Below are 230686 nucleotides of genomic sequence, written 5' to 3'. Positions count from 1 at the left end.
TGCCGCCGCCGTTGATGTCATCACCTACGAATTCGAGAACATCCCGACCTCCGCGCTCGACCTGCTGGAATCGCAGAAACCGATCCGTCCGGGCCGTGAAGCCTTGCGGATCAGCCAGGACCGGCTGACCGAGAAAACCTTCCTGCAGGAGCTGGGCCTCACAACCGCGCCCTTTGCCGATATCACCGATCAGGCCGGCCTCGACGCCGCCCTGGCCGGGATCGGCGCGCCTTCGATCCTGAAAACCCGCCGCTTCGGCTATGACGGCAAGGGCCAGGCCCGGATCAAGGCCCCTGAAGACGCCGCCGAGGCGCTCACCGCCATGGCTGGCGCGCCTTCGGTTCTGGAAGGATTCGTCACCTTCAGCCACGAGGTCTCGGTCATTGCCGCCCGCGGTGTGAACGGTGAAATCGCCTGTTTCGACCCCGGCGAAAACGTCCACCGCGACGGCATCCTGCACACCACCACCGTGCCTGCGCGCCTCAGCAAAAGCCAGCGCATGGATGCGGTGCTGATGGCCGGCAAGATCCTGAACGCGCTCGATTATGTCGGCGTGCTGGGAGTGGAGCTGTTCGTGACGCCCGCAGGCCTGATCGTCAACGAGATCGCGCCGCGGGTCCACAATTCCGGCCACTGGACCCAGAACGGCTGCACCGTCGACCAGTTCGAACAGCACATCCGCGCGGTGGCCGGCTGGCCGCTGGGCGACGGCCGGCGCCATTCCGATGTGGTGATGGAAAACCTGATCGGCGCTGACGTGGACCGCATCCCGGAGCTGGCGAAAGAACCCGACTGCGCCCTCCACCTCTATGGCAAGGCCGAGGCCAAGCCGGGCCGCAAGATGGGCCATGTGAACCGGGTGGTGAAAGCCCAGGACTGAGCCGGGGCGCCACCCCGGACTCCAGGGTATTCCCGGCAAGACGACGCGGCCGGCCAAAGAAGAAAGACCTGTGAAAGCGGCCCCGCCGGTTTCACGCGCCGCAAAGAGGGCCAGCCGGCCTGATGCGCGGCGCCGCCCCCTAGCCCAGAAAGCGGCCCGCAACCTCCCCCGACATATAGCTGACCCGCCCGGCCGAGATCGTCGCCGCAACCCGCTGGGTTGCCTTGTCCAGCACCAGGATATCGGCGCGCTTGCCTGCCTCCAGCCGTCCGCGGTCCTGCAGCCCCAGCAGTTGCGCCGGCCCCTCCGAGACCAGCCGCCACGCGGCTGCCAGGTCCAGCAAGCCTGAGCGTTCCAGCATCAGCGCCGCCCGGCGCGGGCTGGGATAGTGATAATCCGAGGCCAGCGCGTCGCAATACCCCATGGCGATCAGCTCCACCGCCGAGGCATTGCCCTTATGCGAGCCGCCCCGCACCACATTGGGCGAGCCGAGAATGACCGGATCGCCTGCCGCCCGCGCAGCCTCTGCCGCCTCCAGCGTTTCGGGAAACTCGGAAATCCGCGCACCGCGCGCGCGCCAGACGGCCCGGTCTTCGGCGGATTGATCGTCATGGCTGCCCAGCCGCACATTCTGCGCCGCCAGCTCCCGGCACAGCGCATCCAGCCTGCCGGGCACCTCGTCCTTGCGGGCGTGCATATCCTTCAGCATCTGCCAATGCACCTCCGGATTGCGCCCCGCCTTCAGCGCCTGCCCGGTCAGCCGCGGCGGCTTTTTGCCTGCCGCCAGCCGCTCATGCGGCAGGTGGTCGTTGAACACCACATACGGCACCTGCCACTCTGCCGCCCTGGCGGCCAGGCCGGCATAATCCTCCAGCATATGGACTTCGAACCGCAGCTGCGGCAGCAGCTCTGTCACCAGGCTGCCGCGCACCGCCTTGATGCCCTCAAACACCTGGGCCGCGAACTCCGGGCCGCGCAAACCGCCCTCCCAGGAGTAGAACTGCGCCAGCACCGCCGTGGTGATGCCATTGGCGGCCAGCTCCGCCTCGGCCGCGACGACCCCCTCCGCCATCTGCTTCATCGCGCCGCGGCGCGGCGCCAGATGGCGTTCAAACCCGTCGCCATGGGCGTCCACAATCCCCGGCAGCACCAGATAGCCGGTCAGATCCACCCGGCGCCCCGCGGGTGCCGCCGCCACCAGGCCGCCGCTTATGGCAATCGCGCCGCCATGCTCCACTCCGCCGGGGCGCAGCACATCGCCGCCCTGCAGGGTCAGGTCCAAAGTCATTCTTCCGCCTCTTCACAGCCGCCGTTCAACTGGCAGGCCTCGGTGATGATCTCCTCCGCCGCCGCCAGCCAGGTCAGCGACGGCTCAAACCGCCCTTGCTCCAGGAAATGCAGCGCCTGCGCCATCACCTGCGGATTGTTCATCATATAGGTATGGGTGACCGGCAGGGTGAGATGCGCCGCCATGCCATCCACCTTGGTGCTTTCAACCGAGACCTTGCCATCATCCGCCCCCGGGATAAGAGCCGAGAACAGCGGGTTCAGCGTCTCGCTGCCGGCAATCACCCCCAGCTCGAAATCCACCGGCGGCAACCGCCCCGGCAGGCCGTCCGGGCCGGTGCCCAGCTGCAGCCCAGCCGGGCCGTTCAACAGCCCGAACACCTCCCAATCGCCCAGCTCGTCGACCAGCTCGCTGCCCTGGTTCGGCGGCCCCATCATCACCACCCGCCCCAGGGTGTCCGGGCGGTGATCCTGCAGCCAATAGCGCAGCAGGATGCCGCCCATCGAATGGGTCACCACATGGGTTTCCGCCGCGCCGCAGGCAGCAAAAGCCGCTGGCAGGGTGTCATCCGCCAGCACCCCGACGGTGTCTTCGGTCGAGGCATACCCGGGCCGCACCACATCATAGCCGCGCGACTGCAGCACCTCCTCCATCACCGCGAATGAGGTCCCGGACCGCGCCAGCCCGTGCAGCAGAATCACGCATTCGGCGGCAGCGGGCAGCGGCAGCAGCAGGGCCGCGGCCAGCGCAGCAGCCAGGGCGGCGGGCAGAACGCCAGGCAGGGCGGCGGGTTTCAAACAGGACAACATGCGCCCCAGATAAGCGCATTTGCCAGCCGGTAAAAGCCCCTCACTCGGCCAACGGGGCCCGCGCGGCAGGCGGGCGCAATACCGCCAGGGCAATGCCGCCCAGCACCGCAACCGAGCCGAACACCAGCCGCAGCCCGATGCTCTCGCCCAGCAGTACAGCGCCTGCCAGAATCGCAATCACCGGCACGCTCAGCTGCACCGTGGCCGCCGCCGCCGGCAGCAGCCGCGGCAGCACCCGGTACCACAGCGCATAGCCCAGCCCCGAGGTCACCGCCCCGGACAGCACCGCCAGCAGCACGCCATACCCGCTCAGCACCGTGCCGCCGCCCGCCAGCAGCATGACCGGCAGCATCATCACGCTGGACCAGGCGAAATTCACCGCCGTGGAGACCAGCGGCTGCCGCGCGCCGCGCCCCAGCAGGCTGTAGATGCCCCAGCCCAACCCGCTTGCGGCCATCAGCAGCGAGGCCGCCAGAGGCGCCCCGCCCCCCTCGGCAGGCCAGACCACATAGGCCAGCCCGAAAAACGCCAGGACCGCTCCGGCGGCCTGGGCCGCCCCGGTCCGGCTGCCGCGCACAGCGCCCCACAGGAACATCGAGATCTGCACAACCCCGAACAGCACCAGCGCCCCCAGACCGGCATCAAGATCCTGATACGCCAGTGTGAAACCCGCCATATACAGCGTCAGCGCCGCCCCGCCCCACAGGCTGGCAGGGCGCAGAACGCGCTCCCGGCTCCAGGTTTCCAGCCCCCGCACCCGGCAGAGAAAGGCCAGCATCAGCGCCCCGGACAGCAGCCGCCACAGGCCGAAACCGGTGGCATCCATATAGCCGCCGCCGACCGCGGCGCGGCCCAGGATCGAATTCGCGGCAAAGGCCAGCATGGTGAGGGAGACGAGGAGAAACAGTCGCATGGGGTGCCAGCTACAACGGCCCCGCCTGCCGGGCCAGTGAATTTTCCGTGTCAGGGGGCTGAGAACGCGTGCGGGTAGATCAGTTCCGCCTCCGGCGTGTCATCGCCACGGCGCAGGATCAGCGTGTATTCCAGCGGGTAAGGGCTGGTAAGCTTCTGCGCCCGCTCCAGGCTGAAACCATGACGGCCATAGAAAGACGGATTGCCCAGAACAACGATGGTCTCGGGCAGGCCTTCCGGCACACTGGCGGGAAAGACTTCATAAAAGTTCTGCAAGTGCTGCAGCATCCTGGACCCGAACCGCCAAGGCCCCTGGCACTGCTCATCCTGCGGCCCGCCAACCTGCATGTCCGGGCTGCCCTCGGCCAGCCTGCCGCCCTGCCACTCGGGCCGCACCGCCATCGGCGCCAGGCAGGCCCAGCCCTCCGGCGCCCGCATCCGGCTCAGGGCAAAATAGCCGCCTATCTTCCCCTCCCAAGGCGTCTGGAACTCATACAGCATATCGCCGTCCGCCCGCAGCTGCCGCACCAGCCGCGCCTCGGCATCGGTGGGGAAAGCCGCCTTGAGCAGCGCCTCCACCCCGTCATAGTGCGCGTCCGTGACCCCGGTCAGGACATCCGGCCCAACACCCATTTCCGCGTCTCCCGCATTCACCTTTGCATCAATACCCGCGCCGCAGGCAGGCCCGCAAGGCGGGCCTCATGCCCCCGGAAACGAAAAGGGGCCGCCCTTGCAGGCAGCCCCAAAGTCATCCGGATGGATGGCTGATGCTTACATCATGCCGCCCATGCCGCCCATGCCGCCCATGTCGGGCATGCCGCCGCCGGCGCCTGCGCCTTCTTTGGCGGGCTTGTCGGCAACCATGGCTTCGGTGGTGATCAGCAGACCGGCAACCGATGCTGCATCTTCCAGCGCCGTCCGCACCACTTTGGCCGGGTCGATCACGCCGAAGGAGAACATGTCGCCATATTCTTCGGTCTGCGCGTTGAAGCCAAAGGCCGGGTCGTTGCTTTCGCGGACCTTGCCGGCCACAACAGCACCGTCAACACCAGCGTTTTCAGCGATCTGGCGCAGCGGCGCTTCGATGGCCTTGCGCACGATCACGATGCCTGCGGACTGGTCGGAGTTTGCGCCTTCCAGGGATTCCAGAGCCTTGCCGGCCTGAACCAGGGCAACACCGCCGCCGACGACAACGCCTTCCTGCACAGCTGCGCGGGTCGCGTTCAGCGCGTCGTCCACACGGTCCTTGCGCTCTTTCACTTCCACTTCGGTCATGCCGCCGACGCGGATCACGGCAACACCGCCTGCCAGTTTGGCAACGCGTTCCTGCAGCTTTTCACGGTCGTAGTCGGAGGTGGTTTCTTCGATCTGAGCGCGGATCTGGCCAACGCGGGCTTCGATCTCGGCTTTCTCGCCGGCACCGTCGACGATGGTGGTTTCGTCTTTGGTGATTTCGATCTTCTTGGCCGAACCCAGCATGTCCATGGTCACGGACTCGAGCTTCATGCCCAGATCTTCGGAGATCACCTGGCCGCCGGTCAGGATCGCGATGTCCTGCAGCATGGCCTTGCGGCGGTCGCCGAAGCCCGGTGCCTTGACAGCAGCAATTTTCAGGCCGCCGCGCAGCTTGTTGACAACCAGGGTTGCCAGCGCTTCGCCTTCAACGTCCTCAGCAATGATCAGCAGCGGCTTCTGCGACTGGATCACCTGCTCCAGCAGCGGCACCATGGCCTGCAGCGAGGACAGTTTCTTTTCGTGCAGCAGGATCATGCAGTCTTCGAGCTCTGCAATCATCTTGTCGGCGTTGGTCACGAAATAGGGCGACAGGTAGCCGCGGTCGAACTGCATGCCTTCGACAACAGTGGTCTCGGTTTCCAGACCCTTGTTTTCCTCGACGGTGATCACGCCTTCGTTGCCGACTTTCTGCATCGCGTCAGCAATCTGCTGGCCGATTTCAGCTTCGCCGTTGGCGGAGATGGTGCCGACCTGCGCAACTTCGTGGCTGTCGGTCACTTCGCGCGCCATGGCGCGGATGCCTTCAACAACCTTCGAGGTCGCCAGGTCGATGCCGCGCTTCAGGTCCATCGGGTTCAGACCGGCAGCAACCTGCTTCAGGCCTTCTTTGACGATCGCCTGGGCCAGCACGGTGGCGGTGGTGGTGCCGTCGCCGGCTTCGTCGTTGGTGCGGGAAGCAACTTCCTTCACCATCTGGGCGCCCATGTTCTCGAACTTGTCTTCCAGTTCGATCTCTTTAGCAACCGACACACCGTCTTTGGTGATGCGCGGCGCGCCGAAGGATTTGTCCAGAACCACGTTGCGGCCTTTGGGGCCCAGGGTCACTTTCACGGCGTCAGCCAGAATGTTGACGCCTTTCAGCATACGGTTGCGGGCATCGGTGTCGAATTTGACGTCCTTAGCAGCCATTGTTCACTCTCCTAGAGAAATTCTTGTGTTTCGCGATGGGTGGGATCAGAGCAGCCGCAAGGCTTACTCGATGATGCCCATGATGTCGCTTTCTTTCATCATCAGCAGCTCTTCGCCGTCGACGGTGACCTCGGTGCCGGACCATTTGCCGAACAGGATCTTGTCGCCAGCCGAAACAGCCATTGCGATCAGCTCGCCGCTGTCCTTGCGCGCGCCCTCGCCGGTGGCGACGACAACGCCTTCGCTCGGCTTTTCTTTTGCGCTCTCGGGGATGATCAGGCCGCCCGCGGTTTTTTCTTCGCTTTCGGTGCGACGCACCAGCACGCGGTCATGAAGCGGTTTCAATGCCATCTTTGCAGCTCCTTAAAGGCTCAAAGGTTGTTATCCTTTACCCTGCTCCCTGGCGGGGTAGTTATCACTCACATCAGGTGAGTGATAACGAGGGGAAGCTAGGAATGCGCCCGGAGCTTGTCAACAAGGAATCAGCAAAAAAATGAGGGCGCCTGAGCAGACCGGGTTTTAACCGGCTTCAGTTGCCTGGAGCCCCAGCCCGGACGGCACCCGAAGCTATCCCTGACACCGGGTCTTCACCCGCTCTGCCGGAGGCAGGCGGCTGCCTCCTCCTCCCAGCTCCCGGCCCAATGCACCAGCCCCGCACGCCCCGCATCCGTCAGCTGGTAGATGCCGGTCGCCACCCGCTCGAACCAGCCGTAATGATTGCTGGCCATCAGCTGCGTCGCGCGGGCAACGCCGGTGGCCTTGGCCACAGCAGCGCCCTTGCAGGCGCCCGCTTCGGCCAGATGCGCCGCGCAGGCCAGCGCATCCTGGCGGTAGGCGGTGACAATGCCGTGCCGGGTGGCGCCGCCCGCATTGGGATCGCCGCGCAGGGACTGGAACTCGCGCAGCAGCCGCTGCTGCTTCTTCTTGGATTTGCGCGGGGCGTAGGGGCCGGGATCGCAATGCACCTCTGCCCGGCCGTCTTCCAGCACCGTGATCAGCCCCAGCCCCAGGCGGCGGCACAGGGCCAGATTGTCCTTCATCATCCGCCGCGCCTGCCGCCCTTTCGGCCGCGGCACCGCAATATAGACAAACTCGGTGACTGCCAGCCGGGCCACCGCCTGGTGAAACAGCGACAGCGAGAATTTCAGTTTCAGCTCGACAATCACCATTGGCTCCGCGCCGCGGCAGGCCACCACATCCGCGGCGCCCACCTCGCCCTTCACCTCATAGCCCTGCCCCTGCAGCAGCGCCTTCACCGGCGCATACAGCTGATCTTCGCGTTCCATCGCCCATGACTGGCAGGTCGCCGCGGCCTTGGCAATCCGCCGCCGGGATTTACGCCCCGCTCCGGGGTTTGATGTTGCCGCCCCCCTTGCCCCGCCCTAGGGTCATACCTCCAGGCGATCGCGCCGGAACCGGGAAAGGGCCAATGATGAAACGGATATCACTTGCACGCGCCCTGACCCTTGGCCCGAAACCTGGCCCGGCACTTGGCCTGATACTTGGCCTGACACTTGGCCTGGCCCTGCAGGCCCCTGCCGCCGATGCCGCCTGCCGCGGTATCGACTACCGCGACCATCTGCCCGCCGCCACCGAAGCCCGGCTGGCGCGCGAGATGGCCGCCACCCCGTTTTCCCGCGGCAACCACTGGGTGGCCACCAAGGCCAACCGCACCATTCACGTGATCGGCACCATGCATGGCGGCGATGCCCGCATGGCCAGAGTGATGCGCACCCTGCGCCCGGTGCTGGCGGCCGCGGGGGCCATCTATCTGGAAACCTCCGACACCGGCCTCCAGCGCCTGGACCGGATGCCTGACGCGCTTGCCCGCAGTTTCCTGCTGCCCCAGGGCCAGGAATTGCGGCAGCTGCTGCCCCGCGACGCCTGGGAGCGGTTCCTGCTGACGGCCCGGCTGAGCGGCGTCGATCCCGACACCATGAACCGGATGCAGCCCTGGGCGATTTCGATGTTCGTGGTGCAAAGCGGCTGCCGCCCCTACGGCTTTGGCCTGCGGCGCGGGCTGGATGACCGGATCTCCGATTTCGCCCGGCGCAAGCGGATCCCGCTGGGGGCGCTGGAAACCCCGGAACAGGCGCTGGCCGCAATCGCCGGCCTGCCGCTCAGCGATCAGGCCCGGATGCTGGCGCTGGAACTGGAGCTGGTGCAATCCGGCAAGCCCGAGGATGCCACCCCGGTTGAAGCCTATTTCGACCAAAGCGTCTGGACCTCCTTTGTGCTCGCCCCCTGGATCAGCGCCCAGTACAGCAGCTTCTCCGGCGCCGAGACCGCCCGGCTGTGGCGGCAGTACAACCGCCGCGTGCTGGATCAGCGCAACCAGCGCTGGATGAAACCGATCCTGGCCGCCCGGCAGGACCGGATTGTCGCCGCCGTCGGCGCTGCCCATCTGCCCGGTGAAAACGGCGTGCTGAACCTGCTGAAGGCCAAGGGCTTCAAGCTGACCCGCGCCCCATGGTAAGGTGAGCGCATTCTGGATTTTATTGGCAGCTTCAGGGCAATTTTTTCATGCGTCTTTTCCTCACACTCATATTTCTGCTGCTGCCCGCGTCGCTGTGGGCTGCTTGCACAGGCACCGATCTGCGTACCACTCTGGCTGCGCAGGAGCGCGCCCATATCGAGGCGCGGATCCAAGCCACGCCGTTTGCCAAAGGCAACCACTGGATCGCCCGGCGCGGCAGCCGCACCGTGCATGTGATCGGCACCCTGCACATCAATGATCCGCGGATGGAGGAGATCACCGCGGGGCTGGCGCCGCTTGTGCGCCAGGCTGATCTGCTGCTGATGGAGGCCAGCCCCGCCGACAAGGCCGCCTTGGAATCCAAGCTGGGCCGCGACCCGTCGCTGATGCTGATCACCGAAGGCCCCAGCCTGATCGACCGGCTGCCCGCGGCCGAGTGGGAGGCGCTGGCGGCCAAGGTCCGCAGCCACGGCATGGCGCCCTGGATGGCCGCCAGGATGCGGCCCTGGTTCCTGGCGATGTCGATGTCCTTCCCGCCCTGCCTGCGCCAGGCCAAGGACATCAAGCGGGGCCTTGACGCGCGGCTGGGGGAGCTGGCGCTGGCGGCGGATGTGCCGGTGCAATCGCTGGAAGACCCGATGAGTGTGATCCGGATGATGGACGCCGATCCGCTGGAAGAACAGGTCCGCCAGCTGCGCGCCTTTACAGCAATGATGGGCGGCGGCACCGATGGCTTCATCACCACGGTTGAGGCCTATTTCAGCCAAGACGCGCTGTATTCCCTGTTCTTGAGCGAACGGGACTTTCTGCACAGCGATGGCCTGACCCGGGCCGAGCGCGAGACCCTGTGGGCCGGAATGATGCAAGAGCTGATCGACCGGCGCAACCGCAACTGGATTCCGGTGATCGAGGCGGCAAAGGGCGACCGCATCGCGGTGGCCGCCGGGGCGCTGCATCTGCCCGGGGAGACCGGCGTGCTGAACCTGCTGCAGCAAGAGGGCTACAGCCTGGAGCGCGCCCCGTTCTAGGCACAACGCCGCATTGCAGCACCTGCGGGGTGACAAGCCTGCGCGCCAGCCCTATAAGGCGCGCAAATCTCCCTTTGGACCTCTTGAGTGAACAGGACTGCCCCATGACCATCCAAGTTTTCGGCCATAAATCCCCCGACACCGATTCCACCGGCTCCCCGATCATCTGGGCCTGGTACCTGAACGAAGTTAAGGGCGTTGCCGCCGAGCCCAAGCTGCTGGGCGAACCCAACACCGAAGCGGCCTTTATGCTGCAGCGCTGGGGTTTCGAGAAGCCCGCGATCATTGCTGACGTGGCCGACGATGCCGCCGTGGTGATCGTCGACACCAACAACCCGGCCGAGCTGCCCGCCAACATCAACGGCGCCGATGTGCAGGCGATCATCGACCACCACAAGCTGGTCGGCGGCCTGGAAACCAAAGGCCCGATCGACATCACCATCCGGCCGCTGGCCTGCACCGCCACCATCATGCACGACCTGATGGGCGACGATGCCTCCAAGATGCCCGAGGCGGTCAAGGGCGCGGCGCTGACCTGCATCCTGTCCGACACCCTGGAATTCCGCTCGCCGACCACCACCGCGCATGACAAGGCCGTGGCCGAAAAACTGGCCGCTGATCTGGGCATCAATATTGCCGATTACGCTGCCGAGATGTTTGCCGCCAAATCCGACGTCTCGTCGTTCTCGGACGCGGAACTGCTGCGCATGGACTCCAAGGAATATGCCGTCGAAGGCACCAAATTCCGCGTCTCCGTGCTGGAAACCACGGCGCCGGGCGTGGTGCTGGACCGCAAGGCGTCGCTGATGGAAACCATGACCTCTGTCGCGGCCGAGGACGGTGTGGACCAGGTGCTGCTGTTCGTGGTCGACATCCTGAACGAGGAAGCCACCCTGCTGGTGCCCAATGACCTGGTGAAGACCGTGGCCAGCAAATCCTTTGGCGCCGATGCGGCTGGCGACACCGTGGTGCTGCCGGGCATCATGTCGCGTAAAAAGCAGATCATTCCGAACCTGAAAGTCTGAACGGCTCTGCCGGTTTCAGCTGCAAAAGGCGCCCCTTGGGGCGCCTTTTTTCTTTGCTGCGAAGGGTGCGGCAGCCGCATCCGGATGACTGCAATCAGCCTGCAAGACGCGCGATTTTCCGCCCCGTTCAAAGACAGTATTCCGGGGCCCTGAGAGCCGCTGTTCGCCTTGAAGCCCCTTCCGGCGGCGGGCTTGGAACACATCCTGCGGCAGATCAACGGGGGAACGGCAGCGCAAAACCCGCCGGCAAGGGCTGCAAGCCTGGGTATCCCCGCGGCCATGCCCCGGCCTGCCCGGAACCAAGGAATACCCGCCTGCGGCGCGGCTGCCAGTGCCGCCGCCGCAGCTTGTTTCCATTGGCACTCCCTGGCAACCTGCTAAGCTTGCTGCAGGCTGCAGGCCGCCGTCCGGACCTTGGGTGACTTCGCGTGACAACTTTTGTTCAGCCTTCGAAAAAGACCGCTCTGGTGCTGCAAGGCGGCGGCGCGCGCGGCGCCTATCATGTGGGCGTCATCAAGGCGATTGCAGAGATCACGGCACGCCGCCGCTCGCCTTTTCAGATCGTCTGCGGCGCCTCGGTGGGTGCCATCAATGCAGCATCTGTTGCGGTCGCTTCGAATGATTTCCAGACCGGTGCGCGGCATTTGGAGGCGCTCTGGCGGTCGCTCAGGAGCAGTTCGGTTTACGACACGCGCACGCTGCCCTTGCTGTTGACCAGCCTGCGATGGGCGATGACCCCGGCGTTCCGGTTTCTGGGGTTTCCGATCACCGGCGGCTTGCTGGACTACACGCCGCTGCACCGCCTGCTGCGCCGGGAATTCAACAAGGATCACCTGCAGCATTCCATTCGCAGCGGCGCGCTGCATGCGTTCTGCATTACCGCGTCCAGTTATACCGAGGGCGTATCCGTCACCTATTTCGAAGGCCGCCAGGAAATCCGGGACTGGCACCGCTCCCGCCGCCGCGGGGAGCGTGCCGCCATCGGACCGGAGCATATGCTGGCCTCGGCCGCCCTGCCTTTTGCCTTTGCCCCCGTGCATCTGGACACCGGCTATTTCGGCGACGGGTCGCTTCGGTTGAACTCGCCCTTGTCGCCCGCCATCCATACCGGCGCCGACCGGATCCTGGTCATAACCACCCGCGACAGCAGCCCGCCTCCGGCCGCTGCCGATCTGGCAGCTCCGCCTCCGAGCGTCGGTGACATCGCGGGCCATGCGCTTGATATTCTGTTCAACGACAATCTTGAAGCTGATTACGAGCGCCTGGCCAGGATCAACCGGACGATTTCGCTGCTCGGCCCGGACGCGCAGGAAAAGACGCCGCTGCGGCCAATTGAAGCCGTCCTGCTGACACCGTCCGAGGACATGCGCCCAATTGCTCAGTCCTATGCAGGCAAACTGCCGCGCCCGATCCGGATTCTGACCCGCAGTTTCGGGGCCGTGAACAGCGATGGCCGGATCGAAAGCTACCTCATGTTCGAACCGGACTACATTGGCGCGCTGATTGATCTCGGCTATGGCGACACGATGCAGCGGGCCGGGGAAATCGTGGAATTTTTTGACGGCAGCTGACGCAGCCCTTCCCGGCCCGTTCCCCCGACCGGGGCGCGAAGCTTGCACCCTTCCACTGGCCAATCCCGGCCGTCTCTGCCATAGCTGGCCGCAAGTGAATTACGCGAGAAAGCCCGGCCATGACCCAGATCATCAACTCCCTGTCCGAAGTCTCCGGCCGCTACAAGGCGCTGTTTGTCGACCTCTGGGGCTGCGTGCACAACGGCATCACCGCCTTTCCCGAGGCGGTGGCGGCGCTGCAGGCCTACCGCAAGCAGGGCGGCATCGTGGTCCTGCTGACCAATTCGCCGAAACCGCGTGCCGGGGTGGCGGCGCAGCTGGGGCAGTTCGGCGTGCCGGATGATGCCTATGACACCATCTCGACCTCGGGCGATTCCGCGCGGGCGGCGATGTTCACGGGGGCTGTCGGCACATCGGTCTATTTCATGGGCGAATGGGAGCGCGATGCGGGCTTTTTCGAGCCGCTGCATGTGATCCATGAACCGGTGGAAATCACCCGGGTGCCGCTGAAGGAGGCCGAGGGCATTGTCTGCTGCGGCCCGTTCGATCCGCAGGCCGACCCGGCGGTGAACCGGCCCGAGTTCCTTTATGCCAAGCAGATGGGCATGAAGCTGTTGTGCGCCAACCCGGATATCGTGGTGGACCGCGGCGAAACGCGGGAATGGTGCGCCGGCGCGCTGGCGCGGCTTTACACCGAGATGGGCGGCGAGAGCCTGTATTTCGGCAAGCCGCATCCGCCGATTTATGATCTGGCGCGGCGGCGGCTGATGGAGCTGGGCACGGACATCGCCGACGGCGACATCCTGGCGATCGGCGACGGGCCGCATACCGACATCGCCGGCGCCATGGGCGAAGGCATCGATTCCCTGTTCATCACCGGCGGACTGGCAGCCAGCGAGACAAAAACATCGCTCCAGCCGGAGGCTGCAGCGCTGCAGGCCTATGCGGCGCAGGAGCAGATTGAGCCGACCTATGCCATTGGTTTTCTGAGGTAAACACCCGCCCGCACCCCTGCCGCAAGGGGTGCTGCCCGGCAGTATCGCCCGAACCCTGCCCGTCCCGGGCGGGGTTTTCTTTTGTCAGAAACCTCTTGATTTTCTGCAGTTGCAAAGTAATAAAGTTGCGCAAGCGGGCAATCGGGCGCGCAAATGTTTCATCGACACCTGGCGTCAAACGGGTGAACGGAGGATCGAATGTTGGACAACATGCCGCGCGGAACCATCTGCATCGAAGACATCGAGATGGGAATGGTGCGTTACCTGCGCAAAACCATCACCGATGAGGACATCGAGAAATTCGCCGAGGTTTCGACCGACCGCAATCCGGTGCACCTGGATGATGAATACGCGCAGGACACCATCTTTGAGGGGCGGATTGCCCATGGGATGCTGACCGCGGGGCTGATTTCGGCGGTGATCGGCGAGCAGCTGCCCGGCCATGGCACCATCTACATGAGCCAGTCGCTGAAGTTCCTGGCCCCGGTGCGGCCCGGCGACATGGTGCTGGCAGAGGTCGAGGTGACGGATATCGTGATCGACAAGCGCCGGGTGAAGCTGGAGTGCCGCTGCATGGTGGACGGCAAGAAGGTTCTGGTCGGCGAAGCCATGGTGATGGCACCCTCGCGCAAGTTCGACTGAGGCGGCTGCCGCCTGCACAGCCTGCGATTTTCCAGCAGGTTCAGCCGCCGGGGGCGTTAAGCCTCGGGCGGTTTTGCTTTGCCGGTCTGTTCCGTTTCATGCCTTGAGCGCTGATCCCGTGAAGGGGGGCGGCGCCGCCGGGGGGAGGTGGACAGACCCCGCGGGGCCTGCTCGGTCAGGAGTTCCTGAACGACCCCCTTTTTATCGGGGCCGGTCTCCGGGGGATACGCAGACAGCCACACAGATGCCTGCGCCTTGTATCATGGCCCCGCGCGCGGGGACCATGGCGGGGGATCGCGATCTTTTGGGAGTATGGCAGAGCCAGGTGAGGATTGCGTGAAAGGGGCGTACGGCGGGGGCGCAACATCTTGTGAACGTGCGGCTCAATCTGCAGTCACATACATTGTCAAACCTGGCCGCAGCGTGCGCCCTAAGCACTCAATCTTCCGCCAAACAGAACCTGTTCCCCTGGCAAACCTTATGGTCCAGGTCGAAAAGGCCAATCATTGTATTATTGATTTCATAAGGCGAGCCTGAAAATTCTGATGCAATAGTTACGATGACCCATTCCCGTTTGCCACTGTCATCATTGATATAGGAGTAATTTCGGGACGTTTTCACAGGTCCCATAATACTGCTGTTTGGCACATTGGCAGGCAGTGGTTTTCCGATTCTGGCCCAAGTGTCGGATGCTTGCCGGAAAACCTTTTCGCCAAACGGTACGGTTTCCTGAACGCATTCCTTGACGAGCTGACTTGGCTCCTGTTCGGCAGCAACCAGGAGCATTTTTTGAACTCGTTCCTTGTTCGGAGCCGGGTCGAGGAATTGGAATGGCCCATCCTGAATGAAAAAATCCGTCCGGATCCCTGTGGCTTCTTTCAGAAACCCCCTGAGGCGCCTTGCATTCAGTTCAGGATACTGAGAGCACACGACGATTGCCTTGATTAGGACAAGGTTCTTTGTACCTGCTCCCACAGTGAATTGGGCGGTCAGCTCTGCCCGAGCCTGAGTCAGCAGCGTTGCGTACATTGCCATTGCGGCCAGAATTCTTAGTCGCAAGATTCAAACTCCTAGAACCTGATGTGTTTTTCTGAAATCAGCCTGTTCTAAGCTTTTAAAGCGGTTCCCCTCCAGAGCCCTTGCGACTGCCGGTCTCAGCAGTGCCCCCGCCATTGGCCGCTTGAACCGCCAGCGCGGTGCGGGTACGGATGCGCCATGCGTATCGTCAGAGATTATGAATTCGTCGAAAACCAGGACCGGGGCGCCACCGTCGCCATCGGCAATTTCGACGGCGTGCATCAGGGCCATCAGTCGGTGATCGAGCTGGCCCGCAAGGCAGCCCCCGGCGCGCCCTTGGGGGTGATGACGTTTGAGCCGCATCCGCGCGAGTATTTTGCGCCCGATGCGCCGCCCTTCCGGCTGATGCGGCCGGATACCAGAGCGCACCGGCTGGAGAAGCTGGGGGTGGAGCGGCTTTATGAGCTGAATTTCAACACTGCGCTGTCGAGCCTGACGCCCGAGGAGTTCGCCCGCGACGTGATCGCCAAGGGGCTGGGGCTGGCGCATGTGGTGGTGGGCGCCGATTTCTGTTTCGGCAAGGGCCGTGCGGGCGACGCCGGAGACTTGAAGCGGTTCGGCGAACAGTACGGCTTTGGCGTCACCATTGCGCCGCTGATGGAATATTCCGAGCACGCGGTCTCCTCGACCGCGATCCGCAACGCGCTGAGCGAAGGCCGGCCTGCGGATGCCAAGGAAATGCTGGGCCATTGGCACCGCATCGAAGGCGTGGTGATCGGCGGCGAGCAGCGCGGGCGGGAACTGGGTTTCCCGACGGCGAACATGTCGATCGAAGGGCTGCATCAGCCGCGGTTCGGGGTCTATGCGGTGCTGGTGGATGTGCTGGACGGTCCGCATACCGGCAGCTATCTGGGCGCGGCCTCGGTCGGGGTGCGGCCGATGTTTGACGGCGAGGTGCCCAATATCGAGACTTTTCTGTTTGATTTCTCCGGCGATCTTTATGGCGCGACGCTGTCGGTTGCGCTGGTGGCCTTTTTGCGGCCCGAGCTGAAATTCGACGGGCTGGAGGCGCTGATCGAACAGATGGACGCGGATTGCAGCACCGCCCGCGAAATCCTGGTGGCGCTATGAAGCCGGCCAAGGACGTGATCGACCGCTCGGGTCTGGGCAAGCGCTTCTGGGAGAAGAAGCCGCTGGACAAGCTGAGCCAGAAGGAATGGGAAGCGCTGTGCGACGGCTGCGGCAAATGCTGCCTGAACAAGCTGGAGGACGAGGAGAGCGGCGAAGTGGCGCTGACCCGGGTCGCCTGCCGCCTGCTGGATGACGAGAGCTGCCGCTGCTGCCAGTATCCGATCCGCCACCAGTTCGTGCCGGAATGCATCGTGCTGAAGCCGGACAACCTGGATACCCACGCCTATTGGATGCCGGAAACCTGCGCCTACCGGCTGCTGTGGCAGGGCAACCCGCTGCCGGAATGGCACCCGCTGCTGACCGGCACCCCCGACAGCGTGCATGAAGCCGGAGTGTCGGTGCGCGGCTGGACCGTGTCCGAGTTCGAGATTTCCGAAGACGAGTGGGAAGACCACATTATCGAAGAACCCACCTGATCCCTGATCTGTCCATTCACGCAAGGAGCTTCCGCCATGCATTTCGCCTCTGACAATTCCGGCCCGGTGCCGCCGCAGATCCTGGAGGCCCTGGCCGCGGCCAACCAGGGCTATGCCATGGGCTATGGCGCGGATGCGGAAATGGAGCAGGTCACCGCCCGGATCCGCGAAATATTCGAGGCGCCGGAGGCGGCGGTCTATCTGGTGGCGACCGGCACCGCGGCCAATGTGCTGGCCCTGTCGGTGCTGTGCCAGCCCTGGCAGACGATGTTCTGCACCCGGCAGGCCCATATCAACGTGGATGAATGCAACGGGCCGGAGTTCTTTAGCGGCGGCGCCAAGCTGACCCCTGTCTGCGACGCCGACAAGATGACCGCTCAGGATCTTCGCGCCGCCCTTGAGGGTGAGGAAAACCGCGGCGTGCATGGGCCCAAGCGCGGGCCGGTGTCGCTGTCGCAGGTCACTGAATTCGGCACCGTCTATTCGGTCGAGGAGCTGGCCGGGCTCGGCGCGGTGGCGCGGGACTATGGCCTGCCGGTGCATATGGACGGCGCGCGGTTTGCCAATGCGCTGGTGTCGCTGGGCTGCACGCCGGCCGAGATGACCTGGAAGGCGGGCGTCGACGCGGTGTCCTTTGGCGGCACCAAGAACGGCTGCCTGGGGGTTGAGGCGGTGATCTTCTTTGACCCGGCCCATGCGCAGGAATTCGAATACCGCCGCAAGCGCGGCGCGCATCTGTTTTCCAAGCACCGCTACCTGTCGGCGCAGATGCTGGCCTATCTGACGGACGGTCTGTGGCTGGACAATGCCCGCGCGGCCAACAGCAAATGCGCGATGCTGGCCGAAGGGCTGCAGGCGGCAGGCGCCCGGTTCACCCATCCGCCGCAGGCCAACATGATCTTTGCCGCCCTGCCCCGCAGCACCCACCAGCGGCTGTTTGCGGCGGGTGCCGCCTATCACCTGTGGGAGGGGCAGCTGCAAGGCCCGGAGCATGAGCCGGTCACCGCCCGGTTTGTCTGCGACTGGTCGGTGCCGGAAGAGGATATCCGGGCGTTTCTGTCGCTGCTCTGAGGCTGTTGGGGGCGCTGCCCCCCGGCCCTGACGGGCCTCCGCCGGGGTATTTGCAGCCGGAAAGATGCTGCCCGGATCAGATCAGCTGCGTTCCTGTGCCCAGAGCAGCGCGTCCTCCAGCCGGTCGTCGCCCCAGAAGATTTCGCCGCTGACGGCAAAGCTGGGGGCGCCGAAAATGCCCAGTGCCATCGCCTCCTCTGTTGCCTTTGCCAGCGCCTGCACAACCGGATCCGATTGCGCTTCGGCGACCGCGCGGGCGGGGTCCTGGCCCGCGGCCTCCAGGCTGGCGGTGAGATTCGGGTCCGCCCCGGCCGGCTGGCCGGCCTCGAACCAGCAGCGGTAGGCGGCCTGGGTATAGGCCTGGCCCCAGCCCTCGGCGGCGCCCAGGGCGGCCACCTGATTGGCCAGCACCAGCTCCGCCAGCGGGTAAGGCGCCGGCAGCCTGGGATGAAACCCGTAACGCTGCGCCCGGCGTTCGATGTCGCGCCACATATAGGCGGTCTTTTCCGGCTTGTCCTTGAAGGGGATGTTGTTCTGCACCGTCATCACGTGGCGCACGTTGAACGGGCGCCAGCGCACGGACACGCCGGCCCGGGCGGCCGCATCCGTGATCCGCATCACCGTCAGGTAGCTGTAAGTGCTGCCGATCGAATACCAGAAATCCAGTTCAGGCATGTATCCCTCCTGCCGCTTGTTCCCTGCGCTGCAGTTTAGCGGCAGACGGCGGATATTCCAAAGCGGCAGGCTGCCCGTCTGGCCGCCCCCCGGCTGACCGTCAGGCAGGGCCCCAGAAGCCGCGCAGCAGCTGCGCTGTTTCAGCGGCATGGGTCACCGGCAGCATATGGCCCGCGCCCGGCACGGACAGCGCGCGGGCATTGGCCAGACGGCGGCTGAACCCGCTGACAATGGCGCCGATCACGGCCGGGCTTTCACTGCCGTGAAGCAGCAGCACAGGCATGGCAACAGGATCCAGCGCGCCTGGCGCCAGGGTGCCGTTGGCATCATCGTAAAGCGTCGGGTAGCAGGCCGGAACCACGGGGATTGCGCGCACCATCGCGGCACGAGCCTGTTCGGGCATGTCGGGCCACTTCGGCTCTCCCGCGCCCCACATCCGGTTGAACAGCCGCGCCGTCAGCGCGAGATCCGCCGCCGCCCAGGCCGCTTCGATGGGCCGGCTGGCGGCCTCCAAGGCGGCAAAGGCCGCCGGAGCATCGGATTTGGCGACGGCAAACAGCACCGGTTCGATCAGCGTCAAACTGCGCACCAGATGCGGTCTGGCCATCGCCATCCGCAGGGCCACGGTGGCGCCGAAGGAATGCCCGATCAGATCCGCCGGCCGGTCCAGCAAGGCAAGGCCCGCGTCAGCGTTCAGCAGCTGATAATTGCCGGTGCCGTCCCAGTCCGGGCTGCGCCCGTGGCTGAGCATGTCGAAAGCGGTGAGGGTGATGTCCTCAGCCATCTCCCCGGCCAGGCGGCGCCAGGCGCCGGAATGGGCCAGCGAGCAATGCACCGCCAGCACATTGCGCGGCCCATGGCCGAAGCTGCGCGAGAAGACCCCCCCGGGCCTGTCCGGACCGCCGGCTGTCACGCGGCCTGCCCCGCCAGATGCGCGTCCAGGTCGCCGAGCCGGTCCTGACCCCAGAACCTCGCCCCTTCCGCAGTCACCCAGAACGGTGAGCCGAACACGCCGGCCTTGACCGCATCCTCGAGGTTCTGCGCATAGGTCTCCGCGCCGGCCAGGAGACCGCTGTCAGCCAGCGCCGGGTCGAAGCCGGCGCCGTCGAGGCAGTCGCGGATCACCGCGTCCCCGGCGATGTCCTTGTCCTCGGCCCAGCAGGCGCGCAGGATCGACTGCACCAATTGCCCCATGTTGCCGCCGCCTGCATTTTGCGCGGCGATGATGGCGTAGGAGGAGGGCGCGGGATTGGCGGGCCAATGCGCCGGTTTCAGATTGATGGGCATGCCAAGCCTGGCCGCCTGCCGCTCCAGCTCAATCAGGCGGTATTCCTGGCGCGACGGATGACGCTCGCCCGGAGGCGTGCCGCCGGTGCGCGCAAACAGCGCCAGGATGTCCAAAGGTTTGCAAGTCACCCCTGCGCCGTGGCGGGCGGCAATCTCCCACGGCCGTGTGCCGGCCAGATAGGCAAAGGGCGACAGGGTTGAGAAGTAGTAATCGAACGCTGCCATAGGCTGTATCTCCCGCTTAGAACTTTGCGTGAGGGTAAGTGCATGATAAGCGGGGTTCAATATCACGAATCTGACACATTGCCATTGCTGCCTGGGGATATCAGCCAATGCCGACTTTGAACGAACCCAAGCTTATCGCTGGGAACGCCAACCTTCCTCTTGCCCAAGCCATCAGCCGCCGTATGAGCCTGCACCGCGGTGTCGACCAGGGGCTGGTGGATGCCCGCGTCGAGCGGTTCAATGACGGCGAGATCTTCGTCGAAGTCTATGAGAACGTCCGCGGCGAGGACATGTTCATCATCCAGCCGACCTCGAACCCGGCCAATGACAACCTGATGGAGCTGCTGATCATCGCCGATGCGCTGCGCCGGTCCTCGGCCCAGCGTATTACGGCTGTCATTCCGTACTTCGGCTATGCCCGCCAGGACCGCCGCACCAAGGCGCGCACGCCGATCTCGGCCAAGCTGGTGGCCAATATGCTGACCGGCGCGGGCATTGAGCGGGTGCTGACCATGGACCTGCACGCGGCCCAGATCCAGGGCTTCTTCGATATCCCGGTGGACAACCTTTATGCCTCGCCGATCTTTGCGCTGGATGTGAAAAACCAGTTCAAGGACAACATGGACGAGCTGATGGTGGTGTCGCCCGACGTGGGCGGCGTGGCCCGGGCCCGCGAGCTGGCGAAGCGGATCAACGCGCCGCTGTCGATCGTCGACAAGCGCCGCGAGAAGGCCGGCGAAGTGGCCGAGATGACCGTGATCGGCGATGTGAAGGACAAGATCTGCCTGATCATCGACGACATGTGCGACACCGCCGGCACGCTGTGCAAGGCGGCGCAGGTGCTGCTGGACAACGGCGCCAAGGAGGTGCACGCCTATATCACCCACGGCGTGATGAGCGGCCCGGCGGTGGAGCGGGTGACCAACTCGGTGATGAAGTCGCTGGTGCTGACCGACTCGATCCAGCCGACCGAGGCCGTCGCCGCCGCGCCCAATATCCGCATCCTGCCGACCGCGCCGCTGTTCACCCAGGCGATCCTGAACATCTGGCACGGCACTTCCGTGTCGTCGCTGTTCGAGGACAAGACATTGGTGCCGATCTACGAGAGCCTGACCTTTAACGGCAGCTGAGGCAGCTGTTGCCCGGAATTGATGAAAGCCCCGCGATTGCGGGGCTTTTTGTTTTTGCCGGATCCGTTCCCGCACGCGCCGCGGGGCGGCCGCATGCAGGTGCTACAGCAGTGAAAGGCCGTGCGCCGACACCCAAAGCCCCGCTCCGAAGGTGAGATGCGTTGCCAAGCTTTTCAGCCGGGCCGTGTTCGGGGCCGGTGTCCGCCGCGCAGCGATCCCTGCTCCGATGCCAGGTTGAAGGATCAGGAATGGCGCGCACAAAGTCAGGGCGCCAAACGCCAGTGCCGGCCACAGGCTGGGGTTATTTAGCCACTCCTCGCCGAGGACCGCCAGAAACGCCGCTGCAAACAGGATGCCGGTCAGGTAATGCGCGGCCCAGCCGATCAGCCGCTCGCCGGCAACGGCGCGGCTCGCCGTGATGGGCCGGTGAATGAAGCGCCCCCTGACAGCATGGCAAAGCCACCGGCCGACCATCGCATAGTCCAGAGACTGCAGGGACAGAAGCCGTTTCTGGGCCAGTGCTGCCAAGTCCATGAAAACCGTTGCCCCGGTCCCGGCCAGGACCGCCTTGAAAATAAGTTCATCTACCATAGGACGTTCTGCCTTTTCCTTTGTTCGCACGGTGAGTCCGGAGCTGGCGTACAACTTCAACCCGGCTTCAAGTCAAGACCGGTTTGCAGCCCGGCCGCCGCAATCTGCTGCGGCACCTGCCTTGGCGTTCCGCCGCACCAAGCGCAAAAGCTGCAAGGCGTGTTGCGCGGTTTCAGAGCGCCAGGCCGGCCGGTTGCTCAGGAACCTCCTTGCCCTGCCGGCGCAGGTCTGGCAGCCTGCCTGTTCAATCCGGCTTGAGGTCAAGGATGAAACTTCTGGATATCGGCGAGGTCGCGGAGCGTTCCGGCGTGGCCGCCTCGGCGCTGCGGTACTACGAGAAAATCGGGCTGATCACCTCAATCGGGCGCAACGGGCTGCGGCGGCAGTTCGGGCGAGAGACGCTGCTGCAGCTGTCGCTGATCACACTGGGCAAGGCGGCCGGGTTTTCGCTGCAGGAAATTGCCGGCCTGTTCGGCAAGGACGGCCAGCCGGATCTGCCGCGCGGCCAGCTGCACGCCCGCGCTGATGCGCTGGAGGTGCAGATCCGCGAGCTGTCGGCCCTGCGCGATGCGCTGCGCCATGTGGCGGACTGCCCGGCGCCCAGCCATCTGGAATGCCCCAAGTTTCAAAAGCTGCTGCAGGCCGGAACCCTGACCGCCAAGGTCTAGCGCCGCGCCCTAGTCGACGTCCCAGTCATCGGCATGGGGCAGTTCGCCAATGGCCAGCCAGCCCGCGCGCAGGCGGGCGGCGCGGCTGTCGGCCCAGGTGCGGAAAACGATCTCGAACCCCTCGCAGGTGATGTTTTCCGCCACCAGCTCGGCCCGGATCTCGGTGGAGGTGTCCATATCCCACAGCGAAGGCGACACATGCACGGCCGGCGGGCGGGCAAAGGCCTCGGTGAAGCTCACGGCGCGGCGGCGCTCACGCGGGCCGGAGCCGGTCCACATCTCGCCGCCGTCTTCGAAATCCGAAAACACCTCGGTATCGCCCTGATCGACCCCTGTGCGGGGGTTGCGCAGTCTGTTCATTCCGGTTCCCAAGCGATTGGCGTGCCGTTCAGACTACGCCATACAGCAGGATTATCCAGAAACCAGCCGCAAAGACCCGGCGGCTGTTGCTTTTGCGCAAAGCCCGGCTGGCCTGCCCCTGCCCCTGCCCTGGCTGGGCCGAAACCCTGGCGGCCGCAAGGCCGGTAACGGGAATTTCCCCCCGAAGAGCCGCAGATCCCCGATTGGGGAAAATATCCCTGATTGTCGCAAACGCCGTGCATTCCGGCGCGGTTCCGGCGAGACCCCGGGGCCGATTTCTGCTGTGTGTCCGCATCCGCCTTTGACAGGCGATTTGACTGAACCAAGGAGATATCCGTGTCACCAAATGATCCGAACATCGTGAAGCCCGGCTTGGCGATGGCGCTGCTGCCCATCGTGCTGACACTGGGGGTTCTGGGCATCCAGCTGTTCTATTTCGGCGACTTCACCCCGCATATTCCGCTGGCCATCGGCATCGCCATCACCGCGCTGGTCGGCCTGAAGCTGGGCCACAAGTGGGACAATATCGAAGACGGCGTGTTCCATGTCGTGACCATTTCGCTGCCCTCCCTGGCGATCCTGATCAACGTCGGCATGATTGTCGGCATCTGGATTGCCAGCGGCACGGTGCCGACGCTGATCTACTACGGGCTGAAAATCCTGTCGCCGGAGCTGTTCCTGGCCGCGGGCATGGTGCTGTGCGCGATCGTGTCGGTGTCCTTGGGCACTTCCTGGGGCACGGTGGGCACCGTCGGCCTGGCGCTGATGGGCATCGGCGCGGGCTTTGGCATTCCGATGTACTGGACCGCCGGTGCGGTGGTTTCGGGCGCGTTTTTCGGCGACAAGATCTCGCCGCTGTCGGACACCACCAACCTGGCGCCTGCGGTGACCGGCACCAACCTGTTCGACCACATCCGCAACATGCTGCCGACCACGGTGCCGTCGATGCTGATCGCGCTGGTGATCTATCTGGTTGTCGGCTTCACCCTGATCGACACCTCGCAGGTATCGTTTGAGCGCATCGACGCGATCACCGAGGCGCTGGACGGCGCGTTCTGGATCTCGCCGCTGATGCTGCTGCCTGCGCTGCTGGTCATCGCGCTGGCGGTGAAGAAGCAGCCCCCTATCCCGTCGCTGTTTGCCGGCGCTGTCGCCGGCGGCATCCTGGCGATGGCGTGCCAGGGCGCGGGCCTGCATGAGACCTTCACCTTTGCCAACAGCGGCTATGCGATTGAAACCGGCGTGCCGGAAATCGATCCGCTGCTGAACCGCGGCGGCATCCAGTCGATGATGTGGACCATCTCGCTGGTGCTGCTGGCGCTGGCGTTCGGCGGCGCGCTGGAACGGACCGGCTGTTTGCAGGCGATCATCGAGGTGATCATTGCGCGGGTCAAAAGCTTTGCCGGCATTCAGGCCTCGGCGATCCTGACATCGGTTGCGACCAACACCGTGGCGGGCGACCCCTACCTGTCGATTGCCCTGCCCGGCCGGATGTATGCGCCGGTTTACCGCGGCATGAAGTATTCGCCGCTGAACCTGTCGCGCGCCATCGAGGAAGGCGGCACGCTGGTGTCGCCGCTGATCCCCTGGAATGCGGGCGGCGCCTTTGTGATCTCGGCGCTGGCGCTGGGGATTTCAGATGGCAATTTTGAAAACCTGCTGTACATCCCGCTGGCCTTTGCCTGCTGGCTGTCGCCGCTGATCGGCATCTTCTATGCGATGACCGGGCTGTTTTCGCCCAAGGCAAGCGAAGACGAAATCACCGCCTGGGAAGACAGCGGCGAGCCGGTGGCCTTGCTGACCGCCTGACGGAACAGCGCGCCGCGGGCAGCGGCCTGCGGCGCGCATTTTGCAGGAAACTTCCCTTCAGCCAGGGTCACGCTACGGACCTCGGCAGCTTTGTTCCGAAGGCTGCGGCCGGGTGCCGGGTTGATTGCGGCGGGCCGGTGGCCTGATCCAATGGCATCGCCATCATCACCGGCCTGACGCTGCTGAATGAGACCGGCATGACGGTGGCCGGGATTTCCGCCGCCACCGGTTTCAGCAGCACCGTCCCGCTGCCGGTCCGGTTCAGGAAACGGCACGGGCAGCCGCCTGCCCCGCTCCGCAAAAGCCGGACCGGAACAGCGGCAGAGAAATACCCCGGAGCGCGGGCTATTTCTCCTCGGATGCGAGGGCGGCGCTGAGCTCCGTTATCTTTTCCAGCCGGGCGGAAATCCGGTCCTGGAACCGGCCCAGCTCATCAATGATCGTGTTCAGCGATTCACCGGCACTTCCCAGCCGGGCGCATTCGATCTTGCACAGCACCCGGGTTGTTGTCAGCGCCATGAAGTGGCGGTGCAGGGTCATGCAGGCCTTCATAATGCGGTCGGCCTCGAAGCGGACATCCTGCAGGCTGGCCCTGGCCTTGGTGAACTGGTCTTCGCTCAGCTGTGCCAGGATCGCCTGTTCACGATCGACATCAATGGCTGCGGCGCCGTCTTCCTGATTGAGCTGACGGCCGCATTCGGTGAGGATCCGCGCCAGCCCTTCGACAAAGATCGCCGCCGTGACGGTGCCATTGATGGCGCGGAAATTGCTGTTCTTTCCCCAGACATGGGCCTCGAACCAATTGGACATGTCGCGCGACATCGAGTTGTAGTTCTCGGACAGAACGGTGACCGGCCCGCCGGCCGGTTCGATCCGCGAGGCAATGACCCGCAGGTTATGCGGGATGGTGCGCATCGATTCGAATTCCTGCACCAGCGCCTCGGTCTCCTGCACCAGATCCCCGGCTGCGGAATGCATCGCCCGGCGTTCCGCCAGACGGGCGTCCGCGGGGCGTTTCAGGCCTGCATCGCGGGCCATGAGCTCTTCTGCCAGGGCGTGGCCGGCAAAGTCGTTGTAGGTGGCAAAGCCAAGCTGCTGCAGACGCGCAAGCAGCAGCGCGGCGCTGTCTTCAGGGTCAAGCCCGTCGTCGCGTTCCGCCTGGCGCAGCAGGGCGTATTCCTGCTCCACTGTCCTGAACAGCGGGCTGGTGGGCTTGATCCGCGCCGACAGGTAGCCGTACTCGCAGGGGGTGACGACCGCAAAGACCCAGTAATAGCTGCCATCGCTGGCCCGGTTCTTGACATAGGCGCCAACGGTGCCGCCGTCCTTGATCGTGTCCCACAAGAGCTGGAACACCGCGCGCGGCATGTCCGGATGGCGGATCACCTTGTGCGGCGCGCCCAGCAGATCCTCCAGCGGGTGTTTGGCGACACGGCTGAACACCGCATTGCCGGCCTGGATCACACCGCGCGGGTCGGTACGTGAGAAAAACACCTCGTCGAGGGCAAAAGGCGATTCCCTGCCCGTGGTTCGGGCAGCCAGCATGCGGTCTTCAAAGGACACGAGAGAATTCCTGTCAGTGAGTGTATGGGGCTGTTTCTTTGTAAGCGGCACAGCTTTTTAAATTGCTAATGCGGCGGCGCAAGGGCACGGTTCCCCCCTGCAGACGGGGCCGGCCGGAAGCCGCCCCCGAAAGCTGCGGGATCACGCCGCGGCGCCCCGGGCCTTGTCCGGTGCCGGGATCTGCGCCTGGTCCTGCCGGGTGTCTTCCAGCGTCAGGCCGAGGCTTATGAACAGCGGCAGGCGGCGGGCTGCGAAATTTCCGGCCCTGGCCCCCAGCAGGGCAAGGTTTTCCGCCTCGGTCTCCAGCACCCGGCCGTCGTGCTGCAGCCGCTGGCCCTGCGGCGCCAGAATGCGCCAGGCCAGCGCGGCCCAGCCGGCAGGCGTCTCATGGCCTTCGCTGCGGGCCAGCAGGAACAGCTGTTCGAACCGGTCGGCCGCAACCCCGCCGCCGGTGACCGGGGAAGCCAGGAAGCGCAGTGTGTCGCTGTCCTCGGCCCGTTTGCAGACCGCCAGGTTGAAGGCGCGGCAGGCAGCCGCGCGCTGCGCCAGCCCCTCCTGCGGCAGACAGGGGGTGATGCATCCGGTGCCGGCGAGGGTCATCAGCATCCGGGAGATGCTGCCCCAGTCCATGGCGCCGAACACCCCCTGATCCAGCAGGCTGCGCACTGTTGCCGGCCCCTTGGCCAGCGCCTTCAGCACGGGCGCGTAATGATCCTGCTTCAGCGGCACCTCTTTACCCCGGTGCTGAAATTTCAGCGTGCCGCCGCTGTAGGGGCGGCTGAGGGCAAAGGGCGTCGCGAACCAGGCGCCGACTTCGCCGCGCGGGGTATGCGCCAGCTTGCCCTTCACAAAGATATCGGTGCGGAAATGCTCGTTCAGCAGCAGATCGCGCAGCCCTTCGCGGCGGTCGGGATCGCCCTCGCTGTCCAGCAGGGCCTGTTGGTCCGGCGTGAAGCGGATGCAGTCCAGATTGTCCAGCGGATGCACCGACCCTGCAAAGTTCAATTTGGCCCCGGCCAGTTCCCCCGCCAGATCCTCGAAGTAGAAAGGGGTCCAGTCCTTGTTGAAATATTCATGCGCCAGATAATTGGCCGGCATTGATTTCATATGGTCCAGGCGCCTGGCCGCCGCCGGGTTCTTGGCGAAATACGCCGCACCCGCTGCACCCAGCTGACGGGCAAACGCCATCGCCTCGCCGATCCGGTCTGTGAGCGGCCCGCTGCCCTGCTCTGCCCGGGCGGCAATAAGCCGGCGCAGCGGCATGGCCGCAGCCCAGCCGGGCTGGGCATTATAGCTGACATAGACCAGACCGCCCGGCCGCAGCCGCTGCGAAATGAACCGGGTGATATGCTGGCGGTTTTCCTCCGACACCCAGCTGAAGACACCGTGCAGGGCAATGATGTCGAAGACCTGGGGCAGGCCCGGCGCGGCGTCGAAATCCGCAAAGGAGCGCTCGTGGAAATGAACGTTCTCCAGCGCCGCCTCCTGCGCCAGCTCCCGGGCGCCGGCGATATGCGAGGGGCTGAAGTCCATCGCGTGAAAGTCGATATGCGGGTTGGCCGCCGCCAGAAGATTGGCGGAAAACCCCTGGCCGCAGCCGAGTTCGCAATAGGTGATGCCGCCGCCGTCCAGCGCGTGCCGGTGGCCCTGGCTCATCGCGCCGAAGCCCAGCAAGGCCGGCGTCAGCTGGCTGTGGAAGTCATGGGTATAGTCGATGCCGGCCACATAGCCGGAAGTCCAATCTGTCACGGGGAATCCTGCTGCTTGAGAATTTGTCATGCAGGGCAATTTTTCGAAAATTTGTGAGAATAGCGTTAATGATCCGCAGATCGGAGGCCAATCTTGGAAAGCTGAATGCGGCCTGCTGACATCATGCGCCAGCGGACAGGCCGGCAGTGAGGCCAGCGATGAGGCCGGCGATGAGACCGGTGCCTTTCGCCGCGGTTCCGGAGAGGGGCTGCTTGATGCAGGTTTCTCGGACGCCGCGCGCGACGTTTGAATGATGCGCGGCATTGCCTGGCGTCGGAGAAACGCGCAAGCGGGAAATCGCGGGGTTGGAAGTGGGCGGATCAGCTGGCTCTATGGGGATTTGAAGCGGTTGATTGCCTTGGTACTTGTTCTGCAGGTTGGGCGGACCGCGCGCGGCGCGGCGCATGCCCATCAAGGCTCACAAAAACCATGCCGAAGCTGCCTGCCCCGAGCAGGTCCCTGATCCTGGCGATATTGGCGGCACGGTTGCCATTCCCGAAGACGCCGTAGGGGCGGATGCGTTGCTGCCCCTTGGGCAGGGCATGGATCAGGAACCGGCGAGTTCATCCGCCGCAGCGTCACCCGGAACAGAAACTTCACCCCGGTCATGGTCTGACTGCGGGTACAGATGCTGGTGCCGCTTTCCATCAGTTGCCGCTGGAAGCCCCGCACATCATCGGCTGCCGCGGTCCCGGGGGGATCGTCCGAGCCAGGCTGCAAACCGCTTGCAGGCCCGCAAGTGGCTGGTTTGAAGCGCCGGCCCCGGATTGCGCGTCGGCATATCGGCAATCATCCGGGCGCGAAGGGGGGCCGCCGGTGCGGACTGCTGAAGGGTCATCGGAAAACCCTCTGTCAACCGAGGCAAAATCACCGCGCCCGACAGCACACAGCCGTCATCGAAATCCGCAAAACAAATCCCGGTTTCCCGCACCGCCAGCCACAGGCGCCCATATCGCGGAGCGATTTAGCGCGTGAGCCCACATTGCTGATTTTCTGATAAGTGGCCAAAGTCCCCTTTTAGGATTTATTATTCGGCACCCCAAATCCTTCCAGCTTCTTGCTTGAGATTATTAAGTTCCACTTGGCTGAGGTAAGCGCAGGCAGCAGTCCGGTCGCCTCCGTGTTTTTTTAGTGCAGACCGCCAAACCCGCAGCGCCGAACGAGGTGACCACGGCAGCGCAGCTTGCCTGAGCCATTCGCGGAGATCCGCTGGCAACTGGTCAAAGGCCGCCATCGGATTTCCGCTTTGTTTTGACCGGGGCAAGCTTGTCCGCGCATTGCTGCCGCGCCGTGTCACAAAACCTTTCCGCCTCGCTGCGCTGATCATACAGGCGCGCGCCGCCAATGCGGAAACGGGTCGGGCAAGCTGGCCCAAGCGTCGGGCGTAAATGCGTGCGCATCTTCAACAAGGGCCGCATCCAACGCCGCTGTTATCGCTGCCTTGTCCATGCCCGAACCGATAAACACCAATTCTTGGCGCCGGTCCCCGAAGGGCTCCTGCCAGTGGTGCTCTAAATACTCTGTTGCCTGCGGGCTTGCCGGGCGTCGATCTTCGGGAACGGTTGCCCACCAGATGCCCATAGGTTTGACACTGCTCAATGCGCCTGCAAGCGAAAATTCAGCCACCCAATCGGGCCGCGTCGCTATCCAAAAATGCCCCTTGGCACGTATGACGCCGGGCAAGGGGCCAGACAGGACGTCGCTCACTTTCTGAGGGGCAAAAGGCCGTCTTGCGCAATACACAAACGACGAAATCCCATATTCTTCAGTTTCAGGGATGTGATCCGAAAATCCGTAAAGCTCTTTTGCCCAAAGCGGATTTTCGTGCGCTTTTTCAAAATCAAACAGGCGCGTATCAAATATTCGGCCGTGCGGCACTTTCCCGTAGTCAGCCTCGATTATTTGCGCATCCGGATTCAACGCCACAACGATCATGCGGGCGGCTTCTACGTTGGCAGGCCCGGCATCATTCGCTTTGTTCAGGATCACAACGTCGGCAAACTCAATCTGGTCGACCAGCAAGTTCACCAGCGTGCGGTCATCGTTCTCGCCCATCACCTCGCCACGATCCCTGAGAAAATCGTGGCTGGCGTAGTCTTTCAATAAATTGACTGTATCGACAACGGTCACCATCGTGTCGAGCCGCGCAACATCCGAAAGGCTGACACCATCCTCATCGCGAAAATCAAAGGTCGCCGCAACTGGCAACGGTTCCGAAATGCCGGTGGATTCGATGAGAAGATAATCAAAGCGGCCTTCAGCGGCGAGACGGCTGACCTCTTTCAACAGATCGTCGCGAAGGGTGCAGCAGATGCAGCCGTTTGTCATTTCAACCAGCGTTTCTTCCGTGTGGCTGAGGTTTGCATCGCCGTCGCGAATGATGCCGGCGTCGATGTTGACCTCGGACATATCATTTACAATGACCGCAACGCGGCGGCCATCACGGTTTTGCAAGACTTCATTCAGAAGGGTGGTTTTCCCTGCTCCCAGGAAACCTGAGAGGACAGTGACGGGAAGGCGTGTGTCTGTGTTTATCGCGGGAGTGTTCATTCTGGAGCGGCCTTGGACTGAAGGATTGTCTGGAGCGGAGCGGCAGGCTTGCTTTTGTCGCAGGCCTGCCGCTTTGGCATGGGGAAGCGACCGGATTTAATGCGCGAGCATGTTTGCTGCGATCTCGGCACCAGTCATATTGGCCGGGAAATATGTGGGCCAATTGGTGACTTCCTTCAGCAGTTCTGCGCGGTCGTCGCCCCAGTACAGATGAAAATGCTCCGCCTTTGCCGGCACGGTTATATGGTCGCTGAACTGGATGAACTGCGGTGCTGTTGCGTCACCACCTGACTTTTCAAAGATGTAACGCACACCTTGGCTGCCCGACTCATAGGTTAGAATTTCATAGCCGTCGTTTTCGTATAGCCCCTGAACGGGCAGACCATCCCGGAAGAAAGTCACCTTGGAACCGTCGATCAGAATGCGGCCTACATCGGTCGCGTAGCCTGCGTCATAATAGGCGCGGAATTCCTCGACGGTGCGTTCCGCATCTTCGGCTTTATGCGCCAGCACGGCGTCCAGAGTGCCGTCTTGCAAAAAGGGATAAACCGATTGCCAGTCCGCCTCCCAATCAGACAGCTCGCGGGCTTGAACGTCCGCTTCGTTTACAAGAACCGGTTCATGCGCGTGCCCCTTATGATTTTCGACGCTGGATGTGGCGTGGTTTGCTGTTTGGGCAATGGCCGGAGCCGAAACGGTCATCAACACACTGATTGCGGTGATGGCCGTTCGTTTGAGGGTTTTGCAGGGCATCCAGGGACTCCAGTTTTCCAGTGATTCGAATGTAATAACATAACATACTGCGCATGTAGTTTCATTGGATGCCTTTGGCAAGACACGCTTTCCAACAGGTGATCCTTAGCGCAGGCCGGCAACTGAAAGCGGTCATTGGAGCAACCGCGGCGAATTCAACCTTTGTCCGCAGTGCGGACAGCGGGCCAAACCCTTCTTCAAAGGGCAGCCCGGTGAAAATGCCCTTCCGGCGGGTGATTTGCCGCTCCAGGCAAGCCTCGCCAAACAGCCTTCCCCGACGAAAAAACCGGCCCCCAGAAGGGAGCCGGTTTCAAAATCGTCCAATCCGCGTTTGGATCAGAGGGACATATGGGTGCCCAGGGCTTCCATGTCGGCGAGCAGCTTGGCTGCGTCCTCGACCAGCCCGTGCGGCTGGTCTTCCTCTTTTGCGGTCTTGTACATCTCGCGGGCGTCTTCGATCAGCGCGTCCATCTGGTCGCGGGTCATCTCGGCCATCGGGATCGCGTGCTCGGCCAGAACCGACAGGCTGTCGCCGCCGATTTCAGCAAAGCCGCCGGTGACCACATACTCCGAGTTGCCGTCCGGGCTTTCGACCTTCAGCACGCCGGGGCGCAGGGTGGTGATGGTGGGCGCATGGCTCGGCATCGCCGTCATGTCGCCTTCCGCACCGGGGATCTGGACCGCGCTGGCCTGAAGCGAAGCCAGGCTCCGCTCGGGGCTCACGAGGTCGAATTGCATCGTTTGTGCCATTGGGGCCTCCTTTCAGGGTTCCCCTGCACCGCCGGGGCGCAGGGGAAAATCCAGTCTTAGGCGGCTTCCGCAGCCATCTTCTCGGCTTTTGCCTTCACTTCTTCGATGCCGCCAACCATGTAGAAGGCGCCTTCGGGAAGGTGGTCGTATTCGCCGGCCACAACGGCCTTGAACGACGAGATGGTGTCTTCCAGCGGAACCTGCACACCGTCAGAGCCGGTGAAGACTTTTGCCACGTCGAACGGCTGGCTGAGGAAACGCTGGATCTTACGCGCACGCGCAACGGTCAGCTTGTCCTCTTCCGACAGTTCGTCCATGCCGAGGATCGCGATGATGTCCTGCAGCGACTTGTAGCGCTGGAGGATCTGCTGAACGTCGGACGCCACTTTGTAGTGCTCTTCGCCAACGATCTGCGGGTCCATCAGGCGCGACGAGGAGTCGAGCGGGTCCACAGCGGGGTAGATGCCGAGTTCCGAGATCGCACGGTTCAGAACGGTGGTCGCGTCCAGGTGGGCAAAGGTGGTTGCCGGTGCCGGGTCGGTAAGGTCATCCGCGGGCACGTAGACGGCCTGGATCGAGGTGATCGAGCCGTTCTTGGTGGAGGTGATGCGTTCCTGCATCGCGCCCATGTCGGTTGCCAGCGTCGGCTGGTAGCCCACAGCGGAGGGGATACGGCCCAAGAGAGCGGACACTTCCGAACCGGCCTGGGTGAAGCGGAAGATGTTGTCCACGAAGAACAGAACGTCGGTGCCGGACTGGTCGCGGAACTGTTCGGCCAGGGTCAGGCCGGTCAGCGCAACACGGGCACGGGCTCCCGGAGGCTCGTTCATCTGACCGTAAACCAGGGCCACCTGGGATTCTTCCAGGTTGTCCGGCTTGATCACGTTGGATTCGATCATTTCCCAGTACAGGTCGTTGCCTTCCCGGGTCCGTTCGCCAACACCCGCGAACACCGAGTAGCCGGAGTGCACTTTGGCGATGTTGTTGATCAGTTCCATGATCAGAACGGTCTTGCCCACGCCGGCGCCGCCGAACAGGCCGATCTTGCCGCCTTTGGAGTAAGGCGCCAGCAGGTCGATCACCTTGATGCCGGTCACCAGAACTTCCGACTCGGTCGACTGTTCGTTGAACTCGGGCGCGGGCTGGTGGATGGCGCGGGTCTCGGTCGCGTTGACCGGGCCCTTTTCGTCGACGGGCTCGCCCACGACGTTCAGGATGCGGCCCAGAGTGGCGTTGCCGACCGGGATCGAGATCGGCGCGCCGGTGTCTTCCACCGCCTGACCGCGGACCAGGCCCTCGGTCGCGTCCATCGCGATGCAGCGGACGGTGTTTTCGCCGAGGTGCTGGGATACTTCCAGAACCAGGGTTTTGCCGCCGTTTTCGGTGTTCAGGGCGTTCAGAATTGCGGGCAGGTGGTCGTCAAACTGGACGTCCACAACGGCGCCGATGATCTGGGTCACCTTGCCTTTTGCTTGTGCCATTTGTTGGTCTCCGGTTGTCTCTTAGAGCGCCTCAGCGCCCGAAATGATTTCAATCAGCTCGTTGGTGATCACGGCCTGGCGGGAGCGGTTGTACTGGATCGTCAGCTTGTCGATCATTTCGCCCGCGTTGCGGGTCGCGTTGTCCATCGCGCTCATCCGGGCACCCTGTTCGGATGCTCCGTTTTCCAGCAGCGCCGAGAAGATCTGCGTTGACACGCCGCGCGGCAGCAGGTCCGCAAGGATCTGCTCTTCGCCGGGCTCGTAGTCATAAACCGCAGATGCGCCTTCAGCGTCGCCGCCCTCGTAAGAGGCCGGGATGATCTGCTGCGCGGTCGGGATCTGGGTCACGACGTTGACGAACTCCGCAAAGAAGATCGTGGCAACATCGAATTCGCCAGCATCGAACCGGGTCAGGATGTCCTTGGCGATGCCCTGCGCATTGGCATAGCCGATGCGCTTGAAGTCGCTGAGGTCAACATGGCCGACGAAATCACCGCCGAGGTCGCGTTTCAGGGCGTCACGGCCCTTTTTGCCGACGGTCAGAACCTTGACCGTCTTGCCCGCGGCCTTCAGCTCGGCCGCTTTCTGGCGGGCGAGCTTGGCGATGTTCGAGTTGAAACCGCCGCACAGACCGCGCTCGGCGGTCATCACGACGAGCAGATGGGTCTGGTCGCTGCCGGTGCCGCGAAGCAGCTTGGGGGCTGACTCGCTGCCGCCGACCGAGGCCGCCAGCCCTGCCATCACGGCGTTGAACCGTTTGGTGTAGGGGCGGGAGTCCTCGGCAGCTTCCTGGGCGCGGCGAAGTTTCGCCGCGGCCACCATCTGCATGGCTTTTGTGATCTTGCGGGTCGATTTGACCGACGCGATCCTGGTTTTCAGGTCCTTAAGGTTCGGCATTGCCTGGGATCCCCCTTAAGCGAAGCTAGCGGCGAACTCGTCCAGCGCAGCCTTCACCTTGTCCGCCAGCTCGCCCTTCACCTTACGATCGTTGTTGGTGATGTCCGCCAGCAGGTCAGCATGTTTGCTGCGCAGGTGGTTCAGCAGGCCCTCTTCGTAACGGCCGACGTCCTTGACGTCGACTTTGTCGAGGTAGCCGTTGGTGCCGGCGAAGATCACGCAGACGATTTCGGCGTTGGTCAGCGGCGAGTACTGCGGCTGTTTCATCAGCTCGGTCAGACGGGCGCCACGGGCCAGCAGCTGCTGGGTGGCGGCGTCCAGATCGGAGCCGAACTGCGCGAAGGCAGCCATTTCGCGGTACTGGGCCAGCGACAGCTTAACCGGGCCTGCAACCGAGGACATCGCCTTGGTCTGGGCCGAGGAGCCAACGCGCGACACCGACAGACCGGTGTTCACGGCGGGGCGGATGCCCTGGTAGAACAGTTCGGTTTCCAGGAAGATCTGGCCGTCGGTGATCGAGATCACGTTGGTCGGAATAAACGCCGACACGTCGCCGCCCTGGGTTTCAATGATCGGCAGCGCGGTCAGCGAGCCGGCGCCGAAGTCCTCGTTCAGCTTGGCCGAACGCTCCAGCAGGCGGGAGTGCAGGTAGAACACGTCGCCCGGATAGGCTTCACGGCCCGGCGGACGGCGCAGCAGCAGCGACATCTGGCGGTAAGCCACAGCCTGCTTGGACAGGTCATCATAGATGATCAGCGCGTGGCGGCCGTTGTCGCGGAAGAACTCCGCCATTGCGGTTGCGGCATAAGGCGCCAGGAACTGCAGCGGTGCCGGGTCGGATGCGGTTGCCGCCACAACGATGGAGTAGTCCATCGCGCCGGTTTCTTCCAGCTTCTTCACCAGCTGCGCCACGGTGGAGCGCTTCTGGCCCACAGCGACATAGACGCAGTACAGTTTCTTGGACTCATCGTCGCCGGCGGCGTCGTTGTACGACTTCTGGTTCAGGATGGTGTCCAGGGCGATCGCGGTCTTGCCGGTCTGACGGTCGCCGATGATCAGCTCACGCTGGCCGCGGCCGACGGGGATCATCGCGTCGACGGACTTGAGGCCGGTTGCCATCGGTTCGTGCACCGATTTACGCGGGATGATGCCCGGCGCCTTCACGTCGGCAACGCCGCGGGTGACGTCGGTGATCGGGCCCTTGCCGTCCAGCGGGTTGCCGAGGCCGTCCACAACGCGGCCCAGGAGGCCGTTGCCGACCGGCACGTCCACGATGGAGTTGGTGCGCTTGACGGTGTCGCCTTCTTTGATGTCCCGGTCCGAGCCGAAGATCACGATACCGACGTTGTCGCTTTCCAGGTTCAGCGCCATGCCCATGATGCCGCCCGGGAATTCGACCATTTCACCGGCCTGAACATTGTCGAGGCCGTAAACGCGGGCAATACCGTCACCGACGGACAGCACGCGGCCGATTTCAGCCACTTCTGCTTCTTGACCAAAATTCTTGATCTGGTCTTTCAGGATCGCAGAAATCTCTGCTGCTTGGATACCCATTTATCCGACCTCTTTCATTGCATTCTGTAGGGAGTTGAGCTTGGAGCGGATCGAGCTGTCGATCATCTTCGAGCCCACTTTAACGACAAGTCCGCCGATGATGGAGGCATCGACGGAAGCATTGATGGTAACTTTCTTGCCCACGCGCTCGGCCAGGGTCTTGGCCAGCTTTTCGCTTTGGGTCTTGGTCAGCGCCTTGGCGGACACCACCTCGGCGGTGACTTCGCCGCGGGCTTCGGCCAGACGGGCGCGCAGCGCATCGATCAGCGCGGGCACCACAAACAGGCGGCGCTTGTCGGCCATCAGAGCCAGGGTATTGCGCAGGACGGGATCCAGGCCCATCTTGTCAGCCACCGCAGTGATTGCGGCGCCCTGCTCGTCGCGCGACACCAGCGGCGAGTGGATCAGGTTGTTGAGGTCTTCGCTGTCAGCCAGCGCGGCTGCCAGGTCATTGATGCTGGTTTCAAGGCTGTCGAGCGCCTTGTTTTCTTCCGCGATGTCGAACACCGCCGTGGCATAGCGCGCGGCAATGCCTGCAGAAATCGAAGCTGGTTCGGACACGTCCACCCTTCCGATATGTTATTGGCCCCGGTTGGCGTACCCGGCCACAGGCGGCGTCCGGGGGCGTGAGTCATCCCCCATTGGCAGCGGGGCGTTGAAATCAGCGTGGGTCTAGCAGAGCGGATGCGACCTATCAACTGTCTATAACGGTAACGGGAAGAAGCATGTTTTCAATGTTTTCAAAGCTTTAAGGCAAGTGCGGCCCTTTGACCACAGTCGATAAATAAAAAACAGCGGCTGAACTGCAGGATTTGGCGATTCCGGAACCCGGCAATTGCGACCGAAAACGTCACATATCGGGCCTTGCCCCCGTTTTCGGGCATTCCCGCCGCCGCGAAGGCAGTTTCAGGGAATCGAAATGCAGCACCGGCAGGCCGGATCAGCCCGGGACCGGTCAGGCTGGTTCCGGCATCGGGTTCGACAACCCTTCCAGCACCCGGATGCGGCTGGGGGTTTTGGTGCGGGTCATGTGGCCGCGCTGCGGATGGGTTTGCTTGCTGACCTCAACCATGAACACGCCGCCGGCCAGCATCGCAGGCAGTTTGCGGCCCATTTTTTCCAGCATCGCGCCGGATTTCAGCCAGAACCGCTTGTGGCTGGGCAGCCGGTAGAGGGCGGCGGTATGCTGTTCGATGGCGAACTGGTGCTGGCGCAGCTGGCCTTCGAGCTGGCGCAGCGTGTACGGGCGGCCGAAGCCGAACGGCGTCAGATCCGAACGCGCCCATAGGCCCGCCCGGTTTGGAACCACGAAAATCGCCCTGCCCCCCGGCCCCAGCACCCGCCAGCATTCTTCCAGCAGCTTCGCGGGCCGCTCCGAGGTTTCCAGACCATGCATCACCACCAGCCGGTCCACCCTGCCGGTATCGATGGGCCAGCTGGTTTCCTCGCACAGGACCGAGACATTGGGCATCCCGGCCGGCCATTGCATGACCCCCTGCGGCCCCGGCATCAGCGCCATCACCCGGCGCGCCTCCGGCAGGTAGGGACGCAGCAGCGGCGCGGCAAAACCGAACCCCGCCACCGTCAGCCCCTTGGTCCCGGGCCAGATTTCCAGCAGCCGGCCGCGGATCGACGCCTGCGCCGCCCGCCCCAGGGTGCTGCGGTAATAGAAGTTCCTGAGATCCTGAACATCAAGATGCATTGCGGGTGCCTGCTGCTTCGGCCAATCTGGGCGCAGTTTAGCAATGTAAAGGCGAATGACCATGCCTCTTGAGATCATCACCCTGCCCTGTTTGGCGGACAACTATGCCTTTTTGATCCATAATCCCGCATCAGGCGAAACCGCGCTGGTGGATGCGCCCGAGGCCGCCGCCGTCAAATCGGCGCTGTCGGCGCGCGGCTGGGGGCTGGACTGGATCCTGCTGACCCATCATCACTGGGACCATGTGGACGGGGTTCAGGAGCTGAAGGCGGCATACGGCGCAAAGGTCATCGGCGCTGCGGCCGACGCCCACCGGCTGCCCGCCCTGGATACCGCGGTCGAGGATGGCGGCAGCTTCACCCTGCTGGGCGAAGAGGTGCAGGTGATGGATGTCTCCGGCCACACCGTTGGCCATATTGCCTTTTACCTGCCCGGCTCAAAGGCCGTGTTCACCGCTGACAGCCTGATGGCGCTGGGGTGCGGACGGCTGTTTGAGGGCACGCCGCAGCAAATGTGGAGCAGCCTGACGCGGCTTGCCGCGCTGCCGCCGCACACTATGGTCTATTCCGGACATGAATACACCCAGTCCAACGGTGCCTTTGCAATCACCGCCGACCCCGGCAACCCGGCGTTGCAGGCGCGTATCCGTGATATCGCAAAGGCCCGGAGCGACGGCAGCCCCACGGTGCCGTCGACCTTGCAGCTTGAGCTTGACACCAATCCGTTCCTGCGCGCCGGCGACAGTGCCGTAAGAGCGCACCTTGGCATGGAAGGTGCTGAAGACGCTGAGGTTTTTGCAGAAATCCGTAAGCGGAAAGACAATTTCTGAGCAAATCAAGGGGATCCGGGCGCAACAGGGAGAAAATAATTGTGACCCCAAAATGCAGAAAAGCCCTTGAAGCCGGCGCGCTATCAACCAAACTCTAACAATATAAGCACATGGTTGAACTGAGGGGTTGGTTAATACCGCCCTGCCGGCCAACCCAAGATCAGAGGAGCACGCCCGTGCCTTCATTCTCGAGCACCCTGGAACAGGCCATTCACGCAGCGCTGGCGCTGGCGAATGAACGCCGTCACGAATTCGCAACCCTGGAACATCTGCTTCTGGCTCTGATCGACGAGCCCGACGCCGCCCGGGTGATGCGCGCCTGCAGCGTCGACCTGACCGAATTGCGATCCTCGCTGGTGGAATTCGTGGATGAGGATCTTGCCAATCTGGTCACCGACATCGATGGATCCGAGGCGGTGCCGACCGCCGCCTTCCAGCGGGTCATCCAACGGGCTGCGATCCATGTGCAAAGCTCGGGCCGGACCGAAGTGACAGGCGCCAATGTGCTGGTGGCGATCTTTGCCGAACGCGAAAGCGACGCGGCCTACTTCCTGCAGGATCAGGAAATGACCCGCTATGACGCGGTGAACTTCATTGCCCATGGCGTGGCCAAGGATCCCGCTTTCGGCGAACCCCGGCCGGTCTCCGGCGCAGCCGAGCAGGAAGAAGACAGCATCACGGCCGCCCCTGAGGGCGAAAAGAAGGAAAACGCGCTGGCGAAATACTGCGTCGACCTCAATGCCAAATCCCGCGAAGGCGATATCGACCCGCTGATCGGCCGCGACCACGAGGTTGAGCGCTGCATCCAGGTTCTGTGCCGCCGCCGCAAGAACAACCCGCTGCTGGTCGGCGATCCCGGTGTCGGCAAAACCGCCATCGCCGAAGGTCTGGCCCGCCGCATTGTCTCTGGCGAAACCCCGGAGATTCTGTCGGAAACCACCATATACTCGCTCGACATGGGCGCGCTGCTGGCCGGCACCCGCTACCGCGGCGATTTCGAGGAACGCCTGAAGGCCGTGGTCACCGAGCTGGAAGACCACCCGGACGCGGTGCTGTTCATCGACGAAATCCACACTGTGATCGGTGCCGGTGCGACCTCCGGCGGCGCCATGGATGCCTCCAACCTGCTGAAACCTGCCCTGCAGGGCGGCAAGCTGCGCACCATGGGCTCCACGACATATAAGGAGTTCCGCCAGCATTTCGAAAAGGATCGCGCGCTGGCCCGCCGGTTCCAGAAAATCGACGTGAACGAGCCGTCGGTGGAAGATTCCATCGAGATCCTGAAGGGGCTGAAGCCCTATTTCGAGGAACATCACGGCATCAAGTTCACCGGCGATGCGATCAAGACCGCGGTGGAGCTGTCGGCCCGCTACATCAACGACCGCAAACTGCCGGACAAAGCCATCGACGTCATTGACGAGGCCGGCGCCGCGCAGCATCTGATCATCGAGAGCAAGCGGCGCAAGACCATCGGCGTCAAGGAGATCGAGGCGGTGGTCGCCAAGATCGCCCGCATCCCGCCGAAAAGCGTTTCCAAGGATGATGCCGAGGTGCTGAAGGACCTGGAGAAATCGCTGAAACGCGTGGTGTTCGGCCAGGATGATGCCATCACCGCGCTGTCCAGCGCGATCAAACTGGCCCGCGCCGGCCTGCGCGAGCCCGAGAAACCGATCGGCAACTACCTGTTTGCAGGCCCTACCGGCGTCGGCAAGACCGAGGTGGCCAAACAGCTGGCGGACCAGCTGGGCGTGGAGCTGCTGCGGTTCGACATGTCGGAATACATGGAGAAACACGCGGTCTCCCGGCTGATCGGCGCGCCTCCGGGCTATGTCGGTTTTGACCAGGGCGGTCTTTTGACCGATGGCGTCGACCAGCACCCGCATTGCGTGCTGCTGCTTGACGAGATGGAAAAGGCGCATCCGGACGTTTACAACATCCTGCTGCAGGTGATGGACAACGGCCAGCTGACCGACCACAACGGCCGCACGGTGAATTTCCGCAACGTGGTGCTGATCATGACCTCCAACGCCGGCGCGTCGGAGCAGGCAAAGGCCGCCATCGGCTTTGGCCGCGACCGCCGCGAGGGCGAGGATACCGCCGCGATCGAGCGCACCTTCACGCCGGAATTCCGCAACCGCCTGGATGCGGTGATCTCCTTCGCGCCGCTCGGCAAAGAGGTGATCCTGCAGGTGGTCGAGAAGTTCGTGCTGCAGCTGGAAGCCCAGCTGATGGACCGCAATGTCTCGATCGAACTGACCCGCAAGGCGGCGGAATGGCTTGCCGACAAAGGCTATGACGACCGCATGGGCGCGCGGCCTTTGGGCCGGGTGATCCAGGAGCACATCAAGAAGCCGCTCGCCGAAGAGCTGCTGTTCGGCAAGCTGACCAAGGGCGGCCTTGTCAAGGTCGGCATCAAGGACGGCAAACTGGATCTGCGCCTGGAAGGGCCGAGCAAGCCGCGGATCTCGGGCGACAAGCCGCCGCTGCTGACCGCAGATTGATGCGCCTTGCCGCGCTGGCAATTGCAATCCCGCTCGCCGCGCCCGCCGCGGCGGGCGGTTTTCTTTTGCAGTTCCCGCTGGACTGCACCCTGGGCGACAGCTGCCATATCCAGCAGTTCGCCGACCACGATCCCGGCCCCGGCGCCACGGATTTCACCTGCGGCGCACTGAGTTACGACGGCCACAAGGGCACCGATATCGCCCTGCCCTACCTGTCGGACATGCAGGCAGGCGTATTGGTGCGTGCCGCGGCAGGCGGGGTTGTCCTTGGCACCCGCAACAGCATGGCGGACCAATATGCCACCGACGCCAATGCCGCAGAAATCGACGGCAAGGAATGCGGCAACGGGGTGGTGCTGCGGCACGGCAACGGATGGGAAACCCAGTATTGCCACATGAAGCGCGGCTCGGTCCGGGTGGAAAGCGGCATGACGGTCAAGCCTGGCGATATCCTGGGCGAGGCCGGTCTCTCCGGCAAGACCCAGTTCCCGCATCTGCATCTGTCTGTGCGCAAGGATGGCGCGGTGGTGGACCCCTTCGCGCCGGACAGCCTGGACAGCTGCGGCGGCCCTGCGGCCAGGACTCTCTGGGCGGATCCGCCGGCCTATCAGCCGGGCGGGCTGCTGGGGGCCGGTTTCAGCGCCGCAGTCCCCCGGTACAGTGCGATCAAGGCGGGCAGTGCGGACGCCGCACCGCTGGCTGCGGATGCGCCTGCGTTTGTGTTCTGGGCCTTTGCCTTTGGCGGCCTGGCAGGCGACCAGCTTGACCTGACGGTGACCGGACCTGACGGCGAACTTGTCTCCCACCGCGAAGAGCTGGACAAAAACCAGGCACAGTTTTTCCGCGCCGCCGGACGCCGCCTGCGCGGCGGGCACTGGCCGGAGGGCAGCTATACCGGCACCGCCCGCCTGTTGCGGAATGGCCGGCAGGTTGACAGTTTCACCCGCAGCATGGTGATTGCGCCGCCGGAAAACCCTGCCTCCCAGTAGCCGGCCTCAAATTATCCGGCCTCGCAGCCTCCCGCCTCCCCCGTTTCCCGCCCCGCGGAGGCCGGTCTCAAAGGAGCAGGCCCTGTGCGGTTTTGCCGCCGCAGCGGCCGGGGCGCAAGCTCCGGCCGCTGCCGGGCCCAACGGGCGCGGCTGCCCTTGCAGCGGCCGGCGCCGGGCGGGAGCCGCCGCCTGCGGATCCTCAGCCCGGACCCGTGCCGCATGGTCCGGGTCCGGAATTTGATTAGTCCCGAATTTGCAATAGATTCAAAGGGGCCCTGCTGCCCGGCGGGGCCGCAACCCGTGCGTAGCTAGTAGCTTGTCTCCATTGGTGAAGCGGGTTGCACCCTGCCGGGAGCGGCTTTGCCGGCACAGCCGCGCAGATAACCGGCCGCAGCCGGTGCGGCGCCTGCCGCTCAACCGCAGTCCCGCTTATTTTTCCGTGAACTTCAGCTCAATCCGGCGGTTCTGGGCGCGCGCCTCGGGGGTGTCCGCAGGGTTCACCGGCTGATACTCGCCAAACCCATTGGCCGCCAGGCGCGACGGCGGCACCCCAAGCGCCTCGACCATATAACGCACCACCGACAGCGCCCGGCCCTGGCTGAGCTCCCAGTTGTCGGCAAACTTGGGATGCACGCCCAGCGGCGTGTCATCCGTGTGCCCGTCCACCCGGATGATCCAGTTGATCTCCGGCGGGATCGCGGCCACCACGCTTTGCAGGATCGAGACCACTTTGGCGATCTCCACCTTGCCCGCGGGCGACAGGGTGGCACTGCCGGGCGTGAACAGCACCTCGGAAGCAAAGACAAAGCGGTCGCCCTGGATCTGCACGCCTTCCTGATTGCCCAGCAGATCCCGCAACCGGCCAAAGAACTCCGAGCGGTAGCGTTCCAGATCCTGCGCCTTGCTGGCCAGATCCGCAGCCTCCGCTTCCAGCCTTTTGCGCTCCTGCTCTTCCAGCAATCGCCGCTTGCGCTCCTCCGAGGCAGCACGCGCCAGTGCCGCATTCAGATCCTGGCCCAGGTTTTGCAACTGCACCTGCTGGGCGGTGTCGCGGGACTGATAGTCATCCAGAATGGCCTGCAGCCCGCCGAGCTGTTCGCGCAGCGCCGCAACCTGCTGGTTCAGCAGCGCGGTTTCGCGGCGGGCCTCTTCGGAAATGGCCTGCTCCTGCGACAGGGAGGCCCGCGCCTGCGCCAGCAGGGCCGCGCGTTCTTCGGCAAGGCTCAGCCGCTCGGCGGCGCTGGCCTCGGCGGTTTCCTGTGCCGTCACCGCCGCCAGCAGCCGCTGGCGCAGCACCTCCAGATCGCCTGCCTGGATCTCGGCTGCTGCCAGGGCGGCCCTGGCTTCGGCCAGCTCTGCCGCCAGCTTGCCCGCCTCTGCATCAGATCCGGCGCGGGCGGCCTCCAGCTCGGACAGCTGCGCATCCAGCTGCCTTTTCGCAGCCTCGGTTGCAGCCAGCAGGGTCAGCGTATCCTCCGCCTTCCGGCGCTGCGCCTCCAGGGCCAGTGTCATTGCGGTGAGTTCGGCGTCGGCGTTCTGCAGTTTGTTTCGCAGGGCTTCGGCTGCCGCGGCCTCGGCCAGGCGGGCGGATTCCTCGGCGCTCAGCTGCTCTTGCAGTTCGGAAATCCGGGCGGTCCGTTCGCTGCCTTCCGCCTCCAGACCTGCGATCAGCGCCTCCATTGCTTCGCGCTGTGCCGCCGCAAGCCGGGCGGCCTCCACCTGCAGATCAATCTCGCCGCGGGCTTGCGCCAGAGCGAGAGTCAGGGCCTCCTGTTCGCTCAGCAGTTCGGCGCGCGCGGCCTCCAGGCTTTCGCGTTCGGCGCTCAGATCCGCAACCCGCGTCTCGGCAGCATTGCGGCTGGCGATCAGGGCCGCCACCTGAGCCTCGAAACCGGTGATCCGGCTGGCGGCCTCGGCCAGTTCACCAGCCTGCCGGTCGCGCTCTGCGGTCAATGATGTGATCAGGCTGCGGGCCTGATCCAGATCCTGCTCAGCAGTGTTGAGGGTTGACGTCAGCGCCCCAAGCCGGGCGGTCAGCTGGCTGTTCTCGCGCTCCTCCAGCCCAAGGGCCGAGGCCAGTGCGCTCACCTCTGCCGACAGCTCATCCAGCTGGCTTTCCTGGCCGGTGATCGTCTCGCGCAGTACAAACTGGACCACCATGAAAATGGTCAGCACGAACATCAGCACCAGGAGAAGCCCGGTCATCGCATCGACAAACCCCGGCCATATCGAGGCCTGGAACCGCTGTCCTGTGCGCCGGGAGAGGGCCATTGGTTAATCCTCCGCGTCGCGGCCGGACAGACCGCCGCGGGACAATCCGCGCGGGCGGGCAAAGGCCCTGACCATAAGGTCGATATCCTTGCGCAGCTCGCTCAGGCTTTCCTGGCGGCCGGCCGAGATTTCCTCGAGGATGCGCAGCATCTGCACGTCAATCGAGCGCAGCCGCATCCGGCTTTCGGCGTCGATGCCGCCCTGTTCGCTATGGGCGCGCAGGATCTCGGTCAGGGCTTCCTGCCCGACGGCCACCCGGTCAAGCGCCGCGATGACGCTGCCGGTCCGCTCCTGGCGGCGGTTCATTTCCTGAATGGTTTCCACCAGATCGCCCAGCTTTTGATCCACTGCCGCGCGGCCTTCAGAGGTTTCGGCGAACATTGTCTGCAGCGCGTCCATCTGCTCGGCCATATTGTCGAGCACCTGGGAGACCACGCCGCTGTCGCCGGTGCCATCCTCGCCCGAGGAGAAGCTGACCCGGGTGATCGACGAGAGCCATTCCTCCAGCTCGCGGTAGAACCGGTTCTGGCCGTGGCCCGCAAACAGCTCAAGCAAGCCGACAATCAGCGAGCCGGCCAGGCCAAGGAGCGATGAGGCAAACGCCACGCCCATGCCGCCCAGCTGCGCCTCCAGCCCGGTCATCAGGCGATTAAAGACAGACAGCCCCTCTTCGCCCTCCTGCGGCGCCAGGCTGCGGATGGTGTCGACAACGGCAGGAACGGTGGTAGCCAGGCCATAAAAAGTACCCAGAAGACCAAGGAAAATCAGCAGGTTGACAATATACCGGGTAATTTCACGGTCTTCGTCGATACGGTTGGCGACCGAATCCAGGATGGAGCGGGTGGAAGACGACCCAAGCTGCATCCGCGCCCCGCGTGATCCCAGCAGCGAGGCCAGCGGCGCCAGCATCGACGGCGGCCTGCGGTGATCCTGGCTGTCGCCGAATGCAAACCGTTCGATCCAGCGCACCGAACCGATGAGCTGCACCACCTGCCAGAAACAGGCCAGCACCCCGATCACAAAGACAAAGACGATAAAGCCGTTCAGCCAGGGGTTGGCCTCGAACACCGGCAGCACCCGCGGCAAGGCCACAAAGGCGCCGAAGGCTGACAGCCCCAATGCGATCAGCATCATGATGATCTGCCGCACCGGTTGGGAAAACTGCGGCCGGGTTTTGCGGTCTGGCTGCGCCATATTGCTTGGCTCCTGACACGTTGACTGCTCTTATTGCGTCGCAGCCTATAAGCAAAGTGTCAGAAGCGCCAAGGCTTTATGCGGTGATTTCCCGCACCCGGTTTGCCAGCCAATCCAGATCCTGGTCGTGCAGGCCGATCTCCGCCAGATGGCTGGCGGTGTTATAAAGATATTCGGTATTGGGACCGCGCCCGCCCACCGCATGGGCAATCATCTGCGCCTGTTTCTCCAGGCTGAGGCCGCCGCAATACTGCACATGGTGCGGGTCGATCACATAGGTGACGGCGGTGACAACACTGCCATCCGCCAGTTCCACGTCCAGTTCACGCTCCAGATACGCCGAGGAGATCAGCTCGCGCTCGCGCAGTTCAGCCAGGGTCTGTTCTTCGTGGCCGGCCTCAACCGACAGGGCCAGCCCCTTGCAGTGGGCGCCTTCGGTCTCGTCCAGCGCCAGCACCAGGCCGGGGCGGTCCTCGGTGCCGCGGTGGTGGATCGAGGTCATGCAAAAGGACCGCGCATAGCGATGCAGCACCGCCACCTCGCGGCGAGCCACCGGGAAACCGGGGTTCCAAAGAAGCGATCCGTATCCGAATACCCACATGGTCATGTCGTCTGGCCCTTTCTGCTGCCCCTCTATAAACAGCAATCCTGATCCGGACAAAAGAGGCTAACCGATGCGCCTGGCAAAACTGCTGATTGCCGCTCTGATGGTGTGGAGTCTTTATTGGGCGGCGGCGGCCTGGGGGCTGCGCAGCGGCGTTGCATCCTGGTTTGCCGAACAGGAGCGCCGGGGCTGGCAGGCTGAATTTTCCGCGCTTGAGACCGGCGGCTACCCGTTCCGCCATATGACCCGGATCATCCGGCCGGTGCTGGCCGATCCCGGCACCGGCGCAGCGTGGCGGGCGGACTGGCTGGAACTGGCAAGCCCGGCTGCCTGGCCCGGCAAGCTGGACCTGCACTTTCCGGCCACGGCGCAAAGGCTGTCTTATTTCGACCAGACGGCGGTGATCACGGCCCAGGGCCTGCAAGCCAGCCTGCATCTGGCGCCGGGAGCGGCGCTGGAGCTGCAGGAGCTGTCGCTGGCCTCGGCCCCCTGGCAGATCGTCCGGAGCGGCGAGGCGGTGCTGAGCGGCGCGGCGCTGGATCTGCGCATGGTGCAGTCAGACAAGCCCGAGATCTACCGGGTTACGGCAGGAGCCGCCGAGTTTGCCCCGCGCGCCGCCTGGCGGCGGCTGCTGGCGGCCAGTTCGGCGCTTCCTGGCCGGTTTGACAGGCTGGCGCTGGAGCTGACGGTAGCGTTTGATGCGCCCTGGGACCGGGCCGCGCTGGAGCAGCGGCGGCCGCAGCCGCGCCGGATCGATCTGAAACTGGCCGAGGCCCATTGGGGCGATCTGCGGCTGAAGGCCGCCGGAGCGCTGACGGTGGACGCCCAGGGCCTGCCGGAGGGCGAGATTGCGCTGCAAGCGGAAAACTGGCGCGGGCTGGTGCTGATGGCAGAGCGCAGCGGCGCGCTTGCACCCAGCCTGCGCAGCACGGTGGAGCGGGTGCTGGGCCTTTTGGCCGAAACAAGCGGCAACCCGCAGAACCTGGATATCACGCTGGGGTTTTCCGATGGCTACGTGACGCTTGGCCCCCTGCCCCTGGGCCGCGCCCCGCAGCTGATCATCCACTGAAACGGCCCGCGCGCGCAGCGCGCCCGGCCCAAGGCTGTAATGTGCCCTTGGGCACCTTCAGGCACGGGAGCACGCCCGGGCGTGCCCGCCTTCGTTTTCAGCAAGGTAGTTTTGCGGGGCTTTGCCGCGCGCTGCGGGACAATCTCCGGCCAGACGTAAGAAAGGCGATACCGCATCCGGCTGATGGCTTCAGCGGCAATAAGATCCGCCGCGGTGCCGGGCCACGTCCAGATGGAAGTGGTCCCGGTGATAGCGGTCAGCCTCCGGCCCCAGCACGGTTCCAAAGGGACCGCAGGCTGCGCGCCAGACTTTTTTAAGGGTCCTGCGGGTCTTGCGGGTCTGCCAGCCTTTCAGCACCGTCACTGTCTCGCCGCTGGCCAGGGTGAAACCGGAGATATCGATGGCCCGCCCCTTGCCATGCTCCGAAATCCTGGCACCGGGGCGGTTGTTGCGGGTGCGGCACGCATAATGCGCGGCCACCCGCAGGGAGACCACCCTGTTGCGGCGGCCGAAGGCGGTTTCCACCTCGCGGTTGATCCATGTTTTCAGCGCCCGGGCCGTGTTGCAGGTCATCAGCGCGGCCTGGCTGAGCCGCACCCCGGCAATCTCGCGCACCCGCACCGCATCCTTGGCGCCGCAGCCGGGCAGCCTGCCGGAGACATGGCCAACGCTGTCGCCCTGGATATCAAGATCGCCGCAGACCGATCCCTTGCGCCGCTTGCGGCGCTCGAACAGGGCCCGCTCTGCCAGGCTGTCCGGCCGCGCAAAGGGCAGCAGCGAGGCGTCCGGCCCCAGCAAAGGCAGACCTGAGGGGCGCGCCGCTGCCGCCAGGATCTGTTCGGATTGCGGACGCGCGGCCGGGCGGCTGCCGGGCGCGGGGGCAGTGGCGGAAATCCCGGCGCCGGCCTCCGCCACCGGACGCGCGGCGGGGTGCAGCGATGTTTCCGGTGCTGCCGCCGGCGCGGCCCCCCCCAGCAATATTGCCAGCAGCAGGGCGCCCGCGCGGATCATTTCTTCTGGCCCCGGCCGAAGTCCGGCGCATCGGTGTCCTGGCCGGCCTCGATGATGCCGCGGCGGATGGCGCGGGTGCGGGTGAAGTAATCGTGCAGATGCTCGCCGTCGCCGGTGCGGATGGCGCGCTGCAGGGCAAACAGCTCCTCGGTGAAGCGGCCGAGGATTTCCAGCGTGGCGTCCTTGTTGGTCAGGAACACATCGCGCCACATGGTCGGGTCCGAGGCGGCGATGCGGGTGAAGTCGCGGAAACCGGCGGCGGAATACTTGATCACCTCGCTGTCGGTCACCCGGCGCAGGTCATCGGCGACACCCACCATAGTGTAGGCAATCAGGTGCGGCGTGTGCGAGGTGACGGCCAGCACCAGGTCATGGTGGTCGGCGTCCATCTCGTCGACGTTGGCGCCCATGCCCTCCCACAGCGCGCGCAGGCGGGCGGTGGCATCCGGGTCGGTGCCCTCAACCGGCACCAGCAGCGACCAGCGGTTGTCGAACAGCTCGGAAAAGCCGGATTCCGGCCCGGAATGCTCGGTGCCGGCCAGCGGGTGGGCGGGCACGAAATGCACGCCTTCGGGGATATGCGGCTGCACGGCGTCGATCACATGGCGCTTGACCGAGCCCACGTCCGACACCGTGGCGCCGGGTTTCAGCAACGGCGCGATGTCTTCCATCACCGGGCCCATGGCGCCGACTGGCACGCAGAGCACCACCAGATCGGCGTCCTGCACCGCCTCTTGCGCGCTGTCGCAGACGCGGTCGCACAAGCCGATGCGGCGGGCGGTTGCGCGGGTTTCTGCGCTGCGGGCATAGCCGGTGACCTCGCCTGCCAGCCCTGCGCGTTTCATTGCCCAGAACATCGAGGAGGCAATCAGGCCCAGCCCGATCAGCGCCACGCGGCCATAGACCGGCCCGTGTTTCTGGCCGCTCATGCCTGCCCCGCTTTGAATGCTTTGACCGCTTGCGCCAGGCGGCGGCAGGCGTCTTCGTCACCGATGGTGATGCGCAGTGCGTTCGGCAGGTTGTAGCCCGCCACCCGGCGCACGATCAGCCCCTGCGACTGCAGGTAGCTGTCGCAGGCTTCGGCCTCGGCCTGGCTGGCAAAACGCGCGAGGATGAAATTGGTGCTGGAGACATCCGAAGGCACGCCCAGTTCACCCAGCGCATTGGCCAGCCATGTGCGCCACTTGGCGTTTTCTGCCCGGCACTGTGCGACGTAATCCGTATCCCGCACCGAGGCTTCCGCGCCGGCCAGCGCGGTGCTGGAGACATTGAACGGCCCCCGCACCCGGTTCAGGACGCTGATGATCTTTTTGGGGCCATAGCCCCAGCCGATCCGCGCGCCGCCCAGACCGTAGATCTTGGAAAATGTGCGGGTCATGAAGACGTTGCTGCGCGCGCCTGCCGCTGCAGCGCCGCCATCAAACCCTTCGACATATTCCGCATAAGCGCCATCCAGCACCAAAAGCGCGCCTGCCGGAATGCCTTCGGCCAGCCGGGCCACCTCAGCCTCGCTGATCATGGTGCCGGTGGGGTTGTTCGGATTGGCGATGAAGACCAGCTTGGTCCTGGCGGTGCAGCCTGCCAGCAGGGCGTCCACATCGGTTACCCGCTCGCGTTCTTTGACCTCCACCGGAGTGGCACCGGCCGCCAGAGCGCTGATGCGGTACATGGCAAAGCCGTGTTCTGTATAGAGTACCTCGTCGCCCGGGCCGGCATAGGCCTGGCACAGGAAGGCGATGATCTCGTCACTGCCTGCGCCGCAGATGATCTGCTCCGGATCCAGCCCGTGCACCTCGCCGATTGCCTGCCGCAGTGCCGCGTGATCCGAGCTGGGATAGCGGTGCATGCCGGCCGCCGCGTCCTGCATCGCCTGGATGGCGCGCGGGCTGGGGCCAAGCGGGTTCTCGTTCGAGGAGAGCTTCACAACATTGCTCACCCCTTTCACATGGGCAGCCCCGCCCTGATACAGGGCTATGTCCATGATACCGGGCTGCGGTGTGAGTTGGGTCATAATACGGGCTCCTTAATTCCTGCCCGTTCTAACGGCCCAAAGGCTTGTGGGGAAGCACCAAGATGACGCTTCCCCCGTGCCGCCGCCCCCCCCGAGCAGCAGCCCCCAATGACGGTGCTGCCGGCGTTAATGCGCCGCTGCCGTCTTGGGCATCTTGCGTTTGGCTTCGGCCATGATGATTTGCTGGATCTTCTTGCGCAGATCCATGTCCTTGCGCATCGCCTCATTGGCCTGCTTCTGCATGGTCGAGGCCGATTGCGAGCCGTCCGAGCTGGTCAGCACTTCGCCTGCGTATTTGCTGAATGACTTGCCAGAGATCTGCTTGGCAATCTCGCCATAGATCGCGTCGCCGTGCAGCTTGATGAAATCCTCGGTCGCCTTGGTGCCGTATTTGGCGATCAGATCCTTCTTGACCGCGCCCTCCATGGCAGCAGGGGCCAGTTTGGTCTTGAGGAATTTTTCGGCCGCACCGGTGAAGCCCGAGGAGAATTTGTCCAATGCCTTGCCGGCACCAGCCGACATGATGCCCGCGGTCAGGATCTTGGCAATGCTTTCCTTGATCTCCTTGGTGTTCGGCGGGCGGCCCTTTTCGATCAAGGGCTTGGCCAGGCCGATGGTTTCCTTCAGCGCCTCGGTCACCATGGTTTCGCCGGCTTTGGATTTCAGAAACTTCTCAAAGAAAACCTTTACCGCCTTTTTCGGGAACTCGCGCGAGAGTTTCGAGGCTGCGGCCTTGGCCAGATCGTCAGCGAGTCCTGCCGACAGCTTGGCGGTCAGCTTACCGCCGGCAGCCCCCGCAAGACCGGCGATGAAACTGTCGATGAAGACTTTCTTGGCCGCCCCGTCCCAGGTCACCTTGTTGCCCGCCAGATGCTCGCCCAGCTGGCCGGCGCTGGATTTCAGTCCCTCGGTGCTGGCCGCGGCGATGGCGTGGGCCTTGGCCGGGGACATGCCCTTGGTCGCCACAAGACGGGCCGTCATATAGGTTTCGACGACGGCAAAGGAGACCTCGCGCACCACTTCCAGCTTCCAGACGATGCCGCCGGCCGTGGCGATCCGCTGATCAATGAATTTCTTGAAGGCCTTGCCGCCGGTGTTATAGGCTTTGGATGCTTTAACATCTTGTTTATAGACTTTTTTCCAGTCCGGTTTCTTTTTGCTGACAAATGTTTTCAGCAGGCTGGATTCAGACCGCGCGTTCAGGATCGGCGTCCAGGGCGGGTCGGTCTTGTCGTTGACGACGCTGACCGCGAATTCCGTCAGCGCGTTCAGGAAGGTTTCGTTGCCCTGGCGGGTGCTTTCGACCTCGTTACAGAAATCAACCCAGGATTCCGCCTGGCCGTACATCATGTTGGCCTTGGCCAGCAGCTTGCGCCGCAGCTCCTCCTGCCCGGCTTCGAACTCGGCCACGGTGATCAGCTTGGTCTTGCCGTTCTCGACAACTTCAATCCGCTCCACCTTGGCGTCGGCAGAATGCTGCGCCGCCAGTTTTGGCAGGCCCGCATTCCAAGTGCGCATGCCGGGATCGACAATACCGTCAGGCTTTTTGAAACCCAGCTTCTTTTTCTGAAAATCCTTGATCATACTGATCAGCCCGGCGTCGCATTTGGTGCTGACTTCAATGGAATAGCCGTTTGCCTTAAGCATCAGGCGGACCAGCTCGACATCTGCGGGGGCGTTTTTGACTGGCTTGAATTTGCTCTCGCCGGTCTTGGGGTCTGGTTTGGTGATCCGTTTCTTGTCACCAACCGGGGCAGAAAGCTTAAGGGCCATGACAGTGCTCCAATCAATAAAATACGGTTTCAGCGTGCCACGCATCCCTCCGCGCAGTCGCGGGGGATTTGACCTGCATATTCCCCTTTAATAACCGGGAGTCGATACCTACATATTAACGGCATGCGAGGTGCTTCCCAGGCCCGGGAAAGCACCCCGTTTGCTTGGCTTAGGCGACCAGCGCCGTGAACCGCGCGGTTTCAGGATCGGAATTGTAGCGGGCGGCAAGCGCCCCTGCCCTTCGGGTCAGATCGTTGACGCAATCAATGACGTATTGCGCGGTCTCCTCCTCCATCAGATAGGAAAAGTTGAGCCGGACCCAGCCGGGTTTCTTCATTTCCTCGCCAGCCTTCAGATCAGCAAACAGCCTTTCCGACTCCGGCTGGCCAATGCCCAGCAACCGGTGTGCATAGGGCCCTGCACAGGCGCAGCCGCCGCGGGCCTGGATGCCGTAGACGTCGCTCAGCATCCGGGTGAACAGCTGCTGGTGCACCGGCTTGCCCGCACCGTCCGAAACCAGAAAGGAGAAGATCGGCAGCCGGTGCGCATCGCGGTGGCCCAGGATCTGCAGCTGCGGATTGCCGGACCAGCCCGCCCAGGCCATGTCAGCGAACTTGGCTTCACGGGCTTCGATCTGCTCCTGGCCGACCGCCTCTTTCACCAGAAAGGCCAGCGCTGCGCGGATATCGCCGATTACATTCGGTGTGCCGGCCTCTTCGCGGGCCGCAAGGTCGAGGCTGTATTCATGCTGCCACGGCGACACAAAGCTGACGGTGCCCCCGCCCGGCCAGGACGGGCAGCGGCGGCGCACTGCGCCTGCGTTGACCACCAGCACACCCGAGGCACCGGGGCCGCCCGGAAATTTGTGCGGCGAAACCACAACGGCATCTTTGCGCGCCGCGCCGCCCTGCCCCATGTCGATTGGCAGGTACGGCCCGCCGCCGGCATAGTCCCAGACCGCCAGTGCGCCGTGCGCGTGCAGCAGGCGGCTGATGGGGTCGGGATCGGTCAGGATGCCGGTGACGTTGGAGGCGGCAGAGAAACTGCCGATTTTGAGGTCGCTGCCCGCGTGCTGTTTCAGGACGCGCTCCAGAACTGCCAGGTCAACCCCGCCCCCGGCAGCCTCGGGGATTTCCACCACCTCCGCCTTGCTTTCGCGCCAGGGCAGGATGTTGGAGTGGTGTTCATAGGGGCCGATGAAGACAACCGGGCGGACGGCCTCGTTCACGCCGAACAGGCTGACCAGCCGGTTGAGCCCGGCGGTGGCGCCTGATCCGGTGAAAATCACCGCATCCTCCCCGGTGGCGCCGGTCATGCGGGCAATCTCGCTGCGGGCCTCGCGGCGCAGGCGGGTCATCCGGGTGCCGCAATAAGACGCCTCGGTATGGGAATTGGCATAGAAGGGCAGCACCTGGCCCGCCACATAATCCTCGACCTGGCGCAACGCCCGGCCGGAGGCGACGTAGTCGGCATAGACCAGCGGCACCTCGCCATCGAGGCCAGGGATCATCACCCCGTCGCCGATCACGCTGCGGCCCAGGGCGCCGCTTTGGGCCGCCTGCCGGATGGTGGTTTTGAATGCTGCCAGGGTCATATCGCGCCTCCGTAATCTGTTGAGGAAGAATGAACGGGTTTTAGCGCGATAACTTAATCATTTACTGAGTTGTATGAGAATTTTTGGTGTCATATGATCAACATATGACCAAAAAAGCCGATCATATTGACCGCGCCATCCTGCGGGCACTGCAGCAGGACGCCAGCCTGTCGCAGCGGGAACTGGCCGACCGGGTGGGGCTGTCGCAGAACGCCTGCTGGCGGCGGCTGAAAGCACTGAATGACAGCGGACTGCTGAAGGGGTCCACCGCGCGGCTGGACCGCAAGCAGCTGGGGCTGGATCTGGTGGTCTTCGTGCTGCTGCGCACCCGGCATCATTCGGCGGACTGGCTGCAAAAGTTCCGCCGCCATGTGCTGACGATTCCCGAGGTGGTGGATTTTCACCGCATCGGCGGCGACTACGACTACCAGCTGAAAGTGGTGACCGAGGATATGGCCAGCTATGACAGGGTGTATCAGCAGCTGATTTCAGGGGTCGAGCTGGACAGCGTGACCTCTTATTTTGCGATGGAAGCGATTGCCGAAGGGCGGCCGCTGCCGCTTTAGCCCGCAGGCTGAGGGGGCACTGCCCCGGAGCATTTCAAACCAGAAAGACGCGGCGGCCGGTCAGTGCCCGAAGGCGCTGTCCTTCATCCATTTCGGGCGCTTGCCGTCCGGCCCCATGCGCATATGCAGGCAGGCCGTGCCAAGGCGCTGGAAGTAAAGGATATCAACCGGGTACCAGCCGGCCGAGGGCACCTCCACTTCGGTCAGGATGGTGCTGTCGCAGGACTGGCGGCCATCGAATTCGCCCACCACCTGGCCGCCGACCCTGGCACGCAGCCCGTCATTGGTGAGAAAGTCGATAGTGTGGATGCCGGGCTGGTCGATCTTTACATAGCCGGTGATCCGGGCCACCACGTTCAGCGCCTGTTTGGAGGTGAGCGTTTTCTGCCCCTCTTGCGTGTCGCGGTTGTCGAGGCCCGCAAGGGGCCGGCCCGGCTCGCTGGAGATTTTCAGCGCCGAGGACGCCTCGGCCAACGTTTTCACATCGTTGGGATAGGCATAGACGACGGCCAGCCCTGGCGTGACGCTGGCGGGCTGCGGGTCTGCCGGCGTCAGCTTCAGCGGCGCAGCGCCTGCGGCGGCGGCGGTCAACACGGCAATCGCAGCGGCGGCCTTCAGATAGGTTTTCATCACTCACTCCCTGTCGCTTCACAGGCAGGATAGTGGCCGGCGGCGCGCAGGGCTACCGGGTTTTACCAAGACTGGCGCCGGGCTGAGGGAAACGAAAAAGGGCTGCCCCGCAGGACAGCCCTTCCGCCATGTGCCGTGACGGCAGCAGGCTTAGTTCTTGGCGTAGAATTCGACGACCAGGTTCGGCTCCATCAGAACCGGGTACGGCACGTCGCCCAGGGCGGGGGTGCGCACGAAGGTTGCCTTCAGCTTGGAGTGGTCGGCTTCGATGTAATCGGGAACGTCGCGCTCGGCCAGCTGGGTGGCTTCCAGAACGGCAACCATCTGCTTGGACTTGTCGCGGACTTCGATCACGTCGCCCTCTTTCACGCGGTAGGAGGGGATGTTGACGCGCTTGCCGTTCACGGTCACGTGGCCGTGGTTCACGAACTGGCGGGCCGCAAAGACGGTTGCAACAAACTTGGCACGGTAGACAACGGCGTCCAGGCGGCGCTCGAGCAGGCCGATAAGGTTTTCACCGGTGTCGCCGTTCACACGCACGGCTTCGCCGTAGATGCGGCGGAACTGCTTTTCGGTCAGGTCGCCGTAGTAGCCCTTGAGCTTCTGCTTGGCGCGCAGCTGGATGCCGAAGTCGGACAGTTTACCCTTGCGGCGCTGGCCGTGCTGGCCGGGGCCGTAGTCGCGGCGGTTGACCGGGGACTTCGGACGGCCCCAGATGTTTTCGCCCATGCGGCGGTCGATCTTGTACTTGGCAGACGTGCGTTTGGTCACGGCTGGTCTCCTTCGTTTATCGTTTCGAAGGGCGTTGTCCTCTTGCCTTGCGGCATGACAGGAAACCCCTTGCGGGGTCCACCAACACCAATGAAGACGCGCTTATATAGTGGGAGGGGGCAGAGTCAACACGGCTTGGGCGGGCCAGGCGTGAAAACTTGCACCCAGGGCCGGCTCCAGGCTTGAAATAGCGCTTAATCCCCCTGCGGCCAAGGGCTCAGGCTGCCTCGTGGCCCAGAATCGCAGCTTCGGACGCGCTGAGGTTGCGGCGGGCATAAGCGCCGTAGGCGAGCGGATTGCGTTCCAGCCCGGGGTGCAGATGGAACAGCCGCGCCCGGTCGCTGCCGCTGAGCGCCGTCAGGGATGCATTGGAGGGGTGGAAGCTTTCGGTTTCGACCCCGTTGGCCCAAAGCACCTGGTGGTTCTCCAGCATGATGTGGATATAGGTTGCCTGCCGCACCGAGGCATCGGGCAGGATTGTGCGGCCATTGACCAGATCGCCGGCCGCCACCAGAACTTCGGGCGTGTTGAACAGCGCCCGCACCCGGTCGCCGCGCAAGAGCATCCGGTGATCAGGCGAGACCAGCAGCTCCTGCTCGGGCCGGTCGATGCCCAGGGCGCCGGCATGAATGCGGATCGGGCGCAGCCGCGGCATCACATACAACCGGGCACCGCTGATCCGGCGGGAGCCGATCCACAGGATTTCCTGAGCGCCGTTGTCGCGGGTCTGCACCTTTTCGCCCTCGCGCAGCGCCTCGACCCGTTTCGGGCCGCCAGGCGTTGCGATCAGGGTGCCCGGGGTAAAGCAGACCACACCGGTTTCGCCTTGCGGACGGTCCGCGCCGGCGGTGCACAGCGAATGATGCACCACCCACAGGTCAGTGCCGCGCGGCGGCAAATCATCGACGAACATCAACAGCGGCGGTTGCCCCGGCCCCGTCTCTATCAGTGTCACGGTGAAACTCTGGACGCCGTTGGTCACGGTAAAGCTGCTGTCCATCAGCGGCTCATCCACCTCGACCGCATCGACATCGGTCCGGTTTTGAACCGCCGCACCGACCAGCCGCCGCACCGAGCGCGCTGCCCGGCGGCGCAAATCTGCCTCGCCATCTGCAATCTCCAGCCGCAACAGCTCTGTCGGCCCGTCCACCCGCACAGCATCGCCATGCCAGGACCAAGCTGCCCCTACATCAAGAGCCTCAACCGGTGCCGCCGGAAGGCCGTCAATCTCGGTCTGCGACCAGGAAACGACAAACGTGCCTCGAAAGCCCGTCTTCATCTGCCTGTATGCCTGCTTAAGTTCGTTATTTGTTAACGAGGAGTTAACAATTCATCTTCCGGCCTGAAACAGCAGTGCCGTAAAACGGTTGTGAGCGTGCCCTTTCCGCACCAACCCTCATCCGGTTTCCGCGGATTTGGCGGCGCTCGATCGCTGGAAAACAAGGCGGATGATTGTCCCCGAACACGCAACAAAGCGGTTTCAGATCAGCGGACTATAGCTGGAGCGCAAGGCCTGCGCGGCCTGGCGCACCACCTCTGCCACCTGCAGCAGCTGCCGCGCGAGCGGATTGCTGCGGCGCCAGATCATGCCAATGCTGCGGGCCGGCTGAGGGTCCCGGAAGCGCGCGACCGAGACAACGGCCGAGCGGGTCTCGACCGGGACGGCCATTTCGGGAATCAGCGTAACGCCGATTCCGGCGCTGACCATCTGCACCAATGTCGACAGCGAGCTGCCGTCCAGCAGCTCGCGCGGGGCCGCCGACTGCATGTTGCAGAACGACAGCGCCTGATCCCGGAAGCAATGCCCCTCCTCCAGCAGCAGCAGGCGCATTTCGCGCAAACCCTCGGGGCCGGGAACCGGCTTGCCGCTGTCCTCGCCGGGGCGCACCAGCACAAAGTCCTCCTTAAACAGCGCGACTTCCTCAAAGGCGGGTTCGGAAACCGGCAGCGCCACGATCGCGGTATCCAGCCGCCCCTCGGCCAGTTCCTCGAGCAGTTTCGGTGTCACGGTTTCGCGCACACGGATGTCAGCCTCCGGGTACTGGCGGGCCAGGTTGCCGACGATGGACGGCAGCAGATACGGCGCGATGGTGGGAATCACCCCGATCCGAAGCCGCCCCGCCAGCCCGTCGCGGGACGCCCGCGCCAGCTCGCCCAGCTCATCCACCGAGCGCAGGACACCGCGCACCCGCACCGCCAGATCCTCGCCCAGGCTGGTGAGCCGCACCTGACGGGCGCCGCGCTCGACCAGCTGCACCCCCAGCGCTTCCTCCAATTCCTTGATCTGAACCGACAAAGCGGGCTGCGACACTGCGCAGGCATCTGCCGCGCGGCCGAAATGGCGGTGCTGGGCCAGCGCTTCGAAATAACGCATCTGGCGAAGGGTCACGTTTATCATAGGATTTCATTATCACTGCGATGAATAAATGCAACTTAATCCAATCGAATTTCCCTGCTAGCCTCCTCTGCAGGAAGACAGGGAATCCCGGCAACTGCAGTCTTGGCGCCAAATGCATTTTCAGGCGGCGCGCGTGCTGCTGGAGCGATCCGGGAACGTTACTGCCGCGAGGCAGTTCAACAATTTGAAGCCACGATCGGAGACACAAATGGACGGAAATACACCTGCAGGAAAATGCCCGGTGTTTCACGGCGCTGCCGCAGCCGGCGGCACCACCAACAAACATTGGTGGCCGAACCTGCTGAATCTGAATGTGCTGCACCAGCATGCGCCCAAGTCGAACCCGATGGGGGCTGATTTCAACTACGCCGAGGAATTCAAGAAGCTGGATCTGAAGGCGGTGAAACAGGATCTTTTCGCGCTGATGACCGACAGCCAGGATTGGTGGCCCGCAGATTACGGCCATTACGGGCCGCTGTTCATCCGCATGGCCTGGCACAGCGCGGGAACCTACCGCAGCGCGGATGGCCGCGGCGGCGGCGGCACCGGCAACCAGCGCTTTGCGCCGCTGAACAGCTGGCCGGACAATGGCAACCTGGACAAGGCCCGCCGCCTGCTGTGGCCGGTGAAGCAGAAGTACGGCAACAAGATCTCCTGGGGGGATCTGATGATCCTGGCCGGCAATTGCGCCATTGAATCCATGGGCGGCCCGGTGTTCGGCTTTGGCGGCGGCCGCGAAGACGTTTGGGAGCCGGAGGAAGATGTCTACTGGGGCTCTGAAACCGAATGGCTGGCCACCAGCGATCAGCCGAACAGCCGCTATTCCGGCGAGCGGGATCTGGAAAATCCTCTGGCGGCGGTGCAGATGGGGCTGATCTACGTGAACCCGGAAGGCCCTGACGGCAATCCGGACCCGATCGCCTCGGGCCTGGATGTGCGCGAGACCTTTGCCCGCATGGGGATGAATGACGAGGAAACCGTGGCGCTGGTTGCAGGCGGCCATACCTTCGGCAAGGCGCATGGTGCCGGCGATCCCGAGCTGGTCAGCGTTGAGCCGGAAGGCGCGGATATCGAACACATGGGGCTTGGCTGGTTGAACTCGCACGGCAAGGGCAATGCGGCCGATACCACCACCAGCGGCATCGAAGGCGCCTGGAAGCCGAACCCCACCACCTGGGATATGGGCTATTTCGACGTGCTGTTCGGCTATGAGTGGAAACTGGTCAAAAGCCCGGCGGGCGCCAATCAGTGGCAGGCGCAGGACGTGAAGCCCGAGCATATGGTGGCCGACGCCCATGAGCCGGGCAAGACGCACCCGCCGATGATGACCACCGCCGACATGTCACTGCGCATGGACCCGGTCTATGAAAAGATTTCCCGCGATTTCCACGCCAATCCGGAAAAATTCGCGGACGCCTTTGCCCGTGCCTGGTTCAAGCTGTGCCACCGCGACATGGGGCCGAAATCGCGCTATCTGGGCAGCGAGGTGCCCGCTGAAGACCTGATCTGGCAGGATCCGTTGCCGCCAGTGGATCACGCGCTGGTGGACGAACAGGATGCCGCGCAGCTGAAGGCAAATATCCTGGCGACCGGGCTGTCGGTTGCTGAACTGGTCTCCACCGCCTGGGCCTCGGCCTCGACCTTCCGCAGCTCGGACAAGCGCGGCGGGGCCAATGGCGGCCGCATCCGCCTGGCGCCGCAAAAGGACTGGGAGGTGAACCAGCCGGAGCAGCTGGCCACGGTTCTGAACACCCTGGAAGGCGTCCAGTCCGAGTTCAACGCAAGCGCCGCCGGCGGCAAAAAGATCTCGATGGCGGATCTGATCGTGCTGGCGGGCGGCGCCGGCGTGGAAGAGGCTGCCAAGGCGGCAGGCCACCCGGTTTCGGTGCCGTTCACACCGGGCCGTACAGACGCATCCCAGGAGCAGACCGACGCCGAGGGCTTTGCCGTGCTGGAGCCGGAGGCCGATGGTTTCCGCAACTACCAGAAGGCCGCCTATAGCGTCCCGGCTGAGAAGATGCTGGTGGACCGGGCGCAGCTTCTGACCCTTGGCGCGCCGGAAATGACCGCGCTGATCGGCGGCCTGCGGGTGCTGGGTGCCAATCACGGCGGTTCCGGGCACGGGGTGTTCACCGAGCGGGCCGGCTTGCTCAGCACCGACTTCTTCACCAATATTGTCGATATGGGTGTGGAGTGGAAACCGGCAGAGGACGGCACCTATGAAGGCCGTGATCGCGCCAGCGGGGCGGTGAAATGGACCGCCACCCGCGCCGATCTGGTGTTCGGCTCCAACTCGCAGCTGCGGGCATTGTCCGAGGTTTATGCCCAGGCGGATGGCGAAGCCGCCTTTGTCCAGGACTTTGTTGCGGCCTGGGTCAAGGTGATGAATGCGGACCGGTTTGATCTGGCTGCGTAAGCCGGTTCATGCCCAGGAAATCAGGCGCTCCGGGAAACCGGGGCGCCAATTCCGTTGCAATCTCCTGAACACAGAACGGAGGTCAGGCGCTGCCTGGCCAGTGGCCGGGCGGTTCAATTCTCTTCTGCAGCAGCTACCGCCCCCTGCCCGAATTCGATCACCCGGGTCTGAGCCGTATAGTCCGACTCGATGATCAATATCGCCAGCAGCCCGATCACCGCCAGCGGCGGCAGCAGGATGGCATAGATCAGCGCCAGACGCTCCCAGGCCATATGCATGAAGACGGCAATGATCAGCCCTGCCTTCAGCGTCATGAAGATCAGGATCAGACTCCAGCGCAGCAGCCCCTGCAGCTGGGCATAATCCACCCAGTAGGAGGCGGCGCTGAGGACGAACAGCAGCCCCCAGACAAAGAAGTAGAGTTTGATGGGATGCTGCTGGCCTTCGTCGTGCGCCATCTCTCCGGCCTCAATGGTTTGCGGTGAATGTGTCATGGCTGCCCCCTACCACAGATAGAAGAATGCAAAGATGAAGACCCAGACCAGGTCGACGAAGTGCCAGTAAAGCCCCATGATCTCCACCGCCTCGTAATCGCCGTTGCCTGCCGACATCCAGCTGCGCTGGTCGCGATCGAAATCGCCGCGCCAGACCCGGCGGGCGACGATGATCAGGAAGATCACCCCGATGGTGACATGGGTGCCGTGAAAGCCGGTGATCATGAAGAAACTGGCGCCGAATTGCTCGGCCCCCCAGGGGTTGCCCCAGGGGCGCACGCCTTCGGAAATCAGCTTGGACCATTCAAATGCCTGCATGCCGACAAAGGCCGCGCCCAGCGCGGCGGTGGCCAGCATCAGCACGGCAGTGGCCTTGCGCGCCTTGCGGTAGGCGCAGTTCACCGCCATCGCCATGGTGCCGGAGGAGGAGATCAGCACAAAGGTCATGATGGCAATCAGGATCAGCGGCAGGTTCGCGCCGCCGATATGCAGCGCAAACACCTCGCTGGCGTTGGGCCACTCCACGGTGGTGGAGTTGCGGGCGTTCAGATAGGCGACAAGGAAGCAGGCGAATATGAAAGTGTCGCTGAGCAGCAGGATCCACATCATCGCTTTGCCCCAGGAGACCTTCTTGAAGGCGCGCTGGTCCGACCCCCAATCGGCGGCAAAGCCGCTATGGCCCTGCTGCTGCAGCGTCTGGTCCTGGCCTTGCAATGGGTGTTCCATCGGTCTCCCTCCTCAACTCACAACCGCGCGGCACAGCGCCAGAAACGCATTGCCCCAGCCCTGCAGCAGTGCAAACAGCATCAGCCAGAAGGCCAGCAGCGCGTGCCAGTAAAGCGCGCAAAGCCGGACACCCGGCAGCAGCGCCCTGACGTCACCGGTCCCGGCATGGCGCGCGCAGATCACCGCCAGCGCAATGATACCGCCCAGCATGTGCAGCCCGTGCAAGCCGGTGATCAGATAAAAGAAGCTCGCCGCCGGGGTGCCGTCCAGCGGGTAGCCGCCATCGGTCAAGGTGATCCACACCTGCACCTGCCCCGCCAGAAAGGCGAGTGTGGCGATACTGGCGGCAATCAGGCTGCCGCGCAGCCAGCGCTGCGTGCCTGCCCGCGCGGCAATCACCACAAATTGCAGGAACAGGCTGGCCAGCAGCAGCAGCGCAGTGTTCAGCCAGACCCGGCCCGGCAGCGGTACCAGCTCCCACGGGGTTTCTTCGATCTGCATGACAAAGGCGCTGCCCAGCATGGAAAACAGCCCGCCGATCACCGTTACAAAGACCGCTATGAAGATGATGCCCGGCGCACGGCCCGGACCATGGCCCGCCAAGGGCGCAATTCCGGTTTCCAGCCAGGGCTTGGAGGCCAGGTGCTGCTGCGACAGCCATAGCCCCGCGGCCAGCGCCACCAGCGCCAGGAAGGCCAGGATGACCGTCACAGCCGCCGCCCCGCGCCATCCGGCACCCAGGGATCAGTCTGGGCGACATAATCCTCAGCCGCGCCGGGCACGCTGTAGTCATAGGCCCAGCGGTAGACATTGGGCAGCTCGTCCCAATTGCCATGCCTGGGCGGGGTTTCAGGGGTATGCCATTCCAGCGAGGTCGCCCGCCAGGGATTGCCGCCGGAGACGCGCCCGTGGCGCAGGCTCCACAGGATATTGAACAGGAACAGCAGCTGCACCGCGCCGACAATCAGCGCAGCGGAGGAGATGAAGGCATTCAGCCCGTCCACCGGCGCGGTGAGGAATTCCGGCTCGCCAATCTCAAAATAGCGCCGCGGCACGCCGACCAGCCCCACGTAATGCATCGGAAAGAAGATCGCATAGGCGCCGATGAAGGTGACCCAGAAATGGATCTGCCCCATTGCCTGGTTCAGCAGCCGGCCGGTCATTAGCGGATACCAGTGATAGATCGCGCCGAAGATCACCATGATCGGCGCCACCCCCATCACCATGTGGAAATGGGCGACCACAAACATCGTGTCCGACAGCGGCACATCAACCACCACATTGCCCAGGAACAGCCCCGTCAGCCCGCCGTTCACGAAGGTCACGATAAAGCCCAGCGCAAACAGCATCGGGATGGTCAGGTGGATGTCGCCCTTCCACAGGGTCAGCACCCAGTTGTAGACCTTGATCGCGGTTGGAATGGCGATGATCAGCGTGGTGGTGGCAAAGAAGAAGCCGAACCACGGGTGCATGCCGCTGACATACATATGATGCGCCCAGACGATAAAGCTGAGCGCCCCGATGATCACGATCGCCCAGACCATCATCCGGTAGCCGAACACAGTCTTGCGCGCATGCACGGCAATCAGATCGGAGACGATGCCAAAGGCGGGCAGTGCGACGATGTAGACTTCAGGGTGGCCGAAAAACCAGAACAGATGCTGAAACGCAATCGGGCTGCCGCCGCCGTAGCTGAGCTTTTCGCCCAGCTCCACCAGCGTCGGCATGAAAAACGACGTGCCCAGAAGCCGGTCGAACAGCATCATGACGCAAGCCACAAACAGCGCCGGAAACGCCAGCAATGCCATCACGGTTGCGGTGAAGATCCCCCAGACCGTCAGCGGCAGCCGCATCATCGTCATGCCGCGGGTGCGGGCCTGCAGCACGGTGACGGCATAGTTCAGCCCGCCCATGGTGAAGCCAATGATGAACAGGATCAGCGAGAGCAGCATCAGGATGATGCCGCCCTGCGCGCCGCCCGGGGTGCCGGAAAGCACCGCCTGCGGCGGGTACAGCGTCCAGCCCGCGCCGGTGGGGCCGCCGGGGACAAAGAAGCTGGCCACCAGCACCAGCACCGCCAGCAGGTAAATCCAGTAGCTGAGCATATTGACGAAGGGAAACACCATGTCCCGCGCGCCGACCATCAGGGGGATCAGGTAGTTGCCGAACCCGCCCAGAAAGATCGCGGTCAGCAGATAAACCACCATGATCATCCCGTGCATGGTGACAAACTGGTAATAGGCCTCGGGCGTGATGAAGTCGAAGAGGCCGGGAAAGCCCAGCTGCAGCCGCATCAGCCAGGACAGCACCAGCGCCACCATGCCGATTGCAATGGCGGTGCCGGAGTATTGGAGGGCGATGTATTTGGCATCCTGCGAGAAGACGTACTTGCCGATCCAGCTGTGCGCATGCGGCGGCATCACATCGGCAACTTCGCGCGGCGGCAGATTGCTGTCTGGGTCAGGCAAGTAGTCGGTCATTGCGTTCCTCCCGGGGCGTTCAGGTCAATTCCGTGCAATCCTTGTATCGTTCCGTCCGGCGGCACACCGGGCCGCGCCCGTCAAACCGGAGGCAACCCTCCGGCAAAACGAAGCGGGCGCTTTGCTTCCGCCCGCGGTCTGCCCCCCGCCCCAACCAATCCGGGCCTCTTCGGCCTTGGTATCTATTGGCGTTGCGCAACGCGGGTTGTTTCTTTGCCCTGCGCATCGCTTGCGTACTCTTCAAAAGTCAGCTGCTCCTGCAGCCACTCCTGGTATTCCTCCTCCTCCACAACGCTCACATAGCCGCGCATGAAGGGATGCGCCGTGCCGCAGTATTCGGCGCAAAGCACTTCGAACGCGCCGGTGCGGGTGGGGGTGAGCCAGATGTAGGTGACCATGCCCGGAACCATGTCCATCTTGGCGCGGAACTCGGGCACGTAGAAATTGTGCAGCACATCGATCGAGCGCAGCAGCAGTTTCACCGGTTTACCGACCGGCAGGTAAACCTCGCCGCCCTCGATGATGAGGTCATCCTTGCCAAAGCGGTCATGCGGATTGACGCCCAAGGGGTTTTCCCCGTTCACCCATTCCGCATCGGCGGTGCCCAGCACCCCGTCAGCGCCGGGCAGCCGGTAGGCCCAGTTCCATTGCTGGCCGAAAACTTCAAGTTCAGTGGCGTCGTCGGGCACGGTGACGAACTGCTTCCACACAAACAGCCCGGGCACCAGCATCGCGGCCACGCCCACAGCGGTCACCCCGGTCAGCCACAGCTCCAGCCGCTTGTTTTCCGGGTCGAATTCCGCCTTGTGCCCGGGCCGGTGGCGGAATTTCCAGACGCAATAGGCCATGAACAGGACCACCGCGGCAAACACCGCGCCGGTGATCCAGAAGGTTATAACCAGCGTATCGTCGATATAGTCCCAATTCGACGCGATCGGCGTCCACCACCACGGACTTAACAGGTGGAACGCAACAGACCCCGCCACGATCAGCACAAGCACGACCGCAATCAGCATCCCGCCCCCTTTCCCTGCTGCCCGGACTTTTCCGCACGCCCGGCACACAGGTTCATTTGGCATGAGAGGCCACTATATTACGGTTTCACAAATTAATCCAGAATCTGATAGTTTTACGCCTTTTGCGGCAGGGGAATTCCATTTCCCCGCATTTCCGGCAAGGCCAAACGGGGGCCCGGGCCGGGCGCCCCATCCCCTGCAAGACTGCAGTTCCGAGGCTTATTCCGGCAGGTATTTTTCCGACCACGCCTGCCCCGCGGCACCGCTGGCGATCATCGCATCAGCTTGTTCGGGCGTGTAGCCCGACCGCGCCAGAACGGCCCGGGTGTGCGCGCCGTATTTCGGCGCAGGCCCCGGAATGGTGATCCGGCCTGCTTGCGGGCGCACCGCATTCGGCGCCACCAGATCGCACCAGCGGCGCATCGGATGCCGGTCATGGCGAATCACCCGGAAGGTCGCCAGCTTCAGATCGATGCTGCCGGCGCTTTCCAGCTGCAGCGCCGCGTCGCGGGTCTCGTGCAGCGACGACAGCGGCACTGCGGCGGCAGAGGTTCCGGCAAAGGCTGCGCGCCAGTGGGCCAGCGGCTGAGTGGCAAAGCGTTCGGACAAGGCGCCATGCAGCTGGTCCTCCGGCAGCGCGGCCAAGTCAGCCAGCTCTGCCACCCGCGCCAATGCGCGGCCGCGCTCGCTGGGAGCGGCAAAAAAGAACCAGCCGTCGGCGGCCTGATAGCAGTGGTAGAACGGCCCCCAGCCCAAGGCCTGGCGGCCCGAAGGCTCGTCAAAGGGCGCCCTGCCCGCATGGCTGTACATGAACTGCGCCTGAATCAGGTTGCCGGCCGCTGCCAGCGATGCCCGCGCCACCCCGCCCTTGCCGGTCTCCTTCAGCCGCAGCAGCGCGCCGCCAAGCGCCACACAGGCGCAGAAACCTGTCAGGACATCGATGGTGCCGAAATGGGCGTGTTCCTCGGGCGTGTCCATACCGCCGCCAAAGCGCAGCATCACGCCGGTTGCCGCCTGCGCCAGGTCGTCATAGCCCAGGTGATCCGACTTCGGCCCGCGCATGGGGCCGCCAAAGGCGTCGAGCTGCACCAGGATCAGGCGCGGGTTGAGCCTCGCCAGCCGCTCCGGCGACAGGCCCAGCTTGTCCCGCTGCCCGTCCGTGCCATTCATGGTGATCACATCAGCCCCGGCAATCAGCTTGGCCAGCACCTCCTGCCCCTCATCGGTGCGCAGGTTCAGCAGGATGCTCTCCTTGCCGCGCTGCGCGTGGATGCCGAAGACAACGGTGTTCCAGGGATCCACGGACGGCTCCACCGGCTGCACCAGCGTCACCTCGGCGCCGAACCGCGCAAGCGTCGAGCCGATGGTCGGCCCGGCAATCACGTTGGTGAGGTCCAGCACCCTGAGCCCGTCGAGCCAGCCCTGGCCCGCCTGCCCGCCCGCGCCGCCACGTTCCGGCTCCGCCAGAAGCGCGGCAAGATCGGCTTCAACCGCGCTGGATTTCTGCGCCGCAGCCTTATCGCCTGCCAGCCAGGCCACATTGCCCATCTGTTGCATAAGCCCGTGTTTGGCGTCCTCCACCTGCAGCACAAGCCCCGATGCCAGCGCATGCGGGTCATCCAGCCATTCCCGGGTGAAGCGCTGCGCGGTGGCAGGCGCCTTGGCCGCACCAAACAGCGCTTCCCACTCATGTGACGGTTTGGTCAGGAAGGCGGCTTTCATCGCGGAAGACACCCGTGCCCGATCCGACGGCCCCACCGGGTAATTGCGCATCGACCATTCGGCGGGCCAGTCCCTGGTGTCGAGATAAGCCGGGAAATCCGGCAGCTCGTCCGCAAGGTCCTTGAGCCCCAAGGTCTCCAGCACCCGCCGCGGGTGGGCAGCGACCGAACCTGCCACCACATAAAAGCCGCGGCCGTCGGCACAGGTATAGGTGCGGTAGAAGGGGTCGAGGAACTCTGACAGCTCGCCGAATTTCAGGTTCATCGGCAGCCCTTCGGCTTCGCGGCGGTCCAGCTCCACCTCGCGCGGGGATTTGTAGCGTTCGGGATAGTCCTCGATCTGTTCGCAGTTATAGACCAAGCCTTCCAGCAGGGCGGCGGCCAGCGGCACCTCGATATGGTCGCCGCCGTTGGCCTCGCGGGCGTTCAGGGCAAACAGCACCGACATGGCACCGAAGCTGGCCCCATAGGCCGAGGCCAGCGCCAGCGGTGAAAACGACGGGTTGATGCCCATCAGGCGGCGGTTCAGCCCCATGTCGGTGAACTGGCCGGTATAGGCGGCGATCACCGCCTCCCAGGCCGGCAAATCCGCCAGGTCCGCATCGGTGGAGGCAAAGCCCGGCAGCGACAGATACACCAGCTGATCATTGGCGGCCCTCAGAACCTCCCGCCCCAGGCCGAGGCGGTCCATGACGCCGGGGCGGAAATTCTCGATCACCACATCGGCGCGTTTGGCGAGTTCAATGGCAGTGGCGCGGCCCTCCTGCGATTTCAGATCCAGCTCCAGCGTCCGCTTGCCCCGCGACAGCATGTCAAAGGCCGGGCCGTCAAATCCGGTGCCGCCGGGCGGGGTGATGCGGATCACCTCGGCGCCCATGTCGGCCAGCATCATGCCGGTCAAAGGCCCGGCCAGATAATGGCCGAAGTCGAGAACGCGGATATGGGAAAGGGGGCGCTGCTGCATAGGAGGTCTCTGTCTGTTGCCGGTCAAATCTCAGTCCGCCACAGACTATCTTTGCCTCCCGCAATATCCACTGGCCCAGAAGCTATACTTCCCCTAACAATTTTCTATGGAACGCTCGATACGCCCCACATCCGGATCACTGAATTCCCTGCTGGTTCTGGAGGTGGCCGTGCGCCATGCCAGCCTCTCGCGCGCTGCGGCGGAACTGGGGCTGAGCCAGCCTGCCGTCTCACGCCATATCTCCACGCTGGAGGACCGGCTGCGTCAGCCGTTGTTTGAGCGCAACAACAACCGGATCACGCCCACAGCCAATGCGGACCGGCTGGCGGCTGCCGTAGCGCTGGGGCTGGGCCATGTGGATCAGGCCTGGAGCGAGGTTCTGGCCGCGCCGGAGACAAACGAGGTGACACTGGCCTGCACCTTTGGCTTTGCCGATCAATGGCTGATGCCGCGCTATTCGGACCTGCGCGCTTATTTGGGCGGCGGCCGGGTGCGGGTGGTAACCACCGACCAGCTGGGCGATATCGACCTCAGCCGTTTGGATGCAGCGGTGGTCTGGGACCCGGCGCGGATGCCGGAGCGGCCGTATTTCCCGCTGATCGCGGCAGAAACCTTCCCGGTCTGCAGCCCCCGGTTTCTGGAGGCCCACCCCGAGGCAGCCGCGGATATCACGCAGCTTCCGCCAGAGCTGTTCCTGCACTTCGATACCGGCAGCTCCGGTTTTTTGACCTGGGAGGGCTGGTTTGCCAAGGCCGGCCTGCCGCAGCCCCGGTTAGGCACGGCGGCAGAATTCGACGCCTACCCGTTCCTGCTGCAGTCGGTGCGCCGCGGCGAAGGCATCGGGCTGGGCTGGAGCGGCATCGCCGATCACGCGCTGGCCTGCGGCGAGGTGCTGCGGCTGGGGCCTGCGGTCTCGGACCGGCCGCACAGTTATTTTCTGCAGCACCGTGTGCCCGGTGCCGGCGCCAGCGCGCTGGCGCGGATGCTGGAGTGGTTCAAACACCAAGCGGATCCCCGGCACCTCCCGCCCGGCACGGACTGAAAAGGGCCGAAGGGATTTCTCCCTCCGGCCCCAGCACCACCCTGATGGGCAGCTCTTTTTTTTACTCGGCAGGTGCGCGGTCTCCAGCCTTGTCACGCTGACCGTCACGGAACAGCGCCTTGGCCAGCGACACACACATCAGACCCATCACCATGGTGAACGGCAGCGCGCCGATGATCATCGCGCTTTTCAGCGCTTCCATCGGATCGGCCCCGCCGTTCTGCTTACCTGCAAACAACAGCGTGCCGATCACAGCGGTCAGGATCAGGCCCCAAACGATCTTATGCTTGTTGCCGACGTTCTGGTCGCCGCCGGACATGATGGTGTTCATCACCAGGATGCCGGAGTCAGCCGAGGTGACCAGGAAGGTCATGATCAGCACCACGCACATGATGGTGATGCCCGACAGCAGGCCGCCGTCGATCATGCTCTGCAGGGTCACGAACAGCTTGGCCGTGTTGGAGGCACCGATGATCGCGCCTTCTGCCGCACCGCTCAGTTCCAGATCGATGGCGGTGCCGCCCAGGATTGCCATCCATGCAAAGCAGACCATCGCCGGTGCGAACACGCAGCCGATGATGAACTCACGCACCGAACGGCCGCGGGAAATGCGTGCCAGGAACAGGCCGACAAAGGGCGAGAACGCAATCCACCAGGCCCAGTAGAAGGTGGTCCAGCCAGCCTGCCAGCCGAACTGGCGCTGCGGTTCACCCGCTGCATAGACTGCCGACAGAACGTCATCGGACAGCGCTGCCGCTTCGCCTTCAAGGCCGGACTTGAAGCCGCCGAAAGAGCCCCAGGCGTTGGTCGCACCGCCGCGCAATGCATCCGCATACGGGGCTGCCTCGGCAGGCAATGCCGCCGCAAACTCAGCTGCCGGCTGCGGGCCATAGGGACCAAAGCTCAGCGCCGTGAAGTGCAGGATGTAATCCACAAAGGCCGACGCATAGGTGGTCATGGCAAACATGAACGAGCCGAACACCACAAAGGTCAGCAGCAGGACGATTGACAGAACCAGGTTCAGGTTGGACAGGTATTTCACGCCGCGGCCAACGCCGGAGACAGCCGAGATGATCGACAGGCCCATGATGGCAAAGAGACCTGCCAGCAGGCCGACAGTGCCCGGTGCCGGCGCGTCGCCGCTCATGTCCATCATCCATTCCATGCCGGTCACGGCATAAACGCCGTCAACAAACTGGCTGACGCCGAAGCCGATGGTCACGGAGACACCCAGGATGGTGGCAACCACGCCCAGCACGTCGACGACATGGCCCAGGAAGCCGTTCATCAGCTTGCCGAACAGCGGTGTCAGCGCGGTGCGGATGGTCAGCGGCATGTCACGGGTATAGGCGTAGTAGGCCAGCGACAGGCCGGTCACCACATAGATCGCCCAGGCATGAAAGCCGTAATGCAGGAACGTGTAGCGGAAGCCGGACTGAATGGCTTCTTCGGTGTTCGGCACCACGTTCTGCGCCAGCACTTCCGGGTTCGAGCCCCAAAGGCCAAGCGGCTCGGCGGTGGCGAAAACCATCAGGCCGACACCCAGGCCGGCGCCGAACATCATCGAGAACCAGGAAAAGTCCGAGAACTCCTTGGCCTGACCCGGCGTCCCCATGATCCGCTTACCAGTTTGCGGCAATGCGGCGATCACAAACAGGAAAAAGGCGAAGAAGCCGACGATGACGATGTAGAAGGCGTTGAAGTTTTCCAGAATACGCCAGTTAAGGCTGCCCAGAACGCCCGTGGCGTTTGCCGGCCAGACCAGTGCCCAGAGAACCAGAGCGACCATGATCCCCTTGCTGAGCAAGGCGATCTCAAGGCTGTGCCCCTTATAGAAGCCACCGTCGGAGGTCTTAATCTCCAGATCGGTGAAAGGTTGCTTAATTGACATGCGTTTCCTCCCGTTTCGCACGTGCCGCACCGAAATGCGGATTTTCCGGCGGTTCGCGCAACCGCCGGAGTCTGGCGTCAGCCCAGCAGGGCTTGGATCCTGTTCAGCGTTGCTACGCTGACCGCGACGCCATCTGTCCGGGCCTTGAGCCGCTTGCCGCGGCGCCCGTCGCCCGGCAGATGTGCGCCTGTCTGCGCACGCACTGCTTCCACGATTCCGACCATTCCTGAACGGAAACTGTCATTTGAGGTAGCAACCGGGTCGATTGCGATGAACATTTGGCCGGTTTTGGGCGGTCCGCCTGCGGTGCCGGAAAACGGCGAGGCATTGATACCCAGGGTCGCACCGGTCAGGGCGGCGGCCATGATCTCGGTCAGCAGCGCAACACCGACGCCCTTGTAGCCGCCCGACGGCGCCATCGAGCCCTTCAGGCCCGCGTCCGGGTCGGTGGTCGGGTTGCCATCGGCGTCCAGCGCCCAGCCCAGCGGGATTTCCTTGCCTTCGCGGGCGTGTTTCATCACTTCGCTTTTGGCGATGGTGCTGGCGCTCTGGTCGATCAGCAGCTCAGGCTCGCCGTCTTCACCCTGCACCGCCACCGAAAACGGATTGGTGCCGACAACCGGCCTGGCGCCGCCCGAAGGCGCAATCGAGGCCGGCGCGTTGGTGAAGCCCAGCCCCACCAGCCCGGCGCGGGCCAGACGGGCGGTGTGATAGCCCAGCACGCCGCAGTTATAGCTGTTGCGGATTGCCAGAACCGCCACACCCTGCGCGCGGGCCGCCGGGATCAGCGCTTCAAACCCCAGGTCGATCGCGGAATGGGCAAAACCGGTGGCGGCATCCACCGCCACCACACCGGGACGCGGGCGCGCCAGTGCCGGAATCGCCTGCCCGTCCACCTTGCCGCATTGCACATGCTCGGCATAGATCGGGATATAGGCCAGGCCGTGGCTGGCGACGCCATCCGCTTCGGTTGCCGCGGTGGCAACCGCCAGCGGCCGGGCGTTGGCCTCGGATGTGCCGGCCGCCACCAGGGCGCGGAAGGACAGATCCTCGATCTCGGCAAGGGACAGGGTTTTGGTTTCGGTCATAGCGACGCCTTTTCAGTCGTTGTCGGACAGCCCGGCACCCGCGCCGCGCAATCGCGAAGCTTCGGTGGCGGGCGCATAAGTGCGGTGGGCAAGAACGCCAAGACGGTTCCAGGCCTCGGCCGGGGCGCTGCCGCGCAAGACCGGCTCCCGGCGTTCTGTCATTTCAGCTGGGGCGGTAAAGGCCACCTTCTCCGCCAGCATGGCGGTATAGGCATCCGGGGCGCCCTGCGCGCAGAGCTGGCGGCCATCCGTGGCCAAACGGGCACCGGCCCATTCCACGGCAACCGGCGTTTCCAGCCGCAAAGCGGCACCAGCCGCAAAGGGAACCAGCAGCAGCGGCACGCAAACACGCTCCATTTCGATCCGGCCCGCGTCCATCAGCTGCACCGCGCAATCGCTCAAGGCGGCGCCGGCGATCAGCGGGCTCATCCGTCCCGAAGGCGCGGTCCACACGCCGGCCAGCGCCGAGGGGGCGAAATCGGCAGGCGGCAGCCGGTCGTTCAGCTCCAGAAGCGCCGCCAGCAGCTCCGCCCCCGGAAAGCCGAAGGCAGACAGCCAGCGTGTGCCTTTGGCGGCTTCCTCGGCCAGGCCCCAGGACAGGCCGGCACCGCGGGCAGCGCGTTTGCACATCGCTTCGATTTCATTCAGCGAATGGTTCATTCCGGTGCCCCCTCTTCGAGCCTGGGATAAACCCAGAATTCCGCATTCTCCTGCGAAAGATCCTGCGGATAGGGCGCGTTGCCGTACATGCAGATCCGGACCCAGCGGTCAGAGCGGGGATCAAACTGCGTGGCGCCGAAAAAGGCGAGTTTGCAGCGCAGCATGTCAATCGGCAGCACGTCATGCGAAATTGTGTTGTCGCGGATCTCGGCATAGGGTGCGCGGCCCGCGATCTGGGCGCGGCGCACGGTATGGCGGTACTCAGGGTGGCGCAGCAGAAACTCGGCGACGCGGGTGTCGCCCTGCCAATGCGCCAGCGCGTTGAACAGCGCAGCAGCATCCCGGCCGGGGGCCAATGGCTGCTCGTATTCTTCCACCGGCTCCTCGAACCGTTCGCCCAGGCGCGGTTCCAGCTTTTCTTCCGACACATACCAGGCGCGGGCGCGGTTTTCCCGCTTTTGCCAATCCGTGCCGATGGCCCATTCATATACCCGCGTCAGAAGCCCGCGCAGTTCCTCGATGGTCATCGCCCCCGAGATACGGAACGTCGGCGTGTTGTCCGCCGCCATGCCGCCGCTCAATCCGTCGATCAGGCTGCCATAGGGCTCCAGCATCAGCGACGCGAGCCATTCCTGGCCTTCCAGCGACAGCGTTTCCTCGGCCCAGCGGTGCATCTGATCCCATGGCTGGCTGACAGTCAGCACCTGCGGATCTGAAAGGTAGCTGTCGATCTTGACCAGGTCACTGCGCAAATCGGCAAGCTTGCGCAGCTGAATCTCATGCTCGGACGTCCACAAGGCGACATTCTTCTTGCTGCGCTGCAAAAGCTGCAGGAACAGGGAGATGTCCTCATCAGACGCGCTGTCGAGACTGCGGACAGTCCGGATCGCTTCCTCGCGGGAGGCGATCCAGTTGTTGAACAGGACCGGATGGTTCAGCAGGAACGGCGCCATGCCCAATCCGGTTGAATTGCCGATCCCCAGCGAACGGGCCAGCTCCGGGTCCAGCTGCGCCGCCGTGCGCCCTGCCGCCTTGGCGCGCAGGCCGGCCATATGCTGCACCAGATCGCGCACGAACCAGCGGGTCAGGAAAACCGACAGCATCTCAGCCTGGAAGGGAACCTGGAATTCCGGGCGCGTTGCGATCATCTCGCGGTCGGCGGCGCCCAGCTTGCCCGAGCCATAAACGGCGGTGGTCCGCATCAGATAGCCGACAGCATCAAGCTGGCCGACATCCGGCTGACGGCCTTCGGACAGGGCATTGACCACATGTTCCCACAGGCGCACGGACCGGTTTGCCCGCGATACCGAAATCTCTCGTTCGCTGACCCGGCCGGCTTCCTGATAAGGGACATTTTTCGAAAGGCGTTCGATATCTTCGTCATCCGGGACGCCATCGAACAAGGCAAAAGTGGCATCCCAGGCAGTTGCAATCACACGATCCGACCGCATTTCAGGCGGCAGATCGTGTGCAAAGGCGATCAGGGAATAGGTCCGCGCAGGGCCGGTGGCGGAGAAAACCGCAACGCCGACGCCGTTTTCATCAATATCGAACTTGGGGCGCGAAAAGCTCCAGTTTTCGCGGGCCATGCGCCGTGTCAGAATCCGCATAAAGCTGAGACGGCACTGGTGCAAAGAGCCGAGACGGCTCAGGCGCATGACCTGAGCCGGGTCCCGCAGTGATATTGATGTCTGCGCGGTTGTTTCCATTTAGGTTATCCTTTGGGGCCAAAGTTCTCGGCAAAGAACCGGTACCAGTTCCCGCCCATGATGCCGCTGACCTCATCATCGTTCATGCCCGTCGCGCGAAGGCCCTCTTCGATGTTTCCGAAGTCGCGGTTGTCCTTGAACCAGCCCGGCATTTCCGGGAAGCCCGGAGCGGCGGCTGATCCCTCGCCGTAGTCGATTTCCTTGCTCCAGCGGCCGACACGCATCCACTCAACCACGCTGTCGGGCTGATCCTGGCAGAGGTCGGTGCCGATGCCGAGGTGCTTGACCCCGTATTTGTCGGCGGTGCGTGCAACCATCTCGCAGAAGCTTTGCAGGGTGCAGGCGCCCTTGTCCTTCAGGTGATGCGGATAGACCGAAAAGCCCAGCATGCCGCCGTGGCCGGTGACCGCACGGATCACATCATCCTTTTTGTTGCGCAGGGCGGGCGACCATTCATAGGGGTTGGCATGGGTAATGGCGATGGGCCGGGTGGACAGCTCGGCCGCTTCGATGGTGGAGCGGTCGGCAGAATGGCTCATGTCCACCACCAGGCCGACGCGGTTCATCTCCTTGATCACCTGCTTGCCCATGCGGGTGATGCCGGGATCCTCGGCCTCGTAACAGCCGGTCGCCAGCAGCGATTGGTTGTTATAGGTGAGCTGCATGAAGCGCGCGCCCAGAGTGTGCAGGATCTCCACCAGGCCGATGTCATCCTCCATCGGTGACGGGTTCTGGAAGCCGAAGAAAACCGCGGTGCGGCCGGTCTCGCGCGCCTTGTCGATGTCGCCGGCCCACTGCCCCTTCATGATCAGGTCCGGATACTGCTCGAACCAGCGGTTCCACTTCTCGAAGTTCAGAACCGTTTCGCGGAAGTTCTCGTGATAGGCAATGGTGACTTGGATCGCGTCCACGCCGCCCTCGCGCAGCTGGCGGAAAATCTTCTCCGACCAGTTGGCATACTGCAGGCAATCGATACGGTATCCGGTCATTCAAGCACCTCGAATTTCAAAAACCATCGCCCGGCCGCTTGCGGCGGGCGGTATGCGCCCGCCCCGGAAGGGTCGGAACGGGCGCTTTCATTCTCAGGCAGGCCGGCTGCAAGGCGCTGCCAGGTTCCCGCAATCAGACCGGCTTGCCAGCGCTGATGTAGGCGGTCTTGACGGTGGTATAGAACTCAGCCGCCGCCTTGCCCTGCTCGCGCGGGCCATAAGAGCTGTCGCCGCGGCCGCCGAACGGCACGTGGTAGTCGGTGCCTGCCGTCGGCAGGTTGACGGTGACAACACCGGTGCGCGCGTTGCGGCGGAAATGGGTGGCGCGGGCCAGCGACTGGGTCACGATGCCCGAGGTCAGGCCGAAGTTGGTGTCATTGACCACCGCCAGCGCCTCGTCGTAGCTGCCGACCTTGATCACGCTGGTCAGCGGCGCGAACATTTCCTCGCGGTTGATGCGCATGGCGTTGGTGCTGTTCAGGAACACGCCCGGCGACATGTAGAAGCCCTCGTGCGGCATCTCCAGCCGCTGTCCGCCGCAGGCCAGCTCCGCGCCTTCGGATTTACCCAGGTCGACATAGGCCAGGTTCTCGTTCAGCTGCTGCTCGCTGACCACCGGGCCCATCTGCACGCCCTCTTCCAGCGCGTGGCCGACTTTCATGGCTTTGGCGCCGGCAACCAGCTTTTCGACAAATGCGTCGTGGATGGCGTCATGCACAACCAGCCGCGAGGAGGCGGTGCATTTCTGCCCGGTGCCGCCAAAGGCGCCGCCCAGCGACAAGGCAACAGCCAGATCCAGATCGGCGTCGTCCATCACCGCCAGCGCATTCTTGGAGCCCATCTCCATCTGCACTTTGGTCAGGTTCTGGATCGCCGCCGCCGCAATACCCTTGCCCACCGGCACCGAGCCGGTGAAGGAGATCGCGTTCACCTTGGGGCTTTCGACCAGGCGCTGGCCGATCGAGCGGCCCGAGCCCATCACCAGCGAGAACAGGCCCTTGGGGATGTCCTGACGCTCGATGATCTCGGTCAGCGCAACAGCCGATGCGGGGGTGATGTTGGCGGGCTTCCACACCACCGCGTTGCCATAGCAAAGCGCCGGTGCGATTTTCCAGGACGCGGTTGCGGTCGGGAAGTTCCAGGGAGAGATGATCGCCACCACGCCGACGGCCTCGCGGCGCACATCGACTTCGATATCCGGGCGCACGGAGTCGGCGTTTTCACCGATCTGGCGCAGGCATTCGGCGGCGTAATAGGTGAAGAACTGACCGGCGCGGTAGACTTCGCCCTTGCCCTCGGCCAGCGGCTTGCCCTCTTCGCGGGCCAGCAGCGTGCCCAATTCTTCGGCGCGGGACATCAGCTCGTTGCCGATGTTGTTCAGCACGGTCTGCTTGCGCTCCAGGCCGTAGGCCGCCCACTCGGCTTGCGCAACTTGCGCCTGATCCAGCGTTGCCTCCAGCTGATCGGCGCTGGCCTGGGCAAACATGCCGACCAGATCGCTCAGATCCGAAGGGTTGCGGTTTTCGATTTCGCTTTCGCCAGCCAGCCATTCGCCGGCAATCAGGTTCAGTTTGGTCACGGAGAAGCCCCAGATGCTGATTTTCAGGTTTGCAGCAGGATGGACTTCCGGACCCGCATCAGTCAAACTCAAATAACTGAACGTAACTACAGAAAGTTTGAAGCCCTGGCGCTGAAAATCGAAATGCTGCGCGCCTTTTGCACCGTGGCGCAAACCGGAAACCTGTCAGAGGCGGCCAACCGCCTGGGCCGGACCCAGTCGGCTGTCTCCATGACTCTCAAGCAGATGGAGGATCATCTGGGCAAAAAGCTGTTCGAAGGCGAGCGCAAGAACCAGCTGTCGCCGCTGGGGGAGCAAGTGTTTGACCTGGCCCAGAAACAAGTGCGCCAGTTCGACCAGACCGTGCAAAGTATCGAAATGGCGGCGGAGGCCATACACGGGCTGATCCGCATCGTCTCGGTTCCCTCAGTCGCGGCGCTGGTGTTCCCGCCGGTGCTGGAGCACATGACCGCCCGCTACCCCGGCCTTAAGGTTGAACTGCGCGATACCGACACCCAGCAGGTGCTGGATGCGCTGGCCGAGGGCAAGGCGGATATCGGCATCGCCTCCGGCTATCATCCGCTGAACGGGGTCAAGGCGGTGCCGCTGTTCGAGGACCGCTTCGGCCTGGTCTGCTCAGCCGGGCACCCGTTGTTCCAGCAGGACAGCCCGCCCTCCATTGCGGATGTCACCGGCGCGGGATTTGTCCGCAATGCCCTGTGCGATCTGATCCGCAATGAGCGCTTTGTCGAGGCCAGCAGCGGCGCCGATGTGACAATTCACAACACCCATTCGCTGATCACCATGGTGCGCACCGGCAAATGGGTCACGGTGCTGCCGCAGACCGTGGCCCGCTTCATGCCGGAAACCACGGCCTTCCGCCCGATTGCAGATCTGCCGGACAGGCGCGAGGTCTACCTGTACCAGCGCGACCGCTCCCGCTTTGCGGCGTTGTCCGAGGAATGCTGCGCCTTTATCCGGGCCTGCGACCTGTTCAGCGGCCTTTCCAACGGCCTGCCCGGCTGAGCGAAGCCGCCTGGGCCGGCCCGGTGGTCCCCCTGATGATCTGTTCCAGGTCGCAGCACAGCCTGAACGGCTCCGGCGCATCGGATGTGATGAATCGGGTGAACTGCGCCCCTGCGAGTGTTCCGATGGTTTCGGCCGGGATCCGGACCGTTGACAGGCCGGGTTCAATATCAGCCGAGCCGTTGAAATCGCCGATCCCCATAACCGACAGCTCCTGCGGCACTTTCAGCCCGCGTTTCTGCGCCCCGAACAACGCGCCCTGGGCGATCACGTCATTGCCGCACAACAGCGCCGTCGGGCGGGACGGCCCGGCAAGCAGGTCCAAGGCCGCCTGTTTGGCCTGCGCCACGCTATAGGGCGCTTCGGATTTTCTGGCCTGCGGCACGGTGATTCCTGCAGCTTCTAGTGTTTCCAGAACCGCCGACAGCCGGTGCCGCGCCCGGTCATTGCCATGTGTGTCGGGAAAGATCAGGCCGATGTCGCGGTGCCCCAGCGCCAGCAGATGCTCCGCCGCCATCCGGCCTGCCTGCCTGTTGTCAGCCCCGACACAGGGCCATGCCGCGTCCTCAGCATAATTCCAGATTGCCATCGCCGGAATTTCCTGCTGCGCGATCAGCCGGGCGGTGGCGTCCGAATGCTCGAGCCCGATCAGCGCCACCCCGTCGACCCGGTGCTCCAGAAACTTGCGGACCATCGCGTATTCCCGGTCCAGATCATACCCGTGCGAGGCCAGCAGCAGGCTGAAGCCCTCTTTGCCGATGGAATCCGAGAACGCCTGGATCACCTCGGCAAAAATCGCGTGGTTGATCGTCGGAACAACCAGGCCGATAGTCGCTGAACGCTTTCCGTGCATCGTCTGCGCCGCACGGTTGCGGATATAGCCAAGCTTCTGCACTGCGCGGTTGATCTTCTTGCGAGTCGCCGGGCTGACCAGACCGGGGTGGTTGAAGGTGCGCGAAACCGTGGAGGGAGACACTTTTGCAGCCTTGGCCACGGCGGCGATATCGACGTTACCTTTTTGTTTTGAAGCCATAAATTCCCCTGCCGTGGTGCATTTTATGAAAACGTTTGCATTACTATTTTCATGGCCTAACCTGTTTTGTCAACAAGAGCTATTGGACGATCAGCCGGGTTGGGAGGCCCTGAATGGACTTCATATTTTACTTCGGAGATGTCTTCTCGCCGCTGTCCTTCCTGCTGCTTCTGGGCGGCACGGTCGGCGGGCTGATCCTGGGGGCAACCCCGGGGCTTTCCCCCACGATGGCGGTGGCGCTGCTGATCCCCTTCACCTTCCATCTGGAGGCGGTGCAGGGCCTGATCCTTCTGGGGGCGGCCTATACCTCCACAGTTGCCGGCGGTGCCGTCAGCGCGATCCTGCTGAAGATCCCCGGCGCGCCGGCCAATATCGCCACCACCCTGGACGGCCATCAGATGGCCAAGCAGGGCCAGGGCGCCAAGGCGTTGCAATTGTCCTTCCTCGCCTCCGCCGTGGGCGGCATCTTCGGCGTGCTGCTGCTGATCTTCCTGACCCCGCTGCTGGCAGAATGGGCGCTGGCTTTCGGCCCATCGCACCTGTTCTGGCTGGCTATTCTGGGCGTGACGGTCATCGGCTCGCTGGATTCCGCCTCGGTGGTCAAGGGTCTGCTGTCGGGCTGCATCGGGCTATGGCTGGCCACCATCGGCTTTGACGACATCATGGGTGCCCAGCGCTTCATCTTCCACCCGTCGCTTGGCGGCGGCATCAACATCATCGCGGCCCTCATCGGCCTGTTTGCCATCCCGCAGGTTCTGACCATGTTCGCCAAGGGCCGCCGTTCGGCAGGCGCCGAGGTTATCGAGGTGCAGAAACACTCGGTTCTGGACGCAACCAGGGAACTGCTGCGCCGCCCGCTGGCCCTGGGCATCGGCACCATCACCGGCTCCATCATCGGGCTGATCCCCGGTGTCGGCGGCCAGATCGCCGGGCTGGTCGCCTATGACCAGACCAAGAAGTTCTCCTCCGAGAAGGAGAAATTCGGCAAGGGCCACAGCGAAGGCGTGATCGCCGCTGAAGCCGCCAACAATGCCATGGTCGGCCCGTCGCTGGTGCCGCTTCTCACCCTGTCGATCCCCGGCAGCCCCACCGCCGCGGTGCTGCTTGGCGGGCTGCTGATCCATGGCATCTTCCCCGGCTCCGACCTGTTCGACAACCACCCGGACGTGGCCTGGACCTTCATCAACTCGATGCTGGTGGGCCAGGTCCTGATGTGCCTCTTCGGGCTCTACGTGGCAGGCTTGGCCGCCCGCGTCGCCCAGGTGCCGCAATCGGTGATGGCGGCCATTGTGCTGGCCCTGTCGGTGTTCGGCGCCTACTCGGTGCAAAGCTCGATGGGCGACGTCTATGTCATGGCCTGCCTCGGCATCGGCATGTACTTCCTGGAACGCTTCGGCTTCTCTGCCGCGCCGCTGGTGCTGGGGCTGATCCTGGGCCCGATCGCGGAATCCAATTTCATCCAGGGCGGCATGATCGCCGACGCCACCATCGGCAAGGCCAGCTACTTCCTGTCCGGCGGGCTGAACATCTTCCTGATTTCCGTGGTGGTGGCCTCCATCGCCTATTCGGGCTGGATGGAACTCCGCAGCCGCCGCTACACCACCAAAGAGGAGGCACAGGCATGAACCAGTCTCAGCACATCTTCGGCTCCGGCGTGGTATTTGCAGTCGGCGTCTGGGTCGCCTGGATCAGCTATACCCAAGCCCCTGCCGAGGCCTTCCTGTTCCCGCGCCTGATCGCCTCCGTGTTTGTGGTGCTGGCAGGCTGGACCTTCGGCAAGGCGGTCCTTGGCCTCAGCAAGGTCGGCGCGGGCATTTCCCGCTCGTTGTGCCTGAACATGCTGCCCGGACTGGCGGTGATGCTGATCTATGTGTTCTGGGCCGCCAAAGCGCTGGGGTTCTATACTGCGACCGCCATTGCCTTTTTCATTCTGCTGTCGCTCTACGACCCCGCGCCGCATTCCGAAACCAGGACCTGGGTCAAGCGCGCCCTGATCACCGCCTGCTTTGTTGCGGTGATGTACGGTCTCTTTGCGCTTCTGCTGAGCGTCTACACACCACGTGAAATTCTGTTCTGACCGCTGAAATGCGGACCGGAACCATAAGGGAGGAGAAAAAAGATGAAAAAACTGATTGCAGGCGCTGCCATGGCGCTGATGGGCCTGGGCGGTGCTGCTTTGGCCGAGGATTACCCGGAACGCCCGATCATGATGATGGTCTCTTACGGGGCGGGCGGCGCCACCGATTTCCAGGCCCGGATCGTGACCATGACCGCCGGCAACGAGGATGCCCTGGGAATGCCCATCGCCATCATCAACAAGCCAGGTGCCGGCGGGCGTGTCGGCTGGAACTGGTTTGCCACCCAGGCCGATCCGGATGGCTACACGCTGGCGGCCTATAACGTGCCGCACTTCATCGCCCAGTCGATCAAGGGCGGCGTGCAGTATTCCGCTGACAGTTTTGAACCCATCGCCAATTGGGGCGCAGACCCGGCCGTGTTTGTTGTAGCCGCGGACAGCCCCTTCACCTCGATGGCGGATGTTGTCGCCCATGCCAAGGAGAACCCGGGCAAGCTGACCTTCTCGGGCGCCGGGCTGTTTGTCGGCCACCACATTGCCGCGCTGCAGGTCGAAAAGGCGGCGGGCGTGAAAATGGCCTATATCCCGACCAAAGGCGGCGGTGCCGCTGCGATGAAGGCGGTGATCGCCGGTGAAGTCATGGGCGGGATCAACAATCTGTCCGACGCTTTCCGCGCGCAGGAGGCCGGCAACGTCAGAATTCTGGGCGTGGCCGACCTGCAGCGCTCGGAGTTCGTGCCCGACGTGCCCACCATGCAGGAGCAGGGGCTGGAAGTGGACAATTCCTCGGTCAATTTCCGCGGCGTGATGGTGCCCAAAGGCACCCCCGAGGAGGTGATCGACCAGCTTGCCGCCACCGTGCCGGAGATGTTCGCCAATCCCCGTGTGGCCAAGAAGATGCAGGCCGGCGGCTCGCCCATGCACATCATGACCCGCGACGAGGTCAAAGCGATGTGGGCCGCCCGCGAACAGACACTCAAGGAACTTCTGGCCGGGCTCTGATCCCGCGAGCCCTGGCCGAAACCCTCCGGGGCAGCGCCCCTGCCCCGGACAATCAATCGAGGTAAGACATGACCGCTCAGGACGCACTCGCCTCCGGCATCGCCGAGGTGGAACAGATCGTGGCGCGCGCACGCACCGCTCAGCAGGCATTCGAGGCCTGCGGCAGCCAGGCGCTTTATGACAAGGCCGCCCTGGCGGCAGGCTGGGCCATCATGGAACCCGCCCGCAACCGGTCCCTGGCCGAGCTTGCCGTTGAAACCACCGGCCTGGGCAATGTGCCGGACAAGATCACTAAGAACCACCGCAAAACGCTGGGGCTATTACGTGATATTGCAGGCGTTCAGACCCAGGGTATCATCAGCGACGATCCCGCGACCGGCATCACCGAGATCATCCGCCCGATCGGGGTGATCGGCGCCGTTGTCCCCTCAACCAACCCGGCCGCAACGCCGGCCAACAATATCATCAACGCCCTGAAGGGCGGCAATGCCATCGTAGTGGCCCCCTCGCCCAAGGGCGTGGCCTCTTGCGAATTGCTGCTGTCTTTCATTCACGCCGAATTCGCCAAGCTGGGGCTGGACCCGGATCTGGTTCAGATGATCCCCGCACCCGGTTCCAAAGCCAAAACCCAGGCGCTGATGGAGACCGCCGACCGGGTGATCTGCACCGGCAGCCAAAACAACGTCCACCGCGCCCAGTCCTGCGGCACTCCTGCGGTGGCAGTGGGCGCCGGCAATGTGACCGTGATTGTGGACGAAACCGCAGCCCTGGCGGATGCGGCGGCCAAGATCACCGCCTCCAAGACATTCGACAACGCCACTTCCTGCTCCTCGGAGAACGCGGTTGTGGTGGTGGACGCCGTCTATGACCAGTTCATTGCCGCACTTGCCAGGGAAGGCGGGGCGCTGGTTCCCGAAGCCGGCACAGCGGGCATTATTGCCAAGCTCTGGCCGGACGGCCACCTGAACCGCGAGGTCATCGCGCAGGACGCGGACAAGATGCTGGCCGCGCTGGACATGGGCGGAAAAGTCCCAGCAGACACCGAATTTCTGGCGGTGGAAACCAAGGGGATCGGTCCCGACCACCCGCTGTCCGGCGAAAAGCTGAGCCGCATTCTGGCGGTCTACCGCGCCGCGGATTTCCCGGATGCCAAAGCCATCGCCGCCCGTATCCTGGACCACCAGGGCGCCGGCCATTCCATCGGCATCCACACCCGCCAGGACGCCCGCGCCGTCGAGCTGGGCCGCGAAATGCCCACCTGCCGGGTGATCGTGAACCAGGCGCATACATTTGCCACCGGCGGCGCCTTTACCAATGGCATGCCGTTTTCCCTGTCGATGGGCTGCGGCAGCTGGGGCGGCAATTCGATCGACACAAACCTCAACTGGCGCCACTTTGTGCAAACCACCAAAATCGTGCGCGAAATCCCGCCCCGCGAACCGGCACTGAGCGACATCTTCGCCGCCTACTGGGCGGAGGCAGGTGAATGATGGAACCGCCCAAGGGAACCGTTCGCGACTGGCTGAACAAACGCGCCGGGGACGGCGGCACCGGTTTTGTCTTCCCCGATGGCGCGCCGGACCTTTCGTGGCCCGAGCTGCGCAGCACCGCCGAGGCCATCGCCCGTTCGCTGACCGCGATGGGCATCGCAAAGGGCGAAAGCATCGCCATTCTGCATCCGAACGGGCGCGAAGCCCTCGAATGCCTGTTCGGGGTGCTTTACGGCGGCTTCCGCGCCACGATGATCAACCTGGCCGCGGGCAACAGTGCTGTCGCCTACGCCCTGCAGCACAGCGGCGCCCGCTTTGCATTTGTGCATTCCAGCCAGACCGGATTGTTCGCGCAGACCGCCGACCTGTCCCTCCTTTCCCCATTAGACTGGCAGGCAGCAACTGGCGGTTCGCCGGCAGAGCTGCACCCGCTTTCCGACGGGGACCACGCTTTGCTTATGTACACCTCCGGCACCACAGGGCAGCCCAAGGGGGTGGTGCACAGCCATGCCAGCCTGCTGGCGGGCGGCTGGACCACAGCCATCGCACATGAGCTGGCACCGCAGGACCGAGGTCTGTGCGTGCTGCCGGTCTATCATATCAACGGGTTGTGCGTGACGGTGATGGGCACGCTGATTTCCGGCGGCTCGCTGGCCATGTGCGAGCGCTTCTCGGCCAGCCGTTTCTGGGCCCATGCGGGCTGGTCCAAAGCGACGTGGTTCTCGGTGGTGCCGACCATCATTTCGCATCTGCTGCACTCAGAGCTTGACCCCGTCGACAGCACAAAGGCGCGCCTGCGCTTTGGCCGCTCCGCGTCCTCGGCGCTGGCCCCGGACGTGCAGCGCGCGTTTGAGGACCGGTTCGGCATCCCCATCATTGAGACTATGGGCCTGACGGAAACCGCCGCGCAGATCCTGTCGAACCCGCTGCCCCCCGGCATTCGCAAGATCGGCTCCCCCGGCGTCGGCTATGGCAACGACATCGCAATCCTCGATGCAAAGCAGCAGCCGGTGACCGAGGGCACCGAGGGCGAACTGGCCGTGCGCGGCCCCAACGTGATGTGCGAGTACCTGAACAACCCCGCGGCCACGGCGGGCACTTTCACCCCGGACGGCTGGCTGCGGACCGGCGATCTGGGACGCATCGACGAAGACGGCTATGTCTTTGTCACCGGACGCCTGAAAGAGCTGATCATCAAGGGCGGTGAAAACATCGCCCCGCGCGAGATCGACGAGGCGCTGTATTCGCATCCCGATGTAATTGAGGCCGCCGCTTTTGCCCGCCCCTGCAAAAGCTACGGTGAAACGGTGGAGGCCGCGGTCAAGATCCGCGATGGCTCCAGCCTGACGCCTCTGGAGCTGATCGAAATCTGCCATTCCATGCTGGGCCGGTTCAAATCGCCGGACGAGATCCACATCCTGCCGGACCTGCCCAAGGGACCGTCAGGAAAGATCCAGCGCAACAAGATCCTTGCAGGGCTCCCCGGCAGCTGAGCTTCGTAAGGGCCGTCATCCGCCAGTGCACAAGAAGGTCAGACCATTTGACCCAATGTTTCGCACACGAAACATCCGGTCAGCATTGCTGACTGGTTCGCCGCGCCGCAGCGCGGCGCCGGGCCCAACGGGCGCCGGCCGTCCGTCAGGGCATCCGGCAACGGGCGGGAGTGTCCCTTTGCACAGGTGTCAGCGCAGATGAAAAGACAGAAACGGCTCTGCCTCTTCCGCGTCACGGATCCAGCGGGCTGCGATCCCGAAAATCTGCGTAACCGTCTCCGGGTTCAACGCCTGCTGCGGCGGGCCCAGCGCCACCAGGCGTCCCCCCGACAGCACCGCCACCCGGTCGCATGTCAGCGCTTGGTTCAGATCGTGCAGCGCCACCACGGTGGTCACCTTCAGGTTCCGGATGCAGTTCAGGATCGACAGCTGATGGTGAATATCCAGGTGGTTTGTCGGCTCGTCCAGCAGCAGCAGCCCGGGCCGTTGCGCAAGCGCGCGGGCGATGTGCAGCCGCTGCCGCTCGCCGCCGGACAAGGTGGTCCATTCGCGGCTGGCAAAACCCTCCATTTCCACTGTCTTCAGCGCATTATCCACATGCAGGCTGTCTTCACTGCTCCAGGGTCTCAACGCTGACAGCCAGGGGGTCCGCCCCAGTTCCACCACCGAGCGCGCAGTGATGCGCTCAGCGGTGTCGGCCTGCTGCTCGACAATCGCGGTCCGCTGGGCAACCTCTCTGCGCGTCAGCTGCGCCAAGGGTTTCTCAGCCAGCAGAACCGCACCATGCGAGGGACGCGCCAGCCCCGCCAGCAGCCGCATCAGGGTGGATTTCCCGGACCCGTTCGGCCCGACCAGCGCCAGTGTCTCTCCCGGCTGCACCGTCAATGAGACATCTGACAGCAGTTGCTTGCCGCGGATCGAATAAGACAGGCTGCGGGCTTCGATCTTCATCGCGCAGCCCTTCTTCCGCGCACCAGGATCACCGCAAACGACGGCGCGCCGATCAGCGCCGTAACCACCCCGATGGGCAGCACCTGGCCGGGGATGATGATGCGGGACACGATGTCGGCGCCGATCAGGAACACCGCCCCGGTCAGCGCTGCGGCAGGCATCAGCTTGCGGTGGCCGGGCCCGACCAGGAACCGCGCCGCATGGGGAATGACCAGGCCGACAAAACCGATGGACCCGACAATCGACACCATCACGGCAGTGGTCAGCGCGGTGGCACAGATCAAAATCACCTGCGCCCGCCGCACCGGGATGCCCAGCGACGCCGCGGAGTCGGTGCCAAAGGTGAAGGCATCCAGCGCCCGCGCATGGAACCGGCAGATGACCCAGCCGGCCAATGCCAGCGGCACCGCCAGCCACACATCCGGCCAGCGCACCCCGCTCATATTGCCCATCAGCCAGAACATGATGCCGCGGGCCTGATCCGCATTGGCGGATTTGGCAATGATAAAGGCGGTCAGCGCGTTGAACAGCTGCGATCCGGCGATGCCTGCCAGCACAATCTGCGCCGCCGCCGCGCGGCTGCCGCCTGCGCCGGCGGCCCGGGCCAGAATGGCCACAAAGCCAAACGCCAGCAGCGCCCCGTTGAAGGCGCCAAAGGACAGCGACAGCGCGCCGCCGCCCAGCCCCGCAATTGTGACAGCCACCGCCCCGGTCGAGGCGCCGGCCGAAATGCCAAGTATGTAAGGATCCGCCAGCGCATTGCGCAGCAGCGCCTGCAGCACCACGCCCGCCACCGCCAGCGCCGCGCCGCAGGCCCCCGCCACCAGCGCCCGCGGCAGCCGGTAGCTCCAGATGATGCCCTGGTCCACCGGGTCGACGGGCAGGCCCGCACCGGCCAGCTTGTTGGCCAGAACGGACAGCACCAGGTCCGGCGCAAGCGGGGTTTCCCCGATCATTGCGCCAGCCAGAACCGCCGCAATCAGCACAGGCAAGGCCAGGCAGGCACCCTTGAGGCCCTGCCATGTGATTGCGGCGGCTGCGCTCACTGGCTGCTGCCGATCACGCTGAGTTCGGCAGCCAGATCTTCCAGCGCCGGAATGGCGCGGATGGTGGCATCCATCCCCTGGGCGTCCATCACCACAATACGGTTGTTCCTGACCGCATCCATCTGGCTCGCCACCGGGTCCTGGCGCAGGAACTCCAGCTTCTTCTCGTAGTCATCCGCGGCAAAGCGGCGGCGGTCCATGCGGGCGATGACGATCACCGTGGGGTTGGCCTTGGCGATGGTTTCCCAGCCGACGGTCGGCCATTCCTCGTCGGTTTCGATGACATTGCGCAGGCCAAGCTGCTGCATCATGTAACCCGGCGCGCCTTTCTGACCGGCCACAAAGGGATCGCTTTCCATTTCGGGCGAGGAGAACCAGAACAAAGCGGAGGCATCTTCCAGCGCAACCTCCTGTGCCTTGGCAACCGCGGCGGCCTCGCGGGCCTTGTAATCGGCAACCAGTTCGGCGCCCTTATCTGCTTCACCGAAGATTGCCGCCAGCTCCTCGATGCCCCGATACAGGCTGCCGGTGGTGAACATCCGGGTGCGGGTGCCGTCGCCGCCGGTGGTGTTGTCCTTGCCGGCGCAATCGGCGGGCATCACATAGGTCGGAATGCCCAGATCATGGAACTGCTCACGCTTGGCCACGACGCCTTCGGGGCCGACATGCCATTCATACTGCGCCGCCACCAGCCCGGGGCGCTTGGCCACCACGCTTTCAAAGCTGGGATCGTTGTCGGCCAGCCGCTCGACCTTGGCGTTCAGGTCAGCGTATTCCGGCAGGACGTCGTTGAACCAGACCGAAGTGCCCAGCACCTTGCCGCCCAGCCCCAACGCAAAGAGCACCTCGGTCGCCGCCTGGCCAACCGTCACCGCAGACACCGCCGGCACCTCGAAAGTGACCGACTGGCCGCAGTTTTCAATTGTGAGCGGGAAGGTGTCACCGGCGGCAGCGCTATGTGCCGCAAGGGTGAAGGAAAGGCCGATCAGGCCGGAACGCAGAAACATGAATTTCGATCTCCAAGTGTCAAGGACCGGAGAACGGGTGAAAGGGCATTGACCGGTAAGGCTGAGGGCCTGCCCCCCGCCTGCGGCACCGGAAAGCGGCGGCGCATCTTACCGGCAACCTCCCCGGACAACCCCGCCCGGTGTGTTTCGGTTATCACCGGCAGGTCTCCTGACTGGCGGGTCAATGACTGTGCCGTCTTCCCGGACCGTTTCGGCCCAGTGACGTCCTGGCACAGCACTCGCCGCCTACAGTTGCGGGGGCAGTTCCGTTTGGTGCCGGCAGGCACCGCGGATTCCCTCTTAGCCCTTTCGGGACCGGTCAGGCGCGGGTAGCGCATCACCTCCGTTGCGGCAAGGGAAAGTTTCGCTGCGGCCGCAATTCCTCGCCCTGCGCGCCGCTGCTGCAGGCAGCCTGCGGAGGCGGCTTCCCCAAGGCACCGCCTGGTGGAAAACCCAGCTGCAGCTGTTTCATAGGGGGCACGCCTGTCAGCCGCCTGCCGGAAGAGCGGGGCTGCGTATTGCGCTGATGCGGGCCGGCAGCCCCGGCCTGCCCGGCCGGCCGGCGCTGAAGGCCAAAGGCGTTAAGAAGATGCCCGCCTGCGTCTCCATCGGCCCCGGCCTGAGCGGGGCAAAACCTCCGGTTCATTGCCCCGCCCTACTGCCTCCGGTTTCAGCCCGGCCTTCAGGACCCGAGCGGGCCCGGGCCCTGGATTGGTTCAGACCGCGTGCCAGAGCTGGAACAGCAGCCCAACGGAAAAGGCACCGGTGAGCGATAAGCCGAGGTACAGTGCAAAGACCTGCGGACGGGCCAGCGCCCAGACGGCCATTGCCGCGGGGATCGAGGTCACACCGCCGGCCACCAGAAAGGCGAGGCCCGCCCCCGGCGCCATGCCCTGCTCGATCAGCCCGCCGACCAACGGCAGCGCCGCATAGCCGTTCAGATAGGCAGGGACACCAACCAGTGTTGCTGTGATGATCGGCAGCAAACCCTCACCGCCCAGGGCGGAGGTCACGGTCTCGGCCGGGATCCAGGCCAGCATCAGGCTTTCCAGAATGAAGGCCAGCAGCAGCCACTTGGCCAGAAACAGCGTCGTGGTCCAGGCGGTTCCGGCGAATTTCGCCCGGCGCTCCGCCTCGGTCCAGAATCTCCAGACCACCGGCTTGGGCGCGCGCATTTTCGCCCCGCCGCAGCCGCCGTTTCCGACACCGTCGCGCAACGCGTCCTGCAAGGCGCCGCCCTGGTTCAGCAAATGGACAACCAAGCCGCCGAACAGGCCAAGGCCAACCGCGGCGGCGGTCTTGGCCACCGCGAATTCAATGCCCAGAACGCCGGCAGTCAGAAAGAACATCGAGGGATCCATGATCGGCGACGCCAGCCAGAATGCCATGACGGCGGACAACGGCACCCCCATAGCCAGCAGTGCTGCGATGAGCGGGATCACTCCGCAAGAGCAGAACGGCGACAGCCCGCCCGCCAGGGCGCCAAGCGCAATCATCAGAAGCGGTTTACCGGTGAAAGCCTTGGCAACCAGATTGTCCGCGCCAGTGGCGCCGGCCCAGGCCGCGACGGCAATGGAGAACAGCAAATAGGGGGCCGTATGCGCCAGCGCGGCTGCGGCAAAGACAGCACTTTCTGCGGATTGTGCCGGATCAAAAATGACCAGCAGCAGCAGGATTGCGGCAGAGGCCAGCCAGACCCGCTGCTCTTGAATGAACCGCCAGACGGATGCGCCTGGTCTTGGGGGAACGTTGGTTGCGTTTGTCATTTCTATATCACCAGATTTATAGTTATTTTAAGTCGAAGAAGACAGCTTTTCACCTCACGCGCTTTCCTCTCTGACAGTCAGGGTCACACCTGTGCAGCATTCGGATGTCAGGAAATTCACCACCCCCTGCATGACGGGGTAATCGACCCGGTTGAACACTTCACGCCCGCGCTTTTCCTGCACGACCAGCCCGGCATCCACCAGTGCCGACAGATGATGCGCCAGGGTGGAGGGTGCCAAGCCCAGATGTCCGGCAATCTCGCCGACCCGCAACCCATCCTCCCCGGCTTTCACCAGCAAGCGGAAGATGGCCAAACGGGCATCGTGGCCAAGGGCAGCAAGGGCGCGGGCGTTGTGGCTTGATATCGTCATGACGCTAAAATAACCACAAATCCGGTTATGTCAAGATGTCGCCCGGCATGAGACACCAAGCTAAGCTGCCCGGCCGCAGGGCGCCTTGACCCTAAAGTTTCGGCGCTGTCCGGGAATTCCAGCCGAATGCCGCAAATGGGTGGCAATTACCCACAGCAAACGCAGGTTCCGCCTCCCCCCTGCCCGCCACTGTCCAGCAGCATCAGGCCAGGCCCGAAACCACGGCCTGACGGCTGGTTTGCGCGGCTTAGCTGTTGGGCCGCACGCGGGCTGCGGTTTTGTTGGCAAAGGCCTCCAGCCGTTCGCGCGCCGCTGGCTGGGTGTTGACAACACCGGCCACGACAGCCTCGGCATAGGCGGCATCCATACCCGACATGTTGTTCAAATGGCTGATCGCCGAACAGATGGCGTAGTTGGTCAGCGGCAGGTTCTGCGCGACCTTGTCGGCAAGCTCGACCGCCTTGTCGAAACTGGACCCTTCGGTGATATATTGCGCCAGCCCCAGATCGACGGCTTCCTGCCCCTGATACACCCGGCCTGTCAGGATCATGTCAATCATCCGGTATTTCCCGATCATGTCGGAAACCCGGATGGTGGCACCGCCGCCGGTAAAGATGCCGCGCTGGCCTTCGGGAAGGGCGAAATAAGTGGTCTGATCCATCACCCGGACATGCGCCGCGCTGGCCAGTTCCAGCCCGCCGCCGACAACGGCCCCCTGAAGGGCGGCGATGATCGGCACCCCGCCGTACTCCATCTTGTTGAAGGCTTCGTGCCAGCGCAGGCAGACATGCATGAAGTCGTCCGGGCTGCGGTCTTCCTTCCAGTGCTCCACCAGATCAAGGCCGGCGCAGAAATGGTCGCCTGCGCCTGCCAGCACCACGGCCTTTACGCCATTGCCGCGGGCACCGCTGAAAAAGCGGATAAGCTCTTCGATCGTCGCGGCATCCAGCGCATTGCGCTTGGACGGCCGGTTGAGCGTAACAATGCAGACGCCATTGTCCCGCTGTTCAAGGGCGAGCTTTTCGTAGGAGTGCGAACTGGCTTCTTGCGGCATTGTTCCGACCTTTTCCTTACTGTCCGGCACCGATCCGTGCCATGAATTTCCGTTGTTCAGTTTTCAAACCCTGCATCGAACAGACTTTCGCTGCCGTCGATGACCCGGGCGCTTTCCGTTCCGCATTCCACAAGAATATGCTGCGCGTAAAACACTGCGGTGGCGATTTTCTGCGTCATGAAGGCTGTATCTTCGCCCTGTTCCAGCTTGGCTTCAGCGGCCAGGACAGACCTGCCCAGCTGCCAGCCTGCGGCAAGATTGCCTGCCAGCATCAGAAAGGGAACACTGCCGGCATATGCCGCATTGGGGTCGTCGGGCGCGGTCTCCAGAAGCCAGGCAAGGCTGGCCTCAAATGCGCGGCGCGCCTGCCCCAGGCGGTCCGCAACCAGCTGCGCCTTTGCGCTGCCCTTGCGCAACTCCGCCTCAGCCGCTGAGACCATTCCGGCAAAGCGGCGGGCGGTGCTGCCGCCGTCCCGCAGCACTTTGCGGCCCAGCAGATCATTGGCCTGGATCGCCGTCGTGCCTTCGTAAATCGGCAGGATCCTGGCATCCCGGTAGAACTGCGCCACCCCGGTTTCTTCGATGAACCCCATGCCGCCGTGAACCTGCAGGCCCATTGAGGTGACCTCAACGGACCGTTCCGTGCAGCACCCCTTGACCAGCGGAACCAGGAATTCGGCCATCTCCGCCGCCTCGCGGGCGGTTTCGGCCTCGGCGTGCTGCGCCAGATCAAGCCATCCGGCTGTGGCCATTGCCAAAGCCCGCCCGCCTTCGACCAAGGCCCGCATCCGCAGCAGCAACCGCCGCACATCCGGGTGCTGAAGGATCGGCACTGCTTCTTTGGAACTGCCGTCGACCGGGCGGCTCTGCACCCGCTCCTGCGCGTAGCGCAAGGCGTGCTGATACGCCCGTTCAGATACGGCAACCCCCTGCACGCCCACGGAAAACCGCGCAGCCCGCATCATCACGAACATATATTCAAGGCCCCGGTTCTCCTCTCCCACCAGAAAGCCGGTGGCGCCTTGGAATTCCAGAACCGCGGTCGGGCTCGCCCTGACGCCCAGCTTGTGCTCAATGCTGACACATTGAACGGTGTTGCGGCGGCCAAGCGATCCGTCCTCCTGGACCAGGAATTTGGGCACAATGAACAGGCTCAGCCCCTTTGGGCCAGCCGGGGCGCCAGGGGTTCTTGCCAAGACCAGATGAACGATGTTTTCGGTCAGGCTGTGCGCGCCATAGGTGATGAAGATCTTTGTTCCGCTGATCGAATAGGCACCATCCGCACCGGGTTCCGCCTTGCACCGCACGCGCCCCAAATCGCTGCCGGCCTGAGGTTCCGTCAAGTTCATGGTGCCGGACCATCGGCCTGAAATCATCGGCTCGAGGTATCGCTGTTTCTGCGCGCCGGACCCGGTAAGCAACAGCGCCTCAACCGCCCCGTCGGTCAAAAGCGGGCACAGCCCGAAGCTCATATCCGCTGCGTTCAATATCTCCGTCGCGGCGGCTCCGGCAGCCCGCGGCAGCCCCATCCCGCCGAATTCCTCCGGGTGCGGCAGGCTTTGCCAGCCCATCCCGGCGTATTGCGCATAAGCCTGCAAGTATGGCCCGGGCATCACGACCTTTTCACCGTCGAACCGCGCGCCGGTTGCGTCGCCCTGTGCCGAAAGCGGGGCAATAACCTCCGAACAGAAGCGCCCGAACCCTTCCAGCGCGGCCTGGACATCGCCGGTTTCAACCCCGGAATAGGCCGCCAGCGATGAGACCCCGGGCCAGTCAGACAGATGCTCGATGTTGAACATGATATCGCGAACCGGCGCCTGATAGGTCATTTCGTTGCTCCGAATTTAAGTTCCTTCACGCCAGCTACACCTTGGCCGGCAACCGATCCATGTGCATAGGGGACAAAGTCCTATCCGAAAGTGACAAACGGCGGATCGTGCCCGGGAAATGGTATGACGCTGATCATCGGCCCCGGCTGAACCCCAGTCAACAGGCGGTGAGTGCCGCCGACCCCATGGGGGCAGTGCCGCAGATGGCCGCGGCAATTTCCAGTGCCATGCAGCGCCGCGGGAACGGTCGGGCGGTCCTCCCGGTTGGCGCAGGCCCGTGCATTGCGCATGAAACGGCCCCGGAAGCGCAGGACGGCCTGCCCTCCCGAAGGTTTCGTTAAACGGCACGGCCTGCGTGAAGACCTTCCAGCACCGCCTCTTCGGCTGTCCGCGGTGCAATGCAATCGCCCGCGAGGTGAAACTCGATGCCCAGGTCCCGCACGATGCCCTCGAATGCATTTTCAGGGGTGTGGCCCTGACACAGGACCAGCGTGTCCACCCCTTCGCAAATCACCGGCTCGTCGTTCATGATATGCTGTAGATAGACGCTGTCTTCGTCGGCTCCGAAAAGGCGCATATACGGCAGTGTTTCGACCCCGAGGCTGTGCAAACGCCCGATGCCGGCATCGCGCACATACATCTGAATGGTCTGGCCGGGCATATAGCCGTTGACCGCAAGCCGCACCGAATGGCCATTCTGCGCGAGACGTTCCGCCACCCCGATACCGATCCAATCGGCGCGCCAGTCGGCAACCACAACAGACTTGCCGACCTTCGCTTCGCCCCGCAATACCTGCCAGGCGTCGACAACATGCAAGTCGTCGCGCCCTTCGAAATCAGGCCAGCGGGGTGTGGCACCTGTAGCAAGGATGATCGCGTCCGGCGCTTGTTCCCGGATTAAGTCCGCATCCACGGCCACACCTTTGCGCACCTCAACGCCCGCAAGCTCCAGTTCGCGCGTCAGATTGGTGATGATCCCGCCAAATTCCGCGCGATGCGGAAGCAGCTGAGCAAGCCGCGCCTGCCCGCCCAGCTGGGTGTCGCGTTCAAACAGCGTGACAGCATGGCCCCGCTCCGCGGCTGCCGCTGCAGCCTTCATGCCGGCGGGGCCGCCTCCAATAACCATCACACGGCGCTTGCCTGAGATCCCGGGCGCTTCCCCCAAACGCAGCTCGCGGCCGCTCACTGGGTTCTGAATGCAGGAAATCGGATAGCCCGCGTGAAAATGGCCGATACAGGCCTGGTTGCAGCCGATACAGGCGCGGATATCGTCGGTGCGCCCCGCCTCGGCTTTGCTGGCGATCAGCGGATCGCAGATCATTGCCCGTGTCATGCCGCACATATCCGCCTGACCAGACGAGATGATCTTCTCCGCCTCCTGAGGCTGGTTGATCCGCCCCGTGACAATGGTCGTGATGCCGGTGCGTTCCCGTATGCCCTGCCCCAGCGGTGCCGTGTAACCGGCCTCCTGATACATAGGCGGCGCGATATGAACAGACCCCGCAAGCGTCGCCGAAGATCCCGCGACAACGCTGAAGTAATCGGGCGCGTTGTCTGCCGCGATGCGTTCGCATGCGTCGAGCATCGCCGCCTGACCGGCCCCGTCGTGGCTCATCTCGTCGCCAGAAAGCCGCAGTCCGACGGCAAAACCAGGGCCGGTCTTGCGACGGATATCCTCGATGATCTCGCGGATGAACCGTGTCCGGCCGGCCAACGAGCTGCCACCGTAATGATCCTCGCGTTTGTTGACATGAGGGTTCAGAAACTGGGCGGGCAGGTATCCGTGCGAGCCGACGATTTCCACGCCATCGAGGCCTGCGGCCTGCATCCGGCGCGCCGCATCGCCATAGGATGCAATGACCTCCGCGATCATTTCGAGGGGCATCGGTCGGGGCATGACGTGGAACCGCTCGTTCGGGACGGCCGATGCGCTGTAGGAGACCGGCGCGGTGCCGTCTTCCGAGGCCAGCATCTCCCGGCCGGGGTGGAACAGCTGGGCGATCAAACCGGTATCGTGCCGGTGAATGGCCTCGGCCAGCCGGGTATAGCCGGGGATGCACTCATCGGTATCCACGCGGATCGGATCGGCAACAAAAACCGCGCTTGGATGAACAAGCGCGACCTCGGTCACGATAAGCCCGGCGCCGCCCTTGGCGCGTGCTTCGTGATAGGCAATCAGGGCGTCGCCTATCTTGCCATGTTCACTGAGATGGGTTTCGTGCCCTGTCGAGACAATACGATTGCGGAGGGTCAGATTGCCGATCGTAATCGGCGAGAAGAGGGCGGGGAAACGGGACTGGCTCATGCTGGTTCCTTGCAAATGCACTGTGCTTAAAAACCGGATGGGGCAATCGCCCAGATGACGACGGTTTTCTCATTGGATGGATTGCGGTAACGGTGCGGCGTGGCGCTGTCGAAGCCAAAGCTGTCGCCGGCATTGAGCCGGTACCGGGTGTCCCCCACCCAGAGATCAAGCGTGCCGCTGATCACAACCCCGGCCTCTTCGCCCTGATGGGAATAGACGGTCCCGACACCGCTGCCGGGAGCGAAGGCACAGGAGAGCAGCTCTAATCCGCCACCCAGGGTCGGGGTAAGAAGTTCATCCTTGATACCGTCGCTATACGCGATGGACCTGCGATCGCCTGACCGCACGATTGCCGACTTCCGGTCCCCGCTGGAGGAGGCATTGAAGAACCAGCTGACCGATACGCCCAGTGCCCGGCTTATCTTGAAAAGCGCGGTGACAGAGGGCCGGTTTTGGCCGCGCTCGATCTGGCTGATGAAGCCGGTCGACAGGCCGGTGAGTTCTGCGAGCTTTCCGAGCGTCAGCCCCTTCGACTTACGCAGATCGCGGATATCTTCGCCCAGCCCCGGATTGAGACGCGAACTCTCCACCTCGTCTATGTCGATGGCGTTGCAGACGACGCCGCCTTCGTGATGGTTGGGCATACAAAACTCTCAACTGTAAAATTATGACCGCATAATTATACCTTCATAAAATCTGTCAAGAAGTTTCGAACTCCAGGCACGTCCTCTTCCGGCCGTTAACGTTCCTGAGTGAGCCTGTAAATTGAGGCGCTGCACATACTGTTGGCCGGGCAGTTTCAAACAGTTCATTCTGCTCTCGGCACGGCGCGGGCAGTGTCACCGCACTGCCACCGCCAGATTGCACGGCCCTGGTTACAGTGACACGGGCAATCCATTAGGCTTTGAGCAAGACTGTTCGCCTGATTCCGGAAGAAGACCGGGGCAGAAGAACCGCCCCGGTCTGTACTCACTTGTTCAGCACTTTTGCCAGCAGCAGATAGGCCGCTCCAGCTACAAACAGGCCTACGAACCATGCGTAGGTATAGACCGTGGCGAAGAAGTCCGAGGTGCCGGCAGTGATGCCAACTCCGGCCAGGAAGCCCGGCAGGTTCGGCAGGATGCCGATCACCAGCGCCCAGACACCGGCCCAGTTGGTGCCGTTCTTGCCGGAATAGATGCCGTTCAGCTTGAACAGCTCAGCCACCTCCAGCTTGGTCTTGCGCAGCAGGTAGTAATCCGCCAGCATCACGCCCGCGATCGGCCCCAGCAGCGCCGAATAGGCGATCAGCCAGCCGACGATGTGGTTGACCAGCACCCAGGGGAACATGGCGATCCCGATGCCCGCGGTGATGTAGCCGCCGCGTTTGAGGTTGATCTTGCTGGGCGCGAGGTTGGCAAAACCGTGTGCCGGCGCCACCACATTGGCCGCCAGGTTGGTGGTCAGCGTCGCCACGATCAGCGCGAACAGCGCGATGATCACTGAAAACCCGCCCATCTTCTCGGACAGCTTGATCGGATCCCAGATCGCTTCGCCAAAGATCACCACGGTGGCCGAGGTCACGGCAGAGGCGATAAAGGCAAACAGTGCCATCGGGATCGGCAGGCCCACCAGCTGGCCCAGCAGCTGGTCTTTCTGGCTGCGGGCATGGCGGGTGAAGTCGGGGATGTTCAGCGCCAGGGTTGCCCAGAAACCGATCATGCCGGTCAGGCTGGGCCAGAACACAGACCAGAACTGGCCTTCCTTGGGTTGGCCCGGATCAAAGGCGCTGGGGGTGGAGAGCATCTCGCCGAAGCCGCCGGCGTTGACATAGGCCCAGCCCAGCAGCGCCAGCCCCATCGCCAGCAAAAACGGCGCAGCGTAGGTCTCCAGCCAGCGGATCGACTCGGTGCCGTTCGCGATGAAGTAGAGATGCAGCGCCCAGAAGGCGAGGAAACAGATGAACTCGCCCGCGCTGATACCGAGGATCGGCAGCGCGTCACCGGCCAGCGCACCGCCGGTCAGCGTGTTCAGGATCACGAAGATCGCCGAGCCGCCGACCCAGGTCTGGATGCCGAACCAGCCGCAGGCGACGATGCCGCGGGCCACGGCCGGGATCTTGGCGCCGGTGGGGCCAAAGGAAGAGCGCAGCAGCACTGGAAAAGGGATGCCGTATTTGGTGCCGGCATGGCCCACCAGCACCATCGGGATCAGCACGATGGCATTGGCGGCTAGAATGGTCATCACCGCCTGATCCCAGCTCATCCCCGAGCCGATCAGGTAGGAGGCCAGGAGGTACGTCGGAATGCAGACCACCATGCCGACCCAGAGGGCAGCGATTGCCAGCCAGTCCCAGGTGCGCTGCTCTGCCGTGGTGGGCAGCTGGTCTTCGTTGTACAATTCGGGATCAATCCCGCTCAGGTCTACCTGCTGTGACGCCGTGGCGCCCTGCGCGGTATAACCGCTTGTTATATCAGCCATTATCAGTTTCCTCCCTGTTTATTGGCCAACTGCGATGCCAGTCCTCCTAAACACCGCAGATGAAAAAACACCCCGGCCGAAGCCGGGGAATGCCGTCAGACGCAGGCGGGCATGTTCTCCGCCGAGCGCTGCACCTGACGTGGTGCGGTAAGCTCCTTCCATTTCGACAGCGCTTTGTTCACTTCTGGGAAAGGCGCGCGTTCAACAAAGCGCCCATGCCCAGGCGTGGCGCAGACCGTGCCATCCTCCACCGCCACTTCGCCGCGGCTGAGGGTGTAGCGCGGCAAGCCGGTCACTTCCCGGCCTGCGAAGACGTTGTAATCGACCACCGACTGTTGGGTATCGGGCGAGATCACCTTGGATTTCTTGGGATCCCAGACCACCAGATCAGCATCAGAGCCTTCTACGATCGCACCCTTCTGCGGGTAGATGTTGAGGATCTTGGCAATGTTGGTGGAGGTGACAGCGACAAATTCGTTCGGCGTCAGGCGGCCGGTGCCCACACCCTCGGTCCACAGGACCGGCATCCGGTCTTCCAGACCGCCGGTGCCGTTGGGGATCTTGGTGAAATCATCGATGCCGAAACGTTTCTGCTCCACCGAGAAGGCGCAGTGGTCGGTGGCCACCACCTGCAAGGATCCTGCCTGAAGGCCGGCCCAGAGGCTGTCCTGATGGGATTTGTCGCGGAACGGCGGAGACATCACCCGCTGCGCGGCGTGGTCCCAGTTGGGGTTGCGGTATTCGCTGTCGTCCAGCACCAGATGCTGGATCAGCGGTTCACCAAAGACGCGCATGCCCTTCTGACGCGCCCGGCGGATCGCCTCATGCGCCTGCTCGCAGGAGGTATGCACCACATAGAGCGGCACGCCTGCCATGTCGGCAATCATGATGGCGCGGTTGGTGGCTTCGCCCTCAACCTCTGGCGGGCGGGACAGGCCGTGGCCCTCGGGGCCGCGGATGCCGTCGGCCAGCAGTTTCTGCTGCATGGTGGCGACCACATCGCCGTTTTCCGCATGCACCATCGGCAGCGCGCCAAGGGCGGCGCAGCGGCGGAAACTGTCAAACAGCTCGTCATCGTCCACCATCAGGGCGCCCTTGTAGGCCATGAAATGCTTGAAGGAGTTGATGCCGAGATCCACCACCTGCTGCATTTCATTGAAGACTTGCTCGCTCCACCAGGTCACCGCCATGTGGAAGGAATAGTCGGCGCAGGCGCGTTTGGATTTCGTGTGCCAGGCCTCCAGCGCATCCAGCATCGACTGGCCGGGGCTGGGCAGGCAGAAGTCCACCACCATCGTGGTGCCGCCCGCGAGGCCGGCACGGGTGCCGCTTTCGAAGTCATCGGCGGAATGGGTGCCCATGAAGGGCATTTCCAGATGCACATGCGGGTCGATGCCGCCCGGCATGACATAGCAGCCTTCGGCGTCCAGCACCTTGTCGCCGTTCAGATTGGCGCCGATCTGCACGATTTTGCCGTCCTCGATGGCGACATCGGCAGCATAGCTGCGGTCGGCGGCGACGATTGTGCCGCCCTTGATTACGGTTCTGCTCGTCATTGTCTTCACTCCACGATTTCAGCGGTTTCCAGCACGGCGTGCAACAGCACATCGGTGCCCGCTGCGGCCCATTCGCGGCTGATTTCCTCGTCCTCGTTATGGCTGAGGCCATCAACGCAGGGGCACATCACCATGGCGGTTGGTGCCACCTTGTTGATCCAGCAGGCGTCATGGCCTGCGCCGGAGATGATGTTGCGGTGCGAGTAGCCCAGTTTCTCCGCCGCACGGCGCACAGCAGAGACGCAGTTTTCGTCAAAGGTGACGGGGTCGAAATGGCCGACCTGCTCGATCTCGAGGCCCAGTTCCAGTTCCTCGGCGATTTTGGCAGCCCCCTCGCGCAGGCGGCGCTCCATGTCTTCTTGGGTGTCGAAGCTGGGCGAGCGGAAGTCGATGGTGAAGACCACCTTGCCCGGCACGATGTTGCGGCTGTTCGGGTAGTAGTCGCAGTGACCGACGGCGCCGACGGCGTCGGGCTGATGGCTCATCGCGATTTCATGCACCAGATCGGTGATCCGCGCAGCCCCCAGACCGGCGTTGCGGCGCATCGGCATCGGGGTGGAGCCGGTGTGCGCCTCCTGCCCCGTCAGCGTCACCTGCAGCCAGTTCAGGCCCTGGCCGTGAGTGACCACGCCGATGTCCTTGCCCTCGGCTTCCAGAATCGGGCCCTGCTCAATGTGCAGCTCGAACATTGCGTGCATCTTGCGGCTGCCCACCGATTCGTCGCCCACGTAACCGATGCGGGCCAGTTCTTCGCCGAATGTCTTGCCTTCCGCATCCTCGCGCGCATAGGCCCAGTCCTGCGTATGCACACCGGCAAAGACGCCGGAGGACAGCATGGCGGGCGCAAACCGGGTGCCTTCCTCGTTGGTCCAGTTCACCACCACGATCGGGCGGCGCGGGGTGATCCCCTGATCGCGGATCGAGCGCACGACCTCCAGCCCCGCCAGCACGCCCAGCACGCCGTCGTATTTTCCGCCCGTCGGCTGGGTGTCGAGATGGCTGCCCATCATCACCGGATCCAGATCCGGCTCGGCGCCTTCAAGGCGGGCAAACATATTGCCCATGCTGTCGACGCCGACGGTCATGCCGGCCTCTTCGCACCAGCGCTTGAACAGGTCGCGGCCTTCCTTGTCGGCGTCGGTCAGCGTCTGGCGGTTGCAGCCACCGCGCAGGCCGGGGCCGACCAGTGCCATTTCCATCAGCGAATCCCACAGGCGGCTGCCGTTGATGCGGGCGTTGCTTTGCACGTCTTTCATGTCTTTCTCCCTGTTCTGCCCCTGCCGCGCAGCCCTGGACCGCGTGGCAGGGGCATGTCCTTAGGCGCTGAGCGATTCGGCCAGAATGCCGATCAGCGTGTCGATTTCGGATTTCTCGATGATCAGCGGCGGCGACATGGCGATGATGTCGCCGGTGGTGCGCAGATGCGCCCCCTTATCCCAGGCCCGCAGATAGGTGTCGAAGGCGCGCTTGGTGGGCTGGCCCGCGACCGGCTCCAGCTCTACCGCGCCGACCAGACCGGCACAGCGGATGTCCTTCACATGCGGCAGGCCTTTGAGGCTGAACATCGCCTCGGCCCAATACGCCTCCAGCCCGGCGGCGCGCTCGAACAGCTCCTCCTCGCGGTAGGTGTCGAGTGCTGCCAGCGCCGCGGCGCAGGCCACCGGGTTGCCCGAGTAGGTATAGCCGTGGAACAGCTCGATCATATGCTCGGGGCCGGTCATGAAGGCGTCGTGGATTTCGCTGCTGATCATCACCGCGCCCATCGGGATCACCCCGTTGGTGAGCCCCTTGGCGGTGGTAATCATGTCCGGCTCCACGCCGTAGTAATCGGCCCCGAAGGCACGGCCCAGACGGCCGTAGGCAGTAATCACCTCGTCAAAGATCAACAGGATGCCGTGTTCGCGGGTGATCTCGCGCAGGCGTTTCAGATAGCCCTTGGGCGGCAGGATCACCCCGGCGGAACCCGCCATCGGCTCGACGATCACTGCGGCAATCGTTTCCGCCCCGTGCAGATCGATCAGCCGCACCAGATCCTCGGCCAGCTCGACGCCATGCTCGGCCTCGCCCTGGCTGTAGGCATTGCGCTCGGGATCATGGGTGTGACGCAGATGGTCAACGCCGGTCAGCAGACTGCCGAAATGGCGCCGGTTGTTGACGATGCCGCCCACCGCGATGCCACCGAAGTTGACCCCGTGATAGCCCTTCTCGCGGCCGATCAGCCGGGTGCGGCCCGCCTCGCCCTTGGCCTTGTGGTAGGCCAGCGCGATCTTCAGTGCGGTTTCCACCGATTCCGATCCGGAGTTGGTGAAGAACACGTGGTTCAGATCGCCCGGCGCCAGTTCGGCCAGCCGGCTGGCCAGCTCAAACGCCTTGGGATGCCCCATCTGGAAGGCAGGCGCATAGTCCAGCTCCGCCACCTGTTTCTGCACTGCTTCGGTAATCCGCGGGGCGGCGTGGCCTGCATTGACGCACCACAGGCCGGCGGTGCCGTCCATCACCTTCTGCCCGTCGGTGGTGGTATAATACATGCCCTCCGCCGCGGCGATCATCCGGGGGCTCTGCTTGAACTGCCGGTTGGAGGTGAAGGGCATCCAATAGGCGCCAAGGTCGTTCCTGCGTGCGGGGTCTGAAGTCATGACGTGATTTCCTTTTCCATTGAACTGCAGAGTCAGGCGGCCGAAAGGCTCAGCAGGTTATCGAGGCTTGCCTTTGCGTCGCCATAGAACATGCGGGTGTTTTCCTTGAAGAACAGCGGGTTCTCGATGCCCGAGTAGCCGGTGCCCTGGCCGCGTTTGGAGACGAACACCTGTTTCGCCTTCCAGCATTCCAGAACCGGCATGCCGGCGATCGGAGAATTCGGATCTTCCTGCGCCGCCGGGTTGACGATGTCGTTGGAGCCGATCACGATCGCCACATCGGTCTCCGGGAAGTCCTCGTTGATCTCGTCCATTTCCAGCACGATGTCATAAGGCACCTTGGCCTCGGCCAGGAGCACGTTCATGTGCCCCGGCAGACGGCCGGCCACCGGGTGGATGGCAAAGCGCACGGTCTTCCCCTTGGCGCGCAGGCGGCGGGTGAGTTCGGCCACGTTCTGCTGCGCCTGCGCCACCGCCATGCCGTAGCCGGGGATGATCACCACAGAGTCGGCCTCGTCCAGGGCCGCTGCCACGCCGTCGGCGTCGATGGCGATCTGCTCGCCGTCGATCTCCATCGCCGGACCCGCCGCGCCGCCGAAGCCGCCCAGGATCACGCTGACAAAGGAGCGGTTCATCGCCTTGCACATGATGTAGCTGAGGATCGCACCCGAAGAGCCCACCAGGGCGCCGACCACGATCAGCAGGTCATTGCCAAGCGAGAAGCCGATCGCCGCCGCGGCCCAGCCCGAATAGCTGTTCAGCATCGAGACAACCACCGGCATGTCGGCGCCGCCGATGCCCATGATCAGGTGGTAGCCGATGAACAGCGCCGCCAGGGTCATCAGCACCAGCGGCAGGAAACCGCCGGAATTGAAGTACCAGATCAGGCAGATGAAGGAGAGCGCCGCGGCGCCCGCGTTCAGCATGTGGCCGCCCGGCAGCTTGGTCGCGGCCGAGGTCACCTTGCCCGCCAGCTTGCCGAAGGCAACAACCGAGCCGGTGAAGGTGATGGCGCCGATGAAGATGCCGAGAAACAGCTCAACCCGCAGAAACGCGATCTCGGCCGGGGTCTTCTTGGCAATCAGCTTGGCGAAGGTGCCGAGCTCTTCGGTGCTGCCCGAGGCCGCGGAGGCCGCCACATTGCCGATCTCGAAATGGGCGATGAAGCCGACAAAGACCGCCGCCAGGCCGACCAGCGAGTGCATCGCGGCAACCAGCTGCGGCATCTCGGTCATCTGCACCTTTTTGGCGACATAGGTGCCGATGAGGCCGCCGCCCGCGATCAGCAGGAGCGACAGCAGCCACAGGCCGGAACCGGGACCGATCAGGGTGGCAAAGACCGCCAGGCCCATGCCGGCAATGCCGTACCAGACCGCGCGTTTGGCGCTTTCCTGGTTTGACAGCCCGCCCAGCGACAGGATGAAAAGAACAGCCGCAACAACATAGGCGGCGGTGGTGAAACCGTAATCCATTGAACCTGCCTCGCTTTAAGATTTCTGGAACATGGCGAGCATGCGCCGGGTGACGAGGAAGCCGCCGAAGATGTTGATCCCGGCCATGAAGACCGAAAGCGCCGCCAGCAGGATCACCAGCCAGCTGCCGGAGCCGATCTGCATCAGGGCGCCGAGGATGATGATCGAGGAGATCGCGTTGGTCACCGCCATCAAAGGCGTGTGCAGGCTGTGCGCCACCCCCCAGATCACCTGGAAGCCCACGAAACAGGCCAGCGCAAAGACGATGAAATGCTGCATGAAGCTGACCGGTGCAACGAGCCCGACCAGCAGCAGCAGCGCGCCGCCGCCCGCCAGCAGGGTGACCTGGCTTTTGGTCTGCGCCTTGAAGGCCTCGACCTCCCGGGCGCGTTTTTCCTCCGGCGTCAGCTCCGGCACCGCCTCCTTGGGCTTGGCCGCAATCGCCTGCACTTTCGGCGGCGGCGGCGGGAAGGTGATCTCGCCCTCAAAGGCCACGGTGGCGCCGCGGATCACGTCGTCTTCCATGTCGTGATTGACCTGGCCGTCCTTGCCGGGCGTCAGGTCGGTCATCATGTGGCGGATGTTGGTGGCATAAAGCGTCGAGGCCTGCGCCGCCATCCGGCTGGGGAAGTCGGTATAGCCGATGATCGTCACACCGTTGTCCGTCACGATCTTCTCGTCCGCGACGGTCAGCTTGCAGTTGCCGCCCTTTTCCGCCGCAAGATCGACGATCACCGAGCCCGGCTTCATCGCCGCAACCATGTCCTCGGTCCACAGCTCCGGCGCTTCGCGGTTGGGGATCAGCGCGGTGGTGATCACGATGTCCATCTCCGGCGCCAGCTCGCGGAACTTCGCCAGCTGCGCTTCGCGGAACTCCGGCGAGGAGACCGAGGCATAGCCGCCGGTGGCGGCGCCGTCCTGCTGCTCCTCCTCGAAATCGAGATAAACAAACTCGGCGCCCATCGATTCCACCTGCTCGGCCACTTCGGGCCGCACGTCGAAGGCATAGGTCACCGCGCCGAGCGAGGTCGAGGTGCCGATCGCGGCCAGACCGGCAACGCCGGCGCCGACCACCAGCACTTTTGCGGGCGGCACTTTGCCCGCCGCCGTAATCTGGCCGGTGAAGAAACGGCCGAAGTTGTTGCCCGCCTCGATCACGGCGCGGTAGCCCGCGATATTGGCCATGGAGCTGAGCGCGTCCATCTTCTGGGCACGGGAGATCCGCGGCACCATTTCCATCGCGATGACATTGGCGCCCTTGGCTTTGGCCGCTTGCATGCCCTCTTCATTCCCGGCCGGATTGAAGAAGGAGATCAGCGTCTTGCCCTTGGTCAGCCGTTTAAGCTCGGTCTCGTTCGGCTGGCGCACCTTGGCGACGATGTCAGCGGTTTTCCACAGCTGCGCGGCGGTCTTGACGATCTCGACCCCGGCCGCCTCATAGGCGGCATCGGAAAAGCCCGCAGCAGCCCCGGCCCCGCTCTCGATCGCGCAATCATACCCGAGCTTCTGCAGCTGCCGCGCCGAGTCCGGCGTCAGCGCCACGCGCGCCTCTGCATTCGCCGTTTCCTTCGGCGTTCCAATAAGCACTTTGATGTCCTCCCTTTGCGCAGCCCAGGCCGTTTGAACGGGGGCCGCGATTAGGGGAAAGTATTTTATCTTTTTACTTAGTAGTCAATAATTTTTCCAGCTTATATTTTTTGACGTTTCAAAACAGCCTACTAGATTGGCTATCTTTCGGTTTACGGTATTTTTTTTGATCTAGTGATAAAAAAATATTTGACAGCCGCGCCCCTTCTCCACAGTCTAAGCGGCACAGGGAGGACCCCATGAACACCGAAAAGCTCAGCACAGGCACCGCCTGGGCGGAGACCGGAGATTTGCGCGCTCTGATGATGCGCGCCGCCCGGATCCGCGACACCCACTGGGGCCGCACGGTCACCTATTCGCGCAAGGCCTTTGTGCCGCTGACGAACATGTGCCGCGACACCTGCGGGTATTGCACATTCGTCAAGCACCCCGATTCCTCCGAGGCAAATATCATGACGCCGGAACAGGTGCTTGCCACCGCCCGCCGTGGTGAGCTGGAAGGCTGCAAAGAACTGCTGTTCAGCCTCGGCGAAAAGCCTGAACTGCGTTATGAGAAGGCCCGCAAGGGGCTGGAGCGGCTTGGCTATTCCAGTCTGACTGCCTATCTGGCCGACATGTGCGCGCTGGTGTTGCGGGAGACCTCGCTGCTGCCGCATGTGAATGCGGGCACCCTAACCGATGACGAGATCGACGTGCTGCGGCCGGTCTCTGCCTCGATGGGCATGATGCTGGAAACCGTCAGCCGCCGCCTGACCCGGAAAGGCCAGCCGCACTATGCCTGCCCCGACAAGGTGCCGGTGCAGCGGCTGCGCACGCTGGAACGGGCGGGGCAGAAACAGGTACCCTTCACCACCGGCCTCTTGATCGGCATCGGCGAAAGCTTTGCCGAGCGCATCGAAGCGCTGCACGCGATCAACGAGGCCCACGCCCGCCACGGCCACATCCAGGAGGTCATCATCCAGAATTTCCAGCGCAAGCCGGATATCGAGATGGCCAGCCACCCGGAGCCTTCGCTGGAGGACATGCTGCGCACCATCGCCGCGGCGCGGATCATCCTGGCGCAGGACATCAGCCTGCAGGCGCCGCCAAATCTGAGCGCCCGCCACATCGCCTATCTGGAAGCGGGCATCAACGACTGGGGCGGGATCTCGCCCGTGACCATCGACTTCATCAACCCGCAGCACGAGTGGCCCGAGATCCGCGCGCTGGCACGCTCCAGCACCGAAGCCGGGTTTGAGCTGCGCGAGCGGCTGACCGTCTATCCCCGCTACCTGACCCGCGAGCAGGACTTCATCAACCCCGCCATTCTGGCCCGCGCCGCCGGTATGGCCGGCCCCGGCGGGCTGGCCCGCGATCAACGCCACATCGGAGAGACAGCATGACCCTTCAGCACCCAGCCGAAAAGTTTGCCGCCCCGCCTGCCGCACTGCCCGTAGCCGTTGCCGGTGCCTCTGCCCCTGTGCGCTCCATTCTGGAAATGGCGCTGGAGGGCGGCGAGGTGTCCGAATCGGAAGGCGTCGAACTGTTCCGCGCAACCGGCGCCGATGCCGAGGCGGTTTATGCGGTGGCGGATGAGCTGCGCCGCCGCGCCAACGGCGACCATGTGTCGTTTGTGGTGAACCGCAACATCAACTTTACCAACATCTGCTACATGGGCTGCCGCTTCTGCGGCTTTGCCAAGCGCTCCGAGGACAAGGACGCCGAGTGGCTGGAGCCGGAGCAGATCGTCGAGCGTGCGCAGCAGGCCTGGGACCGCGGCGCGACCGAGGTCTGCATCCAGGGCGGCCTGCACCCCAAAATGGAAGGCACCTATTATAAGGACATCGTCGTGGCCATCAAGGCGGCGCTGCCGGACATGCATATCCACGCGTTCTCGCCGTTTGAGATCTGGTACGGCGCCTCCAAGACCAAGATGTCCTATCACGATTTTCTGGCGGATCTGAAAGAGGCGGGGCTGGGGTCGATGCCCGGCACCGCGGCGGAGATTCTCGATACCGATGTGCGCATGCAGCTGACCAAGAACAAGCTGAGCGCCGAGAAATGGGTGGAGATCATCCGCGCCGCGCATGAGGTCGGCATCCCGACCACCGCGACCATCATGTACGGCCATATCGACGGGCCGGAACACTGGGCCGCCCACATCCGGCTGCTGCGCGACATCCAGAAGGACACCGGCGGGTTCACCGAGCTGGTGCCGCTGTCCTTTGTGCATACCGAATCGCCGCTGTGGGCCAAAAACCCGGACAAGGTGCGCCCCGGCCCCACTGCGCTGGAGGTTGATCTGATGCATGCGGTGGCGCGCATCATGCTGCACGGCTGGATCGACAACATCCAGGTCAGCTGGACCAAGCTGGGCGCGGCGCGGGCGCAGCAGATGCTGTCGCGCGGCGTCAACGACCTCGGCGGCACGCTGATGAACGAGAGCATCTCGCGCGCGGCCGGGTCGGGCCACGGGCAGGAGATCACGGCGCGGGAGCTGGTTCAGATCATCCGGGCTGCGGGCCGGGTGCCGGTGCGCCGCAACACCATCTATGAAATCCGCGACATCTATGATGACCACGACCCGGAAGAACTGGCGCCGCTGGTGGACCGGCAGGGCAGCAACCCCTTGGCATTCCTCGAGATGTTCCCCGAGCGACGCGCGCTGGAGGCCGCGGAATGAGCGCCGCGGTGAAGCACAAGGTCACGCTGCTGGCGGGTGGCGTTGGCGGTGCCAAGATGGCCGAGGGGCTGGCGGCGCTGCCGGATGTCGAGCTGTCGGTGATCGGCAATGTGGCGGATGATGATGAATTCCACGGGCTGTGGGTGTCGCCGGACATCGACACGCTGACCTACAGCCTGGCCGATGTGATCGACCGCAACCAGGGCTGGGGCGTGGCGGATGAAAGCCACCGGGCGCTGGACACGCTGACCAAACTGGGCGCCGGCACCTGGATGTCGCTGGGCGACCGCGACTTTGGCCTGCACATCCACCGCACCATGCGGCGGCTCAAGGGCGAACGCCCGAGCGTGATCGCCCGCGACGTGGCCCGCGCCTTCGGGGTTACGGCAGAGATCCTGCTGCCGACCGATGACCGGGTGCAGACCCGTGTGCGCACCGATGCGGGCTGGCTGAGCTTTCAGGAGTATTTCGTGCGCGAACGCTGCGCGCCCGACGTGCGCGAGCTGGCCTTTGACGGCATCGAACAGGCCCGCCCCACGCCGGAGGCGCTGGCGGCCATCGCCGGGGCGGATCTAATTGTGATCGCGCCGTCGAATCCGCTGGTCAGCATCGCACCGTTGCTGGAAATCCCCGGCATCAAGGCCGCCCTGCGCGCCTCAAGCGCCTTTAAGGTGGCGGTCAGCCCCTTCATCGCGGGCAAGGTGGTCAAGGGACCGGCCGATAGGATGATGGCGGCGCTGGGGCTGCGGGCCGATGCGGCGGGCGTGGCGGAACGCTATGCCGGTATCGCTCAGACGCTGGTGATCGACCATCAGGACGAAGGCCTGGGCGATGACATCCGCGCCTTCGGCATGACGCCGATCTGCGCCCATATCCTGATGCGCGACAAGGCCGACAAGGCCCGGCTGGCGCGCGAGGTGGTCGAGCTTGGCCTCGCCCCCACCGCGGCGGAGGCCGTAGCATGAGCGCTGCGATCCATACCGGCAAGCGGCTCGTGGTGATCCCGATGAAGGATCCCAGCCGCGCCAAGACCCGGCTGGACCCGACGCTGAGCCCCGAGAGGCGCGCAACGCTGGCGCTGACCCTGTTCCGTGCCAACGTCACCCGTCTGCAAGAGGCGCTGGCTCTGTTGCCCGGCGCGGGGGTGGAGATCGCAGTTGTGACCTCCAGTCAAAAAATCTCCCGGCTGGCGCAGGCGATGGGGCTTCTGCTGATTGACGAGGGGTGCCCGAGCGGCCTGTCGGACGCGTTGGAAACCGCCGCTTGCTGGGCCGCAGAGCGCGGCTACACGGCGATCTGCGTCCTGCCCGGCGATCTGGCCGCGCCGAAACCGGCCGAACTGGCCCGGCTGCTGAGCCATGATCTGGCGGGCGGTAAGATGGTGCTGTGCCCGGCGGATGATCTAGGCACCAATGCGCTGCTGGCGCCGCTGCCCTGCCCGTTCCGCTTTGCCTATGGGGTGAAATCCGTGGTCGCCCACCGCCAGGCCGCCGAGGCCGCAGGCCTGTGCCCGGTGATGCTGCCGCTGGCCAGCCTGCGGGCGGATGTGGACACGGCCGACGACCTGCAGCACCTGCTGGCGCATCAGCCGCAGCTCCTGATGCAGGAGGCCGCACGATGAGCCTGTCCGTATCCATCACCGCCGTGCCCGGCATCCCTGACATCCAGAACGGCGACGATCTGGCCAAGGTGCTGGGCGACTGCATGGAACAGGCCGGCCTGTTCCCGCAGGACGGCGACATCCTGTGCATCGCGCAAAAAGTCTTCTCCAAGGCGGAGGGCTGCATCATCCCGCTGTCCACGGTCACCCCTTCGGATGAGGCGATCAAATACGGCGAGGAGCTGAACAAGGATCCCCGCAAGGTCGAGATCGTGTTGCGCGAAAGCACCCGGGTGGTGCGGTCCTTCCGCCGTCCCGATCAGGAAAGCGGGACGATGATCTGCGAACACCGGCTGGGGTTCATTTCGGCCAATGCGGCGGTGGATGAATCGAACTTCGGCGAGGAAGACGCCGCCATGGTGCTGCCCGCCGACCCGGACGCGAGCTGCGCGCGCATTCAGCAGGCCTTTGCCGAGCGCTTTGGCGTGCAGACCGGCGTGGTGATGACCGACACCTTCGGCCGTCCGTGGCGGCTGGGCCAGATCAACGTGGCGATCGGCCTGTCGAAGGTGCCCGCCACCATTCAGGAACAGGGCAACCTCGACGCCTGGGGGCGGCCGCTGATGGTCACCGAACCGGCGCTGGCGGATGAGATCTCCGCCGCTTCCGGGCTGGTGGTGCGCAAGAACGGGAAAACACCGGCGGTGCTGCTGCGGGGGCTGGACTGGCAGCCCGCGGACAGCCGCGGCGCCGACATAATACGGAAAAAACAGGAGGATATGTTCAGATGAAAATCGCAATCATTGGCGGCACCGGGCCGCAAGGCCAAGGGCTGGCCCTGCGCTTTGCCCGCGCCGGGATCGCCGTGGCACTGGGCTCGCGCGACGGTGCGCGCAGTGCCGGCATCGCAGCCGACCTGATGGCAAAACTGCCCGAAGGCACCGCCCAGATCGAAGGGCTGGACAATGAGGCCGCCACTAAGGCCGCCGATGAAATGGTGGTTCTGGCGGTGCCGTTTTCGGCCCACAACGCCACGCTGGAAGCGCTGAAACCGCATCTGGCCGGCAAGATCCTGGTCGACATCGTGGTGCCGCTGAAAGAAGGCGACCCCAAGAAGGTCGAGATGCCGCCGGAAGGTTCCGCTACCGAGGCCGCGCAGGCGCTGCTGGGCGACGGTATCCCGGTGATCGGCGCGCTGCACAACGTCTCGGCCACCACGCTGAACAACCTGGACTGGCCGATCAACTGCGACATTCTGATCTGCGGCGACAGTCTGCCCGCCCGTAAAAAGGTGATTGAGCTGGTCCGCGTGCTGGACGTCGAAGCCTACAACGCCGGCGACGCCGAAGCGGCCCGCTGCATCGAGGCGATCACCCCGATCCTGATCCGCCAGAACATTTCCAAGGCAGTGCCGTTTACCCATGCCGGTATCCGCATCTGCCCGCCCGCACACTAAAATTCCAACGAGGAGGAAAACACACATGGAATTCGGTATTTGCTTCAAAGGGTTCGTTGAACCCGACCGCGCCCGCGCCCTGGTCCGCCAGGCGGAAAACGCAGGTTTCACCTACTGCTGGTTCTACGACAGCCACATCCTGTGGCGCGAAAGCTTCGTCGCCATGGCGATGTGCATGGAACACACCAAGAAGATGCGCTTCGGCCCGCTGGTGACCAACCCCAATTCGCGCGAGTGGTCGGTGGCGGCGTCGCTGTTCGGCTCGCTGGCGAAACAGTCGAACGGCCGCTTCGACATCGGCCTCGGCCGCGGCGACAGCGCGGTGCGGGTGATGGGCAAGAAACCCTCCACCATCAAGCGGATGGAAGAGTTCACCCATGTGGTGAAGGATCTCATCCGTGGCGAGGAAGTCCAGTACGGCGAATGCCCCGAGCCGGTGAAATTCCCCTGGGCCAACGGCTATGAGCTGCCGGTCTGGATCGGCGCATACGGTCCCAAGGCGCTGGCCTCGGCCGGCAAGGTCGGCGACGGTGTGGTGCTGCAAATCGCCGAGCCCAAAATCATCAAATGGCTGGCGGATCAGGCAAAGGCCGGTGGTGAAGCCGCAGGCCGTGACATGTCGAACTATCGCGTGATGGCCGCCGCCCCCGCCCATACCGGTTCGATTGAGGAAGGTATCGAGAAGACCAAATGGTTCCCCGCCATGGTCGGTAACCACGTCGCCGACATCGTCGAGAAATACGGCAGCGACAGCGATCAGGTGCCCTCCAGCCTGACCTCTTATATCGAGAACCGCAAAGGCTACGACTATTCCAAGCATGGCCAGAGCGATAACCCCTATCTCGATTTTATCACCGAGGACATCGTCAAGAGCTTCTGCGTGCTGGGCACCCCGGACGAGCATATCGCCAAGATCCGCGACCTTGAGGCGGCCGGCACCACCCAGTTCAACATCTACCTGGACAGCGGCGACGAGGAAAAAATCATCGCCGATTACGGTGACAAGATCATCCCGGCATTCAGGGAACAGGCTGGTGCGTCTTCCCCGATGCTGGCTGCATCCTGACCCGTCTCTTTTGACGTCATAACCTGCCGGCGGACAGTCCCCTTTGTCCGCCGGCGCCTTGATATGCGCGGCTTCCCGGATTGGAGCCTCAGCCTGCGCCTGCTGGTCTTAGCCTTTGAATTATGACATGACGGCGCCAATTCATATTAGAACGAAGTGGCAATTTCCGTATGGCGCGCATGTCGGCAGAGAAACCAAAAACAAAAATTCAACGGCAAAAGACTGAGCAGATCATGGCTGCCGCGCTTGAGGTCTTCTCCCGGCACGGTTCGTCAGGCGCGTCGATCAATCTGATTGCCAAGACCGCCGGGCTGACCACGCCCAACTTGCTGTATTACTTTGAAAGCAAGGATGCGATCCGCCGGGAACTTCTGGCCCGCACGCTTCAGTTGTGGATGGCGCCGTTGAACATGCTGAGCCCGCGCGGCGAACCGATTGACGAAATCTGCGAGTACATCCGGCGCAAGTTGGAGATGTCGCGGAGTTTCCCCAAGGAAAGCAAGTTCTTCGCAAATGAGGTCCTGAGCGGCCTGCCGCGATCCCGCAGCGAGATTTTCGGACCGTTGAAAGACCTGTTCAACACCAAGATCGTGATGCTTGAAGACTGGATGCACGACGGGAAAATTGCGGCCGTCGACCCGCACCACCTTCTGTTTTCGATTTGGGCGACCACTCAGCATTATGCCGACTTCGACGTTCAAATCGAAGAGATCGCCCCAGCGAAAGCGGAAGACCGTTATGCCGAAGCCGAAGTATTTCTCCTGGAGATGTATAGAAAGCTGCTCACAGTCTGACGTGCCAGCCCCGTTTCTTGTTTCGGCAGGCTTCCTGAAATCCGTGCTTGCTTCGAAACGTCGGCGTGGCGCAGGTGCCCAGGCCGGACAATCGGGGGGACGGGGCGGACAGCAGGGGGAAACTCAAAGTATTGCCGAATTTCCACTTATGCACATGCGAGTTTCATTTCTTGGCTTTCTGCATGGGCAGCCGCTGCTATGGCAGGGGAAACGCGTTTGGGACCTGACCTGATCCGAGGAGGGGCACCATGTCCGAAGCCGGGTCGAGGCACCAATGAACGGCCTGAAGCTCTTCGGCGGAAGGGTCATGTCACGAGACCCCGGCCGCCAAACCGCCGAGATCCAGATCCGCATTGCCATCATGAACCGCTGCCCGGCCCTCTGCAGGGCCCAAATCGAAGCTGCCGCCTGACTTCAGGCGGGAAAGGGCGCAATCAACCTTCAGGCCTCTTTGTGCAACATCGCCATTCTGGAACATGCAAAATTCCGTCCCGCCCTCAACGACCTTGACCTATCGAAAGTCTAATCCACTGTTCCAGGACACATCACCATCTCACAAAACCGGTTCAAGATCAGCATACGCATTGATGGTGTCGACAAGTATTCAAACTCGGATACGCTGTGTGTTTCGCCCGACAGATATCGTCAGAGCAGGCGTTTCTACTTGATAAACACCTATAGGAATCAAACACCGAACTATCTGGCCACTGATAAACAGATGCTCATGGGGGCAGCGAGGCTGGAAACCTTGTAGCAAGGCGGGTCGATGTTCGGAAATCAGAAGAACCGAACGCAAGATAGGACTTCTTCCATCAGCTTCGTCTCGCACCGTGGAGCTAGCTGACAGAAAATGCTGCGCAAAGCGAGAACGGCAGATTTGCCCGGCTGTACCGCAGTATCGAGGTCCGCCGGTGAAAGTTTCCTGTGGCCCGTCACCCATCACCCCTGTCCCAATTAGGGCGACGCGACCTACTGGCTTGTGGCGGCGCTGGGTCGCCCTCACCGACGCGTGCCCAGAACCCTGATTTTCGGGGGTGCGCTGTCTTAAGCTTGGCAAGATAGGCTGCGTGGCCGGCCTGTTCGTTGGGGCGGGTGGTGTCCGTCGCTTCGGCCAGCAGCGCCAGTTTCCCGAGGTATTCCGCGCCGTGCCTATAGGCCTTGGAGCGCGCGCGATCCAGAATGTCGTCCAGAAGTGCGCGGTAGAGTATCGTCGCCGCCAGCGGATAATCGTGTTCCAGAAGGGCCGCGGCTTTCGGCAAGCTGTGCCAATCACCACCGTTCCAGCGGTGCGGATGCATCACAATCAGCTTTGCCGCCAGATCGAGTCGCGGCCAGTCGAGGAAAAATTGCAGTGCCGCCTCGGGCTTTGCCTTTTCCAACGCGAGGGCATGGGCGCGGTCTTCAGTTTCGATATCCTCAAAATCCGGCAGCTGCTTAAGGTGCTCCCGCAGGATATCGGCGGACAGCGTCGCCTCGAAACAACACCAGCGCAGGGCCTGCGCGGCAGGTCTTTCGTCCGTGGCTTCCAGGATACGCGCCTCCAGGCTGACCCGTGCCGGTGACAGGTCACTACCGGTCTCGCCTAACGCGCGCCGCCCCGGTTTGCGCACCCAATCCAGCGCCTCGGCGCTGCGGCCCGCCTCCAGAAGCTGCGCAGCGATCCCCAGATAGTCCTGCATATGCGGCTGCTTTTTCGCCTCAAGCGCGATGAGCAGATCGAGATCCCCCCGCGCCGAGGCTATGGTCTGGCGCATCGCGGCCCATTGCGAGGTCATGGAGTAGAACCAGCCATCCGGTTTGCGCGCCGCTTCCTCGGCCTGCCTCTCAGCGATGGCATCTTGCAGATCGGCATCCCAGCGCGCCAGACTGTCTTGCGGCAGATGCGGCGCAACCGCTTCGGTTACCTCAGCCAGATAGCCGTGAGTGCTTTCGCCAAGGGCGGTCATGATCTTCCCGGGCAGCAGATCCGCTTCGAGTGCAGCCAGGTTCTGCGCCAGATCACCGGTCGCGGTGATTGCCTGATAATAAACGTCCTGAACACGGCCCGAAGAATCGTCGACGCGTTCGAACACCTGTTCATGGGTGGCGATGAAACGCAGCAGCCGGTCTATGGTGAGCCCCGGCGCAGCGGCACCCAGCTCGGAGGTGAGGGTATCAGTCAGACTGCGCAGATCGTCGGCAAAGGCGCGGGCTTTGCCCCACTCGATGAAACTCTTTGCCCGCGCCAGCCCGGACAGCCGCCGGTCGATCAGCTTGGCAATGACCTCGGGGCCGGATTTCCCGGCCAGCGCCGCCTTGACCTGCCGCCGGAACCCCGCATTGCGCTCGGCTTCTTCCAGCACCAGCTGCGCGAGCTTGCCGGCACCGAGGTCTTTCAGCTTGTCAGTGGTGAGGGCAGGTTTGCGGGCCATGGGCAGGTCTCGATTGTGGGCTGTTACCCCAATAGGTGCCTCGACCAGATCGTGGGGGCAAGTATCGGATGTCCGGCCGACAAAATACTGCAGGAAGACCCAATGGCGGCAATGTGAAAGCTGCGATGCCGCATGCGGCTGACAGGGAAAAATCCCGGACTGATAAAGGATTTTCGATGCGGGTCTTGGCGTTAAGGTTGGGCTTGCTGCCCGGCCGGCCCGAATTGGATATCCTCCCAAGGTGGAGACCGCGGAGATCTGGGCGGTGTCCATGGGGATTTGTGTGCCAAGGCCTGTTGCGGTGGTGATAGCCGGATGTCTACCGGGGAGACCATGGCACTTGCCAAGGGCGGCGCGATTGCCCGGGATAATGATGTCCCGGCGCCTGGGGCACCTGCGACGTTCTATTTGAGAGCGGTCCGGATCGTTTAGCACAATGGGAGCGGCCCGGTCTGAGAGCACGCACCGAGGCAATTTCCGTGACGAGGACCGGACACGCCCCGGTGTTCCGTTCACATGGCCCTATCCAGAATAAGCCCTGCTAGTGAGCGGAGGGCCAGCGAACTGGCCCATCGCTGCGGGGGCAGCCCAAGACAACCCGACGCGTCCGCGGGGCGCAGGAACGCGCCATTTGCAAGTCTTGGCCGGGCTGCCGATCAACCGCGCAAATCACCTCCAACATGCTGCGCCGCCACCAAGCCGTTCCGCCTTTATCGCATTGCGCAGTAGCGCGGACCGGTCCCATCGCATCGCGCCGAAGCTGCTCTACGCGGCCTCACCGGCCAGAGACACCAGCAATTCGTCCAGACGTTCGAGTGTTGAGGCCAGGCCGGATTCCATGCCCATGTCGATGACTTTTTGCAGATCCTCAGGAGAATTGTAGGAAACCAGCATTTCCACCATCGTGCGCCCGTCCAGATCGGTAAAGGCCTGATGGATATGCGAGCGCGGCATGTCCGGGTTCACAACGCCGGTTTCGTCGGTGAAGCCGTCATAGGCGGTATAGGCTTCGATCGGAGTGATCGTTTCGTAATCCGTGCGGCTCCAATAATGCGTGCCTTCGGGGTCGATCATGGCGAAATGCCAGTGGCCGCCATCGCGGAAGTCCATGGATTGGGTCTTTGTCGTCAACGGCTTGGGGGCGTACCATTTGTCCAGAAGCTCAGCTTTGGTGTAGCAGTCCCACACCAGTTGCCGCCCGGCGTCGAATTCGCGCCGCACGGTCAGCGTGCTTTTCTGCATGTCGGCAATGAAGTCAAAGCGCAGATCAGGTTTCATTGGTTTCTCCTTTTAGCGTAGTCAGAAGATTGTCGAGATTGTCATAGCGGCTGGCCCATATGGCGCGTTGTTCACCGAACCATTTCTCAGCGGCCTCCAATTGGCCGGGTTTCAGCGTGCAGGTGCGCACGCGGCCCTGTTTCTGCGAGGCAATCAGCCCGGCCGCTTCCAGCACGCTGATATGTTTCATGAAGGAGGGCAGCGCCATCTTGAAAGGGGCCGCCAGCTCCTTGACGGGCGCGGGGCCTTCCACCAGGCGCTGCACCACGGCCCTGCGGGTGGGGTCCGCAAGGGCGTGAAAGACCGAATCGAGATGCGTTACACAGTTATCCATGTGGCTAACTATATGACGCGCCAAACGGTTAGGTCAATGGATAACTATCTTCAATCTGCCGCTGAGCCGCCTTCAAGAATCGACGGCGCTGCAAGGGCAAAGGCACCGCCCGCTCGGGAATTTCCGCGCAGCGCTGCTATTGGTGCAGCACGCAGCATCAACTGTGGCCGCCATAGCTTTCTGAATGCCCGCTTTAAAGAAGATGGCCAACAGCATAGCAGGTCATGGCTTGCCTCCCCTTGCTGAATATTCAAGCGGCGGCGGGATGGTGCTGCGCTGCGCGGCATTCCAGCCCGGTCAGCAGTGCAACCGCAGCAGCCTGGACCAGAAGCAAGGCCCAGCCCAGCCCGTTGGGCGCGATCAGCCCGGCCAGCGGCATTGCAAGGCTGGCCAGCACCCAAAGCGCATTGCCCGCCACAACCGCGATGGCCGCCCAGGCCGGGACGCGGTCTGCCCGGGCGCAGGCTGCCATGAACCCTGCCGCTGGAATGAGCAGAAGACCTGCCCAGAACAGGAATGCTGCGCTGATCTGGGTCAGTTGAGCAACCGGGCCGGAGCCCAGAACAAGCAACCCGCCCATGGCCGCGCAGGCGGCGGCATCAAGCTTCAGGATGGATTGCAGCGGAAATTGCGGAGCGGAATGGCTCATGAGTTTGTTCCTTGGCTCTGGTAATGCCCGCCGGGATGGCCGGGATATGGGCTGATCCTTGCAAAGGGATGTTCTGGCGTCGATTACGTTGGAGGTAATTGCCGGGCAAAAAATGAACGGATAAGTTGCAGCCATGAATGTGATGCAGGAAACCGCCGGCCAATTGCTGCGCCAATGGCGCCAGCATCGGCGGCTGAGCCAGCTTGATCTGTCTGCCGGGGCCGGGATTTCCCAGCGCCACCTGAGCTTTGTGGAATCCGGCCGCTCCCGCCCCAGCCGCGATATGGTGATGCATCTGTCCGAGCATCTGGATGTGCCGCTGCGCGAGCGCAACGCCATCCTGGTGGCGGCCGGACACGCGCCGCACTACCCGCAGCGCCCGCTCGACGCGCCGGAACTCACGGCCGCAAATGCAGTCATCCGGCAGCTCCTGGACGGATACATGCCGCATCCGGCGCTGGCGGTGAACCGGCATTGGGAGCTTCTGGCGGCCAATGCCGCGGTGTATTCCTTGCTGGATGGCGCCGCCCCGCATCTTCTGGAGGGCACGGTGAATGTGCTGCGCCTGAGCCTGCATCCCGACGGGCTGGCGCCCCGCATCCTCAACCTGGCGGAGTGGCGCGGCCATATCCTAACCCGGCTCACCCGCGAGATTGATCATTCCGCCGATCCCAAGCTTGTTGCCCTGCACGGCGAGATTGCCGCCTTTCCGGCCCCCGCGGGTAGCCCGCGCCGCCGCGCCAGTCTGGCTGGTGAATGCCGCATTGCGGTCCCGCTGCGGCTGAAAGGCGGGACCGGGCCGCTGGCCTTCCTCAGCACCACGACGGTATTTGGCACCGCCGTCGATGTGACCCTGTCGGAGGTCACCATCGAAGCCTTCTTCCCGGCAGACCGTGAAACCGCCGCAATGATGGCGAAGATCGCTAAGAAAGGACCTTGAATGACGGTCAAACGTATTGTTGCAAACCTGCCTGCCGCCCGGATTTCCGAGGTGCAGGATTTCTACACCCGCCTGTTTGATCTGGACGTTGTGATGGACCACGGCTGGATCGTGACACTCGCATCGGGCGCCGCCGCCTCTGTCCAGATCAGCATCGCGAGCCACGGCGGGTCCGGGACCCCGGTGCCTGATCTGTCGGTCGAAGTCGATGATGTGGATGCGGTTTTTGCACGGGCCGAAAGCCTCAGTCTCGATATCGTTTACGGCCCCGCGGATGAACCTTGGGGCGTGCGCCGCTTCTATGTCCGCGACCCGGCCGGGAAATTGCTGAATATTCTGGCTCACCCCGGCTGAGGATCTGCCGCATTCCTGCTGCGGTGCAATCAGGAGACGGGAAACCAGATCTCCACGCTGCCGCGCCCGGTTTCAGCCTCAAACCGCGGATCAAAAAGCGCGGGATCCGTCGCTCCCAATAGTTCCAGACCGGCATCAGGCAGGGATATATTCTAGCAGGCCGCTGAATTCGTCAGGCCAGCGGGACGCTGTTCTCCCCGATGGGATGATCCGTCATCGAGCTTCCGGATCGGGCGGCTGGAAGCAGGCCTGTGGCGGCCTTATCCAGCCTCATACCGCCAGAAACCGGGGCAACCGGGCAGGATTTCCAGCGGCGAGTGTCAGGATGCAGCGGGACCGCACCCGCTTGAGGCCGCGATAGACGGTCTGGGACAGGCCGCCGACGGTCTTGGCCCGGCCGAAGGCTTCTTCGATCCGCTTGCGGTGCTTCTGGGGCAGGGCATAGCCTTTGTGCCGGGTTGTGCGCCCGTCGACTGCTGAATGCGCCGCTTTCCTGGCGGCGTGCGGAGTGACGCAGGGCTGGCGGAGATCCGCGACGAATTCGGCCGCATCATATCCCTTGCCGCCCCCCAAGGTCAGCTGCCGGGTAGATCCGGGGAGTGACGGTGCAGCATATCCAGCGCGGCCGGGCGTTCGGCGCGGCCGTCCATTGCCCGGCAGGCGCATGCGCAGCATGCTGCCGGGTGGGCGGGCCGGTGACCGAAGCAAGGGTCGCATGCGAACGCGTCTCGCCCTTGAAGCTGGCCTCGGCATTGCGACTGCGGCGCGTGGAGCGGGGTATTGGAGCGGTCTCGGGTTAATTCTGGGCAGGCTGTGCAGCCGGGGCCATGGATGTCGCGGGCGGGTCATCCGGCCCATCATCGCAGGGCGGCGAGCCCGCCGCCTTCGGCTGGAAACTCTTCATCCGCGCCCAGGCCTTGATGAGCGTGCTATCGGCCGGGAAGCGGCCGTCCCCTCTCGGGACATTGCTGCGCAATGCCCAGCCGGTGACAGATCGGCCGCTCCGGCGCGATCGAGGGGCGGCCGGAATCGGTGTAGAGCGCCTCGAACCCGGCATCCAGGCTGGCCAGAGCGTCATTCACCACCTGCCTGATCTTACGGAGCGGGTGCCGCGCGGGGATGCGCTCTTCCAGACCGGCATAGCTGAAAAGCGATCCGCTCGCTTCGTCCGTCCCGCGCATCATCCCCCCTGCCGAAGTTCTGCTGAGGGTGAATCATGGTCCTCAGACCGCGTCGAGCCCCGACTTCTTCAGCAGCCTGTTAGGGCAAGCGCACAGGCCCGCCGCCGTGCCGCGGGTCTAGGGCCGCGCGGCGGCGGTGCGGCAGCACCGTTCACCCTTGACGCGGAATTCTAAAATACCCTCAGCAAGGCGCTTCAGGGCAGACCCGCCCCTGAAGCGCATCTCAGCATCTTTGTCCGCGCTGCGCAGCAGCGCCCGGCCCAACCGGCCAAGGGCATGTCAATGCCAGCAGGACGGGCGGGAGTTCCCGGCCTTCCCCGCCCTCACCTCAATACGGCATCGGATGCATCCGGTGTGCTGCGTTGATCTCCTCCAGCACCTTCTGGCTCAGCTCCAGCTCCACCGATTTCAGCACATGCTCCAGCTGCGGCAGATGAGTGGCGCCAAAGATTGCCGAGGCCATGAACGGCCGTGTGCGGCACCAGGCCAGCGCCATATGCACCGGGTCCAGCCCATGCCGCTCAGCAATCGCAAGATAGGCCGCCACGGCATCGTAGACCCGCGGCGAATGGCGCCCGCCCAGCTCGGGATTGATCGACTTGCGCGAGCCCTCCGGCACCGCCCCGTCCTGATACTTGCCGGTCAGCAGCCCGGTGCCCAGCGGCGAGAACGCCAGCAGGCCGACGTCCTCGTTAACGCTCAATTCCGCCAGGTCGGTGTCATACATCCGGCACACCAGCGAATATTCGTTCTGGATCGAAGCCACCCGCGGCCCGCCGCGCGCCTCCGCAATCCGCAGCCATTGCGCGGTGCCCCAGGCGCTTTCGTTCGACAGGCCAAAGGCGCGGATGGTGCCGCGCTCCACCTCGCGCTGCAGCGCCTCCAGGCAATCCTCCATATTGGCCAGCGTCTCCGCCCGGTTCTGGGAGGACGGATCATAGCTCCAGTTCTGCCGGAACATGTAGCTGCCCCGGTTCGGCCAGTGGAATTGGTAGAGGTCGATGTAATCGGTCTGCAGCCGCTTCAATGACTCCTCGATGGTTGGTGCGATGGTCCTGGAAGAGATCGGCGCCCCGTCCCGCACATGCCGCATCCCCGCGCCGGAATGCTTGGTGGCCAGAATGTACTCGCCCCGCCGCCCCGTCTGCGCATTCCAGGTGCCGATGATCCGCTCACTGTTGCCCAGGGTTTCGGCACTCACCGGGTTCACCGGATACATCTCGGCGGTATCGACAAAGTTCACGCCGCCCTCCAGCGCGAGGTCGATCTGCGCATGGGCCTCGGCCTCCGCGGTTTGGGTGCCGAATGTCATCGTGCCCAGGCACAGCTCCGACACCATCATGCCGGTGCGTCCCAATGGATTGAGTTTCATGCTGCGTTCCCCTGTCCTGGATTTGGCTGCGACCCTAAGGGCTCATCCGGGAAGTGCAAGCCGCTTGCACATGCACGGCAAACCGGCCAGCCTCTGCTCAGCTTAAGGAAAGGATACCCGATGCCGCAGACCATCACCAAGGGCGTCAAGGCGCTGCTGGCCGAGGCAAACAGCCTCGTCGAAACCATATCTGTCGAGGCGGCCAAACAGAAAGTTCTGGATGAGGAGTACGTCTTCATCGACCTGCGCGACATCCGCGAACTGCAGCGCAGCGGCATGATCCCCGGCGCCTTCTCCTGCCCGCGCGGCATGCTGGAATTCTGGATCGACCCGGACAGCCCCTATCACAAGCCGGTGTTCAATCAGGACAAAACCTACGTGTTCTACTGCGCTAGCGCCTGGCGTTCTGCCCTCAGCGCCAAGGCGGCGCTGGAAATGGGGCTGAAGCCGGTGGTGCATCTGGAGGGCGGGTTTACCGAATGGGCCAAACAGGGCGGCCCGGTTGTCCCCCGCGAGGGCTGAGATCCGCCGCCCGCGCATCGCGCGGCGCCTGTCCAGCGGCGCAGGTCCGCAGCAGTGCGCGGTTGAGAACAAAGAGCGAACATGCTAATCTGACTGCATGCCGACTCACCTGCTCAGCCGCCGCCGCCACAGATCCCGTCCGGCCCTGTCCGTGATGGAGGGGGTTGCGCTGGAGCATGGCCGCGTGCACGAGGCCTGCGGCCCCGCCCGCCACAGTTTTGCGCTGTGGCTGGCCGCCGCCGCGCTGGAGATCGCGCCGGGGCCGGTCCTGTGGCTGTCCCCGGCGCAGGGCGGCAAGCAGCTGAACCCGGACGGGATGGCGGAATTTGCCAGCCCCGCCCGGTTCCTGTTCGTGCAGCCCCCCCGGACCGAGGATCAGCTTTGGGCCATGGAGGAAGCTTTGCGCAGCGGCGCGGCGGCGCTGGTGGTGGCAGAACTGGCTGAGCCGCCCGCCATGACCCCGGTGCGGCGGCTGCATCTGGCGGCAGCGGCCGGCGGACGCTTCGGTCCGGCGCCGCTGGGCCTGCTGCTGACCCCCGGCACAGGCGGCGCCCAGGGCATCGAAAGCCGCTGGCACCTGGCCCCTGCCCATACCCCGTTGCCTGATCCCTTGCCCCATGCCCGGCCGGCACACAGGCCCCCGGCCGGTCCGGCCAGCGATAGCACCGCGAAGACCCGGAACTGCTGGACCTTGAAACGCCTGCGCGCCCGCACCCTGCCGCCTTGCAGCTGGCAGATCACCCGGGCCGCCGGCGGCTGCCCGCACCAATCTGCCCCGCTCCGGCCCGCTCCGCCCTGCCCTGAGCCCCGCGGCATAGCCCCGCCCCCATTCCGGGAGCAGCCGGAACCAGCCCTCCCGTCTTGACGATGCCCTCCCGCGCCCGCAGGCGGACCTGGCTGCGCCGGCACCGCCTTAGCGGCCTTGGGCCCGGCACCGGGCTGCGCCCGGTGCCGGGCCCAACAGGCAGAGGCTTTGCCAAAAGCCGGCGCCTGGCGGGAGCCCGCCGCCGCCTCACAAGCGCCCCCGCGAAAGTGAGCAGCCTGCGGCGGAAAATCCGTCTAAGATCAGGGCGCGGCATCAGAGGCGCCCTGTAAAAGCGCCCTGTAAAACCAGCCTGCGAAACCGCCCTGCAACCGGAGAAGAAGCCCCCCATGAGCGACCACAGGATGCACCGGCGGGCTCTGACCGCCTGCCTTGCCGCCAGCCTGCTGGCCGCGCAGAGGCTGCCCGCAGCGCCCCTGCCTTACCGCCTCATACCGGACGCGACCGAAGTGCGCTTTACCTTCCGCCTCAGCGGCCGGCCGCAGCATGGGCGGATCCCGGTCCGCGCCGCCCGCATCCGCATCGATCCGCAGAACCTGACCCGCAGCCAGGCCGATATCACGCTTGACGCAACCCGGGCCCGGACCGGGCTGATCTTTGCCACCGAGGCGCTGAAAAGCCCCGGCGTGCTCGACACTGCGCGGTTCCCGGAGATCCGCTTCCGTTCCACCCGCGTCCGCCTCGGGCCTGACGGGCGGCTTTCGGGCGGCGCGCGGATTCACGGCGTCCTCACCCTGCGCGGCACCACCCGGCCGCTTACCTTGCATGCCGCGCTCTACCGCCGCCCCGGCACCGCGGCGGATGACCTGCGCGAGCTGGATGTGCATCTCAACGGCAGTCTCAGCCGTGCGGCCTTCGGGGCCGCCGGCTATCCGGATCTGGTTGCCGACCGGGTCACCCTCGCCATCAGGGCCCGCATCCGCCAGGCGGCCTGAACCCCGGGCAAAGCCCCGGGCCGCGCCCGGTGCCGAAAAACACCGCCGCGCAAAAATACGACACAGCCATGACGGAAACCGGCTGGCAATGCCGCCGCAGCCTGTCATGGTCGCAGAATTATGCGCCTGATCATCTCCTTTGCCGCCCTCTTCTTTTCTGTCATCCTGCTGCAGCTCTCGACCGGCGGCGTCGGCCCGCTGGATGCCATTTCGGGCTTGACGCTGAACTTCAGCAAAGAGCAGATCGGCCTCCTCGGCTCGGCGCATTTCTTTGGCTTCTTCATCGGCTGCTGGTGGGCGCCGCGGCTGATGGGCAATGTCGGCCATTCCCGCGCCTTTGCGGTCTGCACCGCGCTGGGGGCGATGGGGCTGTTGGGCCATACGCTGACGGAAAACCCCTATGCCTGGGCGGCGATGCGGATTGCCTCCGGCCTCTGCGTGGCCGGCGCCTATACGGTGATCGAGGCCTGGCTCAACACCAAGGTCACCAATGAAAACCGCGGCCGCGCCATGGGCACTTACCGGATTGCCGATATGAGCGCCTCGCTGGCAGCGCAGCTGATCATCGCGGTGCTGCCGCCGGCCGCCTATGTCTCCTACAACCTGTTGGCGCTGCTGTGCTGTGCGGCGCTGCTGCCGCTGACCCTGACCAAGGCGAGCCAGCCGGAAACCCCGGATGCGCCGCGCCTGCGCCCCAAGCTGGCCTGGCGCTGTTCGCCGCTGGCGGTGGCCGGGGTGATCGTCGCCGCGCTCAGCTCCGCTTCGTTCCGCATGGTCGGCCCGGTCTATGGTCAGGAGGTCGGGCTGGAAATCGGCCAGATCGCCTTTTTCCTTGCCTCCTTCGTGCTGGGCGGGGCGCTGGCGCAATACCCGATGGGCTGGCTGGCCGACAAATACGACCGCCGCTGGGTGCTGATCTGGCTTTCCGTTGCGGCCATCTTCAGCTGCGCTGTCACCATGGCCGCCAGCGGCACCGGCACCCTGGGAGTTATGCTTACGGCGGCGTTCTTCGGCTTCACCACCTTCCCGATCTTCTCGGTCTCCGCTGCGCACGCCAACGACTTTGCAACATCAGAAGAGCGGGTTGAACTGGCAGCAGCGCTGATGTTCTTCTTTGCCCTGGGCGCCATCGCCAGCCCCTATGTCTCCTCAGCGCTGATCAGCTTTTACGGGCCGCCTGCCCTGTTTGCCTATGTGGCCTGCGGCCATGTGCTGCTCATTGCATTTGGTCTCAGCCGGATGAAAGTGCGCCCGACCCCCGAAGAACGCACCAGCTATGTCTATGCGCCGCGCACCTCTTTTACCATCGGCCGCCTTCTGAAACGGTCTCGCGAGAAGCAGTGAAACAGGTCAGTAACCCTGTCCGAATGTTTCGCGCGCGAAACATTCGGACAGCAGATCTGACCCTTTAAGGATCTGTTTACGCTTGCAAAAGCGCTGCGAGCTCCGGCACCGCCAATCCGCCCGCCACGGCAAGGGCGGCGGCGAGGGTGAACGGCGCGCAATCACCATCGGGCAGAAAGCCAAACAGCCATGGCCGGCCCCAGACTGCTTACACCGGCAGGCCATCCGAATGGCAACGCCCCGTGATCTTTCAAAGGCTTACAACAGGTTTCCGCTATCATCGCGCGCGCCAGCCCGCGGTTCAGGTCAAGCCGGGTCCGGCCCTGTATCTCCAATTTTCAGGGAAATCCGCAGCCGGGGTTTCCGCCGCCTGCGCCATGCGGTAGACGGGCCTTTGACACATTACCTGGATGGATAGCATGGCACGCATTCTGATCACTTCCGCGATTCCCTACATCAACGGGATCAAGCATCTGGGCAACCTGGTGGGCTCGCAGCTGCCGGCCGACCTTTACGCCCGGTTCCAGCGCGGACGCGGCAACGAGGTGCTGTTCCTCTGCGCCACCGACGAACACGGCACCCCGGCTGAGCTGGCCGCCGCCAAGGCGGACAAGCCGGTGGCGGAATACTGCGCTGAAATGCACGCCGTCCAGTCGGAAATCGCCAAGGGCTTTGCCCTGTCGTTCGACCATTTCGGCCGGTCCTCCAGCCCGCAGAACCACACGCTGACCCAGCATTTCGCAGGCAAGCTGGCCGAGGCCGGGCTGATCCGCGAAGTGACCGAAAAGCAGGTCTATTCCAATGCCGACGGCCGCTTCCTGCCCGACCGCTATATCGAGGGCACCTGCCCCAACTGCGGCTATGAACGCGCCCGCGGCGACCAATGCGAGGAGTGCACCAAGCAGCTGGACCCGACCGACCTGATCAACCCGCGCTCCGCTGTCTCCGGTTCCACCGACCTGGAAGTGCGCGAGACCAAGCACCTCTACCTGTGCCAGTCGCAGCTGAAAGATGATCTGGACGCCTGGATCGACAGCAAAAAGGACTGGCCGGTCCTGACCACCTCGATCGCCAAGAAGTGGCTGCACGACGGCGACGGGTTGCAGGACCGCGGCATCACCCGCGATCTGGACTGGGGCGTGCCGGTCAAAAAGGGCGGCGCGGACTGGCCCGGCATGGAAGGCAAGGTGTTCTACGTCTGGTTCGACGCGCCGATCGAATACATCGCCTGCGCCGGCGAATGGGCCGAGGCCAATGGCAAGACAGACGCCGACTGGCAGCGCTGGTGGCGCACCGACAAGGGCGCGGAGGACGTCAAATACGTCCAGTTCATGGGCAAGGACAACGTCCCCTTCCACACCCTGTCGTTCCCGGCCACGATTCTGGGTTCGGGCGAGCCGTGGAAAATGGTCGACCACCTGAAGTCGTTCAACTACCTGAACTATGACGGCGGCCAGTTCTCGACCAGCCAGGGCCGCGGCGTGTTCATGGACCAGGCACTGGAAATCCTGCCGGCGGATTACTGGCGCTGGTGGCTGCTGAGCCATGCCCCGGAAAGCAGCGATTCCGAGTTCACCTGGGAGAACTTCCAGCAGTCGGTGAACAAGGATCTGGCGGATGTGCTGGGCAATTTTGTGTCCCGCATCACCAAGTTCTGCCGCTCCAAGTTCGGCGAGGAAGTGCCCGCGGCCGGCGCGTACGGCGAACAGGAACAGGCGCTGATCGCAGAGCTGACCACCCGTATCCGCGCCTATGAGGGCCATATGGAGGCGATGGAGGTCCGCAAATCGGCGCAGGAGCTGCGGGCGATCTGGGTGGCCGGCAATGAATACCTGCAATCCGCCGCGCCCTGGTCGGTGTTCAAGCAGGACCCTGACCGCGCCGCGGCGCAGGTGCGTCTGGGCCTGAACCTGATCCGCCTCTATGCGGTGCTCTCGGCGCCCTTCATCCCGCAGGCCGCGGACACGCTGATGGCGGCGATGAATTCGGACGACCGCAGCTGGCCCGAAGATGCGGCGGCGGCCCTGTCGGCGCTGCCCGCGGGCCACAGCTTCACCGTGCCCGAAGTACTGTTCGCCAAGATCACCGATGAGCAGCGCGAGGACTGGCAGGCGCGTTTCTCCGGCACCCGCGCCTAGGACCGCACACACGGAATTCTGAAAGGCCGCCCATTGGGCGGCCTTTTGCGTTTCACCTAAACTCTGCTGCCACCGTAAAAATTATTCCCTACTAAAAAACTCGGATTGACATAGGTGACTAAATAAATCAGGAATACGGCATTCCAGCCAGCCTGACTCGGATCAGGCGAGCCCGAGCGACCTGTAATCAACCGAGATCGCCCCCATGCCGACCAGAGACAGCCGCCCCCGCGGCCTGCAGACCCAAGAGCTGGAGCCCGAGGACATGCGCCAATTTTGGCCGCAGGTCTTTGCGCCGTCCGGCGCTCTGTCCGGTTTTTGTCTGGAATGGCTTCTGGACAGGGCGGAATTTAGCAATGGGCGAAAGATATGAACCAGATTGCCTCCAAGCCGGTGCCGACCACCGCAACTACCGAAGTTTTCCCCACCTACCACGCCGAGGATCTGACCCGCGGCGGTGCGCAGGCCCGCATTCTGCTGAACGGGCAGATCTATTCGCTGCGCATCACCCGCGCGGGCAAGCTGATCCTGACCAAGTGAGCAGACCGGCATGAGCACTGCGCATTCCTCGCCCCGCGGCGGCGTGACCGTCGGCACCCTCTCCGAACTGCCGCCGCTGGAAGCCGGCGCGGTGATCTACTTGCGGCACTGGTTTTCCGGCGCCGAGACCCGCGAGCAGATGCGCCTGGACTTCGAGGTGAACTTCGGACCGGAAATGGCAGAGGCCGCGTTTGAGGCCTTTGGCTCTCTTTGCAATTTCTGCGCCACCCATGGCCGCCGCCCGCTGGTGCGCCACGGCATGGCCTGCAACTGCCTGGGCGCGGATGAAAACTGCTTTGCCAACCTGCTGGCCTCCGCGGCCGAGGGGCAGCAGGACGATGCGCAGATCCTTGCCGCGCTGATTGTGACGCCGCGCAAAGCCTCCGAGCTGACGCAGCTGGCGTCGGACTGCGGCTTGCTGATGCAACAGGTCATGGGGCCGCGCCCGCCGCTGCAACCGGCCCGGCCCGACACCGCAACGCTTCACTGAATTGAACACAGACCTAAGGACTTAGCTGATGAAATCCCTGTTTCTCACGGGCACTGCCCTTGCCGGTCTCGCCTTTGGCGCCACCGCCGCCGCTGCCTCCGGCAAGACAGACGTGCTGACCAATTACGCCAATATCGCCGAGGCCAAGTACCAGGACAGCCTAGCCACCGCGCAGGTGCTGAAAGCCGCCGTCGATATGCTGATTGCGGATCCGTCGGCTGAAAACCTGGAAGCTGCGCGCACCGCCTGGATCGCCGCCCGGGTGCCCTATCAGCAGTCCGAAGTGTTCCGGTTCGGCAATGCCATCGTGGATGACTGGGAAGGCAAGGTGAACGCCTGGCCGCTGGACGAGGGCCTGATCGATTACGTGGACGCCTCCTATGGCGGGCCGACCGACGAGAACCCCCTGGCGGCGCTGAACGTGATCGCCAACCCCGGTTTTGAACTGTCGGGCAAGGCGGTCGACGCCGCCAAGATCACCCCCGAACTGCTGGAAGGCGCCCTGCACGAGGCTGATGGTGTCGAGGCCAATGTGGCCACCGGTTACCACGCCATCGAATTCCTGCTCTGGGGCCAGGACCTGAACGGCACCGAACATGGCGCCGGCGACCGCCCCTGGACCGACTATGCCGCAGGCGATGCCTGCACCAACGGCAACTGCGGCCGCCGCGGTGAATACCTCCAGGCGGCGACCGGGCTGCTGATCTCCGACCTGGAGTGGATCGCCGCGCAATGGGGGCCCGGGGGCGGCGCCCGCACTGCGCTGCTGGCTGATGAAAACGCCGGCATCACCGCCATGCTGACCGGCATGGGCTCGCTGTCTTATGGCGAACAGGCGGGGGAGCGGATGCGCCTGGGCCTGATGCTGAACGACCCGGAGGAAGAGCATGATTGCTTCTCCGACAACACCCACAACAGCCACTACTATGACGGGCTCGGTGTGCAGAACGTCTATCTGGGCGAATATGTCCGGGTGAACGGCGACCTGGTCTCCGGCGCGTCGCTGTCGGACCTGGTGGCCGCCAAGGACGCCGGTCTGGACGCCGAGATGCGCAGCAAGCTGTCCACCACCATGCGCGCACTTGGCCGCATCAAGACCGCCGCCGAAGCAGGCCTGTCCTATGACCAGATGCTGGCCCAAGGGAACAATGCCGGCGAAGCGCTGGTGATGGGCGGCGTCAACGGGCTGATCGACCAGACCCGCTCGATCGAGCGGGTGGTAACCACCCTGGATCTGGGCGGCGTTGCCATCGAAGGCTCCGACAGCCTCGACAACCCCTCTGCAGTCTTCCAGTAGGAACCACGGTACCTGGCAATGGCGGGCCGCGGTTTCTGCGGCCCCATCTTGCAGGTGTGAGGCTGCCTGACGCCACAATCCCAAGTGTTTTACTCTGGATAACCCTTGAAACCCCAGCAAATCTGTCGGATATATTTCCCAACGGAATCACTTGGCCATTCAGGCCGCCGGGCAAGGACGCGAACCGCATGATCGTTTGCCACTGCACACAGATATCGGACCACGACATCCGCGCCGCCATCAATTGGATGCGAAATGCCGATCCCGAAACGATAATCACTCCGGGCAAGATCTATCACGCCTTGGGGAAAGCCGCCGATTGCGGCGGCTGCATGCCGCTTTTCCTCGACACGATGCGTTCCAGCAGTAAGCTGGAAGTACCTGCGCAGCTTACAAATTTACGCGCAGCATCAATTCGGGAGAAAAGTAATGAAGGGCGACGCCAAGGTCATCGACTATCTCAACAAAGCGCTGCGCCATGAGCTGACCGCGGTCAGCCAGTATTGGCTCCACTACCGGCTGCAGGACGATTGGGGCCTGGGCAGCATGGCCAAAAAAAGCCGCGAGGAAAGCATCGAGGAGATGCAGCACGCGGACAAATTGATCGAAAGGATTCTGTTCCTCGGCGGCCACCCGAACCTGCAGAAGCTTGACCCGCTGCGGATCGGCCAGACGCCGAAAGAAACCCTCGAATGCGACCTTGCCGCCGAAGTGGACGCCCGCGCGCTTTACAAGGAAGCCCGCGAAGCCTGCAACAAAGCGGGGGACTACGTCACGCAAAAGCTGTTTGAAGAGCTGATGGCGGACGAAGAAGGCCATATCGACTTCCTTGAAACCCAGCTTGAACTGCACGACCGGATCGGTGCCGAAAACTATGCCCAGCTCAACGCCACCAAGATGGCCGAGATCGAAGACTAAACTGGCTCTGGCTGCCGCATTTGCGGCGGCCACCCCCGTTGCGGCGCTGGACCTGGCCAGCCAGTACCAGGCCGAGCCGCACCTCTCCCCCCTTCCCCGCACCGACGCCGAACGCACCCGGATAGAGGCCGTGACCGCGCCCGCCGCGGATTTCTCTGCACCCGAACGGTTCGAAGACCTGCCCGCCGGTGCTGCCACCGTGCGTGCGCGGCCGGATGACGAAGCGTTCTCGCAGCATTCCGCCAACCTCAGTTTCGAGCAGGAGCTGGAATTCAAACTGGGTAATGGCCTGTTCAAGAAGATCTGGGTGTTTTCGCCTGCTTCCACCTTGGCCTCTGACGGTCTCGGCCCGCTCTATAACGCCCGGTCCTGCCAGCGCTGCCACCTGAAGGACGGCCGCGGCCATGTGCCAGAGCAGCCGGACTATGCGTCCGCCACCATGTTCCTGCGCGTCTCGATCCCCGGCCCCGTGCCGCCAGAGCTGCGGGCGGTTCATGACTACATCGGCACCGCGCCCGATCCGAACTACGGCAGCCAGCTGCAGGATTTCTCCGCCCCCGGCATCGCGCCGGAATACAAGCTGCAGGTCGCGTACGAGGACTTCGAAGTCGCCCTGAACGGCGGCGAAACAGCAACTTTGCGCCGCCCCGGCTACACCGCTGCAAACCTCGGCTACGGCCCGCTTGCCAAGGGCGCCATGCTCTCCCCCCGGGTCGCGCCGCCGATGATCGGGCTGGGATTGCTGGAGGCCGTCCCCGCCGCCGACATCCTCGCCCACGCGGATGAGGAGGACGCGGATGGCGACGGCATCTCAGGCCGTGCCAACCTTGTCTGGTCGCGCGAATTCAACCGGATCATGCTGGGCCGCTTCGGCCTGAAAGCCGGGATGCCGACAGTGCACGAACAATCCGCCGGCGCCTTCGCCGGCGATATCGGCATTTCCACCCCGCTGTTCCCAGCCCACGCCGGCGAATGCACCGGCCTGCAGACCGCCTGCCAGTCTGCCCCGCACGGCGGCGGTGATTCCCGTGAAACCGAGATCGACCAGCCCAACATGGATCTGGTCGCCTTCTACAGCCGCAACCTGGGCGTGCCCGCCCGCCGGAACGCGGATGACCCGAATGTGCTGCGCGGCAAGCAGCTGTTCTATGACAGCGGCTGCGCCGCCTGCCACGTCCCGAAATATGTGACCCACCGGCTGGCCGGCCGCCCCGAGCAAAGCTTCCAGCTGATCTGGCCCTACTCCGACCTCTTGCTGCATGACATGGGCGAAGGCCTTGCCGACCACCGCCCAGAGGCCCGCGCCACGGGCCGCGAATGGCGCACCGCGCCGCTCTGGGGGATTGGCCTGACGCAGCAAGTCTCGCCCCGCGCCACCTTTTTGCACGACGGCCGCGCCCGCACCCTGCTGGAGGCGGTTCTGTGGCACGGCGGCGAGGCGGAAGCAGCCAAAACCCGGGTGGTGGAGCTGCCGCCGGAAGACCGTGCTGCCCTGATCTCATTCCTGGAGAGCCTCTGATGCGCGCCCTTGCTTTCGCTCTTGCCGTGGCTGCAGCCCCCGCCGCGGCCTCAGACCTGTCCAGCGCCATCACCGATCAGCTGATCCTCCCGGCCTTCCAGACGCTTGCAGAGGAGGCGCAGGCACTGGCGGAGACGGCAAAGGCGGATTGCAACCCGCAGTCCGGATCCCTGCGCGCAGCCTACGGCGCCGCCTTCGACGCCTGGATCGCCGCCAGCCCCTACCGTTTCGGGCCGACGGAAACAGACAGCCGCGCCTTCGCGCTGGCCTTCTGGCCCGACAGCCGCAGCAAAACGCCCAAGGCGCTTGCCAGTCTGATCCGCAGCGAAGACCCCGGCATCTCGGACCCGGCGCAATTCGCCAGCCACTCCATCGCCGCCCGCGGCTTTTATGCTCTGGAATACCTGCTGTATGATCCGCAGCTTTCCAGCACCGGCAGCGCAGGCTACCGCTGTGCCCTGACCCGCGCCATCAGCGCAGACATTGCCGCCACCTCCGCCGCAATCAGCCGGGACTGGACTGAAAACTACGCCGCAGAAATGCGCCGCCCCGCCGGCCGCTATCAAAGCGAAAATGAAATCACCCAGCAATTGCTCAAAGTCCTCTCGACCGGCCTGCAGGTGCTGGACGACATGCGCCTGGGGCGTCCGCTGGGGACATATGACAGGCCCCGCCCGGCCCGCGCCGAGGCCCGCCGCTCCGGCCGCAGCCTGCGCCATGTGCTGCTGTCCCTGAACGCGCTGGAACCGCTGGCGCTGGCTCTGGCGGGCCCCCATGCGGACCTTCAAACCAAAATCACCGCTGGTTTTTCCAAAGCCCGCAAAACGGCCGAGACCCTCGACGACCCCGTCTTTGCCGGCGCGGCCGATCCCGCCGGCCGCTTCCGCATCGAATCCCTGCAGCAGGAGATCAAGGACCTGCGCGCGCTGGTGGCCGGGGAACTGGGCCCGGCCCTGGGTGTTGAGGCAGGCTTCAATTCCCTGGACGGCGATTGATATGGCGTCCCGCCGCGGCTTTTTGGCCGGCCTTCTGGCCACAGGCCTTGCCCCGCAGGCCAGTTGGGCCAGCGCCGGCAGCCCCGCCTTCCTGTCTGCCGGCAAGGACGCCAGCGGCGCCTTCCTGCTTGCGGGCCTCACAGAAGACGGCGAAATCCTGTTCCGCCATCCGCTGCCCGGCCGCGGCCACGCCGCAGCGGCGCATCCCACCCGCCCCGAGGCGGTTGCCTTTGCCCGCCGTCCGGGCCGCTTTGCCGATGTGATCGACTGCCGCACGGGCGCCGCCATCGCCCGGCTGGAACCGCCGGCGGGCCGGCATTTCTATGGCCACGGCACCTTCTCCCCCGACGGCGCCCGCCTGTTCACGACCGAGAACGACTATGAAAACGCCCGCGGCATCATCGGGGTCTGGGATGCCGCGGACGGATACAAGCGCATCGGCGCCTTCGCTTCCGGCGGCATTGGTCCGCACGACATGCTGCTGCGCCGGGACGCGCCGGGGCTGGTCATCGCCAACGGCGGTATTGAAACCCACCCCGGCAGCGGCCGCGCCAAGCTGAACCTTCCGGACATGCGCCCGAATCTCAGCTACTTGGGCTTTGACGGCACCCTGCAGGACCAGATGGAACTGCCGCGCGTGCTGCATCTGAATTCGATCCGCCACCTCGCCATGCGCACCGACGGCACCGTTGGTTTTGCCATGCAATGGCAGGGGGATCCGGGCGAAATCCTGCCCGTCGCGGGGCTGCACAAGCCCGGCAATCCGCCCCGCTTGATGGCCGATGGCGACCCGAGGGTGCTGAACCTCAAGAGCTATGGCGGTTCAGTGGCTTTCTTAGCGGACGGATCGAAGATCGGTGTCACCTCTCCGCGCGGCGGGGTGCTGCAGGTGATGGATACCGGGACCGGAGTTCTGCTGCAGGAACACCGGATGACGGATGTTTGCGGCCTGGCAATGTCCAGGGCGGGCTTCACCGCCAGCACCGGAACCGGGCAGTTCTTCGGGATTTCCGCATCCGGCATGCGCCGGTTGCACCGGTCGGACCTGGCCTGGGACAATCACCTGATCCCGCTGGTCTAATTCGGCAGGAACGGACCCGTGTCTAGGCGCGCCGCCTCCGGCGCGCCCTTTCGTTTTGACGGCCCGAGAAGCCAATACGAAAACAATGGGTGACATTCCGCGCGCGTTTCGCTAAAGATCCGCAGCGAAAGGAAAGCGTATGGATGCCGCCAGCCGTCAAAACGAAATCATCGCCCTGCTGAACCAGCAGGACCGGGTGGAGGTTGACGGCCTGTCCCAGCGCTTTGGCGTGTCGTTGCAGACGGTGCGGGCCGACCTGCGCGACCTGTCTGCGCGCGGCGCCCTGTCCCGAGTGCACGGCGGCGCTGTCCGGGTAAGCTCCGCTGCCAGCCAGGGCTATGAGGACCGGCGCAAGCTGAACGCGGGCAACAAGCTGGCGATGGCGGCACTGGCGGCTGAGCTGATCCCCGACAATTGTTCGCTCACGCTCAACATCGGCACCTCCACCGAGCAGGTGGCGCGGGCGCTGTCCGGCCACAGAGGCCTGACCGTTGTCTCCAACAATATCAATATTATCAACCTTATGATGGGCGGTCAGGCCAAGGAATTGATCCTGGCCGGCGGCACTGTGCGGCAAAGCGACGGCGCCATTGTGGGCGAGGACGCGGTTGAATTCCTGTCCCGCTACAAGGTCGATTTCGCCGTCATCGGCGCTTCGGCGCTGGACCCAGACGGCGCCGTGATGGACCACGACGCCCGCGAGGTTTCGGTCGCCCGCGCGATTCTGAAAAACGCCCGCCAGCGGGTTCTGGTCTGCGACGGCAGCAAGTTCGCCCGCTCCGCCCCGGTGCGGATCTGCAATGTGGCAGAGCTGGACGTGGTGATCACCGACCGCCCGGTGCCGGAAGAATTTGCCGAGGCCGCGCAGGCCGCAGGCACCCGTATCCTCACCGCCGGACAAAACGAAAGCAGCGAAAATGACTGATACGCCTGTCACTGACCTTTTCATCATCGGCGGCGGCATCAACGGCTGCGGCATCGCCCGCGACGCCGCCGGCCGCGGATTGTCGGTCACATTGGCCGAAATGAACGACCTGGCCTCCGCCACCTCTTCGGCCTCGACCAAACTGTTCCACGGCGGCCTGCGTTATCTGGAATATTTCGAGTTCCGCCTGGTCCGCGAGGCGCTGATCGAGCGCGAGGTGCTGCTCAGCGCAATGCCGCATATCTCCTGGCCGATGCGCTTTGTGCTGCCGTTTCACAAGGACATGCGCTTTGACAGCGAAACGCCAACGTCGAAACTGCTGACAACCTTCATGCCCTGGATGAAGGGCCGCCGTCCGGCCTGGCTGATCCGGCTGGGGCTGTTTCTCTACGATTCCCTGGGCAAGCGCGGCATCCTGCCCGGCACCGCCAAGCTGGACCTGTCCCGCGACCCCGCAGGCGGGCCGCTGAAAGACAAGTTTCAGACCGCCTTTGAATATTCCGACTGCTGGATCGAAGACGCCCGGCTGGTGGTGCTGAACGCCCGCGATGCGCAGGCGCGCGGCGCCGGCATCCTGACCCGGACCGAGGTCACTTCAGCCGAACGCCACGCCGGCCACTGGGTGATCCGGACCAAGAACCACGCCACCGGCGCCGAGCAGGAACACCGCGCCAGGATGCTGGTCAACGCGGGCGGCCCCTGGGTCGCCGATGTGCTGCACCAGAAGCTGGGCCTGAGCAGCCGCGAAAACGTCCGCCTGGTGCGCGGCAGCCATATCGTGGTGCCGAAACTGTTCGACCACGGCCGCTGCTATTTCTTCCAGGGCGGTGATGGGCGGATCATCTTTGCCATCCCCTATGAACAGGATTTCACCCTGATCGGCACCACCGATGCCGACCACCCCGACCCGGATACCACGCCCGTCTGCACCGAAGCGGAGCAGGACTATCTGGCTGATTTCGCCTCGCAATACTTCAAGCAGCCGCTAAGCCGCAAAGACGTGGTCTGGACCTATTCCGGCGTCCGGCCGCTCTATGACGACGGCGCCAGCTCCGCCACTGCGGCCACCCGCGAATATGTGCTGACGCTGGATCAGGCGCAGGCGCCGCTGCTCAATGTCTTTGGCGGCAAGATCACCACTTACCGCAAACTGGCCGAGGCCGCTTTGGCGAAAATCGGCGAGGTGTTCCCGCAATTGCCCTCTGACTGGACCGCAGGCGTGGCCCTGCCCGGCGGTGATTTTGCGGTGGCGGACGTGGAGAAACTGACGTCGAAACTGGCGGCGGAATACCCCTTCCTGCCGCCCTATTGGGCGGGACGGCTGATCCGCGCTTACGGGACCGAGGCATGGAACATTCTTGGCGACGCCAAAACTGCCGAGGATCTGGGTCAGGACTTCGGCGCCACCGTCACCGCGCGGGAGCTGGACTGGGCAATTGCCCGCGAATGGGTGCGCGCAGGCGACGACTATCTGTGGCGGCGCACCAAGCTGGGGCTGCGGCTGGATGACGCCCAGCGCGCAGAGGTGGATGCCTATATTCAGGGAAAAGCCGCACAGCTCGCGGCATAACGCTTAGGGCAGCGCCCGAGCCTGGGCGGGTGCGAAGCGCCCTCCCGTTTTGCCGGACGCAAACCTTCGGCTTGACGGGAAGGCCGGGTTCGGCCCGGCCTCCCGGCCGGGCCGAACGTCTTAAAACTCCACGCCCCTCTGCGCCTTCACACCGGCGCGGAACGGATGCTTGATCTGGCCCATCTCGGTTACCAGATCGGCAATCTCGATCAGCTCCTCCTTGGCGTTGCGGCCGGTCAGAACCACATGGGTCATCGGCGGCTTCTGCTCCACCAGGAACTCCAGCACCTCCTCCAGATCCAGATACTCATAGCGCAGCGCGATGTTGATCTCGTCCAGCAGCACCATGGTGTTGCGCTCGTCCAGAATCATCTCCTTGGCCTTTTCCCAGCCTTTCTGGGCGGCGGCAATGTCGCGGGCCTTGTCCTGGGTCTCCCAGGTAAACCCCTCGCCCATCGCATAGAACTGGCACAGATCGCTGAAGTTTTCCTCGATCAGGGTGCGTTCGCCGGTCTGCCAGGCGCCCTTGATGAACTGCACCACCGCCGACGGCATCCCATGCGCAATGCAGCGCATGATCATTCCGAACCCGGAGGACGACTTGCCCTTGCCCGGCCCGGTGTGGACGATGATCAGGCCCTTCTCGCCCTCCTTGGTCTTCATCATCCGGTCGCGCGCGGCCTTCTTCTTGGCCATCTTGGAGGCGTGACGGGCGGCTTCTTCCTCTGAGATGCCGGTTTCAGACTTTTCGCTCATGGGGGCTCTCCAGCTGTTTGACCCATGTCTTGACAAAGAAGGGCACGATAGCGCAAGGGGGTTTCGCTGGTTCCTGCGAAAGCAGGCGAAGAGGGAATGTGAAGGCCATACGGGCCGAAGCACAGCCGCCCCCGCGACCGTGACCGGATGAGGCCGCCATGCCACTGGGTGATCCCCGGGAAGGCAGGATGGCCGGCAAGGCCCCGCGCCTTGGCATCCGCAAGCCGGGAGACCTGCCAGCGAAGGAGAGTTCAACGGGCGGGCGGGGTGTTCCGCGACCGGTTGAGGGGCAGGCACGCACCGCCCCCCTTCTGGCCATGTCCCTGCTTGCCTGACGCGACAGGAGACGCGCCAATGGCAGAAGACAAGGCGGGCACCCCCGCCAGCACCCCGGGACCGGTCACGCTGACCGTTTGCCTTACCTGCCGCCGCGACGGCGCCGATCCGGAGGCCGCCCGCCCCGGCGCCATCCTGCACGCCGCGCTGGAAGAGGCCGGAATGCCCGAAGGCGTCGCCTTGCGCGGTGTCGAATGCCTGTCCTCCTGCAAGCGCGGCTGCGCCGTTGCCCTGATCGGCGGCGCCGAGCGCTGGACCTATGTCTACGGCGACCTCGACCCGGACCAGCATGTCCCAGAAATCCTGGAAGGGGCCGCGGCCTATGCCGGCACCGCCGATGGTCTCGTGCCCTGGCGCCAGCGCCCGCAGACCTTCCGCAAGCAATCCGTTGCCCGCATCCCGCCGGCCAAGTTCTTCTCCGAGGAGTAATCATGAGCGATCTCAACAAGATCCCCGTCACCGTCATCACCGGTTTTCTGGGCGCAGGTAAAACCACGCTGATCCGCCACCTGATGCAGAACCCGCAAGGAAAACGCCTGGCGGTGGTGGTCAACGAGTTCGGCACCGCCGGTGTGGACGGCGACATCCTGAAATCCTGCGCCGATGAAAACTGCCCGGCGGAGAATATCATGGAGCTGGCCAACGGCTGCATCTGCTGCACCGTGGCCGATGACTTCATCCCCACCATAGAGCAGCTGATGGCCTTGCCCGAGCAGCCCGACCACATCGTTATCGAGACCTCCGGCCTGGCGCTGCCGAAACCGCTGCTGAAGGCGTTTGACTGGCCCGCGATCCGCTCCCGCATCACCGTCGACGGCGTAATCGCGCTGGCCGATGCCGAGGCGGTGGCCAAAGGCCAGTTCGCCCCCGATCTGGACGCCGTGCAGGCCCAGCGCGAGGCGGATGACAGCATCGACCATGAAACCCCGCTCAGCGAGGTGTTCGAGGACCAGATCTCCTGCGCCGACATCGTTCTGCTGTCCAAGGCTGACCTGGCCGGCGACGCAGGCGTCGAGAAGGCCCGCGCGGTGATCGAGGCCGAGGCGCCCCGCAAATTGCCGATCCTGCCGATGAGCGAAGGCGTCATCGACCCGCGCATCATCCTGGGCCTGGGCGCCGCTGCCGAGGACGATCTCGACGCCCGCCCCAGCCACCATGACGGCCACCACGACCACGAGCATGACGATTTTGAAAGCATCGTTGTCGAAATGGGCGAAGTATCCGACCCGGAAGCGCTGCAGAATGCGATCGTGAAACTCGCCCGCGAGCGCAACATCCTGCGCGTCAAAGGCTATGTCGCGGTGGAAGGAAAGCCGATGCGGATGCTGGTTCAGGCCGTGGGCGAGCGTCTGCGCGCCCAGTACGACCAGCCCTGGGGCGCGCAGCCGCGCAAAACCGCCCTGGTGGTCATCGCCGAGCACGACAACATCGACGAACAGGCGATCCGCGCCGAGCTGGGGGCGTAAGCTGATGCTGGCTTGGGGCGATGATAGCTGCTGTCTTGACCGGCCCTTGGGCCGGACAGCCCCCGGCCGCCCCCCCGGGCGGGGGCTGTCCCCCCACCCGCAGCCGGGGGCTGTCTTCCGCGCGTCACGGCGCCCATCGCGAAAGGCCTGACCCATGCACGTCGTCTTCCGCGAAAGCCACGGCCTTGACGAGACCGATACCCCGCAAGACCTCGGGCAGACGCCCGCGGACCTTGTGGTGCTGTCCTTCTCCGACAGCGACCTCGGCGCTTTTGCGGCGGGCTGGCACCGCGCGGAAGGCAAGCTGCCCTCCCTGCGCGTCGCCAATCTGGTGGCGCTCAAGCACCCGCTGTCGGTCGACGTCTACGCGGAACAGACACTGGAGGGCGCCAAGGGCGTCCTCGTCCGCCTGATCGGCGGCGAAAGCTACTGGTCCTACGGCCTCGCCACCCTGCAGGATCTGGCCCGGCGCAAGGGCATTGCGCTGGCGATCCTGCCCGCCGACGGGCGCGAGGACGCCCGCCTGGATGAGCTTTCCACCCTGCCCGTCTCCACCCTGCGCCGCCTGCAGGCGCTTTGCGATGCCGGCGGCGCGGTGGCAGCACAGGCTGCCCTGGCCCAGCTGGCCCTCGCGGCCGGCCTTTATGCCGGCCCTGTCCTCGGCCTCAAGACGATGCCCGAGCATGGCTTCTACGATCCGGAAAGGGGCGTGCTGTCCGACCTCCCGGCGCAGAACAAACCGCTGGTGCTGGTCAGCTTTTACCGCTCCTACCTCACCGCCGCTGACACCGCCCCGGCCGATGCGCTGATAGAAGACCTCCGCACCCGCGGCTATGCCGCCTATGGCATTTTTGCCGCCAGCCTCAAGGCCCCTTCCGCCGCAGACTGGCTGCGCGAAAAGCTGCCCGCGCTGAACCCGGCGGCCATCATCAACGCCACCGCATTTTCGGCCCAAGGCACCGACGGCAGCGCCTCGCCACTGTCGATCACAGGCTGCCCGGTGTTCCAGGTCGCGCTCTCTACCGCCCGCAAGAAAGACTGGGCCGAGGCAGACCGCGGGTTGTCGCCTGCCGACCTTGCCATGCATGTGGTCCTGCCCGAGGTTGACGGCCGCATCTTTGCCGGCGTCGTCAGTTTCAAATCGCCGGGCAAGAAAGACCCGGATCTGCAGTATTCCCGGTTTGCCCACCGCGCCGATGCGGGCCGCATCAAAGCCGCGGTCGACCGCGTCGAAGGCTGGCTGCGGCTTGCCAAGCTGGCGAACGCAGACAAACGCCTTGCCCTGATCCTGTCCACCTACCCGGGCCGCGACCACAATCTCGCCCACGCGGTGGGGCTGGACGCGCTGGCCTCCTGCGACGAAATCCTGCGTGAACTGGCAGCGCAGGGCTACGCGGTCGAGGCGCTGGAGAACACCGGCCTGCGGCTGATGGAGGAGACTCTCAGCGTCCCGCTGGAGGAGTACCTCAAGGCCCTCGCCACCCTGCCGCAAGACCTGCAGGACACCCTGGCCGAGGCCTGGGGCAGCCCGGAAGAAGACGCGGACTGCCGCGATGGCGCGTTTCATTTCAAGGCCCTGCGCGCAGGCAATGCCCTGATCGCGCTGCAGCCCGAACGCGGCGAGGTGAAAACCCGCGTCGACGACTACCACGACCTCGACCGCACCCCGCGCCACGCCTATGCCGCCTTTTATCTGTGGCTGCGCGCGCAAACAGACGCCCTCGTCCATATCGGCGCCCACGGCACCCTGGAATGGCTGCCGGGCAAGGCGGTGGCGCTTTCCGGCACCTGCTGGCCCGAAGTTCTGACCGGCCCGCTGCCGGTCGCCTACCCGTTCATCGTCAACGATCCCGGCGAAGCCGCCCAGGCCAAGCGCCGCATCGGCGCCATCACCCTCGGCCATCTGCCGCCGCCTTTGGCGCAGACCAGCCTGCCCGAAGGCATGGCCCGGCTCGAAAGCCTGCTGGATGAATACTCCACCGCCGACGGGCTGGATCCGGCCCGCCGCGACCGGCTGATCGGCGATATCCGCGCCGAGGCGCAAGGCACCGGCGTCGAGGCCGATCTGGGCCTTACCCCCGGCACCTCTCCCGCCGAGGCGATCACCCGCATCGACGCCTTTGTCTGCGACATCAAGGAAAGCCAGTACGGCGAAGGGCTGCATATTTTCGGCACCGGCCAATGCGGGGCGGAAGAACGCGCCGGCCTGATTGCGGCCCTGGGCGGCAAAATCGTCCCCCCCGGCCCGTCCGGCTCGCCGTTCCGGGGCCGCGACGATGTGATCCCGACGGGCCGCAACCTCTTCACCACCGATCCGCGCGCGGTGCCGTCGCGGGCGGCGCATGCGCAAGGGGTCAAACTGGCGGAAGAGCTGCTGCGCCGCCATCTGCAGGACCACGGCGACTGGCCGCGCGGGCTGGTGATCGACCTCTGGGGCTCCGCCACCATGCGCACCGCGGGCGAGGAATTCGCGATGGCGCTGCACCTCGCAGGCCTCGCGCCGAAATGGGACGAAGGCTCCGAACGCGTCTCCGGCTTCGAGGTGCTGCCGCTGTCGATGCTGAACCGCCCCCGCATCGACGTGACCCTCCGGGTCTCCGGACTGTTCCGCGATGTGTTTCCCGGCCTCGCACAGATGTTCGAAACTGCCGCAGCGGCCCTTGCCCAGCGCGAAGAAGCCCAGGCCGACAACCCCTACCTTACCGAGACCCCCCGCGTCTTTGGACCCAAACCGGGCCAGTACGGCCTGTCGATGAACCCGCATCTGGACGACTACACCGACGCAGCCCGCGCCGCGGCTGGCGAGGCCTGGCTCAACGCCTCCTCGCACGCCATCGACGCCAAGGGCGCCATCAGCGATGCCCGCGAAGCCTTGGAATCCCGCCTGCAGGGCGCCGACAGTTTCGTCCACTTGCAGGACCTGCCGGAAACCGACCTGCTGATCGCGTCTGATTACGCCGCGCATGAGGCCGGCTTTGCCGCCGCGATGGCCCGCATCGGCCAGAAGGCGCCTGCGCTCTACCACATGGACGCCACCCGCCCGGACAAGCCGCAGGCGCGCTCCCTGGGCGAGGAAATCGCCCGCGTCACCCGCGCCCGCGCCGCCAATCCGGACTGGGCCACCGCGATGATGAACCACGGCTTCCGCGGCGCGGCAGAAATCGCCGCCACCCTCGACCACATGGCCGCCTTCGCGCATCTGGCGCAGGTGGTGCAGCCGCATCTGTTCGATCTCTATTTCGAGGCCACCCTGGGCCGCGACGATCTGGTGGCGTTCATGGAACGCGAAAACCCCGGCGCATTGCAAGCGATGCGCGACCGCTTCCGCGCGCTGTATGATGCGGGCCTCTGGAGCACCCGGCGCAATTCGATCATGGCCGGGCTGGAGGGCGCCGTATGAGCGGCACTTTGGAACCCAAGGTCTACGGCTGGTGTCCCGGCGCCCTGCGGCCGATGATGTCCGGCGATGGGCTGGTGGTCCGGGTCCGCGCGCCGCTTGGTAAACTTACCGTTAACCAGGCGCGCGGTGTGGCTAGACTTTCGCAGGACTTCGGCAATGGCCTGCTGGATATCTCCGCCCGTGCCAGCCTGCAGATGCGCGGCCTTCGCGAGGACCGCTATGAGGCGCTGATCGAGGGCCTGCGCGACCTTGGCCTCCTCGACCCGGATGCACAGGCCGAAGCCCGCCGCAATGTCCTCCTCGCTCCCTTCTGGCAGGATGGCGACGACAGCCACGCCATCGCCACCGATCTCAGCGCCGCGCTGACGGCCGCAACGGGCCTGTCCCTGCCCGGGAAATTCGGCTTTGCCGTGGACTGCGGCGAAGCCCCTGTGCTGCAAGACACCGCCGCCGACATCCGCATTGAGCGCGCAGGCGGCACCCTGAACCTGCGCGCCGACGGAGCGGAGACCGGCAAACCCGTCACACGTGAATCCGCCGTTGCCGAAGCCCTGGCCCTGGCCCGCTGGTTTCTGCAGCAGGGCGGCGCGCCCGAAGGCCGCGGCAGGATGCACCGTCTGATCGCGCGCCGCGGGCCGCCGACAGCGCATGCCGCACCGATGGCAAACGCCCGCTTCACCGCAAAACCGGGCGCTGTCCCCGCGGGGACACTGGCCGCTATGGAGTTCGGCCAGATGCCCGCCGCCACGTTGGCACGGCTGGCAGATCATGGGGCCCTCCGCCTCACCCCCTGGCGGATGCTGCTGGTGGAAGGTGCCGCTAGCCTGCCGCCTCTGCCGGGCCTGATCCTGGACGCAGCGGACCCGCGCCTGCAGGTCGTCGCCTGCACCGGCGCGCCCGGCTGCCTGCAGGCGCTTTCCTCCACCAGGGCTTTGGCGCGCCAATTAGCGCCGCATGTCCCCGCGGGGACAAAGCTGCATATCTCCGGCTGCGCCAAGGGCTGCGCCTGCCCGGGCACCGCCCCGCTGACCCTGACCGCCACCGGCCAGGATGAATTCTCCCTGATCCGCCGTGGCACTGCCGCGGATCAGCCCGTAAAGACCCGCCTGAGCGCCGCCGCCTTGCGCGCCGCTCCCGAACTTCTGAAAGAGGGCAGCTGACATGCTCCACACCTATGAAACCAACGGCGCGGCGATCTATGCCGAAAGCTTTGCCACCATCCGCCGCGAGGCCGATCTGGCGCGCTTCAACAAGGACGAGGAAAGCGTTGTTGTCCGCATGATCCACGCCGCCGGCATGGTGGGGCTGGAGGAACACGTGCGCTTTTCCGAAGGCATGGCCGAATGTGCCCGTGCAGCACTTGCCAAAGGCGCGCCGATCCTCTGCGACGCCTATATGGTCAGCGAAGGCATCACCCGCCCGCGCCTGCCCGCGGACAACGAGGTGATCTGCACCCTGCGCGACCCCAAGGTGCCGGAGATGGCCAAGGAAATGTCCAACACCCGCTCTGCCGCGGCCCTCGAACTGTGGCGGCCGAAACTGGAGGGGGCCGTGGTTGCCATCGGCAACGCCCCGACCGCGCTGTTCCACTTGCTGAACATGCTCAAGGATCCCGCCTGCCCCCGCCCCGCCGCCATCATCGGCTGCCCGGTGGGTTTTGTCGGCGCGATGGAATCGAAAGACGCGCTGATGGAAGACCTGCCGGTGCCGTCGATGATCGTGAAGGGCCGCCTCGGCGGCTCCGCCATCACCGTCGCTGCGGTAAACGCGCTGGCGAGCTGGAAAGAGTAACCCATGGGTAAAGTCATCTGCGCCGGGCTTGGCCCCGGGGATCCCGACCTGATGAGCGTCCGCTCGCACCGGCTGATCTCCGGCGCGCGCCACATCGCCTATTTCCGCAAAGCGGGCCGTCAGGGACAGGCCCGCGCCATTGTCGAGGGGATGCTGGCCGAGGGCGTCACCGAGCACGCGATGGAATACCCGGTCACCACCGAGATCCATTTCTCGGACCCCGAGTACAACCGGGTGCTGGGTGAGTTCTACGACCGGTGGGCCGACACCCTGGCCGAAATCGCGCAGGACGAAGACGTGGTGGTGCTGTGCGAGGGCGACCCGTTCCTCTATGGCTCTTACATGCATCTTTACACCCGCCTGCAGGGCCGCGCCGCGCAGGAGATCGTGCCCGGCATCACCGGCATGTCCGGCTGCTGGACCGCCTCCGGCCAGCCGATCACCTGGGGCGACGATGTGCTGACCGTGGCGATGGCCACCCTCAGCGAGGATGAGCTGGCCAAACGCGCCGCCGAGACGGACGCGCTGGTGGTGATGAAGATCGGCCGCAACCTGCCCAAGCTGCGCCGGGCGCTGGAGCGGGCGGGCCGCGCCGAAGACGCCTGGCTGGTCGAGCGCGGCACCATGCCGGGGCAGACCGTGCAGAAGCTTTCGGAGATCGACGGCGAAGTGCCTTATTTCTCCATCGTACTGGTTCACGGACAGGGACGCCGGCCATGAAACTATCGCAAAACGGTTGGGTTGTGATTGCCGGGCTTGGCCCCGGAAACGAGGCGCTGGTAACGCAGGAAGTGCGCGACGCCATTGAGGAAGCCACTGATATTGTTGGCTATATCCCCTATGTCAAACGCATCGAACCGCGTCAGGGGCTGACCCTGCATGCCACCGACAACCGGGTCGAGATCGACCGCGCCACCCATGCGCTGGAGATGGCTGCCGAGGGCAAGCGGGTTGTCGTGGTGTCCTCTGGCGATCCGGGCGTCTTTGCCATGGCCTCTGCCGTGTTTGAAGCGCTGGAAAGCAACACCGGAAGTAAACCGGAGTGGCTGGATCTGGAGATTCGCGTGCTGCCGGGCATCACCGCGATGCTCGCCGCCGCCGCTGCCATCGGCGCGCCGCTGGGGCATGATTTCGCGGCGATCAACCTCAGCGACAACCTGAAGCCCTGGAGCCTGATCGAAAAGCGCCTGCAGCTGGTTGGCGAAGCCGGTCTGGCAATGGCGTTCTACAACCCGCGCTCCAAGTCGCGGCCGCATCAGTTTGCCCGCGCGCTGGAAATCCTGCGCGAAGCCTGCGGCGCCGACACGCTGATCACCTTTGCCCGCGACGTGACCAAACCGGGACAGGAACTGCTGACGGTGCCGCTGAAGGACGCAACGCCCGAGATGGCCGACATGCGCACGGTAGTGATTGTCGGCAACCGCGGCACCCGGCGGGTCGGCAACTATGTCTATACCCCCCGCTACGCGGCTGAGGGTTAAGCAGCGGGATGGGACAGCCAGGCCATAACCGCTGCCACGCTGCCCTTGACGGGCCGTGCGGGCACCTGCGGCCTGCCGATCATGATGACCGGCAGGCCAAGGCTGCGCGCGGCAGTGAGTTTGGCCGCAGCGCCCGTGCCGCCGGCGTTCTTGGCAACCACATGGGTGATGCCGTGGCGCTGCATCAGCGCTGTGTCGCCCGCCGCGTCAAACGGGCCGCGGGCAATCTCAACCGTGGTATGCGGCAGCGGCAAATCCGCCTCGGGTTCGTCCACCAGCCGCAGCAGGTAATGGTGCTGGGGCTTGGCCGCGAACTGCGCCAGGCTCTGCTTGCCGATCGCCAGGAACACCCGGGCTGCCGCCCCGGGCAGGGCTTCGGCGGCTTCCTCTATGCTCTCCACATGCACCCATTGGTCGCCCTCCCCGGCCTGCCAGGCCGGGCGTTCAAGGGCGCAAACCGGCACCTCCGCCAATTCGCAGGCATGCACCGCATTGCGGCTCATCCGGGCGGCAAAGGGATGGGTTGCGTCCACCACATGGGTGATGCCCTCGGCTTGCAGGTAAGCGGCCAGTCCCTCGGCACCGCCAAAACCGCCGACGCGGGTGGGCAGCGGCTGACTGACGGGTTTGGCGGTGCGGCCCGCGTAGGAAAACACCGCATCCGCGCCGGTTTCAGCAAGGGTTTTGGCCAGCGCCGAGGCCTCGGTGGTGCCGCCCAGCAAGAGGATGCGTGTCATGTCTGATGGCCTTTCAAAGCACTGGCTGACGATAATCGGTCTGGGCGAAAATGGACTGGAAGGCCTGTGCGATGCAAGCCGGAAGGCATTGGCCGAAGCCGAAGTGATCTTTGGCGGACCGCGGCATCTGGAACTGGTGAATGCAAGCAGCAGGGGGCAGCCCTGGCCGGTGCCGTTTTCCATTGGTCCGGTGCTGGCAATGCGGGGCCGCAAGGTCGCCGTTCTGGCCTCTGGCGATCCGTTCTGGCATGGCGCCGGCGGGTCTCTGTCCCGGCATCTGGAGGCCGGAGAGTGGGTCTCGCACCCGGTGCCCTCCACCTTTGCGCTGGCGGCGAACCATCTGGCCTGGAAGCTGGAGGAAGTGCTGTGCCATGGCCTGCATGCGGCGCCTTATGCGCGGCTGCGCCCCGTTCTGGGCAACGGGACGCGCGCCATCTGCACAATGCGCGACGGGGCGGCGCCGGCGGAGCTGGCGGAATGGCTGGTGGCTGAAGGGTTCGGCCCCTCGCAGCTTACTGTAATGGAATGCCTCGGCGGGCCGCGCCAGCGGGTGCGCTCTGTCTGCGCTGAAGGGTTCAGCCTCCAGGACATTCAGGCGCCGGTTGCCGTGGCCGTTGAGGCTGCGGGCTGCAAGGGCCTGCCGCAAGCCCCGGGTCTGGCGGATGACCTTTTTGCCAGCGACGGGCAGATCACCAAACGGCCCATCCGGGCGCTGACGCTGTCGGCGCTGGCACCGCGCGCAGGCGAGCTGCTGTGGGATATCGGCGGCGGCTCCGGCTCGGTTTCGGTGGAATGGTGCCTTGCGGCCCCCGGCGCAAGGGCGATCGCATTCGAGCCGCGCGAAAGCCGGCTGCAGAACATCCGTGCCAATGCGGCGGGGTTTGGCCTGGATCACCGGATGACGGCGGTTCCGGGCAAGGCGCCGGACGTGCTGGTGGGCCATCCCCTGCCGGATTGCGTGTTCATCGGCGGCGGCGGGTCGAAGGATTTGCTGGACCATCTGTGGGAAATCCTGCCCGCAGGCACGCGGCTGGTTGCCAATGGTGTCACGCTGGAGACCGAGACCCTGCTGATGCAGGCCCATGCGGCGCGCGGCGGCCACCTGCTGAAGGCCGAGATCGCCGAAGCCGGCCCCCTTGGCTCCATGCGCGACTGGCGGCGGGCCCGGCCCGTCATTCAGTGGAGTGTCACCCGATGAAAGTGGCGGGCATCGGATTTCGCGCAGCCGCCACCGCAGCGGATTTGCAAGCGGCGCTGGCGCTGACCGGGGTTGAGGTGGATGCGCTGGCCTCCATCGCGGCGAAAGCGGAAGCGCCCGCGATGCAGGAATTTGCGCATAGCCTAGGCCTGCCGGTAGTTGCGCTGCAGGACCAGGAAATTGCCGGGGAGCAGACCCTCACCTGCTCGCCCCGGATCAAGGCGCGGTTCGGCACCGGGTCGCTGGCGGAAGCCGCGGCGCTGGCCGGAGCGCGGCACGGGGCACCGGGTGCCGGGGCGCGCCTTCTCGCCCCAAGAGTTGTCACCGCGGATGGGCTTGCCACCGCGGCCATAGCAGAAAGACTTGAGCCATGACTGTTCACTTCATTGGCGCCGGACCGGGCGCTGCCGACCTTCTGACTCTGCGCGGGCGCGATATCCTCGCGGCCTGCCCGGTGTGCCTTTATGCCGGCTCGCTGGTGCCGGAGGAAATCCTCAGCCACTGCCCGGCGGACGCCAAAGTGGTGAACACCGCGGCGATGGATCTTGAGGCCATCGTGGGTGAAATCAAGGCGGCGTATGAGGCCGGCCAGGACGTGGCACGGCTGCATTCGGGCGATCTTTCGGTGTGGTCGGCAATGGGCGAGCAGATCCGCCGCCTGAAGGCCGAGGGCATCCCGGTGAGCGTCACCCCCGGCGTTCCTTCCTTTGCTGCTGCTGCGGCTGCGTTGGGGACCGAGCTGACGCTGCCCGGACTGGGGCAATCGGTGGTGCTGACCCGCACGCCGGGGCGCGCGTCCTCGATGCCAGCGGGTGAGTCGCTGGAAAATTTCGCCAAAACCGGCACCACGCTGGCGATCCACCTGTCGATCGGCAATCTGGATCATGTGGTGGACAGCCTGACGCCGCATTACGGCGCCGACTGCCCGGTCGCCGTGGTTTACCGCGCCAGCTGGCCGGATCAGCAGATCATCCGGGCGACTCTGAACACCCTGAAGGCATCGCTGGACGAGAAGATCTCCCGCACCGCGCTGATTCTGGTGGGTCCGGTGCTGAAGGGCGAAGGCTTTGACGAAAGCTGCCTTTATTCGACTGAGTACGACCGCCGCTACCGGCCGCAAAGCGCTGACAGCCCGTGGTCGAGCTGGAGCCATGGGGACGATTGAGGGGAAGATTGAGCTGATGACTGATATGAACCCTCCCGGACTGATGATCTCGGCGCCCTCTTCGGGCACCGGCAAGACCACCGTGATGCTGGGCCTTCTGCGCGCCCTGGCCGAGGACGGGCTGGCGGTGCAGCCCTACAAGAGCGGGCCGGACTACATAGACCCGGCCTTTCACCTGGCCGCTGCCGGGCGTCCGAGCTTCAACCTCGACACCTGGGCGATGGATGCACAGCTGCTGGATGCGGTCACAGGTCAGGCGGCAGGCGCGGAAATCTGCATCGGCGAAGGCTCGATGGGGCTGTATGACGGTGTGGCAACGCGCGGGCAGTCGGGTTTTGGCTCCTCTGCCGAGACCGCCAAACGCATGGGCTGGCCGGTAGTGCTGGTGGTTGACGTGGGCGGTCAGGCGCAATCAGCTGCCGCCACAGCATTGGGGTTCAAGAATTATGACACCGATGTGCCCTTTGCCGGCGTCATCCTGAACCGGGTGGCCAGCCCGCGGCATGAGCGGCTGACCCGGCTGGGAATGGAGAAGGCAGGGATCAAGGTGCTGGGCTCCCTGCCCCGTCGCGGCGACCTGACCCTGCCGGAACGGCATCTGGGCCTGATCCAGGCGGTGGAGCATCCCGATCTGGAAGCCGCGATTGCCGGCTACGCGGCCTTCCTGCGCGAGAATGTGGATCTGGAGGCGATCAAATCCGCGGCGCTGGCGGGGGCTGCCCCGGCCGCGGCAAAGCTGCCCTTGCCCCCGGCCCAGCGGATTGCCTTGGCGCGGGATGCGGCGTTTTCCTTTACCTACCCGCATCTGCTGACCGGCTGGCGCGCGGCGGGGGCAGAGATTCTGCCGTTCTCGCCGCTGGCGGATGAAGCGCCTGCTGCGGATGCCGACCTGGTCTGGCTGCCCGGCGGCTACCCGGAACTGCATGGCGGCGCGCTGGCGGCGGCGGAGAGCTTCCGCGCGGGGCTTCGCAAACATGCCGAGACCAAACCGGTGCATGGCGAATGCGGCGGCTACATGGCCCTGGGCGAAGCGCTGATCGACAAGGACGGCAACCGACACCGGATGGCCGGGCTGCTGGGGCTGGTGACCTCATACGAGAAGCGTAAGTTCCACCTTGGCTACCGCCGCGCCATTCTGCAGGCAAACATGCCTGGGTTTGCGGCCGGCACCGCACTGCGCGGCCATGAGTTCCACTATTCCACCATTCTGGAAGAACCCGACGCGCCCTTGGCCAATGTCATGGACGCCGACGGCGGGCCGGTGCCCGAGACCGGCTCGGTCAAGGGCCATGTGACCGGCACGTTTTTCCATCTGATCACCGGAGAGCAGGCATGAGCGGCTTTGTCAGCTTTGTGTCCTCAGGACCCGGCGACCCGGAGCTGCTGACCGTCAAGGCCGTGAAACGGCTGGAGGCGGCGGATGCGGTGCTGTTTGACGATCTGTCCTCGGGGCCGATCCTGAGCCACGCCCGTGAGGACGCCGATCTGGTCGGCGTCGGCAAGCGGGCGGGCCGCCCCTCGCCCAAGCAGGACCATGTGAGCCGGCTATTGGTGGATTATGCCCGGAGCGGCCTCAATGTGGTGCGGCTGAAGTCGGGCGACTCAGGCGTGTTCGGGCGGCTTGAGGAAGAGATGACAGCCCTGCGCGACGCCGGCATCAAGTTTGAGATCGTCCCCGGTGTGACCGCAGCCTCAGCGGCGGCGGCGGCGGCGAATATTCCGCTGACCCGGCGGCTGACCGCGCGGCGGCTGCAATATATCACCGGCCATGACGTGACCGGCGGCCTGCCGGACAATCTGAACATGGCGGCGCTGGCGGACGCAGATGCAACCACGGTTGTCTACATGGGCAAGCGCACCTTCGCGGGCCTGTCTGAAAAGCTGATGGAGGCCGGCCTGCCGGAGAGCACGCCCGCACTGGTGGCACTGGGGGTTTCAACCCCGGAACAGTCGCTGCACCGCCATACCGTGGGCGAACTGCCCCGCCTGCTGCGGGAGATGGAAACCACCGCGCCGGTGCTGATCCTGTACGGCCCGCTGGCGGAGCCGGACCTGCCCGGCGCATGAGCCTGCCCACCCTCACCCTGTGCCGCACCTGCCGCGACGCGGACCCTGCCCTGTTCGGGCAGGTCCGTGCAGCGCTGGAAGCGGCGGGGGTAAAGGCGCAGCTGCAGCAGGTGGATTGCATGTCCGGCTGCAAACAGCCGCAGACGCTGGCGGTGCGCCAATGCGGTAAGACCGCCTATCTGTTCGGCGGGATCACGGCAGAGGATCTGCCGGATGTACTGACCTTCCTGCGGATGTATGAGGGCAGCCGGGATGGCAATTTCGCCGATGCCCGGCCGCTGGGAAACTTGCGGTTTAAGGCGGTTGCCCGGATCCCGGCGGATCTGGACTAGCCCGCCTGCGGCGGGCCCCGGCAAAATCCCTGCGCGGCACTTTGGCCGGAAAATTTGAACTTTCCGGCTGCGGCTGCGGCAGCTGTCCTGCGCCCTGAATCTTGCCCCGCATGACGCTGCAGAGCGCAAACTTGGCGGTTTCTTCCTTGACCGGGCGCATCCCCGCAGGGCAGAACAATCCAATACGGTGTCTGATAGTGCCTAAGCACTGGGACTGAAACGGGAATGAGGACGGTGGACCAAATCGCGGCACCGAAGCCTCAACCGCCCCCGCGACTGTGAGCGGCGAGCGGCCTTCCAATATCCACTGGCGTGAAGGCGCCGGGAAGGAGGAAGGCAGCAGCGACCCGCGAGTCAGGAGACCGGCCGTGTAACGGACGTAACTTATACCGTCGGGTGTGACGGTAAGGAGGACTACAAATGACGACCAATACGCTTAAGGCTTCTGCCGCCGGCACCAGTGTACTTCCGGCTCTGTTTGCCGTGGTTCTGGGGCTGGGGATCATCACGCTGACCGGCCATGTCCAGGCTTCTGCCCTGCATGACGCCGCGCATGACGTGCGCCACGCCACCGGCTTCCCCTGCCACTAAGGCCATGTTCAGTCGCATTCTGACCAGCGGCTTGTTCGCTGGCGCTGCAGCAGGGTTGATTACCGCCCTGCTGCAGCTTTATTTCGTGCAGCCCGTGCTGCTCCACGCCGAGCTGTATGAGAGCGGCGCGCTGGTGCATTTCGGCGCTGACCCCGTCACCGCCCACCCCGCCCTGCCCGGCCTGTTTGCCGAGCCGGTGCGCGATGGTCTGAGCATCATCTTCACCATGCTGACCTATACCGGCTATGCGCTGGTGATGGCGGCGCTGATGTCTGTGGCTGAGCGCCAGGGGCACGAGATCAACGCGCGCACCGGCCTGTTGTGGGGGCTGGCGGGGTTCATCACCTTCCACTTTGCGCCAGGCCTGTCGCTGGCGCCGGAGGTGCCGGGTGTGGCTGCTGCCGACGTCGGCGTGCGCCAGATCTGGTGGGCAGTGACGGTGGCTGCGGCCGGTGTCGCCATGTGGCTGATTGCCTTTGGCGGCAACGCGGCAAGCTACCTGATCGCAGCCCTGCTGCTGATGGGGCCGCATATCGTCGGCGCGCCCGAGCCGGAGACGTTCTCGGGCCCGGTGCCGACCGAGATCGGCGCGTTGTTTGCCGCCCGCGCCTTTGGCATCGGCATGGCCGCCTGGGTGCTTTTGGGCAGCTTCGCCGGTTATTTCTGGCAGGCCGAAGGCAAGCGCGCAGCCGCCGCAGCCTGATCCCGCCCGATCTGATCCCCGCCGGCCGGAACCGGCGGGGACAGTCTTTTTCCGAGGATAACACGATGCCCCGCTCACTTGCTCTTTTTGCCATCGGCCTGATTTTCGGCGGCGGCGCCGGCTTTGTGACCGCTGCCGGCAACGGGATCACCTTTGACGGCCATGACCACGGCGACCCGGCGCATCACGACGGCGGCCAGGCCGGCGCCATCGGCCATGACCACGCAGCCGCTGTCGACCTGCCCGCAGGCAGCGATGCACCGGCTGTGGCGATCCGGCTGATCAAGGACCCGTTGGCCGGATGGAACCTGCAGGCGACGCCGCAGAATTTCCGCTTTGCGCCGGAACACGCCTCTGCCGCTGACGTGCCCGGCGAGGGCCATGCGCATGTCTACGTGAACGGCGAAAAACTGGGCCGCTTGTATGCGGGCTGGATGCATATCCCGTCGCTGCCCGAAGGCGCCGAAGTGAAAGTGTCGCTGAACACCAACAGCCACAGCCCGCTGCTGGTTGCAGGCGAACCGGTTGAAGCCAAAACCACCGCGCCTGCTGACAGCGAAGGCTCCTGACCGCAACTGCAGGCTTGCAAGAACTCCAGCACGGCCCCATAGGGGGCCGTGTTTTCATGTGAAAGGCCCCGTCATGATTGAGCTTTGCCTGATCGGCATCGGCACCGGAAACCCGCAGCACATGACGCTGCAGGCAATCGAAGCGCTGAACGCGCAGGACCTGATCCTGATCCCCAACAAAGGCGCGGGAAAGGACGATCTGGCCGGCCTCAGGCGCGCGCTCTGCACCCGGGCGATCCAGGGGGACGGCCCGAAGATCGTCGAATTCGCCCTGCCCGTGCGCGACGAGGCCACCAAAAGCTACCGCAAACGGGTGGACGACTGGCACGACGCCATCGCGGAAATCTGGTGGCAGAACATCACCGAAAACCTGCCCGCGGGCGGCAAGGCCGGGTTTCTGGTCTGGGGCGACCCGTCGCTGTACGACAGCACCATGCGGATTGCCGAGCGGCTGAAGAAACTGGCGGAGATCAAGCTGACAGTGATCCCCGGCATCACCTCGGTCCAGGCGCTGACTGCGGCCCACGCGATCCCGATCAATGAAATCGGCGCGCCGTTCACCATCACCACCGGGCGGCGCTTGCGTGAAAACGGCTGGCCGGACAGTGCCGATACGCTGGTGATCATGCTGGACGGGGACTGCTCGTTTCAATGCATTGAGGCGCAGGGGGTCGAGATCTTCTGGACCGCCTATGCAGGCATGGAGAACCAGATTTCCGTAGCAGGCCCGCTGGCGGACGTTACGGACCAGATCATTGAAACCCGCGCCAAGGCACGGGCCGAGCACGGCTGGATCATGGACATCTACCTGCTGCGGCGGCGCTAAAACGACCTGCCGCCGGGAGCGCCTGGCACGCGGATGAACGCGCTGCTAGCCGGAAACGGCGTCATCTCCCGCAATATGATCGACGCTATGGCCTTCTGCCCGCCGCTGGCCGTCAGCCTTGCAGAGATCGACGAAATGACCGGCTTCGTGGCCAAAAGCCTGGATCAGCTGGCAGCGAATGTCTGACCGGGAGCGCCATAAATGACCTTCCAGAACTTCATTGACGGCCAGTGACCGGACGGTCCAGGCCAGTCTGAAAACGTGAACCCACCGGATCCAACCGATATAGTGGGCCACTACGCATCTGCCGATGCGCAGCAAGCCAAAGACGCGATCCAGGCGGCCCGTGCCGACCTGCCCGCCTCGCGGGACGCCCCCCGCAGCAGCGTGCGGATGCGCTGGATTTCATCGGCACCGATTTGCTGGCGCGCCGCGCTGATCTGGGCCGGCGGCTCTCGCGCGAGGAAGGCAAGATCCTGGCCGAGGGCGTCGGCGAGGCCACCCGCGCGGCCCAGGTTTTCAAATTCTACGCCCAGGAGGCCCTGCGCAACGCCGGCAGCCACATCCAGCCGGTGCGTCCCGGTATCCATGTGGATGTCCGCTACAAGCCGGTCGGCGTGGTGGGGTTGATCACGCCGTGGAATTTCCCGGTTGCAATCCCCGCCTGGAAATCCGCCCCGGGCCGTGGCCTATGGCAACACCGTGGTGCTGGATGATGCCGACCTAGAAAACGCGGTGTCCTGCGCAATTGGCGGATCGGTTGTCTCAACCAGCCAGCGCTGCACCTCCAGCACCCGCATCATTGCCACTCCAGGCATTCACGACCAGCTGCTGGAGGCAATGACCGCAAGCTGCCGCGCGCTCCGGGCCGGCCAGGCCCTGGAAGAGACCAGCGATCTTGGCCCGGTGGTCGATGCCCACCAGATGGAGGTCAATCAAAAGTATATCGAGATCGCCCGCCAGGAAGGGGCGGAAATCATGTGCGGCGGCGAGCAGCTGGAGCTGGCGCACAAGGGCCATTACATGGCCCCCGCGGTCGTCGGCCAGGCCAGCAACAGCATGCGCCACCTCCGCGAAGAGATTTTCGGCCCCGTCGTCAGCGTCCTGAAAGCGGAAGGTTATGATCACGCGCTGGCACTGGCCAATGACAGCGATCTGGCGCTGTCTTCGGGCATCTGCAGCAAATCCCTGCGCTACGCGGAAGATTTCAAGAACCGCTCCGAGTCCGGCATGGTCATGGTCAATCTGCCGACTGCTGGCGTGGACTATCATGCCCCTTCGGCGGGCGGAAATCTTCAAGTTTTTACTCGCGGGAACAAGGAACCGCCGCACGGCAGTTCCTTACCTCCAGCAAGACCTTTTACACCTTGCCCTTTTCATAGGCTAGGGTCTGGGCTTCGGTAACGGGGCGCCCCAGTCAAGCGGTTTTTAGCATGTATTTTTATCCGTCAAGGACGTGCTGTCGGTTCTATTCTAGGTCATGCCCCACGGAGAGGCGTAATTCCGGGTAGCGCCCTTGATGGCGCACTCCTTTTTCACGGCCATTCTGGTCATGTTTGATCCCACGGTTTGATGGTGCGATCCTTTCTCAGGCTTGGAAGGAAGCATTACGAGGCCAGTTCGTCACCGGAGCACCACGTACCGTTGACCGACAGGGTATGCCTGCATGCCCGAGAGGGGCGCACGCCGTCAAAGCAGCAATACAGCGATCCCCTGTCCGGCAGGGCATTGCGCAGCAATGTTCCGAGAAGGACATGCTTCGCTCTCGCAGCTGAGCCAAGAGCTGGGCATCAACCCCAAGACAGTGGCCAAGACGGTGGCCAAGACGGTGGCCAAATGGCGCAAGCGTGCGACGGTCGAAAACTTGAAGACCGGGCCGAAGGAGCCGCGTTCGACCGTTCTCACCGAAGCTGAGAAGGCAAGGATCGTCGCAATCCGGCGGCACAGGCCACTGCCGCTGGATGATTGCCTCTATGCCCATAAGCCATCTATTCCGCATCTGACACGGTCGGCGCTCCATCGTTGCCTGCAGCGGCATGGGATCTCGCGTTTTCCGGATGTCGAGGGTGACAAGCCAAAGCGACAGCAGTTCAAACGCTATCCTATCGGTTTTTTTCACGTCGGCATCGCGGAGGTGCGAACCACCGAGGGCAAGCTGTATCTCTTTGCTGGCATTGACCGGCCAGCAAATTTTGCAGTCACGCAACTCGTGAACAAGGCCGATCGTAAGACCGCGTGGGAGTTCCTTGAGCATCGGCTCAAGGCGGTCCCCTATCGCATCCCGGCGGCTTCATGGCTGCCTGCAACTTTGCCCGCAGACTCAAAACTTTCAGCGGCCTGGCGCCCTGCGAATACATCTGCAAAATCCGGACTTCAGAGCCAGATCATTTCATCAGCAATCCGATCCGCCAGATGCCGGGACTGAACACCTAAGCGCTGGCGCCAAGGGGACGATATCTCCTGAAACCGGAGCATTCTCTCTCTCCGCAACATATGACGCGGGAGCAACCCGAGGGCACTTTGGCATTGAAGCCCTGATCGAGTTTACGTTCAGGCTGATGTTGGATAGAGATGCGCCACTTTCAATTGTGCGGCGTCCGAATTTCTAACGGTTCTGTATTCGGATCGCTAGCAGTGCAACCCTGGCTGCGGCCCAAGCCGAACAACTTGCGGCGCACATCTGTTATCTGCAATCCATGCCTGATTTGAATTTTGCGAATGTGTTGAGCGCGGTGATGCATGTTCTTGTTTCTGAATGGTTCTGCAAAGCCTTGCTGTGCGATGGCTCCTATTGCCCGTAGCGTTGCCCGTTCCTGTGATGTTTTCATAAAGTTACTGGTAAGGTTGGGTGCGTTTGGGTAGCGTGCCGGGCAATGAACAGGCCCACCGCACAGCGACCAGCATGGCCGCGAAAAAGGGGGGCCTGGTCGCATGATCGGTCGAACCAAGGGCGGTATGAACACCAAGTTGCATGCCATCTGCGACAGCTAGGGCCGACCTCTCAACCTGTTCGTGACCGCCGGGCAGGTCAGCGATTATATCGGAGCGCGGGCGCTGCTCAGCAGCCTCCCGAACGTCGATTGGTTGCTCGGGGATCGGGGTTATGACGCCGATTGGTTCCGAGAGGCGTTGCAAGACAAAGGAATACGCGCCTGCATCCCCGGCCGAAAGCAACGCAAGATCCCGGTCAAATACGACAAGCGCCGGTACAAGCGGCGAAATCGCATCGAGATCATGTTCGGCAGGCTCAAGGATTGGCGGCGTGTGGCGACCCGCTATGACCGTTGTCCGAAAGTCTTCCTCTCAGCCATCGCCCTCGCAGCAACCGTCATCTACTGGTTATGAATCCTGACCCTACTTCACCTCCCGCCCTCGCAAAAACTTAAAAAATCCACTATAAGAGAGTTTTCACAGTACCAAGAAGAAATATTGGAAATACTATCTGTTACATGATTATCCAGCACCTCTAGATTACCCCCATTCAAGAAATGCAACGCCACCCCCCTATCAAAACCAGAACGCTCATAATCCCCCCTGCAGAAAGAATCAAAGACTTCCAAATTAGTAGTCACATTGAAAAAACCTTCCGTGAAAAACACTCCACCTGAATTTACTTGGTAAGTTTCCGCCCCCCTCGCGGCTTCACTTGGAAGAGCCCCATAGTACCAAGCCATTCCATTTCCAGTTTCGTCGAGCTCAAGAGAATATAGAACACAGGATTCAAAACGATCAAAAACTACTTTCCGCAGAGATCTCACCCAGTTCTCAACATACTCCTGACTTTTCAAAGTCGACACACATGACTCGAATTTTAGCTCCGTGTCATCGATTCGAAAATAACCGCGACGAGGCTCAATGCCCTTCGCGACCATTCGATTGAAGTCAATAAAAAACACCACTAGCCTCCAATCCTCCTCATGTCTTTGTCAAAAGTTCCTATCCGATTCCCCCTTCTATTAAAGCCCTTAAATGCTGCGTTACCGAGATGGTTATCAAGGTCTCTCGAATAGAAATTCCTACCATCTGTGAACATTTCTCTTGCCTTGGTCGCTTTTTCTACTCGGGGCGGAACGCCCTTCACGGGGGTCAAGCCATTTTTCTCAGCGTATTCTCTAGGGTCAGGATGCATTGATTTCCGCCGCACTGCGTGAATCACGGCTCGGAAAATGGAGCTGTGACATGAGTGATCTTTTCTGGCTGACCGACGCGCAGATGACCAAGCTCGCCCCTTTTTTCCCGAAGTCGCATGGCAAGCCTCGGGTCGATGACAAGCGGGTGCTGAGCGGGATTATCTTCATAAATCGCAATGGGTTACGTTGGCGCGATGCTCCGAAGGAATATGGCCATCACAAGACGCTGTAAAACCGCTGGAAGCGGTGGAGCGACAAGGGCATCTTTGCACGGATGATGGCCGGTCTGGCCGCCGACCACGGCGAGCAGAAGACCGTTATGATCGATGCGACATACCTGAAGGCACACCGCACCGCGACCAGCATGGGCGTCAAAAAGGGGGGCGTGGACGCCTGATTGGTCGAACGAAGGGCGGCATGAACACCAAACTGCATGCCATCTGCGACAGCCAGGGCCGACCTCTCAACCTGTTCATCACTGCTGGTCAGCTCAGCGACTATATCGGAGAGCGGGCGCTGCTCAGCGGCCTGCCGAACGTCAATTGGCTGCTCGGGGATCGCGGCTATGACGCTGATTGGTTCAGAGAAGCGTTGCAGGACAAGGGGATACGCGCCTGCATCCCCGGCCGAAAGCAACGCAAGATCCCGGTCAAATACGACAAGCGCCGGTACAAGCGGCGAAATCGCATCGAGATCATGTTCGGCAGACTGAAGGATTGGCGGCGTGTGGCGACCCGATACGACAGATGCCCGAAGGTCTTCCTCTCAGCCATCGCCCTCGCCGCACTCGTCATTTACTGGCTATGAGTCCTGACCCTAGTGAAACTGTAGCCCTAACTGTACCTGCGCTACCTTGTAGCGAAACTGTAATTCCAAATGGCTCAACCCCCGGCAGCTTCCCATCCCCCAACCCGAAGTCCGGCCCACGTGTCCCAGGCACGCCATGAACAGCATCTGCCACAATCTATCCTTTCTTTAAATTTTTTTATAAAATTATGGAGTTTAAAAAAAATCTGAATGCACTTCATACAAGCTTCGCAAGATCTTTACGGGGCAAGAGAACGTATTATCTCTTAGTTGATTTCGGCAAAAAGCCGATACACGCAAGAGTAAAAAGACTTCACTCCTGTCGACAAAGCGTTCAACTTGACCATCTGCCGTCTGACTTGGAAAATCCAACGTAGTTGTTCCGGGGTAAATACCAAATGAGGCCGGGGTCATGAAATCGATACACTCTCGTTGGTGAGCCCGAGAAGCGTTGGTATCAATAACTTGCACAAAAGCAATAATTTCATTTCCATCAGTTGCAACCCAATCCCCAAAGCAACCCACACCTCGCCTCGGAATTCCACTGTTCAATTTTTCACCGATTTCCGGAAGCACATCAGCTGCCTCAAACGGAAGATCATCGAATGAAACACTGCTCTTCTTCCCCAAAGTGTCTCCTCCGATATTATCAAACACAATAAGGAAGTTAGAGTTAGCGTTCAAAGATGTACTGGAAGATGGTTGATTTCTAATACCGTCACTAACGCGCATTTTCACACCCGCACTCTCAGAGAGGATTTTCAGCAAAGAAGTGGCGTAAAACGCACTTCCCTCAGCGCTCTTGCCAATAATGCCTAGTGTGATCTCTCCACCCCAATAGCTCAAAGTTTTGACCTCAGGGTTTTGACGGGTATACCTAGCTGCGGGATTTGAAAGCTCTAACGGGATATCTTCTGCGGCGGCCATCCCTGCCACCAGCCCCAAGCAAAAGGTAACCACTCCTCGCATGGTAGTGTTCATTACTATTACTTCCTGTTTTGAGATGTTGATTGAAGTTTTTCAATCCTGTTGACAGGTAGAAGGTGCCGCCAAAAAGATTGCAAGCCGACTATATGAACTAATTGCGTTCCACAAACTGTGCATAATTTCCGCCGGCGAATTCATAACCGATTCTAACTGCCAGTTTATGCAGTCTCTGCAAGTCTACACCCGATGCCCCATGAAGCGTCACTTCCTGCGCCCCCTGCGCCTTTGCCCAGCGGTGAACCGCTTGCATCAGCCCTAAAGCCACCCTCCCGCCGCCCAAAGCAGATCGCACGCTTCGTGACACACTGATGTTTTGAATGCTGGCAATCCGCACGTCGGTGCCGATGTGGTACTCTCCGACCGAACAGGCAGCCAACCCCACAGGTGCGCGCGCCTTGAAGGCCAACAGCACGATATGCGGCGCGCCCTCCTCAAAGGCACCCATGGCAAGCTTGCGCTCCTTCTCCTCGCTGTAAGGGATGTGCCGGTACCGGCTCTCCTCATGTGCCTCGCGGGCCAGGGCGGTGATGGCGGGGATATCATCTTCGCTGGCGCCACCAGACAGGAGATCGCAGCAGGGGTGTCCGACATTCGGCACTACTGTTAGTTTAGTTCATTCCCCGGCACGCTACCCAAACGCACTCAATCCCACAAGTAACTTTCTGAGAACTCTCCAAGAGCAGCCAGCGCTAGGGTCAGATGGCGTATTCGGCTTGCGCCCGGCGCCGCCGAGATCGTTCGCGTGGCGTGACGTCAGCGGGGAAAGGGGATGTCACGCCCCAAGCATGAGTTCTGCAACAATGCCCACCAACTTGCCCGATGCTCTGAAAAGCAAAAGAACGACATCAATGACGCACTCTCTCTGGCCCAGTTCTGCAGAGCCTTACCAGGACTGGAGCTCGCACCAACATCCGAAAACCACGTTGATTAAAAAATGAACCTCAATTCGTTTGTGCGGTCAGGCAGAAAATGCACCATTTAAATGCAGCATTACCAAAGCATTCGCCCTAAGAGGGTATTTTGATGGAGATTGAGGTCATGAAAGTTTGCATCCTTAACACCGGCGGCACGATCAGCTGTGTCGGCGATCCGCTCGCCCCGATGTCAGCTGCGGATTTCGCGGCGGCGGCGCAGACTATTCTCGACCCCGTCCTGGCGGAAGAGTTCCCGGACACCACCCTGGTTTACGAGACCGATCTGGTGTTTCCGGAAAGCTCGACCGGAACACTCGACAGCACCAATCTGCAGCCAAGCGACTGGTGCCTGATGGCAGGCTATATCCTTGATAATTATGCTGATTATGATGGGTTTGTCATTCTGCACGGCACCGATTCGATGGATTTCACCGGCTCTGCCCTGCCGTTTCTGCTGAATGTCTTTGACGCCCAGGGTTTTGGAACCGCCCTGCTGTCCAAACCGGTGATCATCACCGGTTCGCAAGTGCCGATGTTTGCCGAGACCACGCCCGGGGACACGTCAGATCTGACGCTCAACTTCAACACAGATGCCTTTCAGAACTTCTGCGGCGCGGTGGCCTGCGCCCGGCTCGGCATTCCCGAAGTCGGGGTCTATTTCGACAGCTGCCTTTACCGCGGCGACCGGGTGCTGAAAGTGAATGCCAGCGAATTTGTGGCGTTCAACTCGCCCAATTACCCGCCGCTGGCGCAATACGGCATAAGGCTGACGCAATATCCCGGCCGGATGCTGCCCGATCCGGTCAGCACCAGCGTCAGCCTGGACAACGCCACCGCCTTGGCCGCGGCGCAGGCGCAGCTAACCGCCATCTCTGATACCATCGATGATTTCCCGGTGATGCAGTTCAACGCCTTTCCAGCCGCCTACAGCACGAGCAGCAGCACTGCTATCATTGCCAATCTCATCACTGCAGCGGCGGGCACCGGCCTGACGGGGCTGGTGCTGGAATCTTATGGCGAAGGCAATTTCCCCTCCGGCAACCCGGACAACGCTTCCCAAGGCGCAATATACGCTGCGCTGAAAGCCGCTGATAATGCCGATGTCGTGATTGTCGACAGCACCCAGGTGATTGCCGGAACCGTGAATGACTCGGCTTATGCTGCGGGGGCCTGGCTGCCCGAAGTCGGGGCGCTCAGCGCCTCGGACATGACGCCGATGGCGGCTTTTACCAAGACCATGATCCTGCAGGCCGCCGCGGCTGGCAACAGCTGGACGCTGGACCAGGTCAAGGACCTTATCCAGCTCAACCTGTTCGGAGAGATCCAGAATGTCAGCCGCCTGGACAGCCGCAGCAACAGCGAGCTGCTGGCCGGCCAGTCGATCATGGCGCTGGATGGCAGTGCGACCCTCAGCAATGATCCGGTCTCCGGCCCGGTGCTTAGCGCCAGCGACGGGACTTTCCTGTGGGCGCCCTTCGGCAGTCAGGCCGCAGGCCATCCGGGCAGCCTGTTCATGCAGAATGACGGCAATCTGGTGCTGCGCAGCGCCGACAACGAACCCATCTGGGCCACAGATACCGGTGTCAGCGGCGGTGCCTCATCGGTGCTGATGATCTCCGGCTCCTATGGCAGCGGCAACCTCACTCTCAGCGTTTACAATTATTCCGGCCAAACGCTTTCTGCCACGCTTTACTCGCAAAACTGACCTCATAACCCGGGAGAATACCATGACGCCTGCATTCAAATTCAGCGGCCGCGTTGCCAAAGGCGATCTGCGCCACTCCATCAGGGAGGAGGCGCCTGACGGGGCGCTGATTGCACCGAACTACGTCGAGACCGCCTGGGGCAGCGTGCCGCAATATGCCGCCACCGTCCGCGATGCCAATACCGGCTATGACCCGGCAGGCGATTGCCAGGGCTCTTTCATGTCGGCGAAGTATCAGCCCAACAACAACTGCTATGCCTATGGCTGCAATATCGCTTCCAATTCCTTCGCCCAGCCTGGCCGCGCCAGCGGAGCGCCGGCGCTTTCAGAAAACTTCACGGCCGAGCACGTGCGCGACAATGCCGTCAGCGACGGGCTGGTCTATGTCGGCACCACGCTGGCCGATATCGAAAAACATGCGGCCAGCGCCGGCGCAGGCGGGCATTATGTCGCCCTGATGTTCTCGCCGCCGGAAAGCAATATCGGCAGCGACCCAGAGGCCAACTGGCCCGGGGATTATCACTGGGCCCGGTGCGATACGCTGTCGCCGATGTCCTGGTCGCAGAAGGATGGCGGCGATCAGGTGACGAATTTCGACTTTGCCGGCAACCCGATCACCGATCCCTCAACGGCCAATTGGCGGGTCAATCAGGGCCCGATCAAGACCATCGGCACCGGCAAGGATTACAATGAATACGCCGTGACCTACGGCTTTTACTGCTACATGTACGTGCCCGATGGATCTGTGAACATCATCTGACCCGTTCCGGACATTCAGCGAAAGATTTATCCATGTGTACCATTGGAACCGTTTTTGACGGCCAGACCATTCATACCTTCAAGCAATGCGACCTGATCCCGGTCACCGATTTCAACGAACCGCAAACCAGGGCCGGCAGCAATGGCGTTGTCAGCTACACCGCCCTGACGCGGGGAGACGGCAGCGGGCGGCTCTGGGCCGGCAGCAACAGCGCGGGCGTGTCCTTTGTGGCCGCCGATGCCTATACCACATCCGCCAACTACTATGTCACCGATGCGCAGACCGATGCCTTGTTCACGGCCTATGAAAAGAGCATCTCAAGCTTCACCACCGCCGCCGCCGCTGCGGACTTCCTGGCAGGTTTCTACGAGGATATGGGCGGCGGAACCGGTTTTCCGGCGCCCGACATCAGCCTGCTGACCGGATGGGCGGATGAAGCGCAGACCCAGCCGGTTTCGATTTTCCTGGAATATATGCCGCGCCCCTATCTGCACGCGCCGGTGCGCAGGATCATCCGCCATGCCGGGCATTTCGCCTCGACCAACCATTTCCGCATCCAGCCGGAAGCAATCCACTACCCGGCCAACCATTCAACCTATCTGCGGCTGTCGCGGGCTGAGCTTCTGCTGCAGCAGGACCCGACCCATGCCGGGATCATGTCGGTGCTGACCGATCAGTATTATGGCCGGTGCGAGCTTTCGATCTGCCGCGAGACCGACTATCCGAACGAGGAATTCCAGACCCAGGCCACGGCGCTGTTCTCGGCAACGCCCGGGGCCGCACCGGTCTGCGAATATCAGGTCAACGGCAACCCGCTGACCAATCCGCTGCAAACCTACGAGGGGGCCGCCGCATGATACCTGTCACCATAGACCGCAATGACAATCCGCCAGCAGCCAAACCCGGCGGCGATTTCCGCTTTGTCGATCAGGGCAATTACCTGAAATCTGCGCTGGTTCCGGGGCTGACCCTGTATTCGGACAGCGCCACCTCCTGCATCATCACCATCGTTGTTGCGCAGAAGGGCGAGGAAATCTCGGCCACGCTGGCGCATCTCGACAGCCCCGATTGCATCAAGGCCTTTTTCACGGTTGTGACGGCGGAAAATTACGACAGCATTCAGATTTATGCCCAGGGCGCCAACCCGCCGGACAATGAAACCGCAAGGCAGAACGCCGCCCAGCTCAAAGCCTCGGTCGAAAGCCTTGGCAGCACGCTGGCGGCGGCGGACCTTTACCTGCTCGAGGGCAGCCCGCGCGAGGACAACCGCGGCGATTTCGGCATCAGCATCGGCACCGCGGGCGGCATAGCCGTCTCGAACCAGCCCTATGCGCTCGAACTCACTGACCGCGATCCGACATGCGGCGGGCAGACAGTTTACTGCATCATGCGCCGCCAGGAGCATCCGCCGGTCGAGATCCGCAACGCGGCGCTGCCGTTCACCCACGCCGAACTGGTGGAGCTCTCCTCCATCGCGCTCAGCTACCGCAAGACCCCGGATGATCCGGCTTCGGCCTTCACCAATATCGTCAACATGCAGAATGCGGCGATCCGCGAAAGCTGGTCGACGACGCCGCAATATGAGGCGCCGTGGTTTTCGGATCAGCTGAAGCAGGGTGCCTGTTTCGCCCTCTCCATGGCACCGGTCACCACCCTCAGCAACTACTATCTGAGCAAGGAGCACGAGCGCCCGTTCACCCGCCTGCGCCGGGCAATTTTGCCAGTGGATTGATGCCGTTCCGCGGCTTTGTTGCACAAATTTGCTGAGGGGTTCATCTCGCGAAACCAGCACGATAGCTGGGGGTCATCAGCCGTTGGGCCCCTGCAAATTACAAGACCACGAACTGGTCGTCCTGCAACGACGCGCCAAGGCGACGCGGATCTCTTGCAATCGGGTTCGATCCGGAGATGATCTGGACGCCGCCGCCGAGCGGCAAGCGCGGTAGGCAGCAGCGCTTCAGCGACGCCGCGATCCAGACCTGCCTGGCATTGAAGGCCATGTTCGGCATGCCGCTTCGGCAGACGGCGGGGTTCGCCGAGAGCCTCCTGCCGCTGGTTGGGCTGGATTGGGCCGTGCCGGACTGCTGCAGGTGATGCCGCCGCCGGAAGACCCTGAACGTGAGCCTGCCGTACCGGAGCGGCACCGGCCAAATCCCGCCTGAACAGAAGATAGGCAGCGTCACCGCGGACGGCGCATATGGCACCCGGAAATGCCAGGGGGCAATCGCTGCCCGTGGTGCTGCCGCCATCATTCCATCCCGCAGGAACGCCCAACCCTGGAAGCCGGCAAGCGCGGGTGCCATCGCACGGACCGAAGCTCTACGGGCCGCACAATACCTGGGCCGCGTCCTATGGCGACGGTTGACCGGATACCAGCGCCGGCGCCGCGCCGGGATATGAGGAGGGTCTGAAAATGATCGGGGGGATCATTTTCCCGGCGATTGAATGCACTGTATCAAACTGCTCGGCCAAAGCCCCATGGCGCGGGACTTCGATCGGCAGGTCGCAGAGATTCAGGTCCGCATCGCCGTGCTCAACCGCTACTCGGCTCTTGGCATACCGGATACCTTGGCCGCAGGATAAGTCTGTCCGGGGAAAGGGAAGCACGGCCTTCAGCAGATTTATGCAACCAAGCCGACCTTGATCCAACATCGCTCAAGAATGAGTTGTTGCTTTCTCCACCTTTGCCCTGTAGGTGAGGAGCATCGCCGCGTGTGGATGACCAAATCAGCGGCAAAGTATTCTCGCCTGTGATTCCCAGATCGTTGTCTTGAATAGCTCCATGTGAGCACAGAAACGACGGCGGCTATTTCATGCGAGCTTCCCAGAAGATTAGAGAGACCAAGTGCCAAAGGCGATAATGCGCCTGTTTGGCACGATACCAAACGCTTTTGACGACATTTGACAACCTCGGCCTGGCCGAACCCATCCTGAAGGCCATCGCGGCTGAAGGATATTCAACCCCTACGCCCATTCAGGCCAAGGTCATTCCGCTGCTTCTATCTGAACGCGACGTGATTGGCGTTGCCCAGACCGGCACAGGAAAAACCGCCTCATTCGTGTTGCCTTTGCTGCACCGGATTGTGCGTGAGAATTCAAAACCCGCCGCAAAACAATGCAACGCCTTGATCCTGACGCCCACGCGTGAACTTGCGGCGCAGATCGTGGACAATATCCGCGCTTACAGCCGTTTCAGCAATATTTCCACGACGCTTGTCGTCGGTGGTGTGCGCCCCGGCGGGCAGATCAAAGCCCTTAGCGGCGGCGTGGATATTGTGGTGGCGACGCCCGGCCGCCTGCTTGATCACCTTGGCACAGGCGTTATCAACCTGACCGCAACCAAAGCCATTGTGGTTGATGAGGCCGATCAGATGCTGGATCTGGGCTTTCTGCCGAGCATTCGCAAGATCATGGCGAAGCTGCCCAAGCCGCGGATGACGGCGCTTCTTTCGGCAACCATGCCGGGACAGATCAGAAAACTGGCCGATGACTTTCTGAATCATCCGGCAGAAGTGCAGGTGGCAGCAGTTTCCAAGCCGGTCGAACGGATTGCGCAGAGCGTCAGGCATGTGGCCAAGCAGGGCAAACGTCAGGTGCTGGCAGACATTCTGTTGGACCAAGGCGTGCATCGCGCTGTTGTGTTCACGCGCACCAAACGCGGTGCCGACAACGTCTGCAAGCACCTGATTGCTGCCGGGATAAACGCTGCAGCCATTCACGGCAACAAAAGCCAGCCGCAGCGCGATCGCGCCATGGCGGGGTTCCGGTCGGGCGCGGTCACCGTTCTTGTGGCCACCGATATCGCCGCACGGGGCATAGATATTGACGGCGTGTCCCACGTGGTGAATTTCGAGCTTCCAAATGTGCCTGAAACTTATGTGCATCGCATTGGCAGAACGGCCCGTGCAGGCCGAACCGGTATTGCGATTTCACTTTGCGACCGCGAAGAACTGCCTTTGCTGCGGGACATCGAAAAGCTGATCGGCGACCGGCTGCCAGGCGTTGATGATGCAAAAAACGGGCATTTGAAACCCGATCCTGCAGCGGAGGTGCAAACCTCCCCTGCAGGAGAACCGGCATCGGTGCAAAAAATACGTCCAGCCAATCGGGCAAAGCAAAGCCGGAATGGACAACAGCAACACAAGATTGACCCGGCTCAGGCTCAGGACGGTCTTATGCGAATGCTCGCCAATACTGGCGGGTTCACCCAACCTGCTGCCTGAACGCAGCACTCTGCCCAGCCAGCTTTGGCGGGCGCTAATATCTCTGAAAGGATATTCTCATGACTACCGGAACAGTAAAATGGTTCAACGAAACTAAAGGCTACGGCTTCATTGAGCTCGACAATGGCAGCGGCGACGCATTCGTCCATATCAGCGCTGTCCAACGCGCTGGCCTCGACAGCCTCAAAGAAGGCGCAAAAGTCGGATTCGATCTGAAAGAAGACCGGATGCGCGGCAAGTCGTCCGCCGAAAACCTGCAGCTGCAATAAGCACTGCCCATACACCACCCAGCGGCCTTTTTTGTCACTGGGTGGTGTAAAAATGTAAAAATAGGTACGTCCGCTCACTGTAGCAGCGTTTGCGACCAAGGCGTCCACTTGTCTCAGTTACTCTGTCTCATTTCAGACAAGTAAATGGCAAAACCCTCCCTACGGCCAATATAAGGAAAACAATAATGGCTTTGAAAATCAATCAAATCGACGAGCAATCCGTAACCGGCATCCTGGACGGCGTAGCTAGCTTTCAAGTGAACGCTTCGGAAGACGGCGTAACGGCTCGCATCAGCAAATGGACCTGCACGCTTGCTGGCCGGGCGATGTATAGCGTCAGCGGAATGCGCAGCAGTGCTTATGAAGCTCTGGCGCGGTACCGAGAGGAACAGAAACAATCCCTGAACAGTCAGGTGCAATCGGTCTTCTGAATGGACCGGAAGGGAAGAGCATTCCTTACCTGTTCGGTGTCCTTGTCTGAAGGCCGCTGACAAACATTGCTTGTCATGTGATAGCTTTATCTACGCATTTCGCTAGCAGCAAGCCTCTATACCCTACGCGCGATACCCTGCGCGGTTTCGCCCTTCTCCCGCTTGTTTGCCGGTTGACCTGCCCGCGGTGAACGACTGCTTCCCGCCGGTCAAGCTGGATGCTGCATTACGAAGTAGTCATTCAGTAATAACCACCCTTCGGAACGTGTCAGGATAATCGAGCACAAGACCAGCTTCATCAATTTCAAGCTCTGCCGTGAAGGCGCGGAACAAACCCTCGTAGCGATAGCGATGATCTGGCGTCAGACAGGTGTAGCGTTGCTCCGCCCGTTGGGGCAAAAAGTCACCGTCGATCTGATCCGGGAGCGGGACGTAGGCGGCAGTGATGTCCCTGCTCTCCTGCGCCTTGAGCTTCAGGCGCTTGATCGGCAGCGTGTTCGTGGCAGGTGTGATGCCGATATCGACGTCAATACAGCCTACAAGGGCTTGTAGCTCCCTGTTCCCGACCACGTCGCGCCAGCTTCCGGTACCGTCAGCCTCCACATGCAAGCACGGGCCGCCAACATATTGAACACGGACTTCGCGCGTTCTGAAACCAGCGTCGGTTCGCACAAGGTAGCGTCCGCCATATTCTCCATGCCGGGTCCCGGCAACGACACCTTCGAGGAGCAAGCCATCGGCAGTTTCGCGGCATAGGCAATGCTCAAGCCCCCGGCCTTCCCAATCCTGCCATCGCACAACAGCCATCACGTTGCCTTTCATTCTGGAGAACCAATAGTGAACAATATAAAGCGACTGATTGGCAGAAAAGGGCTCAAGCACTAAATCGCTCCGCGATATGGGCGACTGTGGCTGGCGTTTCGGGAAACCGGGATTTGCTTTGCGGATTTCGATGACGGCTGCGTGCTGTCGGGCGCGGTGATTTTGCCTCGGTTGACAGAGGGTTTTCCGATGACCGTTCAGCAGTCCGCACCGGCGGCACCCCTTCGCGCCCGGATGATTGCCGATATGCCGCCGCGCAATCCGGGGCCGGTGTCTCAAACCAGCCTCTTACGGGCCTGCAAGCGGTTTGCAGCCTGGCTCGGACGATCCCCCCGGGACCGCGGCACCCGGTGATATGCGGGGCTTCCAGCGGCATCTGATGGAAAGCGGCACCAAGAGCCGCGCTTGAGGCTTGAGGACCGCCAAGCACAGATGCCTAGGCTCAATTGTTGGGGTTTTACAGCAATCTATGACACCTTTCTTTCGGAGCTGTTTGCCCTGAGTTGCTGCAACTCCCGCCTACCGTTGTTACTTTGAAAGAATGCTGCGCTGAGCACGAATGACAGCTCTGCACGAGCCGATCCACAAGATCCTCCTCCGAGGGCGGTCGCATGCCAGCAGCGGTACAAAAATTGGTGATGACACCAATCAGCGCCTTGCGATCGGAATGCGGCGAGACATCTGCCAACGGCATCCGCCAGTAGCGGCGTGTGACCTGGGCGTCACAGGAAGCTATCTGCCAGAGGCTCTCGATGCCACTCAACACTACACTGACCGCTCCGTCGCCCTGCATCAGGTTGCGGACCGTTTTCAGGAACACATCGATCTTGAATCTGCTACCAGCACCAAAGAGGTCAGCCTCCCCGTCAAAGACACCATCGCCGTCGATATCGAAATAGGAATGCGCGCTCAGACCGTCAGCCGCTTCAACAACCACTTCTTTGTAAGTGTCCCGGCCACCGGTGATCTCAGAAATCTCGGTGACCCGGTCCCCGGCTTTATTTGCAGGCCGCTCCGTACTGAAAGAAGTGCCGATTGCCCCGGCAAGAGGAATGCTCCCATCACCGCTGAAACTGACTTCAACCCGCCGTTCAAAATCTGTACTGCCGTCGCCGTCCTGGTCGAACTCGGCCATCTGAACCATACCACTGGCGGAGGTGCTGGAGCGGACTTCGGCCTCTACGCTGCCATAGCGCCCCAGATCCCGGGAAACACGCGTTGTGGAATTGTCGCTCTCCAGCCGCCACTCCAGGGATTGATCAGCCTGGCCGTCGCCGTCCCGGTCTATCTCTGTGATCTGGCTGCGCTCGTCATCTGCGGTTTCAACCGTCACCTGGCGCTGCAGATCGCCGCCGTTGCTGAACTCCAGAGCCTCCCAGGTTGACCCGCCGCCAGCCCTGTCGCTGCGCAGCTCATGCCGGTCGTCGTGGCTGTCGCCGTCCATGTCAGTCTTTTCGCTGAACAGCAGGCCATTTCCGCTCAGCGTGCTCTCAACACTCGACGTCCGTGTGTGCGTGGAGCCAATAGTTTCCGCAAAGCGGCTTGTGCTGCCATCCGCCCCGTAGCTGGTGGCATCGGTGGAGCGGAACTCGCTGATGCCATCGCCATCCAGGTCCAGTTCGGACCGGCGTTCGTGGCCGTCATCGCTGACCCAGTATTCTTCGCGGCCGATGCTGCTGAAATTGCCTTCACGGTGCTCGGTGACCGTGGTCCGGCTGCCATCCTCCCCCAGCTCGGTTTCACTAGAGGAATGAAGATCGGCAAAGCCGTCGCCGTTGCTGTCAAAGCTGTAGCTGCTTCTCAGCCCGTCGCCGCTGACGCTCTCCTCGGCCTCGGAGATCTGCACGCCGCTGTCAGCATAATAGACCGTCGTCGCGGTGCGGGTGCCATCATCACCTAGCGTTGCAGTGGTCTTGGCATCAAGTTCTCCATTGCCGTCGGCGTCAAAACCGGTGGTGACTGTCTTGCCATCGGCCGTAGTCTTGACCTCTTCGCTCAGAATAGTGGAATTGTTAGCCGCCTCGACCTCGGTGGTCAGTGTAACATCGCCATTGCCAGCCAGTTCCTCGGACACGGTGGTGCGGCGCTCGAATGTGCCGTCGTTGTTGAGATCGGTCTTGGTTGTGATCGTCAGCCCGTCGCCCGAAGTGATGACAACATCCTTGGCAAACCCCTGGCTCGGATCCGCTGCAATGGTGCCGCTGACCGTCGTGGTCTCCGTCGACCCATCAGTATTCAGCTTGGTTTCGGTGCGGTAGACCCTCTCGAAGGCGCCGTCGCCGTCCGCATCGCTTTCGGTTTGCGACACCAGCCCATTTGCGCTGGTTGCGGTGACCGTCCGGCTTTGAATGTCGGCCTCATTGGCGCCAAAACCGGTCACCGTCCGGGTGACCACACCATCATCGGCCTCGACCGCATGCTCGCGCCGGTCGGTGCCCCCGTTACCGTCCAGGTCAAAGTCTGTTGTGACTTCCCGGCCGTCGTCGCTGGTGGTGATTTTCGTTTCGCTGCGCGGGTCGCCGCCCGCGTCGGTCACCGTGACAGTTGAAACCGTTGTGCCATCGTTCCAAATTGCGGTTTCTGTTGTCTCAATGAGGTCGAAATCATTGTCCCCGTCTTCATTGATTTTGACAACTGTTCTCAGGCCATCCGCGTCCACTCTGGTTTGCGTCTTGCTGAGTTTATTGCCTTGGGCATCCTCCAACTGAACGGATGTTACGGATTGCCCATTCGCCAAGAATTCCGTCGTGGTCCGCAGAGCACTCTCAAACTCTCCGTCGCCGTCATCATCCCTTTTGACCAGCATCTCCCGGCCATTGACGCTGACCGTTTCAAACGATTGGCTTCTCAAGCTGCCGTCTGCATTGGAAACTATGGCATCAACTGTACGCCGGCCATCCGAATGCAGCGTGGTGGTGGCCTCCTCCACGGTCTCGTCTGTCCCGTCACCATTGCTATCCGTGGACACCGTCCGGACCAGCCCGTCAGCCGACACTGTTGATACGGTCTTAGATGCAGGGGTTCCATCATTGTAGAAACGTTGATCAGTGACCGTGATGGCCCCGCTCGCATCTTCGGCTTGCGTTACAACCCGGTCAAACTGCGTGCCACCGCCCGCGCTGTCGCCATCATAATCGTACTCAGTGGTCGCCGTCCGGCGGTCAGCGCTTTCCGTGGTGATTGTCTTGGACAGCAGCGTCCCGTCTTCTGAAAACACCCGGATATTGTGCAGCGTGCTGCCATCCGCTTCCGGCGAGATATATTCGATGGTTTTGAAATCTGTGACGCCATCCCCGTCCCGGTCATTCCAGGTGGTGCTGTGGAGGCCAGTGTCCCGGGTTTCCGTCGTTACCTCGCTCAGCGTCGCATTGCTTGCGCTTTTGGTCTGAACAACCCGTTCCGTATTGCCGTTTGCAAGTGTCTTTGTGTGGTCCGACAGCTTCAGATCGGTGTCCCCGTCGCCATCCAGGTCGGTCAGAACATCGGAACGCAACCCGTCTTCACTTGTGGTCGTCTGGCTGTAGGCACTGATTGAGCCATCAGCATTCCGGTCCCAGGTTTCCGTGATCCGGTTCTGTGTCGCCGCATCGACCTGCACATCGCGAACGCGCTCATTAGATGCAAAACTTCCGTCCTGGTTGCCATCGGCCCAGGCCTTCGAGGTGATTTTGTCATCTTCCAGCAGCGTCTTTTCCGCATGCCGCAAAGAGCCGTCCTTGTTGTAGGTGGAAACTGTCTGTGTCCGGACGCCGCTACCGTCCACAGAGGTGTTATCCACCACTTTGGTTTCATAGCCGCCTTCGCCATCCGCATCGATTTCGGTCACCACATGCATGGTGTCCTCGGACTGGGTCTGCCGGTTGCGGGAGATCAGATCGCCATCCCGGTTGAAGCTCTCGCTCAGCGTCACCGTGGTTCCGTCAGCATTCACGGTGGTGTCACTCACCTCCTTGCGGTCAACGGGTCCGTTGCCGTCAAAGTCGGTTTCGGTCTCGCGGTGCCGCCCGTCTGCGCTGACATCCATAGTGACCGAGGAGGCAAGAGTGCCGGGCTTTGTGGTGCTGCTGGGCCCGTAGTTGCCGTTTCCGGTCAGCCAGGTCTCGCTCCGGCTGCCGTCTGCGTGCTCAACAATGTTGTGCTGCTCAACCGCATCGGGATCGCCATCGCCGTCGAGGTCTGCTTTATCCGTGCGGGTCAGCCCATCCGCAGACGTCACCGAAGTGACCGCTTGCAGAACCGAGCCGTCCTCTGCCAGGTCCGACACCGTAATAGTCTGCTTGCCGCTGCCGTTGATCTCCCGCTCTTCGCGCTGATCGAACCAGCCGCCGCCCATGCTGTCGCGCTCGATCACCGTCAGTTTACCATCGGTGCTGACCGTAGTTTTGGTGCGGTTCTCAAATACCCCGCCCGTGACGCTCGCACCGGAGTAGTTCCGCACATCCTCAACCCTGGCACCGCCCGTTCCGGCGGACACTTCAATGACTTGCACCCGGTCCACAATCCCGTCGCCGTCATCGTCATAGCTGTTTTCAGTATGCGAGCCGTCGCCCGCCGCAACCGAGGTCATCGTGAAGGCAATCGAACCATCGGCGTTATAGGCCTCCTGCACCAGCGTGCGGATGCCGTTGGCGTCCGTTGTGTCCTGCTCAACCTCAACCCGGTAGCTCGCTGCATCACCGGCCAATGTGACATCGCCGACCATACCGGTTCCGCCGCCCGCGGCGGCAGTCTTGGTGAACATCGTCTGCCCGGTGATCACCGACCCGTCCGGCAGCTCTATCCGCGTGGTGTCCGCAACCACGTTGATGGTTTCAACTCCCGCCTGATCAAGCGTTCGCACAACCGTCGAGCCGTCGTCCAAGGTGACCATTACCTTGAATTTGCTGAACTCCGGATCATTGGCGTCAAAGACACCATCGCCATTGGCATCAAAGTAGGAGGCCAGCGCCTCGATATCACTTGCCGCGGACGGATCCCATTCGGTGAAGATATACTGCCAGTCTTCCTGGATCTCGTTCCAGCCCTCGGGGTCATAGAACAGTACCCCGTTGCCAGCCGCCGCCCAGGCCGTACGGTTCTTCAGCCCGTCGCCATCGCTGTCAAAGAACACCTGGGATTGGGAGAGTTCGGTGATTTCGACGTTGTTAGTTTCGAGAGCCAGTATGATAGGGTTTGATCTTTCGCCACCAAAGTTCAAACCTCCATCTCTGAAACCTTCCGACAGATAGCCGCGTTCTGCGGGTGTGGCTGGAGCCTGGCCAGCGAGAGATTTTCCAAGCTCAGCCCCAATAGCAGCACCTGTTTTGCTCCTTGTAAGTAAACCACCAATGAGCCCCCCGACTACGGTGCCGACGGTTTCACTTGCAATTCTCCCAATATCTTTGGATGTCAATCCGTCGTCTGTATCAAAAGACTCTCTTGCGACGTCGACAGCCACTCCCACGGTCGCATCCGTAACAGGATTGCTCTTTACAGTGGTCGCTGCAACATCGGTCGCGATACTGACAGCATCACCGTAGGAGATATCTCCATCAATAGCATCCTGCACAGCTCCTATGAAACCGGTGATCCCTTTAGTAACTTTTCCAGCCTTTGTGGGTTTTCCGGTGTCATCAGTTTGATCTACTCCGAGACTGTCTGCTAAGTCGTCTAGGCTCTGGACTCATTGAGTTTCAAAGCCAGTAGATAACGAGGGCTGCAAGCGCGATTGCTGACAGGAAGACTTTTGGGCATCTGTCGTATCGTGTCGCAACCCGCCGCCAGTCCTTCAGCCTGCCGAACATAATCTCAATGCGGTTGCGCCGCTTATATCGGCGTTTGTCGTATCTGATGGCTTTCTTGCGCTGCTTTCGGCCGGGGATGCAGGCGCGTATCCCTTTGTCTTTCAACGCTTCTCTAAACCAATCGGCATCATATCCGCGATCTCCGAGAAGCCACTGGACGTCAGGCAGGCCACTCAGCAGCGCCTTTGCACCGGTGTAATCACTGACCTGCCCGGCAGTCACGAACAGGTTCAGCGGACGGCCCTGGCTGTCACAGATTGCGTGCAGCTTGGTGTTCATGCCGCCCTTAGTGCGCCCGATCAGACGCCCACGCCCCCCTTTTTAACCCCAAGACTGGAGGCTGTACGGTGTGCTTTCAGGTAAGTTGCGTCGATCATCACGGTCTTTTCCTCACCGTGATCAGCAGCCAGACCGGCCATCATCTGGGCAAAGATGCCCTTGTCGCTCCACCGCTTCCAACGGTTGTACAAGGTCTTGTGCGGGCCGTAATCTTTGGGAGCATCACGCCAGCGCAAGCCATTGCGATTGATGAAGATAATTCCGCTCAGAACACGCCGGTCATCAACACGCGGCTTGCCGTGGGACTTCGGAAAATAAGGCTCAAGACGGGCCATCTGCGCGTCCGTCAGCCAGAAAAGATCAGACATATCACCGCTCATTTTTCGAACCGTGAATCACGCCACCCACCGGAAATCAATGGGTCCTGAGCCTAGCGCCCTCCTCTCATCATGTTTGAGACGAGAGTTCACCACGCCTGCTAAAAGCAGCCGCACGGCCTACGCATCGCACCTGATCGTCAACCAGCCACCGCAGTTGCCTTCTCCTCTGGCTGAGTACCGCAATGCTCGCAGGTCTGAGCTGCTTCCATCTGGGCCTGAACTATCCGGTCGGAGTTGCGCTCGCCCCCACTGCGCGTCTAAAATCTCAACCCACCCGGCTTCTATTTGACCTGCTGAGCCCGGAAATGGGTCAGGCCGTTCTCGCTGATGATTGCGGCAAGATCCGAGCTCAGGCGCTCAACCATAGGATTGCCCCCGGCCACAGGTAAAGCCCTACGCCGGGCCTCAGGATGGACGCCCGTACACCTCGGGGAATCGCTCTATGATGCGCAACCCTCACCGGTGATGTAGTGGTCCTGGTCCGGCATATGGGGCTCCTTTTCTATAAGGGGGAGAATGGAGAAATTACGTGCTCAATGATGGATCCCAGCCGCCTCCATGACTTCACCCCGGGTTAACATCCGGATGACATGCCGAAGGTTCAGCTCCGCACCTCGTCCGGCAAGTTCCAGCGTCTCGACCACTGCTTCGACCGATGCCTGCGTTAGTCCGCGCCGGCGACCCTCACGGAGGGCAAATTCGGCCAACTCGGTTGCTGGAACCGGCGGGAGGCGGATAACCTCCAGGCGGCTTAACAGAGGGGCTGGCAAGGTGGTTAAGGTGTTGGTGGTCAAAACCCAGCTGATCCAGGACATGTCGAACCCGACCTGATAATAGGGGCATTGCCATGATGCCGCTGAGGATGGCTCCAGAAGAGACAGCAGTCCCTCGGCGCGTCCAAAGCTGTTCCCCTTGGCCGAAGTTGCGACCCCCGCCTTCTCCACCTCGTCCACAACGACAACCGGGTTCGCGATCAGGTGCTTCAGGATCGTCATCAAAGGGCGTCCCGGCTGTGCGTTGGCCCAGCCGCGCTGGGAGCCCACGATTCCGAACGACGCCTGCTCTGCCGTCGCCTCTACGCCACAGCGGGGCACACCAAGTGCTGTGCTCAGTTGACGGGCCACATGCTTTTGCCGATCCCCGGCGGGCCATCCAGCAGCACCGGAGGCAAGCGAAAGCCCGAATCCCCATTTCGGACGGATCGCCGCATCGACTTCCAAAGGAGATCCGTCGCTGGTGCCATCCAGGGCATGTCGGCATGAATACCTGCGGCGATTTCATCCGCTTGGTCTTCGGTCCCAATCCTGATCAGGCTCACCCCGTTGCGCAGCCCCTCTAGCGCTCTTCGGTCTTCGCGCTTCAGGTGGGCGAGGCCTGCAGCCGCGTCCCGCCGCTCCGCCAGCCTATTCACCCGGCGGTCTATCCGGTCCTGAACTTCGCGCTCGAAACGAACCTGCATCAAGTCTGTTTCCCACCGCAGGGCGTCCTCCGGGTCTTCCGGCTCCGGCGACACGACACCGCGCTCGAGGGCTAGGCGCACTTTCAGGAACCGTTCCAGGCGCTGCCGTATTGCCCGACGATCTTTGTCGGCATCTAGAAACTCTGCTTCGATGAATTTGATTTTGGACATAGCTGGCCCTTTCCCGGCGCACTGCGCCGTCCGGCTCCCGATTGCACAGGGTGTGCTCGGGTAAGTGAAGGAAAGAACCTGGCCAGGTTTGAGCTGCAGTCCTGCTCATAACAGCGGTTTCAGTCAACAGGCAGAGCGGGCTTGTTCAGGCGAACCGGCCTCGTCAGCGGGCAAAGGGCAATCGCAACCTAAGCCATTGTTTTAAAATGAAACCACCGGCCGCGCCGCGGCCGGTGGTCATTAAACCCGTGTCGTAATGGTCAGAAAACCCCCAAAATGGTCACGTTTTCGCGGGTCATACAATTGTGGAAGTCAGTATCGGTTTGCAATTTTCGAGGACTTAGCCTCATTGAAAGTCAAAGACTTAGCTGGCGGCAGATTTTGCACACTGCAACTCCAACCCGCAAAACATTGCAATTTGACAGGGATCACTTTTTGCTGACCGAGCTCCCGCTGGATGGCGGCTGGGAGGAGCTGGACTGACCGCTGCTGGTTGTCGGTTGATAGCCATTTTGAGGATTTACAAGGGGTTGATATCCCTTTTGCTCGATGTTGGGCGAGTTGGTGGTTTTTTCAGTCATCTTGAACCTTTTCGGCTGGAAGTTTGGGGTAGAACTCGATGTATTTGATCTCGCTTGGACGAATTAGAATGCCTTTTCCGGCTTCAGCCTTTTTCCAAGGACCTCCTTCTTCTTGAAATTCGTAGAGCTGTTCAATGAACAAGTCTCGTTCCGTTGGGTCGTTTGAAGCGAAAGAGTTGGATCCATACTCACCTCGTATTTTCAATCCTTCACTTGTGGTTATCAGAAGAAAATGCGTCTCGCCCCTCTGAAACTTCCAGTCCCAGGCGGTCGGAGTAGGGTGCACGAGATTCAGTTTAAGCCTCTGAAAGATCCATGATTTGAGAAGGAATCTTCGAAGAAAGTCTGTGCCTGCACTTACTCCAAGAATGAGACCGAACAGGCCGGGGCCAACGAAGATTGCAAGGAGCGAAAAAATGGGGTCACTGATGATTTGCTTGAGTGTCAGACCGGTGAGCATAATGCTGGCCCAGTAGATCAATGAAATCGTCAGGTATGCAAGAATAGCGTCGGTGTGTTTTTGCATTCGGCCAGTAAGGAACTGGGCACGTAAATATGTCGTGATCAGTCCTGGCACTACCAGGTAGAGGATAATTTGAAACGCCTCCGGGCTTTTTAGGTCGATCAAGCGTTACTCCATGGAATGTTTTCGCGGACTTCAATTTTGAATGTCCAAAAGAAATGCGGGCCCAAAGAGGATGGACCCGCATTGATCTCAGGAAGGTGAAGGCCCGGAATTTGTGGTCAGGATTGCAATCTGAACTGGTCAAATTGCAAACTGATGGTAGCCCTCATAACACTCTGACTGAAGCCCCCTGCCCCTCAGCCGCACTTGGAATGGCCGCAGCTGCGGCAGGTCATGCAGCCCTCGACCATCTGCATGTCGAACTGGCCGCAGCTGGGACAGGCTTTGCCGCGCGGGGCGTTCAGGTTCACCACCTGTGCTTGCGGGTCGGATTTAAGCCCCATGCCCTCGCCTTCCAGAAAGCCGGTCTTGATCATGTGGGTCTCGATCACCCCGCCGATCGCCGCTAGGATCGAGGGGATGTACTTGCCCTGCACCCAGGCGCCGCCGCGCGGGTCGAACACCGCTTTCAGCTCCTCGACGACAAACGACACATCGCCGCCGCGGCGGAACACGGCCGAGATCATCCGGGTCAGCGCCAGCGTCCAGGCGTAATGCTCCATGTTCTTGGAGTTGATGAAGACCTCGAACGGGCGGCGGTGGCCGTTGATGATGATGTCATTGATGGTCAGATAGATCGCATGCTCGCTGTCCGGCCACTTCAGCTTGTAGGTATGGCCCTCCAGCGACTGCGGACGGTCCAGCGGCTCGGACATATAGACGACCTCGGCGCTGTCGCTTTCATGCGGCGCCTGTGCGGTTTCGCCCGGTGCGGTGTCGGCGCTTTCGCTCACCGACAGGACCGAGCCGGTCACGTCGTTGGGGCGGTAGGTGGTGCAGCCTTTGCAGCCCTGGTCCCAAGCCTGCATGTAGACGTCCTTGAAGGCGTCAAAGGAGATGTCTTCCGGGCAGTTGATGGTCTTGGAAATCGACGAGTCGATCCATTTCTGCGCCGCCGCCTGCATCTTGACATGGGCTGCGGGCGGCAGGGTCTGGGCGTTCACGAAATAGCCGGGCAGCTTGGCGTCGGCGCCGAATTTCTCGCGGTACATCTGCACTGCGTAATCGACCACTTCCTCCTCGGTGCGGCTGCCGTCCTTCTGCAGCACCTTGCGGGTATAGGCATAGGCGAACACCGGCTCGATGCCCGAGGACACATTGCCGGCATAGAGCGAAATGGTGCCGGTCGGCGCGATCGAGGTCAGCAGCGCATTGCGGATGCCGTGCTCGCGGATCGCCTCGCGCACGTCTTCGTCCATGTTCAGCATGTTGCCGGAGTTGAGGTACGCCTCGGCGTCGAACAGCGGGAACGCCCCCTTCTCCTTGGCCAGGTCCACCGACGCCAGATAAGCGGCGCGGGCGATCGCGTGCAGCCATTCATCGGTCTGGCGCGCCGCCTCGTCCGAGCCGTATTCCAGCCCCAGCATCAACAGCGCATCGGCCAGGCCGGTGACGCCCAGACCGATCCGGCGCTTGTTCTTGGCTTCCTGCGCCTGCGCCTCCAGCGGGAATTTGGACACATCCACCACATTGTCCATCATCCGCACGGCGGTGGCGACCAGCTCCTGCATCGCCTCCTGGTCCAGATGCGCGTCTTTCTCGAACGGATTGGCCACCAGCCGCGCCATATTGACCGACCCCAGCAGACAGGCGCCATAAGGCGGCAGCGGCTGCTCGCCGCAGGGGTTGGTGGCGCAGATGTTCTCGACGTACGACAGGTTGTTGGCCTTGTTGATGCGGTCGATAAAGATCACCCCCGGCTCGGCGTAATCATAGGTCGCCTGCATGATCTTGTTCCACAGATCGCGCGCCTGCACGGTATGATAGATCTTGCCGTCAAACTGCAGGTCCCAGGAACCGCCGGATTTGACCGCATCCATGAAATCATCGGTGACCAGCACCGACATGTTGAACATGCGCAGCCGGGCAGAGTCGGATTTGGCGGTGATGAACTGCTCGATATCCGGGTGGTCGCAGCGCATGGTCGCCATCATCGCGCCGCGGCGCGACCCCGCCGACATGATGGTGCGGCACATCGCATCCCACACATCCATGAACGACAGCGGGCCGGAGGCATCCGCCGCCACGCCTTTCACATCGGCGCCGCGCGGCCGGATGGTCGAGAAATCATAGCCGATGCCGCCGCCCTGCTGCATGGTCAGCGCAGCCTCTTTCAGCATATCGAAAATCCCCGACATGCTGTCCGGCACGGTGCCCATCACAAAGCAGTTGAACAGGGTCACCTGGCGCGCGGTGCCGGCGCCTGCAGTGATACGGCCTGCGGGCAGGTATTTGAAGTCTTCCAGCGCGGCAAAGAATTTCTCCTCCCACGCATCCGGCGCTTGTTCCGCCCGCGCCAGATCGCGTGCGATTCGCCGCCAGCTGTCCTCGACAGTGACGTCGATCGGCGTGCCATCGGCCTGCTTGAAACGGTATTTCATATCCCAGATCTGCTCGGCGATGGGGGCGGCAAAGCGGCTCATATGGCGGTTCCTTCGAGTCGGTGGCAGCGCAAATGCGACGTTGTGAGTGGCGGCTTCGATACTACAGGCCACGCCATCGCCTCAACGCCCAAAACGCACTTGCTTGAGAAATTATTACCGAGTGTACCACAAGACCTTGCTGGCGCAAACGGCTGAAGCACTATATGAGGGTATCGCTCTGGACGACTCTGTGGATAACCTGTGTGCAAAGACTCTAACGGATATGCGCCAAACTCCCGCAGACGTGTTACGGGAGTTCCTAATCACCGAACGGCAACAGGAATTCTAAGCTGGCGGGTCCGCCAAGCCACTTAAAAAAGTAGAAGACAAAGGCCATAACTAGAAATGACAAAGGTCGACTGAGATAGTGGAGTAAAGCGATCAACAATACCGTGCTTCGGTCTCCTTGAACGCTCAGGGCGCGGCATCGACCGCTCGCCTTTAGCGTAGTATCTTCCTGACACTTATCCATTTCAGCTCCTTGGCTAGGGATCCCGTCTTGGGTGGCAATCTCGATAATACAGGCCACCCCGGTGCCTCAACGCCCAAAACGCACTTGCTTGAGAAATTATTACCGAGTGTACCACAAGACCTTGCAGTTAAGCTGCCTCAAACTACTATATAAGCGGACTGCTCTGGACGACTCTGTGGGGAACCTGTGGATAAGCGTGTGAACCTTGTGAAGCTCTCGGTCGGCACCGAAAGCGTCGAAAGCCTGATGGCCTGGCAGGAGATGCGCCGCCGCGAGCTGCCCGAAGGCCTGCCCCGCCACGTCACCCGCATGTGGCCCAAGCGCGAGGCGGAGATTCTCAACGGCGGCTCGATCTACTGGGTGATCAAAGGGCTGATCCAATGCCGCCAGCGCATCCTGCGCATGGATGAGGCCACCGGCGAAGACGGCATCCGCCGCTGCGCCATCATACTGGACCCGGAACTGCACCGGACCCATACTGCACCGAAACGGCCGTTCCAGGGCTGGCGCTATCTGAACACCGAAGACTCCCCCGCCGATCTGCCCGCCGGCAAAAGCCAGGAAGAGCCGCTGCCGCTGGAGCTTTCGCAGGCGCTGGCGGAAATCGGTGTGATCTGAGGCCACGCCCAGCCCCGTTTCCGGCCGCAGCCGCCAGGGCAGACGGCGATCCGCCTGCCCTGCAGCACCGTCTCAGATCACTTCAGCAGCGCCAGCAACGCCTTGGCGGCGGCCTCAGACGAGGCCGGGTTCTGGCCGGTGACCAGCGTGCCGTCGACCTCCACGTAAGAGGCCCAGTCATCGCCCTTGCGGTAGTCCGCGCCCTTTTCCTTTAGCATGTCCTCGACCAGGAAGGGCACCACATCGGTCAGGCCCACGCCCTCTTCCTCGCCATTGGTAAAGCCGGTCACGCGGCGGCCCTTGACCAGCGGTGCGCCATCGCTGCCGGTCACGTGCCGGAACACGCCCGGGGCATGGCAGACCGCCCCGATCGGCCTGTCCGCGGCGGCAAAGCTTTCCAGGATCTTGCGGCTTTCGGGATCCTCGGCCAGATCCCACAGCGGGCCATGGCCGCCGGGATAGAAGACCGCATCGAACCGGCCGGCATCAACAGCGGACAGTTTCACGGTGCTGGCCAGCGCCTGCTGCGCGTCCGCATCCTGCTTGAAGCGGCGGGTGGCATCGGTCTGGGCATCTTCGGAATCCGATTTCGGATCCAGCGGCGGCTGGCCGCCCTTGGGCGAGGCCAGGATGAGCTCCGCACCGGCATCGCGCAGCACATAGTAGGGCGCGGCGAACTCCTCCAGCCAGAAACCGGTCTTTTCCCCGGTGTCCCCCAGCTGGTCGTGCGACGTCAAAACCATAAGAATTTTCATAGCCTGTCCTTTCAGTTGGAGTGTATCCACCCCAGCTAAGGCTCAGGAACAGAATTGAAACCCGGACGCCCCGAAAAGGACGCCCGGAAAGCTCTTGCTCCGGAGAACCGGCGGTCAGGCGCCTACTTGCGGCCTTCCATCAGATCCAGCAGCGTGTTCAGCGCCGCCTTCTCGTCCGGCCGGTATTTCGCCACCCGGCTGCGCCACAGCGTCGCCTGGGATTTCAGCACCAGCCCGTCTGCCAGCAGCTTCAGGTGGTTGGCCCGCAGCGTCTCGCCGGTCGAGGTGATGTCGGCCACCATCTCGGCGGTCTCGTTCTTCACCGTGCCTTCGGTTGCCCCCTGGCTGTCCACCAGCTGGTAATCCGCAACCCCGGCATCGGTCAGGAATTCCCGCACCAGCCGGTGGTATTTGGTGGCAATCCGCAAACGGTGACCGTGCTGTGCGCGGAAGGCCGAAGCCGCCGCATCCAAATCGTCCAGCGTGTCCACATCAAGCCAGAACTGCGGCACTGCCAGGATCAGGTCGGCATGGCCGAAGCCCAGTTTGGCCAGGCTTTCAACCTGCTGTTCGAACCGCGGCAGCTTCTCCTGCACCAGATCGGTGCCGGTGACGCCCAGATGGATCCGCCCTGCCGCCAGCTCTCGCGGGATTTCCCCCGCCGACAGCAGCACCAGCTCCATGTTCGCAACCCCCTCGACCGCACCGGCATATTCCCGGTCGGAGCCCGTGCGCGACAGCGTCACGCCGCGTTTGGCAAACCAGTCAAAGGTCTTTTCCATCAGCCGCCCCTTGGACGGCACCCCCAGCTTCAGACTCATCCGCGGGCCTCCTCAAGCTGCAGCATCAAATCGGGGCGCAGCACACCGCCCACCGCCGGGATCTCCGCGCCGTCCCCCAGCCGCCGGGTCAGCGCATCATAACGCCCGCCGCTGGCGATCGGCGGCAGATCCGGACGCGCCTCGGCATAGAAGCCGAACACAAACCCATCATAATATTCCATCGACGTGCGCCCGTAGGAGGCCTCGAAATCAAGGTTCTCGACATCCACACCGCGCGCCCTCATCGCCGCGGTGCGTGCATCGAGCCGGTCCAGCGCCGGGTTGATCTGCGGCAGATCCACCGCAATGTCGCGCATCTGTTCGGTGGCAAAATGCACCGTTTCCCGCACCGCCATCAGCGCCTCCAGCGCCAGCAGCTCATGCTCGGCAATCGGCGGCGATTTGGCATCCTCGCGCAGCGCCTCCACCCGCGCCTGCACCTCGGCGGCACGGCGTTTGCCCAGTTCCACCGCCGAGCCGGTCAGGTCGCCCTCGGTTTCCAGCAGCTTCCGGCGGCTCTCCGGCACCGGCACCCGGCCTGCAAACCGGTCCAGCAAAGCCCGGAACCGGCGCGGCCGCCAGATATGGCGCATCAGCGCCGCCTTGCGCTTCTCCGTGGTGTTCAGCCCTTGCACGGCGGCCATCAGAATGCCGATATCGCCGGTTGCCGCCCGCAGGGGCAGCCCGCGCACCTGCAGCGCAAACAGCGCAAACACCTCGGCATCCGCCGCCGCTGCATCATTGCGCTCAAACACCTCGTATCCGACCTGCAGATATTCATTGGGCCGGTCCGGGTCGATCTCCTGCCGCCGGAACACTTCGCCGGAATAGGTATAGCGCGCAGGCTCGGCGCCGTGACGCATATGCGCCTCCACCACCGGCACGGTGAAATCCGGGCGCAGCATCTGCTCGCCGTGCAGCGCATCTGAGGTCACATAGGCACGCGCCCGGATGTCCTCGCCGTAAAGATCCAGCAACGTGCCGGCCGGCTGCAGCAGCGGTGTATCCACCACCTGCGCGCCTGCGGCTTCAAAGCGGACCCGCAGCTGTGCGGCGCGGGCCTGAATTTGCGATTGCGCAGCCATGATCAGCCCTGCCCGTCCAGGATTTCACGCACCTTGGCGACCAGTTCGGTGCGCGGCACTTCAAACTGGCTGGGGCGTTCTTTCCATTCTTCCAATGTGGCGCTTTCGGCAATTCTGGCGCCCAGGATCAGGTCCTTGATCTGCACCACACCGCCCGCCTTCTCGTCGCCGCCTTCGATCACCGCCACCGGCGAATTCCGCTTATCCGCATATTTCAGCTGGTTGCCAAAGTTCTTGGGATTGCCCAGGTAAACCTCGGCCCGGATGCCCGCATTGCGCAGCTCCGCCACCATCGCCTGGTAATCCGCCATCCGGGCGCGGTCCATCACCGTGACCACCACAGGGCCGGCCGCCTCGGCGGTCAGCCGCCCCTTGGCATGCAGCGCCGCCAGCAGACGGTCGACGCCGATCGACACCCCCACCGCAGGCACCTCCTGCCCGGTGAAGCGTTTCACCAGACCGTCATAGCGCCCGCCGCCCGCGACCGAGCCGAACTGCCGCTTGCGGCCCTTCTCATCCAGGATCTCAAAGGTCAGCTCCGCCTCGAACACCGGCCCGGTGTAATAGCCAAGCCCGCGCACCACCGACGGGTCGATCTCGATCCGGTCCTTGCCATAGCCGCCCGCAGTCAGCAGTTCGCCGATCTGCTCCAGCTCGGCGATGCCCTCCTGGCCGACCGCACTGTCGCCCACCGCAGCGCGCAGATTGGCAATGGTGCCCGCCGCCTCCGCCGCCTTGGAGGTCAGGAATGCCAGCACCGGCGCGGCCTGATCGTCGCTGAGGCCCACCCCGTCGATATAGGCGCCGGAGGCATCCAGCCGCCCCTTGGTCAAAAGCTCGCGCACGCCCGCTTCGCCCACCTTGTCGAACTTGTCGATGGTGCGCAGCACGTCGTCGCGCTTGGCATCATCGGCGCCAAGGCCCATGACCTCCAGCACGCCGTTCAGAACCTTGCGGTTGTTGACCCGCACCAGATAGTCGCCGCGCGGAATGCCAACGGTCTCCAGCGTGTCCGACAGCATCGCGCAGATTTCGGCGTCAGCCGCCATCGAGGCGGTGCCCACGGTATCCGCATCACACTGATAAAACTGGCGGAAGCGGCCCGGCCCCGGTTTTTCATTGCGCCAGACCGGCCCCATCGCATAGCGGCGGTAGGGCGTCGGCAGAACATTGCGGTGCTGGGCATAGACCCGCGCCAAAGGCGCGGTCAGGTCATAACGCAGCGCCATCCAGTCGCCGTTCCCGTCGTCCTCGGACTCCTGCCAGGCAAACACGCCCTCATTGGGGCGGTCGACATCGGGCAGGAACTTGCCCAGCGCCTCGACGGTTTCCACCGCCGCCGACTCCAGCGCCTCGAAGCCGTAATGATGATACACACCCGCGATGGCCCGCAGCATCTCGCTGCGCTGGGTCACCTCCGCACCGAAATAGTCACGGAACCCCTTGGGCGTTTGCGCCTTGGGGCGGGGCTGTTTCTTCACTTTGGCCATCTGAGGCCTCCTCACGGGTAGCGGTTTCACTCGCCCGGCGGTCTAGCGGAAGCAGGCCGCAACAGCAAGAAGGAGCCGCGGCGCGGAGTGACGCAAGAGGGAAAACAAAGCCCGCAGGGCAGCGCTTGCCCCGAGGGGCGCGGGACGGGCGTTTCCTTGCAATCTGCGTTAGCTTCTGTATCAGGCAGGCCAGAACCTAGGAGACACCCCATGCAGCATCTGGAAGAGCAAATCGCCCATCTGACCCGCAGCGTGGAGGAGATGAGCGACGTGATCGCCCGCCAGCAGCAGGAGATCGACACTCTGACCCGCCGCGTCGCCATGCTGATGCAGCGCGAGGCCACCCGCGAGCAGGACAGCACCGGCGGCGCGGTCTTCGGCGACGAACGCCCGCCGCATTACTGAAGCCCGGACGGGGTCCGTTCGGGTGTGCGCGCGATCGCGATTACCGGGCCCGCGATTATCGCCGCGCGCGCAGAAAAAACTCGTGCAATTGCCGCAGGGTAATGCACGCTGGAGGGGAATTGGCCTTGGCGTAAGGTTGTGCCCGAATATATTCGTTCGAAAAATGCACGGAATAGGACGGCTGCAGTGACAAGTAACGCAGAGCTGGTACGCTTTTGGTATGAAGAGGTCTGGTATCGCGACAACGATACCATTCTTCAGGACATGTTTTCAGACGGAACCGAGGCCACCGGCCCGGTGTCCAACCTGATGGGCAAGCAGTTCATCGCCGCCGATTTCGTCAGCACGATGAAGGCCTTGCTGGGCGGCGCGCCGGAGTTCACCTTTCGCGTGTTCGAAGAGGCCGGGCCTTGGGTCATCACCTGTTTTGACGTGCATGTCGCCAACCACCCGTATCGCCCGCCCTTCGATTTCGACGGTCAGATGATTTTCAAGGTCGAAGACGGCAAGATTTCCGCGATCCATTCCAGCCTGAACTACATCAAGCTGTTCGAGGGTCTGGGCCAAATGCCGCCCGACACCCTGCCCGTCTGCCTCAGCGGTGCGGAGCTGGTCTGGAAATAACCTGCCGGGAAGCGCGTTTGCCGGAAAGCAAGACCTGAGGGCGACCGCTGCCGCCCGCCCTCAAATCTCCTCGACGTCCAGCACCCCGTCCAGCGACTTCAGCGCGCCCTTGATCTGCGGGTTGATCGGGAACGGCTGGCCCAGATCCATCTCCACATCGCCGGGCAGGCCCGGGTCCTGCAGATACATATAGATTTCGCCGCGCGAGGCATTGCGGGCCGCGGATTTGGCGTCTTCCAGCACCTGCGCCACGGTGCCGACCGCGGCGGCTTCGCTCAGATAAACCCGCAAACTGCTGCGCCCCGCATCAGCAATCGCGCTGTCGACCGGCCCGACCGAGCGCACCAGCAGCTTCAGCTGGTCGCTCTCCATTGTTGCCTCGGCGGTGATCACCACCTTGGCGCCGGTCTCCAGAAATTCGCGGGACTTCTCCAGCACTTCGGAAAACAGCGTCACCTCAAAGGCACCGGACGGATCCGACAGCTGGGCAAAGGCAAACCGGTTGCCGCGGGCTGATTTGCGCTCCTGCCGCCCGGCCACCACGCCCGCCATCTTGGCCATGAACGGCCCGCGTTCGGCCTTGGCGGTGACCTCGTCCAGCGTCAGCACGTCCTTGCGCTTCAGCGCGGGCATGTAGTCGTCCAGCGGATGGCCCGACAGGTAAAAGCCGATCGCCTTGAATTCCTCGCTCAGCCGCTCGGCCGGCAGCCAGTCCGGCACCGAGGGCAGCCGCGGTTCGGGCAGATCATCGCCCGCCTCGCCGAACAGCGACACCTGGCTTGAGTTCTTCTGGTCATGGATCGCGGCAGAGTAGCTGACCAGCGCCTCCAGGCTCTCAAACACCCGGCGGCGGTTGGGGTCCAGCTGATCAAACGCCCCGGCCCGCGCCATCATCTCCAACGGCCGCTTGCCGACGCGCTTCAAATTCACCCGGCGGGCAAAATCGAACAGGTTCACGAAAACCCGCTCATGCCCGCCCTCATTGCGCGCCTCGGTGACCAGCCGCATCACGTCGACACCGACGTTCTTCAGCGCGCCCAGCGCATAGACCAGCTCGCCATTGACCACGTTGAAGGTCGCCATCGACCGGTTGACGCAGGGCGGCACGTATTTCAGCCCCAGCCCCTTTTTCACCTCTTCGAAGTAGATCGCCAGCTTGTCGGTCAGATGGATATCGCAGTTCATGACGCCGCCCATGAACTCCACCGGATGGTTCGCCTTCAGCCAGCCGGTCTGATAGCTGACCACCGCATAGGCCGCCGCGTGCGATTTGTTGAAACCGTAGTTGGCGAATTTCTCCAGCAGGTCGAAGACCTCCGAGGCCTTCTTGGCAGGCACCCCGTTTTCCGCCGCGCCCTTTTCAAACTTCGGGCGCTCGGCGTCCATTGCCTCCTTGATCTTCTTGCCCATCGCCCGGCGCAGCAGGTCGGCGCCGCCCAGGCTGTAGCCGGCCATCACCTGGGCAATCTGCATCACCTGTTCCTGATAGACGATGATGCCTTGGGTTTCCTCCAGGATATGGTCGATCAGCGGATGCACCGACTGGATCTTCTTGAGGCCGTTCTTCACCTCGCAATAGGTCGGGATGTTCTCCATCGGGCCGGGCCGGTACAGCGCCACCAGCGCCACGATGTCCTCGATACAGGTCGGCTTCATGCGCTTCAGCGCATCCATCATGCCGGTGGATTCCACCTGGAACACCGCCACCGTCTTGGCCCGCGAGTAAAGGTCATAGGTGGCCTTGTCGTCCAGCGGGATGGCGTTGATCTCATTCACCGCGCCCTCGGGCGGCTCGTACAATTGCGTGCCGTCCTCGCTGATATGCAGATCGCGGCCCGACTGCTTGATCAGGTCCACCGCGTTCTGAATGACGGTCAGGGTTTTCAGACCGAGGAAGTCGAACTTCACCAGCCCCGCCTGCTCCACCCATTTCATGTTGAACTGAGTGGCCGGCATGTCGGATCGCGGATCCTGATAGAGCGGCACCAGCGCATCCAGAGGCCGGTCGCCGATCACCACGCCGGCGGCGTGGGTCGAGGCGTTGCGCAGCAGCCCCTCCACCTGCTGGCCATAGGTCAGCAGCCGGTCGACCACCGGCTCATTGCGGGCCTCTTCCTTCAGCCGCGGCTCATCCACCAGCGCCTTTTCGATGGAAACCGGCTTCACCCCTTCCACCGGGATCATCTTGCTGAGGCGGTCCACCTGGCCATAGGGCATTTGCAGAACCCGCCCGATGTCGCGCACCGCCGCCTTGGACAAGAGCGCACCGAAGGTGATGATCTGCCCGACTTTGTCGCGGCCGTATTTCTGCTGCACATAACGGATCACCTCTTCGCGGCGGTCCATGCAGAAATCGATGTCGAAGTCGGGCATCGACACCCGCTCCGGGTTCAGGAACCGTTCGAACAGCAGCGAATAGCGCAGCGGGTCAAGGTCGGTAATGGTCAGCGCATAAGCCACCAAAGACCCCGCGCCAGACCCCCGCCCCGGCCCCACCGGGATGCCCTGGTCCTTGCCCCATTGGATAAAGTCCGCAACGATCAGGAAATAGCCGGGGAAGCCCATGCCTTCGATGATGCCCAGCTCAAAATCCAGCCGTGCCTGGTATTCCTCCGGGCTTACCGCATGGGGGATCACCGCCAGCCGTTTCTGCAGGCCCTCATTGGCGATGCGGCGCAGTTCAGACACCTCGTCATCGGCGAATTTGGGCAGGATCGGATCCCGCAAATAGGCCTTGAACGCGCAGCGCTTGGCGATTTCCACCGTATTTTCAACCGCCTCGGGCAGGTCGGCAAACAGCGCAACCATTTCCTCCTGGCTTTTGAAGTAATGCTGCGCGGTCAGGCGGCGGCGCGGTTCCGACTGGTCGACATAGGCGCCCTCGGCGATGCAGATCATCGCATCATGGGCCTCAAACATCTCGGTGTTGGGGAAATAGACGTCGTTGGTCGCAACCAGCGGCAGCTCCATCGCATAGGCCATCTCCACATGGCCGCGCTCGGTCAGCTTCTCGGCCTCCGGCTGGCCGTGTTCGCCCGGGTGGCGCTGCAGCTCCACATACAGCCGGTCCGGAAAGATCCGCTTCAGCTGCTGCATCAGCGCCTGCGCCGCCGGCCGCTGGCCCTGCTGAAGCAGTTTCCCCACCGGTCCGTCCGGCCCGCCGGAAAGGCAGATCAGCCCGGCGCTGTTTGCCTCCAGATCGTCCAAGGTGACCTGCGGCAGCTGCCCGCCCTTGTCCACATAAAGGCAGGACGACAGCCGCATCAGCCCCTCATAGCCCGCTTCGCTCTGCGCCAGCAGCACCAGGGGCGCCGGCAGCTTCGGCTTGCCGCCCGGCTCTGCCTCCTGAAAGGTCAGATCGACCTGGCAGCCCAAAATCGGCTGAATGCCTGCACCGGACAGCGTCACCGAAAACTCCAGCGCCGAGAACATGGCATTGGTATCGGTCACCGCGATCGCGGGCATGCCGTGTTTCTTGCACAGGTCCGGCAGCTTTTTCAGCCGCAAGGCCCCTTCCAGCAAGGAGTATTCGGTATGGGTGCGCAGGTGAATGAATCGGGGAGAGCTTGTCATGCCGCCACGCTATCTTATTGCCGCGACGCGGTAAAAGGGGGAACTGCGCGTCCACCACCCTTAAAAACCGTCATGGTGGCTCCCGCATTTTATCCATTTTGTTGAAACTCTTTCTCCGGCAGAGCAGCGGGTGCTTTGAAGGGCGCAGCTAAAACACAATAAAATGAGCGCCCTGCCCGCGGCCGCCGCAATTTTCTTGCGCTGACAAATACTGCGGTGCGGCGGCGGTTTTTCTTGCTTTGACAAGGGGCTGCTCCCTAGGCTGGTGTCAGCAAGCAATAATCTGCCCGCCTCTCCTTCTACGCCGCATCGAGGGAAGGCACATCGGGTCAACGGGGTAACGCGGCGGGTCTCGGGAAGATGGCACTCACCTTTCGTCTGAATGGTGACGACGTTCTGATCGAAAACGCAGACCCATCGTCCACGCTGCTGGACTGGCTGCGCGACGTAAAGGGTCTCACCGGCACTAAAGAAGGCTGCAACGAAGGCGATTGCGGCGCCTGCACCGTCATGGTCACCGATAAACGCGGATCAAAGGCGCTGAACGCCTGCATCCTGTTCCTGCCGCAACTGCATGGCAAATCCATCCGCACCGTCGAAGGCGCGGCAGGCCCCGGCGGCAGCCTGCATCCCGTGCAGCAGGCGATGGTGGACCATCACGGCAGCCAATGCGGCTTTTGCACCCCCGGCTTCATCATGTCGATGGTGACCGCCCACACCAACGGCGCCACCGATTTTGACGACCAGCTGGCCGGCAACCTCTGCCGCTGCACCGGCTACGCCCCGATCATCCGCGCCGCCGAAGCCGCCAGCAGCGCTCCGGTCCCGGACTGGATCGCGGATGAAACCTCATTCACTTTTCCCGAAACACTCCGGGGGGAGGCCGCAGGCCAGCGGGCGGAGCCCCCGTCCGGCAAACCTGCGGCAGCGCCCCCGCTGCTGCTCCCGGCCTCCGCAGACGAACTGGCAGACCTCTACAGCGCCAACCCGGACGCCACCCTTGTGGCCGGCGCCACCGACGTCGGCCTCTGGGTCACCAAGGATCTCCGCCATCTGCCGCAGATGATCTTCCTTGACGGCTGCACAGACCTGAAAGAGATCGAGGTCACGGACGCCGCCGTCCGTATCGGCGCCATGGCAGACATGAACGCCCTGCGCGCTGCAATGGAACCGCTGCACCCCTCCTTTGCCGAAATGCTGCGCCGTTTCGCGTCGCAGCAGGTGCGCGGCGCCGCCACCGTCGGCGGCAATATCGCCAATGGCTCCCCCATCGGCGATACCCCGCCCGCGCTGATCGCGCTGGATGCCACCCTGCATTTGCGCAAGGGCGCGGCCCGCCGCGAGCTGCCGCTGGAGGATTTCTTCCTCGATTACGGCAAACAGGACCGTCAGCCGGGTGAATTTGTGGAGGCCGTCAGCTTCCACCGCCAGCCCGGCGCGCTTCGGGTCTACAAGCTGTCGAAACGGTTCGATCAGGACATTTCCGCCGTGCTGGGCGCTTTTAATATCACCGTCGAAGACGGCACCGTGACAGCCGCCCGCATCGCCTTCGGCGGCATGGCAGGCATCCCGAAACGCGCCGCCCATGCGGAAGCCGCCCTCATTGGCCAACCCTGGACCGGCGCCGCGGTTCAATCGGCCGCTGCCGCCTTCGGCCAGGATTTCACCCCGATGAGCGACATGCGCGCCTCCGCCGGATACCGGCTGGAAACCGCGCGCAATATGCTCTCCCGCTATTTCGCCGAAATGAACGGCGCGGCCGTCTCGGTGCTGGAGGTGCGGCCATGACTGTCACAAAGCCCCTCCCCCATGACGCGGCGCATCTGCATGTGACCGGCGCCGCGCGCTATGTGGACGATATCCCCTCGCCCGCCGGCACCCTGCATCTGGCCTTCGGCACCTCGCCCATCGCCCGCGGCCATATCACCGGCATGTCCCTGACGGATGTGCAGCGCAGCCCCGGCGTGGCCGCGGTGCTGACCGCCAAGGGGCTGCCGTTTTCCAACGACGTCTCCCCTTCGATCCATGACGAGCCGCTGCTGGCTGCGGGCACCGTCAACTATGTCGGCCAGCCGGTGTTTATGGTGGTCGCAGACAGCCACCGCAATGCCCGCATCGCCGCCCGCAAGGGCCGGGTGGATTACACTGCGGAACCCGCCCTGCTGACACTGGACGCGGCCCTTGCCGCCGACAGCCGGTTTGAGGAAGGCCCGCGGATCTATCACAAAGGCGATGCCGCTGCCGCCATCGATGCCGCGCCGCACAGCGTCGAGGGCAGCTTTGAGCTGGGCGGCCAGGAGCATTTCTATCTCGAAGGCCAGGCGGCGCTGGCGCTGCCGCAGGAGGATGGCGGCATGCATGTGCATTCCTCCACCCAGCACCCGACCGAAATCCAGCACAAGGTCGCCGACGCCATCGGCCTGCCGATGCACAGTGTCAGGGTCGAGACCCGCCGCATGGGCGGCGGCTTTGGCGGCAAGGAAAGCCAGGGCAACGCGCTGGCCGTCGCCTGCGCCGTCGCCGCGCGCCTCACCGGGCGCCCTTGCAAGATGCGCTATGACCGCGACGACGACATGGTGATCACCGGCAAGCGCCACGCCTTCCGGATCTCCTACCGGGCCGGTTTCGACGGCGACGGCCGCCTGCTGGGGGTCGAGTTCCTGCATCTGGCCGATTGCGGCTGGGCGCAGGATCTGTCGCTGCCGGTGGCCGACCGCGCCATGCTGCACGCCGACAACGCCTATCTGATCCCCAATATCCGGATTGAGAGCCACCGCCTGCGCACCAACCGGCAAAGCGCCACCGCCTACCGCGGCTTTGGCGGCCCGCAGGGGATGATCGGCATCGAGCGGGTGATGGACCATATCGCCCATGACCTGGGGCTGGACCCGCTGGAGCTGCGCCGCCTGAATTATTACGCGCCGATGCAGACCCCGGAGGCCGCCCCCGGCGCCCCCCGCGACCAGCGCAGCCTGCCTGCCGACGGCGCCGCCGACCTCGCCTCGCGCGGGGCGCCGCCGCAGCCCGCAACGCCGCCCGAGCCGCCTGCCGGCGTGCAGACCACCCCCTACCACATGCCGGTCGAGGATTTCATTCTGCACGGGATGACCGATCAGCTGGTGGAAAGCGCGGACTACGCCCAGCGCCGCGCCGCGGTCCGGGACTGGAACCGGGACCATGAATACATCAAGAAGGGCATCGCCTTCTCGCCGGTGAAATTCGGCATCTCCTTCACCCTCACCCACCTCAATCAGGCGGGCGCGCTGGTGCATGTTTATCAGGACGGCTCGATCCACATGAACCACGGCGGCACCGAAATGGGCCAAGGCCTGTTCCAGAAGGTTGCCCAGGTCGCCGCCAGCCGCTTTGGCGTGCCGCTGGAAATGGTCAAGATCACCGCCACCGACACCGCCAAAGTGCCCAATACCTCGGCCACCGCGGCCTCCTCCGGCTCCGACCTCAACGGCATGGCGGTCAAGGCCGCCTGCGACGAGATCCGCCGCCGGATCGAGGATCTGCTGGCGGAACGCTACCAGACCCGCGACATCCGTTTTGCCGAGGGCGAGGTGCATGCCGGCAGCGAAGTGCTGAGCTTTGCCGAAGCCGCCAAGCTGGCCTATGAAAACCGCGTCAGCCTGTCCGCCACCGGCTTTTACAAAACCCCCAAGGTGGAATGGGACCGGATCAGGGGCTGCGGCCGCCCGTTCTTTTACTTCGCCTATGGCGCTGCCATCACCGAGGTTGCCGTGGACGCGCTGACCGGCGAGAACCGCATCCTGCGCTGCGACATCCTGCATGACGCCGGCGCCTCGCTGAACCCAGGCATCGACATCGGCCAGATCGAAGGCGGCTATGTGCAGGGCGCCGGCTGGCTCACCACCGAGGAACTGGTCTGGGATGATGCCGGGCGGCTGCGCACCCATGCGCCCTCCACCTACAAGATCCCCGCCTGCTCCGACCGGCCGGATGTGTTCAACGTCTCCCTCTACGACGGCAAGAACCGCGAAGACACCATCTACCGTTCCAAGGCGGTGGGGGAGCCGCCCTTCATGCTGGGCATTTCCGCATGGCTGGCGCTGAGCGATGCGGTCTCTGCCTTTGGCACGGATTACCCGGCGCTGAATGCCCCTGCCACCGCCGAGGAAGTCTGGCGCGCCATCCGGAGAGTGCGTGATGGGATTTGACGTTGCAGCTCTGCGTAAGGCGGTCAAGGACCACGGCCGCGTGGTGCGGGTGGTGATTGCCGCCATCCGCGGCTCCTCCCCGCGCGAGCCCGGCACCGCCATGCTGGTCTGGGACGGCGGCCAGAGCGGCACCATCGGCGGCGGCAGCCTGGAGTTTGAGGCCGCAGCGGCCGCCCGCCTGCAGGCGGTTGCCAGAACGCTCAGCACCCATGCGCTGGGGCCGGGCCTGGGGCAATGCTGCGGCGGTGCGGTCACCCTGCTGAGCGAAGTTTTTCACGCCGCTGATCTGGCCGCGCTGGACGAGGAGATCATCGCCCGCCCGGTCAGCCCGGCGCCGGTGCCCCCGTCCATCCCCATGCCGGTGAAACGCATCCTCGCTGCCGCCCGCAGCCAGGGCATTGCCCCCAAGCCTCAGCTGGCGGAGGGCTGGATGATCGAGCCGGTGCACAGGCCCGCTCAGCCAGTCTGGATCTGGGGCGCGGGCCATGTGGGCCGCGCGCTGGCCGGCGTGCTGGCGCCGCTGCCGGATCTGGAAATCACCTGGATCGACACCGCCGCGGACCGGTTCCCGGCGCTGGTTCCGCCCGGCGTCACCACGGTTCCGGCTTCTGATCCTGCGCTTGTGGTGCCGCATGCGCCTGAAAACGCTATGCATTTGGTGCTGACCTATTCCCATGCGCTGGATCTGGCGCTATGCCACGCGCTGTTGGGGCGGGGCTTTGCCTTTGCCGGGCTGATCGGTTCGAAAACCAAATGGGCGCGGTTCCGCTCGCGCCTTGCCGCCCTGGGCCGCAGCCCGGAACAGATATCACGGATCACCTGCCCGATCGGCGATCCGCAGCTTGGTAAACATCCGCAGATGATTGCGGTCGGCGTCGCGGCCCAGCTGCTGCGGCTGAGTGCAGAAGATGAACTGAGAAAGGACCGGCGCGCGTGACCGTACCACTGTTGAGCCTGCAAGGCCTGACCAAGGCCTACCCCGGGGTTGTGGCCAATGACACCGTTTCCTTTGATATCGGCGAGGGCCAGGTGCATGCCCTGCTCGGCGAGAACGGCGCCGGAAAATCGACGCTGGTCAAGATGATCTACGGGCTGGTGAAGCCCGACAGCGGCCAGATGCTTCTGCGCGGGGCGCCCTTTGCCCCGGCCGAGCCGCGCGCCGCCCGCGCCGACGGCATCGCCATGGTGTTCCAGCATTTCTCGCTGTTCGACGCGCTGAACGTGGCCGAGAACATCGCATTGGGGATGGAGAAGCCGCCGGAATTGCGCGACCTTGCCGCCCGGATCCGCGAGGTGTCGGAAACCTACGGGCTGCCGCTGGACCCGTTCCGCACTGTCGGCGATCTGTCCGCCGGTGAACGCCAGAGGGTCGAGATCATCCGCTGCCTGCTGCAGGAGCCGAAGCTGCTGATCATGGATGAACCGACCTCGGTGCTGACCCCGCAGGAGGTGGAAATCCTTTTCAAGACGCTGCGGAAACTGCAGTCCGAGGGCACATCGATCCTCTATATCTCGCACAAGCTGGAGGAAATCCGCACGCTGTGCGACCACGCCACGATCCTCCGCCTGGGCAAGAACGTGGGCGAATGCACCCCGGCCGAAACCTCGGCCCGCGACATGGCGGAAATGATGGTCGGCAGCACCCTGCAGACCCCGGAACGCGGCAGCCGCGAGTTTGGCGGTGTGGCGATGGACATTACCGGCCTCTCGGTTCCCGCCCCCTCGGCCTTTGGCACCGCGCTGAAGAATGTGCATCTGAAAGTCCGCAAGGGCGAGATCCTCGGCATTGGCGGCGTGGCCGGCAACGGCCAGGATGAGCTGCTGGGGGTGTTGTCCGGCGAGACCCTGACCGACGCGGATGCGGTGAAACTGCATGGGCAACCCATCGGCCGGCTTGGCCCCACCGCCCGGCGCAAGCTGGGCGTGCTGGCAGCCCCCGAAGAACGGCTCGGCCACGCCGCCGCCCCGGATATGAGCCTGACCGAAAACGCCATGCTGACCGGATCGGTGCGCGAGGGGCTGGAGAAGAACGGGTTTCTGGATTGGGCCGCAACCAAGGATTTTGCCGAGCGCATCATCAAGGCCTTTGACGTCCGCACGCCGGGGCCCGGCAATGCGGCGCGGTCGCTGTCCGGCGGCAACCTGCAGAAATTCGTGATCGGACGCGAGGTGCTGCAGGACCCGGAGGTGCTGGTGGTCAATCAGCCGACCTGGGGCGTCGATGCCGCCGCAGCCGCCGCCATCCGCCAGTCGCTGCTGGATCTGGCGGCCAAGGGCGCTGCGGTGATCTGCATCAGCCAGGATCTGGATGAGCTGATGGAAATCTCCGACAGCTTTGCAGCGTTGAACGAAGGCCGCCTCAGCGCCCCGCGCGAGGCCGCGGGGCTGACGGTGGACGAGATCGGCCTGATGATGGGCGGCGCCCACGGCATGGAGGTGGCGCATGTCTGAGACAGCGGGACGCCTCCCCTCTCGGCGGCTAAGCCGCCTGCCGGGCAGCGGGCGGGAGTATTTTTGGCAAGATGAAACAGGGGGCCGCTTGCATGATCCGGCTTGAGAAACGGCCGCAGCCGTCCCGCGCGTGGTCGATGGCCACGCCGCTGGTGGCGGTGCTGGCGACGATGGTATTCGGCGGGCTGCTGTTCGCCGCGCTTGGCAAACCGCCGGTGGAGGCGATCCGCATCATTTTCTGGGAACCGCTGTTCGGCGAGTTCTCGTTCTACTACCGGCCGCAGCTGCTGGTCAAAGGCGCGCCGCTGGTGCTGATCGCCATCGGCCTGTCGCTGGGTTTCAGGGCCGGCGTCTGGAACATCGGCGCCGAAGGCCAGTACATCATGGGCGCCATCTTCGGCGCGGGGGCTGGCCTTGCCTTTTATCCGCTGGAGGCTTTTTACATCTTCCCCATCATGGTGATTGCCGGCGCCTTCGGCGGCTGGCTCTGGGCGATGATCCCGGCCATTCTGAAAACCCGTTTCGGCACCAATGAAATCCTGGTCTCGCTGATGCTGGTCTATGTGGCGGAACAGTTCCTTGCCTCGGTCTCGCTGGGCCTGTTGAAGAACCCGGAGGGCTTCGGCTTTCCCGGCTCGCGCAACCTGCAGGCCTGGGACAGCGCCCATAATGCCGAGCTGATTGCCGGCACCGGCATGCACTGGGGCGTGGTGGCGGCGCTGATCGCGGTGATCTTTGCCTATGTGCTGCTGAACCGCCATATGACCGGCTATCACATCCGGCTCACCGGCGAGGCGCCGCGCGCCGCCAAATTCGCCGGCGTGAACCCGGCCCGTCTGGTGCTGTTCTGCCTTGGCACCTCCGGCGCGCTGGCGGGCCTTGCCGGCATGTTCGAGGTCTCCGGCCCCTCCGGCCAGGTCAGCATCGATTTCAATGTGGGCTATGGCTTTACCGCCATCATCGTCGCCTTTCTGGGCCGCCTGCATCCGGTGGGCATCCTGCTGGCGGGTGGTCTGATGGCGCTGACGTATATTGGCGGCGACATCGCGCAGTCCAACCTGCAGCTGCCCGCGGCCGCAATCCAGGTGTTCCAGGGGATGCTGTTGTTCTTCCTGCTGGCCTTTGACCTGCTGACCAATTTCCGCATCGCAATCCCCAAGCCGGAGGTGGCGTAACATGGATCTTTCTGCAATCAATCCAGTGCTGCTGATCGCCTCGCTGATGGTGGCGGCGACCCCGCTGCTGCTGGCGGCCATCGGCGAGCTGGTGGTCGAAAAATCCGGTGTCCTGAACCTCGGGGTCGAGGGGATGATGATCACCGGCGCCATCGCGGGCTTTGCCACCGCGGTGGAAAGCGGCTCGCCTCTCCTCGGCTTCGTTGCTGCCGCCATCGCAGGCGCGGCGCTGTCGATCCTGTTTGCCATCCTCACCCAGTTTGCGCAGGCAAACCAGGTGGCCTCGGGCCTGTCGCTGACGCTGTTCGGGCTGGGCCTGTCGGCGCTGCTGGGCCAATCCTATGTCGGGGTAAAGCCGCCCCGGATGGGCGATATCCATATCCCCCAGCTCAGCGATCTGCCCGTGGTCGGCCCGATCCTGTTCGGCCATGACATCATCCTTTATTTCGGCATTGCCCTGACCGCCGCGGTCTGGTGGGTGCTGAAATATTCCCGCATCGGCCTGGTGCTGCGCGCGGTGGGCGAGAACCACGACGCCGCCCATGCGCTGGGGTACAAGGTGCTGAAGATCCGTCTGATGGCGATCATGTTCGGCGGCGCCTGCGCGGGCCTGGGCGGCGCCTATATCAGCCTGATCCGGGTGCCGCAGTGGACCGAGGGCATGACCGCCGGCATCGGCTGGATCGCCCTGGCCCTGGTGGTCTTTTCCAGCTGGAAACCCTGGCGCGCCTTGCTGGGGGCCTATCTTTTCGGCGGGGTCACTGTTGTGCAGCTCAATCTGCAGGCGGCGGGCGTTGCCATCCCGGTCGAGTATCTGGCAATGTCGCCCTATCTGATTACAATTATTGTGCTTGTTATCCTTTCGGCGGACAAAAGCAGCGCACCTGCCTCGCTTGGCCGCAACTTCCATGCCTCCCGCTGAGGGGGGCTTTTCACTGCCCCGGAGCCGGGGCCAATAGATCCAAACTGGGGAGAATTTGATGAAACTGACCAACCTTCTGACCAGCGCCGCGGTGGCGCTTGGCCTCGCCGCGGGGGCGGCCTGGGCCCAGGACAAGACCAAAGTGGGCTTTGTCTATGTCGGCCCCGTCGGCGACGGCGGCTGGACCTATGAGCACGACCAGGGCCGCAAGGCGGTCGAGGCCGAGTTCGGCGACCAGGTTGAAACCGTCTATGTTGAGAACGTGGCCGAAGGCCCGGACGCCGAACGCGTGATGACCCAGATGGCGCTGGAGGGCGCGGATCTGATCTTCACCACCTCCTTTGGCTACATGGACCCCACCATCAACGTCGCCAAGAAATTCCCCAATGTGAAGTTCGAGCACGCCACCGGCTACAAGCGCGCCGGCAACGTCTCCACCTATTCGGCACGGTTCTACGAGGGCCGCGCGGTGCAGGGCACCATTGCGGGCCACATGACCGAAAGCAACGTGGTGGGCTACATCGGCTCCTACCCGATCCCGGAAGTGATCCGCGGCATCAACTCGGCCTATATCCACGCCAAGAAGGTGAACCCCGACGTCACGTTCAAGGTGGTCTGGGCCTTCACCTGGTTTGATCCGGCAAAAGAGGCGGACGCCGCCAAGGTGCTGATCGAACAGGGCGCCGACGTGATCCTGCAGCACACCGACTCCACTGCGCCGCAGGCCGCCGCACAGGCTGCCGGCAACGTGATCACCTTCGGTCAGGCCTCCGACATGGCGGAATATGCGCCCAAGCCGCGGGTCTCCTCGATCATCGACAACTGGGCGCCCTATTACATCGCCCGCACCAAGGCGGTGATCGACGGCACCTGGGAGTCGGTTGACACCTGGGACGGCATCGGCCCCGGCATGGTTGGCATCGGCGAGATTTCCGACGCGGTTCCGGCTCACGTGAAAGAGGCGGCGCTGGCCATCAAGGCCTCCATCGCGGACGGCAGCTACCACCCGTTCACCGGCCCGCTGAAAAAACAGGACGGCAGCGACTGGCTGGCCGAGGGCGAAGTCGCTGATGACGGCACCCTGGCAGGCATGAACTTTTATGTCGAAGGCCTCGAAGGCGACATCCCGCAGTAAGCTGCGCGTCATTCAGCACTGGAAAGGCCCGCCGATTGGCGGGCCTTTTGCGTCCGGGGTCCGCGGTCCGGTCAGGAACAGCGCACCGGCACCGCCAGCCGCCGCAGCTGCCCGCCGTCGCGTTCAGCCAGCGGCGCACCGGTCACCGTGCAGCCTGAAATCTGCGCGACATAGGCTGTCAGCGCCTGCAGCGGGGCACTGCTGCCGGTCTGCTGCCCGGTCTGCTGCCCGGCCTTGGGCAGGCTGATGGCGAACAGCACTGCAAAACTGCTGCCGTCGACGGTGACGATCCGGAACCGGGTCCGCGCATCCCCCAGATGGGTCTTCGCCGCATAGGGCGTCCTGCGTTCCGACGCCTTGTAGGCAAGCGCAGCCCCGGCGGCCTCGCGGGGCGCCAGCCGTGCGCCGCCTGCCTGGAAACCGGCCGAATGGGCGACCAGCCATGGCGCGCCGGTGCGGGTTTTGTGCAGGCCCGGGCGCATCGCATTATAGCCGCCCAGCTCTGCCTCGGCTGCTGCACGGTAATCTGTGCTGCTTGCCGCGGTCTGCGCCTCGGCATGCCCCGCTGCCTGCGAGCTGTGCCCTGCGCGCGTTGCCGACCAGTAATCGGGCTTCTCCGGCGCTGCACAGGCCGCCAGAAGCGCCGCCGCCCCGATCATCAGAAACTGTTTCACGTTCACTCTCCGTAGCTTTGCCGCACCACTCATGACAAGAAAACCGGGCCGCAATATGGCACCCGGGCCGAACCTGCACGCAGGGTGCAAACCGGCTTTCCCTGCCTGCGCCCCTGTGCCACTCTCCGCGTCATGACCCAGTCCGCCCAGCAGATTCTGACCGCCCCCGACGGCACCCCTGCCAGCCGTTTTGCCTTTGGCTGCATGCAGTTCGGCGGCCGCGCCGATGAGGCGCAATCCGCCCGGATGTACGCTGCCTGCCGTGCCGCCGGCATCACCCATTTCGATACCGCCTGGATCTATACCGGGGGCCGCTCGGAACAGATCCTGGGCCGCCTGATCCGGGCTGAGCGCGACCAGCTGCTGATCGCCACCAAGGCGGGCTATACCGGCGGTGCAGGCGCCGCCAACATCCGCGCGCAGTTTGATGAAAGCCGCCGCCGGCTGGGACTTGACATGGTGGACGTGCTCTATCTGCACCGGTTCGATCCGGAAACCGGCCTGCGCGAAACCATGGACTGCTTTGCCGCGCTCAAGGACGCAGGGCTGATCCGCTATGCAGCACTGTCGAACTTTGCCGCCTGGCAGGTGATGAAGGCGCAGATGGCGGGGCTGGCCTCCGGCATCCGGATCGGCATCCTGCAGCCGATGTATTCGCTGGTGAAACGCCAGGCCGAGGTCGAGATTCTGCCGATGTGCGCCGATCAAGGCATCACCGCGGTGCCCTATTCGCCGCTGGGCGGCGGGCTGCTGACCGGCAAATACGCCGCCGGCGGCAGCGGCCGCATCACCGAAGACGAAGGCTACCGCATCCGCTACGGGCAATCCGTCATGCATGAGACCGCAGGCGCCCTGGCCGCACTGGCAGCAGAGCGCGGCACCGATCCGGCCACCCTGGCCGTGGCCTGGGCCGCGGCGCATCCGGCGGCGCCCGTCCCGATCATCTCCGCCCGCACCGCTGACCAGCTCCGCCCTTCGCTGGCAGCGCTGGACTTCGATATGGAGGCGGAGCTTTACCAAACACTAGAAAGCCTCAGCCCGCGGCCCGCACCCGCGACCGACCGGCTGGAAGAACAGGACTGACCCCATGCAGGATTTCATCGTCATCGGCGGCGGCATGGCCGGCACCAGCACCGCCGCCCGGCTTGCCCATCTGGGCAGCGTCACCCTGCTGGAAATGGAGGATGCGCTTGGCTACCATTCCTCGGGCCGCTCCGCCGCCTTGTTCGAGGAAAACTATGGCCACGGCCCCACTATCGATCTGAACCGCGCCAGCGCCGCGCATCTGCGCGAAAACGGCTATCTGTCGCCGCGCGGGCTGATGCTGGTCGGGGCCAAGGATGATGCCGACGGTTTTGCCCGCGATGTGGACGAACTGCAGATGGCCACGCTGGACCTGGACGAGGCCCGCGCCATGGTTCCCATCCTGAACCCGCAGACCGTGGGCTTTGCCGCCATCAGCGGTGAGGCCGAGGATATCGACACCGACCGGATGCTGCAGGACTTCGCCAAGGCGCTGCGCGCCGCCGGCGGGCAGATCGTGACCAAGGCGCAGGTGACCGCGATCACCCGGATCAGCGGCGGCTGGCAGGTCTCTGCAGGCGGCACCGCCCATGAGGCCCGCCAGCTGGTCAATGCTGCCGGCGCCTGGGCGGATCAGGTGGCGGCGCTGGCCGGGGTCGCCGCCATCGGTCTGCAGCCCAAGCGCCGCTCGATGGCGCGGCTGCCCGCCCCCGGCGGGTATGACGTCCGCGGCTGGCCGATGATGTTCGGCGTCGGCGAAACCTGGTACGCCCGGCCCGATGCCGGCAAGCTGCTGGTCTCTCCCGCCGATGCCGATCCGGTGGAGCCGCATGACGCCTATGCCGACGACATGGTGCTGGCCGAGGGGCTGGCACGCTACGAGGAAATGGTGACCGAGCCGGTCACGCGGGTGGAAAGCAACTTTGCCGGGCTGCGCAGTTTTGTGGCCGACGGCACCCTGGTGCTGGGGCCGGACCCGGACACACCGGATTTCATCTGGTGCGCGGGTCAGGGCGGCTATGGCATCATGACCGCGCCTTCCGCCTCGCAGCTGATTGCCGATCTGGTGGCGGGCCGTACGCCGGTGCTGGAGGCCGCCGCGGTCGCCGCCCTGTCGCCTGCAAGGCTGCGCTGATGCCGGTACGGTCTGTCCCCGGATCAGCCTCGGTCGCAGCGCCTGAGGGCGGCAAACTGTTCGCCCCCGCCGCCGCCCGCAACAGCGGGGTTCTGTGTGATCTGCTGGAGGAGGTGGCGCCGCCGCAGGGCCGTGCGCTGGAACTGGCCAGCGGCACCGGCCAGCATGCGGCGGCCTATGCCGCCCGCCTGCCCGGCCTGACCTGGCAGCCCAGCGAAGCAGACGCGGCCCGGCTTGCCAGTATCCGGGCCTATGCCGGCGGGGCGGGCCTGGCGAACATCGCGCCGCCGGTGGCGCTGGACGCCACCGCCCCCGGCTGGAGCGCGGATCACCCGGGGCAGGATTTGATCGTGCTGGTCAACCTGCTGCATCTGATCAGCGAAGGGGAGGCGGAAACCCTGATCCGCGAGGCCGCCGCCGCCCTTGCCCCCGGCGGCCGCTTCGTCATCTACGGCCCCTTCCTGCGCGGCGGCGAGCTGACCAGCGACGGCGACCGGAGCTTCCACGCCAGCCTCACCGCCCACGACCCGCAGATCGGCTACAAGGATGATTTCGACACCATCGGCTGGCTGCACAGCGCCGGTCTGGAGCTGCTGCAGGCCGTTGAAATGCCCGCCAACAATCTGGCGCTGGTTGCGGAAAAACTATCCCCGTGATCCGGATCAAGGCCGCCCGCCCCCGCCACCGGAACACCTCCGGCGATTAAAAACTATGGCTGAGGCTGCAGCAGACAGGCCGGCACGGGAAACCGGCTGAAACCCTCAAATTCCGACCCAATCCGGCCGCGGCCGAGCCCGGCACCCCGGGGCCCTTGCCCCCCTCTGGCAGAGCGGTGAAACAGGGCGGCAGACCAGTAATGAGGCAGGCGGTCAAGGCGATAAACTGCCTTGATCAGCTGACGCGCAGTCTCCGGCGCTGTAGATTGCCCCTTCTTAACCGCTGCCCCGGACTTCCCGCAGCCCTTGCAGCACCTGGCGGATCTGTTCCAGCGCCGGGTTGTCTGGCAGATACAGCACTTTGCAGCTCAGCAGAATTTCCGGCGCCTCCGCCACCCTGTGGATCTGACCGGCCGCCAGCGCCTCTGCCGCCATATAGGCCGGGAAATACCCCATGCCGCCGCGCTTCATCAGATAGCGCAAGCCCATCGGCGCGTTGCCCAGCACAATATGCTGGCGGCTGCGCCTTGGCAGCACTTGCTGCACCTGCGCCGCATATTCGTTGCCGAACTCCAGATTGATGAACAGCGGCAGCTCGTCCCGTCCCAGCCGCAGCGGCTGATCCGACACCAGAACCAAAGGCTCCGGCGGCAGCGCCTCGACGCCCAGCCGGGTGCCGGCCGGAACCTCGTTCACGATCGCCAGATCCAGCAGCCTGCGCGACACCGCCTCAGCCATGTTCAGCCCGTGGTCATAGTTCAGCGTGAACGGCACCGTGCCCTGCGCCTGTTCCAGCCAGACCGCCACATCCACCAACAGCGGGTCCCAGACCGACAGCTGCGCGCCCAGCCGCAGGGACACCCGCCCCGCCAGGCTGGCCCGCAAATCGCCCGAGACAAACTCCCAGGTGCGCATCATCTGTTCGGCATAGGGCAGAAACTGCCGCCCCGCCGCCGACAGCCGTGTGCCGCCCGGGCCGCGCTCAAACAATGCCGCCCCCAGGCTGTCTTCCAGCCCTTTGATCCGGGCACTGACCGCGGTCTGGGTGATGTGCAGCCGCCGCGCTGCGCCGTGAAAGCTGCCAGCGGCCTCGATCGCCAGAAAGGTCTCAAAAGCGTTGATCTGCATGGTGATCACTATTTCTGATCAGATTGAGCAAATCAATTCGTTTTTCTGCTTACCCAGGGGCCGCTATCGTGTCCTGAGATCAACCAAAGGACCCGCCCTATGCTGGACAAAAGCCACAAACCGACCTGGACCAGTTTCCAGAACGCCACTGCCGAAGACTGGGCCGCAGTCGAAGCCTATGAGGCAGCCTACAACGCCGCCCTGCCCGAGCGGATCCTGGATGCGATCCGTTCGCTGGACGAGGACTGGACCCCCTACCCGGTGAACCGCTACCAGCACAGCCTGCAGGCAGCGACCCGCGCTTACGAAGACGGCGCCGACGACGAAATCATCGTGGCAGCGCTGATCCATGACACCGGCGATATCCTGTCGCCCTACAACCATGGTGAGCTGTCAGCGGCGATGCTGAAGCCCTATGTCAGCGAGAAAACCTATTGGATCCTCAAGCATCACTGCGTGTTCCAGGGGTTCTACTACAACCATCATTTCGGCGGCGACCCGAATGCGCGCGACAAATACCGCGGCAGCCCCCATTGGGAGGACTGCCGCTACTTCTGCGAAAAATATGACCAATGCGCCTTTGATCCGGAGTATCCGACCAAGCCGTTGGAGTTTTTCGAGCCGATCCTGCGCCGGGTGCTGTCGCGCGGCCGGGGCCATTTGGAGCTGGCGGAAACCGCAAAGGATTAAACCCTGGCCGGAAACAGGACCGGACAAAGAAAGAGGGGCCGGATGGCCCCTCTTTGCATAATAAATCTGTGGTCAGTCCCACCAGCCTTCGTCCACCTCGGGCAACTGCTCCAGCTGTTCCTCGGTATAGCGGGTGACGATCACGTAGCGTTTGTCGTCGACCGGGGCCAGACGCATGTCCTCCACCGGGATCATCACGTGTTTATCGCCGATATCCAGAAAACCGCCGACTTCAGCAACAATCCCTTTCATGGCGCCGCTGCGGTCCAGAATGATGTCTTCGATTTCACCGATGTCATTCCAGTCGGGGCCAACGCCCTCGGCCTCCCAATTGCCCCAGGTGTCTTCATCCATCGGGCCGTTCAGGGTATAGATGTCGCCGCCTGTGATATCACGGGTGCGGATCAGGTGGCCTGCGTCCGTCTGCATTTCCGCAACTGCCGGGGCAGCGGCAATACCGGTGGCGAGGGCGATCATGGCTAAGCGTTTCAACGTGCATTCTCCTGTGCTGCTTCGTTCATGAAGAGAACGGCCCAGTCCGCGGGAAGGTTCCAGAAAAGTTGAAAAATCCTTTCTGCCGACTGTGCTGTGCCGTCGTCAGCCATGCAGCGCCTGCCAAGCAACACCGCAGAGCACGAAGCTAGGCTGTGAAAGCCGCAGTGGCCACCAGCCCGGACGGCTGCCAGTCAAATTCGAGCCTGCCGCCGGAAGCCGCCATTAGTTTGCGGATGATGGCGGACCCATGCCGGCGCTTGGGGACCGTGACAGCGGGACCGCCTGTTTCCTGCCACGTCAGCAGCAGGTCAGCGCCCTCTGCTGACCAGGACAGCCGTACCTTGCCCCCGGCACAGCTGACCCCCCCGTGCTTGACCGCGTTGGCAGCCAGCTCATGCAGCACCAATGTCAGCGGCGATACCAAATGCTCGGGCAGAGTGAAGTCAGCGCCGGACAGGCTGACCTGACGGCTGCCCAACGGCGCATAAACTGTAAGCAGCTGCTCTGCCAGCGCGTGCAACCCGGGCCGGCCTCGCGCGGGTTGCACGATGGAATCAATATGCGCCTTGCCCAGCGCCTCCAGGCGGCCGGTCAGGGTTTTGCCAAGTTCGCTGCTGTTGCATTCCTCCTGCGCCGTCATCCGGATGACCACCGACATCACGTTGACAATATTCCCCAGCCGGTTCTGCAATTCGCGGTCGGCCAGAACTAGCGCCCGCCGTTCCGCCGCGCGTTTGGCAGAGATACCCAGCTGCGAGCCGAAGATGTATTCGGCCTTGCCGTCTGCGCCCAGCACCGATCCGGTCTGCAGCGCATTCAGAAACGCCGAGCCGTCCTTGCGGTAGTTGAGGATCTCCACCGTCCCGACCGTCTGCCCGCTCAGCAGCTCCCGGACAGCAGCGACGCTTTCGGGCGTGGTGTCCGGTCCCTGCAGGAACCGGCAGTTTCGGCCGGTCACCTCGTCCAGCGGATACCCCGTCAGCTCGCAGAATGCCGGGTTGGCAAAGATAATCGGGTTGTCCGGCAGATTCGGGTCGGTGATGCACAGCGGCAGACGGGCGTTCCGGATGATGATGTCCGCGATCTCCCTGCCAGAGCTTAAGCTCCACTCAGTTAGGAGCATTTCTGAAACTTCTGGCGCATTCCGCGCAGGTGTCTCAGCCTGGGCGTGAACGCCCTGTGCGGCAATGGGGTTCTCCGTCCCGCCGGCAGGCCGGAGAACAGCGGCAAGCCCTGTTCCGCCCTGCAAGAAAAAAGCCCCGGCACGAAGACCGGGGCTTTTATGACTTGTCCGTCGGGCGTTAGCCGTTCTGGCGGATGGTCTCGTTCTTCGGATCATAGGGGCTGTCGCAGGTGATGACCGCGTCCCACAGCTTGTCCTGGATCTTGACCTTCAGCTTGGTGCCTTCGACCGCCATTTCGGGCTTAACATAGCCCATGCCGATGGATTTCTCGAAGGCCACCGAGTAACCGCCCGAGGTCAGGCGGCCCACACGGGTGCCGTCTTCAGCGTACAGCGCCTCGCGGCCCCAGGGATCAGCGTCTTCCGGACCGTCGATCAGCAGGGTGCAGCATTTCACCCGCACGCCGGTCTCGATCAGCTTGTCCTTGCCGTGGAAGTCTTTTTCCAGGTCGACAAAGCGCGGCAGGTCGGCTTCCAGCGGGGTCGCGTCGCGGCCCAGCTCGTTGCCGAAGGCACGGTAGGATTTCTCCTGGCGCAGCCAGTTCTGGGCGCGCGCGCCGACCAGCTTCATGCCATGCTTTTCACCGGCTTTTTCCAGCAGATCAAAGAGGTAGTTCTGCATCTCCATCGGGTGGTGCAGTTCCCAGCCCAGCTCACCGGTGTAGGCCACGCGGATCGCATTGACCGGGCACATGCCCAGTTCGATCTGACGCGCCGACAGCCAGGGGAACCGCTTGTTCGACAGCGCGGTTTCCGGATCGGCATCAACGATGATCTCTTTCAGCACGTCGCGCGATTTCGGACCGGCAATGGCAAACACGCCCCACTGGGTGGTCACGTCCTGCAGCTCGATACGGCCGAACTCTGCTTCCTTGTCCGCGATCGCCTTCTTCAGGAAGTCGGCGTCGTATTCGGTCCAGGCGCCGGCCGACACCAGGTAATACTCGTCATCCTTCAGGCGGACGATGGTGTATTCGGTGCGGGTGGTGCCGGCAACGGTCAGCGCATAGGTCAGGTTGATACGGCCGACTTTGGGCAGTTTGTTGCAGGTGAACCAGTCCAGGAACTGGGTTGCGCCGGGGCCTTTGACGATGTGCTTGGTAAAGGCGGTTGCATCCACCAGGCCGACGCCTTCGCGGATCGCCTTGGCTTCGTCGACAGCGTGCTGCCACCAGCCGCCGCGGCGGAAGGAGCGGGCTTCCTCGTCAAAGTTGTCAGCTGCGTCCAGCGGACCGAAGTAGTTCGGGCGTTCCCAGCCGTTGACCCAGCCGAACTGTGCGCCGCGGGCCTTCTGGCGGTCATATGCGGGCGCGGTGCGCAGCGGACGGGCTGCCGGGCGCTCTTCGTCCGGGTGGTGCAGAATGTAGACGTGCTCGTAGCACTCTTCGTTCTTGCGGGCCGCGAACTCGGTGGTCATCCAGTTGGAGGAATAGCGTTTCGGGTCGAGCGACGCCATGTCGATCTCGGCCTCGCCGTCCACCATCATCTGCGCCAGGTAGTAGCCGGTGCCGCCCGCGGCGGTGATGCCGAAGGAGAAGCCTTCCGCCAGCCACATGTTGCGCAGGCCCGGTGCCGGGCCGACCAGCGGGTTGCCGTCGGGGGTGTAGCAGATCGGGCCATTGAAGTCGTCCTTGAGGCCGCTCTCGGCACAGGAGGGCACCCGTTCGGCCATCGCCATGTACTGATCGGCAATCCGGTCCAGATCGAGCGGGAACAGGTCGGCGCGGAAGCTGTCCGGCACACCGTGTTCGAACCGCGCAGGGGCGCCGCGCTCATAGATACCGAGGATCCAGCCGCCGCGCTCTTCGCGGGCATAGGATTCATTGTCAGCGTCGCGGACAACCGGGTGCTCGGGGTTGCCTGCTTCGCGCCATTTGACCAGCTCGGGGTCCTTGTCCATGACGATGAAGGTGTGCTCGACCGGGATCGCAGGCATCTTGATGCCCAGCATCTTGGCGGTGCGCTGCGCGTGGTTGCCCGATGCGGTCACGACATGCTCGGCGGTGATCACCACCTTCTCGTCGGACTCGACCAGGTTGCCGCCCTTCTCCACCATCTTGGTGCAGGTGACTTCCCAGTGGGTGCCGGTCCAGTGGAATTCATCGGCCTGCAGCTTGCGGACGATCTCGACGCCGCGCTGACGGGCGCCCTTGGCCATCGCCTGGGTCACGTCGGCGGGGTTAATATAGCCGTCCTCGGTGTGGTAGATCGCGCCCTTCAGGTCGGAGGTTTCGATCAGCGGCCAGCGTGCCTTGATCTCATCCGGGGTCAGCCATTCGTAAGGCACATCGCAGGTTTCCGCGATGGAGGCATAGAGCATGTATTCGTCCATGCGCTCCTGGGTCTGGGCCATGCGCAGGTTGCCGACCACGGCGAAACCTGCGTTCAGGCCGGTTTCCTCTTCCAGGGTCTTGTAGAAGTCGACCGAGTACTTGTGGATGTGGGTGGTCGCATAGGACATGTTGAACAGCGGCAGAAGGCCGGCTGCGTGCCAGGTCGAGCCGGAGGTCAGCTCGTCACGCTCGATCAGCATGACGTCTTCCCAGCCGGCCTTGGCCAGGTGATAGGCAATCGACGTGCCAACGGCGCCGCCGCCGACAACAAGTGCTTTGACTTGGGTTTTCATTCTCCGGCTCTCCAGCTTTGTGAGATTCTTGGATGCGGTTATGCCCGCGCATTGAAATCCGCGCAAAATCCATCCGACGCTAAAGCATCCAAAACCGACCTTGCGCGCCGCAGCACATCGGATTTTGACCGCAGCCCTGCCGGAAATGGTGTTTTTCTGCGCTGCAGAAAGGGCGGCGGCGCCTCTCTGCGGTTCGCTGATCAGGCCGTTCCGCGGCCGTCAGCAGTCCGCAACATTGCCGCGGCGGATGCAGACCGGCTGAGGCGCGTCTTCGCTGTTCTGCGCGTCGGCGACCTGTTCGCCGCCCGAGAGCAAGCTTTTGCCATAGCTGGCCGCCTCGCCCCAAATCGACTGGCCGTCCCCGGCAGCAACCGCGGCGAGGCTGGTTGCCTCCTTGGCGGCACGGGCGCGGGTAAAGCGGTCCTGCAGGATGGTGCTGTAGTCGGTGGCGCTGAGATCGCCCCAATTCAGCCCCGCGTCCCGGGTCTGGATGTAGTAATCATAGCCGATCACCGCCTGGGTGCTGAACACCAGGATGCCCATTGCCTTTTTCAGTCCCATGCCGGTCTCCGGTTCCACGAAATGCTGCGGCTCCATCCCAAAACAGCAGCCGGCGCAGAATTGCGGCAGCTTTCCGGCATTTCGGCGAATAGTGCAGTGCAAGTGCCGCTGCCCGGCCAGGGCCCTGCCCTGCCGGTTGCTGCTGCGTTCTGCCGGTGCTTATCCCTGGGGGCTGTCTGATGCTTTGATCGTCAGCAGTAAGGAATGGCGGCGCCGCCATGGAGGCGGAGGCGGGACGGGAGTTTCCTCCCGCACGCTGAACGTTGTCTCTGCGTGCCCTTGCCAAAGGGCCCTGTTCCTGGAGGCCGGGGATGTCAGTCCCGGCGGTGACCGCGATCAGGAGAGAGAGTGGCATATGGGGTTTAAAATGCGGTGACAGGGGCGTACGCCGGGGGGGCAACACCCTGATGGTGCGTCCCGGCGCCGCCGTTGTGCCAGCCGTTGAGCAGTGCGTATTTCTGAAAAGATGAAGCGCCGGTCCGTGCCACTTCATCTTTTTCCGAAGACTCAGATCCCGCCGCCGGCCCAGTGCGGGCCGCGGGCAGGCGCTTGCGGATCACATCTCCAGGATCTTGCCCGGGTTCATGATGTTGTCCGGATCCAATGCGGCCTTGACCGCCGCCATGTAACGGGTGGTCTCGCCCAGTTCCTTTTGCAGATAGGGCCGTTTGCCCTGGCCGATGCCGTGTTCGCCGGTGCAGGTGCCGTCCATCGAAATTGCCAGGTCGTTCAGCCAGCCGACAAACTCATCCGCCTTCTGCCGCTCATTGCCGCTATCCATATCGATCAGCAGCAGCGCGTGGAAGTTGCCGTCGCCCACATGGCCGACGATCGGCGCCATCAGCCCCATGCCTTCGGCCTTGTCGCGCGCGGCGCCGACGCATTCGGCCAGGCGCGAGATCGGCACGCAAACATCGGTGGAAATCCCCTTGGCACCGGGACGCAGCTGCAGGCTGGCCCAATACATGTCATGGCGCGCCTGCCACAGCTTGCTGCGCTCCTCGGCCGTCGAGGTTGCGGCAAAGTCAAAACCGCTGAATTCCTCGGCGATGGAGGCGAACATGTCCGATTGCTCCACCACGCCCGCGTCCGAGCCGTGGAATTCCAGCAGGAGCAGCGGGGTTTCCGGCAGGTCGAGGCCGGAATAGGCATTGGCTGCCCGCACGCTGAGCGCGTCCAGAAGTTCGATCCGGGCGACGGGGATACCGTATTGGATCGTCATCATCACCGCGCGGCAGGCGTCGTCCACACTGCGGAAGGAGCAGCGGGCGGAGCGCACCGCCTCGGGGATGCCCTGCAGTTTCAGGGTCAGCTCGGTGATCAGGCCCAGGGTGCCTTCGGAGCCGACCAGCAGGCGCGTCATGTCATAGCCGGCCGAGGATTTTCTGGCCCGCTGCGCGGTGCGGATCACACCGCCGTCGGCCATCACCGCTTCCAGTGCCAGCACGTTGTCCTTCATGGTGCCGTAACGCACCGCGTTGGTGCCCGACGCCCGGGTGGCGGCCATGCCGCCGAGCGAGGCATTGGCGCCGGGGTCGATCGGAAAGAACAGGCCCTGGTCGCGCAGGTAAGTGTTGAGCTGCTCGCGGGTGACGCCGGGCTGCACCACCACATCGAGGTCTTCGGCATGGACGGCGATGATCCTGTCCATCCGCATCATGTCGATGCAGATACCGCCGGCGGGGGCGTTCACATGGCCCTCCAGCGAGGTGCCGGTGCCGTACGGGATGACCGGCACGCCGTGCTCGGCGCAGACCTTGACGATCTCGGCAACCTGTTCGGTGGAGGTCGGGAAGGCCACCGCATCCGGCGCCTGGTTGGTGATCCAGGTGGTGGTGTGGCCGTGCTGCTCGCAAATGGCCTGGCCGGTTTGCAGCTGGTCGCCGAACCGCTGTTTCAGCGTCTCGACGGCGGCGGCGATCCCGGTTTCGTTGCGCGGCAGTGAGGTGGCTTGCACCATGGCAGATCTCCTTGGGGTCAGGGCACAGAGCCCGGAACTTCACCTGTTAACCTACGCCCTGCTGCTGCGGTTCTTCAATACCCAGTAGCCGGTAGGATCCCGCAGCCCGGCCCGGCAGCCGGGCGGTGGCTTTATCCGCCCAGGGCAATCCCTTCCCGGCGCGGATCCGCAGCGCCCTTCAGCCGTTCACCGATCTCAATCGCGTGCAGGCCGGAAGTCAGGTCGCGGATATTGACCTCATACCCTAAATCCGTCAGCGCCCCCGCCAGCCCCTCGGCGCTGGTGCCTGCCTCCAGATCATAGGTGCCGAACCGGTTGACCAGATGCGGCAGCGCCAGCGCCGTTTGAATATCCATCCCCCAGTCGGCCCAGGCCACGATGGATTTCGCGACATAGCCGATGATCCGGCTGCCGCCGGGGGAGCCGATGGCCAGCACCGGTGCACCATCCTTCATTACAATGGTCGGCGCCATCGAGGAGCGCGGCCGCTTGCCCGGCTCCAGCCGGTTGGCGATGGGCACGCCGTCCGCATGGGTGCGGAAGGAAAAATCCGTCAGCTCATTATTCAACAGGAACCCGCCCGCCATCAGCCGCGAGCCAAAGGCGTTTTCTATCGTCGTGGTCATCGACAGCACGTTGCCATAGCTGTCCACGATGGAGATATGCGAGGTCGACGGCAGCTCGATCGACTGGTCATCCGCCAGCATCAGCGCATGATCGAATTCCGGCGCGCCCGGCGCCACCTCGGGCAGCGCATCATCGCCCTGCAGCAGCCCGGCCCGGGTGGCGAGATAATCCGCCGCCACCAGCCCGTGGCTGGGCACCGGCACAAAATCCGCGTCGGCCATGTAGCGGCCCCGGTCGGCAAAGGCGAGGCGCGAGGCATCGCCGATCAGCCGCCAGGCCTCGGCGCTTTCGGCCCCCAGTTCCGCCAGATCATAGGAATTCAGCATCCCCAGAATTTGCCCCACGGTCAGCGCCCCCGAGGATGGCGGCCCCATGCCGCAGGCCTCGAAATCGCGGTAGGCGGCGCAGACCGCCGGGCGTTCCTTGACCTGGTAGAGTGCCAGATCCGCAGCGGACAGCACCCCCGGATTACCTTCGGCGGCGGTCACGGCCCGGACGATTTCTGCGGCGATGGGACCGGCGTAGAACGCCCCTGCCCCGCCCTGGGCCAGCGCCCGCAAGGTGGCGGCATACTCCGGGTTCAGGAGGGCCGCGCCCTCGGCAATCGGGTCACCGCCCGGCAGGAAGTAATCCGCTGTGGCCGGGAAGCGCGCCAGCCGTTCGGCGCCGCCCGCCACCAGCGAGGCCAGCCGCGGCGAGACGACAAAGCCCTCCTCCGCCAGCCGGATCGCCGGTTCGAACAGCGACGGCCAGTTGGCGCGGCCCCAGCGGCGGTGCGCCGCCTCCAGCAGGGCCGGGGTGCCGGGAGTGCCGACGGACAGACCGCCGACCACCGCATCAAAGAATTTCAGCGGCGCGCCATCTTCATCCTGGAACAGGGTCGGCGTGGCGGCCAGCGGCGCGGTTTCGCGCCCGTCCAGCGTGGTCAGCTCGCCCGTGGCAGCGTCATACCAGACCAGAAACGCGCCGCCGCCGAGGCCCGAGGATTGCGGCTCCACCAGCCCCAGAACGGTCTGCACCGCCACCATCGCGTCCGCCGCGGTGCCGCCTGCGCGCAGCACGGCGGCGCCGGCTTCAACGGCATGCGGATTGGCAGCAGCGACCATCCAGTTTTCCGCTTCCACAGGCCGGCCTGCCGATTTGGCCTCCAGCGCGGCAGCCACCTCCGCCGAGAGCGCCTGAAACGTGCCGCCGGTTGCCGCTTCGGGCGCAACGGCGTCAGCCGCCTCCTGCGCGGCGGCACTGCCGGCGCAGACGATACAGGCCAGAATCAAGTGCTTCACGGAAAAGTCCTTTCTCGAATTCCGGCCCGGCGTGCGGGCAGTTACAGCATCGACGGCACCACCTGGTCCGGCGGACGATGGCCGTCCTCGAATGTCTTGATATTCAACAGCACCTTCTCGCCCATCTCGATCCGGCCCTCGATGGTGGCGGAGCCCATATGCGGCAGCAGCACCACATTGGACAGCTCGCGCAGGCGCGGGTTGATGTCGGTGCCGTGCTCATAGACATCAAGGCCGGCACCGGCGATCTCATTCGAGCGCAGCATGCGGGTCAGGGCGTGTTCGTCGATCACCTCGCCGCGCGAGGTGTTCACGATCACCGCCGAGGGCTTCATCAGCTTCAGGCGGCGGGCATTCATCAGGTGAAAGGTTGAAGGGGTCGACGGGCAGTTGATCGACAGCACATCCATCCGCGCCACCATCTGATCAAGGCTTTCCCAATAGGTGGCTTCCAGCGTCTCTTCGGTCTCGGGCCGCAGACGGCGGCGGTTGTGGTAATGGATTTGCATGCCAAAGGCGGCGGCGCGCCTGGCCACGGCCTGGCCGATCCGGCCCATGCCGAGAATGCCCAGCCGCCGCCCGGCAATCCGGCCGCCCAAAAGCGCTGTCGGCGCCCAGCCCTGCCAGTCGCCCTTCTGCATCACGGCCAGCCCTTCGGGCATGCGCCGCACCACCGCCATGATCAGCGCCATGGCCATATCGGCAGTATCGTCGGTCAGCACCCCGGGCGTGTTGGACACCAGGATGCCGCGCTGGCGCGCAGTGGCCACATCAATATGGTCGACCCCGGCACCGTAGTTGGCGATCAGCCGCAGCCGCTCCCCCGCCTGGCCCAAAATCCCTGCGTCAATGGTATCGGTGACAGTGGGCACCAGCACATCGGCATTTTTCACTGCCGCGGCCAGCTCGGCCCGGGTCATCGGCTCGTCATCCTCGCGCAGGCGGACATCAAACAGCTCGCTCAGCCGGGTTTCCACAGGCTCCGGCAACCGTCGCGTAACAACAACACTCAGTCGGTCTCTTGGCACTTGCGCTCTCCCTTGGGCTTTTCAATCCGCACGCCTCCATGGCATCGTGGCGCAGGACGCGGACGGGCACAAGAACCCAAGCGCAACTCCCTTGCTGCAGGCCGGAAATTTCACGGCCGCAGCAGGAAAACGGGCAAAAGACCGGAACAGGACGCTGGGCCTGACCCGGCTGGGCAAAAAGAGGCGGCAGACAGTGGAAAAAGCGGCAATGGCATTGCGCCATCTGGCAGCGGCAGCGGTATCCCTGGCGATGGCGGGGGCCGTATGCGCCGCCGAATCCCGCGGCCCCGTCACCAACCTGCCGCTGCCGCGCTATGTCTCGATGAAGGCCGCCAAGGGCAATGTGCGCCGCGGCCCGTCGCTGACCCACAAGATCGACTGGGTGTTCAAACGCCGCGGCATGCCGCTGGAAATCACTGCGGAATACGGCCACTGGCGCCGGGTGCAGGACCGCGAGGGGGCCGGCGGCTGGGTGCATTACGCATTGCTGTCGGGCGTGCGCACGGTGCTGATCGAAGAGGACATGCTGACCGTGCATTCCCGGCCGGACAGCCGCGCGCCGGTTACCGCTGCCTTCGAGCTGGGCGTGGTCGCCCGGCTGGGCGAGTGCGAGACCAGCTGGTGCGAAATCTCGGCCGGCGGCTACAGCGGCTGGGCGCCGAAGAAAAAACTCTGGGGCGTCGCCCCGGATGAGCTGCGCGAATAACGTCCCCTGCCCCTATCCCGCTGCATCCTTGCTGCGCCTTCCTGCTTCTTCCTTGCCGCAGTACTATGGGTGAATTGGGCCGGCGCCCCTGCATTCGCTGGCCTTTCCCTGCTTCACCCCCAAGGGCGCGGCAATCCGCGCGGGGGCGCAGATGCGCCAAACCATTGCACCCGCAGCAATCGTGTTCTACATGGGGGCCACACCATTGGCTGCCAGGCCGGGGTCCGCCCATTTTCAGGGCACCGCCGCGGCAGCACCGGAATACCCGAACTTGGCGCGGCCTGTCTGCGCTGACGTCACAAAAGTCTCCGAGATCGCTGAAAGGTTGTGGAACATGGCAGAAAATCAAACCCCGGACATATTGTATACCATCGTAGACGAAGCGCCCGAGCTGGCCTCGGCATCCTTCCTGCCGATCATCCGCAAGTTCGCCTCGGCCGCTGGTGTCACCGTCGGCACCAAGGATATTTCGCTGGCCGGCCGTATCATTGCAGCGTTCCCGGAAAACCTGACCGAAGACCAGCGCCAGAGCGATGATCTGGCCGAGCTGGGCCAGCTGGTGAAAACCCCGGACGCCAATGTCATCAAGCTGCCCAACGTCTCCGCCTCGGTGCCGCAGCTGGTTGCCGCTGTCACCGAACTGCAGGGTCAGGGCTATGCCATTCCGGACTACCCCGCAGAACCGGCGACCGACGCCGAAAAAGAAATCCGCGCGCGGTATGACGCGATCAAGGGCTCGGCGGTGAACCCGGTCCTGCGCGAGGGCAACTCCGACCGCCGCGCCGCCAAGGCGGTGAAGAACTATGCCCGGAAGAACCCGCATTCGATGGGCGAATGGTCGGCCGGCAGCAAGACCAAAGTGTCGTCGATGCCGGGCAACGACTTTTATGCAAACGAAAAATCCGCGACCATCACCGCCGCGCAGGCAGGGGACGCGAAGATCGAATTTGCCGCCGGGGACGGCTCGGTCACCGTTCTGAAAGACGCCTGGCCGCTGGAAGAGGGCACCGTGGCCGATGCGACCTTCCTGTCCGCCAAGGCCCTGGCCGCCTTTCTGACGGAGGCCATCGCGGACACCAAAGCCGACGGCACCATGTTCTCGCTGCACATGAAAGCGACCATGATGAAGGTCTCCGACCCGATCATCTTCGGCCACGCGGTGAAGGCCTGGCTGGCGCCGGTGTTTGAAAAGTTCGGCCCCCAGATGGAGGCCCTGGGCGTCAACCCGAATTCCGGCATGGGCGACCTGCTGAACCGGGTGAAGGACAACCCGGAGATCATGGCCGAAATCGATGCAGTGCGCGCCGAGCGGCCGGACATGTATATGGTGGACAGCGACAAGGGCATCACCAACCTGCATGTGCCGTCCGATGTGATCATCGACGCCTCGATGCCCGCGGTAATCCGCGCCGGCGGCAAGGGCTGGGACCAGAACGGCAACAAGGGCGACACCAACTGCGTGATCCCCGACCGCTGCTATGCCACGGTCTATGACGAGACCATCAATTTCTTCAAAGCCAATGGCGCGCTGGACGTGACCACCGCCGGTGCCGTCGCCAACGTCGGCCTGATGGCGCAGAAGGCCGAGGAATACGGCTCCCACCCGACCACGTTCGAGGCCCCGGCCGACGGCACCATCCGGGTGGTTCTGGCAAACGGCGAAACGCTGCATTCGCACGACGTCGAGGCGGGTGACATCTGGCGGGCCTGCACTGTCAAGAAGGCACCGATCGAGAACTGGATCGAGCTGGCGATGGACCGCCAGCGCCTGACCGGCTCCGAGGCGATCTTCTGGCTGGACGCAAACCGCGCCCATGACGCCGAGCTGATCAACTATGTGAAACCGGCGCTGGAAGCGGCGGGCGTTGCCGGCAAGTTCCAGATCCTGGCGCCGCGCGAGGCAACCCGCCAGTCGCTGGAAACGATCACCGCGGGCAACGACAGCATCGCCATCACCGGCAACGTGCTGCGCGACTACCTGACCGACCTGTTCCCGATCCTGGAACTGGGCACCTCGGCCAAGATGCTGTCGATCGTCAAGCTGATGCAGGGCGGCGGGCTGTTTGAAACCGGTGCCGGCGGGTCTGCTCCGAAACATGTGCAGCAGCTGGTTGAGGAAAACCACCTGCGCTGGGATTCGATGGGTGAATTCTGCGCCCTGGGGGAAAGCCTGAATTTCCTGGCCGACGCCAAGGGCAACGCCAAGGCCGGCGTGCTGGGCGCTGCGGCCGAGGACGCCACCCAAGGCATTCTGGACCACAACCGCTCTCCCAGCCGCAAGGTGGGCGAGCCCGACAACCGCGACAGCCATTACTGGTTTGCCCGTTACTGGGCGGAAGCCCTGGCGGCCCAGACCGGGGATGCGGAACTGGCGGCGCATTTTGCCCCCATCGCGGAAGAGCTGGCTGCCAAGGAAGAGCAGATCCTGTCCGAGCTGGCCGCAGCCCAGGGCCAGGCGGCAGACATTGGCGGCTACTACCGCCCGAGTGCTGCGCTGAAGGCCAAGGTGATGCGCCCCTCGGCAACGCTGAATGCGATCATCGGCTGATCTGTCCGGACAGTCCGCAACAAAAAACGCCCGGGGAAATCCCCGGGCGTTTTCTGTTTGTCTGTGACGGGTTCGCAGATGGATCAGAAATCCTGCCACAGCTTTTTGGCTGCATTGCCGCCGGCCGCGGCAACGGGCTGCGGCGCGGCCTCCATGTTCCAGTCATCGCTGCCGTGGGCGGTTGGCGCCGGTGCCCTGGCCGCCCGGGCCGGAACGGCCGCGATGCCGCCGCCGGGGATTTTGAAATGCGCCACCAGTTCGCTGAGCTTGGCGGCGTCGGTCTTCAGCAAATGGCCGGCCGCAGTGGCCTGTTCCACCATGGCGGCATTCTGCTGGGTGACCTGATCCAGCTGGGTAACACCGGTGTTGATCTCATGCAGGCCGGTGGATTGCTCGGCGGCGCCTTCGGCAATGCCGGACACCAGCTGCGAGATATGGCTGACCTGCGAAACGATGCTTTGCAGCGCTTCGCCCGCTTTGCCGACCAGATCCACGCCGCGGGCGACCTGCCCGGAGCTGTTGCCGATCAGGGTCTTGATCTCCATCGCCGCGTCCGAGGACCGCTGTGCCAGCGCCCGCACCTCGGAGGCGACCACCGCAAAGCCGCGGCCCGCTTCGCCTGCGCGGGCGGCCTCAACCCCGGCGTTCAGCGCCAGGAGATTGGTCTGAAAGGCGATATCGTCGATCACCGAGATGATCTGCGAGATGTGCGCCGAAGATTCCTCGATCTCGGTCATCGCGGCCACGGCGCTTTGCACCACTTCACCGCTGGTGCGGGCTTCGCCCTTGGCGTCTTCCATGGTGGACTCGACGCTGCGGGCGCCCTCGGCTGCCGATTTGACCGAAGCGGTCAGCTCATCCAGGGCGGCAGCGGTTTCTTCCAGCGTCGCGGCCTGGCTTTCGGTGCGGTGCGACAGATCATCCGAAGCCTGGCTGATTTCAGCCGCACCGCTGCGGATGCTGCTGGCCGCGGCAATCACCTGTTCCACAGTCGCGCTGAGGTTCTGCGCGGTGGTGTTGAAGTCCTGGCGCAGCTGCTCGTAATCCTCGGGGAAGGTTTCGGTGATCTGCGCAGTCAGGTCCCCCTGCGACAGGGCTGACAGTTTGCTGCTGAGCACACTCACGACATTGCTGTGCTTTTCATTGCGTTGCTGCTCGGCCCGCTCCAGATCCTTCTGGCGGATCAGTGCCTGGCGGAAGACATCAAGGCTTTGGGCGATCTCCCCCAGTTCGCTGCGCGCAGTGGCATGGGGGATTTCGCTGTCTGTGTCGCCATCGGCGAGTGTCTGCATGCGCGACTTGAGGCCATTCAGCGGACCGGTGACGCTGCGGGTGATGAAATAGGCGGCAATCGACAGCGCCACCAGGCTGATACCCAGAAGGATCAGCGCGTCATTGCGCATCCGCGCAACGTCAGCCTCGATATCCGAGACATAGGCGCCGGTGCCGACGATCCAGCCCCAGGGTTTATAGGCCTGCACATAGCCGATCTTGGCCTCGACAACCTCGGAATCCGGTTTCTTGAAGTAATATGTAAGCTCCCCTGCCCCTTTGGCAGCAGCGATCTTCTCCAGCTCCCGGAACACTTTGATGCCGGTCACATCCTCATAGGCGCCCTGGTTGGTGCCGTTCCAGGCAGGCACGGTCGGATGCGCCTGCACCACCAGATCGTGGTCAAAGACAAACACGTAACCCGAATCGCCAAAGCGCAGAGCCGTCAGACGCTCGCGGCCGATATCACGGGCTTGTTCTTCGGTGAAGCGGCCGTCCTTGACACCTTGCTCCAGATCGCGCAGCAGGCTGACTGCCGTGTCTGTGACGTTGTGCAGCTCGGTATAGCGCATTTCATAGGCGTTTTTGACGGATTGCGACAGCAGCAGGAATGTCAGAACAGCCATCAGGCTGAGAGCCAGCGCTGCCAGCGCATAGATCCGGACAGGCAGACGGTACAGAAAATCGGGAAGTCGGGGCATCAGTGCGGAACCTTCATTGCGTGCATATTGCCAGCAGGTTTAAACCGCACCCTCTAACAATTCCCTAGCCGGATGCGGATTTCCACCGCATTCAGCAAGGTTCACGCCGCAAACCTGAAGGGGAAAGACCCGCCCTCCCCCTGGAGCTCACTCCGTTTCCGGTCCGGCCTGTCTGCGGCGAAGTCACGATCCAGTGTAAGCGTTGCATCTGACCCCCTCGATGGCATCTAGGGTCAGATGGGGTATTCGGCTTGCGCCCCACTTCCAGCCTCGGTCTCCGGTAGGTGCTGCGTCTCGAGCTGATGATAATACGTGGTCTGTGTGAAGCAGCCACGAGCATCAAGGAAGGAGACGCAGCATGAAGCATTATGCCGGATTGGATGTATCAGTAAAAGAAACCGCCATTTGTGTTGTCGGCGACGACGGCCAAGTCTGCTCAGAAATGAAGATTGCGAGCCACCCCGAGGAGCTCTCTCTGGCTTTGAGCAGCATCGGGGTCCATTTCGAACGGATCGGGTTGGAAGCCGGTCCGCTGTCGCAATGGCTGTTCGAAGGGCTGGCGCGCGCGGGGCTTCCGGTGATTTGTATCGAGACACGCCACGCGAAGGCCTTCCTCAAGGCGCAGGTGAACAAGACCGACCGCAATGATGCGCGTGGGATCGCGCAGATGATGCGGGTCAACCTGTACCGTCCGGTGCATGTGAAGACCCGGGAAAGCCAGCAGCGCCGAGCCCTGCTGCGAGCCCGGAAGCTCCTGCAGGAGAAGGCGATTGCTGTCGAGAATGATATTCGCGGCTTGCTGCGCAACTTCGGGCTCAAGGTCGGCATCGTCGGCAGAGGGAAGTTCGAAGCCCGCGCCTTGGAACTCATCGCGGAACTGCCGGAACTGGAGAAGGTGATCAGCGTCTTGCTCGCGGCAAGGCGCTAGCTCCGTGAGGGCTTCGCCAAACTGCACCGCGAGGTTGTGGAAATCGCGACGGGAGACGCCGTTTGCATGCGCCTGATGACAGTCCCTGGTGTTGGCGCGGTGACTTCTCTTGCCTTCGTCAGCACCATTGATATCCCGGCGCGCTTTCGAAGGTCTCGAGCGGTTGGGCCGGTCTTAGGGCTGACACCGGTCCTAAAACAGTCCGGAGAAAGTCAACGCGTCGGCCGGGTATCCTTGTGTGGCGACGGAATGATGCGAGCCTTGCTGTACGAGACCGCGCAATCCATGCTGACCAGGGTGAAGAAATGGTCATGGCTAGGCTCTGGACTCATTGAGTTTCAAAGCCAGTAGATAACGAGGGCTGCAAGCGCGATTGCTGACAGGAAGACTTTTGGGCATCTGTCGTATCGTGTCGCAACCCGCCGCCAGTCCTTCAGCCTGCCGAACATAATCTCAATGCGGTTGCGCCGCTTATATCGGCGTTTGTCGTATCTGATGGCTTTCTTGCGCTGCTTTCGGCCGGGGATGCAGGCGCGTATCCCTTTGTCTTTCAACGCTTCTCTAAACCAATCGGCATCATATCCGCGATCTCCGAGAAGCCACTGGACGTCAGGCAGGCCACTCAGCAGCGCCTTTGCACCGGTGTAATCACTGACCTGCCCGGCAGTCACGAACAGGTTCAGCGGACGGCCCTGGCTGTCACAGATTGCGTGCAGCTTGGTGTTCATGCCGCCCTTAGTGCGCCCGATCAGACGCCCACGCCCCCCTTTTTAACCCCAAGACTGGAGGCTGTACGGTGTGCTTTCAGGTAAGTTGCGTCGATCATCACGGTCTTTTCCTCACCGTGATCAGCAGCCAGACCGGCCATCATCTGGGCAAAGATGCCCTTGTCGCTCCACCGCTTCCAACGGTTGTACAAGGTCTTGTGCGGGCCGTAATCTTTGGGAGCATCACGCCAGCGCAAGCCATTGCGATTGATGAAGATAATTCCGCTCAGAACACGCCGGTCATCAACACGCGGCTTGCCGTGGGACTTCGGAAAATAAGGCTCAAGACGGGCCATCTGCGCGTCCGTCAGCCAGAAAAGATCAGACATATCACCGCTCATTTTTCGAACCGTGAATCACGCCACCCACCGGAAATCAATGGGTCCTGAGCCTAGAGACCGAGCCTTCTTCCATTACGGCGTGAAAGACTTCCAAATGGCGAAGCTTCAAATGCATGTCCAGAGAATAACGTTTTTGAAAATTATGGAAATCACTTTCCGGTTTTCTTTTATCGCTCGGCAACGCAAGATCTGGCCCTGTACCCAAGCCGGATGAATGTCAGCCTCCAAGTTTTTCTGCTATGCTCGTTTCGCAGGGAGCTTCCGCTTCCTGCACGGCCTTCTGATGTCTTGGCAAATGCAGCAAGGATCGCGCGCCAGCGGCAAAAGGCAGGTTTGCCCGGCACAGTGTGAAGGCGAGGTTTCCGACTTTCGCCACGTATGCAGCATGGACGAAGCCGAGTGGAAGCAATTTACGGGAAGCGGACTATACAAAACTTTCACCGCTCCCCATAGTTGTCTGAATGCCTGCCAAAGGGGTGTTGGCCTGACAGAATCTCGCACTCGATCACAAGCCTGGACGGTCAGAATCTTTTTGCGACACGGGCCGTAACCACAGAAGCTGCAAACTATTTACAGGCTTGTTCTTGCAACCATGCCACCAGCGCTGTGACTTCCGGCCGGAAGCGGTTGCGTGCCGCTGGCAGCACAAGATAGTGCCCTTGGCGCGGAGGCAGGGCCAGATCGCTTGCCTGCACCAGCGTGCCGCTGTCCAGGTAGGGTCGGGCGAAGACCTCAGCGACCAGCGCTATGCCCTGGCCGCGGCTGGCAAGCTCGAGCGCGATCAGAGACTGGTCCACCTTGTACGCAGGCTCCTGAGTTTCGCAATCGGGCTCATGCAGGGCAAAAAAGTGTCGCCAGGTATCGACCACTCCCGCCAGTTCAATCAGCGGGCCGCGGGCCAACGCCTGCGGGCTGCCGCTACCGCGCAGGGCGGGGGCGCAAACGGGAATGACTTCGTTGGTCATAAGCGGCAGCACTTCACCGTCTGCCCAGTTGCCGTCGCCATAACGTATGTCGACGTCAATCTCCTCACCCTCCGCCAGCTCTGCCCAGGAGGCAGAGAGAACCCGGAGGCGGCTGTCCGGGTTCGCCACCTTGAAATGCTCAAGGCGCGGGACCAGCCACAGCAAATTTAACGAGCTGACGCACCGAAGGGCGATCTCGGCCTCTGCGCCCTTGCCAAACAGGTTCGAGGTGGTGGCATCGAGATCGGCAAATGCCTTGGCCACCACCGGCTTGTAGGCCTGTCCCAGCCGGGTCAGGACCAATGCCTTGCGCTCACGCCGGAACAGCTTGTGTCCAAGCTGCGCTTCCAGGCCGCGCACCTGATAGCTGACGGCAGAGGGCGTCAGGCCCAGCTCTTCGGCGGCGAGGGTGAAATTGCCAAGGCGGGCGCTGGCGTCAAACGCGCGCAGCCAGGGCAAGGGGGGGAGCTCCTTGTACATTCTCGCAGAATAGACCATCTGCGAAATTTTTTAAGGCTATTGCGAATTTTTTTTCGTTTTGGATTCGGCGGAGAGGTTTGTAACGGTCGTGCGACAGAAGCAGCATCAGGCAGAGTGCAGTGGCGGACTACGACTACATCATCATCGGAGCAGGGTCCGCCGGCTGTGTGCTGGCGGAACGGCTGAGCGCTTCGGGGCACCACACGGTGCTGGTGCTGGAGGCGGGTGGGCGCGGCTGGTCACCGTGGATTGCGCTGCCGCTGGGCTATGGAAAGACGTTCTTTGACCCCAAGGTGAACTGGAAATACCAGACCGAGCCGGAAGAGTCCCTAGCAGGGCGCAGCGGTTATTGGCCGCGCGGCAAGGTGGTGGGCGGATCAGGTGCCATCAACGCCCTGGTCTATGCGCGGGGGCTGCCGCGGGATTTTGATGACTGGGCAGAGGCCGGCGCTGAGGGCTGGAACTGGAAGACCGTTCGGCAGATCTATGAGGCGATGGAAAGCCGCATCGGCGCCGATGGCACGCAAGATGGCACGGGGCCGCTGAATGTGCAGGATGTGTCGGACCAAATCCATCCCGCGAACCGGCATTTCTTTGCTGCGGCGGAGGAACTGGGCCTGCCGCGTACCGGCGACATCAATAGCAGCGCAAACGAGGGCGCGGCGGCCTACCGGATCAACACCAGCGGCGGCCGCCGGATGCATTCGGCGCGGGCCTTTTTGAAGCCGGCGCTGAAGCGATCCAATGTCACCCTGATGACCGGTGTGCTGGCCGAGCGGATCATCTTCGAAGGCCGGCGCGCCGCTGCCGTTCAGGTGCTGCGCAAAGGCAAGAGTCAGACCCTGCGTGCGGGCCGCGAAATCATCCTGTCCGCAGGCGCGGTGACCTCGCCGCGGCTGCTGCAGCTGTCGGGCATCGGCCCGGCGGAGCTGCTAAAATCCCACGGCATCACGCCGCTTCTGGATGCGGCACATGTGGGCGGCAACCTGCAGGACCATCTGGGCATCAACTATTACTTCCGCGCCACCGAGCCAACGCTGAACAATGCACTGCGCCCGTTCACCGGCAAGGTGCGCGCGGCGCTGCAATACGCGCTGACCCGGCGCGGGCCGCTGGCCCTGTCGGTGAACCAGTGCGGCGGCTATTTCCGCTCTGGCCGGGATCAGGTCCACCCTGACCAGCAGCTGTATTTCAACCCGGTCACCTATACCACGACGCCGAACGGCAAACGTACGGTGGTACAGCCAGATCCGTTCCCGGGCTTCATCATTGGCTTTCAGCCGGCCCGGCCCACCAGCCGCGGCCGTATCGACATCAGCGCCGCAGACCCGGCGGCGCCGCCCCGCATACGCCCCAATTCGCTGGCGACCGAAGAGGATCGCGAGCAGGTCGTGGCGGGCGGCCGCCTGTGCCAGCGGCTGATTACGACCGCCGCGCTCGATAGACTGGTGGACTCAGCGATGGAGCCGGATCTGCGGCGTATGGACGATGCGCAGCTCCTGGCCGATTTCCGCGAGCGCTGCGGCACCGTCTTTCACCCGGTCGGCACCTGCCGGATGGGGCGGGACGCGCAGGACGCGGTGGTCAGCCCGCGGCTGAAGGTGCATGGGGTGCAGGGGCTGCGCGTCGCCGATGCCTCGGTCTTTCCCAATCTGACCTCGGGCAACACCAATGCCCCGACCATGATGCTGGCGCATCGCGCCGCTGATCTCATTCTGGAGGACGCATGAGCACGCCTTATTCCATGTCCGGTGCGGTGCCGGTTGCCAACATCTGCGGCAAGAACGACACCGGGCCGCGGATCCGCCGGATCGAGACCTTCTGCACGCCGCTGGTCGGCTTTGTGCGGGTCACTGCAGAGGACGGCAGCACCGGCTGGGGTCAGGTGTCCACCTACAGCAGCGACCTGACCTGCGAGATTCTGCACCGGCAGGTGGCGCCCTGGGCGCTGGGGCGCGGCATGGACGCGCTGGAGGATGTGATCGCCGAGATCCCGCTGCGCGAGCACAAGTTCCCCGGCACCTATCTGCGCCGGGCCATGGCGGGTCTGGACACCGCGGTCTGGGACTGGCGCGGCAAGGCGGCGGGAAAACCCGTGGCCGAACTGCTGGGCGGTTCGGCAGGGCCGCTGCGGGCCTATGCGTCTTCCATGCGGCGTGACATCACGCCTGAGGATGAGGCCACGCGCATGCAACGCCTGCGCGATGACTATGGCTTTGATGCCTTCAAGGTGCGCGTCGGCGCCGAATGCGGCCAGGATCGGGATGAATGGGAGGGGCGGACCGAGGCGATCATCCCAGCTATCCGCAAGGCCCTGGGCCCGGATGAGGCGCTGCTGGTCGATGGCAACTCGGGCTTTGGCCCTGCCCGCGCGATCGAGGTCGGGCGGATGCTGGAGGCCAACGGCTACGAGCATTTCGAGGAGCCCTGCCCCTATTGGGAACTGGAGCAGACCGCGGAGGTCACCCGCGAACTGTCCATCGACGTGGCGGGCGGCGAGCAGGACTGGGACCTGCAGCAGTGGAAGCGGATCGTTGCGATGCGCGCGGTGGACATCATCCAGCCCGATATCCTGTATCTGGGCGGCATGGTGCGCAGCATGGAGGTGGCCCGCATGGGCCATGCCGCCGGGCTGCCCTGCACCCCGCATGCGGCCAACCTGTCGCTGGTGACGCTGTTCACCATGCATCTGTTGCGGGCGGTGCCCAATCCGGGCCGCTACCTGGAATTCTCGATCGAGGGCGACGACTACTATCCGTGGCAGCGTGACTTGTTCCTGGACGATCCTTTCGCAATCACGGACGGCCAGGCGGTCGTGACCGATGCACCGGGCTGGGGCGTTGAGATCAACCCCGAGTGGCTGGCCAAATCCACCTACAAATGCAGCGAGCACGCATGATGACCTCCGACCAGATGATTTCCACCTATTTCGAAACCGGCACGCTGCCGGATCTGCCGCGCGATCACTTCATCGATGGCGCGTTCGTTGCCGCCGACAGCGGCAACCGCATGGAAAGCTTTGATGCCGGCACCGGCGAGGCCTTTTCCGATTTCGCCGCTGGCACCGCGGTCGATGTGGACCGGGCCGTGACCTCCGCCGCCGAGGGCTTTGAGGTCTGGCGCAACACGCCGCCCGCCCGTCGCTGCGCCATCCTGAATGAGGCGGCGCGGCTGATGCGCGCTGAGGCAGACAGGCTGGCGGTGGTTGAAAGCCTCGACAGCGGCAAGACCCTGGCTGAAGCGCAGGGCGATGTCGCGGGTTCGGCGCGCCTGTTCGAATACTACGCAGGTGCCGCCGACAAGCTGGACGGGCGCAGCGTCAACCTCGGCAACGGCAACGCCGCCTTCACCCTGCGCGAGCCGGTGGGCCTGACCGCCCATATCGTGCCGTGGAATTACCCGACCTCGACGCTGGTGCGTGGCATTGCCCCAGCGCTGGCGGCGGGTTGCTCGGCGGTGGTGAAGCCGGCGGAAACCACGCCCTTTACTGCGCTGATGATTGCCGAACTGCTGCTGCGCGCGGGCGTGCCAGCGGGCGTCGTCAACGTGGTCACCGGCACCGGCATCGAGGCCGGCGCGCCGCTGGTCACCGACCCTCGGGTGCGTCACGTGACCTTTACCGGCTCGGTCGCAACCGGCGTCGGGGTTATGCAGAACGTGGCCCCGAACGTCACCGGTCTGACGCTGGAACTGGGCGGTAAGTCGCCGCTGATCGCCTTTGCAGATGCCGATCCTGAGGCAGTGGCCGATGGCGCGTTCTGGGCGATTTTCTCCAACTCGGGGCAGATCTGTTCGGCGGGCTCGCGTCTGGTGATCCACAAGGATCTGCATGCCGAGGTGATGGACCTGCTGGTCAGAAAGGCGCAGGCGCTTCGCTTTGGCCATGGGCTGCGCAACCCGGATATGGGGGCTGTCAACTCGGAACGTCACCTGGAGCAGATCGCAGGCCACGTCGAGCGCGCCCGCGCCCGCGGTGTCGAAATCGCCACCGGCGGCAATGTGGCAACGGATCCGGAAACCGGCAAGGGCTGGTTCTTTGAACCAACCATCCTGAACGATCTTGCCGCCAGCGATGAAGCGGTGACGCAGGAAATCTTTGGTCCGGTTCTGGCGGTGCAGACCTTTGCCGATGAGAACGAGGCGCTGGCGCTGGCCAATGGCACCGATTTTGCCCTGGCGGCCGGTATCTACACCAAGGACATGTCCACCGCCCTGCGCATGGCGCAGCGGGTAGATGCCGGTCAGGTCACCGTCAACGACTATTGGGCGGGGGGAATCGAACTGCCCTTTGGCGGCAACCGGAAATCCGGGTTCGGCCGCGAAAAAGGGTTGGAGGGGCTCGACGCCTACACCCGTTCAAAATCCATCACGCTTGCAGTGTAAGGCGCTGCAAGAACACATAATTCCAGGAGGAGGAACATGATGCTAAAGACCACGACCGCCCTGGCGGCGCCGACCCGGCGCGGCTTTTTGGCAGGCGCCGCTGCGGGCGGGCTGGCCCTGGGGCTAGGCCTGAATAACCGCGTCCAGGCGGCAGAGCCGAAGAAGGGCGGAACACTGCGGGTGGGCTATACACAAGGCAGCACCTCGGATTCGCTGGATCCGGCGACCTATGCCAACGATTTCATGTTCGCCACCAGCTATGCGGTGTTCTCGACCCTGGTGGAGATTGCCCCGGACGGCACCGCCCAACCGGACCTCGCCGAGAGCTATGAGGCGACTCCGGATGCGCGCGTCTGGACTTTCCGACTGCGCGATGACGCGACTTTCTCGGACGGCAAGCGGGTTTCGGCAGCTGACGTCGTGTCTTCGATCCGCCACCACATGGGCCCGGAGTCGAAGTCCGGTGTGAAGCCGCTGCTGGCGCAGATCAAGGACATCCGCGCTGACGGCGACAATGTGGTGACCTTTGAGCTGGAAGACGGCAACGCCGATTTCCCGTTCATCTTCAATGACTACCACCTGACCATCCGGCAGGACACAAACGGCGCCATTGATCCCGAAAGCCGGATTGGCACCGGCGGCTACGTGATAGAGGCCTTTGAGCCGGGTGTGCGTATCGAACTGAAGCGCCGTGATGACTACTGGAAGGCGGGCCGTGCCCACTTCGACAAGGTGGTGCTGCTGAAGGTCGGCGATCCCGCAGCGAGGATGAACGCACTGATGACCGGTGAGGTTGACCTGATCGACCGCCCGGACCTGAAGACCATCCACCTGTTGAAGCGCAATTCCAACGTTAAGATCCACACCCAGAACGGCACCCTTCATTACACCATGCCGATGCATGTGACCGCCGCGCCGTTTGACGATGTAAACGTACGCCTGGCGTTGAAGCACGCGATCGACCGCGAGGCCATCGTGCAGAAGGTTCTGAAGGGCTATGGCACCGTGGGCAACGACCACCCGATCGCGTCCTCCATGCCGTTTTACAATGCGGAGCTGGAACAGCACGCTTATGACCCCGATAAAGCCAAGCACTACCTGTCCAAGGCAGGGCTGAGCAGCCTGGATGCGACCCTGCACACCGCGGACGCAGCTTTCAACGGCGCGGTGGATGCGTCGGTGCTGTTCTCCGAGGCAGCCAAGGGCGCGGGCATCAATCTGAAAGTCGCGCGCGAACCCGATGATGGCTACTGGTCCAATGTCTGGCTGCAAAAGCCCTTCTGCTGCAGCTACTGGGGCGGGCGCCCGACCCCGGACCTGATGTTCTCGGCTGGCTATGCCGCCACCGCGGACTGGAACGACACGCTGTGGAAGAACGAGCGCTTCAACCAGCTGCTGGCCGAGGGCCGTTCGCAGCTGGATCAGGCACTGCGCGCCGAGATTTACGGCGAAATGCAGCAGCTGTGTCAGACCGACGGCGGCGCGCTGATCCCGGCCTTCGGCCAGTATGTCTCGGCGATGAACACCAAGATCCAAACCCCTGAGCATGTCTCGGAGATGTGGGATTTGGACAGCGTTCGCTTTATCGAGCGCTGGTGGATGGCCTGATCTAAACCCGCGAACTGCAATTGCACGAGGCGGCCCGGCTGGGGCCGCCTCCCGCAGGTGCGATTCCGTTGCGATTTAAGAGGAGGCTGTGATATGCCCCCATTGATGAAGCTGATCCTCAGCCGACTAGCCCTTGCGGCCGTGACGCTGCTGGCCGTCTCTGCCCTGATGTTTGTCGGCATCGAGCTGCTGCCCGGCGACCTAGCTCAACAGATTCTTGGCCAGTCGGCCACCCCTGAAACCCTGGCCGCCTTCCGCGCCGAACTGGGCCTGGACCAGCCTGCGCATCTGCGCTATCTCGACTGGCTGGCGGCGGCGGCGCAGGGCGACTTTGGCAACTCGATGGCTTCGCACCGGCCGGTTGCCGATCTGCTATCGACGCGTCTGGCCAACACCATGTTCCTGGCCTGCTATGCCGCGGTGATCGCGGTGCCGATGGCGATCCTTTTGGGGCTGCTCAGCGCGCTGTGGCGCAACTCGCTGTTCGACCGCAGCGTCAATGTCGGGGCGCTCGGTGCGATCTCGATGCCGGAATTCTTTGTCGCCTATCTGCTGGTTTTGTTCCTGTCGATCCGCCTGGGCTGGTTTCCGACACTGGCCCGCATTGATGAGGCTGCCTCTTTTGGCGATGCGCTCTACCGCAGCTTCCTGCCTGCGCTGACGCTGATCCTGGTGGTCATCGCCCATATGATGCGGATGACCCGCGCCGCCATCATCAACTTGCTGGCGGCCCCCTACATCGAGATGGCCCGGCTGAAGGGCGTGCCGCGCTGGCGGGTGATCGTGCTGCATGCGCTGCCCAATGCGCTGGCGCCGATCATCAACGTGGTAGCGCTGAACCTCGCCTATCTGATTGTCGGCGTGGTGGTGGTGGAGGTTGTGTTCTCCTACCCCGGCCTGGGCCAGCTGCTGGTTGATGCGGTGGCTAGCCGTGATTTCCCGGTGGTGCAGGCAGTCGGCCTGTTCTTTGCCGGCACTTACATAACCCTGAATGTGCTGGCCGACATCCTGTCGATCCTGTCCAACCCGCGCCTGCGGCACGCACGATAAAGGAGCGCAGACGTGAAAACCCTCAAATCCGCCCCGCCTACCGCGCTGCTGGGAATGCTGATCCTGGCTGCCGTGTTGGTCACTGGGGTGTTTGCCCCGCTATTGGCGCCCTACGGGGAAA

Annotated in this window: 200 protein-coding genes, 7 pseudogenes and 3 riboswitches (2 of these 210 only partly in view); of the genes and pseudogenes, 108 read left to right on the top strand and 99 right to left on the bottom strand. The window is 63.6% G+C overall.

The window, feature by feature from the left end; genetic code table 11:
• On the top strand, positions 1 to 880 hold the 3' portion of the coding sequence (locus METH_RS04725) for a 5-(carboxyamino)imidazole ribonucleotide synthase (RefSeq protein WP_024089275.1). It extends 209 nt beyond the left edge of the window; only the last 880 of its 1089 coding nucleotides appear in the window; the start codon falls outside the window, past its left edge; the stop codon is at positions 878 to 880.
• Between the two features lie 139 nt (positions 881 to 1019).
• On the opposite strand, the gene METH_RS04720 is transcribed toward METH_RS04725, so the two are convergent.
• The 7 genes from METH_RS04720 to METH_RS04690 form a co-directional block, all read right to left on the bottom strand.
• Positions 1020 to 2168 (bottom strand): alpha-D-ribose 1-methylphosphonate 5-triphosphate diphosphatase, encoded by a 1149-nt coding sequence (locus METH_RS04720; protein WP_024089274.1) that lies wholly within the window; start codon positions 2166 to 2168, stop codon positions 1020 to 1022.
• Entirely contained in the window at positions 2165 to 2977 is an 813-nt protein-coding gene (locus METH_RS04715) for an alpha/beta fold hydrolase (protein WP_024089273.1), read from the bottom strand. The genes METH_RS04720 and METH_RS04715 overlap by 4 nt, the downstream gene beginning before the upstream one ends.
• A gap of 40 nt (positions 2978 to 3017) precedes the next feature.
• Positions 3018 to 3890 carry a DMT family transporter gene (locus METH_RS04710; RefSeq protein ID WP_024089272.1) on the bottom strand — a complete coding sequence of 291 codons (873 nt, stop codon included), beginning with the start codon at positions 3888 to 3890 and terminating at the stop codon, positions 3018 to 3020.
• 50 nt (positions 3891 to 3940) lie between these two features.
• Positions 3941 to 4522, bottom strand: coding sequence for a GNAT family N-acetyltransferase (locus METH_RS04705; protein WP_052348665.1), 582 nt, complete (start codon positions 4520 to 4522; stop codon positions 3941 to 3943).
• Between the two features lie 138 nt (positions 4523 to 4660).
• Entirely contained in the window at positions 4661 to 6313 is a 1653-nt protein-coding gene (gene groL, locus METH_RS04700; protein WP_024089270.1) for a chaperonin GroEL, read from the bottom strand.
• A 63-nt stretch (positions 6314 to 6376) separates the two neighbouring features.
• The gene (locus tag METH_RS04695; RefSeq protein ID WP_024089269.1) at positions 6377 to 6664 is read right to left on the bottom strand and encodes a co-chaperone GroES; all 288 of its coding nucleotides are present in this window, start codon (positions 6662 to 6664) and stop codon (positions 6377 to 6379) included.
• Positions 6665 to 6900: 236 nt separating this feature from the next.
• Positions 6901 to 7599: a DUF2161 domain-containing phosphodiesterase gene (locus tag METH_RS04690; RefSeq protein WP_024089268.1), complete on the bottom strand. Its 699-nt coding sequence runs from the start codon at positions 7597 to 7599 to the stop codon at positions 6901 to 6903.
• A gap of 143 nt (positions 7600 to 7742) precedes the next feature.
• Here METH_RS04690 and METH_RS04685 point away from each other — a divergent pair, with 143 nt between their 5' ends.
• From METH_RS04685 to METH_RS04660, 6 genes are all read left to right on the top strand, one after another.
• Complete coding sequence (locus METH_RS04685; protein ID WP_024089267.1) at positions 7743 to 8789, top strand: TraB/GumN family protein; 1047 nt, start codon at positions 7743 to 7745, stop codon at positions 8787 to 8789.
• A gap of 47 nt (positions 8790 to 8836) precedes the next feature.
• Positions 8837 to 9817: a TraB/GumN family protein gene (locus tag METH_RS04680; protein ID WP_024089266.1), complete on the top strand. Its 981-nt coding sequence runs from the start codon at positions 8837 to 8839 to the stop codon at positions 9815 to 9817.
• 104 nt (positions 9818 to 9921) lie between these two features.
• The gene (locus tag METH_RS04675; protein WP_024089265.1) at positions 9922 to 10842 is read left to right on the top strand and encodes a manganese-dependent inorganic pyrophosphatase; all 921 of its coding nucleotides are present in this window, start codon (positions 9922 to 9924) and stop codon (positions 10840 to 10842) included.
• A gap of 428 nt (positions 10843 to 11270) precedes the next feature.
• Positions 11271 to 12413 carry a patatin-like phospholipase family protein gene (locus METH_RS04670; protein WP_044008335.1) on the top strand — a complete coding sequence of 381 codons (1143 nt, stop codon included), beginning with the start codon at positions 11271 to 11273 and terminating at the stop codon, positions 12411 to 12413.
• A 119-nt stretch (positions 12414 to 12532) separates the two neighbouring features.
• Positions 12533 to 13408 carry a TIGR01459 family HAD-type hydrolase gene (locus tag METH_RS04665; protein WP_024089262.1) on the top strand — a complete coding sequence of 292 codons (876 nt, stop codon included), beginning with the start codon at positions 12533 to 12535 and terminating at the stop codon, positions 13406 to 13408.
• A gap of 198 nt (positions 13409 to 13606) precedes the next feature.
• Positions 13607 to 14050 (top strand): MaoC family dehydratase, encoded by a 444-nt coding sequence (locus METH_RS04660; RefSeq protein ID WP_024089261.1) that lies wholly within the window; start codon positions 13607 to 13609, stop codon positions 14048 to 14050.
• Positions 14051 to 14488: 438 nt separating this feature from the next.
• Here METH_RS04660 and METH_RS04655 read toward each other — a convergent pair whose 3' ends face one another.
• Positions 14489 to 15085: a hypothetical protein gene (locus METH_RS04655; protein ID WP_024089260.1), complete on the bottom strand. Its 597-nt coding sequence runs from the start codon at positions 15083 to 15085 to the stop codon at positions 14489 to 14491.
• A gap of 180 nt (positions 15086 to 15265) precedes the next feature.
• Between METH_RS04655 and METH_RS04650 the strand changes: the two genes are divergently transcribed.
• The 3 genes from METH_RS04650 to METH_RS04640 are packed head-to-tail and all read left to right on the top strand — an operon-like array spanning position 15266 to position 17745.
• Entirely contained in the window at positions 15266 to 16198 is a 933-nt protein-coding gene (locus METH_RS04650; RefSeq protein ID WP_024089259.1) for a bifunctional riboflavin kinase/FAD synthetase, read from the top strand.
• The gene (locus METH_RS04645; protein WP_024089258.1) at positions 16195 to 16674 is read left to right on the top strand and encodes a YcgN family cysteine cluster protein; all 480 of its coding nucleotides are present in this window, start codon (positions 16195 to 16197) and stop codon (positions 16672 to 16674) included. Before METH_RS04650 ends, METH_RS04645 begins: the two co-directional genes overlap by 4 nt.
• Positions 16675 to 16710: 36 nt before the next feature.
• The gene (locus tag METH_RS04640) at positions 16711 to 17745 is read left to right on the top strand and encodes a threonine aldolase family protein (RefSeq protein ID WP_024089257.1); all 1035 of its coding nucleotides are present in this window, start codon (positions 16711 to 16713) and stop codon (positions 17743 to 17745) included.
• A gap of 81 nt (positions 17746 to 17826) precedes the next feature.
• Here METH_RS04640 and METH_RS04635 read toward each other — a convergent pair whose 3' ends face one another.
• From METH_RS04635 to METH_RS04625, 3 genes are all read right to left on the bottom strand, one after another.
• Complete coding sequence (locus METH_RS04635) at positions 17827 to 18420, bottom strand: 2-hydroxychromene-2-carboxylate isomerase (RefSeq protein WP_024089256.1); 594 nt, start codon at positions 18418 to 18420, stop codon at positions 17827 to 17829.
• Positions 18421 to 18520: 100 nt separating this feature from the next.
• Positions 18521 to 19333 (bottom strand): alpha/beta fold hydrolase, encoded by an 813-nt coding sequence (locus METH_RS04630; protein WP_024089255.1) that lies wholly within the window; start codon positions 19331 to 19333, stop codon positions 18521 to 18523.
• Complete coding sequence (locus METH_RS04625; protein ID WP_024089254.1) at positions 19330 to 19932, bottom strand: 2-hydroxychromene-2-carboxylate isomerase; 603 nt, start codon at positions 19930 to 19932, stop codon at positions 19330 to 19332. Before METH_RS04625 ends, METH_RS04630 begins: the two co-directional genes overlap by 4 nt.
• Before the next feature lie 107 nt (positions 19933 to 20039).
• On the opposite strand from METH_RS04625, the gene METH_RS04620 reads away from it, so the two are divergent.
• A complete protein-coding gene (locus METH_RS04620) occupies positions 20040 to 21062 on the top strand; it encodes a ribose-phosphate pyrophosphokinase (RefSeq protein ID WP_024089253.1) in 1023 nt (340 codons plus the stop codon).
• 102 nt (positions 21063 to 21164) lie between these two features.
• Here METH_RS04620 and METH_RS04615 read toward each other — a convergent pair whose 3' ends face one another.
• Complete coding sequence (locus METH_RS04615; protein WP_024089252.1) at positions 21165 to 21653, bottom strand: DUF2938 domain-containing protein; 489 nt, start codon at positions 21651 to 21653, stop codon at positions 21165 to 21167.
• 266 nt (positions 21654 to 21919) lie between these two features.
• On the opposite strand from METH_RS04615, the gene METH_RS04605 reads away from it, so the two are divergent.
• A complete protein-coding gene (locus tag METH_RS04605; protein ID WP_024089251.1) occupies positions 21920 to 22321 on the top strand; it encodes a helix-turn-helix domain-containing protein in 402 nt (133 codons plus the stop codon).
• Between the two features lie 9 nt (positions 22322 to 22330).
• On the opposite strand, the gene METH_RS04600 is transcribed toward METH_RS04605, so the two are convergent.
• The gene (locus METH_RS04600; protein WP_024089250.1) at positions 22331 to 22681 is read right to left on the bottom strand and encodes an H-type lectin domain-containing protein; all 351 of its coding nucleotides are present in this window, start codon (positions 22679 to 22681) and stop codon (positions 22331 to 22333) included.
• Positions 22682 to 23059: 378 nt separating this feature from the next.
• Between METH_RS04600 and nhaC the strand changes: the two genes are divergently transcribed.
• Positions 23060 to 24490 (top strand): Na+/H+ antiporter NhaC, encoded by a 1431-nt coding sequence (gene nhaC, locus METH_RS04595; protein ID WP_052348664.1) that lies wholly within the window; start codon positions 23060 to 23062, stop codon positions 24488 to 24490.
• Between the two features lie 345 nt (positions 24491 to 24835).
• Here the strand turns inward: nhaC and METH_RS04585 are convergent, their stop codons facing one another.
• Positions 24836 to 26053: a PAS domain-containing protein gene (locus tag METH_RS04585; RefSeq protein WP_024089247.1), complete on the bottom strand. Its 1218-nt coding sequence runs from the start codon at positions 26051 to 26053 to the stop codon at positions 24836 to 24838.
• A 141-nt stretch (positions 26054 to 26194) separates the two neighbouring features.
• The gene (locus tag METH_RS04580) at positions 26195 to 27802 is read right to left on the bottom strand and encodes a class I SAM-dependent methyltransferase (protein ID WP_024089246.1); all 1608 of its coding nucleotides are present in this window, start codon (positions 27800 to 27802) and stop codon (positions 26195 to 26197) included.
• Between the two features lie 28 nt (positions 27803 to 27830).
• Between METH_RS04580 and METH_RS04575 the strand changes: the two genes are divergently transcribed.
• On the top strand, positions 27831 to 28052 hold the full coding sequence (locus METH_RS04575) for a hypothetical protein (protein WP_024089245.1): 222 nt from the start codon (positions 27831 to 27833) through the stop codon (positions 28050 to 28052).
• 777 nt (positions 28053 to 28829) lie between these two features.
• Here METH_RS04575 and METH_RS24685 read toward each other — a convergent pair.
• The 9 genes from METH_RS24685 to METH_RS04535 form a co-directional block, all read right to left on the bottom strand.
• Positions 28830 to 29129 (bottom strand): DUF6525 family protein, encoded by a 300-nt coding sequence (locus METH_RS24685; protein ID WP_084013760.1) that lies wholly within the window; start codon positions 29127 to 29129, stop codon positions 28830 to 28832.
• Positions 29126 to 30352 carry a GTP-binding protein gene (locus tag METH_RS04570; protein ID WP_024089244.1) on the bottom strand — a complete coding sequence of 409 codons (1227 nt, stop codon included), beginning with the start codon at positions 30350 to 30352 and terminating at the stop codon, positions 29126 to 29128. Before METH_RS04570 ends, METH_RS24685 begins: the two co-directional genes overlap by 4 nt.
• Before the next feature lie 96 nt (positions 30353 to 30448).
• The gene (locus tag METH_RS04565; protein WP_024089243.1) at positions 30449 to 31105 is read right to left on the bottom strand and encodes a metal-binding protein ZinT; all 657 of its coding nucleotides are present in this window, start codon (positions 31103 to 31105) and stop codon (positions 30449 to 30451) included.
• A 336-nt stretch (positions 31106 to 31441) separates the two neighbouring features.
• The gene (locus tag METH_RS04560; RefSeq protein WP_024089242.1) at positions 31442 to 31855 is read right to left on the bottom strand and encodes a F0F1 ATP synthase subunit epsilon; all 414 of its coding nucleotides are present in this window, start codon (positions 31853 to 31855) and stop codon (positions 31442 to 31444) included.
• A gap of 56 nt (positions 31856 to 31911) precedes the next feature.
• Positions 31912 to 33336 (bottom strand): F0F1 ATP synthase subunit beta, encoded by a 1425-nt coding sequence (gene atpD / locus METH_RS04555; RefSeq protein WP_024089241.1) that lies wholly within the window; start codon positions 33334 to 33336, stop codon positions 31912 to 31914.
• A gap of 21 nt (positions 33337 to 33357) precedes the next feature.
• Positions 33358 to 34233, bottom strand: coding sequence for a F0F1 ATP synthase subunit gamma (locus METH_RS04550; RefSeq protein ID WP_024089240.1), 876 nt, complete (start codon positions 34231 to 34233; stop codon positions 33358 to 33360).
• A gap of 15 nt (positions 34234 to 34248) precedes the next feature.
• Positions 34249 to 35787, bottom strand: coding sequence for a F0F1 ATP synthase subunit alpha (gene atpA, locus METH_RS04545; protein WP_024089239.1), 1539 nt, complete (start codon positions 35785 to 35787; stop codon positions 34249 to 34251).
• Positions 35788 to 36348, bottom strand: a complete 561-nt coding sequence (locus tag METH_RS04540) for a F0F1 ATP synthase subunit delta (RefSeq protein ID WP_024089238.1) — start codon at positions 36346 to 36348, stop codon at positions 35788 to 35790.
• A gap of 394 nt (positions 36349 to 36742) precedes the next feature.
• Complete coding sequence (locus METH_RS04535; RefSeq protein WP_024089237.1) at positions 36743 to 37489, bottom strand: class I SAM-dependent methyltransferase; 747 nt, start codon at positions 37487 to 37489, stop codon at positions 36743 to 36745.
• 55 nt (positions 37490 to 37544) lie between these two features.
• Here METH_RS04535 and gloB point away from each other — a divergent pair, with 55 nt between their 5' ends.
• The 3 genes from gloB to METH_RS04520 all read left to right on the top strand — a co-directional run bounded on the left by gloB (position 37545) and on the right by METH_RS04520 (position 41808).
• Entirely contained in the window at positions 37545 to 38318 is a 774-nt protein-coding gene (gloB, locus tag METH_RS04530; protein ID WP_044008332.1) for a hydroxyacylglutathione hydrolase, read from the top strand.
• Between the two features lie 176 nt (positions 38319 to 38494).
• Complete coding sequence (gene clpA, locus METH_RS04525) at positions 38495 to 40819, top strand: ATP-dependent Clp protease ATP-binding subunit ClpA (RefSeq protein WP_024089235.1); 2325 nt, start codon at positions 38495 to 38497, stop codon at positions 40817 to 40819.
• Positions 40819 to 41808, top strand: a complete 990-nt coding sequence (locus METH_RS04520) for a M23 family metallopeptidase (protein WP_024089234.1) — start codon at positions 40819 to 40821, stop codon at positions 41806 to 41808. The genes clpA and METH_RS04520 overlap by 1 nt, the downstream gene beginning before the upstream one ends.
• Before the next feature lie 429 nt (positions 41809 to 42237).
• Here METH_RS04520 and METH_RS04515 read toward each other — a convergent pair whose 3' ends face one another.
• The 3 genes from METH_RS04515 to METH_RS04505 form a co-directional block, all read right to left on the bottom strand.
• Positions 42238 to 44079, bottom strand: a complete 1842-nt coding sequence (locus METH_RS04515; RefSeq protein ID WP_024089233.1) for a peptidoglycan -binding protein — start codon at positions 44077 to 44079, stop codon at positions 42238 to 42240.
• Between the two features lie 3 nt (positions 44080 to 44082).
• Complete coding sequence (locus METH_RS04510) at positions 44083 to 45273, bottom strand: motA/TolQ/ExbB proton channel family protein (protein WP_024089232.1); 1191 nt, start codon at positions 45271 to 45273, stop codon at positions 44083 to 44085.
• Between the two features lie 76 nt (positions 45274 to 45349).
• Positions 45350 to 45880, bottom strand: coding sequence for a gamma-glutamylcyclotransferase (locus METH_RS04505; RefSeq protein ID WP_024089231.1), 531 nt, complete (start codon positions 45878 to 45880; stop codon positions 45350 to 45352).
• Positions 45881 to 45947: 67 nt separating this feature from the next.
• Here METH_RS04505 and METH_RS04500 point away from each other — a divergent pair, with 67 nt between their 5' ends.
• Positions 45948 to 46946, top strand: a complete 999-nt coding sequence (locus METH_RS04500) for a DUF2125 domain-containing protein (RefSeq protein WP_024089230.1) — start codon at positions 45948 to 45950, stop codon at positions 46944 to 46946.
• Positions 46947 to 47135: 189 nt separating this feature from the next.
• On the opposite strand, the gene METH_RS04495 is transcribed toward METH_RS04500, so the two are convergent.
• From METH_RS04495 to METH_RS04475, 5 genes are all read right to left on the bottom strand, one after another.
• Positions 47136 to 47957: an extensin-like domain-containing protein gene (locus METH_RS04495; protein WP_024089229.1), complete on the bottom strand. Its 822-nt coding sequence runs from the start codon at positions 47955 to 47957 to the stop codon at positions 47136 to 47138.
• Positions 47954 to 48886: a prephenate/arogenate dehydrogenase family protein gene (locus tag METH_RS04490; RefSeq protein ID WP_024089228.1), complete on the bottom strand. Its 933-nt coding sequence runs from the start codon at positions 48884 to 48886 to the stop codon at positions 47954 to 47956. The genes METH_RS04495 and METH_RS04490 overlap by 4 nt, the downstream gene beginning before the upstream one ends.
• A complete protein-coding gene (gene hisC / locus METH_RS04485) occupies positions 48883 to 49968 on the bottom strand; it encodes a histidinol-phosphate transaminase (protein ID WP_024089227.1) in 1086 nt (361 codons plus the stop codon). The genes METH_RS04490 and hisC overlap by 4 nt, the downstream gene beginning before the upstream one ends.
• Before the next feature lie 126 nt (positions 49969 to 50094).
• A complete protein-coding gene (locus tag METH_RS04480; protein ID WP_024089226.1) occupies positions 50095 to 51741 on the bottom strand; it encodes a peptidoglycan-binding protein in 1647 nt (548 codons plus the stop codon).
• Positions 51742 to 51910: 169 nt separating this feature from the next.
• Positions 51911 to 53335 carry an aminotransferase class V-fold PLP-dependent enzyme gene (locus tag METH_RS04475; protein WP_024089225.1) on the bottom strand — a complete coding sequence of 475 codons (1425 nt, stop codon included), beginning with the start codon at positions 53333 to 53335 and terminating at the stop codon, positions 51911 to 51913.
• Positions 53336 to 53439: 104 nt separating this feature from the next.
• Between METH_RS04475 and METH_RS04470 the strand changes: the two genes are divergently transcribed.
• Complete coding sequence (locus METH_RS04470; protein WP_024089224.1) at positions 53440 to 53901, top strand: Lrp/AsnC family transcriptional regulator; 462 nt, start codon at positions 53440 to 53442, stop codon at positions 53899 to 53901.
• Positions 53902 to 53961: 60 nt separating this feature from the next.
• Here METH_RS04470 and METH_RS04465 read toward each other — a convergent pair whose 3' ends face one another.
• The 4 genes from METH_RS04465 to METH_RS04450 form a co-directional block, all read right to left on the bottom strand.
• Complete coding sequence (locus tag METH_RS04465; protein ID WP_024089223.1) at positions 53962 to 54531, bottom strand: PA14 domain-containing protein; 570 nt, start codon at positions 54529 to 54531, stop codon at positions 53962 to 53964.
• Between the two features lie 150 nt (positions 54532 to 54681).
• Positions 54682 to 55302, bottom strand: a complete 621-nt coding sequence (gene rpsD / locus METH_RS04460; protein WP_024089222.1) for a 30S ribosomal protein S4 — start codon at positions 55300 to 55302, stop codon at positions 54682 to 54684.
• Positions 55303 to 55519: 217 nt separating this feature from the next.
• Positions 55520 to 56581 (bottom strand): Hint domain-containing protein, encoded by a 1062-nt coding sequence (locus METH_RS04455; protein ID WP_024089221.1) that lies wholly within the window; start codon positions 56579 to 56581, stop codon positions 55520 to 55522.
• Positions 56582 to 56782: 201 nt separating this feature from the next.
• Positions 56783 to 57700, bottom strand: a complete 918-nt coding sequence (locus METH_RS04450) for a LysR substrate-binding domain-containing protein (protein WP_024089220.1) — start codon at positions 57698 to 57700, stop codon at positions 56783 to 56785.
• Positions 57701 to 57908: 208 nt separating this feature from the next.
• Between METH_RS04450 and katG the strand changes: the two genes are divergently transcribed.
• Entirely contained in the window at positions 57909 to 60116 is a 2208-nt protein-coding gene (katG, locus tag METH_RS04445; protein ID WP_024089219.1) for a catalase/peroxidase HPI, read from the top strand.
• Positions 60117 to 60229: 113 nt separating this feature from the next.
• On the opposite strand, the gene METH_RS04440 is transcribed toward katG, so the two are convergent.
• The 6 genes from METH_RS04440 to METH_RS04415 form a co-directional block, all read right to left on the bottom strand.
• Positions 60230 to 60610 (bottom strand): cytochrome C oxidase subunit IV family protein, encoded by a 381-nt coding sequence (locus tag METH_RS04440; RefSeq protein WP_024089218.1) that lies wholly within the window; start codon positions 60608 to 60610, stop codon positions 60230 to 60232.
• 9 nt (positions 60611 to 60619) lie between these two features.
• On the bottom strand, positions 60620 to 61336 hold the full coding sequence (locus tag METH_RS04435) for a heme-copper oxidase subunit III family protein (protein WP_024089217.1): 717 nt from the start codon (positions 61334 to 61336) through the stop codon (positions 60620 to 60622).
• Positions 61337 to 61348: 12 nt separating this feature from the next.
• A complete protein-coding gene (locus tag METH_RS04430) occupies positions 61349 to 62047 on the bottom strand; it encodes a cytochrome c oxidase subunit 3 (protein WP_024089216.1) in 699 nt (232 codons plus the stop codon).
• Positions 62044 to 63816 (bottom strand): cbb3-type cytochrome c oxidase subunit I, encoded by a 1773-nt coding sequence (locus METH_RS04425; RefSeq protein WP_024089215.1) that lies wholly within the window; start codon positions 63814 to 63816, stop codon positions 62044 to 62046. The genes METH_RS04430 and METH_RS04425 overlap by 4 nt, the downstream gene beginning before the upstream one ends.
• Before the next feature lie 182 nt (positions 63817 to 63998).
• On the bottom strand, positions 63999 to 64832 hold the full coding sequence (locus METH_RS04420) for a cytochrome c oxidase subunit II (RefSeq protein WP_024089214.1): 834 nt from the start codon (positions 64830 to 64832) through the stop codon (positions 63999 to 64001).
• A 219-nt stretch (positions 64833 to 65051) separates the two neighbouring features.
• Positions 65052 to 67517, bottom strand: a complete 2466-nt coding sequence (locus METH_RS04415) for a CoA transferase (protein WP_024089213.1) — start codon at positions 67515 to 67517, stop codon at positions 65052 to 65054.
• Between the two features lie 106 nt (positions 67518 to 67623).
• Between METH_RS04415 and METH_RS25115 the strand changes: the two genes are divergently transcribed.
• A complete protein-coding gene (locus METH_RS25115; RefSeq protein ID WP_024089212.1) occupies positions 67624 to 68559 on the top strand; it encodes a LysR family transcriptional regulator in 936 nt (311 codons plus the stop codon).
• A 61-nt stretch (positions 68560 to 68620) separates the two neighbouring features.
• On the opposite strand, the gene METH_RS04405 is transcribed toward METH_RS25115, so the two are convergent.
• From METH_RS04405 to METH_RS04380, 6 genes are all read right to left on the bottom strand, one after another.
• Positions 68621 to 70450 carry a BCCT family transporter gene (locus METH_RS04405; RefSeq protein WP_024089211.1) on the bottom strand — a complete coding sequence of 610 codons (1830 nt, stop codon included), beginning with the start codon at positions 70448 to 70450 and terminating at the stop codon, positions 68621 to 68623.
• A 77-nt stretch (positions 70451 to 70527) separates the two neighbouring features.
• Positions 70528 to 71538, bottom strand: coding sequence for an Ldh family oxidoreductase (locus METH_RS04400; protein WP_024089210.1), 1011 nt, complete (start codon positions 71536 to 71538; stop codon positions 70528 to 70530).
• 12 nt (positions 71539 to 71550) lie between these two features.
• A complete protein-coding gene (locus METH_RS04395; protein WP_024089209.1) occupies positions 71551 to 72198 on the bottom strand; it encodes a DUF3726 domain-containing protein in 648 nt (215 codons plus the stop codon).
• Positions 72195 to 73907, bottom strand: coding sequence for a hypothetical protein (locus METH_RS04390; protein ID WP_024089208.1), 1713 nt, complete (start codon positions 73905 to 73907; stop codon positions 72195 to 72197). Before METH_RS04390 ends, METH_RS04395 begins: the two co-directional genes overlap by 4 nt.
• A gap of 5 nt (positions 73908 to 73912) precedes the next feature.
• Positions 73913 to 74896, bottom strand: coding sequence for a membrane dipeptidase (locus METH_RS04385; protein ID WP_024089207.1), 984 nt, complete (start codon positions 74894 to 74896; stop codon positions 73913 to 73915).
• Positions 74897 to 75029: 133 nt separating this feature from the next.
• The gene (locus tag METH_RS04380; RefSeq protein WP_024089206.1) at positions 75030 to 76475 is read right to left on the bottom strand and encodes an aldehyde dehydrogenase family protein; all 1446 of its coding nucleotides are present in this window, start codon (positions 76473 to 76475) and stop codon (positions 75030 to 75032) included.
• A 39-nt stretch (positions 76476 to 76514) separates the two neighbouring features.
• Between METH_RS04380 and METH_RS04375 the strand changes: the two genes are divergently transcribed.
• Entirely contained in the window at positions 76515 to 77480 is a 966-nt protein-coding gene (locus METH_RS04375) for a LysR family transcriptional regulator (protein ID WP_342667079.1), read from the top strand.
• On the opposite strand, the gene METH_RS04370 is transcribed toward METH_RS04375, so the two are convergent.
• The gene (locus tag METH_RS04370; RefSeq protein WP_024089204.1) at positions 77449 to 78513 is read right to left on the bottom strand and encodes a LacI family DNA-binding transcriptional regulator; all 1065 of its coding nucleotides are present in this window, start codon (positions 78511 to 78513) and stop codon (positions 77449 to 77451) included. The two genes, METH_RS04375 and METH_RS04370, sit on opposite strands and share 32 nt — an antisense overlap.
• 113 nt (positions 78514 to 78626) lie before the next feature.
• On the opposite strand from METH_RS04370, the gene METH_RS04365 reads away from it, so the two are divergent.
• The 5 genes from METH_RS04365 to METH_RS04345 all read left to right on the top strand — a co-directional run bounded on the left by METH_RS04365 (position 78627) and on the right by METH_RS04345 (position 84575).
• The gene (locus METH_RS04365) at positions 78627 to 80138 is read left to right on the top strand and encodes a tripartite tricarboxylate transporter permease (RefSeq protein WP_024089203.1); all 1512 of its coding nucleotides are present in this window, start codon (positions 78627 to 78629) and stop codon (positions 80136 to 80138) included.
• On the top strand, positions 80135 to 80590 hold the full coding sequence (locus tag METH_RS04360) for a tripartite tricarboxylate transporter TctB family protein (RefSeq protein WP_024089202.1): 456 nt from the start codon (positions 80135 to 80137) through the stop codon (positions 80588 to 80590). The genes METH_RS04365 and METH_RS04360 overlap by 4 nt, the downstream gene beginning before the upstream one ends.
• A gap of 42 nt (positions 80591 to 80632) precedes the next feature.
• Positions 80633 to 81592 carry a Bug family tripartite tricarboxylate transporter substrate binding protein gene (locus METH_RS04355; RefSeq protein WP_024089201.1) on the top strand — a complete coding sequence of 320 codons (960 nt, stop codon included), beginning with the start codon at positions 80633 to 80635 and terminating at the stop codon, positions 81590 to 81592.
• A gap of 68 nt (positions 81593 to 81660) precedes the next feature.
• On the top strand, positions 81661 to 83082 hold the full coding sequence (gene sauS, locus METH_RS04350; protein WP_024089200.1) for an acylating sulfoacetaldehyde dehydrogenase: 1422 nt from the start codon (positions 81661 to 81663) through the stop codon (positions 83080 to 83082).
• Positions 83079 to 84575 carry an AMP-binding protein gene (locus METH_RS04345; protein WP_024089199.1) on the top strand — a complete coding sequence of 499 codons (1497 nt, stop codon included), beginning with the start codon at positions 83079 to 83081 and terminating at the stop codon, positions 84573 to 84575. Before sauS ends, METH_RS04345 begins: the two co-directional genes overlap by 4 nt.
• Positions 84576 to 85015: 440 nt before the next feature.
• On the opposite strand, the pseudogene METH_RS04340 reads toward METH_RS04345, so the two are convergent.
• From METH_RS04340 to METH_RS04265, 15 genes and pseudogenes are all read right to left on the bottom strand, one after another.
• A pseudogene (locus METH_RS04340) lies at positions 85016 to 85526 on the bottom strand (ABC transporter ATP-binding protein); the annotation flags it as partial.
• On the bottom strand, positions 85523 to 86572 hold the full coding sequence (locus METH_RS04335) for a FecCD family ABC transporter permease (RefSeq protein WP_024089197.1): 1050 nt from the start codon (positions 86570 to 86572) through the stop codon (positions 85523 to 85525). The gene METH_RS04335 and the pseudogene METH_RS04340, both read right to left, overlap by 4 nt.
• Positions 86569 to 87579: an ABC transporter substrate-binding protein gene (locus tag METH_RS04330; protein ID WP_024089196.1), complete on the bottom strand. Its 1011-nt coding sequence runs from the start codon at positions 87577 to 87579 to the stop codon at positions 86569 to 86571. Before METH_RS04330 ends, METH_RS04335 begins: the two co-directional genes overlap by 4 nt.
• Before the next feature lie 142 nt (positions 87580 to 87721).
• A riboswitch (cobalamin riboswitch) is annotated at positions 87722 to 87914 on the bottom strand.
• Between the two features lie 381 nt (positions 87915 to 88295).
• Positions 88296 to 89345: a permease gene (locus METH_RS04325; protein WP_024089195.1), complete on the bottom strand. Its 1050-nt coding sequence runs from the start codon at positions 89343 to 89345 to the stop codon at positions 88296 to 88298.
• A gap of 54 nt (positions 89346 to 89399) precedes the next feature.
• A complete protein-coding gene (locus METH_RS04320) occupies positions 89400 to 89717 on the bottom strand; it encodes an ArsR/SmtB family transcription factor (RefSeq protein ID WP_024089194.1) in 318 nt (105 codons plus the stop codon).
• A 247-nt stretch (positions 89718 to 89964) separates the two neighbouring features.
• Positions 89965 to 90771 (bottom strand): methylthioacryloyl-CoA hydratase, encoded by an 807-nt coding sequence (gene dmdD / locus METH_RS04315; RefSeq protein WP_024089193.1) that lies wholly within the window; start codon positions 90769 to 90771, stop codon positions 89965 to 89967.
• Between the two features lie 56 nt (positions 90772 to 90827).
• Positions 90828 to 92600: an acyl-CoA dehydrogenase family protein gene (locus METH_RS04310; protein WP_024089192.1), complete on the bottom strand. Its 1773-nt coding sequence runs from the start codon at positions 92598 to 92600 to the stop codon at positions 90828 to 90830.
• Positions 92601 to 92937: 337 nt separating this feature from the next.
• On the bottom strand, positions 92938 to 94905 hold the full coding sequence (locus tag METH_RS04300; RefSeq protein ID WP_024089190.1) for an oxidoreductase: 1968 nt from the start codon (positions 94903 to 94905) through the stop codon (positions 92938 to 92940).
• 26 nt (positions 94906 to 94931) lie between these two features.
• Positions 94932 to 95549, bottom strand: coding sequence for a cupin domain-containing protein (locus METH_RS04295; protein ID WP_084013759.1), 618 nt, complete (start codon positions 95547 to 95549; stop codon positions 94932 to 94934).
• 325 nt (positions 95550 to 95874) lie between these two features.
• Entirely contained in the window at positions 95875 to 97365 is a 1491-nt protein-coding gene (locus METH_RS04290; protein WP_024089188.1) for an NCS1 family nucleobase:cation symporter-1, read from the bottom strand.
• A gap of 95 nt (positions 97366 to 97460) precedes the next feature.
• Positions 97461 to 98921, bottom strand: coding sequence for a dihydropyrimidinase (gene hydA / locus METH_RS04285; protein WP_024089187.1), 1461 nt, complete (start codon positions 98919 to 98921; stop codon positions 97461 to 97463).
• Between the two features lie 5 nt (positions 98922 to 98926).
• Positions 98927 to 100177, bottom strand: a complete 1251-nt coding sequence (locus METH_RS04280; RefSeq protein WP_024089186.1) for a Zn-dependent hydrolase — start codon at positions 100175 to 100177, stop codon at positions 98927 to 98929.
• A gap of 60 nt (positions 100178 to 100237) precedes the next feature.
• Positions 100238 to 101557, bottom strand: coding sequence for an omega-aminotransferase AptA (gene aptA / locus METH_RS04275; protein WP_024089185.1), 1320 nt, complete (start codon positions 101555 to 101557; stop codon positions 100238 to 100240).
• Positions 101558 to 101589: 32 nt separating this feature from the next.
• Positions 101590 to 103029: an NAD(P)(+) transhydrogenase (Re/Si-specific) subunit beta gene (locus tag METH_RS04270; protein ID WP_024089184.1), complete on the bottom strand. Its 1440-nt coding sequence runs from the start codon at positions 103027 to 103029 to the stop codon at positions 101590 to 101592.
• A 15-nt stretch (positions 103030 to 103044) separates the two neighbouring features.
• Positions 103045 to 104616: a Re/Si-specific NAD(P)(+) transhydrogenase subunit alpha gene (locus METH_RS04265; protein ID WP_024089183.1), complete on the bottom strand. Its 1572-nt coding sequence runs from the start codon at positions 104614 to 104616 to the stop codon at positions 103045 to 103047.
• A 239-nt stretch (positions 104617 to 104855) separates the two neighbouring features.
• On the opposite strand from METH_RS04265, the gene cofG reads away from it, so the two are divergent.
• The 9 genes and pseudogenes from cofG to METH_RS23775 form a co-directional block, all read left to right on the top strand.
• A complete protein-coding gene (gene cofG / locus METH_RS04260) occupies positions 104856 to 105998 on the top strand; it encodes a 7,8-didemethyl-8-hydroxy-5-deazariboflavin synthase CofG (protein WP_024089182.1) in 1143 nt (380 codons plus the stop codon).
• Positions 105995 to 107278 (top strand): 5-amino-6-(D-ribitylamino)uracil--L-tyrosine 4-hydroxyphenyl transferase CofH, encoded by a 1284-nt coding sequence (gene cofH, locus METH_RS04255; RefSeq protein ID WP_024089181.1) that lies wholly within the window; start codon positions 105995 to 105997, stop codon positions 107276 to 107278. Before cofG ends, cofH begins: the two co-directional genes overlap by 4 nt.
• Positions 107275 to 108243, top strand: coding sequence for a 2-phospho-L-lactate transferase (gene cofD / locus METH_RS04250; protein ID WP_024089180.1), 969 nt, complete (start codon positions 107275 to 107277; stop codon positions 108241 to 108243). Before cofH ends, cofD begins: the two co-directional genes overlap by 4 nt.
• Positions 108240 to 108899 (top strand): 2-phospho-L-lactate guanylyltransferase, encoded by a 660-nt coding sequence (gene cofC, locus METH_RS04245; RefSeq protein WP_024089179.1) that lies wholly within the window; start codon positions 108240 to 108242, stop codon positions 108897 to 108899. Before cofD ends, cofC begins: the two co-directional genes overlap by 4 nt.
• Positions 108896 to 109669 (top strand): coenzyme F420-0:L-glutamate ligase, encoded by a 774-nt coding sequence (gene cofE / locus METH_RS04240; RefSeq protein ID WP_024089178.1) that lies wholly within the window; start codon positions 108896 to 108898, stop codon positions 109667 to 109669. Before cofC ends, cofE begins: the two co-directional genes overlap by 4 nt.
• Complete coding sequence (gene npdG, locus METH_RS04235; RefSeq protein ID WP_024089177.1) at positions 109666 to 110334, top strand: NADPH-dependent F420 reductase; 669 nt, start codon at positions 109666 to 109668, stop codon at positions 110332 to 110334. The genes cofE and npdG overlap by 4 nt, the downstream gene beginning before the upstream one ends.
• A gap of 25 nt (positions 110335 to 110359) precedes the next feature.
• On the top strand, positions 110360 to 111400 hold the full coding sequence (locus METH_RS04230) for a TIGR03842 family LLM class F420-dependent oxidoreductase (RefSeq protein WP_024089176.1): 1041 nt from the start codon (positions 110360 to 110362) through the stop codon (positions 111398 to 111400).
• A 170-nt stretch (positions 111401 to 111570) separates the two neighbouring features.
• Positions 111571 to 112194: a TetR family transcriptional regulator C-terminal domain-containing protein gene (locus tag METH_RS04225; protein WP_024089175.1), complete on the top strand. Its 624-nt coding sequence runs from the start codon at positions 111571 to 111573 to the stop codon at positions 112192 to 112194.
• Between the two features lie 241 nt (positions 112195 to 112435).
• Positions 112436 to 112606, top strand: a pseudogene (locus METH_RS23775) (IS5/IS1182 family transposase); the annotation flags it as partial.
• 520 nt (positions 112607 to 113126) lie between these two features.
• On the opposite strand, the gene METH_RS04220 reads toward METH_RS23775, so the two are convergent.
• The 4 genes from METH_RS04220 to METH_RS04205 form a co-directional block, all read right to left on the bottom strand.
• Positions 113127 to 114605: a DUF6880 family protein gene (locus tag METH_RS04220; RefSeq protein WP_052348663.1), complete on the bottom strand. Its 1479-nt coding sequence runs from the start codon at positions 114603 to 114605 to the stop codon at positions 113127 to 113129.
• Positions 114606 to 115370: 765 nt separating this feature from the next.
• The gene (locus METH_RS04215; protein WP_024089172.1) at positions 115371 to 115883 is read right to left on the bottom strand and encodes an SRPBCC family protein; all 513 of its coding nucleotides are present in this window, start codon (positions 115881 to 115883) and stop codon (positions 115371 to 115373) included.
• Positions 115873 to 116217 (bottom strand): ArsR/SmtB family transcription factor, encoded by a 345-nt coding sequence (locus METH_RS04210; RefSeq protein ID WP_024089171.1) that lies wholly within the window; start codon positions 116215 to 116217, stop codon positions 115873 to 115875. Before METH_RS04210 ends, METH_RS04215 begins: the two co-directional genes overlap by 11 nt.
• A 250-nt stretch (positions 116218 to 116467) precedes the next feature.
• The gene (locus METH_RS04205) at positions 116468 to 116866 is read right to left on the bottom strand and encodes a hypothetical protein (RefSeq protein ID WP_024089170.1); all 399 of its coding nucleotides are present in this window, start codon (positions 116864 to 116866) and stop codon (positions 116468 to 116470) included.
• A gap of 133 nt (positions 116867 to 116999) precedes the next feature.
• Here METH_RS04205 and METH_RS04200 point away from each other — a divergent pair, with 133 nt between their 5' ends.
• Both METH_RS04200 and METH_RS04195 read left to right on the top strand, forming a co-directional pair.
• A complete protein-coding gene (locus METH_RS04200) occupies positions 117000 to 117806 on the top strand; it encodes a helix-turn-helix domain-containing protein (RefSeq protein WP_024089169.1) in 807 nt (268 codons plus the stop codon).
• Positions 117807 to 118160, top strand: coding sequence for a VOC family protein (locus METH_RS04195; protein WP_024089168.1), 354 nt, complete (start codon positions 117807 to 117809; stop codon positions 118158 to 118160).
• A 270-nt stretch (positions 118161 to 118430) separates the two neighbouring features.
• Here the strand turns inward: METH_RS04195 and METH_RS23000 are convergent.
• Positions 118431 to 119341 (bottom strand): annotated as a pseudogene (locus tag METH_RS23000) (transposase).
• Positions 119342 to 119669: 328 nt separating this feature from the next.
• Positions 119670 to 120713 carry an aldo/keto reductase gene (locus METH_RS04185; protein WP_024089166.1) on the bottom strand — a complete coding sequence of 348 codons (1044 nt, stop codon included), beginning with the start codon at positions 120711 to 120713 and terminating at the stop codon, positions 119670 to 119672.
• A gap of 120 nt (positions 120714 to 120833) precedes the next feature.
• Here METH_RS04185 and METH_RS04180 point away from each other — a divergent pair, with 120 nt between their 5' ends.
• The 15 genes from METH_RS04180 to glpD all read left to right on the top strand — a co-directional run bounded on the left by METH_RS04180 (position 120834) and on the right by glpD (position 135810).
• Complete coding sequence (locus tag METH_RS04180; RefSeq protein WP_024089165.1) at positions 120834 to 121235, top strand: rhodanese-like domain-containing protein; 402 nt, start codon at positions 120834 to 120836, stop codon at positions 121233 to 121235.
• A gap of 97 nt (positions 121236 to 121332) precedes the next feature.
• Positions 121333 to 122100, top strand: a complete 768-nt coding sequence (locus tag METH_RS04175) for a hypothetical protein (RefSeq protein ID WP_024089164.1) — start codon at positions 121333 to 121335, stop codon at positions 122098 to 122100.
• 287 nt (positions 122101 to 122387) lie between these two features.
• The gene (locus tag METH_RS04170; protein ID WP_044008330.1) at positions 122388 to 122993 is read left to right on the top strand and encodes a YceI family protein; all 606 of its coding nucleotides are present in this window, start codon (positions 122388 to 122390) and stop codon (positions 122991 to 122993) included.
• A gap of 120 nt (positions 122994 to 123113) precedes the next feature.
• Positions 123114 to 124337, top strand: a complete 1224-nt coding sequence (locus METH_RS04165; protein ID WP_024089162.1) for an MFS transporter — start codon at positions 123114 to 123116, stop codon at positions 124335 to 124337.
• Positions 124338 to 124756: 419 nt separating this feature from the next.
• Complete coding sequence (metG, locus tag METH_RS04160; RefSeq protein ID WP_024089161.1) at positions 124757 to 126475, top strand: methionine--tRNA ligase; 1719 nt, start codon at positions 124757 to 124759, stop codon at positions 126473 to 126475.
• Between the two features lie 369 nt (positions 126476 to 126844).
• Positions 126845 to 127015 carry a hemin uptake protein HemP gene (hemP, locus tag METH_RS22995; protein WP_024089159.1) on the top strand — a complete coding sequence of 57 codons (171 nt, stop codon included), beginning with the start codon at positions 126845 to 126847 and terminating at the stop codon, positions 127013 to 127015.
• A 10-nt stretch (positions 127016 to 127025) separates the two neighbouring features.
• On the top strand, positions 127026 to 127505 hold the full coding sequence (locus METH_RS04155) for a hypothetical protein (RefSeq protein ID WP_024089158.1): 480 nt from the start codon (positions 127026 to 127028) through the stop codon (positions 127503 to 127505).
• A 28-nt stretch (positions 127506 to 127533) separates the two neighbouring features.
• Positions 127534 to 128802 (top strand): imelysin family protein, encoded by a 1269-nt coding sequence (locus METH_RS04150; RefSeq protein ID WP_024089157.1) that lies wholly within the window; start codon positions 127534 to 127536, stop codon positions 128800 to 128802.
• Between the two features lie 188 nt (positions 128803 to 128990).
• On the top strand, positions 128991 to 129284 hold the full coding sequence (locus METH_RS22990) for a (2Fe-2S)-binding protein (protein ID WP_084013758.1): 294 nt from the start codon (positions 128991 to 128993) through the stop codon (positions 129282 to 129284).
• Positions 129232 to 129720 (top strand): bacterioferritin, encoded by a 489-nt coding sequence (bfr, locus tag METH_RS04145; protein WP_024089156.1) that lies wholly within the window; start codon positions 129232 to 129234, stop codon positions 129718 to 129720. Before METH_RS22990 ends, bfr begins: the two co-directional genes overlap by 53 nt.
• Positions 129677 to 131239, top strand: coding sequence for a di-heme oxidoreductase family protein (locus tag METH_RS04140; protein ID WP_024089155.1), 1563 nt, complete (start codon positions 129677 to 129679; stop codon positions 131237 to 131239). Before bfr ends, METH_RS04140 begins: the two co-directional genes overlap by 44 nt.
• Positions 131239 to 132234 (top strand): imelysin family protein, encoded by a 996-nt coding sequence (locus tag METH_RS04135; RefSeq protein ID WP_024089154.1) that lies wholly within the window; start codon positions 131239 to 131241, stop codon positions 132232 to 132234. The genes METH_RS04140 and METH_RS04135 overlap by 1 nt, the downstream gene beginning before the upstream one ends.
• A gap of 1 nt (position 132235) precedes the next feature.
• On the top strand, positions 132236 to 133315 hold the full coding sequence (locus METH_RS04130; protein ID WP_024089153.1) for a DUF1513 domain-containing protein: 1080 nt from the start codon (positions 132236 to 132238) through the stop codon (positions 133313 to 133315).
• A gap of 139 nt (positions 133316 to 133454) precedes the next feature.
• Positions 133455 to 134240, top strand: coding sequence for a DeoR/GlpR family DNA-binding transcription regulator (locus METH_RS04125; RefSeq protein ID WP_024089152.1), 786 nt, complete (start codon positions 133455 to 133457; stop codon positions 134238 to 134240).
• Positions 134233 to 135810 carry a glycerol-3-phosphate dehydrogenase gene (glpD, locus tag METH_RS04120; protein ID WP_024089151.1) on the top strand — a complete coding sequence of 526 codons (1578 nt, stop codon included), beginning with the start codon at positions 134233 to 134235 and terminating at the stop codon, positions 135808 to 135810. Before METH_RS04125 ends, glpD begins: the two co-directional genes overlap by 8 nt.
• Positions 135811 to 135930: 120 nt before the next feature.
• Here glpD and cobO read toward each other — a convergent pair whose 3' ends face one another.
• On the bottom strand, positions 135931 to 136566 hold the full coding sequence (cobO, locus tag METH_RS04115) for a cob(I)yrinic acid a,c-diamide adenosyltransferase (protein ID WP_024089150.1): 636 nt from the start codon (positions 136564 to 136566) through the stop codon (positions 135931 to 135933).
• 50 nt (positions 136567 to 136616) lie between these two features.
• A riboswitch (cobalamin riboswitch) is annotated at positions 136617 to 136821 on the top strand.
• A gap of 99 nt (positions 136822 to 136920) precedes the next feature.
• On the opposite strand from cobO, the gene METH_RS04110 reads away from it, so the two are divergent.
• The 7 genes from METH_RS04110 (at position 136921) to cobJ (ending at position 145040) form a co-directional block, all read left to right on the top strand.
• A complete protein-coding gene (locus METH_RS04110) occupies positions 136921 to 137331 on the top strand; it encodes a DUF1636 family protein (protein ID WP_024089149.1) in 411 nt (136 codons plus the stop codon).
• A gap of 2 nt (positions 137332 to 137333) precedes the next feature.
• Entirely contained in the window at positions 137334 to 138368 is a 1035-nt protein-coding gene (cobW, locus tag METH_RS04105; RefSeq protein WP_024089148.1) for a cobalamin biosynthesis protein CobW, read from the top strand.
• Positions 138369 to 138522: 154 nt separating this feature from the next.
• The gene (gene cobN / locus METH_RS04100; protein ID WP_024089147.1) at positions 138523 to 141768 is read left to right on the top strand and encodes a cobaltochelatase subunit CobN; all 3246 of its coding nucleotides are present in this window, start codon (positions 138523 to 138525) and stop codon (positions 141766 to 141768) included.
• The gene (gene cobG / locus METH_RS04095; protein WP_024089146.1) at positions 141765 to 142928 is read left to right on the top strand and encodes a precorrin-3B synthase; all 1164 of its coding nucleotides are present in this window, start codon (positions 141765 to 141767) and stop codon (positions 142926 to 142928) included. The genes cobN and cobG overlap by 4 nt, the downstream gene beginning before the upstream one ends.
• A 1-nt stretch (position 142929) precedes the next feature.
• Positions 142930 to 143559 (top strand): precorrin-8X methylmutase, encoded by a 630-nt coding sequence (locus tag METH_RS04090; protein WP_024089145.1) that lies wholly within the window; start codon positions 142930 to 142932, stop codon positions 143557 to 143559.
• A gap of 3 nt (positions 143560 to 143562) precedes the next feature.
• A complete protein-coding gene (locus METH_RS04085; protein WP_024089144.1) occupies positions 143563 to 144279 on the top strand; it encodes a precorrin-2 C(20)-methyltransferase in 717 nt (238 codons plus the stop codon).
• Positions 144276 to 145040 carry a precorrin-3B C(17)-methyltransferase gene (cobJ, locus tag METH_RS04080; protein ID WP_024089143.1) on the top strand — a complete coding sequence of 255 codons (765 nt, stop codon included), beginning with the start codon at positions 144276 to 144278 and terminating at the stop codon, positions 145038 to 145040. The genes METH_RS04085 and cobJ overlap by 4 nt, the downstream gene beginning before the upstream one ends.
• Here the strand turns inward: cobJ and METH_RS04075 are convergent.
• Positions 145037 to 145777, bottom strand: coding sequence for a cobalt-precorrin-6A reductase (locus METH_RS04075; protein WP_024089142.1), 741 nt, complete (start codon positions 145775 to 145777; stop codon positions 145037 to 145039). The two genes, cobJ and METH_RS04075, sit on opposite strands and share 4 nt — an antisense overlap.
• On the opposite strand from METH_RS04075, the gene METH_RS04070 reads away from it, so the two are divergent.
• From METH_RS04070 to METH_RS04015, 15 genes and pseudogenes are all read left to right on the top strand, one after another.
• Positions 145776 to 146975, top strand: coding sequence for a bifunctional cobalt-precorrin-7 (C(5))-methyltransferase/cobalt-precorrin-6B (C(15))-methyltransferase (locus tag METH_RS04070; RefSeq protein ID WP_024089141.1), 1200 nt, complete (start codon positions 145776 to 145778; stop codon positions 146973 to 146975). The two genes, METH_RS04075 and METH_RS04070, sit on opposite strands and share 2 nt — an antisense overlap.
• Positions 146972 to 147349 (top strand): cobalamin biosynthesis protein, encoded by a 378-nt coding sequence (locus METH_RS04065; RefSeq protein ID WP_024089140.1) that lies wholly within the window; start codon positions 146972 to 146974, stop codon positions 147347 to 147349. The genes METH_RS04070 and METH_RS04065 overlap by 4 nt, the downstream gene beginning before the upstream one ends.
• A complete protein-coding gene (cobM, locus tag METH_RS04060) occupies positions 147346 to 148140 on the top strand; it encodes a precorrin-4 C(11)-methyltransferase (RefSeq protein ID WP_024089139.1) in 795 nt (264 codons plus the stop codon). The genes METH_RS04065 and cobM overlap by 4 nt, the downstream gene beginning before the upstream one ends.
• A 16-nt stretch (positions 148141 to 148156) precedes the next feature.
• Positions 148157 to 149476, top strand: coding sequence for a cobyrinic acid a,c-diamide synthase CobB (locus METH_RS04055; RefSeq protein ID WP_024089138.1), 1320 nt, complete (start codon positions 148157 to 148159; stop codon positions 149474 to 149476).
• Positions 149473 to 150207: a uroporphyrinogen-III C-methyltransferase gene (gene cobA / locus METH_RS04050; RefSeq protein WP_024089137.1), complete on the top strand. Its 735-nt coding sequence runs from the start codon at positions 149473 to 149475 to the stop codon at positions 150205 to 150207. Before METH_RS04055 ends, cobA begins: the two co-directional genes overlap by 4 nt.
• Positions 150204 to 150539, top strand: a complete 336-nt coding sequence (locus tag METH_RS04045; RefSeq protein ID WP_024089136.1) for a DUF1636 family protein — start codon at positions 150204 to 150206, stop codon at positions 150537 to 150539. Before cobA ends, METH_RS04045 begins: the two co-directional genes overlap by 4 nt.
• Before the next feature lie 170 nt (positions 150540 to 150709).
• A riboswitch (cobalamin riboswitch) is annotated at positions 150710 to 150924 on the top strand.
• Between the two features lie 35 nt (positions 150925 to 150959).
• The gene (locus METH_RS22985) at positions 150960 to 151130 is read left to right on the top strand and encodes a CbtB domain-containing protein (RefSeq protein ID WP_024089135.1); all 171 of its coding nucleotides are present in this window, start codon (positions 150960 to 150962) and stop codon (positions 151128 to 151130) included.
• Positions 151131 to 151134: 4 nt separating this feature from the next.
• The gene (locus METH_RS04040) at positions 151135 to 151833 is read left to right on the top strand and encodes a CbtA family protein (RefSeq protein ID WP_024089134.1); all 699 of its coding nucleotides are present in this window, start codon (positions 151135 to 151137) and stop codon (positions 151831 to 151833) included.
• 65 nt (positions 151834 to 151898) lie between these two features.
• Positions 151899 to 152402, top strand: a complete 504-nt coding sequence (locus METH_RS04035) for a hypothetical protein (RefSeq protein WP_024089133.1) — start codon at positions 151899 to 151901, stop codon at positions 152400 to 152402.
• Between the two features lie 73 nt (positions 152403 to 152475).
• Entirely contained in the window at positions 152476 to 153228 is a 753-nt protein-coding gene (gene cobF / locus METH_RS04030) for a precorrin-6A synthase (deacetylating) (protein ID WP_024089132.1), read from the top strand.
• Between the two features lie 33 nt (positions 153229 to 153261).
• Positions 153262 to 153414 carry a hypothetical protein gene (locus METH_RS23770; protein WP_024089131.1) on the top strand — a complete coding sequence of 51 codons (153 nt, stop codon included), beginning with the start codon at positions 153262 to 153264 and terminating at the stop codon, positions 153412 to 153414.
• Positions 153415 to 153647: 233 nt separating this feature from the next.
• Positions 153648 to 153944, top strand: coding sequence for an aldehyde dehydrogenase family protein (locus tag METH_RS24670; RefSeq protein ID WP_052348662.1), 297 nt, complete (start codon positions 153648 to 153650; stop codon positions 153942 to 153944).
• On the top strand, positions 153913 to 154632 hold the full coding sequence (locus tag METH_RS24665) for an aldehyde dehydrogenase family protein (protein ID WP_052348661.1): 720 nt from the start codon (positions 153913 to 153915) through the stop codon (positions 154630 to 154632). Before METH_RS24670 ends, METH_RS24665 begins: the two co-directional genes overlap by 32 nt.
• Before the next feature lie 334 nt (positions 154633 to 154966).
• Positions 154967 to 155661, top strand: a pseudogene (locus tag METH_RS04020) (transposase family protein).
• A 445-nt stretch (positions 155662 to 156106) separates the two neighbouring features.
• Positions 156107 to 156573, top strand: a pseudogene (locus METH_RS04015) (IS5 family transposase); the annotation flags it as partial.
• A gap of 14 nt (positions 156574 to 156587) precedes the next feature.
• Here METH_RS04015 and METH_RS23765 read toward each other — a convergent pair.
• Positions 156588 to 157124 carry a hypothetical protein gene (locus tag METH_RS23765; RefSeq protein WP_156927441.1) on the bottom strand — a complete coding sequence of 179 codons (537 nt, stop codon included), beginning with the start codon at positions 157122 to 157124 and terminating at the stop codon, positions 156588 to 156590.
• A 283-nt stretch (positions 157125 to 157407) separates the two neighbouring features.
• Here METH_RS23765 and METH_RS22975 point away from each other — a divergent pair.
• Positions 157408 to 158165: pseudogene (locus METH_RS22975) on the top strand (IS5 family transposase).
• A gap of 195 nt (positions 158166 to 158360) precedes the next feature.
• Here METH_RS22975 and METH_RS23760 read toward each other — a convergent pair.
• Positions 158361 to 159146 (bottom strand): hypothetical protein, encoded by a 786-nt coding sequence (locus METH_RS23760; RefSeq protein ID WP_156927440.1) that lies wholly within the window; start codon positions 159144 to 159146, stop codon positions 158361 to 158363.
• A 97-nt stretch (positions 159147 to 159243) separates the two neighbouring features.
• Entirely contained in the window at positions 159244 to 159750 is a 507-nt protein-coding gene (locus tag METH_RS04000) for a hypothetical protein (protein WP_024089127.1), read from the bottom strand.
• Between the two features lie 440 nt (positions 159751 to 160190).
• Here METH_RS04000 and METH_RS03995 point away from each other — a divergent pair, with 440 nt between their 5' ends.
• The 8 genes and pseudogenes from METH_RS03995 to METH_RS03955 all read left to right on the top strand — a co-directional run bounded on the left by METH_RS03995 (position 160191) and on the right by METH_RS03955 (position 167454).
• Positions 160191 to 161771, top strand: a complete 1581-nt coding sequence (locus METH_RS03995) for an asparaginase domain-containing protein (RefSeq protein ID WP_169731233.1) — start codon at positions 160191 to 160193, stop codon at positions 161769 to 161771.
• Positions 161772 to 161793: 22 nt separating this feature from the next.
• Positions 161794 to 162531, top strand: a complete 738-nt coding sequence (locus METH_RS03990) for a hypothetical protein (RefSeq protein WP_024089125.1) — start codon at positions 161794 to 161796, stop codon at positions 162529 to 162531.
• A gap of 32 nt (positions 162532 to 162563) precedes the next feature.
• Entirely contained in the window at positions 162564 to 163388 is an 825-nt protein-coding gene (locus METH_RS03985; RefSeq protein WP_024089124.1) for a carcinine hydrolase/isopenicillin-N N-acyltransferase family protein, read from the top strand.
• Positions 163385 to 164263, top strand: coding sequence for a hypothetical protein (locus tag METH_RS03980; protein WP_024089123.1), 879 nt, complete (start codon positions 163385 to 163387; stop codon positions 164261 to 164263). The genes METH_RS03985 and METH_RS03980 overlap by 4 nt, the downstream gene beginning before the upstream one ends.
• Positions 164264 to 164337: 74 nt before the next feature.
• Positions 164338 to 165114: pseudogene (locus tag METH_RS22970) on the top strand (transposase).
• A gap of 308 nt (positions 165115 to 165422) precedes the next feature.
• Positions 165423 to 166754, top strand: a complete 1332-nt coding sequence (locus tag METH_RS03965; protein WP_024089120.1) for a DEAD/DEAH box helicase — start codon at positions 165423 to 165425, stop codon at positions 166752 to 166754.
• Between the two features lie 59 nt (positions 166755 to 166813).
• A complete protein-coding gene (locus METH_RS03960) occupies positions 166814 to 167023 on the top strand; it encodes a cold-shock protein (RefSeq protein WP_024089119.1) in 210 nt (69 codons plus the stop codon).
• Positions 167024 to 167208: 185 nt separating this feature from the next.
• Positions 167209 to 167454, top strand: coding sequence for a hypothetical protein (locus tag METH_RS03955; protein ID WP_024089118.1), 246 nt, complete (start codon positions 167209 to 167211; stop codon positions 167452 to 167454).
• A gap of 237 nt (positions 167455 to 167691) precedes the next feature.
• On the opposite strand, the gene METH_RS03950 is transcribed toward METH_RS03955, so the two are convergent.
• From METH_RS03950 to METH_RS03920, 7 genes are all read right to left on the bottom strand, one after another.
• Entirely contained in the window at positions 167692 to 168336 is a 645-nt protein-coding gene (locus METH_RS03950; protein WP_197538820.1) for a putative glycolipid-binding domain-containing protein, read from the bottom strand.
• Between the two features lie 397 nt (positions 168337 to 168733).
• Complete coding sequence (locus METH_RS03945; RefSeq protein WP_024089116.1) at positions 168734 to 173473, bottom strand: RHS repeat domain-containing protein; 4740 nt, start codon at positions 173471 to 173473, stop codon at positions 168734 to 168736.
• A 475-nt stretch (positions 173474 to 173948) separates the two neighbouring features.
• A protein-coding gene (locus tag METH_RS22965) for an IS5 family transposase (protein ID WP_156927531.1) occupies positions 173949 to 174706 on the bottom strand; the annotation gives its coding sequence in 2 pieces (ribosomal slippage) (positions 173949 to 174382 and positions 174382 to 174706; 759 coding nt in all).
• Positions 174707 to 175251: 545 nt separating this feature from the next.
• Positions 175252 to 175713 (bottom strand): P-loop NTPase family protein, encoded by a 462-nt coding sequence (locus METH_RS23755; protein WP_156927439.1) that lies wholly within the window; start codon positions 175711 to 175713, stop codon positions 175252 to 175254.
• 113 nt (positions 175714 to 175826) lie between these two features.
• Positions 175827 to 176348 carry a hypothetical protein gene (locus METH_RS23750; protein ID WP_156927438.1) on the bottom strand — a complete coding sequence of 174 codons (522 nt, stop codon included), beginning with the start codon at positions 176346 to 176348 and terminating at the stop codon, positions 175827 to 175829.
• Between the two features lie 573 nt (positions 176349 to 176921).
• The gene (locus METH_RS22525; protein ID WP_024089115.1) at positions 176922 to 177557 is read right to left on the bottom strand and encodes a DUF6338 family protein; all 636 of its coding nucleotides are present in this window, start codon (positions 177555 to 177557) and stop codon (positions 176922 to 176924) included.
• A gap of 194 nt (positions 177558 to 177751) precedes the next feature.
• On the bottom strand, positions 177752 to 180037 hold the full coding sequence (locus METH_RS03920; RefSeq protein ID WP_024089114.1) for an adenosylcobalamin-dependent ribonucleoside-diphosphate reductase: 2286 nt from the start codon (positions 180035 to 180037) through the stop codon (positions 177752 to 177754).
• Between the two features lie 658 nt (positions 180038 to 180695).
• On the opposite strand from METH_RS03920, the gene METH_RS03915 reads away from it, so the two are divergent.
• Complete coding sequence (locus METH_RS03915; RefSeq protein WP_024089112.1) at positions 180696 to 181127, top strand: DUF1489 family protein; 432 nt, start codon at positions 180696 to 180698, stop codon at positions 181125 to 181127.
• A 77-nt stretch (positions 181128 to 181204) separates the two neighbouring features.
• On the opposite strand, the gene METH_RS03910 is transcribed toward METH_RS03915, so the two are convergent.
• The 4 genes from METH_RS03910 to hisS all read right to left on the bottom strand — a co-directional run bounded on the left by METH_RS03910 (position 181205) and on the right by hisS (position 185278).
• A complete protein-coding gene (locus METH_RS03910; RefSeq protein WP_024089111.1) occupies positions 181205 to 181882 on the bottom strand; it encodes a type 1 glutamine amidotransferase domain-containing protein in 678 nt (225 codons plus the stop codon).
• 122 nt (positions 181883 to 182004) lie between these two features.
• Positions 182005 to 182703 carry an ATP phosphoribosyltransferase gene (gene hisG, locus METH_RS03905; RefSeq protein WP_024089110.1) on the bottom strand — a complete coding sequence of 233 codons (699 nt, stop codon included), beginning with the start codon at positions 182701 to 182703 and terminating at the stop codon, positions 182005 to 182007.
• Positions 182700 to 183788 carry an ATP phosphoribosyltransferase regulatory subunit gene (locus METH_RS03900; RefSeq protein WP_024089109.1) on the bottom strand — a complete coding sequence of 363 codons (1089 nt, stop codon included), beginning with the start codon at positions 183786 to 183788 and terminating at the stop codon, positions 182700 to 182702. Before METH_RS03900 ends, hisG begins: the two co-directional genes overlap by 4 nt.
• 2 nt (positions 183789 to 183790) lie before the next feature.
• A complete protein-coding gene (hisS, locus tag METH_RS03895) occupies positions 183791 to 185278 on the bottom strand; it encodes a histidine--tRNA ligase (RefSeq protein WP_024089108.1) in 1488 nt (495 codons plus the stop codon).
• Positions 185279 to 185488: 210 nt separating this feature from the next.
• Here hisS and METH_RS03890 point away from each other — a divergent pair, with 210 nt between their 5' ends.
• Positions 185489 to 185683 (top strand): SlyX family protein, encoded by a 195-nt coding sequence (locus METH_RS03890; protein WP_024089107.1) that lies wholly within the window; start codon positions 185489 to 185491, stop codon positions 185681 to 185683.
• Positions 185684 to 185869: 186 nt separating this feature from the next.
• Positions 185870 to 186307 carry a nuclear transport factor 2 family protein gene (locus METH_RS22520; protein WP_052348660.1) on the top strand — a complete coding sequence of 146 codons (438 nt, stop codon included), beginning with the start codon at positions 185870 to 185872 and terminating at the stop codon, positions 186305 to 186307.
• A 60-nt stretch (positions 186308 to 186367) separates the two neighbouring features.
• Here METH_RS22520 and dnaE read toward each other — a convergent pair whose 3' ends face one another.
• Positions 186368 to 189880 (bottom strand): DNA polymerase III subunit alpha, encoded by a 3513-nt coding sequence (gene dnaE / locus METH_RS03880; protein ID WP_024089105.1) that lies wholly within the window; start codon positions 189878 to 189880, stop codon positions 186368 to 186370.
• 360 nt (positions 189881 to 190240) lie between these two features.
• Between dnaE and xdhA the strand changes: the two genes are divergently transcribed.
• The 7 genes from xdhA (at position 190241) to METH_RS03845 (ending at position 199747) form a co-directional block, all read left to right on the top strand.
• Positions 190241 to 191668: a xanthine dehydrogenase small subunit gene (gene xdhA / locus METH_RS03875; protein ID WP_024089104.1), complete on the top strand. Its 1428-nt coding sequence runs from the start codon at positions 190241 to 190243 to the stop codon at positions 191666 to 191668.
• Entirely contained in the window at positions 191665 to 194064 is a 2400-nt protein-coding gene (xdhB, locus tag METH_RS03870) for a xanthine dehydrogenase molybdopterin binding subunit (RefSeq protein WP_024089103.1), read from the top strand. The genes xdhA and xdhB overlap by 4 nt, the downstream gene beginning before the upstream one ends.
• The gene (xdhC, locus tag METH_RS03865; RefSeq protein ID WP_024089102.1) at positions 194054 to 195001 is read left to right on the top strand and encodes a xanthine dehydrogenase accessory protein XdhC; all 948 of its coding nucleotides are present in this window, start codon (positions 194054 to 194056) and stop codon (positions 194999 to 195001) included. The genes xdhB and xdhC overlap by 11 nt, the downstream gene beginning before the upstream one ends.
• Complete coding sequence (locus tag METH_RS03860; protein WP_024089101.1) at positions 194998 to 196515, top strand: ABC transporter ATP-binding protein; 1518 nt, start codon at positions 194998 to 195000, stop codon at positions 196513 to 196515. Before xdhC ends, METH_RS03860 begins: the two co-directional genes overlap by 4 nt.
• 92 nt (positions 196516 to 196607) lie before the next feature.
• Positions 196608 to 197690: an ABC transporter permease gene (locus tag METH_RS03855; protein ID WP_024089100.1), complete on the top strand. Its 1083-nt coding sequence runs from the start codon at positions 196608 to 196610 to the stop codon at positions 197688 to 197690.
• Position 197691: 1 nt separating this feature from the next.
• Positions 197692 to 198612, top strand: a complete 921-nt coding sequence (locus METH_RS03850; RefSeq protein ID WP_024089099.1) for an ABC transporter permease — start codon at positions 197692 to 197694, stop codon at positions 198610 to 198612.
• A gap of 58 nt (positions 198613 to 198670) precedes the next feature.
• Positions 198671 to 199747: a BMP family ABC transporter substrate-binding protein gene (locus METH_RS03845; protein ID WP_024089098.1), complete on the top strand. Its 1077-nt coding sequence runs from the start codon at positions 198671 to 198673 to the stop codon at positions 199745 to 199747.
• Between the two features lie 71 nt (positions 199748 to 199818).
• Here the strand turns inward: METH_RS03845 and METH_RS03840 are convergent, their stop codons facing one another.
• Positions 199819 to 200421, bottom strand: a complete 603-nt coding sequence (locus tag METH_RS03840) for a hypothetical protein (RefSeq protein WP_156927437.1) — start codon at positions 200419 to 200421, stop codon at positions 199819 to 199821.
• Between the two features lie 132 nt (positions 200422 to 200553).
• Here METH_RS03840 and METH_RS03835 point away from each other — a divergent pair, with 132 nt between their 5' ends.
• The 3 genes from METH_RS03835 to METH_RS03825 are packed head-to-tail and all read left to right on the top strand — an operon-like array spanning position 200554 to position 203235.
• Entirely contained in the window at positions 200554 to 201504 is a 951-nt protein-coding gene (locus tag METH_RS03835) for an aldo/keto reductase (RefSeq protein ID WP_044008327.1), read from the top strand.
• 4 nt (positions 201505 to 201508) lie between these two features.
• Positions 201509 to 202579: an NAD(P)/FAD-dependent oxidoreductase gene (locus tag METH_RS03830; protein ID WP_024089095.1), complete on the top strand. Its 1071-nt coding sequence runs from the start codon at positions 201509 to 201511 to the stop codon at positions 202577 to 202579.
• Positions 202579 to 203235, top strand: coding sequence for a DUF938 domain-containing protein (locus METH_RS03825; protein WP_024089094.1), 657 nt, complete (start codon positions 202579 to 202581; stop codon positions 203233 to 203235). Before METH_RS03830 ends, METH_RS03825 begins: the two co-directional genes overlap by 1 nt.
• A gap of 276 nt (positions 203236 to 203511) precedes the next feature.
• Here METH_RS03825 and METH_RS03820 read toward each other — a convergent pair whose 3' ends face one another.
• Positions 203512 to 204363 carry a LysR family transcriptional regulator gene (locus METH_RS03820; RefSeq protein ID WP_245602950.1) on the bottom strand — a complete coding sequence of 284 codons (852 nt, stop codon included), beginning with the start codon at positions 204361 to 204363 and terminating at the stop codon, positions 203512 to 203514.
• A gap of 99 nt (positions 204364 to 204462) precedes the next feature.
• Between METH_RS03820 and METH_RS03815 the strand changes: the two genes are divergently transcribed.
• Positions 204463 to 205053 carry an HD domain-containing protein gene (locus METH_RS03815; protein WP_024089092.1) on the top strand — a complete coding sequence of 197 codons (591 nt, stop codon included), beginning with the start codon at positions 204463 to 204465 and terminating at the stop codon, positions 205051 to 205053.
• A gap of 72 nt (positions 205054 to 205125) precedes the next feature.
• On the opposite strand, the gene METH_RS03810 is transcribed toward METH_RS03815, so the two are convergent.
• From METH_RS03810 to METH_RS03775, 7 genes are all read right to left on the bottom strand, one after another.
• Positions 205126 to 205545 carry a PRC-barrel domain-containing protein gene (locus METH_RS03810; protein WP_024089091.1) on the bottom strand — a complete coding sequence of 140 codons (420 nt, stop codon included), beginning with the start codon at positions 205543 to 205545 and terminating at the stop codon, positions 205126 to 205128.
• A 148-nt stretch (positions 205546 to 205693) separates the two neighbouring features.
• Positions 205694 to 206671 (bottom strand): PAS domain-containing protein, encoded by a 978-nt coding sequence (locus tag METH_RS03805; RefSeq protein WP_024089089.1) that lies wholly within the window; start codon positions 206669 to 206671, stop codon positions 205694 to 205696.
• A 178-nt stretch (positions 206672 to 206849) separates the two neighbouring features.
• Positions 206850 to 209357 carry a GcvT family protein gene (locus METH_RS03800; RefSeq protein WP_024089088.1) on the bottom strand — a complete coding sequence of 836 codons (2508 nt, stop codon included), beginning with the start codon at positions 209355 to 209357 and terminating at the stop codon, positions 206850 to 206852.
• Between the two features lie 219 nt (positions 209358 to 209576).
• Positions 209577 to 209918: a hypothetical protein gene (locus METH_RS03795; protein ID WP_044008543.1), complete on the bottom strand. Its 342-nt coding sequence runs from the start codon at positions 209916 to 209918 to the stop codon at positions 209577 to 209579.
• A 556-nt stretch (positions 209919 to 210474) separates the two neighbouring features.
• Entirely contained in the window at positions 210475 to 211878 is a 1404-nt protein-coding gene (locus METH_RS03785) for an FAD-binding oxidoreductase (RefSeq protein ID WP_024089085.1), read from the bottom strand.
• 131 nt (positions 211879 to 212009) lie between these two features.
• Positions 212010 to 213788 carry a gamma-glutamyltransferase gene (ggt, locus tag METH_RS03780; RefSeq protein WP_024089084.1) on the bottom strand — a complete coding sequence of 593 codons (1779 nt, stop codon included), beginning with the start codon at positions 213786 to 213788 and terminating at the stop codon, positions 212010 to 212012.
• A gap of 41 nt (positions 213789 to 213829) precedes the next feature.
• Complete coding sequence (locus METH_RS03775) at positions 213830 to 214816, bottom strand: 2-hydroxyacid dehydrogenase (RefSeq protein ID WP_024089083.1); 987 nt, start codon at positions 214814 to 214816, stop codon at positions 213830 to 213832.
• 208 nt (positions 214817 to 215024) lie between these two features.
• Between METH_RS03775 and METH_RS03770 the strand changes: the two genes are divergently transcribed.
• Together METH_RS03770 and METH_RS03765 are read left to right on the top strand one after the other, a co-directional pair.
• Positions 215025 to 215522: an SH3 domain-containing protein gene (locus tag METH_RS03770; protein WP_024089082.1), complete on the top strand. Its 498-nt coding sequence runs from the start codon at positions 215025 to 215027 to the stop codon at positions 215520 to 215522.
• A gap of 334 nt (positions 215523 to 215856) precedes the next feature.
• Positions 215857 to 218070 carry an NADP-dependent isocitrate dehydrogenase gene (locus METH_RS03765; RefSeq protein ID WP_024089081.1) on the top strand — a complete coding sequence of 738 codons (2214 nt, stop codon included), beginning with the start codon at positions 215857 to 215859 and terminating at the stop codon, positions 218068 to 218070.
• A gap of 83 nt (positions 218071 to 218153) precedes the next feature.
• Here the strand turns inward: METH_RS03765 and METH_RS03760 are convergent, their stop codons facing one another.
• Positions 218154 to 220043: a methyl-accepting chemotaxis protein gene (locus tag METH_RS03760; protein ID WP_024089080.1), complete on the bottom strand. Its 1890-nt coding sequence runs from the start codon at positions 220041 to 220043 to the stop codon at positions 218154 to 218156.
• Between the two features lie 358 nt (positions 220044 to 220401).
• On the opposite strand from METH_RS03760, the gene METH_RS24435 reads away from it, so the two are divergent.
• Positions 220402 to 220971 (top strand): IS110 family transposase, encoded by a 570-nt coding sequence (locus METH_RS24435; RefSeq protein WP_197538819.1) that lies wholly within the window; start codon positions 220402 to 220404, stop codon positions 220969 to 220971.
• A 66-nt stretch (positions 220972 to 221037) separates the two neighbouring features.
• Positions 221038 to 221322 carry a transposase gene (locus METH_RS25345; protein WP_197538818.1) on the top strand — a complete coding sequence of 95 codons (285 nt, stop codon included), beginning with the start codon at positions 221038 to 221040 and terminating at the stop codon, positions 221320 to 221322.
• Here METH_RS25345 and METH_RS22960 read toward each other — a convergent pair.
• Positions 221310 to 222067 (bottom strand): IS5 family transposase gene (locus METH_RS22960; protein WP_156927531.1). Its coding sequence is split into 2 segments (ribosomal slippage): positions 221310 to 221743 and positions 221743 to 222067, totalling 759 coding nucleotides; the frame shifts between segments, so codons are not numbered across the junction. The two genes, METH_RS25345 and METH_RS22960, sit on opposite strands and share 13 nt — an antisense overlap.
• Before the next feature lie 578 nt (positions 222068 to 222645).
• The gene (locus METH_RS03740; protein WP_024089076.1) at positions 222646 to 223524 is read right to left on the bottom strand and encodes a LysR substrate-binding domain-containing protein; all 879 of its coding nucleotides are present in this window, start codon (positions 223522 to 223524) and stop codon (positions 222646 to 222648) included.
• Between the two features lie 119 nt (positions 223525 to 223643).
• On the opposite strand from METH_RS03740, the gene METH_RS03735 reads away from it, so the two are divergent.
• The 6 genes from METH_RS03735 to METH_RS03710 all read left to right on the top strand — a co-directional run.
• Positions 223644 to 225254 carry a GMC family oxidoreductase gene (locus tag METH_RS03735; RefSeq protein ID WP_024089075.1) on the top strand — a complete coding sequence of 537 codons (1611 nt, stop codon included), beginning with the start codon at positions 223644 to 223646 and terminating at the stop codon, positions 225252 to 225254.
• Positions 225251 to 226423 (top strand): mandelate racemase/muconate lactonizing enzyme family protein, encoded by a 1173-nt coding sequence (locus METH_RS03730; protein ID WP_024089074.1) that lies wholly within the window; start codon positions 225251 to 225253, stop codon positions 226421 to 226423. The genes METH_RS03735 and METH_RS03730 overlap by 4 nt, the downstream gene beginning before the upstream one ends.
• A complete protein-coding gene (locus METH_RS03725; RefSeq protein WP_245602949.1) occupies positions 226420 to 227907 on the top strand; it encodes an aldehyde dehydrogenase family protein in 1488 nt (495 codons plus the stop codon). Before METH_RS03730 ends, METH_RS03725 begins: the two co-directional genes overlap by 4 nt.
• 36 nt (positions 227908 to 227943) lie before the next feature.
• On the top strand, positions 227944 to 229515 hold the full coding sequence (locus METH_RS03720; RefSeq protein WP_156927436.1) for an ABC transporter substrate-binding protein: 1572 nt from the start codon (positions 227944 to 227946) through the stop codon (positions 229513 to 229515).
• A 93-nt stretch (positions 229516 to 229608) separates the two neighbouring features.
• Complete coding sequence (locus METH_RS03715; RefSeq protein WP_024089071.1) at positions 229609 to 230565, top strand: ABC transporter permease; 957 nt, start codon at positions 229609 to 229611, stop codon at positions 230563 to 230565.
• 54 nt (positions 230566 to 230619) lie between these two features.
• Positions 230620 to 230686 carry the start of an ABC transporter permease gene (locus METH_RS03710; protein WP_052348659.1) on the top strand. 707 nt of this gene lie beyond the right edge of the window, so 67 of the gene's 774 nt are visible here — the first part of the coding sequence; the start codon lies at positions 230620 to 230622; its stop codon lies beyond the right edge, outside the window.

This window comes from Leisingera methylohalidivorans DSM 14336 (assembly GCF_000511355.1).
Taxonomy (GTDB): domain Bacteria; phylum Pseudomonadota; class Alphaproteobacteria; order Rhodobacterales; family Rhodobacteraceae; genus Leisingera; species Leisingera methylohalidivorans.
This window is presented reverse-complemented; position numbering and strand designations above follow the sequence as displayed.

Bases quoted from the DNA above. Each gene is read 5' to 3' on its own strand.
- METH_RS04720 (WP_024089274.1), bottom strand. From the start codon at position 2,168: ATGACTTTGGACCTGACCCTGCAGGGCGGCGATGTGCTGCGCCCCGGC.
- METH_RS04715 (WP_024089273.1), bottom strand. From the start codon at position 2,977: ATGTTGTCCTGTTTGAAACCCGCCGCCCTGCCTGGCGTTCTGCCCGCC.
- METH_RS04710 (WP_024089272.1), bottom strand. From the start codon at position 3,890: ATGCGACTGTTTCTCCTCGTCTCCCTCACCATGCTGGCCTTTGCCGCG.
- METH_RS04705 (WP_052348665.1), bottom strand. From the start codon at position 4,522: ATGGGTGTTGGGCCGGATGTCCTGACCGGGGTCACGGACGCGCACTAT.
- groL (WP_024089270.1), bottom strand. From the start codon at position 6,313: ATGGCTGCTAAGGACGTCAAATTCGACACCGATGCCCGCAACCGTATG.
- METH_RS04695 (WP_024089269.1), bottom strand. From the start codon at position 6,664: ATGGCATTGAAACCGCTTCATGACCGCGTGCTGGTGCGTCGCACCGAA.
- METH_RS04690 (WP_024089268.1), bottom strand. From the start codon at position 7,599: ATGGAACGCGAAGATCAGCTGTATGCGCCGGTGAAGGCGCTGCTGCAG.
- METH_RS04685 (WP_024089267.1), top strand. From the start codon at position 7,743: ATGATGAAACGGATATCACTTGCACGCGCCCTGACCCTTGGCCCGAAA.
- METH_RS04680 (WP_024089266.1), top strand. From the start codon at position 8,837: ATGCGTCTTTTCCTCACACTCATATTTCTGCTGCTGCCCGCGTCGCTG.
- METH_RS04675 (WP_024089265.1), top strand. From the start codon at position 9,922: ATGACCATCCAAGTTTTCGGCCATAAATCCCCCGACACCGATTCCACC.
- METH_RS04665 (WP_024089262.1), top strand. From the start codon at position 12,533: ATGACCCAGATCATCAACTCCCTGTCCGAAGTCTCCGGCCGCTACAAG.
- METH_RS04660 (WP_024089261.1), top strand. From the start codon at position 13,607: ATGTTGGACAACATGCCGCGCGGAACCATCTGCATCGAAGACATCGAG.
- METH_RS04655 (WP_024089260.1), bottom strand. From the start codon at position 15,085: ATGGCAATGTACGCAACGCTGCTGACTCAGGCTCGGGCAGAGCTGACC.
- METH_RS04650 (WP_024089259.1), top strand. From the start codon at position 15,266: ATGCGTATCGTCAGAGATTATGAATTCGTCGAAAACCAGGACCGGGGC.
- METH_RS04645 (WP_024089258.1), top strand. From the start codon at position 16,195: ATGAAGCCGGCCAAGGACGTGATCGACCGCTCGGGTCTGGGCAAGCGC.
- METH_RS04640 (WP_024089257.1), top strand. From the start codon at position 16,711: ATGCATTTCGCCTCTGACAATTCCGGCCCGGTGCCGCCGCAGATCCTG.
- METH_RS04635 (WP_024089256.1), bottom strand. From the start codon at position 18,420: ATGCCTGAACTGGATTTCTGGTATTCGATCGGCAGCACTTACAGCTAC.
- METH_RS04625 (WP_024089254.1), bottom strand. From the start codon at position 19,932: ATGGCAGCGTTCGATTACTACTTCTCAACCCTGTCGCCCTTTGCCTAT.
- METH_RS04620 (WP_024089253.1), top strand. From the start codon at position 20,040: ATGCCGACTTTGAACGAACCCAAGCTTATCGCTGGGAACGCCAACCTT.
- METH_RS04615 (WP_024089252.1), bottom strand. From the start codon at position 21,653: ATGGTAGATGAACTTATTTTCAAGGCGGTCCTGGCCGGGACCGGGGCA.
- METH_RS04605 (WP_024089251.1), top strand. From the start codon at position 21,920: ATGAAACTTCTGGATATCGGCGAGGTCGCGGAGCGTTCCGGCGTGGCC.
- METH_RS04600 (WP_024089250.1), bottom strand. From the start codon at position 22,681: ATGAACAGACTGCGCAACCCCCGCACAGGGGTCGATCAGGGCGATACC.
- nhaC (WP_052348664.1), top strand. From the start codon at position 23,060: ATGGCGCTGCTGCCCATCGTGCTGACACTGGGGGTTCTGGGCATCCAG.
- METH_RS04575 (WP_024089245.1), top strand. From the start codon at position 27,831: ATGCAGGGCAATTTTTCGAAAATTTGTGAGAATAGCGTTAATGATCCG.
- METH_RS24685 (WP_084013760.1), bottom strand. From the start codon at position 29,129: ATGATCAGCGCAGCGAGGCGGAAAGGTTTTGTGACACGGCGCGGCAGC.
- METH_RS04570 (WP_024089244.1), bottom strand. From the start codon at position 30,352: ATGAACACTCCCGCGATAAACACAGACACACGCCTTCCCGTCACTGTC.
- METH_RS04565 (WP_024089243.1), bottom strand. From the start codon at position 31,105: ATGCCCTGCAAAACCCTCAAACGAACGGCCATCACCGCAATCAGTGTG.
- METH_RS04560 (WP_024089242.1), bottom strand. From the start codon at position 31,855: ATGGCACAAACGATGCAATTCGACCTCGTGAGCCCCGAGCGGAGCCTG.
- atpD (WP_024089241.1), bottom strand. From the start codon at position 33,336: ATGGCACAAGCAAAAGGCAAGGTGACCCAGATCATCGGCGCCGTTGTG.
- METH_RS04550 (WP_024089240.1), bottom strand. From the start codon at position 34,233: ATGCCGAACCTTAAGGACCTGAAAACCAGGATCGCGTCGGTCAAATCG.
- atpA (WP_024089239.1), bottom strand. From the start codon at position 35,787: ATGGGTATCCAAGCAGCAGAGATTTCTGCGATCCTGAAAGACCAGATC.
- METH_RS04535 (WP_024089237.1), bottom strand. From the start codon at position 37,489: ATGCATCTTGATGTTCAGGATCTCAGGAACTTCTATTACCGCAGCACC.
- gloB (WP_044008332.1), top strand. From the start codon at position 37,545: ATGACCATGCCTCTTGAGATCATCACCCTGCCCTGTTTGGCGGACAAC.
- METH_RS04520 (WP_024089234.1), top strand. From the start codon at position 40,819: ATGCGCCTTGCCGCGCTGGCAATTGCAATCCCGCTCGCCGCGCCCGCC.
- METH_RS04515 (WP_024089233.1), bottom strand. From the start codon at position 44,079: ATGGCCCTCTCCCGGCGCACAGGACAGCGGTTCCAGGCCTCGATATGG.
- METH_RS04510 (WP_024089232.1), bottom strand. From the start codon at position 45,273: ATGGCGCAGCCAGACCGCAAAACCCGGCCGCAGTTTTCCCAACCGGTG.
- METH_RS04505 (WP_024089231.1), bottom strand. From the start codon at position 45,880: ATGACCATGTGGGTATTCGGATACGGATCGCTTCTTTGGAACCCCGGT.
- METH_RS04500 (WP_024089230.1), top strand. From the start codon at position 45,948: ATGCGCCTGGCAAAACTGCTGATTGCCGCTCTGATGGTGTGGAGTCTT.
- METH_RS04495 (WP_024089229.1), bottom strand. From the start codon at position 47,957: ATGATCCGCGCGGGCGCCCTGCTGCTGGCAATATTGCTGGGGGGGGCC.
- METH_RS04490 (WP_024089228.1), bottom strand. From the start codon at position 48,886: ATGAGCGGCCAGAAACACGGGCCGGTCTATGGCCGCGTGGCGCTGATC.
- hisC (WP_024089227.1), bottom strand. From the start codon at position 49,968: ATGACCCAACTCACACCGCAGCCCGGTATCATGGACATAGCCCTGTAT.
- METH_RS04480 (WP_024089226.1), bottom strand. From the start codon at position 51,741: ATGGCCCTTAAGCTTTCTGCCCCGGTTGGTGACAAGAAACGGATCACC.
- METH_RS04475 (WP_024089225.1), bottom strand. From the start codon at position 53,335: ATGACCCTGGCAGCATTCAAAACCACCATCCGGCAGGCGGCCCAAAGC.
- METH_RS04470 (WP_024089224.1), top strand. From the start codon at position 53,440: ATGACCAAAAAAGCCGATCATATTGACCGCGCCATCCTGCGGGCACTG.
- METH_RS04465 (WP_024089223.1), bottom strand. From the start codon at position 54,531: ATGAAAACCTATCTGAAGGCCGCCGCTGCGATTGCCGTGTTGACCGCC.
- METH_RS04455 (WP_024089221.1), bottom strand. From the start codon at position 56,581: ATGAAGACGGGCTTTCGAGGCACGTTTGTCGTTTCCTGGTCGCAGACC.
- METH_RS04450 (WP_024089220.1), bottom strand. From the start codon at position 57,700: ATGATAAACGTGACCCTTCGCCAGATGCGTTATTTCGAAGCGCTGGCC.
- katG (WP_024089219.1), top strand. From the start codon at position 57,909: ATGGACGGAAATACACCTGCAGGAAAATGCCCGGTGTTTCACGGCGCT.
- METH_RS04440 (WP_024089218.1), bottom strand. From the start codon at position 60,610: ATGACACATTCACCGCAAACCATTGAGGCCGGAGAGATGGCGCACGAC.
- METH_RS04435 (WP_024089217.1), bottom strand. From the start codon at position 61,336: ATGGAACACCCATTGCAAGGCCAGGACCAGACGCTGCAGCAGCAGGGC.
- METH_RS04425 (WP_024089215.1), bottom strand. From the start codon at position 63,816: ATGACCGACTACTTGCCTGACCCAGACAGCAATCTGCCGCCGCGCGAA.
- METH_RS04420 (WP_024089214.1), bottom strand. From the start codon at position 64,832: ATGCTGATTGCGGTCGTGCTTGTGCTGATCGTGGCGGGGTCTGTTGCG.
- METH_RS04415 (WP_024089213.1), bottom strand. From the start codon at position 67,517: ATGCAGCAGCGCCCCCTTTCCCATATCCGCGTTCTCGACTTCGGCCAT.
- METH_RS25115 (WP_024089212.1), top strand. From the start codon at position 67,624: ATGGAACGCTCGATACGCCCCACATCCGGATCACTGAATTCCCTGCTG.
- METH_RS04405 (WP_024089211.1), bottom strand. From the start codon at position 70,450: ATGTCAATTAAGCAACCTTTCACCGATCTGGAGATTAAGACCTCCGAC.
- METH_RS04400 (WP_024089210.1), bottom strand. From the start codon at position 71,538: ATGACCGAAACCAAAACCCTGTCCCTTGCCGAGATCGAGGATCTGTCC.
- METH_RS04395 (WP_024089209.1), bottom strand. From the start codon at position 72,198: ATGAACCATTCGCTGAATGAAATCGAAGCGATGTGCAAACGCGCTGCC.
- METH_RS04390 (WP_024089208.1), bottom strand. From the start codon at position 73,907: ATGGAAACAACCGCGCAGACATCAATATCACTGCGGGACCCGGCTCAG.
- METH_RS04385 (WP_024089207.1), bottom strand. From the start codon at position 74,896: ATGACCGGATACCGTATCGATTGCCTGCAGTATGCCAACTGGTCGGAG.
- METH_RS04375 (WP_342667079.1), top strand. From the start codon at position 76,515: ATGGACTTCCGGACCCGCATCAGTCAAACTCAAATAACTGAACGTAAC.
- METH_RS04370 (WP_024089204.1), bottom strand. From the start codon at position 78,513: ATGGCTTCAAAACAAAAAGGTAACGTCGATATCGCCGCCGTGGCCAAG.
- METH_RS04365 (WP_024089203.1), top strand. From the start codon at position 78,627: ATGGACTTCATATTTTACTTCGGAGATGTCTTCTCGCCGCTGTCCTTC.
- METH_RS04360 (WP_024089202.1), top strand. From the start codon at position 80,135: ATGAACCAGTCTCAGCACATCTTCGGCTCCGGCGTGGTATTTGCAGTC.
- METH_RS04355 (WP_024089201.1), top strand. From the start codon at position 80,633: ATGAAAAAACTGATTGCAGGCGCTGCCATGGCGCTGATGGGCCTGGGC.
- sauS (WP_024089200.1), top strand. From the start codon at position 81,661: ATGACCGCTCAGGACGCACTCGCCTCCGGCATCGCCGAGGTGGAACAG.
- METH_RS04345 (WP_024089199.1), top strand. From the start codon at position 83,079: ATGATGGAACCGCCCAAGGGAACCGTTCGCGACTGGCTGAACAAACGC.
- METH_RS04330 (WP_024089196.1), bottom strand. From the start codon at position 87,579: ATGTTTCTGCGTTCCGGCCTGATCGGCCTTTCCTTCACCCTTGCGGCA.
- METH_RS04325 (WP_024089195.1), bottom strand. From the start codon at position 89,345: ATGACAAACGCAACCAACGTTCCCCCAAGACCAGGCGCATCCGTCTGG.
- METH_RS04320 (WP_024089194.1), bottom strand. From the start codon at position 89,717: ATGACGATATCAAGCCACAACGCCCGCGCCCTTGCTGCCCTTGGCCAC.
- dmdD (WP_024089193.1), bottom strand. From the start codon at position 90,771: ATGCCGCAAGAAGCCAGTTCGCACTCCTACGAAAAGCTCGCCCTTGAA.
- METH_RS04310 (WP_024089192.1), bottom strand. From the start codon at position 92,600: ATGACCTATCAGGCGCCGGTTCGCGATATCATGTTCAACATCGAGCAT.
- METH_RS04300 (WP_024089190.1), bottom strand. From the start codon at position 94,905: ATGAGCCAGTCCCGTTTCCCCGCCCTCTTCTCGCCGATTACGATCGGC.
- METH_RS04295 (WP_084013759.1), bottom strand. From the start codon at position 95,549: ATGCCCAACCATCACGAAGGCGGCGTCGTCTGCAACGCCATCGACATA.
- METH_RS04290 (WP_024089188.1), bottom strand. From the start codon at position 97,365: ATGGCTGATATAACAAGCGGTTATACCGCGCAGGGCGCCACGGCGTCA.
- hydA (WP_024089187.1), bottom strand. From the start codon at position 98,921: ATGACGAGCAGAACCGTAATCAAGGGCGGCACAATCGTCGCCGCCGAC.
- METH_RS04280 (WP_024089186.1), bottom strand. From the start codon at position 100,177: ATGAAAGACGTGCAAAGCAACGCCCGCATCAACGGCAGCCGCCTGTGG.
- aptA (WP_024089185.1), bottom strand. From the start codon at position 101,557: ATGACTTCAGACCCCGCACGCAGGAACGACCTTGGCGCCTATTGGATG.
- METH_RS04270 (WP_024089184.1), bottom strand. From the start codon at position 103,029: ATGGATTACGGTTTCACCACCGCCGCCTATGTTGTTGCGGCTGTTCTT.
- cofG (WP_024089182.1), top strand. From the start codon at position 104,856: ATGAACACCGAAAAGCTCAGCACAGGCACCGCCTGGGCGGAGACCGGA.
- cofH (WP_024089181.1), top strand. From the start codon at position 105,995: ATGACCCTTCAGCACCCAGCCGAAAAGTTTGCCGCCCCGCCTGCCGCA.
- cofD (WP_024089180.1), top strand. From the start codon at position 107,275: ATGAGCGCCGCGGTGAAGCACAAGGTCACGCTGCTGGCGGGTGGCGTT.
- cofC (WP_024089179.1), top strand. From the start codon at position 108,240: ATGAGCGCTGCGATCCATACCGGCAAGCGGCTCGTGGTGATCCCGATG.
- cofE (WP_024089178.1), top strand. From the start codon at position 108,896: ATGAGCCTGTCCGTATCCATCACCGCCGTGCCCGGCATCCCTGACATC.
- npdG (WP_024089177.1), top strand. From the start codon at position 109,666: ATGAAAATCGCAATCATTGGCGGCACCGGGCCGCAAGGCCAAGGGCTG.
- METH_RS04230 (WP_024089176.1), top strand. From the start codon at position 110,360: ATGGAATTCGGTATTTGCTTCAAAGGGTTCGTTGAACCCGACCGCGCC.
- METH_RS04225 (WP_024089175.1), top strand. From the start codon at position 111,571: ATGGCGCGCATGTCGGCAGAGAAACCAAAAACAAAAATTCAACGGCAA.
- METH_RS04220 (WP_052348663.1), bottom strand. From the start codon at position 114,605: ATGGCCCGCAAACCTGCCCTCACCACTGACAAGCTGAAAGACCTCGGT.
- METH_RS04215 (WP_024089172.1), bottom strand. From the start codon at position 115,883: ATGAAACCTGATCTGCGCTTTGACTTCATTGCCGACATGCAGAAAAGC.
- METH_RS04210 (WP_024089171.1), bottom strand. From the start codon at position 116,217: ATGGATAACTGTGTAACGCATCTCGATTCGGTCTTTCACGCCCTTGCG.
- METH_RS04205 (WP_024089170.1), bottom strand. From the start codon at position 116,866: ATGAGCCATTCCGCTCCGCAATTTCCGCTGCAATCCATCCTGAAGCTT.
- METH_RS04200 (WP_024089169.1), top strand. From the start codon at position 117,000: ATGAATGTGATGCAGGAAACCGCCGGCCAATTGCTGCGCCAATGGCGC.
- METH_RS04195 (WP_024089168.1), top strand. From the start codon at position 117,807: ATGACGGTCAAACGTATTGTTGCAAACCTGCCTGCCGCCCGGATTTCC.
- METH_RS04185 (WP_024089166.1), bottom strand. From the start codon at position 120,713: ATGAAACTCAATCCATTGGGACGCACCGGCATGATGGTGTCGGAGCTG.
- METH_RS04180 (WP_024089165.1), top strand. From the start codon at position 120,834: ATGCCGCAGACCATCACCAAGGGCGTCAAGGCGCTGCTGGCCGAGGCA.
- METH_RS04175 (WP_024089164.1), top strand. From the start codon at position 121,333: ATGCCGACTCACCTGCTCAGCCGCCGCCGCCACAGATCCCGTCCGGCC.
- METH_RS04170 (WP_044008330.1), top strand. From the start codon at position 122,388: ATGAGCGACCACAGGATGCACCGGCGGGCTCTGACCGCCTGCCTTGCC.
- METH_RS04165 (WP_024089162.1), top strand. From the start codon at position 123,114: ATGCGCCTGATCATCTCCTTTGCCGCCCTCTTCTTTTCTGTCATCCTG.
- metG (WP_024089161.1), top strand. From the start codon at position 124,757: ATGGCACGCATTCTGATCACTTCCGCGATTCCCTACATCAACGGGATC.
- hemP (WP_024089159.1), top strand. From the start codon at position 126,845: ATGAACCAGATTGCCTCCAAGCCGGTGCCGACCACCGCAACTACCGAA.
- METH_RS04155 (WP_024089158.1), top strand. From the start codon at position 127,026: ATGAGCACTGCGCATTCCTCGCCCCGCGGCGGCGTGACCGTCGGCACC.
- METH_RS04150 (WP_024089157.1), top strand. From the start codon at position 127,534: ATGAAATCCCTGTTTCTCACGGGCACTGCCCTTGCCGGTCTCGCCTTT.
- METH_RS22990 (WP_084013758.1), top strand. From the start codon at position 128,991: ATGATCGTTTGCCACTGCACACAGATATCGGACCACGACATCCGCGCC.
- bfr (WP_024089156.1), top strand. From the start codon at position 129,232: ATGAAGGGCGACGCCAAGGTCATCGACTATCTCAACAAAGCGCTGCGC.
- METH_RS04140 (WP_024089155.1), top strand. From the start codon at position 129,677: ATGCCCAGCTCAACGCCACCAAGATGGCCGAGATCGAAGACTAAACTG.
- METH_RS04135 (WP_024089154.1), top strand. From the start codon at position 131,239: ATGCGCGCCCTTGCTTTCGCTCTTGCCGTGGCTGCAGCCCCCGCCGCG.
- METH_RS04130 (WP_024089153.1), top strand. From the start codon at position 132,236: ATGGCGTCCCGCCGCGGCTTTTTGGCCGGCCTTCTGGCCACAGGCCTT.
- METH_RS04125 (WP_024089152.1), top strand. From the start codon at position 133,455: ATGGATGCCGCCAGCCGTCAAAACGAAATCATCGCCCTGCTGAACCAG.
- glpD (WP_024089151.1), top strand. From the start codon at position 134,233: ATGACTGATACGCCTGTCACTGACCTTTTCATCATCGGCGGCGGCATC.
- cobO (WP_024089150.1), bottom strand. From the start codon at position 136,566: ATGAGCGAAAAGTCTGAAACCGGCATCTCAGAGGAAGAAGCCGCCCGT.
- METH_RS04110 (WP_024089149.1), top strand. From the start codon at position 136,921: ATGGCAGAAGACAAGGCGGGCACCCCCGCCAGCACCCCGGGACCGGTC.
- cobW (WP_024089148.1), top strand. From the start codon at position 137,334: ATGAGCGATCTCAACAAGATCCCCGTCACCGTCATCACCGGTTTTCTG.
- cobN (WP_024089147.1), top strand. From the start codon at position 138,523: ATGCACGTCGTCTTCCGCGAAAGCCACGGCCTTGACGAGACCGATACC.
- cobG (WP_024089146.1), top strand. From the start codon at position 141,765: ATGAGCGGCACTTTGGAACCCAAGGTCTACGGCTGGTGTCCCGGCGCC.
- METH_RS04090 (WP_024089145.1), top strand. From the start codon at position 142,930: ATGCTCCACACCTATGAAACCAACGGCGCGGCGATCTATGCCGAAAGC.
- METH_RS04085 (WP_024089144.1), top strand. From the start codon at position 143,563: ATGGGTAAAGTCATCTGCGCCGGGCTTGGCCCCGGGGATCCCGACCTG.
- cobJ (WP_024089143.1), top strand. From the start codon at position 144,276: ATGAAACTATCGCAAAACGGTTGGGTTGTGATTGCCGGGCTTGGCCCC.
- METH_RS04070 (WP_024089141.1), top strand. From the start codon at position 145,776: ATGTCTGATGGCCTTTCAAAGCACTGGCTGACGATAATCGGTCTGGGC.
- METH_RS04075 (WP_024089142.1), bottom strand. From the start codon at position 145,777: ATGACACGCATCCTCTTGCTGGGCGGCACCACCGAGGCCTCGGCGCTG.
- METH_RS04065 (WP_024089140.1), top strand. From the start codon at position 146,972: ATGAAAGTGGCGGGCATCGGATTTCGCGCAGCCGCCACCGCAGCGGAT.
- cobM (WP_024089139.1), top strand. From the start codon at position 147,346: ATGACTGTTCACTTCATTGGCGCCGGACCGGGCGCTGCCGACCTTCTG.
- METH_RS04055 (WP_024089138.1), top strand. From the start codon at position 148,157: ATGACTGATATGAACCCTCCCGGACTGATGATCTCGGCGCCCTCTTCG.
- cobA (WP_024089137.1), top strand. From the start codon at position 149,473: ATGAGCGGCTTTGTCAGCTTTGTGTCCTCAGGACCCGGCGACCCGGAG.
- METH_RS04045 (WP_024089136.1), top strand. From the start codon at position 150,204: ATGAGCCTGCCCACCCTCACCCTGTGCCGCACCTGCCGCGACGCGGAC.
- METH_RS22985 (WP_024089135.1), top strand. From the start codon at position 150,960: ATGACGACCAATACGCTTAAGGCTTCTGCCGCCGGCACCAGTGTACTT.
- METH_RS04040 (WP_024089134.1), top strand. From the start codon at position 151,135: ATGTTCAGTCGCATTCTGACCAGCGGCTTGTTCGCTGGCGCTGCAGCA.
- METH_RS04035 (WP_024089133.1), top strand. From the start codon at position 151,899: ATGCCCCGCTCACTTGCTCTTTTTGCCATCGGCCTGATTTTCGGCGGC.
- cobF (WP_024089132.1), top strand. From the start codon at position 152,476: ATGATTGAGCTTTGCCTGATCGGCATCGGCACCGGAAACCCGCAGCAC.
- METH_RS23770 (WP_024089131.1), top strand. From the start codon at position 153,262: ATGAACGCGCTGCTAGCCGGAAACGGCGTCATCTCCCGCAATATGATC.
- METH_RS23760 (WP_156927440.1), bottom strand. From the start codon at position 159,146: ATGAACACTACCATGCGAGGAGTGGTTACCTTTTGCTTGGGGCTGGTG.
- METH_RS03995 (WP_169731233.1), top strand. From the start codon at position 160,191: ATGAAAGTTTGCATCCTTAACACCGGCGGCACGATCAGCTGTGTCGGC.
- METH_RS03990 (WP_024089125.1), top strand. From the start codon at position 161,794: ATGACGCCTGCATTCAAATTCAGCGGCCGCGTTGCCAAAGGCGATCTG.
- METH_RS03985 (WP_024089124.1), top strand. From the start codon at position 162,564: ATGTGTACCATTGGAACCGTTTTTGACGGCCAGACCATTCATACCTTC.
- METH_RS03980 (WP_024089123.1), top strand. From the start codon at position 163,385: ATGATACCTGTCACCATAGACCGCAATGACAATCCGCCAGCAGCCAAA.
- METH_RS03960 (WP_024089119.1), top strand. From the start codon at position 166,814: ATGACTACCGGAACAGTAAAATGGTTCAACGAAACTAAAGGCTACGGC.
- METH_RS03955 (WP_024089118.1), top strand. From the start codon at position 167,209: ATGGCTTTGAAAATCAATCAAATCGACGAGCAATCCGTAACCGGCATC.
- METH_RS23755 (WP_156927439.1), bottom strand. From the start codon at position 175,713: ATGACGATCCTGAAGCACCTGATCGCGAACCCGGTTGTCGTTGTGGAC.
- METH_RS23750 (WP_156927438.1), bottom strand. From the start codon at position 176,348: ATGTCCAAAATCAAATTCATCGAAGCAGAGTTTCTAGATGCCGACAAA.
- METH_RS03920 (WP_024089114.1), bottom strand. From the start codon at position 180,037: ATGAGCCGCTTTGCCGCCCCCATCGCCGAGCAGATCTGGGATATGAAA.
- METH_RS03910 (WP_024089111.1), bottom strand. From the start codon at position 181,882: ATGAAAATTCTTATGGTTTTGACGTCGCACGACCAGCTGGGGGACACC.
- hisG (WP_024089110.1), bottom strand. From the start codon at position 182,703: ATGAGTCTGAAGCTGGGGGTGCCGTCCAAGGGGCGGCTGATGGAAAAG.
- METH_RS03900 (WP_024089109.1), bottom strand. From the start codon at position 183,788: ATGGCTGCGCAATCGCAAATTCAGGCCCGCGCCGCACAGCTGCGGGTC.
- hisS (WP_024089108.1), bottom strand. From the start codon at position 185,278: ATGGCCAAAGTGAAGAAACAGCCCCGCCCCAAGGCGCAAACGCCCAAG.
- METH_RS03890 (WP_024089107.1), top strand. From the start codon at position 185,489: ATGCAGCATCTGGAAGAGCAAATCGCCCATCTGACCCGCAGCGTGGAG.
- dnaE (WP_024089105.1), bottom strand. From the start codon at position 189,880: ATGACAAGCTCTCCCCGATTCATTCACCTGCGCACCCATACCGAATAC.
- xdhA (WP_024089104.1), top strand. From the start codon at position 190,241: ATGGCACTCACCTTTCGTCTGAATGGTGACGACGTTCTGATCGAAAAC.
- xdhB (WP_024089103.1), top strand. From the start codon at position 191,665: ATGACTGTCACAAAGCCCCTCCCCCATGACGCGGCGCATCTGCATGTG.
- xdhC (WP_024089102.1), top strand. From the start codon at position 194,054: ATGGGATTTGACGTTGCAGCTCTGCGTAAGGCGGTCAAGGACCACGGC.
- METH_RS03855 (WP_024089100.1), top strand. From the start codon at position 196,608: ATGATCCGGCTTGAGAAACGGCCGCAGCCGTCCCGCGCGTGGTCGATG.
- METH_RS03850 (WP_024089099.1), top strand. From the start codon at position 197,692: ATGGATCTTTCTGCAATCAATCCAGTGCTGCTGATCGCCTCGCTGATG.
- METH_RS03845 (WP_024089098.1), top strand. From the start codon at position 198,671: ATGAAACTGACCAACCTTCTGACCAGCGCCGCGGTGGCGCTTGGCCTC.
- METH_RS03835 (WP_044008327.1), top strand. From the start codon at position 200,554: ATGACCCAGTCCGCCCAGCAGATTCTGACCGCCCCCGACGGCACCCCT.
- METH_RS03830 (WP_024089095.1), top strand. From the start codon at position 201,509: ATGCAGGATTTCATCGTCATCGGCGGCGGCATGGCCGGCACCAGCACC.
- METH_RS03825 (WP_024089094.1), top strand. From the start codon at position 202,579: ATGCCGGTACGGTCTGTCCCCGGATCAGCCTCGGTCGCAGCGCCTGAG.
- METH_RS03820 (WP_245602950.1), bottom strand. From the start codon at position 204,363: ATGCAGATCAACGCTTTTGAGACCTTTCTGGCGATCGAGGCCGCTGGC.
- METH_RS03815 (WP_024089092.1), top strand. From the start codon at position 204,463: ATGCTGGACAAAAGCCACAAACCGACCTGGACCAGTTTCCAGAACGCC.
- METH_RS03805 (WP_024089089.1), bottom strand. From the start codon at position 206,671: ATGCTCCTAACTGAGTGGAGCTTAAGCTCTGGCAGGGAGATCGCGGAC.
- METH_RS03800 (WP_024089088.1), bottom strand. From the start codon at position 209,357: ATGAAAACCCAAGTCAAAGCACTTGTTGTCGGCGGCGGCGCCGTTGGC.
- METH_RS03795 (WP_044008543.1), bottom strand. From the start codon at position 209,918: ATGGGACTGAAAAAGGCAATGGGCATCCTGGTGTTCAGCACCCAGGCG.
- METH_RS03785 (WP_024089085.1), bottom strand. From the start codon at position 211,878: ATGGTGCAAGCCACCTCACTGCCGCGCAACGAAACCGGGATCGCCGCC.
- METH_RS03770 (WP_024089082.1), top strand. From the start codon at position 215,025: ATGGCATTGCGCCATCTGGCAGCGGCAGCGGTATCCCTGGCGATGGCG.
- METH_RS03765 (WP_024089081.1), top strand. From the start codon at position 215,857: ATGGCAGAAAATCAAACCCCGGACATATTGTATACCATCGTAGACGAA.
- METH_RS03760 (WP_024089080.1), bottom strand. From the start codon at position 220,043: ATGCCCCGACTTCCCGATTTTCTGTACCGTCTGCCTGTCCGGATCTAT.
- METH_RS24435 (WP_197538819.1), top strand. From the start codon at position 220,402: ATGAAGCATTATGCCGGATTGGATGTATCAGTAAAAGAAACCGCCATT.
- METH_RS25345 (WP_197538818.1), top strand. From the start codon at position 221,038: ATGCGCCTGATGACAGTCCCTGGTGTTGGCGCGGTGACTTCTCTTGCC.
- METH_RS03740 (WP_024089076.1), bottom strand. From the start codon at position 223,524: ATGTACAAGGAGCTCCCCCCCTTGCCCTGGCTGCGCGCGTTTGACGCC.
- METH_RS03730 (WP_024089074.1), top strand. From the start codon at position 225,251: ATGAGCACGCCTTATTCCATGTCCGGTGCGGTGCCGGTTGCCAACATC.
- METH_RS03725 (WP_245602949.1), top strand. From the start codon at position 226,420: ATGATGACCTCCGACCAGATGATTTCCACCTATTTCGAAACCGGCACG.
- METH_RS03720 (WP_156927436.1), top strand. From the start codon at position 227,944: ATGATGCTAAAGACCACGACCGCCCTGGCGGCGCCGACCCGGCGCGGC.
- METH_RS03715 (WP_024089071.1), top strand. From the start codon at position 229,609: ATGCCCCCATTGATGAAGCTGATCCTCAGCCGACTAGCCCTTGCGGCC.